The organism is Vibrio sp. 1F279 (genome assembly GCF_041439815.1).
In the GTDB taxonomy this organism is placed as follows: Bacteria; Pseudomonadota; Gammaproteobacteria; order Enterobacterales; family Vibrionaceae; genus Vibrio; species Vibrio tasmaniensis_A.
Genome location: NZ_JBGOOU010000003.1, coordinates 57,672 through 288,357, shown reverse-complemented (window position 1 = coordinate 288,357; position 230,686 = coordinate 57,672). Strand labels below are relative to the sequence as shown.

Here is a 230,686-nt window from a genome sequence, read left to right as displayed (position 1 = left end):
TGACAAAGCTGCCCCACAAATCCGAGGTGGCCACTCCCGTAACATCATCAAAATCACCAACAGGAAACATCAAAGGCAAACCGCGCTCTTTTGCATTGGCTTGTAAGCCTACAGCTAACAGTGAGTTGGAGTGTTCCCAGACAATGTTCTTGTCGTAGTTACTCTCTTCTACCAGCCAAACAAGAATATTTGAGCGAGTATCAGGCCAATACGGTAATTGCGCTTGAGTCAGTAGTGAACGAATTTGAGCACCGTTAAAACGCATACGCAATGTTGATTGGTCATTGCTTTCGCCAAAACTCATTTGAGACATGTACTGCGCACTCTTACGCATCGCCTTTTGAATCGTCTCATTCGACGCGACATCAGTTTGGCCAGTCGCACGTATCAATACCTGCTCCATGCCAGTATTTCTTGCCACTTGTTCTGGTTGTTTGTCTTCAGCGTTAATCGCAACTTCAGCACTAAAGATATCTACTTGAGTTAAGGCATAACTCGGAGAGGCTAATAGTCCCATCAACAACAATGCTATGTAGCGCATATTGATCCTAATATTCAAAGCTTGTGCCTTGATGATAAGCAACTATGGATTGAGGGGCAAGGTCGTTAGCACCCACTGTGTTTAATAACCACAAAATATCACCTGACCATGATAAATCGTTCACTTGTAAACTGAATTTTTCTTATTTTGATAGAGATAAACATAACTAATATAAATAAATTTGATCTATCTGACATAGCAACCGATTGCCAAGTGATAGAATCCCGCGAATTTTATTTTTCGCTTTTCATATAACGACCATTTTTAAGGACATAACATGAAAAATGCTCTGCAAGGTGCGCAAATGCTATTTGTCGCTTTTGGTGCACTTGTACTGGTGCCCCTGCTGACAGGCCTTGATCCCAACGTAGCGCTCTTTGGGGCAGGTATCGGTACCCTTTTATTCCAACTTATTACACGCCGTTCAGTACCTATTTTCCTTGCGTCTTCTTTTGCATTCATCGCACCTATCATGTTTGGCATTCAAACTTGGGGTGTAGGTGCAACCATGGGCGGCCTTATGGCAGCAGGTGTTGTGTATGTATTAATGGGTGCCTTAATTAAGGTACGTGGTGTAGCCTTTATCCACAAACTGCTTCCACCAGTCGTAGTTGGCCCTGTAATCATGGTGATCGGCTTAGGTCTTGCGCCTGTTGCGGTAAACATGGCGCTAGGTAAAACAGGCGATGGTGCGGTTCAACTTATTGATGCAGACGCAGCATTATGGATTTCATCGATATCATTACTTGTGACGATTGTCATCAGTGTTTTCTCGAAAGGCTTTCTTAAGCTGCTGCCGATCTTCGGCGGTATTGTTGCGGGTTATGTGACGAGCTTAGTATACGGTGTCGTTGATTTTACCCCTGTCGCTCAGGCCGCTTGGTTAGCTCTACCTAACTTCACAGCGCCAGAGTTCAACATCAACGCTATCTTCTTTATGGTATTTGTAGCAATTGCACCTGCTGTTGAGCACGTTGGCGACATGCTTGCTATTTCGAATGTAACCGGTAAAGACTACCTTAAGAAGCCAGGTTTACACCGCACAATAACTGGTGACGGCGTGGCAACGATTGCTGCTTCTATGTTGGGTGCTCCACCAAATACAACCTACAGTGAAGTAACGGGGGCTGTAATGCTGACCAAAGCATTCAATCCAGTGATCATGACTTGGGCTGCAGTAACAGCGATTGTTCTAGCATTAGTAGGTAAGCTAGGCGCTCTATTACAAACGATCCCAGTTCCTGTGATGGGCGGCATCATGATTCTACTGTTTGGTTCAATCGCAACGGTAGGCTTGAATACTCTAATTCAGAACAAAGTTGACCTACACAAATCACGCAACCTTGTGATTGTCGGCATTACTTTGGTCTTCGGTATTGGCGGCATGGCATTTGGCATCGGCGACTTTAGCCTGCAAGGCGTAAGCTTATGCGGTATCGTTGCTATTCTACTGAACCTAGTCCTTCCTGAAGAGCTAGGCGACAACACCGTAGTAGACAAAGCCCAAATCGACTAACTGCAAGTCAACAAACTGTAGAGACTTGTGAGGCTCAATTAAGAGCATCACAAGCTAGCAAGATCAAAAAAGGGAGAGCATCGAATGCTCTCCCTTTTTATTAATACGGCTAATTCAGCGAGTTAAGAAACGGTTTAGCGTAACTTAAGCTGAAACCGAATTACTTAGTACCGAAGATCTTATCACCAGCATCGCCAAGACCAGGAACAATGTAGCCCTTGTCGTTTAGCTTCTCATCGATTGCAGCAGTGTAAAGCTCAACATCTGGGTGCGCTTTTTCTAGTGCAGCGATACCTTCAGGGGCAGCAACAAGTACCAGTACTTTAAATACTTTACAGCCTTGCTCTTTTAGAAGGTCAAGAGTTGCAATCATAGAACCGCCAGTTGCTAACATTGGATCAACCACTAGAGCAATACGCTCATCAATGTTCGATGCTAGCTTGTTGAAGTATGGTACAGGCTCTAATGTTTCTTCGTCACGGTAGATACCCACGACACTGATTCGAGCACTTGGCATATGCTCTAAAACACCATCCATCATGCCTAGACCTGCACGTAGGATTGGCACTACTGTTACCTTTTTACCTTTAATTTGGTCAACTTCTACTGGGCCGTTCCAACCATCAATAGTTACACGTTCAGTTTCAAAGTCTGATGTCGCTTCGTATGTTAGAAGGCTACCCACTTCTGTCGCTAGCTCACGAAAACGCTTAGTACTAATGTCACCTTCACGCATCAGGCCAATTTTATGTTTTACTAGCGGGTGTTTCACTTCAACAACTTTCATTTCCAACTCCGGCAATATTTAAACAAACCTGTAGATTATACACGAACTGTGGGGTTATTTCAGAATCTTTATTCTAATAAAAAAAACCGCGCAAACGTTTGCTCTTCGTAATCAAGCCCTGTTAGAATAGCGCCGTTTTCACATCCAACTTAAGTTCGAGGACTATCCCGTGAGTGGTAATACTTCTTCTCTAAGCTACAAAGACGCTGGTGTTGATATCGACGCAGGTAATGCACTAGTAGACCGTATTAAAGGTGCTGTTAAACGCACTCGTCGCCCTGAAGTAATGGGCGGTATTGGTGGCTTTGGCGCCCTATGTGAACTTCCAACGAAATACAAAGAGCCGGTACTTGTTTCAGGTACTGATGGTGTTGGTACTAAACTTCGCCTTGCTTTGGATCTGAAAAAACACGACACCATTGGTATCGACCTAGTGGCAATGTGTGTGAACGACTTAATCGTTCAAGGTGGTGAACCGCTATTCTTCCTAGACTACTACGCAACAGGTAAGCTAGATGTAGATACAGCAGCAGATGTTGTTTCTGGTATTGCTGAAGGCTGTGTTCAAGCAGGTTGTGCACTCATCGGCGGTGAAACTGCTGAAATGCCAGGTATGTACGAAGGCGACGACTACGATGTAGCCGGCTTCTGTGTTGGTGTTGTAGAAAAAGCTGACATCATCGACGGTACTAAAGTAGCTGCAGGCGACGCACTTATCGCTGTTGGCTCAAGTGGTCCACACTCAAATGGTTACTCTTTGATTCGTAAAGTTCTAGAAGTTTCTGGTGCTGATAAGAGTGAAGAGCTAGAAGGTCGCACTATCGGTGAACACCTACTAGAACCGACTAAGATTTACATCAAATCGGCACTTAAGATGATTGCAGAGCATGACATTCATGCTATCTCGCACATCACAGGTGGTGGTTTCTGGGAAAACATCCCACGCGTACTTCCTGAAGGTACTAAAGCAGTGATTGATGGCAAGAGCTGGGAATGGCCTGCTATCTTCAACTGGCTACAAGAGAAAGGTAACGTGGAGACATTTGAAATGTACCGCACTTTCAACTGTGGTGTAGGCCTAGTTGTTGCTCTACCTAAAGATCAAGCAGACGCTGCGGTTGAACTGCTGAAAGCCGAAGGCGAAAACGCTTGGGTTATCGGTGAGATCGCAAACGCTGAAGCTGGCGAAGAGCAAGTTGAAATCAAATAAGTGATACGCTCACTTACTTAGTTAATCAATGAGGACCTTATGGTCCTCATTTTGCTATTTGGCCCACAGAAAACCTTAGTTTATGTAGGTACATTGTAAACAGTTCAGTTAATCAATCGCATGACCCACTCTATGAAAAACAGCCATTCTATGAATAACAGTCACTCTAAGAAAAACATCGTCGTTTTAGTTTCAGGAAGCGGAAGTAACTTGCAAGCAATTTTGGACGCCTGCGATAGCAATATGATTGATGCTTCAGTTAAAGCTGTCTTCTCAAACAAAGCAGAGGCTTTTGGTCTAGAGAGAGCAAAATCAGCAGGTGTTGACGCACATTCTGTGAACCCAAAAAACTATGGTTCACGTGAAGAGTTCGATCATGAATTGATGATTCAGATCGATGCTTACCAACCCGATTTAATCGTACTTGCGGGATACATGCGTATCTTGAGTTCAGAATTTGTTCGTCACTATGCTGGTAAAATGGTCAACATCCACCCTTCCCTGTTACCTAAATACCCAGGCCTACACACCCACCAGCGTGCCATTGATGCACAAGACAAAGAGCACGGTACAAGCGTCCACTTTGTTACCGAAGAACTTGATGGTGGCCCTGTAATCTTGCAAGCCAAGGTGCCGGTATTTGAAGATGATGATGCTGACATGTTAGCAAGCCGAGTACTGACTCAAGAGCACTGTATTTACCCGATGGTTTGTAAATGGTTTGCTGAAGATCGTTTATCGATGGTAAACGGGAAGGCTGTCTTAGACGGTGAAACATTAGGTACACACGGTTACGCAGAAGAGTAATTAATAAGGTTGTTCTCCCAGAGTAAATCACGGAAGAATAAGCCTTAAAAAACAGAAAACAAAAAGGCCGCTCACTGACTTATTAGTACAGTAAGCGGCCTTTTTTAATCAGGACAAATAATAGTATCGACTAGATTAGCTCAATGGTTCAGTAGGCGCTTGGCTTGCCACCTTCTTCGGAGCATAAGCGACATCTTCCAACGCTTGGTGGTTGTTGCCAATTAACTCACCAAAATGAAACAGTGCGTACTCACCCGGCTTCATTCTAAACCACTCTTCATTATCTGTTAGAGGCTGAGTTGCAACGACGGTTACCACATCATTGGGCGTAGTTTCTTCTTGGAAGTTAATCTCAACATCTTCATCAATCAGGCTCGCGTTACCAAAAGGAGCGCGTCTTGTTATCCAGTATAAATGGTTCGTACAATAGTTCATCACGTACTCACCGTCACTGAGCAACATATTGAAAACACCTTTCTCTCGTAACTGGTCACAGCACTCAGCGACAAAGCGAAACATACCTTCCATATCTTGAGGAGGTTCAGGAAAACGGTCTTCAAGTTGTTTCAACAACCAGCAGAAAGAGAGTTCGCTGTCCGTCTCACCGACAGGTCTGAATCGACCACTAATCAGATCATCATAATCCGTTAGTTGACCATTGTGAGCAAAGGTCCAGTATCGTCCCCAAAGCTCACGAGTGAAAGGGTGAGTATTTTCTAGATTAACGCCACCGCGGTTAGCTTGACGGATATGACTGACAACAGCTTGGCTCTTAATTGGGTAGTTTTGAACCAGCTCAGCGATCTTTGATTCACAACTAGGATTAGGGTCTTTAAATGTACGAAAACCCTTCCCCTCATAGAAAGTAATACCCCAGCCATCACGATGTGGACCAGTGTTGCCTCCACGCTGCATAAGGCCAGTAAAGCTAAAACAAATATCAGTTGGCACATTCGCGCTCATACCGAGCAATTCACACATGGTTTAATCTACTCCCTATTTAAACCAATGGAGCCACAAACCTAGGCTCCAAATATCTGTAAAACTATTATTCCATTTCTTTTTCAACAAGCTGAATCACAATGTGGATGATCTTAATGTGAATCTCTTGGATGCGATCAGCGTAGCCAAAGTGTGGGACTCGGATTTCGATATCAGCACAACCTGCCATTTTACCGCCATCTTTACCGGTCAGCGCAATGGTTTTCATCCCTTTAGCTTGAGCAGCTTCAATCGCTTTTAGGATGTTGCCAGAGTTACCTGAAGTCGACAAACCAAACAACACATCGCCTTTACGACCGACGGCTTCTACATAACGAGAAAATACGTGGTCGTAGCCAAAGTCGTTACTCACGCAAGACAGGTGACTCGGATCTGAAATCGCAATACCAGCAAAGCCTGGGCGATTTTCGCGGTATCGGCCTGTTAGCTCTTCCGCGAAATGCATTGCATCACAGTGTGAACCACCGTTACCACAAGAAAGCACTTTGCCTTCTTGCTTGAATGAATCTGCAATCATTTTTGCAGCAGCTTCAATTTGAGCAATGTTATGGTCATCACTCAAGAACTTGTTCAGAACGTCAGCAGCTTCGTTCAATTCACTTTTGATTAGGTCTTGGTACATTTGGCTTATCTCTTATGTTTTTTGACGCAACTTAAAGTGCGTGAAATGAGAATTGAGGGTTTTCCCCTCTTTATAACTGAGTTTACCCACAAACATGAAATAGTGTCGACACTTAAGCCCAAAGATTGCCACCTTTATTAGGGTCTGTTGACCTTTCGAGCTGATTTTTGCAGATCTTTGTGGGAAATTTATACAAGGCAGAGGCTTTGACGTGTAGCTAGCCTACATGAAAAGCCAATAACGCAGTAGAAATGAACCACAAAGGCTGCCCGAAGGGTTCGGCTAAAATCGTTTTATGCTTTGTTGAAGAATAATTGCTTAGAATGACTAGGCTACATACTCTTCGCCGCGCCTAAAACGATTTTATCTCGAACAAAATTGAACCACGAAGATCAACAGCCCCTAACCTCTCATTGTCGATCCGTCCAAATATTCACCACCAACCTCTCACAATTAGAACTTTAACTCTATTGAGATCACTTTTTATTCACTTTGGAGTTTTACAAATATTTAATATTTTGCTTACACTTGACTGATTAGACCTCTTACCTAAACTTAATAACAATAAGTGATCTCTGAAAAGGAAATCGATCATGAACATATTGCTCTCCCTACTCGGCATGACAGCCATCTTAGGCGTCTGTCTTTACCATAGAGTTAGCCTGGTCCGTGCGTTAATTGTGTTAACCGGCGCAATGGTAGCATTAACCCTGTTTGGCAGCGTGGCAGTCACTGGTTGGCTTTGTTATCTATTGGCCATAGCGATCTTTGCTGTACCAGCAATTCGCCAGACCCTCATTAGTCAAAAAGCACTTTCTTTGTTTAAGAAGGTTCTACCAGCAATGTCTCAGACGGAAAAAGAGGCATTAGAAGCAGGCACTGTATGGTGGGAAGCAGAGCTGTTCAAAGGCAAGCCTGAGTGGAAGAAGCTTCAAAACATTGCGGATCCAAAACTTTCTGAGGCGGAACAAGCGTTTTTAGATGGCCCAGTAAATACAGTATGTGAGATGGTCAACGATTATCAAGTGACACATGAACTTGCCGATTTGCCACCAGAAGTTTGGCAGTACCTGAAAGACCATAAATTCTTCGCCATGATCATCAAGAAAAAATACGGCGGTTTAGAATTCTCAGCTTACGCTCAGTCTTTAGTTCTACAGAAACTAACGGGTGTTTCGAGCGTATTATCCTCAACCGTTGGCGTACCTAACTCACTAGGTCCTGGTGAGCTATTGCAGCACTACGGTACAGAAGATCAAAGAAACCATTACCTGCCACGCCTAGCTGAAGGTAAAGAAATCCCTTGTTTCGCACTGACCAGTCCAGAAGCCGGCTCAGATGCTGGCTCAATCCCAGATTACGGCGTGGTGTGTAAAGGTCAATGGCAAGGCGAAGAAGTATTGGGCATGCGCCTAACTTGGAACAAACGTTACATCACTCTAGCGCCTGTCGCGACCGTTTTAGGCTTAGCCTTTAAACTGAGAGACCCAGAAGGTCTGCTTGGTGACAAACAAGATCTTGGCATCACCTGTGCTCTTATCCCTACCGATTTAAAAGGCGTAGAGATTGGTAACCGCCACTTCCCACTCAACGTGCCTTTCCAAAATGGTCCGACTCAAGGTGATGACATCTTCGTGCCTATCGATTTCATCATCGGCGGCCAGAAAATGGCAGGACAAGGCTGGCGTATGTTGGTTGAATGTCTGTCGGTTGGTCGTGGTATCACACTGCCTTCAAACTCAACCGGTGGTATTAAATCTGCAGCATTAGCAACTGGTGCTTACGCTCGTATTCGTCGTCAATTCAAACAACCCATTGGTAGCATGGAAGGGGTTGAAGAGCCACTGGCACGTCTAGCAGGTAACGCCTATGTAATGGATGCAGCAAGTAACCTGACGGTTGCGGGTATCGATCTTGGTGAAAAGCCTTCGGTTATCTCAGCAATCGTGAAGTACCACTGTACTCACCGTGGCCAACGCAGCATCATCGATGCGATGGATATCGTCGGCGGTAAAGGCATTTGCTTAGGCCCATCGAACTTCCTCGCTCGTGGTTATCAAGGCTCACCAATTGCAATTACGGTTGAAGGCGCAAACATCCTGACTCGTTCAATGATCATCTATGGTCAAGGCGCGATTCGCTGCCACCCTTATGTTCTGAACGAAATGGAAGCGGCTTATTCGGAAAGCAGCGATGCACTTGATAAGTTTGATTCAGCATTAGCAGGACACGTTAGCTTTACTATGAGTAACCTAGTCCGCAGCTTGTGGTTTGGTTTAACCGACGGTCGTGGTTCAGATGCTCCAACACCATCCAATAAAACGAATAAGCAGACACAGCGTTACTACCAACAGCTGAACCGCTACAGTGCTAACCTAGCGCTACTGTCTGATATTTCAATGGCTGTATTAGGCGGTTCACTGAAACGCAGAGAGCGCCTGTCAGCAAGACTGGGGGATATCCTGAGTCAACTCTACCTAGGTTCAGCAACACTTAAGCGCTTTGAAAGCGAAGGTAGCCATGCTGAAGATCTCCCATTAGTCCATTGGGGTATGCAAGACAGCTTGCGTCAAACTGAAGTCGCGATTGATGAGTTCTTGGCGAACTTCCCTAACCCTGTGATTGGTCGACTACTTCGCGTTGTGTTAATGCCATTTGGTCGTATCCGTCGTGCGCCAAACGACAAACTGGATAGCCAAGTCGCGCACATCCTACAAACACCAAGCGAAACACGCTCTCGTATCGGCCGTGGCCAATACTTGGAAGCAACGGAATACAACCCTGTAGGCAAGATCGAAAAAGCGCTAGAAGTGATTCTTCAAGCTGAACCTCTGTTTGATAAGGTTTGTAAAGAAACACATCAAAAACGTGCTTTCTTACGACTCGACCTTGTCGCTCAGCTGGGACTTGAGAAAGGTATCTTAATGCAAGAAGAAGCAAATCTTCTGATTAGCGCTGAGGAACATAGACTGTACACAATTAACGTTGATGACTTCTCACCAGAGGAGCTTGCAGCAAAGACTCAGTACCCAGAACAATCGATTGATAACGTCGCTTAAGGTCAGAGACAGAAACAAAAACGGGACTCCTATGAGTCCCGTTTTTTTATTCATCACTTCATTGTCACAAATTTTAATGCTTACTCTCTCGAGGCTTGCTCTATCTAAGTTTAGTCTCTCGAGGTTTACTCACTCAAGACAACAACCTCAAGACAACTCTAGGAATGCAGACGAGTTACTTAGGTGCCTTGAGCTGCATCTCGGGTAACGCTCTCTTCTTCGCTGTGATTTTACGTATTACAAACCAAATCAGTAAGCCCAATAAAATCGCAGCCACATTACCTACCGCTATAATCATTATGCTGCGCTGCCTGTCATCTTCTCTTTTTTGAAGAATCATTAATTTTTCAGCAATACGTTTCTGCTCAGCAAGAGCTTCCTCTTGAAGACGTCGAGATTCTGCTAGGTCTATCTCTTGAACAACGCTGTACGACTGCTCGGTAATCGGGAAGATCAGTGGACGCTGGCTTGACGCATCGGTGGCATAAACCATCCCCGACCAAGTGTAAATTCCCAAATCATCATTATAAGGCAACGTTAAAGACACTTTCATCGCATCAGCTTCGGCTTGGCCTTGCTTATACATCACATACCCATCAGGGGCTTTATACTCAACGTGAGCTGCTAACGAGCTCGGTGCAATCATACCTGGCTCGCCAGATGCCACGACGGTATGAGATAAGCCTTCTTTGCGAGACTGAATGAAGGTGGTGGTGATTGGCGTTGGGTAAACCAAGACCTCTTGCTCTTGCGCTCGCAGGAACACACCATTACCAGAAGTAATTCGAGCTCGATATTTACCAGGCTCAATGTCCATTGGCAACGATACCGTGAATACACCATCTCCAGCTTTTTCGTCAAGATCAACGCCATCATCGGCAAATTCCCCCATGACAACCGGAATTGGCCGCGCTTCTCTCACTAAGGACTCTTCGTTTTCGACGAACTTAGTGAATGTTACTTTAAGCTTCACACGGTCAAGAAAGTCACGCAGCACAAGCGGCTTGCCATCGGATGTCAAACGAGCGGTAAATTTAATGTGTTCGGTTTGGTACAACTTGTCTGGAAATTCATTGGCGTCTAAAACCAGATGAGATAAAAGTTTGATATTATTTTTAGGTGAGACTTTACCTACCGCTTGCCAGGGACCCGGCATCGGATTGTCGATAGAGATAATATCCATTGACGATTCTTGGTACCAACGGACATTATCAGCATGACGCAAAGCGTGATACTTCTTGCCATCAGGACGAACCAAGACGACGGGTTTAGAATTATCGGCTCGATAGATTACAAAAGTAACTTGCTCGATGCTGGGATCAACTCGAAAGCGATTATCCAATAAACTCATTACAGATTCTGTTGCTGCGTGTAAGCCAAAGCTCAAGAGCAATAAACAACCGGTAGCCAATACCCTTAACATACTTTCTCCCTACTGACGCCAGAGGCAGCTTCCGCTTTTCTCGACGAGGTCTAAACGACTTTGATGCGCTTCTACTTCATCGGCCGTAGCTCGCAAAACCTTTAGGGATTTTCGACCACTTTCTGCTCTTCGTATGCTTTCGCCTTCGCCTTCTTGTTGGCCAGCGTTAAATTGCAGCGAAGTTTGCCCACCTGTCATCAATAAGTAGACGTCAGCTAGAATCTCCGCATCGAGCAATGCGCCGTGAAGAGTACGGTGTGAGTTATCAATACCATAACGGTCACATAAGATATCTAGATTGTTTCTTTTCCCTGGGAATATCTTCTTCGCCATCGCCAAGGTATCGGTAACTTTACAGTAGTCATCCGTTTTACCTATCGCAGGGTTAAGTTTCTCAAACTCATAATCCATAAAGCCCGTATCGAAGGGCGCGTTATGAGCCACCAGCTCCGCACCTTTAATAAAGTCGAGAAACTCTTTATGTATGTCTTGGTATTCTGGTTTATCAATCAAGAATTCATCGGTAATACCGTGAACGCCAATTGCCTCTTCTTGAATCGCACGATCGGGCTTGATATAGACGTGAAAGTGACGCCCAGTCAGCCTACGGTTGATGATCTCTACTGCACCAATTTCAACGATGCGATGTCCCATATAGTGGGGGCCACCCTCTGTATTCATACCGGTGGTTTCGGTATCGAGTACAACGATGCGTTTGTTTTCATTCGAACTGTTTTTTTCGTTCGTGCTTTGTTCTGGAGTGCTACTGGTATTCATAAGGATAACTGTGTCAGACTATGCCGATAATGTGCTTGAGGTAATAGTATCAAATCATGACGAAACAAGTTGAAATTTTCACTGATGGTTCTTGTTTAGGCAACCCAGGTCCTGGCGGCTACGGCATCGTACTTCGCTACAAAAAAGTAGAGAAGACGTTAGCCGAAGGTTTCACCTTAACCACCAATAACCGCATGGAAATGCTCGCCGCTGTTGTGGCTCTCCAAGCCCTCAAAGAGCCTTGCTCTGTCATTCTGACCACAGATAGCCAATACGTGCGTCAAGGTATCACCCAGTGGATTCACAACTGGAAAAAGCGCGATTGGAAAACAGCCGATAAAAAGCCCGTTAAAAACGCAGACCTGTGGCAAAGACTCGACAAAGAGACGGCGCGCCATAGCGTTGATTGGCGCTGGGTTAAGGGGCACGCGGGGCACCGAGAAAATGAAATGTGTGATGATTTAGCTCGAAGTGCAGCTGAAAACCCGACCCAAGAAGATACGGGCTATCAGCCAAGCTGATCATTTTCTTAAAGGAAATGTCAGTATCTAAAACAGATATAGCAATGGAAAGCCGACTATGAGTCGGCTTTTTCTGCTTTTAACGGATACGAAGTTTTAGCGGAGTCCAAGGTGCGACGCGTATTGGTTCTAAAACTGGCTCCTACAGGAGAGAAGCGTCGCTTAAGGTGCCAATGTGGCTTGATAGGCTTAAGTGGATAAGTACGTTTACGAGCAACAATAAAGTATTGGCTACCAGCGAACGATGCACAGCTGCCTAAGCTGTTCTCCAACCACGTCCACATCGCTTGGTATTTACTCATAGGGAACAACGCGTAGGTGTCACAATGAATCACTTCATAATTAAGTACGCCTAGCCAATCTTTAATTCGGTTTGGCGTGTACATACGTCCACTCCATGGCAAGCTGTTCTTTCGCCAAGGCATCAAACTGGCAAGCCCAGTCACACTAAAAGGGTTAAAGCCGGTGATAATAATATAGCCATCGTCCATCATTACTCGGTCGACTTCCCTCAATAGCCGGTGTGGGTCGTTGCTATAATCTAACTGATGACTCAGCACCACAACATCAAAGCTTTTCTCTAAAAAGGGTAAATTATAACCATCTGCTATCACATTATGTAATGGGTTCTGGATATCTAGGTTTACTTGATGTTGAATGTTGCATGTGCAGCTAGAAATCTCACTGCTGAGGCCACCAAGTTTGAGCATATGGTAACCAAATAGTTTTGGGCACCACTCATCAAGTCGAGTTTGAATAGATTCTCTCAACCAGTCCCCATTGTGCAATTGTGCCCAAGTATAAGGACGCTCAAACTTCTTTCTGCTACGTGCTGGCTTCATCAATAATCTGTCTCACTTATTCTGTCTCACTAAAAGTGACTGGAGAACCAATAATGTTACATATCAAAAGCATACCTGCATTTAACGACAATTACATCTGGCTGATTCAAAATAGCGATCGCCGTTGTGCTGTCGTCGACCCTGGTGATGCAGCTCCAGTATTAGAGTACTTAGCACACCATGAGCTAACTTTAGATGCAATCTTGATTACGCACCACCACCACGATCACATTGGTGGCGTGCCAGAGCTGGTAAGACAATTCCCTGGCGTGGATGTCGTTGGCCCCAAAAATGAACCTATCCCGACCTTAACGCATCCCGTTGATGACGGTGACCAATTAGAGCTGTTTGGCGAAGTATTCCTCGTGCTAGGGCTCAGTGGGCACACCGCTGGGCACATTGGTTATGTTGGTGATGCCAAACTGTTTTGTGGCGATGTACTGTTTTCAGCTGGTTGTGGGCGAATCATGGAAGGCACACCACAGCAGATGTTTGATGCATTGAACAAGATCACAGCACTCCCACAAGAAACCGAGGTTTACTGTGCTCATGAATACACGGCAGCCAATATCGCTTTTGCACTGGCTGTTGAGCCTGACAACCAACATTTGCAACAATACCGCGACCAAGTGAATCGGCTTCGAGCCCAAAATAAGTCGACCATCCCCACAAATTTAAGACAAGAAAAGTTTGTTAACCCCTTCTTACGCTACACAGAACCAAGTGTAGTGAAATCAGTATCTAATCGTACTGAGCAGACCGATCCTTTATCGGTTTTTACCGCTTTACGTGCGTGGAAGAACGAATTTTAACAAATACAGGCTTGTCACTCATAGGGAGTGGCAAGTATTATCATCGGCCGTTTATTAAAAAGGCTGTAACATGCGAGTTAAGTACAGCTGGGCTTTGGTACTACTACTTTCTGGTTGCCAATTAACTCAGTCAGAGAATCCAGACCAAGCTTCCGAGCAAACCAACACCTCCCCTACTAAAGAAGTTTCTCAAGCGAACGTTTCATCGGGAGCGATCCAAGAACAACCAAAAGTTGAAACACCCGTCGTTACTCCACAAACACAGCAAGATGTTTGGAAACGTATTGCGATGCAACTTGAAATGGAAGTGCCGGACCAAAAGAAAGTCGACTACTACCGCACTTGGTACCTCAAGCACCCTGGTCATCTAAAAACTGTATCAAAACGCGCTGAACCTTTCCTTTATTTGATCACAACTAAGATTGAAGAAAGAGACTTGCCTTTGGAGCTGGCCCTGTTGCCCGTCGTTGAAAGCTCGTTTGATGCATTTGCTTATTCTCACGGTAGCGCTGCTGGACTATGGCAGTTCATTTCGGGTACTGGCAAAGCTTACGGACTAGAACAAAACTTCTGGTACGATGGCCGCCGTGACGTAGCCGCTTCAACCGACGCTGCATTGGATTTCTTAACCGACCTGAACAAACGTTTTGATGGGAACTGGCAACACGCAATCGCTGCCTACAACAGTGGCGGTGGTCGTGTGAACAGCGCAATCCGTAAGAACAAGAAGCTGGGTAAGCCAATCGACTTCTTCTCTCTAGACTTACCAAAAGAGACCAGCAGCTATGTACCTAAGCTACTTGCACTGGCCGACGTGATTGCCAACCAAGAAAAGTATGGCATCGATATCCCTGCGATCCCGAACAAGGCAGTACTGACTCTGGTTAACCCAAATGAACAACTTGATTTAGCCATTGCCGCAAGCTACGCCGACATTCCTGTCAAAGAGCTGCAAGGCTACAACCCGGCTTATAACCAGTGGGCAACGGCACCAGAGAAACACCAACAATTATTGCTTCCTCTAAGCTCTGTTGAGAAGTTCAACAAAGAAGTGGCAGCCAATAAAGGCAAAGGCATGAAGTTGGTGCGCTATAAAGTGCAATCTGGCGATAGCATCAGCGTACTGGCGAGTAAATACAACACCACCAGCAAAGTGATCCGCTCTGCAAACGGTTTGAGCAACAATAATATTCGTGTTGGTCAGCACCTATTTATTCCAACATCAACCAAAGACGATAAGACATACGCACTAAGCGCTTCAAATCGCCTAGCAAGCACACAGTCAAAGAGTCGTGGTCAATATAAGCTTAGCCATACCGTAAAAAGTGGTGATAGCCTATGGACGATTGCGCGCGCAAATAAGGTATCTCACCAATCACTGGCTAAGTGGAATGGCATGGGACCACGTGACACTCTTAGAATTGGTCAAGAACTGGTCATTTGGAAGAATAGTTCAGACGGTGCCATCATCCGAACTGTCTTTTATAACGTAAGATCAGGTGACACAGTCAGCGGTATTGCATCAAAGTTCAAAGTAAAAAGCGCAGATGTTGTAAAATGGAACGCTTTGCAGAACAAGAAATACCTACAGCCAGGACAAAAACTGAAGCTGTATGTTGATGTAACTAAGGTAAGTGTATGAACCCGTCAAGTAACCCACTCGTCATGCTGTTGGATATATTCCGTTCACCAACAGCGTGTTTCTTAGCGCTTTATCAACGAAGTGCTTGGGGATGGCAACCCTACGTCGTATTAATGCTCAGCCCATTCTTATTTTGGGGAGCCTATTTTTCGAATGTAGATTTTGCATGGTTAAGCGCTGAGTTGTCACAGCAACTGGCTCAAACAAACCCTGACCAATTGGCGTTACTTGACAGTAATACTCTACTCGCGAGTGAAATCATCAGTGATGTATTCGGCCGTACGTTAACCATCATTCTGTTGGCATTTTGGTTTAACTTAGCAACAAAGCCAAGCCAACACCAACATAGCTTTTGGCGATGGTTTGCAGCCGCATCGGTAGTGATATTCCCTGCCGTTCTAGGCGATGTAGCAAGCTACGCAAGCCTGATACTCAAGCACGGGCATGTGATGAGCTACGCGGCCGACTTGAACAGCTTAAACGGCTTAATCAAGTTGCCACTAACCAATGATTGGTCGCAATTTGCCAGCTCATTACCACTCTTGTTGCCTTGGTACATTGTATTGGGTTATGCAGCAGTATTAACTTGGACGGAGTTTGAGCGTGGTCAGGCACTGGTCATCTCTGGTTTGCCATGGGTTGGCTATTACCTAATCTGGGCTCTCTACATTTTAATCTTTTAAGCTGAATAGATAAAAACAAGGCTAGCGAAAATTCACTAGCCTATTTATTCCCCTGCTTATTACCCAAAGTAACCACAGTGTGAATGGTGAATAGCTAAGATCCAATGACTAATAGGCTAATAGGCTAATAGGCTAGATAGCTTCTTCTATTTAGCCTTAAAGGTCACTCGCATAGGGTTATGATCAGAGGCGTCCGTAATGGGCGCCTTTGCTTTGTCTACTTCTAACCCTCGATAGAACACATGATCGAGCACCAACCCTGTCATAAACTGTGTACGGTTATCTGGTTCAAAAGCAACTTCCGTCAAACCTACCTGTTCCAACGCATCTTTCAATACAGCAAAGCGAGCTTCACTCCAACTGTTAAAATCCCCAGCAAAAATAACAGGCCCACGATACTTTTGGAGATTGTCGGTTAAGCTCTTGAGCTGAGCCTCATAATCTTCCGTACCAAAGGTAAAGTTCACCGCATGGATATTAATCACAGCCAGTTCTTCGCCATTACTTAGCAGATAGCGAGACCAAAGTGCAGATTTAGGTAATTGAAGCCAAGGTTCTTCATGAGTATAAGCACAAGCTTCAATCGGTAGATGCGTCGCTAGGTTGAGTACGCCTGCACTTTGTTCAAAAGCTTCAAATGCATTCACTCGAGTACTTCCCCATTGACCACTCGTTACCCATTGGCGAAGCCCTTCTGTCATACTCGCTTCTTGCAGCAAAACTAAATCGCTACCGGCTGACAGCTGATTTAACTCACTTTGCCAATTATTTCGGTTTTGCTTATAGATATTCCACACGGTAATGTCTAGGCCATCAGACACATCAATCGCTTTCGGGGCTGAGTTTTGGTAGCAGCTGTAGATATCGTTGCTAGTATTTTGAGAAGAAGTGATCAAATTGGGTTTATTCGGGATCACGAAGATAATATGAAAGCTAACAACAGCAAGCGTTATCAATAGCGTGATAACAATGATGGTTTTCTTAAACATACAGCACCCTACCAGAAATGAAAAAGGAGCGATAAACGCTCCTTTTAAGGTAATAGTTTTTTTATACGGCGTCTTCGTCTTCTTCGCCAGTACGAATACGTACCACACGTTCAACTTCAGTAATGAAGATCTTACCGTCACCAATTTTACCTGTTTGAGCCGTTTCGATAATGGTATCAACACATTGGTCAGCCACTTCGTCGGTCACAACAATTTCCAATTTCACTTTAGGTAAAAAATCGACCATGTACTCTGCGCCACGGTATAGCTCAGTATGACCTTTTTGACGTCCAAAGCCTTTAACTTCAGATACTGTCATACCCGTAATACCCACTTCTGCAAGTGCTTCACGTACATCATCAAGTTTGAATGGCTTGATAATGGCTTCAATCTTTTTCATGTTCATCCCTTAAACTGTGCGAATAGCTCATTATCGGTTAGCTATAGTAAACATTCAATGAAAAAAGCCAGAGCATTAAAGCTCTGGCTCGAAATTTATCATCTTGTTTAATCAGCGCTTTAAGAAGGTTTTACTTAAGGCTTGAGTAGTAAGCAGCTAGATTAGCAATATCTTCATCACTCAGCATTGAAGCCTGAGCCTGCATTACAGCCGCCAAACCGCCGGTGCGCTGGCCGTTCTTATATGCCTTAATTGATGAAGCGATGTATTGCTCGTTTTGGCCTTTAAGATTTGGATATCCTGGGATCATTGCGATACCGTCTGCGCCATGACAAGCCGCACAGATTGCCGCTTTAGCTTGACCCGCAGCAACATCACCCGCCAGAGCGTTACCACTCAATAGTCCAAATCCAAGAACTAATCCTAGTGTAATTTTCTTCATTGCATATTCCATTAATTATTTTTATTAAAGTGACGGTGAATTGTGACACAAACTTTTTCTACTTGCTCCAAAGCGCTTCACAATCTTGACCTTCGTAGTTTTTATCTACGAATAGGCCTAAAACAGCGATCACTCGATCGCCATCCATTAATATCGGCGTTCTACGTCTTAACCAGCTGGGTACTTGGTATTCCTGAAAAAGCTTCTTGAGTTTTCGACTATGACCACGACCAACTGGGTGAGCCGACACTCCTTCAGGGTTAAAGATCACTCGTAAGGTTCCGTTGGCTTTAGTAAGGGAAAAACGTTGTACATCTCGGTTATGAGATGCACTACCACTCGACACCGCTTTTAAATGGATCTCACCTAAACCATCAGGCAATAATAAATTCTCATCAATCAAGATTTCACTTTTCCAGCTCGACAAATCTTTGGTGTCTTGTACCAAATAGAGCTGATTATTAAAGCGCCTAATCTCAACATCATTCAACACCAGCTTAGGATTGGCATCTGCCTGAGCACAAGCCACTTCATCCCAAATAAGTTTTAGCTGCTTTTGGCTTGGCATCGGTTGATTGCAATGGCTGAGCCACATTCTGATCAAACGTGCTCGTAACAAATCAGAATGCTGAGATAACGAATCAATGCTTAAGCTCTGGCTCTTACTGTTACAGCCTCCCAAAGCTTGTTGTAAGTGAGACTCAAGCAGTTCGTCGAGTAGCGACTCTTGTTCTGCACATAATTGAGCACTGCGACAGACCGATTCTCGAAAGCTAGGCCAGCGCTCTGTCAACGTCGGAGTGACTTGATGACGAATGAAATTTCGATCAAAGCGCAGATCCTGATTACTCTCATCTTCGACCCAAGTTAACCCCATATCGTGAGCCGACGCTTCGATGTCTAATCGAGTCACAGACAGCAGAGGTCTCACAATAAACGCTTCGCCAAACGACATCACTTTCGCCATTGAAGAGAGTCCTTTCGGACCACTGCCACGTTTTAATGCCAGCAAGAAAGTTTCAAGTTGGTCATCAATATGTTGGCCTGTAATTAGAACATCACCAAAACTAAGGTGCTTCTGAAGCGAATCACAACGAGCATCTCGAGCCAGCTTTTCAACACTTTCTCCGCTGTTAATATCTAGAGATACTCGCTCGATGGCTAAAGGAACCGACGACGCATCACACCATGTTTGGCATTGCTCAGCCCAAAGATCAGCATTCTTACTGAGACCGTGATGAACGTGCACCGCACAGCACTCAATGTGATGGGACTTAGCGTATTTCGCGGCCAATTCCAATAACACTCGAGAATCGACACCACCACTGAAAGCAACGACTAACCGACGAGGTTTGAGATCGCTTTGTTGAAATGCAGAGATAAAAGTTTCGATTAAGTGAGTCATGGGGTTAGTGAGCCGTGTGTACTAATGAGAAAGGAGAATGTTTTAATAATAAAAAAGGGTTGGCACTGAGTCCAACCCTTTCATCAACTTGTTACGGAAAGCAGGTCTGATACCTTGCTAAGGTCGCTTATCAGCAGTAACCGTAGCTCATTAGACGCTGGTAACGACGCTCTAGAAGTGCTTCGTTGTCAAATTGCTCTAACTCTTCTAACTGCTTAACTAACATGTCTTTCATGTTCTGAGCTGTCTGTATTGGATCGCGGTGCGCGCCACCTAGAGGCTCAGGAATGATTTCGTCGATAAGCTCTAGCTCTTTCAGGCGAGGAGCAACTAGGCCCATCGCTTCAGCAGCTTGTGGCGCTTTATCTGAATCACGCCACAGGATTGAAGCACAACCTTCTGGAGAGATTACTGAGTACGTAGAGTACTGAAGCATGTTCACGTAATCACCAACACCGATTGCTAGTGCACCACCAGAACCGCCTTCACCAACAACGTTACAGATAACTGGAACTGAAAGACCAGCCATTACTTTAAGGTTCTTTGCGATCGCTTCAGATTGGCCACGTTCTTCAGCACCAACACCTGGGTAAGCACCCGCTGTGTCGATGAAAGTAATGATTGGCATGTTGAAACGCTCAGCCGTTTCCATTAGGCGAAGTGCCTTACGGTAACCTTCTGGCTTTGGCATACCAAAGTTACGGATCACTTTCTCTTTAGTCTCACGACCTTTCTGGTGACCAATAACCATAACAGGACGACCATTTAGACGAGCCATACCACCCACAATTGCTTTGTCGTCAGCGTAAGCGCGATCGCCCGCCATCTCTTCAAACTCTGTGAATGCATGCTCCAGGTAATCTTTGGTGTAAGGACGTTGAGGGTGACGAGCAAGTTGAGCCACCTGCCATGCACCTAAGTCACTAAAGATTTTCTGTTTAAGCTCTAAGCTTTTTTTCTCTAGTTGTTCAATTTCTTTGTCTAGATCTACCGCTGCGTCACCACCGTGACGCGAAACGTCACGTAGCGCTTCGATTTTTGCTTCAAGTTCAGCGATAGGCTTTTCAAATTCTAGAAAGTTCAGGCTCATCTATGAATCCTTGTTGATTCAGCTCCGCAGTTACGGAGCTAAATTTTAGTTAAATTCGAGTTCTACTTGGCTATTTCCAAGCAGCTGTTTTAATTCGTCTAGTAATGTATCACTTGGCGTCACACGCCATTCTGTGCCCAATGTTAACCGCGCTCTAGCGTCGGCACGTTGGTAGTATACATTGACTGGGACCGTTCCGGCTCTATAAGGTTCTAAGATTTGACCAAAGCGTTCAAAAAATTGACCGTTAATTTGGGATTGCTCGATAGATATCGACACCCCACGAGCATATTTCTCACGGGCGCTTCCTAAGTCCATGACCTCGCGCGCGGACATTTTAAGCCCACCATTGAAATCATCAAAGCTGACCTGTCCAGAAACAACCACAATTTTGTCTTTTTCGAGCAATTCTGCGTAGCGATCGAGCGCATCCGAGAACAACATCACTTCCATCCGACCCGATCGGTCGTCGAGGGTCATCAAACCAATTCGAGTTCCGCGCTTCGTGGTCATTACCCTAGCAGCAATTACTAAGCCTGCAATCGTTAATGACTGGTCACGACGTGTCGGCGTGGCATCTTTCAAGCGACAGCTGGTGTATTTCGCGAGCTCTTTAATGTACGCATTAACCGGGTGACCCGTTAAATACAAACCTAACGTCTCACGCTCACCTTCAAGCCAAACCTTTTCAGGCCACTTCGGTACTTGGGTATACTTGTGTTCTACTTCTTCCGGAGCGTCGGTCAACACGCCAAACATATCCGATTGACCAAAAGACTCAGCGTGGTGATGTTGGCTTGCCGCCTTAACCGCATCTTTCAATGAGGCCATCATCGCAGCTCGGTGAGGACCTAATCTATCTAAGGCGCCTGACAGAATCAACTTTTCGATAACACGCTTGTTCACTTTTTTCAGATCAAGTCGTGCACAGAAGTCGAACAAGTCTTTAAAGTAACCGCCTTTATTACGCGCTTCGATAATAGCTTCAATTGGGCCTTCACCAACCCCTTTAATCGCACCAATGCCATAAACAATCGCGCCATCTTCATCGACATTAAAGCGGTATAGACCCGAGTTGATGTCAGGAGGAAGGAGCTTGAGCTTCATGCGGAAACACTCATCGACAAGGCCAATAACCTTTTCGGTGTTATCCATATCCGCGGTCATTACTGCCGCCATGAATTCCGCAGGATAGTGCGTTTTCAACCACAGTGTTTGATAAGAAACCAGTGCGTATGCAGCCGAGTGAGATTTGTTAAAGCCGTAGCCCGCAAACTTCTCTACCAAGTCAAAGATCTTCATGGACAGTTCGCCATCAACACCATTGGCTTCAGCACCTTCTTTGAAGGTACCGCGCTGTTTTGCCATCTCTTCAGGCTTTTTCTTACCCATCGCACGACGCAGCATATCGGCTCCACCAAGCGTATAACCCGCAAGGATCTGAGCGATTTGCATTACCTGTTCTTGATACAGGATGATGCCGTACGTAGGTTCTAGTGTCTCTTTAAGCGATTCGTGTTGCCACGTTTCATCAGGGTAAGAGACCGCCTCTCGTCCGTGTTTACGGTCGATGAAGTTATCTACCATGCCTGATTGCAGAGGGCCAGGACGGAACAAGGCCACCAATGCGATGATATCTTCAAAACAGTCGGGTTGCAGACGCTTGATCAGATCTTTCATACCACGCGATTCCAGTTGGAATACCGCGGTGGTTTCAGAATTTTGTAATAGGTTAAATGACGCTTGATCATCCAGAGGAATCGACTCGATACGAACCGGATCTTTCCCCTCTTTCGCTAAGCGAGGGTTTACTAGGCCTAATGCCCAGTCAATGATCGTCAGTGTACGCAGCCCCAAGAAATCAAACTTAACCAAGCCAGCAGTTTCTACGTCATTCTTATCGAATTGCGTTACTGGGAAGTTACCTTCCGCATCGGCATAGATAGGTGCAAAGTCAGTAATCGTGGTCGGTGAGATTACAACACCACCCGCGTGCTTACCTGCGTTTCGCGTACAACCTTCTAGAATTCGACATTTATCAATCAGCTCACGAACTTCTTCATCACCATCATAAAGTTCAGGCAATGCAGGCTCTGCGAGGAATGCTTTCTCTAGCGTCATGCCCGGATCAGGCGGAACCAGCTTAGAAATTCGGTCAACAAAACCAAATGGGTGGCCTAATACACGGCCAACGTCACGGATTACCGCTTTTGCCGCCATAGTACCGAAGGTGATGATCTGAGAAACGGCATCACGGCCGTACATTTCAGCCACGTGATCAATAACTTGGTCACGCTTATCCATACAGAAGTCGATATCGAAATCGGGCATGGATACACGTTCTGGGTTCAAGAAACGTTCGAACAGCAAGTCATATTCAAGTGGATCAAGATCCGTGATATCAAGCGCGTAAGCCACCAAAGACCCGGCACCAGAACCACGACCTGGGCCTACTGGTACATCATTATCTTTTGACCACTGGATGAACTCCATTACGATCAAGAAGTAACCTGGGAAACCCATGTTATTAACTACTTCTAGCTCGATTTTAAGTCGCTCATCGTATTCAGGCCTGCGTTCAGCTCTGACTTTTTCATCAGGAAACAGGAATGCTAAACGTCGCTCAAGACCTTCTTCTGATTTTTTGATCAGGAAGTCTTCAATCGCTAAACCTTCCGTTGGGAAGTTAGGTAGGAAGTACTCCCCTAAACGTACAGTCACGTTACAACGCTTGGCGATCTCAACGCTGTTCTCTAATGCTTCAGGGATATCTGAGAACAACTCACACATCTCTTCTTCGCTACGGAGGTACTGTTGTGGACTGTAGTTTTTCGGTCGACGTGGATCAACCATGGTAAAGCCGTCGTGAATCGCCACACGGATTTCATGAGCGTCAAACAAGTCTTCGGAAATGAAGACCACTTCATTAGTCGCGACAACAGGCAGGTCTTCTTGCTCGGCTAATTCCAGCGCAAAGTGCAGATAAGACTCTTCGTCCGTACGTCCAGTTCGAATGAGCTCCAGATAAAAACGGTCTGCGAAATGTGTTTTGTAAAACTCAACGCTGCTTGCAACCAACTCTCTATTGCCTTTCAGCAACGCTTTACCAATCTCACCTTCTTTTGCACCCGATAAAAGAATCAGGCCTTCCGCATGTTCAATCAGCCACTCTTTATCAATAACAGGCTGATGCTGCACATGGCCACGAAGGTAAGCTTTTGATATTAATAACGTTAGGTTGTTGTAGCCTTTATTACTCGTTGCAATAACGGTGAGTTTTGTCAATTCATCGCCAAAATCAGGAGACTGCATCAAGAAGTCAGAACCAATAATTGGTTTAACCCCACACCCATGAGCAGTACCGTAGAATTTCACCAAACCGCACAGGTTGGTAAAGTCGGTCAATGCTAGAGCAGGCATACCCATTTCAGCGACTTTTTTAACTAATGGTGGCACCTTGGATAGGCCATCCACCATCGAAAAGTCACTGTGTACGCGTAGGTGAACAAATTTTGGTTCTGACATTATTTTTCCTGAGTTCTAGGTTTGAGCCTAGGATTACAACTGTGTGTATTCTATTTTTTTCTAGCGCCACTAAGCAACTTTATTCGATGCTAAGCTCTAGTTTACGTAAAGCTCTAATCTATGCCAAGAATACGTTTTACTGGCTTAAAGCTTTTACGGTAATGCTCGGTTACGCCATGTTTTTCAATCGCTTCAAAATGCGCTTTTGTCGGGTAACCTTTATGTTTAGCAAAACCAAACTCTGGATGAAGCTTATCAAGTTCTTCCATCTCTTGGTCACGAACCACTTTAGCGATGATAGACGCTGCGCTGATTTCAGCCACCCGTAAATCCCCTTTCACAATAGCCAGACCGGCCATCGGTAGCTCAGGGACTCGGTTTCCATCTATTAGCGCCATATCAGGTTGAACACTCAGCCCGGCAATAGCACGCTGCATAGCTACCATAGTCGCTTGTAAGATATTCAACTCATCAATTTCTTGTGGGGAACAACGACCCACAGACCATGCCAAGGCTTTCTCTTTAATTTCAGGAAGCAGAGCAAGGCGCTTTTTCTCAGACAGTTTTTTGGAATCGTTCAAGCCTTCGATTGGGTTACTCGGATCGAGGATAACCGCGGCGGTAACTACATCACCAACTAACGGCCCACGCCCCACTTCATCAACACCAGCGAATAACTGGTAGCCTTGAGGATACTCAAAAGGAGGAAATTCTTTTTTCTCTTTTACTGCCATGACAATTCTCTTTGTAACTTTTAAGCAAATGCTTTTGAAAGAAGCACTTTATGATTCAACACACTCTCGACCGATCAATTTCAGAACTGCGTTAGCTGCCTGTTTATCAGCATCTTTACGAATCCAGTGATGCATTTCAGTAAAGCGTTCAATAAGTGGCGCGTTGTCAGTTGAAAGCATCTTATCGACCGATGGGAAAAGGTAATCTGGGTGACACTCCTCAAGAATGTGTTCTTTTACGATTTCTTCACCCGCTAGGATATTCGGTAACGAGACAAATTCTGTGATCGACAATTTCTTAACGATATAGCCAGTGAGCTTGTTGACCTTGTAGCCAACGACCATTGGGCGTTTCAGCAACATACACTCAAGAGCAACAGTACCAGAAGCTAACAAAACAGAATCAGCAGCAGTAATCACATTGGTAGCCGTATCTTCTACCAAGGTAAAATCAAGTTCAGGTGCCGTCGATTGCCAGATCTCTGTAAACTGTTTCTTGCGCTGTTCATTAACCAATGCAACAACAAAATTGATATCAGAGTACTTTTGCTTAATGCGCTGACAAGTTTCGATAAATGGTTGAGCAATCAAACTCATTTCACCACCACGGCTACCTGGCAATACCGCTAACCACGTCTTATCTTGATCTAAACCTAAAAGATCGCGAGCCTCTTTCTTATTCGGCTCCAGTGGAATGGTATCAGCCAACGTGTGGCCAACGAATTCACAAGCAACGTTATATTTATCATAAAACGCTTTTTCGAATGGTAAGAAAGCCAGTACCAAATCGGTTGCTTTGTCGATTTTAAAGATACGCTTTGGACGCCATGCCCAGACTGAAGGGCTGACATAATGAACAGTCTTAATGCCCGCGTTCTTAAGATCTAATTCAAGTCTTAGATTAAAGTCTGGCGCATCAATACCGACGAAGACATCTGGCGGGTTTTGAGTAAAGTACTTAACTAGCTCCGCTTTCACTTTTAGCAAGCGAGGTAAACGACCAAGCACTTCTACAAGCCCCATCACGGCAAGCTCTTCCATTTCGAAAAGAGACTCACAACCAAGCGCCTTCATTTTTGGTCCGCCAATACCCACGAATTCAGCATTCGGATATTGTGATTTGATCGCTTTAATAAAGCCTTCGCCAAGCGTGTCACCAGAGAGTTCTCCGACAACGATACCTACACGCAGAGGTTCATTCGAAACAAAGTCCAAGCTATTGGTTGCTGCTTCTTGCTGTGCCATAGTTTTCTAATTCCCTTCTTGCCTAAAACAAAAAAGATCGCCTAACGAGTAGCGATCTTTTTGTTATACCAATCTAACGAGGTAACTATTGTCATACTCATATTGATTGGTACATAACCACATCAAGTATTAACGAATAATACCGCGCTCAGAGCTCTCTAGCATTTCTAACATAGGAGTTACCGAAGCAAACTCTTTCGCCATTTCAACTAAAGCGGCTTTCGCTTCTTCAAGTGTTTTGCCTGAACGGTATAACTCTTTGTACGCTTTCTGTAATGCTCGAATTTCTGGTTTCTCAAATCCGTTACGCTTCAAGCCCACTAGGTTGAGGCCGAATGGAGCGGCATGATTACCCTGTGCAAGCACGTACGGCAGTACATCTTGAACAACCGCAGAACAGCCGCCAATGTAAGCGTAAGCACCAATTGAACAAAATGGGTGAATAGCAGAAAGCGCCATAACACCAGCATAATCGCCAACCGTCACGTGACCGCCAAGGATAGCGTTGTTACCAATGTGAGTGTGGTTTCCAACGATTACATCATGCGCTACGTGAGCATTTACACAAAGTAAGTTGTCGTCACCAATCACAGTGGTCGCTTTGTCTTGAGTTGTACCACGGTGGATCTGAACTGCTTCACGAATCACATTACGGTCACCGATCACAACAGTCGTGTCTTCACCACCGTATTTCTTATCTTGGTTTTCTTCTCCAATCACTGCGTGTGGGAAGATTCGGTTTTGCTTACCAATTGTCGTGTGACCTTTGATCACAACATGCGACATCACTTCAGTGTCGTCACCAATTGTCACGTTACCAGCAATGTAAGTGAAAGGACCAACCGTCACGTTAGCACCGATAGTTACATCACCTTCGATTACTGCTGCCGGGTGAATTTTCGCTGTTTCATGAATCATATTAAAACTCTCTACGAGCACATTTAAGTTCAGCTGAACATACAACTACGCCGTCAACTTTCGCTACACCGTTGAACGATGCAATGCCACGACGTTCTTTTAAGAACTCAACTTCGATAACCAATTGGTCACCAGGCACTACTGGCTTGCGGAACTTCGCTTTATCTACGCTAGCAAAGTAGTAAAGCTCATTACCAGAAGGAGCACCAAAAGATTTAAATGCTAGAAGACCTGTTGCTTGCGCCATTGCTTCTAAGATCAACACACCTGGGAATACAGGAAGTTGTGGGAAGTGGCCTGTGAACTGAGGTTCGTTAACAGAAACATTCTTAATCGCAGTCAGTGTCTTTTCTTTTTCAAAGCTAGTCACACGATCAACCATTAAGAATGGGTAGCGATGAGGTAATAGTTCCTGAATTTCAGTAATGTTCATCGTTGTCTGTTCAGTAGTCAAAGTCGTATTCCTATGTATATTCTTTATTTAATGAGAAGGATTATAAACGAAAAAGACTCGCTGTACGCGAGCCTTTTATTAGAAATGCTGGAATTATGATTCCGCGCTGTTCTCGATAAGTTTTTCAACGGTTTTCAAACGCTTGTTCATTTCATCAATACGATGAACTCGCGTTGCTGTTTTACGCCAATCTTTATTTGGCTGCAAAGGAATACCTGAAGAGTACATGCCTTTTTCAGTGATACTGCGCATTACCATCCCCATACCGGTGATTGTAACGCCGTCAACGATTTCTATATGACCATTAATCACACAACCGCCACCAATAATACAGTACTTACCTATCGTTGTGCTGCCGGCGATGATAGTACCACCTGCAATAGCAGAACCATATCCGATGTGAACATTATGAGCTATCTGAAGTTGGTTATCTAAGATAACGTTATCTTCAATAATAGTGTCATCTAATGCGCCACGGTCAACGGTAGTACACGCGCCGATTTCTACGCGGTTACCAACACGAACTGAACCGACTTGCGGGATCTTAACCCACTCGCCTTTCTCATTCGCATAACCAAAACCATCGGATCCAATCACTGTACTAGATTGAATCAAACATGCTTCGCCAATCACCACTTCATGGTAAACACTTACGTTAGCCCAAAGCTTAGTACCTGCGCCAATTTTTGCATTTTGACCAATAAAGCAACCAGCACCGATAACGACGTCATCACCAAGCACTACGCCAGTTTCAATCACAGCATTGGCACCAATAGACACATTTTGTCCAATGGTCGCGTCGCCTGAAATTGAAGCAGAATCAGCAATACCCGTAGCTGGCGCTGGCGTGGAATCAAGCGCTTGAGCAACCTTAGCAAAAGCAACATAAGGGTCGCTGACCACAATAATGTTGGTCTTACACAGTTCACGCTCGCTCTCTTTAACCATAATAGCGGATGCTTTACAGTCACCAAGGTGCTTGCTGTACTTCACGTTCGAAAGGAACGTAATATTTCCTTCTTGCGCTTTATCCATAGGAGCGACTGCTGAAACGGTAACTGTACCGTCTCCGTGTAGCTCTCCACCGGTAATCGTTGCCAATTCGGCTAAGGTCAGATTCTTCATAAAACTTATTTCAGTGATTTAATTACTTTTTCAGAGATGTTGTATTCTGGCTTGCCGTACTGCAGAGCTTGAATATCAACGATCATGTCGTAGCCTTCTTTCTCTGCAACTTTAGTTACAGCATCTTGAATTACTTTGAATAGCTTCTGCTTCTCTTGTGCTTCACGACGTTGGCTTGCTTTTTCTAGTGCTTGAGCTTTGATTTTGTATTTGCTATCTAGTTGGCCGACTTCAATACGAAGTTTCTCTACTTCATCAGGCCCTAATAGCTCACCATCACGCTTAAGCTTTTCAATCTTAGTCTTAGCTTCAGCTTGGATACTTTGAAGCTCAGCAGCTTTATCTTTGAACTCTTCCTGCATTTTTTGAAGAACAACTTCACGCTGAGGTAGAGCCTGGAATACTTGTGCAGTATTTACATAGCCCACTTTTTGCGCAGCTTCAGCCGCTGTTGCAAAGAAAGAAGAGCTAAGAACTACAAGGCCTAAACCTGCTGCTTTAATCATATTTTTCAAAATATTGTCCTTTAAAGATTAGAAAGTTCTACCAATGGTGAATGTGAAGAATTCTTCGTCATCACCTTCGTAGATTTTGATTGGTTTCGCTAGAGAGAAAACCAATGGTCCCATCGGTGACATCCACTGAAGAGCGGCACCATAAGATGAACGGTAATTTGTTGGGTCAGAGTAATCGTAGTAGTACTGTTGACCGCTATTCGGTGCGCCACGGTCTACGAATTCGGTATCCCATACACTTGCCATATCGAAGAACACGCTAGTTCGAATCTGACTGCGCGCTTCATCAGAAGCAAACGGTGTTGGTACGATTAACTCTACGCTAGCCAAAGCAACCGCATTACCACCAACCGAATCATCGGTTGCAGAATTGTACGTCGGGTTGTTGCCCGTGCTATTTCCGTAAACAGCTTTTGGACCAGCTGAGTTAGAACCAAAACCACGTAGTGTTGTAAAACCACCCGCGTAGTAGTTTTCGTAGAATGGGAACAAGTTATCATTACCATCCGTTTGACCATAACCGTTACCATAGCCTAATCGACCACGCATCAATAGTGTGAACTCATGCTTTTTAGTCAACGGAATGTAATGTTTTACATCGTATTGCGCTTTGAAGTATTTCGCATCCGAGCCTGGTACGGTTATTTTCGCGAAAGCACGTTGGTGGTTACCTTCAGTAGGGAAGAAGCCACGGTTAAGGTTGTTGCGCGTCCAAGAGATATTGATATCGAAGTCATCGGTTAAGATATGCTCATCACCGTATTGGTCAATACTTCTCGCAAACTGTTCAACTTGAATATAGGTAGGAACGTTACCGATTTTGTTGTGCGTATAACCAAAACCAAACTCGAGACGGTTCAGCTCATCCATAGGGAAACCCCATGTTAAGCTCGTACCATAACTTTGGTTGGTATAATCGACAATACCCGCTTCAGAGGCTTCAAATTCGTTGTAGAAGATTTTCCCTCCCATACTCACACCATCAAGGTTCCAGTATGGGTCGCGGTAGTCTAAGCTCACATTCTTTTGGTAATCGTTCATCATGGCGCTTACGCCAACACGGTTACCAGAACCTGCAAAGTTATCTTGCTGTAAACCAACCTGGAAGCTGACACCCGATTCAGTACCGTAGCCAACACCGAAGTTGACGCTACCCGAGTTCGCTTCCTTAACGTTGTAAACCAGATCCACTTGGTCTTCACTGCCAGGAACACGTACCGTTTGCACATCGACCGTTTCAAAAAAGCCTAAACGGTTAAGACGGTTCTTACCTGTATCAATCGACTTGGAGTTCAGCCAGCTGCCTTCCATTTGACGCATTTCACGACGCAGTACTTCATCTTTCGTTGAGTTGTTACCCGTGAATCGAATATCACGAACGTAGATACGGCTGCCCGCTTCTACATTGATAACCAACGACACTTCTTTGGTCTCATCGTCAAATTCAGGAATCGTACGAACTTGTGGGTACGCATAGCCAGCTTCGCCTAGAATTCGTTTCACGCCCTCTTCTAAAGACGTTACAGAAGAACCGTTATATGTATCGCCATCTTCGAATGGCACTAACGCTTCGAAGTCAGCCTCGCGGCCGATAAGCTCACCACGGAAAGAGACATCTTTAACGGTATAAGCTTCGCCTTCATCTAGGCCTAGCGTGATGTAAACACCTTTCTTATCAGGAGAGATCGCAACCTGAGTCGAATCCACCTTAAATTTAAGGTAACCACGGTCAAGGTAGTAAGATTTCAACGCTTCGATATCACCAGCCAGTACTTGCTTCTGGTATTTTTCATCCGCAAGGAAATTCCACCATGCAACATCAACGTTCAAGTTGAAACGACTAAGTAGATCAGCGTCAGAGAAAACTTCGTTACCGATAAAGTTAATTTGCTGAATCTTAGCGGACACGCCCTCAGTAAACACAAACTTAAGGTCAGAACGGTTACGAGGCAGAGGCGTCACTACGGCTTTTACTGTCGCGTTGTATTTACCAACACTGTAGTAGAAATCTTCAAGGCCCTTCTCAATGTTACTCAGTGTAGTACGGTCAAGGGCTTCACCTTCACGAACACCAGATGCATCTAGGTTCTGCTGAAGTTGTTCTTCTTTGATCGCCTTGTTACCTGAGAATGAGATACTTGCGATGGTCGGTCGTTCTTTGACTTGAACAACTAAAACATCATCATCGCGAAGAACTTTAACGTCCTCAAAGTTGCCTGAAGCATACAGTGCACGAATGATCTCAGACACATCGCCGTCATCCACTTCATCGCCAATACGTACTGGCATTTTCAGTAGAGCTGCACCAAGTGCAACACGCTGTAAACCTTCGATCTTGATATCTTGAACTACAAAGTTTTGTGCTCCGTTCGCAGCCACACTAGTGGCCAATAGACTTGCGAACAGAATTTGCTTAATCGCCATACTTATTCTAATTATTCCTTGCTACTACCAATGCCTGTGAGAAACTATTCACAGACGAGTAAAATCATTAAATATTGCCAGAGCCATCAAAGAGAAGAGGATTGCGCCTCCCACTCTGTATCCCATTTCTTGAACTTTTTCAGGTACAGGTTTACGAGTAACGGCCTCAATAGCGAAAAAGAGCAAATGTCCGCCATCAAGCATAGGCAGCGGAACTAAATTAATAATACCCAAGTTAACACTAATCAGAGCTAAAAAACCTAAGAAGTAAACCAAACCGTAATCGGCGGTTGCCCCTGCGCCTTTAGCAATTGAAATTGGGCCACTCAAGTTATTTAAGCCAACATCACCAACGATAAGCTTCTTAAGCATTGTCAGTGTCAAACCTATGATTTGACCTGTTTTATCAAATGCTTTTCCTACAGACTCAATTACACCAAATTGTAACTCAAAGCGATAATCTTCTGGCCATTCTGCGACTTCGGGAGCAATACCCGCATAGCCGATTGTAGAACCATCAGAAAATTCGCGACTATTCGGCGTCATAACCAATGACCGCTCAACACCATTTCGTAATACGACAAGGTCCAAGGGCATCATTGGGTGTGAACGGATTAATTCAACAACCGACTTCCACTGTTCAATAGGCTGACCATTAATTTCGACAATTTTATCGCCAGATTCTAGCCCTGCAGAATAGGCAGCACCGTCATCAATAACTTGAGCGAGCACTGTCGATATCTCTGGAGAATAGGGTCTAAAACCAAGCGTTGTCATTGCTGACTCAGTTTCTGGGTTGAACGACCAGTCAGAAATATCCAATGTTATCTGTTGTTCAAAGCCGATGTCGTCTTGAGAAGAAACCGTTACAGTCATGGACTCATCACCAATATGTGATATCAAACCCAAGTTTACTGATTCCCAATCTGCGGTTTTGATTCCTGAAATAGATTTAAGTTCCATTCCAGTTTCAATTCCGGCTTGTGCAACAATAGATTGCGGGGTGACCTCACCGATCACCGGTTTAACCGCAGGCACGCCAATCAAAAATACCAGCCAATATGCGAACACGGCAAAGATAAAGTTGAATGCTGGACCTGCCCCCACAATCGCCGTTCGTTTCCACAACGGTTTCTTATCAAAAGCGTATTGCTGTTCGTCTTCAGAAAGGTCATCAACACGACCATCAAGCATCTTAACGTAGCCACCCAATGGAATGACTGACAAGCTATATTCCGTTCCATCGCGGCCAACTTTACTCCAGATCGATTTACCAAAACCAATCGAGAATTTTTCTACTTTCACACCGCAGCGACGAGCAACCCAGAAGTGTCCAAATTCATGAACAGCGACCAGAATACCAAGCGCTACAATAAAGGATGCGAAGTTCCACAGAATTCCACTCATGCTAGCTGCTCTTTTATAAATTGAATGGCTATTTGACGAGACATATTATCGAGCTCAAGAAGGCTTTCCAAGCTATCTAAGCCCTCAGAGTTATGTTGTTCACATACTTTGTTCATAACATACTCGTTAATGATAGCAATATCGGTAAACTTTACTTGATTGTTCAAGAAAGCATCGACTGCAATTTCGTTTGCCGCATTAATCGCTGTTGTTGCATGCTGACCCAAATAGCACGCCTCAATGGCTAATCTCAAACATGGGTAACGAGTTAAATCGGGCTCTAAGAAGGTAAGCTCGCCCACTTTGGTGAAATCCAGAGGCTTAACACCCGCTTCTGTGCGTTCAGGATAAGACATCGTCAAAGCGATTGGCGTTGCCATATCGGGTTCGCCCATTTGAGCGAGCACCGAGCCATCCTTGTACTGAACCATAGAATGAATCACAGACTGAGGGTGGATAATAACTTTGAGTTGCTCTTGAGAGGCATTAAATAGCCATTTCGCCTCAATGTACTCTAAGCCTTTATTCATCATAGTTGCTGAATCGACAGAGATTTTAGGGCCCATTGACCAGTTAGGGTGTGCAATAGCACGCTCAGGAGTAACGGATTCAAGCTCTGCGACATCGGTATAGCGGAAAGGGCCGCCAGAACCCGTCAAGAGAATATGGTTGATACCGTTCTCTTCCAGATTACAACGACCTAGATTGGTTTGTACATTTTGCGGTAAGCATTGAAAGATAGCATTGTGTTCACTATCGACAGGAAGTAGCTCAGCGCCATATTTTTCGACTGCGTCGATGAACAACTGCCCTGACATCACTAAGGCTTCTTTATTAGCAAGTAAGATACGCTTGCCCGCTTTAACTGCTGACATCGTAGGAAGCAAACCTGCCGCACCCACAATAGCAGCCATTACCGTGTCCACTTCATCTAGAGAAGCGACCTGACACATGCCTTCAGAACCAGAAAGAACTTTGATGTTTGGGTAATTTGTAGACAACACTTCAGTCAGCTTAGATGCTGCATCAGGGCAAGCCATAGCAACATAGCTTGGTTGCCACTTTTCAACTAACGCCAGCATCTTTTCAACATTCGAGCCTGCAGCCATTGCTACAACCGAATAGAGTTCTGGGTTTTGTTCAACGACTTTTAGTGTACTTGCACCAATTGAGCCGGTAGCGCCAAGGATAGTTAGATTTCGCATCACATATGACCGTAGAAATGTAATAAAGGGCAGAATCACTGCCCTTTTTTATTAGAATGCTAAATAAAGCAGAGCAAAGACAGGGAACGCAGCCGTTAAGCTATCTATTCTATCAAGTATACCACCATGACCAGGAATCAGATTACTGCTGTCTTTCACCCCAGAAACACGTTTAAACATGCTTTCAACAAGATCACCAAGAACAGAAATAACGACGGTCACAAGAGTAATAACAATCATGTGGAGAGGGCTTGTGAATTGGATATCAAACAAGTCAGCAAAGATCCAGGCCACGATCACTGCTGTAATGATGCCACCAATAAGACCTTCAATCGTTTTATTAGGACTCACCGCAGGGGCCATTTTGCGCTTGCCAAAGCTCTTTCCTGAAAAGTAAGCACCACTGTCCGCAGCCCAAACAAGCAAGCAAACGAACATCACCAATTTTGCGCCGTGGTAAGGATCAACATCGATACCGTTAGCACGCAGGATAACCACACTCCAGAAGAATGGTAGCAAAGTCAGCACGCCAAATGCGTGACGAAGAATTGATGAGTCTTTCCATGCTGGCATAGACTTAGGATAAGTCACTGCCATACCACTCGCGATTACCCACCAAATTGAACCAATCGTTAGAATGGCGTAGTGAGCACCCGATAAGTTATTAAGGCTAAATGCATCAAAAGGTATAAAAGCAAAACTTGCAGCACTTACCACAACTGTTGGAATCAACGCTAAATAACGTGATTTGCTTTCAACAAACTGAGTCCACTCCCAAAAACCCAATAGCGAGATTACTGCTAGTGAAAGAATAAACGTGGGAAGTGATAACTCGAAAATACCTAGAATAACTAGGGGAGCTAAAATCAACGCCGTAATAATTCGTTGTTTCAAACCAAAAAAATCCTTATTAACTGTCCATCAGAGCTTTAATTTGCTCACCGGTGCATCCAAAACGACGCTCGCGGTTTACAAACCAAGTCACAGCTTCTACTAAGCTGTCTTCATTAAAGTCTGGCCAGAATTGTTCAGTGAAATACATTTCGGCGTAAGCTAATTGCCAAAGCATAAAGTTACTAATGCGGCACTCGCCACTGGTGCGGATAAGTAGATCGACTTCTGGAATATCTGCCATCGTCAGGTGTTGTGTAATCATAGCTTCATCAATGTCTTCTACATTAATATCGCCAGACTTAACCTGTTGAGCAATCGAAGTCATCGCTTGCTGGATATCCCACTTACCGCCGTAGTTAGCCGCAATATTAATAACCATACCCGTATTGGTGCTAGTCAAAGCTTCCGCTTCTTCTATTTTCTTTTGTAGTCGCTCATTAAAACGACTTTTATCACCAATAACACGAAGTTGTAGATTATTTTTATGAAGCTTTTTTACTTCACTCGATAGCACTGAAATAAACAGTTCCATCAAGAGACCCACTTCTTCTTCAGGACGACGCCAATTTTCACTACTAAAAGCAAAAAGAGTTACGGCTTTAATGCCAAGTCTGGCTGCTGAAGATATGGTTTTTCGAACAGCTTGAACGCCATTTTTATGACCAAAGACACGAGGCTTACCCTGAGCTTTTGCCCAGCGACCATTACCATCCATAATGATAGCAATGTGTTTAGGAAGAGAGTCTGTGAACGCTTGAGAATTATGCATAAAAGAGTGAATCAAATTCTAATAGTCGAACAGAATAGCATAAAAAAACGCTGCACCGTGAGTACAGCGTTTTTCCTGAAAGAAAAGAATATGGAAAATTAAACTTCCATCAACTCTTTTTCTTTAACTGCTAGAACTTCGTCTACGTTCTTAACCGCAGCGTCAGTTAGCTTTTGAATTTCGTCTTGTGCTTTACGATCTTCGTCTTCTGAAATTTCTTTGTCTTTAAGAAGCGCTTTTAGATCGCCATTCGCGTCACGACGGATGTTACGAATAGCAACACGGCCACCTTCAGCTTCGCCACGAACGATTTTAACTAGGTCTTTACGACGCTCTTCCGTAAGCGGTGGAAGTGGAACGCGAATAACCGTACCTGCAGACATAGGGTTTAAGCCTAGGTCAGAAGTCATGATTGCTTTTTCAACAAGAGGAGTCAGTGTTTTATCAAACACTGTAATTGCTAGTGTACGTGCGTCTTCAGCAATAACGTTAGCTACTTGAGTCAAAGGTGTTGGTGCACCGTAGTACTCAACAGTAAGACCAGAAAGTAGGCTCGGGTGAGCACGGCCTGTACGGATTTTTTGTAGGCTGTTTTTTAGTGCATCAACACTTTTTACCATGCGCTCTTGAGCGTCTTTTTTGATTTCGTTAATCACAATTTCACCTTGATTATGTTCTTTCTTCAAGAAAGCTTTTTATTTGGAGTGATAAGGATAAGCTTACCGAAGCATTATACTTCAGTAAGCCCGAAAAATTAGTCAGCGTCGCTGATTAATGTACCTTCAGTTTCACCCATAACCACGCGACGTAGTGCGCCTGGCTTATTCATGTTAAATACACGGATTGGCATTTTGTGGTCACGTGCTAGCGTAAATGCGGCCAAGTCCATTACTTTCAATTCTTTCTCAAGAATTGTGTTGTAAGACAACGTATCATACAACTCTGCGTCTGGGTTTGCTACTGGGTCAGCAGTAAATACACCATCTACTTTTGTTGCTTTTAGAACTACGTCAGCTTCGATTTCGATACCGCGTAAACATGCAGCAGAGTCTGTAGTAAAGAATGGGTTACCAGTACCTGCAGAGAAGATCACAACACGACCTTGACGTAGTTGGCTGATTGCATCTGCCCAATTGTAGTCGTCACATACACCTTTAAGAGGAATTGCTGACATTACACGTGCGTTTACGTAAGCACGGTGTAGTGCGTCACGCATAGCAAGGCCGTTCATTACCGTTGCAAGCATCCCCATATGGTCACCAACAACACGGTTCATACCCGCTTCTGCTAGGCCTGCGCCACGGAAAAGGTTACCACCACCGATAACAACACCAACTTGAACGCCTAGTTCAACTAATTCTTTTACTTCTTGAGCCATACGATCAAGGATCGTTGGGTCAATACCAAAACCTTCTTCGCCTTGTAGCGCTTCACCGCTAAGTTTTAACAGAATACGTTGATACGCTGGTTTAGGGTTCGTAGTCATGGAGCTTACCTTCCAAAGAGTTGATGATTAACAGTCATGGATAAAAACTGAAGAGCTCAGTTTGCATTCATAACAGCTAAAAGCCGGAAATAATTCATTATTCATAAAAAGACCGCAGCATTTGCCACGGTCTCTTTTCAAACAATACGCTAAGGATTAACCTTTTTGTACCGCTGCGACTTCGTCTGCGAAGCTCATTTCAGCTGCTTTCTCGATACCTTCACCAACTTCTAAACGAACGAAGGTAGTAACTGATGCGCCTTTCTCTTTAAGAATGTCAGCAACAGTTTTCTTAGGTTCCATGATGAAAGCTTGACCAGTAAGAGATACTTCGCCCGTGAATTTCTTCATACGGCCGATAACCATTTTCTCAGCGATCTCTTGTGGTTTGCCTTCGTTCATAGCGATTTCAACTTGAACAGCTTTTTCTTTTTCTACTACGTCAGCAGGTACGTCAGATGGGTTAACGTACTCAGGCTTAGAAGCAGCAACGTGCATAGCGATGTGCTTAAGCGTTTCAGCTTCGCCTTCACCAGCAACAACAACACCGATTTTCTCGCCGTGACGGTAAGAAGCTAGTGCAACACCTTCAACAAGCTCAACACGACGGATGCTGATGTTCTCACCGATCTTAGTTACTAGAGCGATACGTGCGTCTTCAAACTTAGCTTGAAGTGCAACGATGTCTAGACGTTCAGCTAGAGCAACTTCAGCAACTTCGTTAGCGAATGCAAGGAAACCTGCATCTTTAGCTACGAAATCAGTTTGGCAGTTCACTTCAAGAAGAGCAGCAACGCCAGCTTCTTCTTTAATGATGATTGCGCCTTCAGCAGCAACGTTACCAGCTTTTTTAGCTGCTTTCGCTGCGCCAGATTTACGCATATTTTCAATTGCTAGCTCGATGTCGCCTTCAGCAGCAACAAGCGCTTTTTTACATTCCATCATGCCCGCAGCTGTGCGTTCACGAAGTTCTTTAACTAGAGCTGCAGTTACAGTTGCCATTCTCTATTCCTCAGTAAATTCTAAAAAAGATAAAAAACAGGGGCCTAATTAATTGGCCCCTGATATTGACTGTATTCAGTTCTTAAGCCATCGATTATGACCGCTTAATATGAACTAAATATGGCTCAGAGCCGCTATTATTCAGCTTCTACAAAACCGTCTTTTTCAGCAGCTACAGCAGCAACATCTTTGTTACGACCTTCTTTAACCGCGTCTGCAGCAGCGTTTAGGTAAAGCTGTACTGCACGGATTGCATCATCGTTACCAGGGATAACGAAGTCAACACCGTCTGGGTTAGAGTTAGTATCAACTACAGCGTAAACTGGGATACCTAGGTTGTTTGCTTCTTTAACTGCGATGTGTTCGTGATCAGCATCGATAACGAATAGAGCGTCTGGAAGGCCGCCCATGTTCTTGATACCACCAAGAGACTTCTCTAGCTTCTCCATTTCACGAGTGCGCATTAGAGCTTCTTTCTTAGTAAGCTTGTCGAAAGTACCGTCTTGAGCTTGCGCTTCAAGTTCTTTCAGACGCTTGATAGACTGACGAACAGTTTTGTAGTTCGTTAGCATACCGCCTAACCAGCGGTTGTTAACGTAGAACTGGTTGCTGTTGATAGCAGCTTCTTTAACAGCTTCAGATGCAGCGCGCTTAGTACCAACAAAAAGAACTTTACCTTTCTTCTCGCCAACTTTAGCGATTTCAGCTAGAGCGTCGTTGAACATTGGTACAGTTTTTTCTAGGTTGATGATATGTACTTTGTTACGAGCACCAAAGATGAATGGCTTCATTTTTGGGTTCCAGTAACGAGTTTGGTGACCGAAGTGAACACCAGCTTTAAGCATATCGCGCATTGATACAGTTGCCATTTTAAAATCCTCTATGGGGTTAGGCCTCCACATCCCCCATGAATCCGACCCCTAACAACTAACCACTTTTCAGCCGTTATCTGTGTTGTTGAGGCACCCCGGAACATGTGTCGGAATGTGTGTGATTTAAAGAAATAAGTTAGTGGACACAAAGCTTGTTTCGCCAATTGGAGAAAACAGTCCTGATGTCCGGCGCGCTTTATACCATATCTTGTCTATCTATGGCTAGAAAAAAATCCAAAAATGGCGACTGCTATACTGTAGCCTATTAGCGGATTTCACCGATAAATCGCGGCCTAATCAAATCGATTCAGCATCGTCTTACAGAGCAATATCGGCTTAATTTAATTAGTATCCACCAGCATTGTATGGATATGGGAATGTTGCGCTAAAATGCTGCACTGATAGAATAGCCCCAATATGCACACTTAGGTGCTACCAAATTAAGAGATATGCAATGGCTGTAAAAATTAAAACTGCTGAAGAAATTGAAAAAATGCGCGTCGCCGGCAAGCTGGCTTCTGAAATTTTAGAGATGATTGAACCTCACATCCAAGTGGGTACAACGACAGAAGAGCTTAACCAAATCTGTCACGAGTACGCTCTAGAGAGAGGCGCATACTCAGCACCACTTGATTACCACGGTTTCCCTAAGTCTATCTGTACGTCTATCAACCACATCGTGTGTCATGGTATTCCAGCATCACAAGATGAGACTGGTAGCACTGGTCAATTCAAACCTGCAGTATTGAAAGATGGCGATATTCTAAACGTTGATATCACTGTGATTGTTCCTGATGACGAAAATGCAGACCTAAGCACTCGTCCGCAGGGTTACCATGGTGACACATCTAAAATGTTCCTTGTGGGTGAAGTTTCACCAGCAAACAAACGTCTATGCATGGTTGCTCAAGAAGCACTTTATGAAGGCATGCGTCAGGTTAAACCAGGCGTTCAACTTGGCCAAGTTGGTACTGCTATCGAGAAGTACATCAAGACAAACAACAAGAACAACCCACGCGCTAAGTTCTCTATTGTAAAAGATTACTGTGGTCACGGCATTGGTTCTGAGTTCCACGAAGATCCACAAGTCGTTCACTACAAAAACAGCGATCGCACAGAGCTAAAAGCAGGCATGTGTTTCACAATCGAGCCAATGATTAATGCTGGTAAATTTGGTTGCCGTCTAGATGACGAAGATAGCTGGACAGTGTACACAGCTGACAGCAAGAACTCGGCTCAGTGGGAACACACTTTAGTTGTTACTGATACTGGTTGTGAAGTACTAACACTACGCAGTGATGATACGATTCCACGTATCATGAAGAACGCTTAGTTCAATAAACTGAACACCTCAGACTTTTGAAAATATCCTCGCATTGCCGAGGATATTTTTTTATCCGCTCAATTTCGATTTTGCATCAGCTTCTGTTAAATTGTTTACTATTCTCATTTGCTTGCACGGATAGCAGACTATGCCTTATCAATGCCCTATTACGTTCAATGACGAACAACTTGAAATCTGCGAATTAAAAAATCAGCTCGAAATATTCACGCAGTATCAAAAGAGTGAATTTCTAAATCATCATCCAGTTACCGATTTGGTTCTGCTGCGATCCGAATACATGGATTTGCTTCTCAACCGTTTATGGGAGCATTTCGGATTTAGCAAACTGCCTCATATTGCGTTGGTCGCAGTAGGCGGCTATGGCCGTGGTGAACTACACCCTTTATCTGATATTGATATTCTCATCGTCTCGCAAAAAACTCTGCCACCAGCACTAGGTGAGAAAGTCAGTCAATTCATCACCCTATTGTGGGATTTGAAGCTAGAAGTCGGCCACGCAGTCCGTACCATTGCTGAATGTATTGAGATTGGTAGTGACGATTTAACCGTTGCGACCAACTTACAAGAGTCACGTTTACTATGCGGAAGCGAAGACACCTTTCAAGAGTTAAAGCTAAAGATTCATTCCGATTTATTTTGGCCAAGTGAGACCTTCTACAAGGCGAAGATTCAAGAACAGAGAGAGCGTCACGCTCGTTATCACGACACGACTTACAATCTAGAGCCGGATATCAAATCAACTCCGGGCGGGCTCAGAGACATCCACACTCTGAGTTGGGTAGCACGTCGCCACTTCGGTGCGACTTCTTTGTTAGAAATGAGCAAGTATGGCTTTCTTACCGATGCTGAATATCGTGAACTCGTGGAGTGCCAAGACTTCTTATGGCGCGTTCGCTTTGCATTGCATATCGAACTACGCCGCTACGACAATCGTCTTACCTTTGCGCATCAGGCTCAAGTAGCCGAACACCTTGGTTACACTGGTGAGGGCAATCGCGGCGTAGAAATGATGATGAAGGAGTTCTACCGAACACTTCGTCGTGTCGCAGAGCTCAACAAAATGCTGCTTAAGCTGTTTGACCAAGCAATCATTAACGGTGGTCAAACAAAAGAAGCCGAGATTCTCGACAATGACTTCCAACGTCGAGGTTCATTAATCGAAGCGCGTAAGCCAGCCCTATTCCAAGCACGACCAGAAACAATTCTCGATATGTTTATCCATATCGCCAATGACTCTTCCATCGAAGGGGTAAGCCCACCAACATTAAGACAACTGCGAACGGCCCGTCGCCGATTGAACCGCTTCCTGCATACCATTCCTGAAGCTCGTGACAAGTTCATGGATTTAGTTCGCCACCCCAACGCACTGCACAAAGCTTTTAGCTTGATGCATAAACTGGGCGTGCTATCGGCGTACTTACCGCAATGGAGCCAAATTGTCGGCCAAATGCAGTTTGATCTGTTCCACGTTTACACCGTGGATGAACACAGTATTCGCCTGCTCAAGCACATCAACCGCTTTAGCCAAGTAGAGAACCACGACAAACACCCAATTTGTTGTGAAGTGTACCCTCGAGTTCAGAAAAAAGAACTCCTGATCCTCGCCGCAATCTTCCACGACATCGGAAAAGGCCGTGGTGGAGACCACTCCGAGATCGGTGCTGTTGAAGCTTACTCTTTCTGTATTGAGCATGGGCTATCGAAGCCTGAAGCCAAACAAGTTGCGTGGCTAGTACAAAACCACCTGTTAATGTCAGTGACCGCTCAGCGCCGTGATATCTACGATCCGGATGTGATTACCGAATTCGCCAAAAAAGTTCGCGATGAAGAGTCACTTGAGCTGCTGGTTTGCTTAACTGTCGCTGATATCTGTGCAACCAATCCAGAGCTGTGGAACAGCTGGAAACGTACCCTACTCGCAGAACTGTTCCATTCTACGCAGCGAGCACTACGTCGCGGCTTGGAAAACCCAGTCGATGTCAGAGACCGTATTCGTCACAATCAACAAATGGCATCTGCACTGCTGCGTAAAGAAGGTTTCTCCGCTCGTGAAATTGAAGTGTTGTGGCAGCGTTTTAAAGCTGACTATTTTTTGCGTCATACACACACTCAAATTGCTTGGCACTGTGAGCACCTACTTCGCTTAGAAGATCCGAGCCAACCTTTAGTACTTATCAGCAAAAAAGCAACACGAGGTGGTACAGAGGTATTCGTATACTGTAAAGACCAAGCGGCACTTTTCGCAACCGTTGTTGCCGAGCTCGACAGACGTAACTTTAACGTTCACGACGCACAGGTCATGGTCAGTAAAGATGGTCACGTTTTGGATACCTTTATCGTACTTGATCAGCATGGTGAAGCGATTGATGAAGCAAGACACAAAGCCGTTGCGAAACATCTAACTCATGTTCTAGCTGCTGGCCGTCCAACTAAGATTAAGACACGTCGCACGCCTCGAAACTTGCAGCATTTCAAGGTAAAAACTCGGGTTGAGTTCCTACCAACTAAGAGCAAGAAGCGCACTTTGATGGAGTTGAGAGCTCTTGATACACCGGGGTTGTTGGCTCAAGTCGGCGCAACCTTTGCTGAGTTAGACATCAATTTGCACGGCGCTAAAATTACCACCATCGGCGAACGTGCAGAAGATTTGTTTATTCTGACCAGTGACGCGGGAGGAAGGTTGTCTGAAGAACAAGAACAAGCCTTAAGAGAAAGATTAACCGAACACGTTTCAGAACTCGCACCTTAGAAAGCTAATTTAGAGCTAGAAGTAAGTTGTGACTAGGAAACAAGTTTAGCTCTTGGAGCTGCTTTAATAGCCAAATAAGTGTGGGCAAAGATAGAGAGCGATCTTGTCCACAACTTACAATCAATTCACAGATATCAACTATCTAGCTCGTCGTTAGGCTGCTACATTGATCAAGTCAATTACATAAAAGTATTACATTCATAACCTAGAGGTCGCTTATGTATCCAAACCTCACTGGCTTAGGTATCCACGAACCTAAACAGATTGAACGTTACTCCCTTCGCCAAGAAGCGCACAAAGATATCCTGAAGATTTACTTTCGTAAGCAGAAAGGTGAACTGTTCGCGAAAAGCGTTAAGTTTAAGTACCCACGACAAGTAAAAAGTGTGCTTGTTAGCGGCGGCAATAATCAATACAAAGAAGTGACCGAGATTAACCGCAACCTCACTCTTGTGATTGATGAACTCAACAAAATCACCAAACCGACGCCAACGGCTGAGGTGGATGTGAAGCAGAAGATCCTTACTGACTTACGCCATCTAGAAAAAGTGGTATCAAGCAAGATCGCAGAGATCGAAGCCGATCTAGAAAAACTTAAATGATCCCGCGATTAACTGTTAGCGATTAACTAATAACTAGTAACTAACCTACATTAGTTATGCCGTTAAGGTCGCACAGACATCAAAAAGGGCTGATATCACTATCAGCCCTTTGTTTTTTTATTCTATTTTCTCTATTCACTTAGACTCGCGATTGCTTAAACACGCATGACTTACTTCGACAAGCAAATTTGAGCATCGATTAAGTTGGCATCCCACTCAAAAGTTTCAAACAACCTTAACCACGTTTCATCTAAGTTCGCCTTCATCACCAATTCTTCTTTAGTGAAAGGATGAATGAAGCGCAATTCAGAAGCATGCAGCAACAGACGGTGTGAGTCTAAATCATCACGGAACAGTCGGTTATGCTTACCATCACCATGTGAAGTATCGCCCACGATTGGGTGTCTTAGATGAGCCATGTGACGACGCAGCTGATGTTTACGTCCTGTCTTTGGCATCATCTCAACTAAGCAATAACGACTGGTAGGAAAACGGCCTGTTGAATACGGCACTTCGACTTTCGCTAACGGCTCGTAAACAGTGACGGCTTCTTGTGGTTCTTTATCTTCTTTCGCGAACTTATCGGCGATCTTATCCAGCTCAACCTTAAGCGCATAATCGAGCGTATCGCCCTCTTCTATCCAACCACGCACAATCGCATGATAGGTTTTTTGCATCTCGTGGTTGGCGAACATCGGCATCACCTCAGAGGCAACTTCACTCGACAGAGCAAACACCAATACGCCAGACGTTGGACGGTCTAAGCGATGCAGAGGAAATACGTGCTGACCAATTTGGTCGCGCAGAGTCTGCATCACAAACTGAGTCTCGTGTTTATCCAACCATGAGCGATGCACTAGCATACCCGCAGGCTTATTCACCGCGACAAAATACTCATCTTGATAAATGATCTCTAACATTACGCGCATACCTCATCAATGCTCTGAATCGTCACTAGCAGTTCAGCTTTGTCTGCCTCATTTTTCCACACTTCACCAAAATAAGGATGAATCGCAAAGCCTTTCGGTAGGCTCATTTGGGCATCCATCATTGCGTTGATCTTTACGATAAAGATCCACTGCAACCACTCTTCTGGCTGTAGCGAGTCAATCGCAAAAGGCTCAACGCTCGCCAAAGCTTCATCCGAAGGCGAAACATCACTCCATAGCGAACATTGGCGCATTTGTTGTTCTAATTGTTGAAGTAAAGGAGGTAACTTTGTGGCAGCTGTCATTTTTCACCAAGTTATTTATCTAGTGACCTTGAAATTGGGGCATAGAGTACCATCTATTTAGGAAAGAAAGTTAGGAGCTTTATTACTATGGAAACCATTCACACGCTCACTCAGTTACTAAAGAATAGCGGTTGCCAATACGACATCTACGACCTAGGTCGTCGTATCCAGAAAATCGACAACACCCTATTCTCTGATGTTGAGCAGGGGAAACAGCCATACCCGTTTCCACTTCAGAAACAAGCTCACTTAGCGATTAGCTACTGGAACGAACACAAGCAACCTTGGATCTGGTTCCTAAAATTCAAACTCGATGAAAGAGGCTTACTGCATCAAGGGGATGTGGGTAATTTTCTTAAGTTTGTTATCGAAGCGATGGGCACACGTTTGAACGGTGATATCAGCGAAGAACAACAACAAAAGCTGTCTAACAACCCATATACCTTCAAGCCTTCAGAAGACAAAATGGCCGTATTTCATAGCCAAGTAAGAGCAGGGTTAGACCTAGCGACGAGCCAATATTACGAACACGCTCAACACTACTTCACTGGCGACCTAGGTTGGGACAACTGGAAAACCGTTGGTCTTCAAGGCATCACCGATATGTGTGCTCGCTTAGGCAGTCAGCAAAACGGTGTCGCTATTCGCAAGGCATTGAATAAACTGCCATCAGAGCCGCTATACGCAACACTAGGGGCGCTTGAGCACACGCAAATCAATGATAAGCTCGCTCAACGCTTACAAGAAATGGCAGACAATGAGATTAACAGTCAAGAGCCGGATCTGTTCTTACTGTCAGCTTTGGTTCGTGCCCTTTCCGGTGCAGAACAAAGGATCGCGAATAACATCATTAACCAAGTTCTCGCTAGTCCACGCTTTAGCCACCAAGAGGTGTTAATTGGTTTAGCGGGTCGCAGCTGGCACGCACTACAAGATCCAGCGATTGCCGAGCAATTCTTGTTGCGCCTCGCACAAACAGGCAACCAAAACCTGTTCAATCAGTTATTTGCAGATTTAGTGATGATTCCGACACTAAGAATGGTATTTTTGCCGTTGTTGAATTCGAACCCATCACCAGAACTCGCAAACGCATTGATTGAGTTACAACAAGCGGCTAAGTCGCAATAAAAACTAGACAGAACAGCTCAGTAGCTCGTAACAACGAGCTCAAAACACAATTGGAATAGAAAGATAAAAGGAAGTATGGACTAAATGATAGATAACTTAGTGGCTATTTTGATGCTGTGCTTCTTTTGCTTTCTGTTTTGGCAGCAGCGCAGGCAATCCGAGCTTGCGAAAGCTGCCATTGCGAGAAAGTGTAAAGAGCTCGACTTGCAGCTATTAAGCGTTGCCTTCAACGGTCATAAACTTAAGATGCGCCATGAACTCACGACCATTTGGCGCTGGCATACTGTGTACCATTTTGAATTTTCGGCATTAGGTGATGACCTATACCAAGGAAAACTGACCATGGTCGGCTTCCGCTCTATGCGGTTTGAGCTACAGCCTCATAGAATGTAACGTCGCAGTGCGCGTTATAGCTATATTCATGATAAGGGCCAAACGAATCTTGTTTGGTTTCCTTAAATTCAAACCCTAGTTTTTCTAATAACTTAATCGATGGGTTGTGGCCGACATTCACAGTCGCAACAACATTCGTTAGGCGCTCTTCAAAACACACCAAACTTAAAAATGGTTTTAGCACCTCACTAGCAAAGCCGCGATTCCAATGCTCTTTATCCAAAATAAAGCCAAGCTCATGCCTACCCTCTTGTGATGAAATAAAGACATGTCCAAGATATTCACGGGTTTGGTTGTGGATGATAGCGCGGCAGAAGCCGACGTTGTCTTGCAGTATCTCTTGAAATAAGAACTTCGCAGAGGCAATAGAGTGCGGCCCATTCATTTCAGAACGATTAACGGGGCAGCAATTCAACTTGATAAAGTCGTGTTGTAGCTGTTCGGTATAAGGTACCAACAGCGTTCTTGAGGTTGCTATCGTCATAAAACACTCCTTGTGTTGACCATTAGCAGAAAAGCAGATGTCGCGATCTTAGATAAAAGCTCCTGAATTAAAGAGCCCCCTAGAGAGAAGAAAAGTCTCAAATAAAGAAAAGCCCCGACACCGAAGTGTCAGGGCTAGGGTCTTACTCGCAGCAGTCCGGCTACTAATAAATGCTCCATGCATCATCCATAATAGTGGCTGTAATCCTTCAGCTCTTTCCTTTACTTCGCCGTCCTAGCGGTGTCCAATCATCCTGAAAGCTAACAATCCTAGTTAGCGCACATCACTTGTTCCGTGAGCGGTGTCCTTTACATCGTCCTGATGCTAATCCAACCCTTTAAATCCTAAAGGTGTCCATTGTCATTCCGTTGCAGCTAACTTCCTGTTAACTGACTGTATCCCTACAATGTCCTTACGCTCCATGCTTGACTACTCAATCCTAAGTAACCAAATCTTCATCCTGAAGATAACCAAATCCTTGGTGCTTTCCTGTTCCGTGTCAGAATCCTTCCGACAAGGTTTAATTTACGCGATTTACGATTTGGGACAATAGATTTGCATCACACTTTGAATTCACAAAAGTTGTTAATTATATAAAACAACAAAAAATCAACCACTTAATCATATGCACCTCAATCTCTCTAGCGATGTATTCGTGTTATCTCACAACCTTTGTAAGAGATCTCTCACAAGCTATGGGCGGTTTTATGATTCGCTATCACTCACCAGAGCGAGTAAAATGGCTGGAGACTAAAAATGGAGGTCAACATGCTGACAAAAGATGTGTCTGAAGAGTTGAAATCAGTGCTTGAAGGACTGCAAGCACAAGGGAAAGAGCCTACAGTTGCTTTAGTTAAAGCTCGTATGAGTACATCGGTTCCGATGCCCGCTTTAATCACAACCATCAAGAGCTGGAAAAGCGCGAATCGCGTTCCTAAAGTTGAAGTCGCGACACAAGAAGAGCCAGCACTCGATCGTGTTAGCCAACTGGAAAAGCAAATCCTTGAACTTACCACCCGCGTTGCCACGCTAGAAGCCAAGTTAACGGAACAATAAGTTAACTGAGCAATAAGCTAACAGAGAAATAGAACACTATGAAAATATGGGTTGATGCGGACGCTTGTCCTAAGGTTATCCGAGAAACAATCGTACGCGCAGCTGAGCGCACTGGGGTTGAATGTACCTTCGTGGCAAACCATCTGGTTCCTGTCCCTAAACGCAATAACATCCACTCAATTCAAGTCCCAAGCGGATTTGATATTGCAGATGATGAAATCGTAAAACGCACTGAACCCGGTGATCTCGTGATTACATCCGATATCCCTCTCGCCGATGAAGTGATCACCAAAGGTGGTCAAGCACTTAGCTCTCGTGGCGAGCTCTACACCAAAGAAACCATCAAAGCGCGCCTGAACATTCGTGACTTTATGGATACCATGCGTTCAAGCGGCATCCAAACGGGTGGACCAAGCGCCCTCTCACAGACCGATCGTCGTGAGTTCGCGAATCACCTTGATCGCCTGCTAGCAAAGCGCTAATCATTAAGAAACATTGATATTCGTTCATAGCCATAACCGTGAACCTGTAGATATGTTTGTCGACATACTCCGTTCTTGTTACTTAACACTTGATACTAAGTGCTACTTTAACGGAGTATTGATGATCCATCTTGTCACCATCTCTTCTTTTTAAATCATCCCAATTTTCTACACTCTTTCAGATCACTTTCCGTGATTGGTACACCATACTTTCGATCAAAAAAAACCTGCACGAGGCAGGCTTTAAAATCTAACAATATGACTTGTACTAACGTTACTACGGCGTGTAGAACGTTGCTGCACCTGGGCCTACTGGAAGACCAAATACGAACCCCCATAGGTAGAACAAGATACTCCAACCGAACATAAAGCAGATTGAGTATGGAAGCATTGTAGCAATCAGAGTACCGATACCAAGGTTCTTCATGTAACGCGTCGCTACAGCAAGAATAAGACCGAAGTAGCTCATCATTGGTGTAATGATGTTCGTCGTTGAATCACCGATACGGTAAGCTGCTTGAATCGTTTCTGGTGCGTAACCAACAAGCATTAGCATAGGTACAAAGATAGGTGCTGTTACTGCCCACTGAGCAGAAGCCGAACCGATCATTAGGTTAATGAAGCCACACATTAGGATAAATGCAAAGAACAACATTGGGCCAGTAAGACCGATATCTTGTAAGAAGCTAGCGCCACCAACAGCGATTACTTGACCAAAGTTAGTCCACTTAAAGAAAGCAACAAACTGTGCAGCAAAGAATACAAGAACAATGTACATGCCCATTGAAGACATAGACGTTGCCATCGCATTGATCACGTCACGATCGTTCTTCATTGAACCGGTAACTTTACCGTAAACAAAACCAGGAATAGCGAAGAATACAAAGATAAACGCAACAATACTCTTCAGGAATGGAGAACCCGAAACCGTACCAGACGCTGAACGTAGAACACCGTCAGCTGGAACGATAGTCCACGCTAGAAGTGCAGAAACAGCCAATACAGCAATACCTGCTAGTTTTAGACCTTTCTTCTCAACATCCGTCAGTCTGCCCATCGAATCATTTGATAAATCTTCAGAAGCTTCTTCGTCGTTGTATTTACCCAACTTAAGTTCAACAATCTTCTCAGTTACAAATGCACCTGTAATCGCGATGAAGAAAGTAGAAACAAACATGAAGTACCAGTTTGACTCAGGACCAACCGTGTAAGACGGGTCAATCATCTGTGCCGCTGTTTCTGTAATACCAGAAAGCAGTGGGTCAACCGTACCGATAAGTAGGTTTGCAGAGTAACCACCTGACACACCAGCGAATGCCGCAGCAAGACCAGCAAGAGGGTGACGACCTAAAGAATGGAAAAGCATTGCTGCTAGTGGAATAAGTACCACATAGCCAAGCTCTGATGCTGTGTTAGAGATAATACCTGCAAACACAACCGTTACTGTAACCATGCGCTTAGAAGCACCCATTACTATGCCACGCATTGCAGCAGATAGTAGACCTGAGTGTTCAGCAATCGCTACACCAAGCATAGCAACAAGTACAGTACCTAGTGGAGCAAAACCAACAAAGTTCTTAACTAAGTTAGTCACAATAAGTTGTAGACCTTCTGCGTTAAGCAGACTTACAACGTGGATCATGCCGTCAGCAGCACGACCTTTAGCACCTTCTGGTCGAGGGTCCATAACAGACACTTCGAAGTAACCAGCAATACCTGAAGTAACGAGGATTGCTAAGCAGAAGATTGCGAAAAGAGTGATTGGGTGGGGTAATAGGTTCCCCAAATATTCAACGCCATCTAAAAAGCGAGTAAAAATAGGTTTTTTAGGCGAATTGTTTTTTATTGAAGCTGATGAACTCATCAGTTCCCTCCTTGTAGTGATTCCTGTGCAATTGTGACAAAGATGTTTAAATTGCCCGCGCAGATTACTCGACAAAAGGGTCAATTAGAAATCGTAAATGTTACAAAGTGTGTAAAAAACCATTCTTTTTAACTTAATAAAAACAAAAAATCAGCAAATAACTCCGATTAAAGTATAAAAGTTAGGTTTATAATTGGTATTGATTCATTCATTCGGTTTATGCTTGCGCTTGTAAGCTATTGATAAAGTGACAAATAAGAAACAACGTACGCTAAGTGAGCACATACTCTCCTGCAAAGTTCCTCTCGAAGGAAAAGAAAAACAGACAAATGAATGAAGTTTGACTTTCCCCTCGTTTTTACACTCATGTCACATCAAATTGACTGACTATTTTTGAACCGCTTTGAATCTCGGGTTGGATTTACAGATGACATAGAGACGACCTCTACGCTTTACTATTTGGCAATCTGGGTGACGGCTTTTCGCACTTTTCAGTGATTTCACAACTTTCATTCTATTTCGCTCCCTTACCTAATTGACCAAAACGACGAGTGAAGTTCGCAACGCGTCCCTCTTTATGTAGCACTCGCTGTTTACCCGTATAGAAAGGATGCGACTTTGACGACACCTCAATCGTGAAGTAAGGATAAGTATTTCCGTCTTCCCATTCGATAGTGCGATCTGTTTTCAATGTTGATCCGATTAAGAAGTACTCATCGACACTGGTGTCATGAAAAACCACGGGGCGGTAATCAGGGTGGATATTCGGTTTCATTGTATTTCCCTTAAATAACTAACTTGATATGTTATAACATATCAAATGATAATTATTATCAAAAGAAAAACAAGTGATTTTATGATATTTTTCCGTCTTAACTGAAACCAGAGAACACCTTGCTATGTACACCATTGAACCTGTTGGCTTTATTGAGTCTCCTTATAAAGAGAAGTTCGCTGTGCCAAGACAGCCTAGGTTAGTACCCACTTCTACCTCAAGAGTCAGGCTAGTTGAAGCAGCGAACTGCCTTGAGTCTGTTCGTGATATTGAACAATTTAGTCATGTGTGGTTGTTGTTTTTGTTCGATAAGAACCTTGAAGCAGGATGGAAACCAACCGTGAGGCCACCTCGCCTTGGCGGGAACGAACGTATTGGTGTATTCGCGTCTCGTGCCACATTCAGACCGAATGGAATAGGCATGTCTGCAGTTGAACTCAAAGGGGTATCTCAAGAAAAGGGACAAACTTGGTTGGACTTAGGCAGTGTTGATCTCGTTGACGGCACGCCTATCATCGACATCAAACCTTATATCCCCTACTCGGATTCAATTCCCGATGCACGAGGAGGGTTTGCCGCCGATGAACCAGCAGTGCTCGACGTTAACTTCTCGCAACAAGCCCAAAGTAAGCTCGCAAACCACCCACAAGCACGCCATATCATTCAGGTGATCAAAGAAGTATTAGGCCAAGATCCTCGCCCTGCCTATAAGAAAGGTAAGCCTGACAACAAGGAATATGCGGTAAATTTGTTCGATCTTAACGTGAAATTCATGGTTGAAACGCTTTTCATCAATGTAACTGACATTGAACGCTTTTGAGATCCCAAATAGGCTGATATTATATGCGGCTATATCAGATTTGCTGTGGTTACGAACGACAGCAAGTTTTCTTTTATCAATGATGAAACGGATACCATAGAATGCGTACCAGTAACTACCTTCTTTCTACTCTGAAAGAGACTCCAAACGACGCAGAAGTTATCAGCCACCAGCTGATGCTACGTGCAGGTATGATCCGTAAGCTAGCTTCAGGTTTATATACTTGGCTACCTACTGGTCTACGTGTACTGCGTAAAGTCGAAAATATCGTTCGCCAAGAGATCGATAATGCAGGTGCCGTTGAAATCTTGATGCCCGTAGTTCAACCGTTTGAGCTTTGGGAAGAGACTGGCCGTTCTGAAAAGATGGGTCCTGAGCTACTTCGTTTCACAGACCGTCATTCTCGTCCATTTGTTCTTAGCCCAACAGCAGAAGAAGTGGTAACGAGCCTAGTACGTAACGAGATCAGCTCTTACAAACAGCTACCTCTAAACCTGTACCAAATCCAGACTAAATTCCGTGATGAGCGCCGCCCTCGTTTTGGCGTAATGCGTGCTCGCGAATTCTCGATGATGGATGCGTACAGCTTTGATATCGATAAAGAAGGCTTAGAAAAGTCTTACCAAGCGATGCACGATGCTTACTGTAAAGCATTCGACCGCATGGGTCTTGAGTACCGTCCAGTATTGGCAGACTCTGGCGCAATCGGTGGCAGCGGCTCTCAAGAATTCCACGTTCTTGCTGAAAGCGGCGAAGACCTAATCGCATTCTCTTCAGAATCTGATTACGCAGCGAACATCGAGAAAGCAGAAGCACTTGCTCCAACGACTGAAGCGGCAGCGCCAACTCAAGAGATGGAACTGGTTGATACGCCAAACGCAAAAACAATCGCAGAACTTGTAGAGCAACACGGTCTAGCAATCGAGAAGACAGTTAAAACTCTATTCGTTAAAGCTTCTGATGAAGTAGGCGCTGATATCATCGCGCTAATCATCCGTGGCGACCACGAGCTTAACGAAGTGAAAGCAGAGAACCTTCCACAGGTTGCTGCTCCGCTAGAGATGGCTTCTGAAGAAGAAATCCGTGCACTTGTTGGTGCAGGTCCTGGTTCACTTGGCCCTGTTGGCTTAGAACTGCCATTCATCGTTGACCGCTCTGTTGCTGTAATGAGTGACTTCGGCGCTGGCGCAAACGTAGACGGTAAACACTACTTTGGCATCAACTGGGGTCGTGACGTAGAGCTTGCTCAAGTTGAAGACCTACGTAACGTAGTTGAAGGCGACCTTAGCCCATGTGGTCAAGGTACTATCCAACTTAAACGCGGTATCGAAGTTGGTCACATCTTCCAGCTAGGTAATACTTACTCTAAAGCAATGAACTGTAACGTGCTTGGTCCTGATGGTAAGAGCGTAATCCTAGAAATGGGTTGTTACGGTATCGGTGTTTCACGTGTTGTTGCATCAGCTATCGAACAAAACCACGATAAGTTCGGTATCACTTGGCCAGACGCACTAGCACCATTCCAAGTTGCTATCGTACCAATGAACATGCACAAATCTGAGCGCGTTAAAGAAGCAGCTGAGAAGCTATACGCTGAATTAACAGCTATGGGTATCGAAGTACTATTTGATGACCGTAAAGAGCGCCCAGGTGTTATGTTTAAAGATATCGAGCTAGTGGGTATCCCTCACACTATCGTTATCGGTGATCGCAGCATGGACGAAGGTAACTTCGAATACAAAAACCGTCGTACTGGTGATAAAGAAGCAATCGCTATGGACACGGTTATCGAGCACCTTACAGCTCAACTAGCTTAGTAATCCGATTACTCGCTAGATAAACATTGAAAGGCTACCATTAGGTGGCCTTTTTTGTGCCTGTCGTTTCTCTTCAAACTCCCTTCTATTTATCACCAGAGTAAATAACGTAAGTTAATCCCCTGTTCATCTTTAAATCCGTATATTGGGTTCATCAACTCTTTAGACACGATTACATTGGAGGTATCGATGGATATCAAAAGCTTACTTAACCAAGCACTTAAGTCAGATCTAGTTAAACAAGGTACTCAGAAGCTTTCCCAAGGCTCTTCAAGTTTAAGTGGCCTAACTCAAGGCGGCAGTGGTAAGAATATCAACAAAAGCACGCTCGGAGCCTTCGGCGCCGGCGCAGTGGGCGGCGGACTCTTAGGTGCGTTAATGGGCTCTAACAAAACCAAGAAAATGGGTAAGAAAGCCGCTGGTATTGGTGGCGCAGCGGCACTGGGTGCCCTGGCTTATAAGGTCTACAACGACTATCAGTCTAAACAAGGCCAAGCACCGAATTCCGAACAAGCTCAATTTGATGAGAACGACTCAAACCATAGTGTGCTGATTCTAAGATCTATGATTGCTGCGTCCAAAGCCGACGGACATGTTGATGAAGAAGAGATGGCTAAGATCGAACAAGCCGTCGAGAACATGGGTGCCGATTATCAGCTGACCAAATTGGTGTCTGAAGAACTGCACAAGCCACTCGATCCAAGTGAAATAGCTCAACTAGCAACGTCACCTCAACAAGCGAGTGAGATCTACTTAGCCTCTTTGATTGTGGCTGACGAGCAGAATTTTATGGAGAAGGCTTACCTCAAAGAGTTAGCAAAGCAGCTCAACTTAGCTGATGAGGTCACTTATCAGCTTGAACAGCAGATCTCTAGTTAAGCGGTAATTATCAGGCGAATCAGTAAATATCACGCTAAGTAACAAGTTAGCAAAGTGATACATTGAGCATCAACAGAATGAGATATTGAGCAAGAACAAACTAACTCTGAACTTAGTCAGATCCACTTTGTTTTTGCTTATCTCTATGTGTATATTGAGATCAGTTATCATTTGGTTAGGTATAAAAATGAAAGTATACGATTGTTGTGATTTGGTGCGTGAACTGTATTCTCAAATTGGCAGTGGCGACCAAGGCTATACCCCTAAAGCGATCACCTGCGCGGTAAAAACATTGAACGACCTTGCTGCAGATGAATCTCTTCCTAAAGAAGCAAGAGATCGTGCTGCATTTGCCGCAGCGAATCTACTGATCTCAGATTTCGAGGACTAATATGAACCTCGCTAACTTTGAAAAGATGGATCCTGTGATGTTGATGAGCATCGTCAACATGAAGCTGCGTGACGACTTCGGCGGTGACTTGGATCGAGTAGTCAACTTCTATGAAATCGACAAAGCTGCATTGACCGCAAAACTTGCGTCTGCTGGTTTTGAATATCTTCCGGAAGCCAAACAGTTTCGGTAGTCATTTAGAACAAACTTAAATTTTAAAGACCAACCTCCGTGTTGGTTTTTTTATTTTGGGGCGGGTACATAATGGGCTAAAAACTAATAAACTTATTAGAAATTATCTGTTTGCGCCTATACCTTTATATCCTAGAGTCAGCGAACGCGCCTTGAATCAAAGCGTGTTGTTGTATAGGCTACTCCAAACAGCATATAAAACTCATCACCAAATTCGATGATATCGAAGGACTAACAATGAAAAGACTCGGACTTTTAGCCGTTATCGCAGCCGTATTTACCGCAGGTTGTGCTTCAAATACTCAACAAGACAACTTCCGTGAAGCCTCTTTTGAGCTATGTAATACTGAAGTCGATATCTACTCTGTAAGCCATGATGAAAGAGTACGTATCGTCTGCTCTGACGGCTCTAAATTTGCCTTAAACAGTGAAGATACGCTAGAAATTATGCGCGATATCAACATCGACTATTGTGATGGCGAAGGCTTAGGTAAATTCAACGAAAGCCGTCACTACTACTCTTTCAAGTGTAAGTCAGGCACCCTACTTAGCATTAAAAAGTAGAAGCGACACAACAAGAAAGCGATAAAACAAGAAAGCAATAAAGGGTTGATGTGAAAGCATCAACCCTTTTTAGTACCTGCCTTTCTGTATTCTCAGATAACCTAACTCTCATACCTACAGATACAAAAAAGGCCCCAAAAGGGACCTTTAAATCAATTTCAAAGTAGTCGTTTGAAATTCTAGGAGAGCACGCGGAACTTACGGATGTAAGTGAGCATGCTCGACAACGACTTTATTACTTACGAATACAAAAAAGGCTCCCAACAGGAGCCTTTCAAATCGTATTTTTCAATCAAATAGCTTTAGTTCAAGGAAAAGGCGCGGAGTTTTCAGCACCTTTCCCTAAAACAAAAAGGGACTCAATGAGCCCCTTTAAAAGTACTTTTCAAAGTAGTCGTTTGAAATTCAAGGAGAGCACGCGGAGCTTACGGATGTAAGTGAGCATGCTCGACAACGAAGTTCAAATTACTACGCAGAAAAATTATGCGTAAACAGGTAGACGCTTACAGATATTTAGTACTTTCGCTTTAGTTGCTTCGATAACAGACTCATCACCCATGTTATCTAGGATGTCACACATCCAACCTGCTAGCTCTTTCGCATCTGCTTCTGAGAAACCGCGACGAGTGATAGAAGGAGAACCGATACGGATACCAGAAGTAACGAACGGGCTACGTGGATCGTTTGGTACTGAGTTCTTGTTAACTGTGATGTTAGCTGAACCTAGTGCTGCATCTGCTTCTTTACCTGTGATGTCTTTGTCGATTAGATCAACTAGGAACAGGTGGTTCTCTGTAGAACCTGAAACGATGTTGTAACCGCGAGCTAGGAATTCAGCAACCATTGCTTTTGCGTTAGCAACTACGCGAGCTTGGTATTCTTTGAACTCTGGCTCTAGAGCTTCTTTGAACGCTACTGCTTTACCAGCGATAACGTGCATTAGAGGGCCACCTTGGCCGCCTGGGAATACTGCTGAGTTTAGTTTCTTGTAAAGATCTTCGCCTTCGTTAGAAAGGATAAGACCACCACGAGGACCAGCAAGCGTTTTGTGCGTTGTCGTTGTTACAACGTGAGCGTGTGGAACTGGGTTCGGGTAAACACCTGCAGCGATTAGACCAGCAACGTGAGCCATATCTACGAAGAAGTAAGCACCGACTTTGTCAGCGATTTCACGCATGCGCTTCCAATCACAAACTTGAGAGTAAGCTGAGAAACCACCGATGATCATCTTAGGCTTGTGCTCGATAGCGAGCGCTTCCATCTCTTCGTAATCGATTTGGCCTGCTTCATCGATACCGTAAGGGATGATGTTGTAAAGCTTACCAGAGAAGTTTACTGGAGAACCGTGAGTTAGGTGACCACCGTGCGCAAGGCTCATACCTAGAACAGTATCGCCAGCATTCAGTAGTGCCATGTATACAGCGTTGTTTGCTTGAGAACCTGAGTGAGGTTGTACGTTTGCGTATTGAGCGCCAAACAGTTCACATGCACGTTCGATTGCTAGAGTTTCAACTTTATCTACGTACTCACAACCACCGTAGTAACGCTTACCTGGGTAGCCTTCAGCGTATTTGTTTGTAAGTTGAGAACCTTGAGCTTCCATTACACGTGGGCTTGTGTAGTTTTCTGAAGCGATAAGTTCGATGTGCTCTTCCTGACGAAGAGTTTCTTCTTGGATAGCTGCGAATAGATCCGCATCGTAATCAGCAATGTTCATGTCACGCTTAAGCATCTGTATCTCCTGACTCAGATTGTACTGAAAGTTTCAAAAAAACCACACAACGACCGAAAGCAAACGTTTCCGCCACCGTTTTGATGTGACGCATTCTACATAATTTGATCTAGGTCATAAAGAGCTAATTGCAATTTTATCATGCAGTTTTTTCATAATCACAAATAAGATTCATCATGGTTATTGAGCTTATCCAACCAAAGATGACGCTTACTGTCAATTTTACGCTTTACACCCTGTAAAACGCAGATTACATAGGTTTACCTTAATTTTGCACCTCAAGCTACCGAAAGCTAAGGTTTTTCTCTACTATGCACGCCTTTATTGGTTAGGTAATTATAAAAACTATGGAAAAACACTCACGTAAAGAAGATTGGGTAGCCATTCTTACTGGCACGTTTTTAGTGGCGTTAGGCGTCTTCTTTTTACAGTCAGCAAATCTGCTTACCGGTGGTACTACTGGCTTGGCTCTGCTTTTGAGTCAATTCTTACCTGTAACCTTTGGTATTTTGTACTTTGTTGCCAACTGTCCATTCTATTTATTAGCTTGGAAACGATTTGGTCGTCACTTCGCAATAAGCAGTGCCATCTCTGGATTTTTAGTGTCTGTATTTGCCGACCATTTATACTTGGTGATTTCGTTAGACGTTCATAATGAAATTTACTGTGCAGTCGCTGGCGGCTTATTAATGGGCTTAGGCATGTTGATCTTGTTCCGTCATCGCTCGAGCTTGGGTGGCTTCAACGTATTGTGTCTGTTCATTCAAGATCGCTACGGTATCTCAGTAGGCAAAACCCAAATGGCCATTGATGCCTGTATTCTGTTTGCATCCTTCTTCTTTGTATCACCTTGGGTGATTGCCGTATCTGTATTAGGCACCGCAGTATTGAACATCGTATTGGCAATGAACCACAAACCAACTCGCTACTCGGTGAATTACGCGTCTTAATACCAATTCCCCTATGAATTACTAGCTGTTTTTAATAACAAAAACAGCTAGAATTTAGGTTTTATAAACCGTCGCCTTTTCTATGCAAGATTACCTCTCTAGCGCCAAAGACCAACAAGCCTCTATTTATATTGAAGGTTTGGAATTCAACCCCAACACACGAGTCTTTAGCTGCGACGAGCAGGTCATTGATTTAGAACCTCGTTCTATCGAGCTCTTAGAGTTATTTCTTACCAGCGTTGGTCAGCCGCTCTCTGCCGAGTACATTATTGAATCTATATGGCAAAGTAGCTTCATTTCCAAAAATGTTCTGACAAACCGAATCAGTACCTTACGTTCAATACTTCAAAAACATTTGCCTAATAGCGATGCGACCAAAATACTGGTGACTTACCCGCGCAAGGGCTACTTCCTTAACCCTAGCTCGGTTAGCTTTTCCACGGTTCCCCCTGAAACCGCAGCGGATGATGCCACAATAGAACCTCCAACCAGACAAAAAGGATTTGCCTCCAATCCAGTTAACCCCTGGCTTGTTGTAGTGTCTTTGGCTTTGCTGATCAGCACTGCGGTAATGGGTTATATGCTTTGGCAATCTTCGACTCGAGCCTCCGAAGTTGAACGCGACCAACGATTGATTCCTAAGGTCGAACTCCTCCTGAATCGATTGGATGCCATTGGTGATAATTCCAGAAAATACCGAAAAGTCGTAAAAGCATTATTACTTCAACAGCAGATTGAATACGCCTACACCGATCTTGCTAACCAAGATGCGCCAAGCTACTTCCTTGACCCTATTGATAGCTCTCCCTTCTTTCCGGGCGCAAAGAACATGCGTACCAGTGATTACCTGCTTAACATTCAGCTCAAAGATCAAGAAGTGGACAAACGCCTTATCGCAAAGATAAGCCTGATTTACCCAAACTCAGGGAAGCTGGCATTTGGTGGAATTTACTCTATTGATATTAATAATATCAGCAGCAGCGTTATGGAGATCAACCGAGAATTAGCTAACTACTTTGCTCTGCCCGCACCATTGCCGCCAGAGTGGTCAGTCGACAATACCGAAGTCAGCGAATTGCTGAGTGGAAAAACCATCACGTTTGATGGCATCAAGCTCAACACCATGACGTCTACTCTGATCGCGCGACAACTTGCTCTATTTGAAACGGATCAGAAGAAGCTCATTGCGTTCACTCATCTTGTCCAAACTCGCTTTAAGTTGCTACCGGACGAACTCAAACTGTGGCTTGGTATCATCCATTTCAAATTGAGAGACTTGCAAACCGCAAAAGAATTCCTGACCAATACCTCAGGAAACTCTACGATCGAAAATGCGTTGGTTTATATGATGGTTTCTCACATTGCTTATAAGCAAGACAACATGGAGAAGTTCCGCCTGAACTACATGGAGTCTCTGGTTGCGTTATTAAGAGTGGTTCCATCCGAAGATCTATTCGCTCGACTATCCAAACCTGAATCAAAATCGACCTGCCTACAACCTTGGAAGAGCTTAAAGCTAAGCGTTAAAGAGCCTCTGATCATAAAGCAGTGGGAAAACTTAATGCTTAACTACTGCACCGCAGTCGGGCAACAATTCTCAAAGGAAAACAAAAAAACCTTTCAGATAAATAACTTAAATATAAATTAAGATCTTATGTGACTTCGTTTTTTGCCCTATTCACTCCTCAAACAATAGCATTCCTAAAAACATCGGGCCCACCAAGGGCTTCCAAATTTAGGAATGTTCAACATGAAAAAAACAATGACACTGCTAGCGACTTCTCTCTTTGCTCTTTATGGCTGTGGCGGCGGAGGTGGCTCTTCTTCATCAGGCTCAACTGGAGCAACTCAGTTCGACTACCCGATCAACAACTCTCAGTTTGCACCTCAAGCGACTACTGCATTGAACTACGCATTTACCACTGATGCACAGGCTGAAGGCGACATAAAAATAAACTTCATGCCGCTAAGTGGTGAGCAGGTCATCGCTGTATTAGAGGCAGAAACCGGTAATGAAGGTCTTATCCAAGTCATCAATGATTTGATCAATTACGGTATTACAGAATTCTATGCTTCAGAGGAAGTCATCACCAATGATGAAGGCACGCAAGAAAGCGGGACCATCTACTTTTCAGGTCCCGACCGTGGACTACACGAAATCACCAAAACTTACTTCATTGGCAGCCAATACATCACAAGAATGATGTACAGCAGTCCACGGTTCCGTTTAAGAGGGACAGACGTAAAAGAAAACAACCCGATTATTGATATCAGTGAAGACACTGTTTCACTGCAAGTCACGCTAGATGGAAAAGCAGTCGCTGCTATGTTGAGTGACTTTGAGGATCACCAGTGGGTAAAATCACTGCCTACTAATGCTTCATGCAAAGTAACGTGGCAGCAAGAAATCAATGAAACAGGTGTACGTAAAAGCTTCACTGTTTCGAGTAAATCCATAGAAACTGCGAACCTTACGGAGAAAAACACCTATTACATTAGCTGTGTCGGTATGGACTCGACAGAGTTTGGCACAACGTCTGAGCGCTGGTTCAACCCAAGCATCGGCCTGATTGAACAGATTGAATTGATGTCAGTGGAGCAATCCACCATTCAAGAATCAACAGCTAAACTGACTTCAATCGAAAAAGCATAGTTTTATTAACTGAAGCAGACTCAATGTAAAAAGGCTTTGGGAAGCACTCCAAAGCCTTTGTAGAGGCCTAATTCTTAAGGGGAATAGAACTAGGCTTATAGAAATAGAAACAAGGTTAATCTTCAATCAAGAGAATACGAGTCTCGTAAGGTCGTAGTACTTGGTGATGAGACGCCACTAAACTCTCGCTCACTTGATAATTAGACAACAAGCTCTTAGCCTTCGCCATCTCAAAACGTTCAGGTAAAACGCATTCAGCCTCTTTACCATAATAGTTGTTAATACACAGTAGAGTTTGCCCTTCACTCTCACGAACATACGCAAAAATGGATGGGTGCTCAGGCATAAGGTCTTGATAGCTACCATGAGTAATCACCGGTACTTGTTTACGTAACTCAATCAAAGCCTTGTAGAAATAGAAAACAGAGTCTTTATCTTCGAGCGCTTGTTCAGCGTTGATCTCAGTGTAGTTATTCGCAACATCTAGCCATGGTTGAGCTTGTGAGAATCCGGCGTAAGGCTCACTGTTCCATTGCATTGGTGTACGAGAGTTATCACGAGATTTCTGCGCTAAGATCGCCATCATATCTTGATGAGCCACACCATCACGGTTAACCATGATGTCGTACATGTTGGTACTCTCTACATCACGATACTGACTAATGTCGGTGTAACCTGGGTTGGTCATGCCAATCTCTTCACCTTGATAGATATAAGGTGTGCCTTGCATCATGTGAACCGAGGCGGCAAGCATCTTGGCTGATTCAACGCGATATTGTTGATCGTTACCTAAGCGGCTCACCACTCGTGGTTGGTCATGGTTACACCAGAATAGTGCGCCCCACCCTTTTCCGTTTAAGCCAGTTTGCCAATGATTGAAGATCGATTTGAGCTGTAAGAAATCAAACGGCGCATTGGTCCACTTTTCACCATTAGTGTAATCAACCTTAAGGTGGTGGAAGTTAAACACCATTGATAGCTCGCTGTTATCAACGTTTGAGTATTGCTGACAATGTTCCAACGTGGTTGAAGACATCTCACCTACGGTTACGCTACCGTATTTTTGGAATACCGCTTCGCTGATCTCTTTCAGGTATTCGTGCACTCGTGGGCCATCGGTATAGAAACGGCGACCATCACCGATATCATCATTTGGGAAATCTTGCTGCTTTGAAATCAGGTTGATTACGTCCAAGCGAAAACCATCGACGCCCTTCTCAGCCCAGAAGCTGATGACATCTTTTACTTCTTCACGTACAACCGGGTTCTCCCAGTTAAGGTCGGCCTGTTCTTTCGCAAATAAATGCAGGAAGTATTGCCCAGTGGCCTTATCCATTTCCCATGCATTACCACCGAATTTAGACTGCCAGTTGGTTGGTGCTTGGCCGTTCACAGGGTCTTTCCAGATGTAGTAATCGCGGTATGGGCTGTTTTTGTCACCCAATGCAGACTGAAACCATGCATGCTCTGTTGAAGTATGGTTGACCACAATATCCATCACGATGCGAATGCCACGTTGGTGCGCTTCAGACAATAATAAGTCGAAGTCTTCCATAGTGCCGAATTGAGGGTTAATCGCGTAGTAGTCTGAGATATCGTAACCATTGTCGATCATGGGTGACGCGTAAACTGGGGTTAGCCAAATCGCATCTACACTCAAATGTTTGAGGTAATCCAGTTTCGAAATGATCCCTTTGATATCGCCAGTACCCTTACTGCCACTGTCGCAGAAGCTCTTTGGGTAGATTTGATAGATGGTCGCGGTTTTCCACCAGCTTTCATCATGTTCAGTCATCGCCATCTCTAACACTCACTTACCAGAAAATATAAAATAAAAATCACCATGCAAATCATGGTCGAATAGCCGTTATAACTGAGAGAAAAAGCTATAACTAAGAGAAAAGCGATGACTCAATTGAATCATCGCTTGTTAAATGCATTACGCGTTAGCGGTTTCTAGCTCGCCTTTCATCTGTGCTCGTTTATAGAAGAACAATGTCAGCGTTATCGGCAGTACAACCGCCACCAGCATCGCGACTAAGTAAATCGACCAATATTGAGGTTGAATCGATAAGATGCCCGGCAAGCCACCAACACCGATACCATTCGCCATCACACCTGCACTACCACAGATTGCAGCCGCTGCGGCACTGCCGATCATTGCGCTCAGCATTGGGAATTTGTATTTAAGGTTGATGCCGTACATCGCTGGTTCCGTCACACCTAAGTACGCAGAGATTGCCGCAGGTACCGAGATGTCTCGTTCGCCTTCGCGCTTACTCAAAATGATGATGCCGACAACCGCTGAAGCTTGTGCAATGTTTGATAGCGCAATCAAAGGCCAGATTGGTGTGCCACCTAAGTCTTGCATCAGTTGTAAGTCCACAGCGTTGGTTGTGTGGTGAATACCCGTAATAACCAAAGGTGCGTATAGGAAGCCAAAGACCACTGAACCAAGAACCGCGAAGTCACCTGTCATTGCCACTTTGGCAGCGAATGCCACACCATCACCCAACATACGACCGAATGGGCCAATAAAGGCGTGAGCCAGAATCACAGACAAGATGATCGAGACAAATGGCACGACAACTAGGTACAGATAAGAGGGTACAATGCGCTTAAGGTTGGTCTCAATGAAAGCCAGAGCCACGCCCGCTAACATCGCAGGGATCACCTGAGCTTGATAACCGACTTTCTCAATCACGAACAAACCAAAGTCCCACACCTCAGGTACCGATTTACCTATCATGTAAGCGTTCATCAATTGTGGGGAAACCAAGGTCACACCGAGCGTGATACCCAAAATAGGGGTTCCGCCGAGTTTCTTAACCGTTGCCCAACACACACCAACCGGTAGGAAGAAGAAGATCGCTTCGCCAATCAACCACAAGAAAGAATGAACGGTAGCCCAGAATTGGCTTATCTCAACCAAGGTTTTGCCGTCGAACATGCGAATGTCGCCAATCACATTACGGAAACCAAGAATCAAACCACCCGTAATAATGGCAGGTAGCAGTGGTACGAAAATTTCGGCTAAATGGGAGATACCACGCTCAAGGAAGTTCATGTTCTGGCGAGCCGCTAGTTTCGCCTCATCTTTTGATGATGCATCTTTACCGGTTTGCTCAATAAGAAGGGCGTACACCTCATCAACCTCGGTGCCAATAACCACTTGAAATTGACCTGCGTTAGTAAAGCAGCCTTTTACCAGCTTAAGCTTCTCCAATTCTGCTTTGTTCGCTTGTTCCGTATCATTCAATACAAAACGCAGTCGAGTCAGACAATGGCTGACACTCGCAATATTCTCTTTGCCACCGACTAACTCGATAAGACGCGCAACGTCTTGCTTCGCTATCTTACTCATACTACCCCACCCTGGTTTCATTCAATTACTCATCTAAACCATGCAGCGATAACCACTCGGATTTAGACTTATGGGAACATTCCCAATCACGATTATTATAATGCCCACATGAATGATAAATTAAAATGGGAACAGTCCCATTAATTGAAAGAGATCACACTCTAATTTTAATCTAAGCGGTTCAATTTCGCTTGATTGAGTGGATTATAGAATAGGTGATTGAGTGTGATGAGAGATCTCTGCATTACCTAAAAGCTGAGAGATCAATAAATTAGCGGCCAACTTACCCGCAGATTGATACCCAGGATCAATACTAAATACTCGCGGGAACAAGAAAGAGAGAAGATCATTGCCACCAACACCGGTCACCACCACATCTTCACGTTGTAGTTCTTGCAGACGTTTGATTACACCAAGAGCCAATGTATCACTGGCACACACAATCGCTTGAGTTGTAGGAGTCAGTACCTCATCCACCAGCTGATAAGCACTTTCATGATGAAGTTGACCAGTACGATAGTTGGCAATCACTCCAGCGCTTTCACACCAATCTAGATAGGCCTTAAGACGCAGTTCACCGGTTGATTTGTCGCTAGGATCAACGCCAATGAAACCAACCTCAGAGATTTCCTGCTCTGCTAGATGCGTTAACGCACTATTGATCACCTGTTGGTTATCATAGTTAATCGACGTCACGTTCTCGGTATCCAGAGCAATCACCACCGCTTTGTGTTCCCAAGCTTCGATTGCAGGAATATCACAGTCAGTAAAGCCAAACACAATGATGCCATCTACATTGCGACGCTTGAGAACCTGAAGGTGCTCATTGGCTTTTTCTCTATCTAGCTGGCTTTCCATGATCACGACATCATAATCAGCTCGATACAACTCGGCCAGCATCGTACTTACCGCTTTGTTTTCAGAAGGAGAGTCCAGACGAGAGATGATGACACCGATGACTTTTTGACTGCCACCACGCATCGACTGCGCAGACTTCGAAGGCGTGTACCCAGATTCTTGAATTACTCTTTCCACCCTTTCACGGGTTTCAGGTTTTACTTTGGGATCATTGGTCAGAACGCGAGATACGGTAGACTTACCAACACCGGACAGCTTAGCAATATCGAGAATAGTGAGTTTTTTGCTCATAAAAAGTCTGACGTTAAAGGGAAGAGAAAGAAAAAGTGAGGGCGAACTCCCTCACTTAACTGTTTGTAAATCCTAGTAGATAACTATGACCTACTTTCGGCAGTTTTTATAGATAACACGGCCAAGTTCTAGGCGTGCATTGTCACCTTTAGTACGTAAAGTTACGCTATTGATCAGTTCAGAGGTTCCATCATCTAGGATGTACTTCGTTCCTGAACCTGCCGCTATTTGAGTGAGGCGATATTCATTCTCTGGCAAACGTAATACCGCTTTTTCATCACTAAGGTAAGCGACCTTAAATGAAGCGTCAGACTCACATTGATAAGTCACGAATTGATCGTCCGATACTGCGCTCTCAGTCTCAGGAGCTGCTGATTTAGAGCATCCGAATAACGCTACCGTACATAGAGATGCTATCAACAATGCTTTCATACTGCGTTCCTCATCTTTATATAGTGAATAACACTTATATCTAAGTGAAAGAGACTTAGTGTCTTAACCTTTTAAGAATGCTGGTACATCTTTAATACTGTCAAGCACGACACTTGCAAGCGCTTCACCTTTTTCAGTGATTGGCTTACCAGTTCTTACCAGTACTTTAGTGCCAACACCCGCCGCTTCTGCAGCCATCATATCTTCAGCTTTATCGCCGATCATGACCGAGTTAACCATATCAATCTTCAGAAAGTCACGCGCAGAAATGAACATGCCTGGCTTTGGCTTACGACATTCACAATCTTGTTTGTAGTCACCAACACCGTGCTCAGCATGGTGCGGGCAGTAATAAATACCATCTAGCTCAACGCCGTTATCAACAAAGTTCCAATCCATCCACTGCGTTAGAGAAAGAAAACGGTCTTCACTAAACATGCCGCGAGCAATACCAGATTGGTTGGTCACTAACACCAATAAATAACCCATATCTTTAAACGCTTTCGCCGCTTCAAACACACCATCGATGTATTCAAAGTCATGTTCATCATGTACATAGCCGTGATCAACGTTAATCACACCATCACGATCTAAAAAAACAGCAGGTTTAGACAAAATTCAGTTCTCTATCAACTCTCTATTAATCATTAATTATTACACGCTTTATTTGCTTCATCACTATCTATTTAGTTTTGCGTTCGTTAACGATTTGTTTCTAGTTTAACTTCGCAACTCGCGTTTAGCCGTCTAGACGTAAAAATATCTATTGACTTAGATCATAGAACACCATAGCATCATCTGTAAATCGAGTGAGTCATCAATATATTATTCTGTTCTACCTGCACGGGTTTCTCTATGATTAAAGTGAATCAAGTCAATAAGGTTTTTTATCAAGGCACTAAAGAAATCAATGCCTTAATTGATATCAACCTCCACATACCTCAAGGTCAAATCTTTGGAGTCATCGGCTCTTCAGGTGCAGGCAAAAGTACCCTTATCCGTTGTGTAAACATGTTGGAAGCTCCAACATCAGGTGAAGTGATTGTTGACGGTATCGACCTGACAAAACTCAGCAAATCAGAACTTAGCGAAGCACGCCGTAACATCGGCATGATATTCCAACACTTCAATCTGCTGTCTTCTCGTACTGTATTTAACAATGTAGCACTGCCTTTAGAGCTTGCTGGTAAAGATAAAGCTGCGATTGAAGCGAAAGTGAGTGAACTACTTGAGCTTGTCGGCCTATCGGATAAGCGTGATACCTACCCTGCGAACTTAAGTGGTGGTCAAAAGCAGCGTGTCGCGATTGCTCGTGCGCTAGCTTCAGACCCGAAAGTACTACTGTGTGATGAAGCGACCAGTGCTCTGGATCCAGCAACGACTCAATCTATTCTTGAGCTGCTACGTGAAATCAACCGCAAGCTACACATCACGATCCTACTTATTACGCACGAGATGGACGTAGTTAAGAGCATTTGTCACGAAGTCGCGATCATTGGCGGTGGCGAGCTAGTAGAGAAAGGCACAGTTGGCGACATCTTCGCACACCCTAAGACAGAGCTAGCACATCAGTTTATTCGCTCAACGCTAGACCTATCTATCCCTGAAGATTATCAAGCGCGTTTGCAAGAGACTCGCGTTAACAGTAGCTACCCATTAGTACGTCTTGAGTTTACTGGTGCAACGGTTGATGCTCCACTGATGACGCAAATTGCGCGTAAATTCAATATCGATGTCAGCATCTTAAGCTCTGACCTCGATTACGCCGGCGGCGTGAAGTTCGGCATGATGGTCGCTGAGCTGTTCGGTAACGAAGCCGATGATAATGCTGCTATCCAATTCCTACGCGACAACAATGTAAAAGTAGAGGTGCTTGGTTATGTCCTTTAGTTTCAACGAGATTGCTGACTGGATCAGCCTTAACGGCAACCTTCTATTGGAAGCAACAGGCGAGACACTTTACATGGTTGCTGTTGCTGGCATCGTTGGTTTCGCTGTCGGTATTCCATTAGGCGTTATTCTACACACGACTAAAAAATGTGGCCTGTTAGAGAACACCAAGCTAAACAAAATTCTTGGTGCGGTTGTGAACGTGGGCCGTTCTGTGCCTTTCTTAGTACTGATGGTAGCGATCATCCCTCTCACTAAGATGCTGATTGGTACCTTCATCGGTACAACCGCAGCGATTGTTCCGCTGACGATTGGTGCTATCCCATTCGTAGCTCGACTTATCGAGAGTGCACTACTTGAAGTACCAACAGGTCTAGTGGAAGCAGCTCAGTCAATGGGCGCAACACCCACACAAATCATCAATAAGGTTCTGCTTCCTGAAGCACTGCCGACTATCATCAACTCAGTGACGATTACGCTAGTGACTCTTGTGAGTTACTCGGCAATGGCTGGAACTGTGGGTGGTGGTGGCCTAGGTGATGTCGCGATTCGTTACGGATTTCACCGCTACGATGTGACCATTATGGCAGTAACAGTCGTCATGTTGATTGTGCTAGTACAAATTATTCAATCAATCGGTGATTCATTAGTTCGCCGCGTTGACCACAGATAACGACTTACAGACCAAAATCAAAGTCGTCTGAACCAAATTAAATAGATTTATTAAAAGGAGATTATTATGAAATTTAACCTTAAAGGTTTACTTACTATTGCAGCAGCAGCTTCAGCGCTAGTACTAGCAGGTTGTGGTGATAAAGAAGTCGATACTTCTAAGATCAAAGTTGGCGTAATGGCAGGTGCAGAAGCACAAGTTGCTGAAGTAGCAGCTAAAGTCGCGAAAGAGCAATACGGCCTGGATGTTGAACTGGTCACTTTTACGGATTATGTAACACCTAACGCAGCGCTAGATGATGGTTCTATCGACATCAATGCATTCCAACACACGCCGTACCTAGATCAGCAAGTTGCTGACCGTGGTTACAAGCTAACGGTCGCAGGTAACACTTTTGTTTACCCTATTGCAGGTTACTCAAAAGAAGTTAAATCGGTAGACGAAATCCAAGATGGTGCTCGTATCGCTGTACCAAACGACCCAACAAACCTAGGTCGTTCTCTACTGCTTCTTGAGCAGCAAGGTTTACTTGAACTTCGTGAAGGTGCAGGTCTTCTAGCTACCGTTCGTGACATCGTTGGTAACCCTAAGAACCTAACGATTGTTGAACTAGACGCAGCTCAACTGCCACGTTCTCTTGATGATGTAACTTTATCTATCATCAACACTACTTACGCGAGCTCTATCAACCTGACTCCACAAAAAGATGGCGTATTCGTTGAAGACAAAGATTCTCCATACGTGAACCTAATCGTTTCTCGTAAAGACAACCTAAATGCAGAAAACGTACAAAACTTCGTTAAAGCATATCAAACTGAAGAAGTGTACAACGCAGCTTCTGACATCTTCCAAGGTGGCGTAGTTAAAGGTTGGTAAATTAAGGCTGATAATTAACGTGTAATACAAAAAAGCTGATACCTTCTGTATCAGCTTTTTTTTAACTTATTCTTCTATCATCGCCTGTAGTATGGGTTTTATTGAAAGAGCTGTTTCTACATGATCAGTATCTTTTATTATGACCTTAGCACCATGCTCTCTGAGAAATGAGGTTTCAGCCTCCGTCAATGCCCCAACTTGCTCATCCGACGCTGCGTAAACATATGTAACATTTCTCATATCGAGACCTTTTAGGGTCTCAGAATAACGATTGTATGCTAACCCTGCAGATAGTTTAGCCATGTTGATATCGGTGTAAAGACCATCCCCCCCCATTCCCGCTTCCTGCGCTGAAAAGTCGACTATAGTATTGTTATCTTCAAACCCCACCATTCGTCCACCTGCAAACTCAGTCCATACTTCACTTGGCATATCTAACCGTCCGACCATCAAGAGATAACCATCAGCAACATTACCTTGAGTTGCTAGCGACTCTTGAACCATAAACGCACCAAATGAAGCACCTACGACATAAACACGCTTGCCGCTATCTTTAAATTTGTTAATGGTTTCCGATAACCACAAAACACTTTGCTTATCCGCTTCTTTAGCGTCCTCGAATGTGATTTCTCTAGATTCAAAATCACTACCAGGCTTAGTTTGAGTTTGATGGACGTTCAATAGCATATAACGACCCAAATCTAACCAAGAAAACATTTCTCGAAGGAAGTTTCGTTCTAAATCAGGGAAAGCACCACCCTGTGCGTTAATGATAACCACCTCTGAACTCTCGTTACCATACGACTCAAAATTTTCCGAATCCAAATTAATCTGTTCCCACTTTGAAAAAGAACAACCAAAGAGCAAAACCACAGATAACGATAAAAAAATATTGAATATTTTAATTTTGTTCATAAAAATAAGCTCTCAAAGTTTTAGCATTAAAAATTACCCTATAACAATAAACTCATGTTCCATTTAAATGGTTCTAAAGTTCATAGGCCCAACTCATAAAAAATGAACGATGTCTATTTAAGATGATCCCAAGAAATGTTGGATACCAGACGGCAATCATCACACTTGAAATAGAAAATATCGTGGATTGGTGCATCAAGCAGCCATTCACCACCACATTGCGGACATTTGCGCTCTTTTTCATCTTTCAGGCTGATCCCACCGACACGATATAAGTAGTAGTAAGTTGGAATCTTAGTCAGAAATTCAATGCGCCCTCTTAGACCCCAACCGCGTTTAAACAGCACACTCTTAGTATCACTGATCTCGGTTAGCGTTGCATGTTCAGCACGGCAACCACCACCCATTTGCACTTCATCACAGGCTTGCCATTCGGTCTGCCATTTCAGTACGGCTTTATGATCGCCATTAAATGTCGGCGGGTTGCGATATAGTGGAATAGGTAACAAGCTATCGCCGCTGCGCAGCGGTGAACAAGTGTGTACGAATGTCGTGTATAACACCTGCCAACTTGGTGTTTCATCTTCGGCTACTTCTTCGGAATTAAGGTCTCGGCCAAGCAGACGCATCTTAGGCGCTAATAAACTCACCGCAGATAAGCGCTCGAAACAGACTTTGACGAAGTCTGAATGATTACGTGGGTGTAAGCTATCTTGCTCCGGACACACAACGCGAACATAGAATTCACCGTCACCCATCACGATTGGAAACTCACGACCTAACACTTGTCCGTTATAACGAAGTGCATCCATTAAGCCATTAACCGCCTTATCGACAGCGCTTACCGTTGTGTTATCAAAACACTCAAATTGAAGTTCTAGTACGTACATCTATTTATACCGCTGGTTGTAGCTTTTCTAAAAATTCTGCCAATGTCTCGGCTAGTACATCACGATTTTTGGTGCCTAAGCGCTCTAGGATTACGTTACCCGTTAGGTTACAGATAGAGATAACATCCAGTTCAGCATCAGTCGCGGCAATGAAAACCGTTGGTTTTAGCTTCAAACGACGCTGAGTCACTAGGTGACCTAAGATGTTTTCTTGTAGGCATTCGAAATCTTCATCACTCCAAATCTGTAACAGTGTCAGTTCGTTACCATCAAAAGTCGCGTTCATATCCGCACTAAATTGTGCGCCGTAGAAAGTCTTGACGTCTTCATGCAGAGTCAACTCAATACCCGTTTCAACATTGGTGAAATCTGCGAATTGCTCACGTGGATAGTGTTTCCACAACACGGCATCACCACTCTTTTCTTCTACGCATGGCGATACGATGTCCACTAACTCCTCATTACGAGGTAAGCTTTGGTGTTGCTGCTGCCACGCGTCAACGTATCGCTGACTGAAAGAAAGTAGTGCGTCTTGAGCGCGTTGAGTCATGAAAATCTCCTAAACACAAAATAATAAATAGAATCCGAGCCCTTTCCGTGCCGATTAAGCGATGACTTAATGACAGGGTAATGGGGATTCAGTAAAATCGACCCCATTCTAATCGAATTTGAAACGAAAGTATGAGCAAATATTCTGACGCAAAAGAGCTAGCGGGTTTAACCCTAGGCCAAAAAACTGAGTACTCTAACCAATACGATGCAAGTTTATTGCAACCAGTACCTCGTAGCCTTAATCGTAATGATCTTGCGCTAAACGGAGAGTTACCTTTTGTTGGTCATGATATTTGGACGATGTACGAGCTTTCGTGGCTAAACACCAATGGCTTACCACAAGTGGCTGTTGGTGAAGTGTTCATTCCGGCAACCAGCCAAAATTTGATTGAGTCAAAATCTTTCAAGCTGTACCTAAACAGCTACAACCAAACTCAGTTTGAAAACTGGGATCAAGTCACTGAGCGTCTAACTCAAGATTTGTCGGCATGTGCAGGCGAATTTGTGGTTGTGAATGTAAACTCAGTAACCGATTACACCAACCAACCTATCGTGACGATGGAAGGTGACTGTATCGACAATCAAGACATCCAAATCACGAGCTATGATTTTGAAGCGTCACTGCTTGAAGGGGCTGCTGGCGAGCAAGAAGTAGAAGAAACTCTACATAGTCACTTATTGAAGTCGAACTGCTTAATCACCAATCAACCTGACTGGGGCAGCGTAGAGATCGCATATTCCGGTAAGCAAATTGACCGTGAAGCTCTGCTACGCTATTTAGTTTCTTTCCGTGAGCACAATGAATTCCACGAACAGTGTGTTGAGCGTATCTTCACTGACATCATGAAATACTGTGCACCATCGAAGCTAACCGTATTTGCACGTTACACGCGTCGTGGCGGTCTGGATATCAATCCATATCGTTCAACTGAGCAAGATAGACCAAGCCACAATAAGCGTATGGCTCGCCAATAATCGGCGTGAACCGCCCACACTTATTTGAACCTACAAAATCTTTAAAGGGACATTGAAATGCGTTGGTTATACGTTGTTAGTCTATTCATTTTAAGCTTAAGCACATCGGTTAATGCGTCGGTCTATTCGTCGGCGCTCCTCAATGAAGCCAATAACTTGGTTGAGATAGAACCGAGTCAAGCAAAACGAATAGCCAACAGCTACCTAACGCTACGTATCCTTTCAGATCAACGCGAAAAGAGCCCGTCAGCTATTTCTCGTGAAGAGGCCGACTCTTCGATTAGAACCCCGAACAGCAGTATCGATGCGTATAAGATCTTAGCGAAAGCAGAGTTTAATCTAGGCAACATTCGTATTGCGATTCAGCACATCGACAAAGCCTCTGAGCTAGCAAAAACCTATAAGCTTGAGTATCTAAAGTTGGATCTGGAAATACTCAAAGTTAGGTTACTTTGGCTTACGGACAGAAAATCTGCCCAAGCAGAATCAGAGCTAAAAAAAATAGAAACAAGCTTAGAGTCGGTTAATAAGACCTTACGCCTGACGGAAGGAATTACCTATCGCTTAATCATGTTGAAAGCCGACATTTCCTCTTATAACAACAACGTAGGGGAAGCCGAAAAACTCTATCAAGAAGCAAAAACTTACCTAGAACAGCGTCACTCGGAAAAAGTCGTCATTGATTATCACATCACCGTCGGCGAGTTTTATCTTACCCATAAAGAGTACAACCATGCACTATCTGAGTTATTGTACGGCTACTGGAAATCAGTAGAAGGTAACCTGAGTTCGCGCTTGGCCAAAGTAAACCGCCTACTTGCACAGCTTTTCTTTGAACGCCAAGTATTAGATAAAGCTCTAGAGCACCTGTCTCAAGCTGCTGACTTTTACGATAATTTTGAAAGCTCCCCCATATTAGCGCAAGTACTAAAAAAGATGGGGGATGTGTACTTCAATCAAGGCAAATATAACCTTGCCCTCGTGCACTTTTTCAATGTCCTTGATCATGAGAGTACCGACCGAGACATCCACCAAGTCATTGACATTCGTCTAAGTTTATCTGCGACTTACTTACGACTTTATAACTACCCTCTAGCTGAGCAATACCTAGCACGGGCCCTTGAACTGCTGGAGTATTCCGACATTCCTAAATTGGAAGGCCGCGCAGCACTCTTATCCGCAGGTTTGGCATACCACCTGCAAGAGAGCGAAGATGTAATTAAGCATGCGACACGTGCGCTCGAGATTTCGCGTCAGGTAGAAAATACGCGCCTGTCGCAACACTCCTACCACTTGCTCTCTTTAGGTTATGAGCAAGCAGGGCGTCCACAACAAGCGCTAGCAAATCTCAAGCAATACAATATCCTTGTCTCTTTGGAACAACAAAAACTCAACCGTGTTGGTGAAGACGCATTCCGCCAACAAAAAGAGTTTGCCGAGCAAACGCTCCACTATGCAGGTCAAGAACAAGAATTAGAGAAATACAAACTTGAGCACCATAAGTTCCAGAAAATATCGTTCGCCTTATTTTTGTTCAGCATTGTCTTGTTCTTCTTTGTGCTACGCCGAGGCTACATCATTCAAACCTTAGTCACGGAAATGGATTCACTGCGTACCGACCTATTCACACACTCACGCTCAAAGCTTCCAAATCTAAGAATGCTGAACGCAAAGCTATCAAATTCACTAGAACAAACCAGCCAAAACTTCGAACAATGGCAACTTGGTGAGCTGATTCATGAACCACTCAACGACCGTTTACGCTTTGTGATGATTGATTTGCCGTTCCTACGCAATATGTACACTCAGAACGGTTATAAAGCAGGTTTAGAACTCGAAGATGCTTTCGGCGAGTTCCTTAAATCTAAGCTCGAAGGTCCTGCGCGCGTCTACCACTTCTCGGATGCGAACTTGCTTTATATCGAACCAAATGCTGACCGCGATACATCGCCTGAGGCTATGTTCAGAAAGATTCAATCTTGGATTAATCACTTCGAACCAGAGCGAAACATTAATCGAACCGTCCGCATGGGCATCGCTGACTACCCGTTCTTGCCACGCGCTTATACCGCGATTAACGACCAAGAGCTGCTCGATGTACTATTAATGTCGACCAATCTGGCACGTGAAATCAGCCTCAAAGAACGCAGTAGCCAATGGGTTTACCTTAAAGCCATCGACAATGCCCCCGCAGCGAGCCTTGCAACGGGTAACATAAGAGAGGCTTGTAAACATGCGATTAATCAAGGGTTAATAAAGATACAATCCTCACACCAGAATGAGGACAATATCAAAAAAATGCTAAAAGATGACTGATTTGCGAGCGGTTAAACGTCGTAGGTCGTGACCTTATTTTTAGTTTTGTTATTATCAAGGTCACGGAATTTCATCTATACGATCGAGTACGATCTACGCGGCGCTAATTAATACACCTATGGGCATTCTTGAAAAAGACATTCAGGCGCAACTCCACCAGCTGAAATATCAGTTGGATCAAGTCCGCTTGACGCAAAGAGATACCTCGTTCAAATTTATTCGAGAACAAAAAGTTCTCAAGCGTATCGTTACGTCTTTAAGTGATGCATGTGTTGGCAGCAACACTCATTTAGATGAAAATCTCATTGCCCTTAGGGAAGAGCTCGAAAAGCAAAAAGACATTAGCTCAATGATCCCCAAGTTGGCAGTATTAGAAAGGATGCTCAAGCAAAAAACGTTGGCTATGGATAAACAGAACGGATATCTGGATGATAGTATTAAGCACAGTGGGGAAACGCTGCAGCGTATAACTGGCCTTCCGGCACAGCTAAAGCGCGATCTAAGAAACTTACTTAGCTTCTCCGAGTGTCATGGCAGTCAAAAAGTCGACCATGCGATGAAGCTTCTCAGCATTTATGAGCGTGCCATTAAGATTATGGCAAACAACTCACGCACTCATTTTGCCGACGTAGATCAATCAACTGAACAAGAACTCCTTTCCGAACTATCAAACGAGTTACAACACCTGATCACTGAACTCGACTTCGAGGGTGAATCGGGGGATCTACTGACCGATATTAGAGCGAAGCTACTACTTGGTGTTTCAACACAAAACCTACTTGAGCTAGCACTTCAGATCCTCAAACTGGTGATTGATGGCACGAGCCTAGAGCGTAAGCAGTCTGAACAATTTATCGAACAACTCAATTCCTCGCTCGCTTCTAGTATCAAAACAGCAGATCAAAACGCCGACCAGAGCCAAAGCTATTTTGAACATCGCCAAGGTCTTAATTCGGAGTTGAATGAACTTGTTACTAAGAGCCAAAGCTCTGTTGATAAAGCAACGGATATTGATAACTTAAAACTTTCGATAAACCCGCTGCTCAGTGAAATTGCCTCTCTTTCAGAAAGACTGAATCACGCAGAACAGAAAGAACAAGCTCTAATAGAAAGAATGAGCTACGGAAAAAACCAATTAGATTCGCTCTATGAAGTCACCCAAGATTACCGCAAGCGTCTAGAAGATCAGGCTCAGCGTATGCTGCTTGACCCTCTGACTAAGATCTACAACCGTACCGCCTTCACCGATCGTTTAGAGTTAGAATATCGTCGCTGGATTCGTGCACAACACTCACTAAGAGTCGTGCTGCTAGATATCGATAACTTCAAAGCAATTAACGATAGCTTTGGCTATACCGCTGGTGACAAAGCACTCAAGATCATCGCAAGAGCGATCACCAAAGAAATTGGTACTACCGATACTGTCGCTCGCTTTTCTGGTGAAGAGTTCATCTTACTACTTCCCGAGCAAAGCGATGAATATTGCCATCAAGTGACTCAAAGCATCCAGAATCAAGTCAGCCGCTTACCTTTCAAATTCCGTGACCAACAAATCACAATTACCTTGTGCGCGGCAAGTACTCAGTTTAAAGAGTCAGACACACCTGAAGAAGTATTAGAGCGACTCAATAAAACACTAAACAAAGCCAAACAGCGCGGTAACAACCAACTGGTTTGGGACTAAGACAGCCCTAGATTTAATTTATTTCATTTTTTCAAATACTTATCACATACCATATCCCTCAATGTTTGCTAAGCTAATGATTAACATTCGCTTAACAAGCATTCTTGGCAAGCAATGCTGTATTTAAAAGAGCAACGCTGTCGTAATCGTTTCGTCTGGTTAATTCTCTCGCCTTTAACCAAACACTTTCAACGTTAGCTTCTCATCTCGAACTAAAGGGCCACTTCCAACCTCCCCTAGTTCTTTTCAACAAGGAGGCACTATGATCACTCATATCAGCCCTGCCGGTAGCATGGATTTACTCTCTCAACTTGAAGTTGAGCGTCTTAAGAAAACCGCATCTAGTGATCTGTACCAGCTTTATCGTAACTGTACGTTAGCGGTACTCAACTCGGGTAGCCACACCGACAACTCCAAAGAGCTGCTCGATAAATATCAATCGTTTGATGTTGAGGTGGTCCGTCGTGAGCGCGGGATCAAACTCGAACTGAGCAACCCTCCAGAACATGCCTTTGTCGATGGTGAAATCATCAAGGGTATCCAAGAACACCTATTCTCAGTGTTGCGTGACATTGTTTACGTCAACATGCACTTAGCCGATAACCAAAGGCTCAACCTGACTAATGCCACTCACATTACTAACCTTGTGTTTGGTATCTTGAGAAATGCAGGTGCGCTAACACCGGGCATCGAGCCTAACCTGATTGTATGTTGGGGTGGTCACTCAATTAATGCCAGTGAGTATCAATACACTCGTGAAGTAGGTAATGAACTCGGCCTACGTGAACTGAATATCTGTACCGGTTGTGGACCGGGAGCGATGGAAGGCCCAATGAAAGGGGCTGCCATTGGTCACGCGAAACAGCGCTATACAGACCACCGTTACTTAGGGCTAACTGAACCATCAATCATTGCGGCTGAGCCACCAAACCCAATAGTGAACGAACTGGTGATCATGCCAGATATCGAGAAACGTCTTGAGGCATTCGTTCGTATGGCGCATGGCATCATTATTTTCCCCGGTGGTCCAGGTACGGCTGAGGAGCTGCTGTATATCTTAGGGATCATGATGCACCCAAATAACGTCGACCAACCAATGCCGATTGTTTTAACAGGCTCAAAAGAGAGTGAAGCTTACTTCCGTTCTATCGACAAGTTCATCGGCGAAACCTTAGGGCCTGATGCGCAAAAACACTATGAGATCGTAATTGATGACCCAGCACGCGCTGCGAAAATCATGAAGCAGGCAATGCCAGATGTACGCTCTCACCGTAAAGAGACTGGCGATGCCTACAGCTACAACTGGTCACTGCATATTGAACCTGAGTTCCAACTGCCATTCGACCCTACGCATGAATCTATGGCAGCGCTTGATCTGCATATGGATCAGAAAACAGAAAGCCTTGCGGCTAATCTACGTAAAGCCTTCTCAGGAATTGTAGCAGGTAACGTCAAAGCTGAAGGTATTTTGGAGATAGAGAAACATGGCCCCTTCCTGATTGATGGCGACAAAGAGCTGATGACAAAAATGGACCAGCTGCTAAATGACTTTGTTGAACAGCATCGAATGAAACTGCCGGGCGGCACTGACTATGTACCTTGCTATAAAATTATGCCTAGCAGCGAATAACGGCAAGTAACTGATAACAAGCCACAAGCATAAAGTTAAACAAGTCATGACGTTTACGTCACCAAAGTTTCAACTCACCAAGTGATACGTTACTATAAGGGGCTAGCAGCCCCTTATTTATTGCCTATTTAGTGGAAACTTATGTCTATCCATCTTGTTATTATCGATGCCTTGAACCTCATCCGACGCGTGCACTCTGTTCAGCCGGACCCAACCGATATTGCAAGAACCATCACCACGACTGCTCGTACTCTTAATCGCATCCTAAACGAATCAAAGCCCACTCATATCATTGCAGTATTTGATCATCATTTACAAGATCGAGGTTGGCGCGCGGAAGTCCTTCCCGCTTATAAGCAAAACCGTAAGCCGATGCCAGAACCATTAATGAAAGGTCTCGATGCGATTCAACAAGCTTGGTGGGAATTAGGGATTGATTCACTGCTGTCTGATGGCGATGAAGCGGATGATCTCGTCGCAACATTGGCAAAGAAAGTCGCTGAGCACGGAGAAACCGTCACTATCATTTCCACGGATAAGGGCTACTGCCAACTGTTGTCACCAACGCTTCAGATCCGTGATTATTTCCAGCACCGTTGGTTAGATAAGCCCTTTATCGAAGCGGAATTTGGCGTAAAACCAGAGCAACTGGCAGATTACTGGGGATTAACGGGCGTCAGCTCAAGCCAAGTCCCCGGAATTCCAGGTATAGGACCAAAAGCTGCCAAAGAGATATTAACGACATACCCTGATATCGAAACTGCATTCCTAGCTGAAGACCTACCGAAAAAGTATCGTAAGAAATTCGATGAGCATATCGAGTCGGCTCGCGTATGTAAGCTCGTTTCTGCACTCAAAACAGACATTGATTTAGGTTTTAATCTGCAAGATATTCGCTACGAAGCTGTATCTTAATCCGACGTTACGAACTTTGTCATTAGAAGCTAAGTGTTATAAATTAATAACTTATAAATCAACAAATTAGAAGTTCAATCATTAGAAAACAGAAAAGCCTTAGTCTGAACTAAGGCTTTTTTGTTGTTTCATTTTAAGACGAAACATTGCACTTATACTGATAACTCTCTATTTCTAGAGTAACTTTCAGCTAAGAGCAGATTAGAAGCTATAAGCGATAGAAGCTTTAAAGTTACGACCCGCTTCATAGCTGGTGTACTTTTCTGAACCCCAAGAGATACCAAAACCAGTATGCTCAGCGTACTTCTTATCAAGCAGGTTATCGATACCAAGGTTCATCTCTAGGTCTTTAGCAAACGTCGGTGTGTAAGCCGCCCAAATGTTGTGCGTTGCGAAGCCAGAGCGTTTGATCTCTTTGCCTTTTTCGTTCTCGTAATCGTTCCCCGGAACAAAGCGTGAATCCCAACCAAACACAAACTCACTGTTTAGGCTGTAGTTAAAACCGGCCTTAAAGTTATGAATACCGGTTTTATTCATGTGACTTGTCTTGCCGTTTTTCAGGCTCTTTTGCTCACCATCAGAGTAAGAGTGGTTAGCGTAAACACTTAATGCATCTAACTGATAGCTCAATACTGTCTCTACACCCCAAACTTCAACATCATACTTATTAGATAATGTTGCGTTGTTCTTAGTTGGGTGCATTTGGTTATCAAGGTCATAGGTATAAGCCGTGAAACCTAGAATCGCGTAATCAGCCGCAAGCAAACGTGTTAGCTCGTAATCAAAGCCAGCTTCGTAGTTATTACCCGTCATCGCCTTAGTATCAGACTGCTTAACTTTGCTTGGTGCTTTCATCGTTAGCGTTTCTGGTAGTGACGCGCCTTTAAACAGACGACCGTAACCTACACGAAGTTTTAGGTTTTCCGTTGTTTGGTATTCACCTTTGAACTTTGGAGATAGTTGGTCAAACTCGCCCTTATACACACCACCCAGTTTATGAACGTCGTAACGAAGACCTGTTGTCAGACGGAAATCGCTGAATTCGTACATATCTTGCAGATACAGACCGTAAGCCGTCACCGTACCACCATCCATGCTGTACTTCTCAGTTTGGCCTTGCTTAGTACCGCTTAGATATACGCCTTCACCAGCATCAATCCATTGCTTGGCTTTGTAGCCCTCAAGACCATAAGTAAGCTCATGCTCACCAACCCAAGAAACGTTACGAATGTCACCACCAATGGTTGTTACATTGTATTCACGCTTAGGGTAAGACATTTTGCCATCTTTGAACCATTTACCTGCCGGTGTTTTGCCCCAAGCGGTACCTTCAAGAGCATCACGATCCATGTATTGACGGTTGTAGTAAACATTACTTTTCAGATGAACTAGATCACTACCCGCATCGTATTCGTGCTGTAGCGTCACTGTATCGCGATTAAGCGAATGATAGTCGTGTTTATCGTCAGCATACAGAGCACCCGCCTTTTCGCCAGAAAGCTGACGCGTACCACCATCACTGTATCGGTTGAAAGTCAGTTTAAATTCATTGGCATCATTAGGAATGAAAACAACTTTAGCCAAACCCGACTTAAGCTCACCCTGCTTAGAGGTTACCGCTTCTTGATCAGGAATGTGCAGATCGCCATCTTCTGAATAGTTCGCAATACCCATGAACTGTAGCTTGTCGTTCACTTTTGCATACACAGCAACGTTGGTTGCAAAACGCTCATAAGCTGTTTGATAGCTTGTTTTTACTCGAGCACCAACGCTTTCACCCGGCTTAAGAAGATCGCTTGGGTCTTTCGTTTCGTAGCTAAATGAACCATTGATAGCACCAGAACCTGACAGTGCAGAGTTACCACCTAATTCAATTTCAGCTCTTTTTAGCATTGCAGGATCAATCGCTTGGTCACCAGAGTGGTGGAAAAGCTGACCTTCTTGTCGCGCACCATCAATAGTCACTACGGCAAATTTGTCTTCCATACCACGTACAAATACTTTGCGTGAGTAACGTGCGTTCCCGTCAACCGTAACGCTAGGCATAGTATTCAAAACATCTTTGATGTCTGATGCTTGCTTCTTTTCCAGTGTGTCAGAGTTGATTTCAGTCTGAATCAATTGGTCAAGGGCAGAACCGATAACGACTACGGTTTCTGGTTCGTCGGCAGCAAATGCTGTAAATGAGGTTAAGGCAACCGTAACGGCTACTGATAATGCTTTAAGTTTCATAATGCGACTTATATTTTATAGATTTAAGTAAAAGTGCACGAATGGTACACGACACTAATAACAATGTTAATAGTAATAGTTATCATTTACATTCTTTACTTACATTTACTTACTTATAATAAAATACAATTTGATTAGGATGTTCTTGCTGTAATTTACTGCTGAATTTTAAATAAACCCTTCTTCGTTTCATCGCTGAACTAGGTAGCCGTAAGTATCGATAGCTTACGGCTTTTTTGTCTCATATCGACACTAATAGTCGACAATTCGACGACTATCAACCAAGTTGAATTAGTCACATTTACACTTAAATATGACTAAAAAACGCATATAGACCAACCTTTCTAAACTACCCATACGAAGCGATAATCAAACTCATAAACAAACTTCAGATATAAAAAATGCCCCTTAAAGGAGCATTTTCTTTATCACTGACACACTAACGTAAATATTAGTACGGTGAGATATTCGAAAGCGACTGAATATGAACCGTGATCTCTTCGCGATCGTGGTAAAGGTGCTTCGCCTGCATCTTGAACTTCACTTTGTTATCAATCAGGAACTGCTTTAGGTTTTCGATATCCTGCAGAACTTCATCGTAACGGCCTTTCATTGGCAGTTTAAGGTTGAACAGTGCTTCTTTCGCCCAGCCTTTGATGATCCACTCCCCCATTAAATGAGCAACACGAGCCGGCTTCTCAACCATGTCACAGATAATCCAAGTGACGTTCTTACGGTCAGGTTCGAATTTAAAACCATCCACCATGTGGTGCTTAATTTGACCCGTTTCCATTAGGCTGTCTGCCATCATGCCGTTATCAACACAGTGAACAAACATAGAGCGCTTAACCAATTGGTAAGTCCAACCACCTGGACACGCGCCTAAATCTACGCCCCACATACCCGGAGCCAGACGTTCGTCCCACTCATCACGAGGGATGAATACGTGGAATGCTTCTTCTAGCTTCAATGTAGAACGGCTTGGCGCATCTGATGGGAATTTCAAACGAGGAATACCCATGAAGAACTGTGAGTTGTTAGTTGGGTAAGAGTAACCAACAAAACAGTGACCCGGAGCGATAAAGCATAAATGAAGCACTGGCTTCTTAGCGTTGTCTTTCGCTGTCATCAGCCCTTTACCGCGCATTGCCTGACGCATTGGCACAGTAAACTTACGGCAGAACTTCAAAAGCTCTTTCGCTTCATTAGTGTCTGGTGTTTCAATACGGATATCGCCACAACGTGGGAAACCTTCTTTCTCAGAAAGCGCCTCAAGAATTGGAGAAATACGATCATCAGTCGGCAGATCTTTGATTTCAACCGCTACCGCGATCATTTGACGAGCAAAGATCAACGATTGGAAGTCGATCTCTTTTACCAGTTTATCGGCTTCGCCTGCTTGATAACATTCAAACAATACAAAGCCTGTATTGTTCTTTAAGCGAGGAAAACCAAACACTTCCAGTTGTGTTGCCTTGTCTTGAATTTCGCCAGCACATTCTTTTTCAAAACCAGAGCGACAATAAAGTAGTACGTGTTTCACTGAGTTACCTCTTTTATATTCAAAGCAGCGAAGGAGAAGACTCCCCAACCAATGATAAATAGTAGACCACCAAACGGTGTTATAGGGCCAAACCATTTTATTCCTGTAAGTGCTAAGCCATAAAGGCTGCCACTAAAACAAAGGATGCCGATGATAAAGCAAATTGCCGCAATGAAAAAATATTTTTGTGATTTAGCACCAAGTTTCATCTGTAGCAGAGCACCACACGCCAATATTGCTAGTGTATGGATAAACTGGTACTGAACACCTGTCTCAAACACGTCTAGCAGATACTCTGGCAAGAGAGCTTTTAACCCGTGAGCGGCGAAGGCACCTAGCATTACGGCTATTGCGCCAGAGATACCTGCAAAAGTGAGTAAATACTTACTTCTCATTAAGTACCTCTTTGATAAACGCCGATAGTTTCTCAACGGTTAAAGCTATGTTCTGCTGTTCGGTGTAGCCAGAGCTCTTACGAGGCTTAAAGCTGTGATCGCCATCAGGAATAAACTCAACACGAATTGAATCCGACAGGTCGAAATCAGCAAACTCTTCTCGCTTACCAAAGGTATCGCGTTCACCCTGCAGAATAAGGCATGGCTTTGCTAACTCAGCTAAGTGCTCCCCTTTGTATTTCTCGGGTTTACCTGGAGGATGGAAAGGAAAGCCTAAACAGGCCATTGCTGCCACCTTATCAACTTCGGACAAATGGCTCGCCATACGCCCTCCCATCGACTTACCACCAATCACAAGCTTATCGGTATCAATCTGCTCGATAATCTCTTGGTAGGCTTCAAGTAGCTTAGGTGCTCGATCAGGTGGACGACGTTTACCATCTTCAGCACGTTTGATCATGTAAGGGAAATTAAAACGAATCACTCGTATCCCTTTAAACGCCAACCCTTTTGCTACCGACTGCATGAACTCATGATCCATACCTGCGCCAGCACCATGTGCAAAGATAAAGGTTATTGGGCTGTCTTCACCATCAATGATGAGGTTATTCATCAAGTAAGTCCTCTTGTTCACTTTGCGCTTTCGCCAACATCCAATCACGGAAAGTCGCAATACGCCCCATGTCGGCTTGTTTCTCATGACACACTACATAGAAGGCGTTCTTACTTACCAACACTTCATCAAAAGGTGCAATCAAACGACCTGCTTCGATTTCAGGTTGCGCCAACACATTATTACCCAAAGCAATACCTTGCCCGTGAGCGGCCGCCTGCAATACCATGGTTGAGTGACTGAAGATAGGGCCATGGTTAACGTTTACCCCATCAATGCCATTTTGCTTAGCAAACTGTTTCCAATCCTTTCGAGAGGTATCATGCAGTAGCGTATGACATGCCAAATCACTGAGAGATTCTAAAGGTTTAGCTCCTAGCAGCACGGAAGGTGAGCAAAGAGGAATTAAGTATTCTTGGTAAAGTTTATCGGCTCTGAGCCCCGACCAATTCCCTCGGCCATAGTAAATAGCCACGTCTACATCATCGGTCAGCGAGCCTTCATCCATATCAACGGCTTTGATTCTTACATCAATATCAGGTTCTTGCTGATTAAAGTCAGCGAGCCTTGGTACCAACCATTGAATAGCAAAACTCGGCGGCAAACTGATGGTCAATGCGCCCTTCTCACTTCGCTCAAGCACTTTGTCTGTCGCTTCTGCCAGTGATGTAAAAATATCTTTGATATCCAAGAAGTAGCTTTGGCCTTCTTCCGTCAGCAACAAAGAGCGATTTCTTCGACGAAACAGCTTCAAAGACAAGAATTCTTCAAGCGCTTTAATCTGATGACTCACTGCAGCTTGAGTAACAAACAACTCTTCTGCGGCACGCGTAAAACTCAAGTGTCGAGCCGCGGCTTCAAACACTCTTAGCGAGTTTAATGGGGGTAATCGACGAGACATAGTTACTCTCTAAATAAGCATTAGTTTTTTTTATCTGAAACATTATAATTTGTCCATTGCCTAGCGGCCAGAGAAATTCTATATTTCATCCCGCAGCAGCTAGCCTGAACGGCTTGATTCTCTCTAGAATCAATTGGTTTAGCTCCTGCGATGTTGTGTTTGCAAACTCGTTCTTTTCGAGTTGGGTAGAGTTCTACCAAATGTTTTGTTGCAGTTCTATACTGAAACGAGGCATGTACTTCCTGTATTTATTTTGACCTGTCTGTCAAATTTGTTTACACCGCCTTATGGGCGGTGTTTTTTTATGTCCAAAGAAAAGTAACAATAAGTTTATCAATAGCTGTGCTAATTAATCTTTATTATTTTTCATCGCTAATCACAGAATCAGACACCCACTCAAATAAACAACTGAACACATACAAATAGCACCATTGAGTTGCACTAAAAAGTAACAGAATACTTCAAGATACTCACACTTCTTCAGTACTTATAGACCCGTTTAGATCTCACCAGTTCTATCAATCCAAAATTTCAAAGCTGAGCATGACGATAGCACGTCCAAACGCATGCCTCTTTCTACTGTCAATCCTTCATCATAGACAATAAAAAAGCCGCTTACTTTTCAGTATGCGGCTTTGCAAAATTATTAACGGTTGGTCAACACACCACTATGGGCGGTAAACCTTAACGTTGTGGAAGCCTTGTTCTTGCAAGTAAAGCGCTTGCAGACGGCTCATGACACCACGGTCACAGTACAACAAGTACTCTTTCGATTGGTCTAGGTCACCAAACTGAGTTGAAAGCTTGAAGAACGGGATGTGTTTGATTTCAACACCATCGATCTCTAGCGGGCTTTCATCTTCTTCGTCTGGGCTACGGATATCAAGAACGACAGCGTGCTCAGCAACGGCTTGAACTTGCTCCACTTCTGGTGCCTGTTCTTGGCTCTCTTTCTCGATATCACGGATATCCATAATACGAGCGTTCTCGATCACTTGATCCAGCACTTCGAAGTTAAACTTAGCTTCTTCCGCTTCTAGTTTGCCTTTCTTCGCTTTCACGGTTGGCTTCTTAGAGATAACACCACAATACTCAGGCATTACTTTAGCGAAGTCTTCAGTACCAATCTTACGAGACAGGTCGATGATGTCTTCTTTGTCCCAGTTGATAAGTGGACGAAGGATCAAAGTGTCCGTCACGTTGTCGATATGACGCAGGTTAGTTAGCGTTTGGCTAGAAACCTGACCAAGAGCTTCACCCGTTACTAGTGCTTCGATACCGAAACGCTCTGCAACCATACCACCAGCACGCATGAACATACGCTTAAGAACAACGCCCATTTGGCCGTCTTCAACGTTCTCAAGGATCTCTGCAACTACAGGTTCAAAATCAATAGAGATGAACTTCACCTTTGCAGATGAACCGTATTTATCCCATAGATAGTGAGAAACTTGCTTAACACCAATCTCGTGAGCAGGGCCACCAAGATTGAAGAAGCAGTAATGCACTTTAGAACCACGTTTGATGTGTAAGTAGCTTGAAACACCAGAATCAAAGCCACCAGAGATCAAGCTAAGCAGATCTTCTTGAGTACCAAGAGGGAAACCACCTAGGCCTTTATGACGTTCAATAACTTGGTTTAGCTTATCGTTCTCGACTTCAACTTTAACGGTAATATCTGGATTTTTCAGTTTTACTTTTGCTGATTCAACCGCTTGGTTTAGACCGCCGCCTACGTAGCGTTCTAGCTCGATAGAAGTAAAGTCATGCTTACCACGACGCTTAGCACGTACAGAGAAAGTCTTACCTTCAATAAGAGCACCGCTACGCTCAAGAACTTGCTCGTAAATATTGTGCAGGTCTTTAAATTCTGATTGCTGAACTTCAAGGGAGTGATGAATACCCGGAGTTTGCGTCAATACTTCAAGTGTTTCTTTAAAGTATTTGTCGCTCTCAGACGTCACTTCGATATGGTCACGGCGGTTGAAGACAGCCACAGACTCAGTACGACGCTGAAGAATAGTACGAATATTACGTTCTAGAATCTTTGTGAAGCGCTTACGCACCGATTCACTTTTTACAAAAATTTCCGGGTGGGGCTTAACAATAAATTTCATAGTACTTTCACGCCAATAAGGTTCACAATTTTAATAGGTTCATCACCACGTAAAAGGTCATTTCACATAGTTATTGAAGCAATAATAGATCAATATTAAATCTAAGGGCGCGAATTATACATGAGAAAATCAAACAAGGAAAAGAGTGCGTGCTTTGGTGCCATTAATAAACTCACCTTAGTGACAAACTATCGTCTCGATTTCATCCAAGCTATTTATCCATATCTTCTCTTCTCTTCTCTTCTCTTCTCTTCTCTTCTCTTCTCTTCTCTTCTCTTCTCTTACTAGCTTGGTACAAACCCTTTTGTGTATCAGACAAAGAAAAAGCCCAATCTACGACAGATTGAGCTTTGGGATGCATATTCTTGGTAAATACTATTCAGTGATTACTGGGACTTCTTCACTGTAAAGCGGTTCGCCCTGCATAATACTGATTTCAACACGACGGTTTAAGCTACGTTGCCATTCAGTATCGTTCGGCTCTACTGGCTCAGTATCAGCCATACCACGCACTCTTAAGCGTTGATGAGAGAAACCACGGACCTTTTCCATCTCTTGAGCCACAGACACCGCACGCTGCGATGACAAATCCCAATTAGAGCGATAAAGCTCAGAATCAAGACGTTGATTATCAGTATGCCCAGAGATTCGGACAATGCCCGGAACATCTTTCACTAACTCAGCAACCTGTCTAACCAATGGTCGGAACTTAGGTTGTAGGAAAGCAGAACCCGATGGGAATGCGCCTTTTTCACGAATTCGAATCACAATTTGCTGGCCAAGGTTTTCCACCTCAATCGCGCCTTGGTCGATCTCTCGCTCCAACGCCTTCTTGATGCTCTCCATCAAGGTTTCCATCTCTTGAGACTGTTCTTGAGCTTGCTGTTGCTGCTGATCTGATTCTGAGTTTTGGTTGTTGTGCGCAGAAACCTCTGCTGATTTACCCCCCGTCATCTTGCCCTGATCACGCATCGTACCGCCAGCACGCTCAGATTCCCCTTCATGAAACTCTAGAGTTTGCTGCGTAATATCAATGGTTTGCTGCATGATTACATCAATAGGCGTCGGTTCTGGGCGACCAGGACGAAACTCCTGCGCAATAATGCTGGTACCTTTAGGAATGTCTTTTACTTCCAAGCGGTTTTGTACACCAAACGCGAATTTCATTGAGCCTGCGATCTGTTTAAATTTCAGTACGTCCATCTCAGAGAATGAGAGGAGCAGTACAAAGAAACACATCAACAATGACATCAAGTCAGCAAATGTTCCCATCCATTGTGGCAAACCCGGAGGGGGACATTTACATGGATTTTCTTCATCCATTTTTATTCCCCTTAAGCCATTTCACCATCAATCGTACGTTTACCTTCGTTAAGGTAACTCTTCAGGTAACCGTCAATAACTCGTGGGTTTTGACCATCTTGAATCGCGAGTACGCCATCCATCACCAAACGACGATTCAGTGTCTCTTGGTCACGACGTAGAGCAAGTTTGTCCGCGATAGGGAAGAACACCATGTTCGAAAGAATTGCACCATATAGAGTGGTTAAAAGTGCAACCGCCATCGCCGGCCCGATCGCTTTTGGATCATCCATGTTCGAAAGCATGGCAACCAAACCAACCAAGGTACCAATCATACCCATTGCGGGTGCAACATCACCAAAAGCTGTAAATACTTTAGCGCCCTGTTCGTGACGTTCTGTGGTTAACGCGATGTCTTTTTGCAGTGCTGCACGCACTACATCACCATCATGGCCATCAACCAATAGGTCGATACCCTTTTGCATGAAACTGTTGCTGATTTCCATCTCTTCAAGTGCTAAGAAACCGCCTTTACGCGCGGCATCCGCCATCTCTACGACTTTAGCAATAAGATCTTCTGGCTCATCGGCTTTAAACATAAATGCTTTACCGGCAATTTTTGCCGCACCAAAGAACTGTCCCATGGTGAATTTCATTAGAACAACAAACGTTGAACCACCAATCACGATCAAAACGGATGTCGTGTCATAGAACATCCCGAGGCTTCCACCTAGGATCATTGCCATAATTACGAAGGCAAATCCACCAATCAAACCTATTAGGGTTGCTAAATCCACTGAGCACTCCTCATGCTTTTTTACAGTTCTACGTCGACGATAATATTCTTATCGGCAAGACTATAAGATCTTTTAGTTAATTCTTCGTCTAAGTATCACACTTTTCGTTTTTGAATCACAACTATTGGCTTACTTTGGACTTATCCAAAGCGTATAAACTCGATAAAGCCACGGTTATTCAATCAAAGTAAATTCAAGCGCCTTAAAAACGAACTTTCTAGCAAAAATTCTTGGTTACATTTGACCATCTCAGCGGCCTAGGGTAACGTTCGTTCATCTTTCCAAACGCAGATTTATTATGGCTACTAAGAAACCTGAAAATATGAGCTTTGAAGCGGCTATCGAAGAGCTTGATGGCTTGGTTGATCAACTAGAAAATGGTGATCTAGCTTTAGATGATGCGCTGAAAAAGTTCGAACGAGGCATCTCCCTCGCTCGTGCTGGTCAAAGTAAACTAAACGACGCTGAACAGCGTGTTAGCATCCTGCTGCAAAATGATGAAAATGCAGAACTGAGTGACTTTAACCCACAACCTGAATAACAAATTGTATGAGATCCCCTATGATCGAGACGTTATTGTCTTATCAAGCACGTAATAACGAGCAACTTAACCTTTGGCTTGATCGCCTGCCACACCAAAATCAGAATCTCATTAACGCGATGCGTTATGGGTTACTTTTAGGCGGCAAACGCGCACGTCCGTTTCTTGTCTACATTACAGGGGAAATGCTCGGTTGCACTGCGGAAGAACTCGACACTCCAGCTTCAGCAATCGAATGTATTCATGCCTATTCTCTGATTCACGACGACCTTCCAGCAATGGACGACGACGAATTGCGTCGTGGCCATCAGACTTGTCACATTAAATACGATGAAGCAACGGCAATTTTAACTGGCGATGCACTACAAACTCTCGCGTTTACTATACTTGCGGAAGGCACATTAAGTGCTGACGGGGAAAGCAATCGCGTTCGAATGATTCAACGCCTAGCAGAAGCATCTGGTGCACAAGGTATGTGTATTGGACAAGCACTTGATATTGAAGCTGAAAACCGCTCTGTCACGCTAGAGGAGTTAGAAGAAGTTCACCGTAACAAGACTGGTGCTCTAATGAAGAGTGCGATTCGTTTAGGTGCTCTAGCTGCTGGCGAAAAAGCGTTCGAAGTGATGCCTCAATTAGATAAGTACGCCGATGCAATCGGGTTAGCCTTCCAAGTTCAGGATGATATTTTAGATATCATTAGCGATACCGAAACTTTGGGTAAACCACAGGGCTCTGATCAAGAATTGAACAAAAGCACCTACCCTTCTTTGTTAGGTTTAGAGGGCGCTCAAGAAAAAGCGCAAACTCTGCTACAGGAAGCGCTTCAAGCTTTGGCTGCAATCCCATACAATACCCAGTTACTCGAAGAGTTCGCCCGATACGTCATCGAGCGCAAGAACTAAGACAATAAGCGCGCATTACCTATGACTCTTGATATATCCAAGTACCCAACTCTTGCTTTGGCTGATAAGCCAGAGGATTTGCGTCTACTTCCAAAAGAGACGCTTACACAGCTTTGTGATGAATTACGCACCTATCTTCTAAACTCAGTGAGCCAGTCAAGTGGCCACTTAGCATCGGGCTTAGGTACGGTAGAGCTAACCGTTGCTCTGCACTACGTGTACAACACGCCTTTTGACCAGTTGGTTTGGGATGTTGGTCACCAAGCCTACCCGCACAAGATCCTTACAGGTCGTCGTGACCGCTTATCGACTATCCGTCAAAAAGATGGACTGCATCCATTCCCATGGCGTCAAGAGAGCGAATACGACACGCTTTCTGTTGGTCACTCTTCAACATCGATCAGCGCCGGGCTTGGTATGGCGATCAGTGCGAAGAAAGAAGGCAAGAATCGTAAAGTCGTCAGTGTCATTGGCGATGGTGCGATCACCGCTGGTATGGCCTTCGAAGCGATGAACCACGCGGGCGATATTCATAATGACATGCTGGTTATCCTTAACGATAACGAGATGTCGATCTCTGAAAACGTCGGTGCTCTGAACAACCATCTAGCTCAAGTTCTTTCTGGCAGTCTTTACACGTCAATTCGTGAGGGTGGCAAGAAAGTGCTATCGGGCGTTCCGCCGATTAAAGAGCTCGTTCGTCGTACAGAAGAACATCTAAAAGGCATGGTTGTCCCTGGCACCATGTTTGAAGAGTTAGGCTTTAACTACATTGGTCCGGTTGACGGTCACGATGTGAATGAGCTGATTAAAACGCTTAAGAACATGAGAGACCTAAAAGGTCCTCAGTTCCTGCATATCATGACCAAGAAAGGCAAAGGCTACGAGCCAGCAGAGAAAGATCCAATCGGTTACCACGGCGTTCCGAAATTCGATCCCGCACACTCAAGTCTGCCTAAGAGCACCAGCTCTAAACCAACTTTCTCTAAGATTTTTGGCGACTTCCTGTGTGATATGGCTGCGCAAGATCCTAAGCTGATGGCAATTACGCCAGCAATGCGTGAAGGTTCTGGCATGGTGCGTTTCTCGAAAGAATACCCAGAACAGTACTTCGATGTAGCGATTGCTGAGCAGCACGCAGTGACACTAGCAACTGGTATGGCGATTGCGGGTGATAAGCCAATTGTGGCTATCTACTCGACGTTCTTACAACGTGGCTACGATCAACTGATCCACGATGTAGCTATCATGGATCTACCGGTTATGTTCGCAATTGACCGTGCAGGTCTTGTCGGCGCGGATGGTCAAACACACCAAGGTGCGTTCGACTTAAGCTTTATGCGCTGCATTCCAAACATGGTGATTATGGCACCAAGCGACGAAAACGAATGTCGCCAAATGCTATACACTGGCCACCAGCACACAGGTCCAAGTGCCGTTCGTTACCCTCGTGGTAATGGTATGGGTACAGAGATTCAAAGTGAGTTTACTGCGCTAGAGATTGGTAAAGGTCGTATCGTTCGCGAAAGCGAAAAAGCAAAGGATGGCTCGAAAGTCGCTATTCTTAGCTTTGGTACTTTCCTTGAGAGTGCACTTCAAACGGCTGACGCTATTGATGCGACAGTTGCTGATATGCGCTTTGTGAAGCCACTCGATGAAGCTCTGATCAAACAACTTGCTGCTGACCACGATGTATTGGTTACAATCGAAGAAAACGCGATTGCAGGTGGTGCCGGCGCGGGTGTGATTGAATTCTTGATGAAAGAAAAGCTACTGATGCCAGTATTGAACCTTGGTCTACCAGACAAGTTTATTGCTCAAGGTACTCAAGGCGAACTGCATGAAGAGCTTGGCTTAGATGCTAAAGGCATAGAGAAGTCTATCTCTGATTACCTTGCTAAATAGCTTCCACAAGCAAACGGCATAAGCAACAAAACAAAAAAGGTTGGCCCTAGGGTCAACCTTTTTAGTATCAGAGACTTAGCTTAATGTGCTTGCAACTAAATCTTAATCCTTCAGCTAACTTAAACTAACCAGCCCGCGAAATGTGCCACTGCGTACAAGGCAACAGCCGCCATAATACCTGCCACAATATCATCAATCATGATACCTAAGCCGCCGTGTACTCGTTTATCTAGCCAGCCAATAGGCCAAGGCTTCACCATATCGAAAAAGCGAAATAGGACAAAGCCAGTGAATAACCATTTCCAGTCATCCGTAGGGATATTCAATAAAGGCACTAGGCCCATGGTGATCCAAAAGCCCGCAAACTCATCCCATACGATAGAGCCATGGTCGTGTACACCCATATCATCAGATGTCACCTGGCAGATCTTGATACCGATAATACAACTAACAACCACTACTGCGACATAAGCAGGAAACGGTAACTGAACCAGCAATAGATAAAATGGAATCGACGCAAGCGTGCCCATTGTGCCTGGAATAATCGGCGATAAGCCACTGCCAAAACCCGTAGCCAATAAGTGCCAAGGATTTTTAAGAGAAATAAGAGAAAGTGGATTTGTCATCAATTAACCTTAAAGTGATCGTAACCAGTTAAGTTCCAGCTTAGTGGTTCACCATTATTGTGTAATTCAAAATATTCTACAGGTCTTATCTGGCCAATGCAGGTGACTTTTGTACCTGTGTGCGACAAAGCACTTTCCAATGAACCTTTATTCTCTTCCGGCACGGTAAAGCAGAGTTCGTACTCTTCACCACTGGTCAATGCATACTGCTGTGCAGAACCGGTATCAGAAGAGAATTGAAGTAATTCAGCAGAGATTGGCAACGCACTCACATCAATGCTTGCACCGACCTGAGAACGCTTAAGGATGTGTTTTAAATCAGCAATCACACCATCAGAGATATCAATGGCAGACGAAGCAAGGTTCACCAATGCTTGGCCAGCCAAAACTCGTGGAGTGCTCAGGTAGTGCCTCTCTTCAAGCTCTAACGCATAAGGCTTAGCTTTGTTCTGTTCAGGGTCTAATATCACCTCTAGTCCCGCTTTGCTGTCGCCTAAGTTGCCCGTTACGTAAATCCAGTCACCCACTTTCGCGCCATCTCTGCGTAGTGCTCGACCTTCGGGTACAAAGCCCTGCACAGTAAGCGTTAAACTCAGTGGCCCCTTGGTCGTGTCACCACCAATAAGTTGAATACCAAAATAGTCTGCAAGTTTGAAAAAAGAGTCACAGAAGGGAGCAAGCCATTCTTCATCGACTTCTGGCATGGTTAACGCAAATGAAACCCAGGCAGGCGTCGCACCCATCGCCGCAAGATCGCTAATGTTCGAAGCCAAAGCCTTATGTGCCACCCAAGCTGGGTTTGCCTCTGCTAAAAAGTGCGTGCCCGCGACTAAAGTATCCGTGCTAATCGCTATCTCAACATTGCCCGGCGCTTTGACCAAAGCACAGTCATCGCCAGCAGCCAGATGTACGTCTTTACGTTGTGGTTGTCGATTTACAAAATATTTTTCAATCAGGTTAAATTCGCCAGACATCACATGCCCTATCTTTAGTCTTCATACAAATCACCGTAATTATTGGTATTACGATAATTTAGTTACAAAAAAGGCCAGCATAAAAGCTGACCTTTAGATTCAATATACGAACGTCTTATTTCTTACGAACGTGCGGTGCAGCTTTATCAAGCACACCGTTAACAAACTTATGGCTGTCTTCTGCTGCGAATACTTTCGCAAGCTCGATAGCTTCGTTGATAACCACTTTGTATGGTACATCTTCGCGACGAGTCATCTCGTACATAGCTAAACGTAGAAGCGCTAGTTCCATCAAATCCAAATCTTGCATAGGGCGAGATACGAATGGACGAAGCTTGCTATCAAGTTCCATGTGGCTAAGAGCAACACCAGTTAGTAAGTCGCGGAAGTATGCAACGTCTGTTTCTGGCATAGCTAGAGCAGGTTCTGCGGCATGATGCTCTTCTTCATCATACTTACCACCAGATAAGAACTGTTCTTCAACGGTAGCAATATTTTCTTTAGTAATTTGCCAAGAATAAATTGCTTGTAGAGCAAATTGACGTGCGTTACGACGTGCGGCTGGTTTCACACTGGCCCCCATTAGGAATCGATTTCAGAAAGAACGTTGATCATCTCAAGTGCGCTAAGTGCGGCTTCTGCACCCTTATTACCAGCCTTGGTTCCTGCGCGTTCAATAGCTTGATCGATCGTATCAACAGTAAGAACACCAAACGCTACTGGAAGAGAAAATTCCAGAGACACTTGTGCCAAACCTTTATTACATTCACTACAAACATAGTCAAAGTGAGGTGTACCGCCACGGATTACTGTACCGAGAGATACAATCGCATCGAACTTACCCGTTTTTGCAACGCGTTGCGCTACAAGTGGAAGTTCTACTGCACCAGGGCAACGAACAACAGTGATGTTGTCTTCGCTTACTTGTCCATGACGCTTTAAAGTATCGATTGCACCAGAAAGTAAACTTTCGTTAATAAAACTGTTGAAACGAGCAATAACGATAGCAATTTTTGCATTTGGCGCTGGGAAGCCACCCTCGATCACTTTCATAAGCCTTCCTTTAACTATTTTCATCAAGTGAGAATCGCCGGATTCTAGCACAAAACTGTGAGCAATATCTAATGCTAATTTAGAAGAACAGACACCGGAGATGTAAAGATGATAACGCAGCGCTGCTGCCAACCATATTGGAGCAGCAAGTAGCCAAACTTGTGTATTCAACACGTTTTGAATCGGGCTTGGCTACTTTACTCTTTTATCGTAATTAACCTCTAAAAGAGCCACTGAAATCATCGGTAAATTATGTCGCTATAAACGGACAGACGTCATCTTACTCGCAAACGTATTCAACAACATTAAGGCCAAAACCACCCAATGCGTGGTAACGCTTAGTGCTTGAAGACAACAAACGCATATCATGAACACCTAGGTCTTGTAGAATCTGAGAACCCACACCAACACGACGAGAAGTACCTTGTTTCTTAGCCATGGTTGGTTGCTCATTCTTATCTTGAGCTTCGAACGTCTTCACTTTATGAATCAAAGAATCAGACGACTCTTCGTTGCCAAGAATAACCAGCACACCGCCTTCATCGCCAATGCGCTTCATCGCTTTATCTAGCGACCAGCTGCGCTCGGTACCACGGTCTGAATGAAGCAGATCGGTAAACGTGTCATGCAGGTGAACACGCACCAAAGGAGCACCTTCGGTTAAGCTGCCTTTTTGCATTGCATAGTGGATCTGGTTATCAATCGTGTCACGGTAAGTCACAAGCTCGAAATCACCAAACTCTGTTGGCAAATGACATTGTGCAACGCGCTCAATCGTTGTTTCTGTGTTGTTACGGTATTCGATCAAGTCAGCTATGGTGCCTAGCTTGATGTCATGCTTTTCTGCGAACACTTCAAGATCAGGGCGACGTGCCATGGTGCCATCGTCATTTAGGATCTCAACGATAACAGACGCTGGCTCACAGCCTGCTAACCGAGCTAAGTCACAACCTGCTTCAGTATGGCCTGCGCGAGTTAGAACACCACCTTCTTGAGCAGTCAGAGGGAAGATATGGCCAGGTTGAACTAAGTCAGCCGCTTTTGCGTCTTTTGCCACAGCAGCTTGAACGGTAACAGCGCGGTCTGATGCAGAAATACCGGTTGTTACGCCCTCTGCCGCTTCAATCGAAACCGTAAAGTTAGTAGTGTATTGAGCGTTGTTGTCTTGGACCATAGGCGCTAAACCCATGCGGTTTGAACGCTCTTTGGTCAGTGTTAAACAGATTAAGCCACGGCCATACATCGCCATGAAGTTAATCGCTTCTGGCGTAACATGTTCTGCTGCCATGATCAGATCGCCTTCATTTTCGCGATCTTCATCATCCATCAGGATAACCATTTTCCCTAGGCGAATGTCTTCAATAATTTCTTGAGGAGTACTAATTGGCATTGTTCTATATCCTTTGAAATGGTTCTGCTTCCTAGAACCGACACTATTTAAACCTGATGATATTGCTCGCTTTTACAAAGTGATGTTTAGTGCACTTTATACCAACGGTTAGGCAAAACCATTCTGCTGTAAGAATTCCATTGTTAATCGAGATTCAGGCTCAGACTCTTGCTGCTGGCCTTGCAGTAAACGCTCCATATAGCGCGCTAATACATCGACTTCTAGATTCACTTTTCGACCAACATTGAATTGATCTATGGTCGTTTCTGAAGAGGTATGAGGAACGATAGTCAGCTTAAAGGCATTCTTGCGTAAATCATTCACCGTCAGGCTAATACCATCAACGGTGACTGAACCTTTTTGAGCCACGTACTTTGAGATATCTGCAGGCATTTCTACCCAGAACTCAATCGCACGACCGACTTGGTTACGCTCAACAATCTCACCCACGCCATCAACGTGACCCGATACAATATGACCACCGAAACGCGTGGTCGGTAACATTGCTTTCTCTAGGTTGACCTTATCGCCAGCTTGGTAATCGACAAAACCCGTTTTTTTCAGGGTCTCAAGCGAAAGGTCTGCACTGTAGCTATGGTCGTTATACTTAACAACCGTCAAACAAACACCATTGGTCGCGATACTGTCGCCTAACTTGACGTCAGCCATATCAAGATTACCAACATTAACCGTTACGGTGATGTCTTCTCCGCGGGGAGTGATTGCACTCAATGTACCTACGGCTTCTACAATTCCTGTAAACATTTTAAAACTCTTTTTGTTGTCAACGACATGTATTTGGTTAGCAGAACTATTTCCACTATGGTTTCGTTACTATTTGTTTCGCGACTATTGGTTTCGCGACGATGCGAATATCCACACCAACCTGTCGAACATCTTTAATTTCTAGGTCAATCACATCAGACATTGAAGTGAGCCCTAATGCGCCCATCAAACCTCGTCCGTCACTGCCCATTAGTTTAGGTGCTAAATAGAGGATTAGCTCATCCACCAACTGTGCTTCAATCAAGCTTTTTGCCAATGTCGCGCCCGCTTCGACCCAAATATGATCAATATGGTTCGCTGGCAATTGACGCATCAAATCGTGTAAATCAAGCTGACCAGTATCCGTTGTTCTGACCTCAATATCAGCAGAGGTTTCAGCAACTCTCAATACCGAAGTTGGAGTCTGGAATAACTTGAGCTCAGGATACAGTTGATTTTGGCGATCAAGAATTACGCGAATTGGCTGACGCAACTCGTCTTCAACGTAATTTGTTTTGGTACTGCTTGGCAACTCTGCCCAACGAACATTCAGCGACGCGTTGTCTTCAATCACCGTTTGGCTGGTTGATAGCACCGCGCCTGATTTTGCTCGAAAGTTCTGAACATCACGACGCGCTTCTGGCGATGTGATCCATTGGCTTTGACCATTTTCCAATGCCGTTTGTCCATCAAGGCTAGCGGCCATCTTTAACTGAACGAATGGCATGCCCGTTTGCATACGCTTGATAAATGCAGGGTTCAAGTCGAGAGCATCTTGCTCTAATAAACCGATTTCAACCTCAATACCCGCATCGCGTAGCATTTTGATACCACGACCTGCAACTTTTGGGTTTGGGTCCTGCATGGCACAAATCACTTTGGCTACTTGAGCCTTAATCAAACCTTCAGCACAAGGTGGCGTTCGACCATAGTGCGAGCAAGGTTCTAGCGTGACATAAGCAGTCGCACCTTTTGCTTTGTCGCCCGCCATTCGCATAGCATGTACCTCAGCATGAGGCTCACCGGCTTTGGCATGAAAACCTTCGCCAACGATCTGACCGTCACTGTGTACGATGACACAGCCAACATTAGGGTTTGGTGCAGTGGTGTAAATGCCGCGTTTTGCTAACTGAATAGCACGCGACATCATTTGAAAATCTAGGGGAGTAAAGTTTGACATGATTGAGGAGTTAATCCTCTAATTTAGCGATTTCTTCGCCAAACTCTCGGATGTCTTCAAAGCTGCGGTAAACAGAGGCAAAACGGATGTACGCCACTTTATCCAATTCTTTCAATTGGCCCATCACAAGATTACCGATCATCTCGCTTGGTACTTCACGCTCACCAGTTGCACGGAGTTGTGACTTAATCGTACTGATCGCAAGTTCAATTGCATCAGCACTCACTGGCCGTTTTTCTAGAGCGCGCTGCACACCACCGACCATTTTATCTTCATTAAATGGTTCGCGGTTTCCATTCGACTTTATGACTTTAGGCATCACAAGTTCTGCCGATTCGAAAGTCGTAAAACGTTCACTACATGCAAGGCATTGACGGCGACGACGAACCTGATGGCCATCGGCTACCAGTCTTGAATCGATTACTTTAGTGTCGTTCTCTGAACAAAAAGGACAATGCATATCACCTCCAAATAATTGAATATCAGTGTAACGGAATTGACAAACGTTAGGAAAGAAAAAGGGCCAATTAAGGCCCTTTTGTGTGGTAATTCATTGATTATTGCTACTCGATCGCCATTTCAAAAATGAGCTGAGGAGTAAAAAACGACCAGCGTTAACCGCGAACTAAATAGTTCGCTTTACCTACCCACTTGTAACTTGTCAGCTCTTCTAAGCCCATTGGCCCGCGAGCATGCAGCTTTTGAGTAGACACAGCAACTTCTGCACCCAAACCAAACTGTGCGCCATCAGTAAAACGTGTTGATGCATTCACATAGACTGCAGCTGAACCGACTGAATTAATAAAGCGTTCTGAGCTCTCTAGACTGTTAGTCATGATCGCATCTGAGTGACTCGCGTTGTGTACGCGCATGTGGTCAATCGCTTCTGCAACGTCAGCAACCACTTTCACGCCTAGCGTGTAGCTTAGCCATTCTGTGTCAAAGTCGCCTTCAACCGCATCACGTTGGTCTTCAAAACCAGTAAGCAATAATTTAGCACTCGCGTCAGCAACCAAGGTTACTTTGCCTGCTAAACGCTGTGTTAGCTTAGCAAGGAAAGCCTCAGCAACCGCTTCATGCACTAGCAGCGTATCCAATGAATTACACGCTGATGGACGTTGAACTTTCGAGTTTTCAACCACATCAACAGACTTCTCAAGATCAGCGCTCTCATCAACAAAGATATGGCTGATACCGAAACCACCGATGATAACTGGAATAGTACTGTTCTCTTTACACATCTTGTGCAGACCAGCACCACCACGAGGAATGATCATATCCACGTAGTCATCCAGTTTAAGCAGTTGAGAGACAAGCTCACGATCGGGTTTCTCGATGTACTGCACAGAAGCCGCAGGAAGTTCCGCTTTCTCTAATGCAGACTGGATTACTTTAACCAGCTCCATGTTTGAGAAGAATGTCTCTTTGCCGCCACGTAGGATGCTTGCGTTACCAGTTTTGAGACACAGTGCTGCAATATCGATGGTTACGTTTGGACGCGCTTCATAAATAACACCAACCACGCCAAGTGGTACACGACGGCGAGACAGTGACATACCGTTTTCAAGTACCTTACTGTCAATCTCGCTGCCGACTGGATCATTCAGGCTAATCACGTTACGTACATCGTTAGCGATACCGGTTAAGCGTTCTTCGTTCAGCAATAGACGATCAAGCAGTGCATCAGTCAGACCCGCTTCACGGCCAAGTTCGATATCTTTCGCGTTTGCTTCTAAAATCGTTGTTGCGTTTGCTTCTAGCTCATCAGCGATAATCGCCAATGCTTTATTCTTTTGCGCCGTAGATGCGGTCGCTAGGTGGAAAGCAGCGTCTTTTGCTGCGATACCCATGTTAGTTAAATCCACGTTTAACTCTCCCTAAATTCTGTCTGTCTTTGGATGTAAAAAGGCGATTCGCCTTATCATCACGAGCTATTCTTGGATTACAACTAGGTCGTCACGGTGAATGACTTCTGACCCGTAATCGTAGCCAAGAATGTCGCCAATCTCTTTACTGTGCTTGCCTGCAATTTTTGCTAGGTCTTGGCTTGAATAACTGGCGATACCACGCGCAATTACTTTGCCTTTACTGTCTGTGACTTGGGTGACTTCACCACGAGAGAATTCGCCTTTAACTCGAACAACCCCTTTCGCCAACAAGCTGCTGCCTTTAGTGTTGACTGCGTTTACTGCGCCGTCGTCGACCACAATGTCACCAGCTGAAGCAGGGCCCGCTAGAATCCAGCGTTTACGGTTTTCAAGCGCTTCCGCTAAAGGCAAGAAACGTGTGCCTTGTGGGTTGTCACTCAGTGAGTCAAACACCACATTTTCAGCACTGCCCGCAGCAATAATTACTTCGATGCCAGCGCGACGAGCAATATCAGCCGCCTGCAGTTTTGTCGCCATGCCGCCAGTACCTAACGTAGTACCACTGCCGCCTGCGATCTTACGCAGCGTGTCATCAATGGTTTTTACTTCTTTGATGAGCTCAGCATTTGGGTCTTTACGAGGGTCAGCCGTAAACAGGCCTTTTTGGTCCGTTAATAGCAAAAGCTTATCAGCACCGCACAAAATACCCACTAAGGCCGACAAGTTATCATTGTCGCCCACTTTAATTTCGTTGGTGGCTACTGCGTCGTTTTCGTTTACTACCGGAATAATGTCGTGCTCAACAAGCGCATTGATCGTGTCACGTGCATTAAGAAAACGCTCGCGATCATCGAGATCAGCACGAGTCAGTAGCATCTGGCCAATCTTAAGGCCATAGATAGCAAACAAAGACTCCCAAACTTGAATCAACTGACTTTGCCCAACTGCCGCAAGCAATTGTTTGCTTGCCATCGAGTTGGGAAGTGCGGGGTAACCAAGGTGCTCACGTCCGGCTGCAATTGCGCCAGACGAAACCATAACCACAGAGTGGCCTTGTTTTTTTAATTCAGCACATTGACGAACCAGCTCAACCATATGAGCGCGGTCTAATGCCAATGTTCCACCAGTTAAGACACTGGTACCCAGTTTAACAACGACAGTTTTACGCTGTGTTGTTGTCCCGCTTTGATGATTTGTTGTCATGAAGTCTTTTATGGATAAAACAAATAAGAGGTGATGTTTTAGCAATCAAAAGGGGAATTCACAAGCAGAAAAGGTGCGAAATCGCACCTTTTTGCTTTATATAGAAGAGTAACCTTTAAAATCAGACGAATTCGACAGACTCTTCGTCTAACTGAACGCCGATTTCAAATTTCTTTTGAAGTTCATCAACCAGCTTTTGGTGAAAGGCTTCTTGAGTTCGAGAGACCTCAGCGATCGCCTTTTTAGGTAATGGCAAAGGATCCCAGTTACCATCGATGTTGTATTTACCCGTGTTGTACTTCGCCGAAAATCCTTCTTCCGACTTATCCAACTCCAACCACCAGCCCCAAAACTCACGTTCTTCTGGCGATTTTTTATCGTTCACACACACAGACAAGCAATCAAAAATATAGTGGCCTTCTTCTGATTGAGGCTCCCTTAAGTAAGGGCCAATAGCCTTTAAAACATTTAACAAGCGATAATGCGTAGGTTGTTGTGTCACTTCTGACATATTGAATCTCCATTTCAATGTTAAGAATGACGTTACTCAGACTGTTATACGTAGAAACTACGCAATTGGATTTTATAAATTACCTCTGAGTATCAGGTACTTACTTTGTACACTTTTCATGCTTAACTAATTTAGGAGAAATGTCATCTAAATAATTCATCCTCAAGCCACTTTATCGCCAATTCGAGGGATTGCTCATAACCTTGTGTAATTGATTTAGCTTTGATTTTCTTCGCTTTACCGTAATCACTGTAAATAGCAACCAGTTGGTTATCCATTGGAGGTGATACTGGGTCGCCCTCTAACGCTAATGCCAAGATAGGCACACTGGTTTTACTGTTTGACAGCAAACCTTGCACCTTGAGTGACCACGCCATCAATTGCCCAGAAAGACTATTGATATCAACGGCCCCTTTACCGAGACGCGAAGCCAACACATCTAAATGCATTTTAGGCATCTGTTTCAATTTGTCGGCATGAACAAAGATATCGTGAATTGGCGCGCCTAAAGAGATACACGCTTTAAGCTTATGCTGCTCAAGGAAAGATAATCTCACCATCGCATTGCCACCAAAGCGGAAGCCAAACAAGCCAACCTTGTGGTGATCGACCCACGGGATGTTAGGCAGTTCATTCAAGACTGCTTGGTGAAGACAAGATGAGTCTTCTGTTAACGGCCAATGTGCACTGTGCCCTATCGATGGCATGTCTACCGTTAGCATGGCAATGTTCTTTGGTGCTAAATAATCCCTAAACAAGCGCCACATATCGGTTTGCAAGCTATCTAGACCAGCGCTGACAATCACAACCGGTTGTGGTTTGTCTGTTTTGGTTAGATGCAAGTTCGCTTTGATCTTCTTGTTTTGGTATGGAATATCAATCTGTTTGACGATCAACTTCGTATGCTTAATTGCTTCAGAATAAGCTGCGTTGGCCAACACTTGAGCCTGAGCCGCCAAATTGTCGTTCTTGAGATGTGGGTAGCCAGCAATGCTGAAGCACAACGATGCTGAAAACAGCTCTTCAGCCATTTCTTCACCCTTCTTCTCGTTCGAGCGATTTTGATGCTGCATACCCAGTTTGGTCCATTCGTATGCCCAGTTACCACTTCGATAACCCATGACCGTATCAAGCCACTCATCGGTTGTACGAGAGTTATCTGATGACGCGATGCGAGCCAATACCGCTTCTTGCTCAATGGGGTTAACGCCTTGCCATACCCACTGAAGACGTCTTAGGTTTCGGTACCATGATGAGTTTTGCTGTTCACGCTTCTCATCCAATAGCGCTTCAGAGCTTGGCATGTATTGTGTCAGCATTGAGGTCTCTTTAGCCTGCTTGTGCTTTACAAACAAGGTTTCCGAAAGGTTTGAGCTCGTTTCTTCTGATTCAGACATTGGGATACTTAATAAGAAATGGTTGTTACTAATCATATAAAAAAAAATGACCCTATAAAGGGTCATTTCTCAAAAAACTAAGTTTACGCTTATTTTGACTTGCGATTTACCGGCTCAACGTAGCTTAGGCTAGTATCCCAAGGTTGCTCAATCCATGTGTCTTGAGCGATATCAACGATGTACTCGTCTAGCAAATCAGCACCAGATGGCTTTGCACACACAGCGATCAGTTTCGCTTTCGGATACATTTCACGAAGCTTGCGTGCAGTGTCACCACTATCAACAAGATCTTCAACGATTAGGAAGCCTTCGCCGTCACCTTCAGGTGCTTTAACGACTGTCATATCACGTTGGTGATCGTGGTCGTAGCTAGAAATACAAATCGTATCTACGTGACGAATACCTAGCTCACGAGCCAAGATTGCACCAGGAACCAAACCACCACGGCTCACTGCCCAGATGCCTTTCCACTGCTCTGCTGGCATTTGCTTTTCAGCAAGTTGACGGCAGTAAGTCTGCATGTTGTCCCAAGTGATAACGAATTTGTTGCTCATAGTATAAAACCTAATAATTTTGTCATGTCATTAGAGGCTATTTCAAACATAGCCTCTTCAGCGATTAAGCAGAAATCTAGACGATTAAGCGAAAGTATATTTAAGAATAAAGATAGCCGACATTACCCACACAGCAGGTGAAACGTCGCGACCTTTACCACTTAGCAGCTTAATTGCAGCGTAAGCGATGAAGCCTAGTGAGATACCCTCAGCGATAGAGTATGTCAACGGCATAAGCAGACATGTTACCACGACTGGGGCTGCTTCCGTAAGATCACGCCAATCAATACCAACTAGGCCAGACATCATCAAAATTGCTACATAGAACAACGCACCTGATGTTGCGTAGGCTGGAATCATACCTGCAAGCGGTGAGAAGAAAAGAGCCAGTAGGAACAAGATACCAACAACAACCGCTGTTAGACCGGTACGGCCGCCTTCAGCGACACCCGCAACACTCTCAACGTAAGAGGTTGTATTTGATGTACCTAGCAGTGCACCAATTGATGTTGCTGTTGAGTCAGCAAGCAGTGCCTTGTTCAGACGAGGCAGTTTACCGTCTTCTTTGATTAGGTTTGCTTTCGTTGCAACACCAACCAGAGTGCCCGCTGTATCGAATAAATCGACGAACAAGAAAGCGAATACTACTGAAATCATACCGATTTCAAATACAGCAGAGAAATCAAGCTGCATGAATGTTGGTGCAAGACTTGGTGGTGTCGACATGATGCCGCCGTATTGAACGTCACCAATAGCAATACCGACAGCTGTGATAGCTAGAATCGCAATCATTACTGCGCCTTTCACGCCACGGTGAACAAGAGCAATCGTAAGGAAGAAACCAAGCGCACCTAGGATAGGAGCAATCGCGGTAATGTCACCCAGTGAAACTTTCGTTGCAGGGTTAGAAACAACGATGCCAGCATTGCTAAGAGCAATAAACGCTAGGAAAAGACCGATACCTGCAGAGATACCAACACGCAGAGACATTGGGATCGAGTTGATAATCCATTCACGGATCTTAAAGATGCTTAAGAAGATGAAGATCACGCCCGATACGAAAACCGCTGCCAGAGCAACTTGCCACGTATAACCCATCCCCATTACAACAGCGTAGGTAAAGAATGCATTCAAACCCATGCCTGGAGCTTGAGCAATTGGGTAGTTAGCAACAAAGCCCATGATGAAACAGCCAATAGCAGCTGCTAAACAGGTTGCTACAAATACAGCGCCATGGTCCATACCAGCATCAGCTAGAATCATTGGGTTTACAAAAATGATGTAAGCCATTGTTAGGAAGGTTGTTAGACCTGCGATGATTTCAGTGCGCACATTGGTGCCATTTTCACTGAGTTTGAATAGCTTTTCGAACATTATCGAATCCTATAAGGGTAAAAAGTAAACGGTTGCGTAATCGATTGGCTGTGGATTATAAAGTTATCAAATAACAAATTCCAGATAGAATTAAGGCTCTAATCGATCTTTATCAGAATGCAGTATGAAACAGAGCGATTAAAAATGAAGACTGAAAGATAAAGTAACGATTAAAAACAATAAGATAAGTAAGATAAATACGATGAAAGTACTTGGCCATTTTTTAAACCATCAGTTATTTTCATTGAGAATCTAGCTAATAAATTCCGAATTCAAACCCACAATAGTTATGTATTTTTCAACAGGATCAGTAATAAGGCGCAAATTGATATTTCGGCGTTTAAAAAACAACCACGCAGAACAGCAGGAAAAGTGATAAGCGAAAGCGGTTTGGAAAAGTAGCAGGCAAAAAAAACGCCACTCAAAACTGAGTGGCGGTAGAATCTGTCAACCAAAAGGGCTGTAAAATAATTCCAATATATAGGGGTGAACAAAACTGTTCGAGTTACATGCTTGTGGTATTAGTAACCAAAGCTTGTAGGGTATGCAAAGTTGCTAGTGTAAACAGAGCTGTTAATCCAGAACATTGCAGATGGTAAACCTTTCATAACTATCACCTTAATAAATCAATAAAAAACGAATTTGATTTCTCGGTTCCTTGGAGGCGATAAAACGGACTCATCCTTTGAGCATTTACTCTTCACTTCAGAAGTTGGTTATTAATATACCCTAAAGAAAAAAGATTACAATCATTTTTTGCTATTCGTCACACTTTTGGCTATTTTCGGTTATTTTACAAACTCATTTTTGTAATTAAATTACAAAATAGAATTAAACAAACGTTTGCCTGTGCCGTTTATAAGCATCAACGCGCTTATTTATGATCAGATAGACAAGATCGCTTTCAAAATTTGAGCTATTTGAGGTTTAGAACCGCTACTCGTCAAAACGCTCAAGTGGTATGCTGTTGCCATCAAAACAGACCCATATTTTAGATTTTTGTTCTAGTTTTTTGCCATTACAAAACCTAAATATATGGTTATCAAATAAAAAAGGAGTCATCCGTGTCTGAATTCCATTCTGAGATCAGTAAATTGTCCCCTGCCCCTATTTGGCAGTTTTTCGATAAAATTTGTTCAATCCCGCACCCTTCGAAACATGAAGAAGAACTTGCTCAATACATTATTGCTTGGGCAACAGAGCAAGGCCTAGATGTACGTCGTGACCCAACGGGTAACGTATTCATCAAAAAGCCTGCAACGGCGGGTATGGAAAACAAAAAAGGTGTCGTGCTGCAAGCTCACATCGATATGGTTCCACAAAAGAACGAAGACACAGTTCATGACTTCGCTAAAGATCCAATCCAACCATACATTGATGGTGAGTGGGTTACAGCGAAAGGCACAACGCTTGGCGCTGATAACGGCATGGGCATGGCTTCTTGCCTAGCGGTTCTGGCTTCGAACGAAATCCAACACGGCCCTATCGAAGTTCTACTTACCGTAGATGAAGAAGCAGGCATGACTGGTGCTTTCGGTCTTGAAGCGGGTTGGTTAGAAGGCGATATCCTTCTTAACACCGATTCAGAGCAAGAAGGCGAAGTGTACATGGGTTGTGCTGGCGGTATCGACGGCGCAATGACATTTGAAATTGCACGTAACGCGATTCCAGCTGACTTCGTAACACGTAAGCTAACGCTAAAAGGCCTAAAAGGCGGTCACTCTGGTTGCGACATCCACACAGGTCGTGCAAACGCAAACAAACTGCTTGCTCGTTTCCTAGCGGGTCACGCAAAAGAGCTAGACCTTCGCATCGTCGAATTCAAAGGTGGTAGCCTTCGTAACGCTATTCCTCGTGAAGGTTTCGTAACGGTTGCTGTTCCTGCTGAAAACCAAGAGAAACTGGCTTCGCTATACAACTACTACACAGAGCTGCTTTCAACAGAGCTAGGTAAAGTAGAAGACAGCATCGTGACTTTCAACGAAGAAGCTTCTGTAGAAATGGGCGCACTTGCGTCAGCAGACCAAGCTCGCTTTATCGCGGCACTTAACGCATGTCCAAACGGCGTGATTCGTATGAGTGACGAGATTGAAGGTGTTGTTGAAACATCTCTAAACGTAGGTGTTATCACAACAGAAGAGAACTCAATCACAGTGCTTTGCCTGATCCGTTCTCTTATCGATTCAGGTCGTAGCCAAGTAGAAAGCATGCTTCACTCTGTTGCTGAACTAGCAGGCGCTAACATCGCGTTCTCTGGTGCTTACCCAGGTTGGAAGCCAGATGCAGATTCAGAAATCATGCACATCTTCCGCGACATGTACGAAGGTATCTACGGTCACAAACCAAACATCATGGTTATCCACGCTGGTCTTGAGTGTGGTCTATTCAAAGAACCTTACCCGAACATGGATATGGTTTCTTTCGGCCCAACCATCAAGTTCCCTCACTCTCCTGATGAGAAAGTGAAGATCGATACGGTTGAGCTATTCTGGAATCAAATGGTTGCACTGCTTGCAGCTATCCCAGAAAAAGCATAATTCGATAAACTATGTATGTTCAATAAATGGTGTTTCCTATAAACAGAGCTCTTCACTAAATAGCACTTTTCAGTAAACACCGTTTATAGACACAAAATAAAACAGGTACTCAATGAGTACCTGTTTTTGTATCCAATCTTTGTAGCTATGTACTTGTGACTAAATAAACAATTAAGCGCGTGAAGCCGCGTAGCTTTCTAACTCATCAATTGAAGTTTGTGCCACTACTTCGCCGTCGATGAAGTATGTCACCATCTCACCATCACGAACTCCGATCAATGTCGCACGCTCACCAGACTGGTAAGTGATGTCCATTTGGATCGTGTTTTCGTCGATCTGCTGCATTTGACCTTTCTCAATCATATCAGCACTCGTAATAGGACCCACTGGTGCTTCAGTCAGTGACTTATCAAGCTGATGGTTGATATCAAGGTAAGTATCAATCTTAGTATCAAATATATGCGGTGCACCTGTTAGTGGGTTGCTGCCCGTCCAGAACTCTAGTGAGTTGAATACCAAGTAATCAGCTGCAACTGTTAGACCGTAAGCCGGTGCAAGCAATATGTTCAAACCACCACGAGCGTAACGGTTATCAACGGCTTTAAGGTTGAACTTCATTAGGTAACCCGTTACTGCATTGCTACCAACACAGCCAGATAAAGCAACAGATACCACCGCTAGTGCTACAAGTTTTGAAATTGTTTTTTTCATTTTCATCTCGATATTTGAATTTGGCCGCCAAAAAATGGCGGTGGATAATAGCAACCAACCAAATGACAAATATCAGTGTACTGTCAGAAAAACCACAATTTGAAACACCCTATAATGAGTCAAATTAAAACTGGAAGCTTATTTATAGACAACTCCATAGAAAACTTTTGTCGTCACCGTAAACCGATTGATTCGTACTAAAAATCAACGATTGGTACATTCCGTGTTAACGAATTATCACCATGTTGAGAACAACCTAAATGGCAAGACTAAAACCTAATCAACCATTCGAATTACTTGGTTATACTGTTCAGCCAGGACAGCGAATGGAGATTGAACTGCAAGCGGCTCAGCTTTACACGCACTCTCCACTTTCGATCCCGATTGAAATTATTCACGGTCGCCAAGCAGGCCCAACACTGATGGTAAATGCGGCTATCCACGGCGATGAGCTAAACGGTGTTGAGATTGCACGACAACTGACCAATGCGATTGATCCAAAGAAACTGAAAGGTACCTTGATTGTTGTGCCTATCGTTAACGTGTTTGGCTTTATCCATAAATCTCGTTACCTACCAGACCGTCGTGACCTAAACCGTTGCTTCCCTGGCAGTGAGAAAGGATCGCTAACATCACGCATCGCTTACACTTTCTTTGAGAATGTGGCGAAGCACTGTGATTTTATTTTGGATCTACACACAGGTGCGATTCACCGTACTAACTTGCCACAGATCCGTGCAAACCTGTCGAACCCAGAAACATTGCGCATCGCAAAAGCGTTCGCAACACCAGTGATCATTGACTCACCACTGCGTGACGGATCACTTCGTAGCGAAGCGGAAAAATTGGGTATCCCTGTATTAACTTACGAAGGTGGTGAAGCGTTGCGTTTTGATCACCTAGCGATTCGTGCGGGTTACCTTGGCGTACATCAAGTGATGAAAGAAATCGGCATGCTGCGCCCAAACCGTAAAAAGTTGCCAGAACCAGTGTTGAGCAAATCCACCAGCTGGATCCGCGCTGAGTCAGACGGTATTTTGCGTAACATGGTGAGACTTGGCGAACAAGTTGAAGCAGGACAAACTCTCGCTTACATAAGCTCTCCGTTAGGTCACCAAGAAGGCCAAGTGATCACAACCAAAGGCGGTATCGTGATTGGCCAACAAACTCTACCGTTGGTAAACGAAGGTGACGCAGTATTCCACATTGCTTACTTCAAACAAGATGACGATGAAGTGGGACAATCAGTTGAGAGCTATATTGAAGAAGTAGCGGAAGATGATTGGCTAACGGCGCTTAACAACTAATCAATGAATGACATGTAGTCACTAGCAAGAAGTGGCTACATTTTCGAAAATAAACTCCACAAACTAAAAAGCCCCAATACACTTTTGACTAGAAAGAAAAAAGTTATATTGGGGCTTTTTTTACTTGTCCCTTATCTTAAAATTAAGGAACCTGTAAATTAATTAAGCGCTAAATTACTCAGCGTCTTCTTGCTCTTCTTCACGAGCTTTTGCGCGTGCTTCACGTGCTTGCTCAGCTTTAAGTTCTTTAGTATGACGTAGTTCGTCACGCTCTTTACGCTGCTCTGATTTACGCTCGTTACGTTCAGCTTGGTTTGCGATGAAAGATGCTAGCTCTTTCTCTGCCCACTCTTGTGCTAGAGCTTCAGTTTCAAAACCAGACTCACGCTTAGATACTGTTGTGCTGCGAGACGTTACTTGACGAGTAATCTCGGCACACCAACCGTTGCGTTTTTCTGTAAGGCGGATATCAAATTTTTTGTTCTTAGACATGTTCTATTTTTTCCTAAGGGAGATCATTAAGGGATCGGTCAACTTTGATAACTCCATCTAAGTGAGCATCTTTTAACACCATCCCTTGGTAAGCGCGGTATTAGAGCACAAATCAATGAATATTGCTGCAAATATTTGCAGCGGATCACACTCCAGTGCTGTAAATCGTGTGTGCCGGATTTCAATGGGTTCGTAACTCTCCGATTCACCATCAACTTCTATGCTATTTTATCGACAACAATGAAATGAACTGTTCTCAAACAGAGACAAATTAAAGCGATAACTAGCTGCGATCAAAAAGAGAAGCTCAGTGCTTCCCTTTAAAAATGTGTTAGAAAATCAATACGCTTACCCCGGATGACCATCCACTCTTGGTGTTAACAGCATCATGCCAAACTTCCAGATAAACAGACCAAACGCCAACGTCCATAAACCCGCGCTGATGTTGACCATCTCAAATAAGTAAGCAGGGAAGAAAGTGACACCTAAGCTACGAACTAATGCCGCGATAAAGATAGCCGAGAACGCCAGCGCCATACTTGGCCCTTTATAGATAGCACGGCCAGTGTGTCCCATGGTGACACGTGTGATCATCGCAAGAATGAGCCCACTCAAACCGCCAATCGCAAATAGGTGTAGCATGTTATGGCTTGCAAATGGATTATCTAACAAGCCTCTTAGCAACAAGCTCAAAGGAATACACAAATAAGCCGCATGCAGTGACCACACCAAAGGCTCAGACAACGTTGTCCAAGGCTTCCAACGAACAAAGCGAACCAACTGAGTCACACCTGCAAACACCATCAACTCATTACCCACTTGAGCAAAGGTCAACGGGAAGAAACTCAGCACAAACAATCCAACCAAAGGCAGGTTCGCTAGCCATTCCAACCAAACCAGTGGTTGAGCTTTTTCAAAGTCGAAACGACGAGCGGTGAAGAATGGAATCACTCGTCCACCCATCACGGATAATAGCAACGTAAACCACCACAACATCGCTTGCCATACCGCGGATGAAGGGAATGGAGGCATGCCTTTAATCGTCGCGTAACTAGCAAAGTTGGCGACGATAGCCAATATAAACAGCGGCACAAAAAACAGGTTCTTCCAGCCTTTCGATTTCACGACACGGAAACCAATCTCGTAAGCGGCAAAGATCAAGAACAACGCTTCAACCGATGAGATCAACCACAATGGCGCCGGTGTCCAAAATAGAATACGAGGTGCGAGCCACAAACCAACGAGCGCTGCTAATCGATAATGTTTAGTTCCGTTGATTCCCGTCCACGTTTGCACCGCAGTCAGAACAAAACCAACCACAATCGCCATAGAAAAACCAAACAGCATTTCATGTACATGCCACCAAAGCGCGGGTACTTTTAACACTTCAGGCTGACCATTTTGGAACATGACAACCCAAGCGACGATAGCAATCACGGCATAGAGACTGCCAAGAAAGAAGAAAGGTCTAAAACCTAAACGAAGATAAGCTGGAATCGCATCTTCTACGCTTTTATCTGTGATATTTAACAAACTCATTCCTCATTTCAGATAACAAGCCAAGTGTGGCTTATATTGAATTGCTACCAATAGCCAAATTCAAGGTGCAGTAATCATCACCGCAATATTGCCTAACACGATGCATGAAACGCGCCAAAGATATAAAACCAATAAGAACAAGCAACAAGGTGTATTTAGAGGTCAAAAAAGTGTCAATTAAACACACCACAAAAAGTCATTTAGACTCGAAGATGTATGAAATAAAAAACTACTGACATTTAATGAAGCCAAACATATAGTAAGACTAGTCTCAAATACAAAAGAACAGACAGGGAACACGATGTATATTTTTGGTTATGGTAGCTTGATCAACTCCTCTTCTCGTCAACTCACAGGTCAAACAGGACAAGCGATTCCTGCGATAGTGCACGGCCTAGTGCGTCACTGGAGTAAAATCGACGACAGCTATGTTTTGTCACCGTTGATCGTCAATCTTGGTGAGGGACAAGTGAATGGTGTTTTGCTGGAGGTCGATGATGTTGCGTTGGCTGAATTTGATCGTCGTGAGCGTGGTTATCACCGAATTGAGTTAAGAAACGATCAGATAGAGAGCCAAACCGAGTTTAAAGCGGATCAATCGATCTGGGTTTACATCAAAGACGAAATCGAAGCGCCTTGCGAAAACAGCCCTATCGTTCAAACCTATGTTGATACTGTCATGACAGGATGTTTAGAGGTGTCTGAAAGCTTTGCAGCGCACTTTGTAGAACATACACAAGGTTGGCACCATCCATTAGAAAATGATCGCCACCAGCCGAAATACGGCAACCTTGCTGGGGTTTCTGATCACCACCACAGTGTGATTGATGGCTTGATACTGACCGTTCGTAGCTAGTTGATACTCATAATTTGTCGGTCTACATAGCTCGTTGCTCTTAGTCAGTGAGCTCGACCGTTAACTGTTCTAAATCGGGATTAAACAACTCAAACCTGTAAACACCTAAGGGGTTAGAGCTAACTTCGAACAAAAGAAAAAGCGCTAGAGGGAGCTAGCGCTTTCAAGACCAACTAAGTCCGTTTAGCCTGGTAGTTTTTTAAGCTATATCATTAGGATATAACCCATTTTTTTACTTAGGTAAATCAAAAAGCCTATTCTTTACGACTACTTTTAGTCGTAAATTAAGTATAGTCGGGTTGTGAAAAATGGAAGGTTTTATTTCGTTTATTTTTACCTTAGACACAAGGTTGAAAAGTAGAAAACCAGCTCAAATGAACTAACCTTTAATCATGATAGGAAATCTTGATGAAGGGCTATATGGATTCAGAGACGACCACCGCCAAATCCACTCCTCAAAAAGAACAATCAAACTTGTTATCGTCTTTACTTCATGAATTCAGAAGAAACAAACTGATTCTGTATTATGTTGCATTCATTGCCCCGTTTACCTTAATCATCAACATATTTGTTCCCGAGAATATGAAATATGACATCTATAGCTATATCGATGTTTTGATTACAATTTGCTCTGTCACTTTTACTGTTTGGGCTACGTATTACTATTGCTATTTATTGTTTAAACGAGAAAAAAAACCAACGATACGGTTAATAAAAAAAGTGAAATCGCTGCTATTTCCTATATCCAAGCCTATTTATTTTGTTTTGTTAATGCTCGTTTTAAACATCTCATTCTCGAGCTATACGTTTATAAAATCACTGATACCTCACTTCAATCCATACAATCTAGATCTTACCTTTTATCATTTAGATAAGTGGCTGCACTTCGGTGTATCCCCATGGGAAATAACACATTTCTTCCTGCCTAATGCGGCTTCAACTCTAGTGATTAATTTTCTATACAATTTATGGTTTTTTCTTATGTGGGGGATGTTACTTTTTTTCATTGTCTATCGGAAAAATGACCACCTGCGTAACCAATTTATCCTCACCTTTTTGATATCTTGGTTTCTCCTAGGTAACGTCATAGCGACGCTGTTGTCGTCTGCGGGACCCGCCTACTTTCACCACTTCTATGAACAAGATCTCTATCTTAGGTTAATGGAACGTCTACAAGCGCAAGACCTCCAGTTAAAGCAAGCGAATCTATTCCCACTTTGGATGCTATCCGCGCAGGATATGCTTTGGGATAGCTATGTGACAGGAATAAGAGGCAGAGGAACGGGCATATCCGCCATGCCAAGTTTGCATGTAACAATCGCAGTGTTAATGGCTATGACCACATTCCGGTTAAACAAAAACTGGGGATATATTGCGTGGGTTTACGCTTTCTTTGTCCAAGTTGGGTCCGTTCACTTAGCGTGGCACTACGCAATAGATGGGTATATAGTTGCTCTTTGGCACTTAATTGGTTATTTGCTAAAAAGAAACGCGTCATCAATCACTCAGCCGCAATGACAATCTCAACCGCTTGAGAGATCACTTTCCTCAAGTGAGTGTTTTTGTCATCTAATTGCTTTCCCTTACGATAAACCAGCTGTATATCAAAATCAGGAACATCTATCGGCGGAGCAACGGCTATCAGTGAACTGTCGACATTAGGGGCATTTCTAGCGACTAACTTAGGCACAATGCACAATAGCTTTCTGCCACTGATCAATCGTTTTACCGTTAAGAAGTTGCTTGAAGATATCGCCACTTTTCTGGTGTAGCCCAATTCAGACAATTTAGTATCAACTGCCGTTTTTAAGGCACCATTAGGAGACACTAAGGCGTGCTCCACAGACACAAATGTCTCTAGCGACATCGGTAGTTCAACACCAAGTACTGAGCTATCAAGTAAGCAAACATGCTGCTCGGTGTAGAGTTGCTCAATACCAAACAGCTTAGGCACCTCTCCAAAACTACCTATCGAGATATCCAGCTTTGCCTCTTCAAATACTTGCTGATAGTTGCTTCGATTAACATTAAAAAATGCGACTTGAGAGTTTGGTGAAGCTTCTTTGATCAAATCGAAGATCATTGGGCCAAACATCTGTTCCGCGTAATCGGTAAGTCCGATCTTCCAGTTGCCTTTATAGCTATCAACTTCGAACCTTTTGGACAACAGAACTTCAGATTGAATAATATTAAGCAACGCATCGACGGTGCTTGATAATTCAATGGCTCGGTCGGTCGCTTCCATCTTACTGCCCACACGCTCAAATAGAGGGTCATCAAACAACTTTCGTAGCCTTTGTAAACTATGACTCATCGCTGACTGGCTGACATAACAACGTTCAGCGGCCTTGCTAACGCTGTTGGTTTTATACAATGCCTGCAGTGCAATCAACAAATTAAGGTCGACCCCTTTCCAGTTAAAATCAGCCATAAAACAAAACCCATATTATTCATAATCACAATTAAAACAATTAATTTGAATCATAGTCTAACTCCACATAAATTACGCTAAACATTTATCTGGAATCGATCATGCTTTCAATTTTTAAAACCTTTTTCTGGCTTGGCTGGATTAGCTTTGGTGGACCAGCGGCACATATTGGCTACTTCCGTAAAACCTTTGTTGAGAAACTGAATTGGTTATCCGACGAAGAGTACGGGCAAATTGTCGCCCTCAGTCAATTTCTGCCGGGTCCAGGCTCAAGTCAGGTTGGCTTTGCGGTTGGTTACAAAAAAGGTGGCTTAACCGGTGCGATTGCCGCATTTGTAGGCTTCACCTCCCCTTCTGTCATCCTAATGTTGATATTGGCCTTAGTGAGCAACCAGTTGTTGGAAGCACCGCTTTTCATTTCAATCATCCACGGACTTAAGCTACTCGCAGTCGTGGTTGTAGCTGACGCCACTTTCGGCATGTACAAAAACTTTTGCCAATCAAAGATAGCAACAGCACTGTGTGTGATCACCGCGATTGTTCTACTTTTGATTCCTGGGATCTGGCCTCAAGTCTTAGTGCTCCTATTTGCAGCGATAGTTGGCAGTAAGTTCTTAACCTCGCAAGACTTAAAAACAACGCCTTCGACACATAAGATATCCATAACACCGCTAGTGATTTTTGTAGCACTACTGATTGGTCTACCGCTGTTCAGTGCATACTCTCAAGGCATTGAAGTATTTGGTTTATTTTACCAAGCAGGTAGTTTGGTATTCGGTGGCGGGCACGTGGTTCTTCCTCTGCTACAAAATGGTATTGGTGATCAACTGTCCCAAGATACCTTCCTAACAGGCTATGCCGCTGCGCAAGCGGTACCTGGCCCAATGTTTACATTAGCCACTTATCTAGGCTATGTGTTGATGCCATCGGCACCGATTACAGGTGCACTGCTCGCAACAGTTGCGGTGTTCTTACCGGGTTTCTTATTGCTACTGGCTGTACTGAAGAATTGGCAGGCGATTGCAAGCAAGCCTTTGGTGGCAGGTGCTCTTACCGGTGTGAATGCAGCAGTTGTTGGTCTATTACTTGCAGCTCTATACAAACCCATCTTCACAAGCGCAGTGAGCAGCGGCATAGACTTCGCTCTGATCATTGTTGGCGTGTGGTTATTGAAAACCGTAAAGGTTCCGATTGTAGGGTTAGTGGGTGTGTTTATGTTGTTTGGCGCAATTACAGGTTTGGCGATCTAAGCTATCAATTAATAGACAGACAAATAAGAAGTGAGAGGTTTGATCGCTTACTTCTTGTTTTCCCGCTCTTCTTTCAAAAACTAAAAGCATCTTTCACTTCCTATAGTGGTTTAACCCCGTGGAAGTTAAAGAACAAATTGCAATCAATAAGCGGTACAAAGCTCAGCGGCCAAAATGATTTTTGGTGTTCAGGAAGGTAATACCTTAAGAAAGCGATTAGGTTATTGCATGGATTGACATGCTCTCTCGCCATAATGTAATCGTAATGCCACCCCTTCTGTAAGGCGTGTTTTCTTGTCGTCATATAGCGACCGATTTTCCAAGCGACCCCAGGATCGGTAGGAATCAAAATAGACAGAGTGCCTCCAGGCTTTAACACTCTTAACCACTCTTTAATCACCAAGTGAGGCTCGTATAAGTGCTCCAATATATGAGTTGCGATCACGCGATCAAAACTATTGCTTTCAAAATCTAACTCACAAGCATTAGTTACGTTAAAAGTGAGTTTGTCATAAGAATTGATACGACTGAGTTGCTTATCTGCTACTTCGAGTGCTGATGCATCGCCATCACTAACAATGTATTCGTCGAAGGTGTGCTTAACATGCAATAAGTGTTCGCCCGTTCCTGAGCCCACTTCTAACACTCTCGAAAAGTGTTCACTTTCACCAAATGGCTTTTCACATGCTATATGACCAGCTCTCATCACATAACCCGTTGTATTGCCGTTATAAACTCGCTCATCATATTCGTCACTGAAACGAGATAAATAATCGATCCACTCTTTGTCTTCATCTTTGCTTGTTCTCATGCTTGATTCCTATTCAGATAGCGTTTTATCACTCGTTCGTAATATAGAAAGGATCCTCATCTCTCGCCTACCTCGTGATACGTTGTCGAGTATCAACCCACAGAAAAAAGACATCACCGCTATCAATGCAATTGAACTAGACAAAATCGCAGTAGGCACCCTTTCGACGAGCCCAGTATCGATGAAGTCGATGATAACGGGGATTCCTAAAACCAATGAAATGAAGCAAAGCAACATAGACAATACGCCAAAGAAGAACATTGGCTTTACATCTCTCAATAAGAACAAAATGAAATTGAGAATTTTGAGCCCATCACTAAAGGTATTCAATTTGCTGGCTGTGCCTTCAGGCCTTGATTGATATTGCGTCGAAACTTCTTTGATTGGCATATTATGATGTAGCGCATGAACGGTAAGCTCTGTTTCTATTTGGAAGCCATCACTGAAAATGGGTACGGTTTTGACAAATCGATGGCTCATAATTCGATAACCAGAAAACACATCACTCAATTGAGCATTGAATGCTAAATTAATCAGCGATGAAAACAGCTTATTTCCTAGGATATGCCCTTTGGGATAAGCCATTGAAGCTCGCTCTCGACTTCCAATAATCATATCGAGTTTTTCATTATCCAATTGTTCGATCAGCGCAGGGCATATTGACGCATCGTAAGTGTCATCACCATCAGCCATCACATAGATATCAGCATCAATATCAGAGAACATTCGCCTGACAACCTCCCCTTTACCTTGGCGAGGCTCATGTCGAACAATAGCCCCAGCTTGCAAAGCCTCGTTTACCGTGTTGTCGGTTGAGTTGTTGTCATACACATAAATAGATGCATCAGGTAAAGCCTGCTTAAAAGACATAACTGTCTTCCCAATAGCACCCGCTTCATTAAAACATGGGAGCAATACTGCTAATTTCTGCTTATTCATTCTCACCCCTCACTTTAAAAACTCGGTAACCATCCTTAACTCCGTCGTATGTCACCTCTAGCCAATCTGGAACATTATCCCCATGAAGCCTTTTAACTAGAGAATTATCGCTTCCCGACGCCTCCAGAAGAGATAAATGAGGGTCATTACCAATCAATATATAATCAACCCTTTTGTCTATTATTTCTTTTCTTGCTAAGAGCATGTCCTCTTCTAGCATCACTTCAATTAGGAATTGGTTGCCAGCAATATTTCGATGGTAAGGCGCTGCAATGATACTGTTGTTGGTTTTTGCTAGTACAGGAGCGCCGGTTTCTATCCCAGAAAGAATTGTATGTGAATTAATACCGTTATCTTTTAATACTTTAAATATATCTGGTGGGTTTTCTATATTATCAAAAACAGTGGTTAATTTTTCTTCTGGTGACAAAAAAACAATAAAAAGTGCTAAAGCTAAAGGAGCACCAGAGAAGATAACAATAATTTTTAGAACTGAATATCTAACAACATCGGACAATTTTATAATAAAGTATGCTTGAAAAGGTGCAGCTAAAACAAAGCACAGCCTCATTATTCTAATCTGCCAAAATATCGCAAGAAATAAATTAAACATAAAGATGATGTAAAATATTATTGCATGGTGGTTTTTTAACTTAAATATTGGGGATAGAATTGCGGGAACCAATAGCAACGCATAGTTTTCAACAGAAAATAAACCATGGGTTGATATATAATTAGCAACAGATTTAGCTTCCGTCACTTGATCAAGCCAATACATCTTAAGTATTGGAGGGTAATCAATTAATAAAGCACTAGTAAGTGATGGGTAAACAATAAAAACAGGAAGTAAACACAACAAACCAAGAGTAATAAACAGGAAAGTCCTTTCAATTACACTCTTATCATTACTCGCCAACCTGTGATAAAAATGAACAAACAACCAACCACTAAAGAATAATATTATAATAATAAATGATACTTCATCATATTTTAAAACAAAAAACTCATCGTAAGGCCTATTCAATAAAACAGTAATAGATGACAAAAACGTACAAGTAGCGTATAGCTTGGAGATATAACTAAAGTATCCGTTATTAAAAAAACTGAAATAGACCGTATAAAGAAAAAAGAACGGAAAAAACAACAATAGATTATCCACACCCGTCCACAAAGATAAAGATAGGAAAGTGGATTGTATATAAACACGCCATGATTGATTGAGATTGCGAGTAGTAAGAGGTGTAACTGAAAGAAACAGTGCTGCTAATATAAGTTGAATATTATGGTGATCAATAGAACCTGGCAGGAAATGAATAATTGAAGGAGAGGAAATAGCAAACATCATACTTATGAAACGATATTTGCTCCCAAAGTATTGGTCACATAAATAGAAACATGATAATGCGTAAAGTAACAAGTAAAACAATGGCACAACAGAAATTGAGATTGAATAAGCAAGACTATCATCAATTATAAATAGCAATGGGAAAGCGACTATAGATAACATTAGATCAGGAAACCGAGACCAATGAATAATAATGCCATCGAGAGCATTGAAATTACTCATCGGTTCTAAGTACCAATGACCACTTTTCATCCACGCTTGGAACTGAACATAACGCATATAATCATCGTTATCATTTAGATTGAGTGCGGATACTGCTTCCCACTTGTAAAACAGTATCACTGATGCGCAGGCAAACCAAAAAATAGAGATTACAATGACATCTTTATTAAAACTTTCACGGTTAGGCAATATAAAGATCCTTTTCATTGCACTAAAACTGGCGCTAAGTAGTTATTGCTTCATCTCTCTTACCTCTGATAGCGCTCTATTCAGATTTTCATTGGCGATTTTGTAATAAGAGGGTTTCTTATCAATAGCTTGTTGAAGGTAAGGAACGGCTTCATCTGGTCGACCTTGAATAATTAAAAAATACCCTACATTGTTCAGAGCTTCAGGTGCATCCATATGACGCATAAACACATTTATCGCTTTTTTCACATCACCTGATGCCAAATAAATGAGCGCAAGGTTGTTTTGAGCCTTTTCATTGTTCGGTTCTATCTCTAAAGCCGAACGAGTATATTGATACGCTTCTTTGTAGTTACCGTACATGTAATGGGAATACCCCATATTCAGTAGAGCTTTCACTGATGTCTTATCGATAGTAAGCGATTTTTTAAAGTATTCTTGTGCGATTTGATGTTTTCCATCGACATCTTCCAGCACGCCAATACCCATAAAGGCTGATGCAGGAGACATACTGTCAACCTTCAAAGCGGCTACTTCACTTTGATTTAACGCTTGGTAGTTTTTAATCGTGCTACTACTTTTTAAACGAACTTGGTCTGCATTGATCGCTTTAAAGAAATAGCTTCTTCCCTCATCTGTACGACGCTGTTTGGTATATAACACGCCTAACTGCTCCAGCACTTCCGTATGCGCCGGGTTAAAATCTAATGCCGCCAGATACGCTTTTTCAGCCAGTGCATAGTTGCCTCTCGATAAATGAATCCTGCCGATAGTAAACAACGTTTTATCGTGAAACTCTTGCTCAGGAAAAGACAGAGAACGAATGTATTCGTAAAGAGCTAAATCGATATTGTTATCCCTTAAAGCTACATCACCGCGCATAATGGCTTCTTTTTCACTGACAGGGGGATCGTCACTGGTTAAGGTGTCAATTGGCTTCCCCGAATACAACTCGGCATCAAACTGATTGGTTGGTTCATCAGAAGAGGCACACCCTAAAATTAATAACGGCAGTAAAAGTAAAACCATTCTATTCATTAGCATCATAAACCGACTCCTGGCGCACTCAATGCGTCCATAACAATCATCATCCCTGGTCCTAGGGCAACAATAAAAAAACAAGGCCAAATAAATAACAACATAGGAAATAACATCTTAGTGGGTATTTTTGCTGCAATTTCTTCCGCAGCTTGTTGCCGCTTATCTCGAAAATCTTCGGTATAGTCTCGTAAAGTTTGCGCCAAGCTCCCCCCCATTCTTGAGGCATGAGACAGCAAGGATACGAGTCCGTCTAACTCATGAAGTCCCGTTCGTTCAACGAGCTGACTCAAAGCATCTGGCATGGTGACACCTGCTTGTATCTTGGCAAAAACAGTATCCAACTCATCGGCAAGTTCGGGCTGTGAAATGTATAGTTCGTTAGCAACTCGTCCTAGCGCAGCATTAAAACCAAGACCGGACTCTGTACAAACCACCAGCAGATCAAGAGCATCTGGTACACCATTCTTGATCTTTCTCTGTCTATCTTTTTGCATTTTACTCAATATAAAATTGGGTAAAAACGTACCGACAAAGATACAAGTCACGATCAATAAGTTGTTGTAACTGCCCCCTATCGCTAAATAAAACACCATAAATGCACAAACAAACCCGACAAGGGCTGAAAGTACTTTGAAAGCATAAAAGACAGAAAGCGCACTTTTTCCATGGTATCCGGCATGCATGAGTTTTTCTGAGTAAGTTTCGTTGTCTTTTTTATTCCCTCGTCCAATAAATGGCGTTAACGACTCTAACGTATTGGTAAAATCGTAAGGTTTTCGACTACTCGTATGACGACCACTGGATATCTGCTTTAGCTTTTTATCCAACGGGGAGCGAGTGCCTACAAAAAGAAAACCAAGCGTGAGGGTCAGTAACATAGTGGTCAGCAAGATCATCCCGTACAGTAAGGCTTGGCTACTGATCCCGAACTCAGAGAGTGCTTGCTTCCATACATCTAAATCAAAGAATTCCATAATCTATATCTCGATATTTATTATTTTTCTTATCCACAACGCCCCAATAGCCAACAAAATAACCCCAATACTGACCATCGATATTCCTCTAGGGTCGGTATACAAAGGTTCTATGTATTCTGGGTTTACGAATTTAAGGCCGAAAAACAGAACAAAGGGAGAAAGAGTCAGTATCCAGGCAGAAAGCCGACTCTCAGCAGAGAGAGTTTTGATTTTTCTTTCTAGTTTAAAACGCGCTCTCAGTACTTCAGATACTTTTTGCAGATTCTCAGAGAGATTCCCCCCAGTCTCTTTCTGCAGCATGACTGCACTAGAAAAAGCCAACATCGAAACCGTGGGTGCTCTTTCTGTCATTTGCATAATAGCGAGCCTCAAATCGTAACCGTAGTTCAACAAGTTGTAGGTGTTCTTAAATTCAACGCCAATAGGTTCAGGCATCTCCTCACCCACCTCATTGAAAGACTGAACCAATGGCTGACCTGCTTGTAAAGCTCTCCTGATAATATCCAAAGCTTCTGGTAACTGTTCTTCGAATCGTGCCATTCTGTATGTCACTCTGTTTTGAACAAACAAGTAAGCAACAACCCAAGCAAAGACAAAAGCCGCTACACAAATGAACCACACTTGATTTGATACTAAAGCAACCAAAGCCAACAAAGTGGCGCACAAGAACACAATCAATAAGAAGCGACTTAAAGTGATCTTCAGCCCCGCCAATTCCAGCATACGTTTTAGGTCTGCAAAGAAAGGAATGACAATCAACTTCCGGTCAAGTGGTGATAGTTCTTTGTTGTAGTGATCTTTTAAGAGCGACAAACTCTCTTCATCAATATTTCTTTGTGTCTCTTTTAAGCGACGAGTCAACTCTTTGTGCTTAGCTTTTTTTCCGGCAGCTGGCAATAATAAGGCTTGTGAAATAAACAACACCGCAACAAACAATAGAACCAATGAAACTGTTACGCTATCCATAATCCGCTCCTCAGCTATGTGATTCGGTAAAGAGCTCAAACGGCAAATCAAGACCACGCTTCACCAATTGGTCATGAGACTGAGGCACCACACCGGTTGCTGTGTAATAACCTAAAATATTGCCATGCTCATCGACACCTTGACGCTGAAAGTGGAAGATCTCAGACATCGTGATGACCTCTCCTTCCATACCATTTATCTCTTGAATGCTCACCATACGGCGCTTACCATCTTCCTGCCGCTCCATCTGCACAACTAAATGGATAGCAGAAGCAATCTGCGCTCTGAGGTTTTTGGTAGAAATGTTCCAACCAGCCATCGAAAACATATTCTCAACACGGCTTAGAGCATCACGGGGGGTATTGGCGTGAATAGTGGCAAGAGATCCATCATGACCAGTATTCATAGCCGCTAACATATCGACAGCTTCGCTACCACGCACCTCACCAACCACAATTCGATCCGGTCGCATACGTAAGGTGTTTTTTACCAATTCTCTTTGACTAATCTCCCCTTTCCCTTCTAAATTAGCAGGGCGGGTTTCTAGGCGAATAACATGGGGTTGTTGAAGTTGTAACTCGGCAGAGTCTTCTATAGTAATGATTCGTTGGTCTCGAGGAATGAAACCAGAAAAGATATTCAGTGTGGTTGTTTTCCCTGACCCCGTCCCTCCTGAAATCAAGATATTAAGCTCACCTTTCACTGCAGCCTCCACAAACTTAGCCATTTGTGGAGAGGCTGATTTATACTCCAGTAAATTATCCATAGTTAAGCTATCCACAGCGAAACGTCGTATGGATACCGATGGGCCATCTAAAGCAAGAGGTGGGATAATCGCATTCACACGAGAACCGTCGGCCAATCGAGCATCCACCATTGGAGAAGCCTCATCAATTCGACGCCCCACTTGGCTAACAATACGGTCAATGATGTTTCTAAGGTGTCGGTCATCTAAGAAAGTATAGGGTGTCTTTTCCAATTTCCCCCCTCGCTCAACGAACACACTCTTAGGTCCATTCACGAGAATATCGGATACCGTTTTATCTGCTAATAACGGTTCTAACGGCCCCAGTCCAAACACTTCATCCTCGATTTGCTTGATAACTCTTTTTCGACCTTCAGCACTCAGGGCATGACTTTGATCGTCAGCCATTAGCTGAACAATCGCTTCATGGAGGTCGACTTTAGCACGCTCCTTATCAAGGCTAGAAAGCAAACCAAGGTCGAGTGTTTCTAAGAGCTGCTTATGGAAATGGTGTTTAATTGATAATTCTTGTTCTAAGACTTTTTTTGCTTCATTAACCGATTTTTCTTGTTCTTCTCTGGCATCTAGCCCTTTTAAAGCAACTGAATCACTAGCATCACCTTGAGGAAAGGCAGCAACGTTTTCGCTCTCCTGCTGCGAAAATTGTTCTGCTTTTTTTTCAAACTCCGGATTTATATTTTTTCGTTTAAAGAACATAACGATCCCTCATCTATATGCTTAGAACAAACAATCTATGAAAATATCTTTTTGAGCCAACTCTTCTCTTCTTGTTCCGGAGGAGAGAGGATGTGAGATAAATCGATGATCGACCGTGTAATCGAACTCTTCTTTTTTGACTCAACCAAAGGCTGACCTAAATTGGCACTCTCTAGTGCCACTTTAAAATCGTTAGGCATTAAATGGATATCATGCTTTCCAACGGTCTGTTCTATATCCGATAATTTAATGGTTTGTCGTTTCTCATAACGATTTACGATGATCTCTATTGCATCTTGTTGTAATCCGTACTCAAACTTCAGCGTTCTTACCAAACGGTTACTGTTTTTAACAGACACTAAGGTTTGTTGAGCAACAAGTAGCACCTTAGTCGCAGGGGAGATAGCCGAAGCAAAGATATGATCCAAGCCTCGAGAGAAATCAATGATAATGTAGCGATAGAAACGGCGTAGTACAGGTAATAACTTTCCAATTTTCTGGGCGTGCTCATAATCATCCGCGTTGTTTTCATGCTTGAAACTTAAAACATGCAACCCAGATGTATGCTTGTTCACTAAACTTCCTAACGACATTTCATCCAAATCATTAGAACTGTCGATGGCATCCGAAATACTGTAGGACGGCGTGATATTCAAATATTCTGGAATAACACCAAACTGGAGATCAATATCAAGCAACAGCACCTCATTCGGGTGATAACTTGCTATTTCTACGGCTGTATTGAGCGCTAAGGTTGTCGCCCCCATACCACCTTTAGTATTGATAAATAAAAACACTTCACCATAACTAGAGTTTTCAATTTTCTCCGCTGCAGTTTTCTTAAGTAGCGGTAAAAGACCTGAAATTGAAATGTCATGAGATAGAAAATCAGAAGCACCAAGTCTTAGCGCTATTTTCAATGAGCCGTTATCACTCTCATCACCAAACACAACTAAAGATAAATCATGCTCTTCTAACTGTAGGTTGTAGCTTTGAAGATCCACCATTTTCTGAGCCCAACCACCACTTGCTTCAACAAAAATAAGATCGGGAGCATCTATATTTTTCACATACTCTTCAGTCATACCTAGCAAAGAAAAAGAGTCGATATGAACATTTCGACAGCGTTTTAATTGCTGTCTCATATGTGCATGAAATTTTTCGTTGCTATAGATAAGCCATACATTCAAGTTGGTTTTAAGGCGAATCGCATCGTCTTCACTTGGTAAAATATCAATTGCTTCGCCCATACTACCCACCCTGTACTGGTTCCGGACACCTTGTCCTAGTATTTGTTTCAGCCTTTATCACACCCAAATTCTCAGCTGGTAAAATTGTCTCAAACGCAGGGGCAGTAAGAAAACCATTGGCCCCTAAAAAGCTTAGGTTACTGATCAGTTGAATGCCATAACCTATAGCTCTTGCTCTAACAAACTTGATCGCACTCAGGTTCGCTTCGAAATCAGAAGTAATTTCAACGCCAGAAGCATCTAAGTACGCGACCTCCAAATTACTATCACTAAAGCCTAGTAGTGGTATGTCTTCTACGACAACCCCCGCAATGTTATCGCGATCTAGCACGTAACAAACGGTCGCTAACCTAGCTGCTTTTCTGGTCGCCTCATTAACAATCTGCAATGAAAATACGTAAGCCCCTAAAGCTAGAATCAGAAAAATCAGCAAAAACACCAACCAAGAAACAATCGTAAATTCGATGATGGCTAAACCGCTATGTTTCTTGATTGACTCCATCAAAAAACCCTCATCACGGACGACACACTCAAGGGAATTGATAAACTTTCAGATGAAAATGGGACAGATAAGAAATGAGGAACATACTCATAATTCACCGTTATTCTCACATAACTGTCCGCAGTGGGAGGAGTAACAACCACATCAGAAGTTGCAAGACTAGAAAGTATGGCTGTACCTACCGTGTTTTTCCCGTAAACCACGATGTTTTGAATTTCCGCAGTCGGCGCCAATGCTCCACCTTGTGTTCCATAAACTTCGCTAACTGCGTATCGAGCCCCATTTTGAACCGATTTAGATATCACATTGTAATGAATTAGAATGTTTCCCAACTCAAGAACCAACACTAAGAAAAACAATAAAACTGGTGTTGCAATCATCATTTCAATAGCTGCGAGACCTTGCTGCTTGTTTAATTTCCTATTCATAACTAAGAGCCTCCCCCATCAGGGTCTTTATACAAAACAATTTTGTATGGACCTTCAGTTGATGATTCAGAACCACCAGAGCCACCAGCGACACTACAAGAATGTATAAACTCACCAAATACTGCTGGGGTTCCTGAATTGTTACTTGGTGCCTTTTGCAATAAGAAGAAACACCCTATTTTCTGCACGGTAAAACTGGTTACTCCACCACTTTTACCCGAACAATCGACCATCGGAATTGGAAGAATGCGTCGCCATGCTGTACCACCAGAAACACAACCCGAACCATTGTTTGTAATACATGCGTTTGTGTCTGACTCATATTGAGCATAGGTATAAGAGCCATCAAAATTAATGTCGCCCGTTTTTTTATCTATCTTAATTTGGGAGTTAGGCTCGGTAGTGACATAATCAGAAGGATAAGCTGAACTTGATAAACCACCACCATAATCACCAAAGCGAGTGTTCAACCCATCAGCAGTGGGGCCGACAGTTCCCCCGGGCTTGGTAGTGACACTATCGCCAATAGCTACGGAGTAGTCGTAATAACCAGCCAACGCCTCTTTTACTGTTTTTCCCCCAGACCCAAAGTCCAGCAAGTGATAGTTACCATTCCCCATTTGTGACAGTTTTTTATCACCCACTTTTAGAGCATGAACGGTTCCTACTTCATAGCCAAATACATTGGTAATTGCTTCACCGGTCGCATCATCATAGCCGTCTTCATTGATGTCATTATCTGAAGTTCCATCACCAATACATACTCCAATAGGTACAATGTTGTTGACGACTTGCAGTCCAGAACTAGGCCCAGCAACCGCTGTTGCCGATACATCTTTAGCTAAACCAAACATCTGAATGAAAAATTCATCCATATCCAGTGAACTAACATTAACGCGAACATAAACATCATCATCAGCACCAAACGTAGTTGTCCCCGCAAAACTTTGAGGGTCATTGGAGTATTCAACACTTACCACTGCTGTAGAAAAATTAAATTCATGATTACCAGAAGCTCCCGCCATAGCATTCAATGTTGATGTAACTTCTGCAGATACCGCAGCCTGGTCTTTGCTGTTATCCAATATAGTGGCTGCAGCCAATGCAGCGGAGTCAACCGCATTCTGTAAGCGCGTTTTATTCACTAGCATATGGTTGATGTCCACCGCCAAAGCAGACACCGCAAGGAATACGAGTAACGCAATGGTCACAAAGATGACCACCAAACCTCCCTGCTTCTTGGGACTATTTGATACTTGATACGACATAAAGTACCTCCACGCTAATTAAAGCTTTGTAAAACCTGGCTATTATTTCCGGAAAGATCCTCATCACCTTTGCCCACATAGCTGTCATAACTAGCTTGCATACGCTCACCAGTCCCATCAGGTAAAACTTCCAAGTTCTCTTGAGTCGCGTTCGGGTTGTACGTTTGTTCCACTTTCAACTGAACAACCGACTGCCCTAAAGGCGCGTCATTCGCACAACCAACTAATACCAGTGCGAGAAAGACCATCATTGTTCTAATCATATCTATCTCCTTACAAATCATGACCGAATGAACCTTCACTACCACCATCAGTTGGTGTGATAGGTTTAGAAGAACTTACATTACTGTTGTCTTCAGAATCAGAAGGCTCAGCAATATAAGCGCTTCTACCTAACAAGTAATATTCCAGGTCATTCGGGTCAACAAAGGCATCAGTTGGCAGTGTGACTTTGCTTCTGTCTACGGGTTTAGCGAGCCTAGGCGTAACAAGAATGACAAGCTCTGTTTCGCCAGATACATACTCTTGACTATTGAAGAGCTGACCTAAAATTGGCACATCCCCAATACCTGGCATTTTGTTACTGACGTCCCGCACGTTTTCACTCAGAAGCCCCGCAATTCCAATAGTTTGTCCATCCGCAAGTTCAAGCGTAGAAGAGGCACTTCGACGTGTGATTGGAGGGATGAAATACGTCGCATTCGTCGAACCAGGGTCGATAGTCAATGAACTGCTGTTCGCAATTTCACTCACATCCACAGCCAAGTTTAGATTGATCTTTTTATCACTCAGAACCGTTGGGATAAATTTCAGACCGACCCCATACTCTTTATATTCAATCGTAATACCATCTTCATCTGGCACAGGGATAGGGAATTCACCACCCGCTAAAAACTCAGCCTTAGATCCACTTAATGCGGTTAAGTTAGGTTCAGCTAATACTTTCGCTACACCATTCTGTTTTGCTACATCCAGGGCGAATGTAAACAGGGTATTACTATCAATGAACGAGCCTAAAATCCCGTAATCAGTAGAGGTTGGAATATCAAAGACAGGCGTAGCCCCTAATACACCAGCAGGAACCGATGATGCACCCCATGAAAAGTTAGAGCCACTGGTCTGGAAGAAGTGGAAATTGGCATCGAACTTTCTCACTAAGCTTCGCTGAACCTCGGCGACCGTCACTTCTAACATGACTTGTTGAGCGCCACCAATCGACATTAAATTGATGACTCCGGTGGCAGCAACTTGCTCACTACCACTCTCTTTAGAGTCGTCTGCAGCTTGCCCTGCTGCGTAAGTTTCAGCAATTCGCATGGCAACATTCATCTTCTGTTGGTTGCTAATTTGCCCACTCAGTAACAAACGATTCTGCGCGCTGTGAACCTCTATAGTCTCATCAGGAAGAAACTCATACAGCTTGGACTTCAAACTATTTAAGTCATGAGTGACCTCGATATTAATCGACTCAATCAACTGTCCTCGTGAATCCCAAGCCATCAGATTTGTCGCACCTAACTTTTTACCAATCAAAAACACTTCGTTAGATTTTAAAATTACGATATCCAAAACATCAGGATCACCAAGTGAAACCTTGCTCGCTTTGCCTGATAACACCACATGTGTAGATTTATGGTGTGGAACCGTCACTGTTTTTCCCGTTTGCAATGCAGCAACACTTGCGGTCGAAAAACAAATCAGGCTCAAAAATAACGCTAATATAATTCTCATATCTCACCTCAATCCTTGACGCGCACACTGGATGTTTCCGTACCCTTGATAATGGTGACACTGGGTCTAGGCACGTATCGACGAACGACTTTTTTATCAACCTCATGAGGGTTTCTTAAGGTAAGCTGAATACTGCCTTTGCTCTTCGCCGTAAGAAGCTTCTCTGCATCTTTTGGGGTCACCTCAAGTGTTACCGCTCGAACTATGATAGGGCTGTTTTCTTTGGTTCTTGCTGTTTGGTCTACGGCTAACACTTTAATATCTTTCAACACTGTTCGAGTCGCCGCAGAGTTTTTGCCATAGGAAACGGTATTAAGAATATCGACCTTGTTTCCTGGTAATAGAAACCCTGCCACACCAATAACATCATCGACTCGAATAGTTACTGCTCGCTTATTTTCAGGAATCAACGCAGCGAGTGTTGAACCTTCACCAGGAACGGTAAAGCGCAACTTATGAAGCACCTCTCCTGCGTAGATAGTATTGGCGACAACTTTTCCAATTAGCTCGTTTTGATCTGAGTAATTATTTTCATTGATCCAATCCACTTCCATCAGCTTCGTCGTTAAGTACTGATCTTCAATTACGGTTCCAGCTTCAATTTCTTGAGATGCGACTACAACCGGGTGACGTTCAACCTCTTCAACTTCAATCGTCGGTTGAACTTGGTTATCCATCCATTGCTTAGCAAAAAATACAGCCGCTAAGCCGAATACTACGGACAGTAAAAACAATAGGAATACCTGACTCTTATTCATTATTTTCTTCCTCGTGTCCATCAGAGGTAAAGTAGACTTCCCATGCCATGGAAAGAATATCGAAAGTAATAACTGGCGGGAGTTGCTCAAATGAAAGAATATCTTTGCTAATACCAGCGAGATCTTTAGGTAAGCAAGGGAAAAGCGGCACTTTGTATAGCGTGTGCATTTGAGACAATCGCTCAAAAAAACCATCTTGAAGTTCTACCCCTTTATCAGAAACGACACTCATCCATAAAGCTTCATAGTCTCGTTGGCAAAGAGGTTTAAATTCAATTTTATAACCCAACCGACGCAAGAACGCTGGGTCACTGATCTTATCCGGGTTTAAGTTGGTAGAGAAAGCGAGTGTGAGCACAAATGGCATCGTAACTTGCTGTCCATTCGGTAACGATAAGTAATCGAAGTAGTGCTCCATAGGTACAATCCAGCGATTAAGGAGGTTGTCCACTGGCATTGGTTGACGCCCGAGGTCATCAATAACCAAAATCCCATTATTTGCCATCATTTGTAAAGGCGCTAGCCAAACTCGGCTGTTCTCAGAATGATTAACTTCGAGCATATCCATGGTCAACTCTCCACCCACCTGGATATTGGGTCTTTCACAATTGAGCCAACGCTTGTCGTACTGCTCCTTGAGAGAAACCAATGTTTCACTACCGTTACTGTCTAGCGGTTTATGATGTTGCGTAGAAAAAACTTTAATAATATTACCGAAGGCGTAAACGGCATAAGGGATAAACACCGAAGTATGCAAAGCATTGACGATACGTGTTGCTACAAACGTTTTACCTGTACCAGCATGCCCATAAAGAAGTAGAGCCCTGCCGGAATTAATTGCAGGTCCCAACACTGATATCATTCTGTCGACTCCGTAGACGTCACTAAGAGCCGCTTCAACATGCGATCGAGTCACTAATTCAGAACGTAAATCTTGTTGATTAACAATATTGCTATATTGAGAAAGAGATACGGGAACGGGTCCTAAGTAAGCATCTCGAGTGAAAGCTAAATCAGCTTCTTCTATGCCTTTTTCAGACAGTGAATAACGGACATGGCTGTGTGAAGATGAGTCTAACGTTAAAGCTGAAGTTGGTTGAAAAACTTCAATGAATGATTTTTGTCTAAGTACCGCAAGTCCATTTTCTACAATATGCGTAACCACACACAAATAGTTAGATAGATCCAAGACATCTGACTTAGGGTAAGCGGACAGGTGTTTGAGTAATAAATTTTCAATCACAACCTCAGGTACACCAAGCATTTCAATGGATGTAGGAACCACAGGTGCTGATATTTGAGGCTTTAAATTACTCGGGGACGGTATCCCACTAATATCCATATGCTCTCTCCAACACATCGAATAATAATTCAATTTAAATTACGTAAAATAGCTATACATCGCTAAGCCTATAACAACTGAAGGTGCGAAAGGCATCGTCACCTTATTTGAATACCTAGAATGAACCGTAGACAAATTCTTTGTTCTAGTTGACATTCCACTAACTAACATTAATTTCTCTTCAAAATAGTTTCTAACGGTCAGAGATTCACTGTTTGCATTATTATAGAGCAAGTAAAACGTAGCGATTATCCCTGAGGAAATGAGAATATAATAAGAAGTATCAAGTAGATTTCCCCATCCAACATATAGACCTATCACACCCAAAAACTTGACATCACCAGCAGACATTGCTTTTAATAAATATAAAAAAAGCCCTGAGAAGAAAAGAGTAATAGCCCCCATCAAAGAAATAACAAGTGAATCCCAAGAAAATCCGCCATTAATCAATAAAATAAAGTACAGCAATACGAATAAAATCAGCACCTTATTCGGTATCCGACTTTCTTTCACATCGAAGACTGAAACAATAATTAATAGCACCCAAAAAACTAGAGATTCACTTATCATTCATTTATATACCTGACACAATTAATATGAACTTACTGAATAAGGCTGTAGCTATACCAGAGAATATGGCCCAAGCAAAAATGACAAGTAAAGCAGCACCGATAACGTACTCGACAATAGTTAGTCCTTTCTGCTTTCTAATTCCCTTTTTATTCATAGTGTCTACGGGGCTGTTGTCGTACTAATAGCATTAACAATAGCACTGAGTTTCGCTGACAAGACATTACCAATTCCACTGAATATGGTTGTCAACCCTAACACGAGCATAGCAGCACCGATCACATATTCGATGACCGTTAAACCTTCTTCATCATTCATAAATTCTTTAATATTTTTCAATAGGTTATTCATAAGAATCTCTCCTTGATTTACGTATCAGGTTTTATTTACCTGTAAACTAAATCTAGAGCTGAACGATATATTAGGTTAGGATTATTTTGCCATTTACTTGCACTTTCTTGTGGTACTTCTAATCTAATTACTATTACTTGTTATTCGGTTGTTTTTAGACAAAAAAACCGATATGAAACGAAGATTATATTCATATAAAAATAGTAACTCCGTTATTGTCGGACAAAGATAGTGATTTCAACTCCGTTATTATTAATAAAATAGGCCACTATTTTTCTATTAAAAACTTCAAACAAGACATATCTATAATCAGTAACTTAGATGTAAGATTGGTATTTTTCATATTGAATAGCTCAGATAAAATCCAACTACTTACCATGGCTTTATCTATTTGCGAAAATTTGAACAAAAGAATTGTCATTATTTACTCTGACCCGTTACCTAATATCGTTCGAAATCATAAGAATATATTTTTTATCATAGAAACAAACAGTAATCATCTGACCAGTCAATTCGAAGAGCTTAAGGCTAAAACACAGCATATGTTCGAGTCCCACTTCGATATCGACAGAGACACAAACAACAACAACCAGCTTCCTGTAAAAGCCTTCACATCCGAAGTCGTTAACTTTGTGATGGACAACATCAACAAAGAAATCAGAGAAACAGAGATCGCCGAGAAATGTCACTGTTCAACCACCTATTTTTCTAAGAAGTTTCATCTACACTTTGGAGTAAGCTTTAGAGACTTCGTGTGCGATAAACGCATTCTACTTGCCAAAAAGTTAATCGAAGCAGATACCGAATCAAAAATTGCTGTCATTTCCTATCAATGTGGATACAAGGATGTGTCATATTTCTCGAGAATTTTTAAGAAACGGACTGGAGTAACGCCTGCAAGTTACAGGCGAGCCTGCACAGATAACGGAAAACAAAGAGCATAAACGCTAATTTTACTCCCTAAAAGAAAAAACCATGGTACATTTAACATGATTTTAACAAAAATAACTTAGCGAAAAACATGGAGTTAGACAATGATTCAGCCTAACGAGTTTAGCCAAGAACAAGCAACAGCTCTCCCTACACCCAATGACATGATTTTAAAATGGGCAGAAGAACGCCCAGATGAAGTCTACTTAAAGCAAATTATTAACCGCCAATTTGTTGAGTTTACTTATAAAGAAGTGGCCGACAAAGCACTGAAACTGGCGTCAGCATTAGAAGGACTCGGAGCCCAACCCGGTGATCGAGTCGCTCTCGTATCGAAAAACTGTGCAGAATGGTTTATCTGCGATCTTGCCATGATGTTAGGAGATTTTGTCAGCGTCCCAATCTTTCCAACAGCGGGTGCCGATACCATACAGTACTGTATTGAACACAGTGAAAGTAAAATTGTGATTGCGGGTAAACTCGACGATCCTAAGGCCACTCAAATAGTACTGGATGATAATCCAAACTTGGTGAGTATCTCACTTCCCTACGATAGCGCAGCGAAGTGCCAACATACTTTCGAACAACTCATCGATACCCATGAACCCTCAACCAAGCGTCCTCAGCATCACGATGATAAAGTAATGTCGCTTGTTTATACTTCGGGTACATCAGGGCTACCAAAAGGCGCGATGCTCACATACGGCGCCTTTACGTGGTCAGTTCAACGGTTGATCGATCATATTGGTATCCAACCCGGCGATCGCTTGTTCTCTTATCTACCGCTTGCCCATATTACAGAACGCGTTTACATCTTTGGCTCATCGGTAATGGGCGGTATAGTCACTGCTTTCCCGGAGTCTTTAGATACCTTTATTGATGATGTGAAAATGCATCGCCCTACTCTATTTATTTCAGTTCCTCGTTTATGGACTCTGTTCCAGCAACGAATCCAAGATAAGCTTCCGCAGAAGAAACTGAATTTCTTACTTAAGATTCCGTTTATCAACAACATCATTAAGAAGAAACTGGCTGATGGCCTAGGGTTAGATCAAGCCCGCGTTTTGGGATGTGGTTCAGCTCCGGTATCACCGGCTCTACTCGCATGGTATGAGAGTGTTGGTCTACACATTACCGAGGCTTGGGGAATGACAGAGTCTTTCGCCTACAGCACGATTAATCACCCGTTTAGAGCCGACAAAATTGGTACTGTGGGTAATGCTGGTCCGGGCATCGAACTCAAAATTGCAGAAGATGAAGAAATTTTGGTTCGAAGCAAAGGTATGTTCTCTGGCTATTACAAAAATGACATAGCCACCCAAGAGTCTTTTAACTCTGAGGGATGGCTTCATACTGGCGATATTGGTGATATCGACAGCGAGGGCTACCTAACGATCCGGGGACGTAAAAAAGACACCTTTAAAACTGCGAAAGGTAAGTTTGTGGCTCCAGTGCCAATCGAAAACAAACTGTTTGAATACAGCCGCGTAGAAATGATGTGTTTGATCGGCTTAGGCTTACCTGGTCCTATCCTACTCGTGGTACCACATGACTTCCCTAATTTTGATCGAGCTCGTTATGAAAGAACAAGTAAACGTGTCATTGAAAAAATGAACGAACAGTTAGCCTCGCATGAAAAAATCAAAGGCGTGCTGATGATCAAGGAACCGTGGAGCATCGACAACGGTGTACTTACCCCTACTCTCAAGATAAAGCGACATATCCTTGAGCAGAAATACCATGAAATCGGTCATAACTGGCCGAAAGATAAATTAGTGGTTTGGGAAGAGTAACCGTTACTGTTATTACTGCTAACGCTAACAAAGCTAAAAAGCAGTTAGCAGTTAGCAGTTAGCAGTATAACTATAAACGACAGCACTAAGAGGGAGCTGAACAGCTCCCTCTTTTTATTTTATCTAGTTCTGAATGATATGCTTATGTGAACAATATTTAGAAGAAATAAGTAGACTCTAGAATAACGCTATAATGTTAAACGAATAATCACATCCAACATTTTGTCAAAGCAAGGGCCTAACGCCTCCTCATCAATCGCATGGCAATACACCCCTTCAAGCTGAGCGGGATCATAGTCGGAACTCAGATCTGGATCATCTAAAAGCGCGCTAGAGTTTGCCATTCGTAACAATAAGTCCTCACCAAACTCACTATCAGGTCCAGTTGCCGATGTAAGTGATGAGCCTAAACCCAACGTAAATACATAAATATCTTCCGTTCTAGCCTTTTCCGCGATGTCTTCAACTAGATTACGAGCAACCCGATTCACTCTGGTATACAAATCATTTGCTGAATGGCTATTAGGGGCATATTGCGCCACTGGGCGCACCGCATGAGTCGGGTTTAAAATTTTGAATTCAGTGGCATTAGTATCATGGGCTGTGTAGTGCTCAGGAATTTCGCTGATATAGTCATCAATATCTCGCCCCTCGTAACCGCCTGGTAAAGTGGTAGCAATCGTATCATGCCTCCAAAGACCTCTAGGCCTACCACTACTACCGTCGCTCGATCTTATGGCTCCAGTGTGAGTTCCCCCCCCTTCGAAATCAAACGTCGTAGCAAAGGTATTTGGCGCTCCATCAGTAAAGAACACGATCACTTTCAAGTTGGCAGGATCAGTCACCGTTCTAAGTTCATTCAGAGCTCGATACATCCCTTCCGATGCATTGGTGTATTGGGCATTTGAGGTGCTACCAAAGTTAAAACTGTCAATTTCAGATTTGATGGTACTCCGACTATGTCCACGCGTCGCATTGAACCCCACAGGGACTTCAGCTCCAAAAGCGAACTTGACCAATGAAATTCGATCAAATCCTTCATGAAAATTTTCAACGAACGACTTAGACCGATCAATAACATCTTGTGTTACATCACCGATGCTCCCCAGTCTCAAGGAGGTTGTATTATCAATCACTAACACTAGATCTACAGGTCGACGAATGGATTGTGCGGAAACACCAGGGTTAAATGTATCTAACCCTATCAAGGGCAAAAAGATAGTGGGCACTTGCGCTGTGGCCGAAATATCTATGGAGATGTTACCAAAAGAATCATATGCGAAGTTCACTGCACCTAAGCTAGGCGTTGCTGAATAAAAGTCGGCGGGGATATTGGCTGAAAAATATTTTTGAGCTGCCGCACGGCCAGCATCTTCGCCATTAGCGACCGCTCTTGCGGCTGCTATGCTCGCGGCATCAACCGCCGCAAATAATTTAGACTTAACAATATAAGCACGTCCAGCATCCACTGAAAGTCCAACAACTAACAAAATAAAAGGCAGTGCGATGATTGACATCAAAGCCACTAACCCCCGACTATAACGATATTTGATTAGGGTTCCCTTATCCATTTTGACCTCCCTACATATATGTTGTGTCGCTCAGAATATATTCCTCGTCGAATACTCGACTAAAAATAGGTGAATAGTCATAGAATACCTCTACGCTGTAAACGATCTCCCCGTCATCAAGTGCAACGGCTAGATTGTTTATGAGCGGAGGATCATCTGAATCCACATCAGAACACTCCCCATCATTTGCCCAATTACTACAACTAGACCAAATAGCACTATTTTTACTTAATCCGTATTGGTTCCATCGATATTGACTTTTAATGTAGGGGGAAGCATCTTCTTGCCCAACCACCTCGGTAATGTAAATGACACCGTCTTGCGTTAAGTCCAATGTTCCCGATGTCGTCGCAATGATGTCCATCACTTCTTGGGGAGTGTCAGTATTACTCCGAGAAATAATGTTCCCACCTTCTCGACTGATACTGATAATGATGTGATTGGCTTGAATGAGGTGCGTGATATCGACAGCAGCAACAATAAGCAACATAAATAATGGTGCTATTAAGGTCATTTCGATTGCCGCAAACCCTTTCTCTGCGGATTTTTTTATCTGTAAAGGAAACATCCTTTTCCTCCTTAAAAAGCTTCGTTTTTCATCGCTGCGCTAACGGTAAATTTGAACTTTCCATCATCGAGCAAAACATACATATAGGGATTTACAGATGGCCACTCACAATCAAGGTGAATAGAAATAATGTCTCCTGAACCACCAAAGCCGGTGATTGCATTGCCATAGACATCCTCAACACGTATGTTTTGAACATCCATCACTTTGTCGAGTAAACCGCTCGACGATTGAGAAATTTTTTCTAAGATTGCCGCTTCGCGATCACTCGATGAGTCAGGATCCAAGTCAGAACGACCTGTGATGGCATATCTTGCGCCCTCTCTTGCCGAATGTTGCATGGTCAATTTAACAAACCCATATATACCAAGATCAACAACCGTCAAAAAAAGCGCAAAAAACAGGCTCACCACGATCGTAAACTCGATAATAGCGATGCCTTTTATTTTGGATTTTAGACCGCTTCGATAGCGGTTACGTTCTGAACCTCTTGAAATAGATCTCATACAGCCCCCACCCTTTCGCCTTTCTATTCCCCATATATAGCCCAATAGAAAACCTAGGAGATACAGAAAAGCTCAACATTACAGATATAGAATTGATAAATGAGTTGTTCAAGTTTTATACGCGAGGGGTATTTGAAGGTAATACGATTGCTACCGCTATCAATATCGATAGTAATTAAAATATATTATTTTCAGTTGGTTAAATACGAAAATAACGTCCAATATAAAATAGAATCTAACTCCCAATTTATTCAGCACCCAAATAACTGTCTGTTTTATATCCATTAGATAAAGTAAGGATATAAATCAGGCTGCTGTTGTTTCTATATAAATCACCACCACAGTCTCAAATATAAGACAACAAAAGTTCAAATTAAGCATTTAGTTTAGTAGCGAATAAAATAGAAATACTCTCAGTGTTTATTATGGAATAGTTAGATAGAGCTACCCCAAAGAGACCTTCCTCACAAAGAACCCTTGCGACTCCTTTAAGATAACAAAAGGTTATAAATATTTGGTGTAGTCTGAATCATTGTTGTTCTCGCTACTTAATCCTAAATCCTCTTTTACTCGATGACTTAACTGTTCTACACATAACACCTTATTAGATTTAGTCTCGTCAATCTTGACTCCCATTACCTTGTTTTTAAAGATTTTATAACCGAAAAAACTCTTCAAATTGATTAATAACTCCATAATTTCTCTCTTGTGCTCGCCATCGTTCTATCGCTATTATGAAAACAACCTGTTCGATAATCGAACAACCATTATTAACAAGAACTATAAGCTGAGATTATGGACAATAGACTGCGTCACCTTTCAGGTCTCCGTTACTTTGAAGTTGCGGCTCGCTTGAGCAATTACAGCAAAGCGGCTGAAGAGCTGTTCGTCACTCAAGCAGCCGTCAGCCAGAAGATTCGACAGTTAGAAGAACAGCTTGGATGTAAGCTCTTTATTCGTAAGGGGCGTGCAATGACTTTGACGCATGAAGGGCACACACTTTTTAGACATGTCTCTGATGGATTTCAAGAGGTTCTGCTGGGGTTAAACAAGATCCAATCAGAACCTATTCAAGGGCTGCTTGTTGTTAGAAGTCCCCCTTCTTTTGCTTCTCGTTGGTTACTACCTAGGCTGTGGAAGTTCTCGGTAAAGCACCCAGAGATCCCAATTAAGATACTAACAGGGTGTGATACCCCAAATTTAAAACATGGCGAGATTGATGTTGCTATTCGACAAGGCGAAGATCTATGCGTTGAAGAAGGCTTGACTCTTGAGATGCTAATCAACGAACCGGTTTACCCTTTTTGTTCCCCTGAACTCGCAAACTCTTTGAACTTCACATCACCTGAACAACTCCTCAAATGTTGGCTGATTCAGTTTGATAGCGGTTGTTTCCCGTGGGAGGAATGGTTTAGGCAAGCAAACATATCGACTCAAAGCAGCACCATTCAGTGGATGGAAGTCGGTACCTTTGATATGGGGTTAACGACTGTCATGGCGGGACATGGGGTTTGCTTGGCAACAGACAGCTTAGCTGGTGACTTCATCGAACGCGGCTTGCTAGTGAAGCCCTTTGATATAGGCATGACACCTGGGGTTCAAGTCAACCTATGCTTTGACCCTAACTCCCCGAGAGAAGAGCGTATTACCGCGTTCACCAATTGGTTGCACGAAGAAGTAAACGAGCTATTGGAGAGTTAAATCTCATCTCCCACTTCTTTATATAAACCATAAACCTAACTCAACATAGAACGGTAACGTAAACCTCCCGACACCGACAAAACTATGTTGAGTTAAAGCAACGTCGAGTTAAAAGCTACGTTGCCTCGAATCACTCCCAAAATGACTTCTTCAGTTCTTTCTCGACTTGTTCCGACGTAATCCCGACATCTCTCAGTAAATAATCGGGTAGCTCAGACAGCTGCTTTCTAGTTCTACGATTTTGAAAGTACAGGCCTAATTTAGAATAGAATTTCTTAATTGATAATGATGAAAAAAATGAATGGTTGGTATTTGCTGTTGCTGTGATCGTATTCATAGCCTTTCTCCTGTTGATCTTTTGTTTTGTTATGGTCGATAATTAATCAACAGAGCAACATCGACAAACGATAGATACTGGCATTCAGTTAAGGAAAACTAATGTGAGAGAACGAGCCCCACCATTCCAAGGGATCTACTATTTTTACACGGCGGCTGAAACTGGCAGTTTTAAAGTCGCCGCACAGAAACTATTTGTCACGGCAGCTGCCGTCAGCCAACAGATTCGCCAACTTGAAGAGTGGTTAGGTGCAGATCTGTTTATTCGCCAACACCGAAAAATAGTACTCACTCATGAAGGTGAAGTGCTTTACCTGCAAGCGAAGAAAGGCTTTGCTCATATTCAAGATGGGGTGAGACGAATCAACCAAGATCCTAACCCTACTCAACTGTCGATCTCTACCGTGCCTTCCTTTGCTCAGCATTGGCTCGTACCAAGAATTGGCGACTTTCGCGGTCGCCACCCTGATCTATCCATGCTAATTGAGCCGACCAATAAGCTAGTCACATTTGAAGATTCTAATGTCGATATCTGCGTTAGATACGGTCATGGAGACTACCCAAACATCGAATCACGTTGGTTGATGGACGAGGTCATTTACCCGGTTTGCCACCCTATTTATCAAGAGAAACATGGTATCTATGACATCGACGATCTGCATAAAGCGGAACTCATTGAAGACCGTTGGCCTGATATGGATTGGAATCTCTGGTTACAAGTCGCAGGAGTAAAAGCTGGCCGCACATCATTGCAATTTGATGGCTCTCATTTTGTGTTAGAAGGTGCACTATCCGTTCAAGGTGTCGCGCTTGTTAAGCACAGCTTGGTGTATCGCTATTTACAGGAAAAGAAATTGGTGCGAATCGGAAACATCGCGCTGAAGCCTAAATACAATTACTTTTTATGCGCGCCTCCAGGTTACTTCCATCGAGAAAAGATAAAACGTTTCGAAGAATGGATGCAGAATCAGGTTAAATTATTTGGTAATACAGGTAGAGAAGAGCTTTCGATTATCCACACCGACTACGAACTCAAATGGTCGGATAATTCATAAGGCGAAACTGGTATACTTAACTCAAATAAATGGCGAGAACATCTCATGACACAAGACAACAACCCACTTCACGGTATCACTCTACAGAAGCTGCTGACTGAATTGGTTGAACATTACGGTTGGGAAGAGTTGAGTTACATGGTAAATATCAACTGCTTCAAAAAAGATCCAAGCATTAAATCAAGTTTAAAATTTTTGCGTAAAACAGATTGGGCTCGTACCAAAGTAGAGCAAATCTATATCGATTTGAAACGCTAGTCCCTTCCTTTAACAAACGCACCATTTACGGTACTAAAGTATGAAACCATTGGTGCGCATTTTATTTTATCCCCTTATATTACTCGTAAAATCAATGATTAAAACGAATATCACATCAATTGCATTGAATAATACTTAATCAATACTAATATTATTTAACTAGACTCTGTGGGATAACTCCTCATTAACCTACCGATTATTAAAGATTTTTTGTATGAGTAAATAGAGAGGTCAATCATGGAAGTTGATTCTGAACTCGCGTTAGACATTCATGTTCTTACCCGCAATAATTCATACTATAGGGTGATAAAAGACCTACTTGCGGTATCTATTCCTAGTGCGCAAATCTCTCACTCCCAATGCTTTATGCAAGTACCGAAACTCGAACCTGAAACGGTTGTTTTATTTGATATTCAAACAATGCCATGCCCCAAAAGATACGGATTTATCCTACATGAAAGAAATGAATTTTGGTTAGCTGTCAATGTGAATGACAATACATCTACAGTATGGCTAGAAAAAGGTTTTTCGGGGCAAGTAGATCAGCACTTTGAGTTTATATCGAAAGCAATTTTATCTGTTTATCAAGAAGAGATATGGTTTCCAAGGTCAGTGTTAAATAAACTGGTTTCTTCTTATCAAAGCAATGAAACCAACTATGAATCAGCCTGTGAAAATATAGTTAATTATAAAGAGTTAACAAAAAAAGAAAGGGATACTTGCTCATTGATACTAAAAGGGCTGTCGAACTCTCAGATAGCATCTCAGCAACACGTCAGTATCAACACAGTGAAGACTCACTCATCAAACTTACTTCGTAAATTAAACTTACGATCCAGGTATGAACTTCTTGCTCAGGTAAAAAGCTTTAATTAGATTCGATATATAGCAAGATCACAAGAAAATAGTAAGATCACAAGAAAATTGGAATATAACAAAACTCATTCTAAACTCACCCTATGTAAGCGATATTTTTCACTCTATGTGATGAGGTTTGGCACTTTGTTCCCTCGTAACCTTTAAAAGTGATGCACGGGTATGCATCTTAACTAACGAGGGATTGAACGATGAAAAAGTTACTTCTTGCTACCGCTGTAGCAGCCGCTTCACTTTCTTTTGGCGCTTCTGCGGTTCAGTTTAATAATGCTGTGGACTTTACAACACTGAGCAAAACGGACCAAAAGACGATTCGAATCGAAGGTCGAGTTCCAAAACGCTGTCTATTGCGAATCGGTAAAAAAGACGTGAAGAATAACGTTCTACGTAAAGCGAACAAAGTTCATACTGATTCGTGGAGCAATGGCTTCAACAACAAGAAAGTTTTAGTAGGTAACTTACGTGCTTGGTGTAATTACGGTGCTGATTTGGAATTTTCAGTTACAGCTTACCAACTAAACGGTGTAACCAAGCACAATATGGGTGAAAAAATTAACTATAAAGTAAGAATTGGTTCAGACATGGTGGCGAACACTGAAAACGACCATGCCATAGAAGTAACGGCACCACCAATTCCATCATTGGGCGAACACTTGGTGAACAAAATCAACAAGCATCCCATTTATGTGAAACCTGAAGATTCAGGATTTGCACGAGCAGGTAAATATAAAGGTAAAATCAAAGTGAGTCTTGCAGCAGCAGGTCCAGCAAGCTAATCACCGAACAACACTTTATGGACATTGTCTTATAGACAAACAAAACTTGGCTCGGTTATCGAGCCAAGTTATTTTATGGAGAAATATCTATGGTTAGGATTACCACTCTTCTATCTTCTTTGTTGTTTAGTTCTATTCTTTTCGCATACGAGGTAAGCCCCATCTATTTAGAACTTGATGATGTGGGCCGGAATTCTCAAGGTTTGTATAAAGTGACTAATGTTGAAGAAGAGCCGATTCTCCTAGAAGTAAACGTCTATCAAACTGATTTTTCTACTGGTGAAGAAATCTTAACCCCGTCAGAAGATGAATTTCTCATCCTACCACCTCAAGCAAAAATTGACGGCCAAAAGTCTCAGACTTTCCGCGTACGTTACATGCCAACAGGGCCAATAAAACAAACCGACACCTACCGTATTGTCTTTACGCAAATTGAGCTAGAAAATCAGATTGAGGAAAATGACGACAGTTCTATTTCCATGTTACTAGAGTTTGCAACTTTGGTTTTTGTATCTCCCACATCCAGTAAATCAATTCCAACCACTACACTTCAAAACCGCCAAATTACTATCCGAAACGATGGTAAGCGAGTACTGAACATGAATGGTATGGAGTTTAATTTCTCTGGCGATAAAGCAAACAAAACGGTCGATTGGGAAGTCCTAAGCAAAAAAACAAGCGCTTACTTGATGCCAGGAACGACCGTCAAATACACCTTACCAAGTGAACTGGGACAGCCAGAGAAAGTTTCTGTTAAAACAATAGACTAATGATGCTTTCATGAAGAGTCTCATTTTATACCTCACTCTAATAATGACTATACCAGCCGCGTTCGCTCAACGTTGGTTATTCCCATTTCCTGTCACTTGGGGTGAAAACACAATCGGTGAAGTAAATGCATACTCTGACGGTATAAGTGTTGGATCTGTCAACGTAGATCAGATAGCTCAGTCGACTAAAAAATTGATTAACCCTGATACATTGGCTGCACTACGAGATTTTTCCGAAGAGTACATCACAGTCGAACAGTTGGATCGTATGGGTATCAATGCAACTTTTAACTCCTCCGAACAAAGCATAAATTTAGTGATTGATGAAACGGCTGCAGCTGAATTTTTGCTTTCGTTTGGTAGCAAATATGAACCCGCCCAATATTCAGAAAGCGCGTTTTGGACAGTTCAAAATACACTGAATGCCAGTACGGATTACTCCTTATTCAACGACTCTAATGCAGAAGACACCCAAACTTGGCTTGGTGAATGGTTATTGAAATCCAATATTGGTGGCGTCCGAGGCGCTAATGTTGAAATATCTGGCTTTGTAACTGGTGGTAGCGATCTCAATTCCGACGTGTATCGAGGTGAAGCTCGCCTGTTCTTCGATGAACCAAATACCCCTTTTCGTCTAACCTTTGGTGATGTCACCCAAGCAAGTGCAGGGCACCTTCCTAGTACACCTCTCGGTGGCCTTGCTTTTGAACGTTTGTATCAAGACTTACAACCTACCCGAAACATCCAGAACGGAGGAACTCAACCGCTGGTATTGAATAAGAGTGCCGATGTGGAAATCTATATCAACGATGTTTTTCTCACCGAGATTCGATTACCCCCAGGTCGATATACACTTGATGATTTGCCTCTCGTTTCTGGTACCAATGACGTTCAGTTAGACATTAGTTATCAATCAGGCAGAACCGATACCATCGTTTATAGCCAGTTCTTTAACTCACGCTTATTAAGAGAAGGCATTTCTGATTTTGGCTTTTACTCTGGTTTAACGTCGACAATTGAAGATAACAACTTTAAGTATGACAACGAGCAATGGGTAACTTCTGGATATTACGACTATGGCATCAGCGATACCTTAACAGTCGGTGTAAATGGTTTGTACCACCCAGAAGGACAACAACTCGGTATGATTGCTACCGTTGGTTCCGATTGGGGTAATTTGGGGATTCGAGCCTCGGCACAAAACAACAAGCCCAATAATGAGACAGGTAGTATCTACAGCTTAGATTACTCTCATCAATTATGGGGAACTGACAGTTACGGCTCCCCAAACTTCCGTCTTGGTAGTGAATATCAAGAGAATTATTTCGCATTACCTTGGCAGATTACGGATGCGAATACTGGCCTCCGCGTCTTTTCAAACTACGTTTTCAGTATTACGGATAACCTGAGCTTAATCCTGAGCGGTGACTATCGTGATTTTGAAGAGGCAGAAGTACAATGGCAGGCCTCGACTGAAATTGCTTGGCAATTTTATAACGTGTCACTCTCTGCAGGTATCGAAAAAGAAGAAAACCCAAACGAAAACATTGACGAAACTCGCTTCACCTTTTCTGCTGATTGGGATTGGAACTCTGACGACGGCAAATACAATGCAAATGTATCTTACTCCAACGAACCAGACACCTATCGAGCTCAATTCCAACGTCCATCGGAGGATTATACTGGCAGCTATGGTTATGCGATGACGGCTGAAGGCGAGAGTGACTCTCAAACTTATTCAATCGAAGGTAATTATGTAGCAAACCGATTTATCACCGACGCTAAAGTTTCTCACCTAGCATTTGATAACTCAGCAAACTACCAAACCGCTTCTTTACGAGCGAGTACTGCGTTTACTTTGGCTGACGGTAACTTGGCTTGGTCACGTCCAATCAATGGCCCTGTAGCAATCATCGCTGTCCATGACTCGTTAGATGCTGATGTAGAAATAAATGCGGTTGCAGACGATCCTGCAGAAGCAATATCTACCTATACTATAAGTAATGCAGTTCAGTTATCTGGAGGGCACCAATTATCCAGTATCTACATTGATGTACCGGATGCGCCAATAGGTTATAACTTCGGTGACCACGAATACAACATTACACCAGGTTCACAAACAGGCCATCTAATAAAAATTGGCTCGGCAGCATCGAAAACCATTATAGGTAAGATTGAGATCGGGCCAAAAACACCACTAAAACTTTTCCAAGGTCAGTTAGTTGGACAACAGAAAACATATGAATTTTTCACTAATCGATCAGGTAGGTTCGTTGTGGAAGGCGTTGCGCCAGGTGACTACACCATCGTCATAGATGGCTTTAGCCCAACAAAATTGAGCGTCCCAGAAATCAATGACAATCTGATTTATCTACCAACTTTACTTATTAAAGAGGGATAAACCATGAAACACTTACTTAAGTTCTCAGTGTTCGGTTTAGCCATGTTATCTCAACCGGTTTTGGCCGAATGCAGTGGCAAGTGGATACTTAACGTCGACAGAAGCAATGTTGAATTTAAGCGAGATTTAGCCGCTTATATTCCCGTTTATTTGGAGTTGTCGCGTGATATTCAGACCTGTCGATTCCCGACGGCCATAGTATCGGTCAACAATAAACAATCTAGCTATTTGAGTTCAATTGGAACAAATTTACCTCTGACTATTCTGGACAAAAACTTCCGCCAATTGAGCCACTTTCCTAGTAAAGGCTTTCAACTACCTCTGGATAACAGCCAAAGAACAAAGTTTTGGATAAAAGTGCCAGAGGCTAAAGTGGCCGCATCTGGTCATTATAACGGACTTCTTGAAGCCTCTATTTCCCTAGATAGAAAACAAGAGACAAAAAATGCCAAAGTGAAACTCAACGTACCAGCGTTTGTGGCTTTCAACTCAGTGCCTAACGCACCAAACCTTCAACGCTCAGGGAGCTCAGGTTATCGCTTCCAGCTTGGTGACCTTGAATCTAACCGAACCTATCGATCCGATTTTGATCTTCTTTCGAACTCGAATGTAAGATTAGTTGTAAAGCAGAGATATGGTGAGTTAAAACAGAAGTCGGAATCCAACGTCACGATCCCATATACATTGCGCTTTAATAACGCCTTAGTAAACCAGAAGTCGGTCTATACCTTCTCAAACAATGAGGATACTAAGCGCTGGGGAGTTCCCCTTGAGGTGACGTTAGGTAACATCGAATTTGCGCGTGCTGGAAAATATCAAGATACGATCACGGTTGAAGTTAAAGCTATGCCTTAGAAATACGTACTTGAAAAGTCTGCCATTTATTTTTCGTTGGCCTTTTTAATTTCTTCTCTATGTTCTTCAATCAAAACCAAGATCATCCCATAAGCTCTTAAATATAGGCTTAAGATAATAGAACGACGCTCGCTGGTATCATTGATAATAAAAAGCCCCGCAAGCTTTCACTTGCGGGGCTTTTTTAGCTAATTTAGAAAAGGGCTAATTACTTACCAGCTTCTTTTTCTGCTTTAACTTTTGCAATCACTTCGTCAGCAACGTTAGTTGGACATGGTGCGTATTGTGCGAATTCCATAGAGAATTGGCCACGACCAGAAGTGATAGTACGTAGGTGACCGATGTAGCCGAACATCTCAGAAAGAGGTACGTCAGCTTTAATACGAACACCAGTAACGCCAGCTTGTTGATCTTTGATCATGCCACGACGACGGTTAAGGTCACCGATAACATCACCAACGTGATCGTCTGGAGTGAACACGTCAACGTTCATGATAGGCTCAAGAAGTTGCGCGCCAGCTTTAGGCATAGATTGACGGAATGCGCCTTTCGCTGCGATTTCAAATGCGATAGCAGATGAATCGACTGCGTGGAAACCACCATCGAAAAGTTCAACTTCAACGTCTAGCGTAGGGAAGCCAGCTAGTACGCCGTTATCCATCATGCCAGCAAAGCCTTTCTCAACTGCAGGCCAGAATTCTTTAGGAACGTTACCGCCCACAACTACTGAGTTGAACTTGAAGCCAGAACCTGCTTCACCTGGTTTGATACGGTAATCGATCTTACCGAATTGACCAGAACCACCAGACTGTTTCTTATGCGTGTAGCTATCTTCAATTGCTTGAGTGATAGTTTCACGGTAAGCAACTTGAGGAGCACCAACTGTTAGGTCAACGCCGTAAGTACGCTTAAGGATATCTACCTTGATGTCTAGGTGAAGCTCACCCATACCTTTAAGGATAGTTTCGCCAGTTTCTTCGTCAGTCTCAACTTGGAAAGATGGATCTTCAGCAACCATTTTACCGATCGCGATACCCATTTTCTCAGAACCGCCTTTATCTTTTGGAGATACAGCGATAGAGATTACTGGAGTTGGGAAAACCATTGGCTCAAGCGTTACTTGGTCTTTTGGATCACATAGAGTGTGACCAGTTTGAACGTTCTTCATACCAACGATCGCAATGATGTCACCAGCTTGTGCGCTAGTTAGTTCGTTACGGTCATCAGCTTGCATCTCAACCATACGGCCAACACGCTCAGTTTTACCTGTGAATGAGTTAAGGATCGTGTCACCTTTGTTCAATTTACCAGAGTAAATACGAACGAAAGTTAGAGCACCGAAACGGTCATCCATGATTTTGAACGCAAGCGCTTTGAAAGTTTCTTCAGTAGAAACGATAGCGTGGTTGCCTGTTTCTTCGCCGTTCTCATCCATTAGAGGTTGAGGATCAACTTCAGTTGGAGAAGGTAGGTAATCTACTACAGCATCAAGGATAACTTGCATGCCTTTGTTCTTGAACGCAGAACCACAGAACGTAGGGAAGAATGCGATATCACGAGTACCTTTACGGATACAACGTTTGATGTCTTCGATAGAAGGCTCTTCACCTTCCATGTAAGCTTCCATTAGGTCATCGTCTTGCTCTACAGCAGTTTCGATTAGCTCTTCACGGTATTGCTCAACGTCATCAACCATGTCCGCAGGAACATCAGTGATTTCGTAGTTTTCAGGAAGACCAGTGTCATCCCAAACGTATGCTTTACGGCTTAGAAGGTCTACAACACCCACGAATTCATCTTCGCGGCCGATTGGTAGAACCATAACTAGAGGAGTTGCACCTAGAACGTTTTTAACTTGGTCAACAACGTTGTAGAAATCTGCACCCATACGGTCTAGTTTGTTAACGAAGATCAGACGAGATACTTCTGATTCGTTAGCGTAGCGCCAGTTAGTTTCTGATTGTGGTTCAACACCACCAGAACCACAGAATACACCGATACCGCCATCAAGTACTTTAAGAGAACGGTATACTTCAACTGTGAAGTCAACGTGTCCAGGAGTATCGATAACGTTTAGACGGTGACCGTTCCAGAAACAGCTTACAGCTGCTGATTGGATAGTAATTCCGCGCTCAGCTTCCTGTTCCATGAAGTCAGTAGTTGATTCGCCATCATGTACTTCACCAGTCTTGTGGATCTGACCAGTTAGCTTAAGGATACGCTCAGTGGTAGTTGTTTTACCCGCATCAACGTGCGCGAAAATACCAATGTTTCTGTATTTCGATAAATCTGCCATTGTCTTACTCTGTTAATAGGATATAAAATGCGCGCAGAGTATATCACAATCTGTGAGGACTGATAGCTTTGCATGCATTTGGGACTAAAAAACTTTGCCTTTTTCTAACATATAGAAAAAGGCAATCTGAAGAAACAATCTAAATGATTGTTAAGTTTAGTGCTAACTTAAAGCGAAAATAGCGTTTAAGTTAGACTGAATTTCTGCTGTATAGAGTAGCTGAAGTGAGCTCAATTACAACTCATCAAAAGCATTAATTGCTTCCGATAATTTTTTCACACCGTGGATCTGCATTCCTGGAATGCCACCTTTAGGCATGTTAGCCGCTGGTACAATGGCTCTCTTGAAGCCGTGTTTAAACGCCTCATTTAAGCGCTCTTGACCGCTCGGTACAGGTCGAATCTCACCAGCAAGGCCTACTTCGCCAAAAACCACCACATCTTTTGGCAATGCGCGGTCTCTGAAACTCGAAAGTAATGCCATTACCAATGCAAGATCAGCACTGGTTTCGGTTACTTTAACACCACCAACGACATTCACAAACACATCTTGGTCAGCCATTTGTAAGCCGCCGTGTTTATGCAGCACGGCTAATAACAATGACAGTCGATTTTGCTCGAGACCAACAGCGACGCGACGCGGGTTAGCCAGCTGCGAATAATCCACCAGCGCTTGAATTTCGACAAGAAGTGGACGCGTCCCTTCCCAAACCACCATCACTGAACTGCCTGAGGTTTCTTCTTCACCACGAGACAGGAAAATAGCCGATGGATTGCTAACTTCTTTTAGCCCTTGCCCTGTCATGGCAAACACACCTAGCTCATTCACTGCACCAAAACGGTTCTTGTGGCTGCGCAAGGTTCTAAAACGACTGTCCGTTCCGCCATCTAACAGCACCGAGCAGTCAATAATGTGTTCAAGTACTTTTGGTCCAGCTAAGGTACCGTCTTTAGTTACGTGCCCGACTAGGAATACGGCAACGTTGTTCTGTTTCGCATAACGCGTTAATGCGGTTGCCGATTCGCGCACCTGAGCAACACTGCCTGGAGACGATTGAACATCAGCGACATGCATAACTTGGATTGAATCGATAACCATGATCTTAGGCTGCTCTCTTTCTGCAACCTGACAGATTTTATCAACATTGGTTTCAGAGAGCATTTTGAGATGCTCTTTTGGTAACCCTAATCGAGATGCTCGCATCGCAACTTGTTGAAGAGATTCTTCGCCAGTGACATAAAGTGTCGGTAACTGGGAAGAAAGCTGACACATAGTCTGCAATAACAGCGTTGATTTACCGGCTCCAGGGTTACCACCAATAAGAATCGCAGCGCCAGGTACAACACCACCACCAAGTACACGATCAAGCTCTTTGAAGCCACTACTAAAGCGCGGGACCTCTTGCAAGTCTATTTCCGATAGCGTTTGAACCGAAGATTCAGTTGCACCACCAGCGTAACCACTTAGTCGTTCATTGCGCGCGACCTGAGGTGAAGCGGCTAACCTAACTTCTGTAATCGTGTTCCAAGCACCACATGCATTGCACTGCCCTTGCCAACGTGGAAAGTCAGCACCACAGTCATTACACACATAAGCTCGCTTTGCCTTAGCCATAAAACCTCAATAATTTGCTTGGTAACGGGTAAATGTTGCTATTTTGTGACCCCGTTGACCGTACAGGTGAAAATAAAAGTTGCAGTAGGGCCACGAATACCTAAAGATCAAATACAACTCGTCGATAACAATAACGCACCATCCATTCTAACAAGAAAAGTATGCAGCAATCTGAAATTCTATCTGTAGCAGAACGACTTATTCCGGCCTACCATGCCGAAGATTTCGAATTCCTTCTTTCTCAAATGACAGAAGGCGAATCGCCGTCTCTAAAACTGCTCGTTAAAATGGAACTGAATCGTATCATGGCTCCGTGCACAAAGAGCATTGATTTACGCGGGCGTATTGATAATGAATGTCATCAATTCACGCTAGACGAGCGTAAACATTGGCTTGATGACATAGCTTTGAACGCGTATCAACGTGGTACTAAAAAATTTAAAGGTTATACCGAGGGCGTGTGGGAGTTAGTGATGACACCTCGCATTCAACCTCTTCGTAATATTGTTAAAACATCCTCTCAAGATGACCACGATATCACTAACGCTGATAGCCCCTATGAAGCAGAAGCCATTAACCTCGGTTACGATTTAAAACGCAAAGAAAATAGGCTCAAGATTAGCTCACAGGTTGAAATCACCACGCCTAAAGGACAAAGCCTACATGGTGTGACGGTTGATATTTCTCCGTCGGGTGCAAAGTTCAAGGTACCAAGGGCATTTAAATATAACCTAGGGGAAATCATCAGTGTTAAATTCACTGAGCTTGTTGAGAAGTCACTAGAAGCCGATGTTAATGAGGCGGTTGAATTTCGTATTCTGGGTATTGATGAATCCTACGAGAACAATGCAGTTAAATTTTTAAGATGCATGAGAATCAGCGATACAACGAGTGTGGCTCGTTTACTCGATGAATCTCTAAATAGTGTCAGCAAGAAAACCAGCCATGAGAATCAAGATAGGCTCATTCGAACGCGAACTCGCGGTATTGAACACACCTATCTAAAGTACACCTGTAATCTCCCTCTATTCTTCAGTGGTAGTGAGTTGAAGCTCGCCCTACTCACGGATAACAATCATCCCCAATGGCAATATTGGCATGATGAGCGTAACCAACAGGCTCTGGGCACTTTGTTCAACGAACAACGTATGAACTTACTCGCTAAGCCTGGCGTGAAGGGAACCAGTAACGTTATCTACTCTTTTACCCATGAACATAAAAATAAGACCTTGTTCTACTCGATGATGCTGCCTGAAGCTTCTCGTGAAGAGAGGCAACTGTTCTGGCACATCGGCGGTAAACGTAAAAGTTGGAAGGCGTTCAAATTCTCGGTTTTCGAATTATCCGACGCTGAGCGACAAGCCTTAGCTGAGCATTCAGATACGCTTGCTCAAAGCTCTGCGCAACTGACTCATTGCGGTATCTTGCAAGAGATCGGTGATCACGAAAGTGCTGCCGATTACCTATTAAGTGAAAAACCACGCATTCCAAGCAGTGACCTTAATCGCTTTCGCCATCCTCGAACGGTGGTGGGGAACATTCAAAGTATCTACTTTGATTCCCAAAGTCGTCGTAAAGAACCGAGATATAGCTTTAAATCGCCAATTCAACTCACATCACAAGATAGCCCAACAATAAATGGACACACTGTAGACATATCAAAACGTGGCCTAAGCATTACCCTTGAACACCCAATGGTACTCAAGATTGATGATCCGGTTGTGGTGAATTTTAATGAACTGCAACTCTATGATAAAAACTTGCCATTAAGCACAGTGCCTTACCATGTAATTCGTGTAAGCCCGAACGGTTGCAATGTTCAATTGGTTATCACCGAGAATGCAAAAACAATGCGTACCATCGCCTTCCTCAATGGGCTTATCGATCAGAACCAAAGTAAGCTAAATAAGAAGCAAGAAATACTGCCCACCGATTCACTGCTTAAATCACTGCACACTGTTTTGCTTAACAAAATGGTCAGTAATCCAATTTTCATTGATAAGCCGGGCTCAACGTTGCGTTGTAAGCTCATTGGTGTGAACTTCCCGCTGAACAAGCATCTAGCGTTACTCGCTAAACTTGGGCACAACCAAAAGTTTTCACTGGAACCGATTTTCAAAGGTCACTCTAATTCACTATTAGCTGAGCCACTGAAAAGAATTGAAGGTGCAGAGCCAAAACATCATGACGTATACATTGCTGCGATAAAGTTTGGTAACAAGATTCAATCTGTACATACGAAGTTGGTGAAAGACTTTGCATCTACGAAAGAACGTATCTCGTTCATTAAGAAGGCACAAGATCTGGGTGATGTGTATGTACTGCGAGTCACTACCGCCCCTATCTTTAATCCATTAACAAGTTTGTTCCAATCAGACTTAGCCGAGCTTTCGCGCATCAGTATGCACCAAGCGAAGAAGTTAGAGAGTGAGGTCACCGCTTTTATTGGTTATGGTGAGATAGAAGACATTACCGATGAAGTATTGATTCGATTAGAACTCTCGCACTAAATAACCAGATCAACTTACCGGTTTGTCGACTTATCGGATTTAAAAATAGAAAAAGCAGGCTCATCACCTGCTTTTTGTATCCGTTATACCGCCCTAAATATGACTAAGGCTTCGCTTGCCAGCTAATTTTTTGCTGCTTAGCTAATACACCTGACAAGATACAAAGCACCCCACCTAAGCCAGCATAACGCACAGCAGTTTGAGCTTGTTGTTCAACTTTCGGTTTTGCATGGTAAGCAATCCCTAAACCGGCAGAACCCATCATAACCAAGTCATTGGCACCATCACCCACGGCAACGGTGTTATGCAGTTCCAGTTCATACTCTTCAGCAAGTTCTACCAAGATATCCGCTTTGGTCTGTGCGGAAACAACATCGCCTAATACTTCACCCGTCAATTTACCATTGACGATCTCTAGCGTGTTTGACTGAGCGTGGTCAAGATCAAGCGTATCTTTCAGGTAGTCTGAGAAATAAGTAAAACCACCCGATGCAATCGCCGTCTTCCAGCCAAGTTTATTCAGAGTATTCACTAGCTCAACCAAGTCTGGCATGAATGGTAATGACTGGCGCACTTGCTCCAGTATCGACTCATCCGCACCTTTCAGTGCCCCAACGCGTTGGCGTAGGCTCTGTTCAAAGTCGAGCTCGCCTTGCATCGCACGCTCTGTGATTTCAGAAACTAACTCTCCGACTCCTGCGAGCTTTGCTATCTCATCGATGCATTCAATTTGAATTGCTGTGGAGTCCATATCCATCACGATCAAACCTGGCTTAGATAAGTCTGGGACCTCGCTAAGGCAAGCATAATCAAGCTTCAGTGCTTGTAAAATTTCTTCGTGTGCCGGGGTTAAGTTCCCTGACATCAGTGCCACTTCGTAATGTCCCACCTTCCACGTATTGAGGATGGTGTTGTAGGTACCAGTGAAAAAGTCGATGTCATCAAATGATTGTGGAGATAAGTACTCACCGAACACAATCCAATTGGCTTTAGATTTTGCGAGTTGAGAAGCGAAACGTGTCTCGGGGAGTCGGGTTAATAATGTCGTATGCCTTTTAATCGGCAGATATTTCTGAGCGTCCATGTGTATGATTCCTAATTAACTATGCTAAACGTTAACCTATTGCAATTTGAAAACGCAAGTCTCAATATGTCTTAATCATAACATTTGTTTATTTCAGGCTTCGTGAAACATGAATGAATCATTGTTCTCAATACGTAACGCTTTACGAGTACTAGCCCTAATTCTGTTGGCTGCTATGTTCGTGGTAACCATTAAAAACACAGTAGTGATCAGTAAAGGTAATGAGAAGATCCAAGCAAAACAGTTGGAAACGCTGACCAAACTACTGATCTCACAGGCATCACTTTCAGCCAGTAAGATGATCACTCAGCAAGACCAAGAGCGCCTACTAGAGCTCACTAACCAACTGTCTCAGGATCGATTGGTATTTGATACCACCATCTACGATGCAGAAGGGATCCGACTGGCTTCGAGTGAAAAAGCGCTCTCGGTACGCGAGGTTCTTGGCTTAGACACACCTCTTTCAACGGCAAGTATCGGCAGGCAGCAACTCGTTGAACCTATTTACTCTCCAGAGAGTATGATCATTGGCTTTATCCGCGTGACTTTTGAGACAGGAAAAATGACAGCTATTTCTGATCATCACTACCGTAAGAGCGATCGCTACATGATCGGCATGGTCTTAATGGGATTTGTCAGTGGCGTGTTGTTCATCATGCTTATTCGTAAAAGAAAGGCTAAGTCTGGGGAAAACTGGCTGCTTAAAAATGTCAGTTCTTAACGGCTTAGTTTAACAAATTCAATAAAAAGCCCCGAAGCTCAGGCAGCAACGGGGCTTTTGTTATCTATTAAACTTTGCGGTATCTATTAGCTGATTAGTCTTGGTCACCAAGCAGCACAGAGTCGAGTGCGATAACCATCATGTCGTTGAAAGTCGTTTGACGTTCATCTGATGTGGTTTGCTCACCAGTTTTGATGTGATCAGAAACAGTACAAATAGTCAGAGCTTTTGCGCCGTATTCAGCACATACACCATAGATACCCGCCGCTTCCATCTCTACGCCGACAATGCCGTACTTGTCCATGACTTCGAACATTTCAGGATCTGGCGTGTAGAACAACTCAGCCGAGAATAGGTTGCCAACCTTTACGTCTACACCACGCGCTTTGGCTGCATCTTCTGCCGCACGCACCATTTTGTAATCCGCAATAGCCGCGAAGTCATGACCTTTAAAGCGAATACGATTCACTTTTGAGTCGGTACACGCACCCATGCCGATAACCACATCGCGTACTTTGATATCTTCGCTCACTGCACCACAACTGCCGACACGAATGATCTTTTTCACACCAAAGTCTTTGATCAGCTCAGTCGCGTAAATAGAACAAGATGGAATGCCCATACCATGTCCCATTACCGAAACCTTACGGCCTTTGTAAGTACCCGTGTAACCAAACATGTTACGAACATCGCACACTTGAACCACTTCTTCTAGGAAGGTTTCAGCGATGTATTTTGCACGTAGCGGATCGCCGGGCATTAGAACTACGTCAGCGAAATCACCCATTTCAGCATTAATATGTGGAGTAGCCATTGAAAATATCCTTAATCTCAAAACAAAAAAAAGAGAGAGGTTTCCCTCTCTCTTCGTTAACTATTATAGAAAGCTTGTACCGTGTCCCATTGGCGATGTGCCAAAGTAAGACGCTAAGCTTTGACCAATATCAGCGAAGGTATCGCGACGGCCTAGAGAGCCAGCAGGAACCTTGTTTCCGTAAACAATCACAGGGATGTGTTCACGAGTATGGTCAGTACCTGGCCATGTCGGATCACAACCGTGGTCTGCAGTTAGGATAAGCACGTCATCTTCTTTCATCATATCGATGATTTCATTGATACGGCCATCGAAGTACTCTAGCGCCGCTGCGTAACCTGCAACATCACGGCGGTGACCGTAAGCTGAGTCGAAATCAACGAAGTTAGTGAACACGATAGTGTTGTCACCCGCTTCATTGATCGCTTCTTTAGTCGCTTCAAATAACGCAGGGATACCTGTTGCTTTGGTTTTCTGAGTAATACCACAACCCGCATAGATATCAGAGATCTTACCGATTGAGTGAACATTACCGCCCTTCTCATCAACCAATTTCTGAAGAACTGTCGCCGCTGGCGGCTCAACAGAAAGGTCACGACGGTTACCAGTACGTTCGAACTGACCTTTACCTGGGCCAATGAATGGACGCGCAATAACACGGCCGATGTTGTAGTCTTCTAGCTCTTCACGAGCAATCTGACAAAGGTCTAATAAGTTCTGTAGACCGAATGTCTCTTCATGACATGCGATTTGGAAAACAGAGTCTGCTGAAGTATAGAAGATTGGCAAGCCACTCTTCATGTGTTCTTCACCTAGGTTATCTAGGATTTCTGTACCCGATGAGTGACAGTTACCTAAGAAGTCAGATAAACCTGCACGCTCAAGGATGCGGTCAGTCAGTTCTTTTGGAAAACTGTTTTCTTTGTCGGTGAAGTAGCCCCAGTCAAACAGTACCGGTACACCTGCGATTTCCCAGTGACCTGATGGCGTGTCTTTACCAGAAGACAGCTCAGCAGCGTGACCGTACGCTCCAATGATCTCAGCGTCTGCGTCCATACCAGGAGCAAAGCGACCTGTAGACTCTTTGTGAGCCATAGCTAAACCTAGCTTAGACAGGTTTGGCAGCGTTAGTGGACCTTTACGATCCGCATTGTCTGCAAGACCTTGATCACAATGGTCAGCAATGTGACCCATAGTGTCTGAACCTACATCACCGAATGTGTTCGCATCTGCGGTTTCGCCGATACCGAATGAATCTAAAACTAAAATAAATGCTCTTTTCATTTTCTTCACCAACTTATTGCTCTTTGCACCAGAACTCTGTTTATCGGCATACACAAGGTATGCCGATACCTGTTATTTACACGTCTTCAGAACGAATCTGACGGTAAACGTCTGGCGTTGCTGTATATTCTCCGCCCACAGTGATTGCATTTTGTAATGCTTTTGCAGCTTCTTGCCACTGTTGTTCATTGCGAGCATGAATCATTGCTAATGGTTTATCGTCACTTGCTACTTCGCCAAGGCGAATGAAGCTATCAAAACCGACTGCGTAATCAATGCTGTCTGTTGCTACGCGGCGACCACCGCCCATACCAACGACAGCCATACCAATTGCACGCGTATCCATCGCTGATACTACACCGCTTTCTAGCGCGTACACTGGTTTAACAATTTCTGCTTTTTCTAGGTAGTTATCGTAGTTCGTTACGAAATCAGTTGGACCACCAAGGCCCGCTACCATTTTACCGAAGCACTCTGCTGCTTTACCGTTATCCAGTACTGCCATCAGTTTTTCACGCGCTTCGTCTGAATCTTTTGCAAGGTTACCTAGAACCAGCATTTCAGCACACGATGCCATCGTAATTTCTAGCAAACGAGGGTTACGATATTCGCCGGTTAGAAATTGAACCGCTTCACGTACTTCTACTGCGTTGCCCGCTGAAGAAGCCAGAACTTGGTTCATGTCCGTTAGGATTGCCGTTGTTTTAGTACCTGCGCCGTTTGCTACTGCAACGATAGATTTTGCTAACTCTTCAGACGCTTCATAAGTCGGCATGAATGCGCCTGAACCTACTTTTACGTCCATCACTAAAGAATCAAGACCAGCAGCCAATTTCTTAGACAAAATTGAAGCTGTGATCAACGAGATGTTGTCGACTGTTGCCGTGATATCTCGAGTCGCGTAAACGCGCTTATCAGCCGGTGCTAAATCACCAGTTTGGCCGATGATCGCTACGCCAGCTTCTTTGGTTACAGCACCAAACACATCGTTGGTGGGTGTAATATTGTAACCAGGGATAGATTCAAGTTTGTCTAGCGTACCGCCAGTGTGGCCTAAACCACGACCAGAGATCATTGGAACGAAACCACCACATGCTGCCACCATAGGGCCAAGCATCAGAGAAGTTACGTCACCAACACCACCAGTAGAGTGCTTATCAACGATTGGGCCATCAAAGTTCATGTGGCTCCAGTCAATCACCATGCCCGAATCACGCATTGCACACGTCAGTGCGATACGTTCTGGCATCGTCATTTCATTAAAAAAGATAGCCATTGCGAATGCTGCAATTTGGCCTTCAGAAACGGTATTTTTAGCCACGCCTTGAATGAAGAAGTTAATTTCTTCAGTCGTTAGGACTTCACCATCACGTTTTCTGCGAATAATTTCTTGAGGTAGATACATTAGTGCCTCCCAAACTCTAGTGAGTATGGTTTGTAGGGAAAGAGGTAATATGGAGTGACTTAACGCCACTCCATCAAACAGACTTGTTATTATCAATACTCTAAATATTTGGCGTTGCAGCTAGGCGACTATTCTCTTGAAAGAAAATCGAAGTTCATTCCTATGAACATAGAAGCTCTATGTGATTAGGACGGCCGGCGAACCGGTGAACTTACGCAGTCAACAACGCTGCGGCGTCAAATATGACGAGTAAATTAGTATGCTGCTGGATCAGCAGTTTGGTCTGTCACTTCTAATGTATTAAGAAGGTTAGTCAGTAGGCTTGAAGCACCAAAACGGTAGTGCATGTTGTCTGCCCAGTCAGCGCCTAGTAGCTCATCAGCCATTGCTAGGTAAGCTTGAGCATCTTCAGCTGTACGTACGCCACCAGCTGGTTTGAAACCCACTGTTTTAGCTACGCCCATGTCACGAATAACTTCAAGCATCATGCGCGCGTACTCTGGAGTCGCGTTTACTGGCACTTTACCTGTTGAAGTTTTGATGAAGTCTGCACCTGCTTCGATACAGATCTGAGAAGCTTTCTTAATCAGTGCTTCTTCTTTTAGCTCACCAGTTTCGATGATCACTTTAAGCGTGATGTCACCACAAGCGGCTTTACATTGTTTAACTAGCTCAAAACCCACTTCTTCGTTGCCAGCAATAAGAGCACGGTATGGGAATACTACGTCAACTTCGTCTGCGCCGTACGCTACCGCTGCTTTTGTTTCAGCAACAGCAATTTCGATGTCGTCATTACCATGAGGGAAGTTAGTTACAGTCGCGATGCGTACTTCTGGAGTACCTTGCTCACGCAACGCTTTCTTAGCGGCTGGGATAAAGCGAGGGTAAATACAGATTGCAGCGGTGTTGCCAACTGCAGTCTTCGCGTCATGACAAAGTGCCACTACTTTTTCAGTAGTATCGTCGTCATTTAGCGTAGTTAGGTCCATAAGTTTAAGTGCACGTAGAGCTGCTGCTTTTAAATCGCTCATTTCTATCTCCGATCAATATATTCAAATAGTTAACTACTTCACCATCCATCCAGTATAGATGGATATTTTAGTAATGCTCAGTAGTCACAAATGAACGGACTTGGTTCCCTGAAGACTTGATAACTTTCGCTACCAATTGCAATCCTTGTCACCGCACAGTACCAGTTTGGTCTATGGCACAACAAATCAGTCATGTTGTGTCTAACATCTATAGCGTATTGCTAAGTTTGGCTTAATCCCAGAAGAATAACGTTCGAGCTAATCTCAATGTTACTTTCTTGCCAGCAGAGACATCCTATCCCTTTAGCTAATACATTATAGGTATCCATCAATAAATTGTAGTGCTCCTTAGAACGCAAACGGTTTGTATCTCAAAAAAACATTCTAGACCCATTTTCGACTCCAAGCATTCACTCATGCAAATGCTCAAAATCACTAGGCCCAAAAACAAAAAAGCCCCGCAGCAATTTCTTGCTACGGGGCGATATTATTATGGCGTCTATATATCGATTTCTAACTGATTAGAAAGACAGGAAGAAGCCAGCAATTGTTGCTGCCATCAGGTTAGATAGAGTACCAGCTACAACCGCTTTAACACCCATACGTGCGATGTCGTGACGACGGTTTGGAGCAATACCACCTAGACCACCTAGAAGAATCGCAATTGAAGAAAGGTTTGCGAAACCACATAGAGCGAACGAGATAATTGCTTGAGTCTTAACAGACATTACTTGACCAGTCGCTTCAACGATTTGAGCATTTTCACCGATGTATGGTACGAAGTTTAGGTATGCAACGAATTCGTTAACAACTGTCTTCTGACCAATGAAAGAACCAGCAATAGTTGCTTCTTCCCATGGAACACCAATGATGAATGCTAACGGTGCGAAGATCCAACCTAGAAGAAGTTCTAGAGTTAGGTTTTCCATACCGAACCAACCACCGATGCCACCTAGGATACCGTTGATAAGAGCGATTAGACCGATGAATGCTAGTAGCATTGCACCAACGTTAAGTGCTAGTTGTAGACCAACTGACGCACCGCCAGCAGCTGCATCGATAACGTTAGCAGGCTTGTCGTCGCCACCGTCGATGTCTGAACCTAGGTTCTCGTCAACTTCATCAGTTTCAGGCTTGATGATTTTAGCGAATAGTAGACCACCAGGTGCTGCCATGAATGACGCTGCTACTAGGTACTCTAGAGGTACACCCATAGATGCGTAACCCGCTAGTACACCACCAGCAACAGACGCTAAACCACCACACATTACTGCGAATAGTTCAGAGTTAGTCATTTTAGGAACAAATGGACGAACAACTAGAGGCGCTTCCGTTTGACCAACGAAGATGTTTGCAGCTGCAGACATAGACTCGGCGCGAGAAGTACCTAGAGCTTTCTGAAGACCACCACCAAGAACCTTGATTACAACTTGCATCGCACCAATGTAGTAAAGTACAGAGATAAGAGCAGAGAAGAAGATTAGTGTTGGTAGAACTTGGAATGCAAAGATGAATCCGATACCGTCAACTGAGAAGTTAACAAGGCTACCAAATAGGAAGCCAGTACCATCTTTACCGTAGTCGATCACGTTTGCTACACCGGCAGAGAAACCTGCAAGTAGATCACGACCCCAAGGGATGTAAAGTACGAATGCACCAAGTGCGAATTGGATAGCGAAAGCGCCACCCACTGTTCTTAGATTAATTGCTTTGCGGTTGTCGGATAGTAGTACTGCGATTGCAATCAGTGCAACCATTCCGACGAGGCTCATAAACAGGCTCATAGTTTATGACTTCCTTATTAGTTATTTATTGGCGTGTTACAAAATGGGGCTATAAAGCGGAGGCAATTATACTCATGCGACCACTAATAAAGTAATGCCGTCCTCACACTTTCGTAGAAGATTCATGTACCATTCACACGTAAATGTGAGCCGAATCACAAGCCAAGTGCAATTTACGCAAACGATAAACAAAAACCTTCGATTTTATTCACATATACCGAATGCGCGATGGCTATTTTGCCAAACTTGCGCTGCAACCGATTGCTTCGGTTCTTTTCTAAGCAAAAACAGTTCATTTAAGATCGTAACTAAATACTTGGAATGATTAACATTTCCTTGTTTTCCATGCATGGGCATATCCGGGGCATCCGTTTCTAATACCAGGCACTCAAGAGGCAGTTTTGAGATAGTGGTGCGTGTTTTTTGTGCTCTTGGGTAAGTAATCGTTCCACCGACACCAATATAGAAACCAAGCTGAATCCACGCCAAAGCCTGCTGTTCGCTCCCTGAAAATCCATGAATCACGCCACCCAAAGTAAATTTATACTGCTTTATTAGCTCAATAAGTCGGTTAAAAGACTTCCTTTCATGGATGATTAAAGGCAGCTTAAACGCCTTAGCTAGCTCTATTTGTTGAATGAAAAAACGCTCTTGTTTCTCCCGTGCAACATCGACAAAAAAGTCGAGACCACACTCTCCTATCGCAACACATTGACTGGTTTTTGATGAGAGTAATCGGCGAAGCTCTGAGAATTGCTCGTCATTGGCTTGCTCTAAAAAATAAGGATGGAAACCTAAAGCGTAGTAAACATTAGGGTAAGATTGAGCGATCTCACCAAGCTTCCTCCAGTTACTTTGGCCAATAGAAGGGATGATTAACTTCTCGACTTGCGCCTGTTTCGCCTCTTTAACGTAACCTTCAATACCTTTATCAAGTGAAAAACCTTGCTCAAAGATGTCAAAGTCCGCATGGCAATGGGTGTCAAACAGCGGAAATTCACTTAATTCTGGTGTCATCTTCCCTACTCTCTGTTTGTTGTCCTTGAGGATCACGGCGATAAGCCACGCAGCTGCGCTTATTTTCAGGCGTTAAGCCAAGCTCTTCGCACCACTTATCGTATTTATTAATCCAAGCTTTTATCCAACTGAACATACTTACCTTAAGCCTCTAACCTCAAATGACACGAATAAAAAAACGCCTATTGCAGAACAATAGACGTTTTTGTTTAACTCGAATAGAGCGCAGAGTGATTAGTGCTCGCGCGTCGCTCGGAACTGAACTTCTGGGAAACGTTCAGAAGCTAGGTTCAAATTCACCATAGTCGGTGCGATGTAAGATAGGTTATCACCACCATCTAACGCTAGGTTAGCTTGGCTCTTACGTTTGAACTCTTCTAGTTTCTTAGCGTCATCACACTCAACCCAACGTGCAGTTGCAACGTTCACACCTTCGTAAATCGCTTCAACGTTGTATTCCGCTTTCAAGCGCGCTACAACCACATCAAACTGAAGTACACCAACTGCACCAACGATCAGATCGTTATTTTGCAAAGGACGGAATACTTGAACCGCGCCCTCTTCAGAAAGCTGAACCAAGCCTTTTAGAAGTTGCTTCTGCTTCAATGGATCGCGCAGACGAATACGACGGAATAGCTCAGGCGCAAAGTTAGGAATACCTGCGAACTTCAAGCTTTCGCCTTGAGTAAAGGTATCGCCAATCTGAATTGTGCCGTGGTTATGCAGACCAATTATGTCACCCGCGTATGCTTTTTCAGCACGAGCACGGTCACCCGCCATGAAGGTTACTGCATCAGAGATACTGACGTTCTTACCAGTACGAACATGGTTCATCTTCATACCTTGGTCGTAAGTACCCGATACGATACGCATGAATGCGATACGGTCACGGTGTTTTGGATCCATGTTTGCTTGGATCTTAAATACGAAACCAGAGAACTTCTCTTCAGTCGCTTCAACATCACGCTCATTTGCTTGACGTGTTTGAGGCGCAGGAGCCCATCGAGTTAGGCCATCAAGCATATGGTCAACACCGAAGTTACCCAATGCAGTACCGAAGTAAACCGGAGTCAACTCGCCAGCAAGGAACAGTTCGTGATCAAACTCAGGACATGCGCCAATAACCAATTCAAGCTCTTCACGAACGCTGCTCGCCAGATCTTCGCCAACAGCTTCGTCTAGTTCAGGGTTATCTAGACCTTTGATGATGCGAACTTCTTGGATCTCATGGCCGTGGCCAGATTCATACAAGATCGTTTCATCACGGTGAATGTGGTAAACGCCTTTAAACTCTTTACCACAACCGATAGGCCAAGAGATTGGAGCACAAGCCATACCTAGCTCGCTTTCCACTTCATCTAGCACTTCCATTGGGTCACGAACATCACGGTCAAGTTTGTTCATAAACGTTACGATTGGTGTATCACGTAAACGCGTTACTTCCATCAGTTTACGAGTACGATCCTCGACACCTTTTGCAGCATCGATAACCATCAAACAAGAGTCAACCGCGGTTAGTGTACGGTACGTATCTTCCGAGAAATCTTCGTGTCCAGGAGTATCGAGTAGGTTGACTAGACAATCGTTGTATGGGAATTGCATTACAGACGTAGTTACCGAGATACCACGTTCTTTTTCCATCTCCATCCAGTCAGATTTAGCGTGCTGGTTAGAGCCACGGCCTTTTACGGTACCCGCTTTTTGAATCGCGTTTCCGAATAAAAGAACTTTTTCAGTAATCGTGGTTTTACCCGCATCCGGGTGAGAGATAATCGCAAACGTTCTACGTTTGCTCACTTCTTGTTGGAAAGACATAGTCGCCCTTTGCTGATCTAAAGCGTAAAAAGGGCAAGTAGATAATACTTGCCCTTGAATTCTGTGTGCGGATTATACAGAAAGCGTGTCACTTTCTAAAGGGTCAGTTTACACCCTATTTTGTGGCTAATTCCGGAGCTAGCGGTCTAGTTCGCGAAAAGACGTAACATGACTAGCTAAAAGACATAAAAAGATAGCTCATAATGATGGCATCTTCATTGCCTTGCTTGGTTGGATAATAGTTACGACGGCGATCAACTTCATTGAAGCCGGCCTTTTCGTAAAGATTAAACGCATTTACATTACTTTCGCGAACTTCCAGCCAAGCACTTTCCGCGTCAGCTTGTTCACACATATCGAGAAAGTGCTCAACCAAAGCCTTACCGTAACCTTTGCCTTGCTGCTTAGGGTCAACCGCTATCGTCAGCAAAGTAACCTCACCGACAATGTTCTGAGCATAGAAATAGCCGACAACCTTTCCATCGACTTCTAAAACACGGTGGCTGCCTCCACGACTATTAAGATCACGGATCATATTTTCAGACCATGGATGAGAATGCGCGGCCTGCTCAATTTGCCAAATTGCGTCTAGGTGTTGTTCTGAAGTGGGTAAAAGTTGATTAGTCATAAGCACAAATTTGTTGCCATAAGTCGCGGCGATGTTGGTTATTACCGTTAATGTCAGACAGTAATGGAGATTGAAGTGTTTTTGCCTTCAGTTCATGGGCAGATTCGCAACCAGCAAACCATACCCATTCAACCGAACTTAAATCCACAGCAGACAAGTGTTGCGGTTGAAGGTGTAAAGCTTGAGATAAGTCGAGCTTGATACTTTTGAGTACTCGCTCAAACATCACGGCGAGATCATCCTGAGGTTTTTCTGGTGAAACCAACAGTAACTTGCAATCATTCGATAACAGAGTCAATTCAGATTCATAACCAGCCAAACGCTCTGGGTGACTTAACTCCCATTGGCTAATGCCCATCTCTTGTAGATATTGCGCGTGTGTTTGTGACATATCTAGCGGTCGTAACCTTTGGTTTGTTGGTATTAATATTCTTCGAGTGAACTTAAACGGTGCTCATTGGGGCTGATACTAACAAAAAATAAAGGAGCATCAAGCTCCTTTATTTAGACTAAATCAGTTTGTATCTTATTGAGTGGTAAATCAGCTTATAAGTCGTTGAACTCTGGGCTGTAAGCAATTTCACCAGAATGCCCAGCAAACGCCCCTTCTACCAACTCAATCGCTTGAAAAGCGCCTTCAGGCACATCCCAAACACAACTCAGGCCAAATTCGCTCGCCGCCTTGAAACCAAAACGACCGTAGTAAGCAGGATCACCGAGTACAACACAGGCTGGGTAACCAAAATCTACCAAAGTAGAAAATGCGTCTTCAACCAGTGATTTGGCAATGCCTTGATTGCGGAACTCTTCTTTCACGGCGAGAGGTGCGAGCCCCTGCCAGTTATGATCGTCACCATCAAGAGTAAGAGGGCTAAACATCAGGTGACCAACCACCTCCCCTTCATCAGAACAAGCCACCAGCGATAGCGTTAAATGGCTATTCTCACGCAAGCTCATAACCAAATTAGCTTCTGCATCCGTTTCAAAAACAGATTTCAATAAACGATCGATGACAAGTATATCTGCCGGTGCTTCAGTTCGAATAAGCATTCATTACCTCACTTTGTGTATCTGGGGATTGTACTCCCTTCTGCACAAAATCAGCTAATTGATTTAACAAAGTTTTCATAGGAGTCGGCAATAAGTCTAAATCGACGCTATCCATCAAATTTTTCACTTCCAAGCCTAGCTCGGTATCGCCCTCAATAGACAGTCGACGTTGGAAGAAAAGCGTATCTGGGTCTTCTTTTCGCCCAGCAATCAACACGAGATCATTTAGATTGCCACTAAAACTCACGTCTTCATTGACCTCTTTATCAGCGACAACTAGTTGCTCATTTTTGTAGCTAATACACCAACTTAACCCCATATCTTTTATTGAAACTTTAAGCCACTTGTCTTCTAAGAACTCAAAATCACCATCCTCTAAAGCCTCCTTGAATACATTTTTCAATGCTTCTAATAAGGCTTTTTTTTGTACTGATTTTGGTAATAACTGGACTGGAGATCGCAAAATTGATGCGGCATTTTGAACTAGTTGAGTGCGTATCTTGTTTATCACGTGACTTATCCGTAACTTTGTCAATAATATAGAAAGCATCATAGATGATGTTGAGATCTCAGTTACTGTTATGTATCAAATTAATTCAGTTTGATGCTCGACCTTTAATATATTGATAATCACAGTTATAGTAACTCTGGTCATGAAAATCACAGCGAATCGCTGCACTCACAAGTAAACATCGATAGCTGAACAAAAAGCAATCAATGTTTATCGATAGTGAATATTCAAGCTCTTGGAGAATTGGTAGTACTTTGATGCCTCCCCAGCAACTACAACATTGGTTTACACAGCTTACTGCAAACAGCCCGTTCTTTTTTGCGGTACTTGATGCTCAACATAACTATTTTATGGTGAATGAGCGTTACTGTGATATTGCTGGTTTAAGTAAAACAGAGCTTGTAGGCATGAATGACCGCCAAACCTTGGGCGAGCAATTCTACCAACACCTTAAGCCTTACTATGAGCGTGCATTCAATGGCGAAACAATTGAGGCGGAAATCACCCTAAACGAAACGGCTTTAGACACTAGCCTTCATTTCAGCCTATCTCCGCTTACCAATGGTAAAAAGACTGAATACATCATCTTTCACGCCTTCGATACATCTGAAAACCAAGTACTTGTCCGTTCTTTAGAAGAGTCTGAAGCGAAATTCCACAAGCTATCTCACCTGCTCCCAGACGGATTGCTATTAGTTGAAAACGACTACATTCTGTCTTCGAACCCTGCAGCTGCACGCTTACTTGGTTTTAACTCCACCACAGAATTGATTGGCGAAGAGTTAGGCCGATTATTTATCGATGAACAAACCAAAACAGTCTTTAATAATGACCTCAGCTCCATTATTTCTGAGTCTGGCTTGGTTTGTTTAACGGGTGCTCGATGTGGCTTTGAACGTAAAGTTCAGTTAAATATCGACTCGACGGTCATTCTTGGAAGCAGTACCCAACTCGTACTTATTCAAGACGCTCAAGAAACAACAAAACAATACACACCCGCTAACAGTGAAGATGCCTACATCGATACACTGACTAAGCTCTACAACCGACTTGGGTTTACCAAAAGCCTTGAGCAGTTCATTCACAACAAGACCCCTGTTGTGATGCTCTACTTAGACATCGATAACTTCAAAAATATCAATGACTCACTTGGCCACCACATCGGTGATAAAGTGATTAAAGAGGTCGCATCTCGCTTAAAACGACAACTGCCTCGTCAAGCTATTATTGGCCATTTAGGCGGTGATGAATTTGGTATTATTCTGCCTGAGCCTGAACACCCACGAACCCCTGAAATACTCTCTGAAAAGATCATATCTCTGATCAACCAACCCTTCGATCTCCACCATTTTAGCAAGCGTTTAGCCTGCTCGATTGGTAGTGTGAGCTTTCCTCACGATGGCAGTGACGCACGTATCTTGCTACAGAATGCTGACACCGCAATGTATGAAGCTAAGGATCGTGGACGCAACCGCCTGATCAAGTTCAACGAACAGATGAACAAAGAAGCGCGAATGCGACTGTGGCTTGAGATAGAACTGCAAAAAGCACTGCAACAGAACGGGCTTGAGGTTTGGTACCAACCAAAAGTAAATGCGCGTGACTTCACCATTAACGGAGCAGAAGCTCTGGTACGTTGGAAACACCCCGTAGAAGGTTATATTAGCCCTGCCGCATTTATTCCTGTAGCGGAACGAGCTGGCCTTATTGAACAACTTGGTCGTGTGGTAATGCGCGAAGTATTTGCCACGGTGAAACGTTGGAAGATGCAAGGTATTTTACCTGGTCGCGTCGCGATCAACCTTTCACCAGAGCAGTTTGGTAATCCAAAATTGATTGATTTCATGGAGAAGTTGCTGCGCTCTACTGAGCTAGATCCAAGTGCGATTACCTTTGAGCTTACAGAAAGTGCCGTAATGAGTGATAGTGAGCACACGCTTCAAATGCTGAACGCGATTAAGAGACTTGGCTTTGCGTTATCCATTGATGACTTTGGTACGGGTTACTCTTCTCTATCTTACCTTGCTCGCTTTCCGATTGATGAGCTTAAAATTGACCGAGCTTTTATCTCAGATATCGATACCTTACCAAAGCAAATTACCGTAATTGAAAACATCATCAACCTTGGGAAATCTCTCGATTTAACCGTGGTTGCAGAGGGTGTCGAAACCAGTGAACAAGCAACCCTGCTGTCTAACCTCAACTGTGGTTCAATTCAAGGTTTCCACTTCTATCGCCCTCAACCAAAACAAGAGGTTGAAGAACTGTTCGCCCAAAACCGTCGTCACAAGAATTAATTAAACACGCCTTCCAACACCAAGCTAAAGCGTAAATTCGCCATTCGTCAGTACCTCAAATGGGGTAAAAGCAGATTTATCCATCTAAACCTGCCTTACATCAATTCCGTCATTCATAATTCTTCATAAAATACTCGCTTCAATTTTATTCTATTGGTAGTGAGCAAATGGAACTCTTATGCCCAGCGGGTAACTTACCTGCTTTGAAAACCGCTATTGATTGCGGTGCGGATGCTGTCTATATCGGATTCAAAGACGATACGAATGCCCGACACTTCGCAGGCCTTAACTTTGCGGGTAAAAAGCTCGATCGTGCTGTGCAGTATGTGCATGACCGCAACAAGAAAATTCACGTTGCCTTAAATACTTTTGCTCACCCAAACGGCTTCGAACGCTGGACTAACGCTGTAGATAACGCCGCCGCACTAGGCGTTGATGCGCTGATCATCGCTGACATTGCGGTGCTCGAGTACGCTGCAAATAAATATCCAGAACTAGAGCTGCACTTATCAGTACAAGCATCTGCGACCAATGCAGCCGCTATCGACTTCTATCATAAAAATTTCAACGTTAAGCGTGTGGTATTGCCGCGCGTATTGTCGATCCATCAGGTCAAACAGCTTTCTCGTAACATCACTTCTGACGTTGACCTCGAAGTATTCGCTTTTGGTAGCTTATGTATCATGGCAGAAGGCCGTTGCTACCTCTCTTCATACATGACGGGTGAATCGCCAAATACGGTTGGGGCATGTTCTCCAGCAAAATACGTTCGCTGGCAAGAAACGGATGGCGGACTTGAATCTCGCTTGAACGAAATCCTTATCGACAAGTATGAAGCAGGTGAGAACGCAGGTTACCCAACGCTATGTAAAGGCCGATTTGAAGCAGAAGTAGATGGTGAGCGAAAGCGTTATCACGCACTTGAAGAGCCAACTAGCCTTAACACACTATCTATGTTGCCTGAGCTTTTCGCCGCGAATGTTGCTTCTGTGAAGATTGAAGGTCGCCAACGTAGCCCTGCTTATGTCGAGCAAGTCACTCGCACTTGGCGCGCAGCCATCGATCGCTACTTAGCGAACCCTGAACAATACCAAGTGGAACAAGCTTGGAATGCGACACTGGCGAATGTATCTGAAGGTACACAAACCACGCTTGGCGCTTACCACCGTAAATGGCAATAGAGCCAAATGGAGAACTCAATGAAATACGCATTAGGCCCTCTACTTTATTTTTGGCCAAAACAAGATGTTGAAAGCTTCTATGAGCAAGCAAAATCAAGCTCTGCCGACATCATCTACCTCGGTGAAGCGGTGTGCTCAAAGCGCCGTGAGATGAAAGCAAAACACTGGATGGACATAGCAAAAGAGCTGTCTGATTCAGGTAAGCAAGTGGTACTTTCAACCATGGCATTGCTAGAAGCCCCAAGCGAAGTCAACATCATGAAGAAGTACATTGATAACGGTGACTTCGCCATTGAAGCCAATGATGTATCTGCGATTCAACTGGCAAGTGAAAGTAAGGTGCCTTTTGTTGTTGGCCCTGCGGTGAACACCTACAATGCACGCACTCTGAACCTGTTCTTGAAACAAGGTATGACGCGTTGGTGTATGCCCGTTGAGCTTTCTCGCGAGTGGCTAAGCAACGTAATGACACAGTGCGAAGAGCTTAATATTCGTAATAAGTTCGAAGTAGAAGTGTTTAGCCATGGCTACTTACCTCTTGCTTACTCTGCACGTTGCTTTACAGCCCGAGCAGAGAACAAAGCCAAAGACGATTGCGAAACCTGCTGCATCAAATACCCAACAGGTCTACAGGTCGAAAGCCAAGAAGGCCAATCGGTATTTAACCTTAATGGTATCCAGACGCAATCAGGTTACTGCTACAACCTAGTCAATGATCTACCGAGCATGCATGACTTGGTCGATGTCGTTCGCCTGAGTCCATTGGGTATCGACACTTTCTCTGAAATCAATAACTTCAGAGCGAACGAGCAAGGTCAAAAACCAATGAAGATTGAAAGCCGCCAGTGCAATGGCTACTGGCATCAGCTTGCGGGTTTAGACGTTAAAAACATCTAGTTTCTAGAGTTAAACCCATCAGCCACAGAGACAAAAAGGTCTAGCATTCGCTAGACCTTTTTAATTCTACTTAAGAAATACGACCTATGCCGCCGCTGTATTCATCGGTGAGACATCGAGCTTCTTTACATCTTTGTAGAGCATCACCATCACCACCACGCTTAGCGCAATATTAGACAGTGGGTACGCAACCCAGATCCCCGGCACACCGTACAACTTAGGCATAATGTACAAGAAAGGTAACTGGATAAGCATATTACCTAGCATGACAAACATCGCTTTACTGCCTTTGTTGACCGCCTGATAGTAAGCACCCGCTACCACTAAGAAACCATCAAGCGCCAGTGCAAACATGTGTAATCGAATACCCAACACGGTGTACTCGACTAGCTGAGGTTCATCTGAGTTAAAGACTGACACAAACTCACGTGGGAACGCGTTCAGAAGCAGCACGAACGCCACACCAATCAATACCGAACTCATCATCGCAATCTTAAGTAGCTTACGGATATTCGCTTGGTTACGCGCACCATGGTTATAACTCACCAATGGTTGCATGCCGTTGGCGATGCCTTCAGCTGTGAGATAATAAACCGTCACTATGTAGCCCAAAATCGCGTAAGCACCAATCATCAACTGGTCGCCATATTGAGAGAACAACGCATTGTGCAGCGCAACCATCATCGAACCATACGCATACATAAAGAAGCTTGATGTACCGATAGCGAAGATTTCAGGAATTACCGATAACTTCAGTCTCAGTTCATTCCAACGCAAGCGCAGGTTTGCTCGACGTGAGAAGAAGTAAGCCAGACCCAGACCGGTTACTACAAACTGAGCAATCGCGGTTGCCAGTGCTGCACCTTTCAACTCCCAACCAAACTGAGCAATAAACAGATAATCCAGAGCTATATTGATCACCGCACCGACAATCATCAGTATGGTGGCTAAGTTAGGGCTGTCATCGTTACGCAGTAAAAACGGCATAGCGATCGAACCTAGCGTGAAGACACTCGCGCCAATCAGAATGTGTAAGTATTGCAGGCCAAGTTCATACACTCTCCCTTCTGCGCCCTGCCAAAGCAAGAAGTTATCAGCAAACAAAAACAGCAATGCAGAAACAATAGGTGTTATCGCCAACAACAAGGTTAAACCTGTTGCTAAGATCTCCTTAGCGCCTTGAGTATCTTTTTCACCTTGGCGAATCGAGACAAGCGCACCTGTACCTACACCCACCAACATACCAATACCGAGAATCGAACCAATCACAGGCCACGCAACATTGATACCTGCAAGTCCATCAGCCCCCACATAGCGGCCAATGAAGATGCCATCCACCACTTGGTAAAGGCCATTAACCAACATGGCAGCCACAGTAGGGATTGTGTATCGCCAAAACTGACGACTAATTGAGTTACTCATTTCTTACTCTACTTTCATCTGTGAGTCGCATATCAACAAGATATGACTCGAAAAATTAGTTAACAAGGCTAACTAAATATCTAAATTATTTACTTCAAAGCTTTATTTAATAACAGGTTTAGCTGCTGAGACTCTTGCTCAGACAAACGACTTTCCAATATCTGTGCCATGACCTGATAGATCTTACTTTCTTCTTCTAAGCCGACTTCAGCTTTGCTGGTCAATACGACCAACTTAGACCTCGCATCTTCGAGCGAAACTTTACGCTCAACAAGCCCCTTTCTCTCTAGTCTCTGAACCATAGTGGTTGCTGAAGGCTTTGTAACCTGCATCTCAATCGCAAGATCAGTCAATCGGATCGGTTCAGGAGAAGATTGAATGACCTTCAAATAGTCATACTCATTGAAGCTCAATTGGCAAATAGGATCTTCATTTACCTGAGTTCGCCATATCTTAGAGGCGAAGCGCTCAATCTTTTCTAAATTCTGGTTCAGCATACTCACCTAATCAAGAATGGCATTTAGTTAGCAAGGCTAACTATTTTAGTGTTGTTTAAATAAAAAGCAATCAAAAACGAGCCCCCCCCACCTGTTTATAAAAAAGGAGCATAAAAAAACCGCTGACAGGCAGCGGTTGTTCGGAATCAAAATATATCGTTTACTTTGTGTCGGCTTTTTCTTCGGCCTCAGCCAACTTAACTTTTGCTAAGTGCTCGGCTTTAAGAGTAGTAAATATACGGCTTAGCTCTAAGAAAGAGTAACGATGCTCTACATATTCATACACATTGAAAGACACTGACAACTTGTACAGAGAGATCGCATTCGCGTAGTCCCCATTCATGTGGTAACGCTTAGCAAGGTAGAAATATGTCTCAGTTAGACGCTGCGCAAGTAGCGTGTTGTCACGAGTACCGGTCAATATCGCCTTAAAAGCCTGCTCTTCAGTAATGTCATCAAGCATAATCGCGACTAATACCCAACCCCACTGCTCATCGCGGCTCTCGTAACGTTTTTGCAAATCAAGCTTGGCTTGCTCTGGCGTGAGTTCGTGCTGAATGATATATAACCAAAGCGCACGGAATGGATCACTTGGGTCATCGGTATAATGCTTCATCATCTCTTCATTGGCTAAATCATAACGTTCGCCGTAGTAGAGTGCGATAGAGCGATTTCTTTCAGCGTAAGAGTTTGCAGGATCAAGCTCTAACGTAGAATCAAAAGATTCATAAGCGGCATCAAACTCCCCTACTTGCGTAAAGTAAACACCCAAAAGGTTGAAGATATCAGGTTGAGCGGGGTTCAATGAAAGAGACTGATTGAAATCAAGGCGTGCTAAATCACGCAGGCCAACACTATCGTAGTAGTTACCACGTTCAAACAGCATCTTAGATCGAACTTCATCATTCAAGTCCGGGCGCTGTAATAATTGACTAAGACGTGCAATTTGAACCTCTTGCTGAACGCTTGGTTGCAGCGGCACAGCCATTGGTGGATAAACCCAACGTGAGGTGTTATCTGATGTTGTCGCACAACCTGTCAGTACAAGCAGTAAACACATACTCGCGGTTTGAAACCATTTCACAAATAATTACTCCTGTTATGACCGCAATAAAAAAGGGGAGCGATATGCTCCCCTTTATAACATGCTTTTTTACCAATGGGTTAGAAATCACTAAAAAGCGATAGTCCCATTAATAGGCTAAGAATTACTCAGCAGCAGGTGCTTCGCCTTCAGCTGGCGTTTCAACTGCTTCTTTCATGCTTAGACGTACACGGCCTTGACGGTCAATTTCAAGAACCTTAACTGGTACTTCTTGACCTTCAGTTAGGTAGTCAGACACTTTCTCAACGCGCTTATCAGCGATTTGAGAGATGTGTACTAGACCATCTTTACCTGGAAGGATAGTAACGAATGCACCGAAGTCAGCTAGACGAGCAACTTTACCTTGGTAAATGCGGCCAACTTCAACTTCAGCAGTGATCTCTTCGATACGACGGATAGCTTCTTTAGCAGCTGCGCCTTCAGTAGCAGCAATCTTGATTGTGCCATCGTCTTCGATTTCGATTGTAGTACCTGTTTCTTCACAAAGAGCACGGATAACTGCGCCGCCTTTACCGATAACATCTTTGATCTTATCAGAGCTGATTTTCATTGTGTGGATACGTGGAGCGAATTCAGAGATATCTTCACGAGCACCTGAGATAGCTTCATCCATTACAGAAAGGATGTGCTTACGTGCACCTTGCGCTTGGTTAAGAGCAATTTGCATGATCTCTTTAGTGATACCTTCGATCTTGATGTCCATTTGAAGTGCAGTGATACCAGCGTTAGTACCTGCTACTTTAAAGTCCATATCACCTAGGTGATCTTCGTCGCCAAGGATGTCAGAAAGAACAACGAAATCGTCGCCTTCTTTAACAAGACCCATTGCGATACCCGCAACAGAAGCCTTGATTGGAACACCAGCATCCATAAGTGCTAGAGATGTACCACATACAGAAGCCATTGAAGAAGAACCGTTAGATTCTGTGATTTCCGATACAACACGAACTGTGTATGGGAATTCGTCAACAGAAGGCATTACTGCTTGGATACCACGTTTAGCAAGCTTACCGTGACCAATTTCACGACGCTTAGGAGAACCAACGAAACCAGTCTCACCTACACAATATGGAGGGAAGTTGTAGTGTAGAAGGAAGTTGTCTTTCTTCTCACCCATTAGGCTGTCGATGATTTGTGCATCACGTTGTGTACCAAGCGTTGCAGTAACAAGTGCTTGAGTTTCACCACGAGTGAATAGAGAAGAACCGTGTGTACGTGGAAGAACACCAGTACGTACGTCTAGCGCACGAACCATGTCTTTTTCACGGCCATCGATACGTGGGTTGCCAGCAATAATGCGGCTACGTACTACGTTTTTCTCTAGAGAACCAAGCATGCCGCGGATTTCGCGCTCATCTAGGTTTTCGTCTTGTGCAATTAGAGCTTCAACAGTGTCGTTCTTGATTGCGCCAACTTGCTCGTAACGCGCCATTTTCTCAGTGATCTGGTACGCGTCAGATAGACGAGTTTCAGCAAGTTCAGCAACTTGAGCTTTAAGCTCAGTGTTAACTGCTGCCGCTTCCCAGTTCCAAGATGGAGTTGCAACTTCAGCAGCAAACTCGTTGATTGCTTTGATTACAACTTGTTGTTGGTCGTGACCGTAAACAACAGCTGAAAGCATTTCTTCTTCAGATAGGTTATCTGCTTCAGATTCAACCATAAGTACTGCGCCTTCTGTACCAGACACAACTAGGTCTAGTTTAGAGTTTTCAAGCTCAGTATTTGATGGGTTAAGAACAAGTTCGCCGTCGATGTGACCAACACGTGCAGCACCGATAGGACCATTGAATGGAGCACCAGAGATAGCAAGTGCAGCAGACGTTGCGATCATAGTGATCATGTCTGGGTTTACGTCAGGGTTGATAGAAACAACCGTAGCGATAACTTGAACTTCGTTTTTAAACGCACTTGGGAAAAGTGGACGAATTGGACGGTCAATCAGACGAGCTGTTAGTGTTTCGCCTTCAGATGGACGACCTTCGCGCTTGAAGAAACCACCAGGGATTTTACCCGCAGCGTATGTACGCTCTTGGTAGTTAACTGTTAGAGGGAAGAAATCTTGACCCGCAACAGCTTCTTTTTTAGCAACAACAGAAACGAATACTGATGTATCGTCCATAGTCGCCATTACAGCAGCAGTAGCTTGACGTGCCATTACGCCCGTTTCTAGAGTAACGGTGTGGTTACCGTACTGGAATGACTTTACAACTGGTTTTTCAAACATTGTATATCCTTCATCTGAAAATCTCTTTTCAGAATAAGTGAATGAATGCTCAGCAATAACTAATCGCGACTAGTAAAAAAAGACGAGAAGTTCAATCAGACTAAACATCTGCTTTTAATAGTCGCGACCTATTGGCCGACATCTGTGACTGTTATTGTTGAGCTAATTAGGGTGCGAAATAATCAAACAATTATTCGCGTGCGAGAGTATAAACTATTTTCTTGGTAAGAGACATTTTCACGATTAAAAATCAGGTTAACCGCACAGAGAACCTTCATTTTTAACATTAAAAATATAACAGGCACAAAAAAAGGAGCATAAATGCTCCTTTTCTTCAAACTGTCTTTGCAGACATCGCTATTAGCGACGTAGGCCTAGACGCTTGATTAGGTCTTGGTAACGAGTAAGGTTTTTGCCTTTCAAGTAATCAAGAAGCTTACGACGGCTAGAAACCATACGTAATAGACCACGACGGCTGTGGTGATCGTGTTTGTGCGCTTTGAAGTGACCTTGTAGGTGGTTGATAGAAGCAGTAAGTAGTGCTACTTGTACTTCTGGTGAACCTGTGTCGCCTTCAGATTGTGCGTATTCTGCAACGATTGCTGCTTTAGTTTCTGCATTCAGAGACATAAATCTCTCCTGATAAGAGTAAGTTTATATTTGTAGCAGCCAATCTCTGATTCAGCCGCTACGCGAGCCGAGGATTATAGGGAAGTTTACGAGTTGGTGCAATAACAATCGAACTGATGAAAAACGAAAAAAGCGAACCATTAAAATTAAGGGCTCGCTTTCTATATTATTGATTCGCTTTTCCAGGCTAAGCGCCAATACCTAACTAGGTTTCAGCGTTATGCTTGTGGCTCTTCATCTCTGAAAACAACCAAACGCTTCGGTGCAACTCGGCCATCTTCAGCAATCTGAGCAACACCAACAAACAGTTTCTCTTCACCACTTGTCATGCGAACCGTACCTTCAGTTGGCGCACCAGAAACCTGAACGGGCATACCGTGCTGAACTAGGTCAGTCAGTTCCGCGTTTAAGTTAACTTCTGGTAAGTCTTCAACGGCTGTGTCCATTGGCATTAATAGTGGATCAAGCAGCTCTTTGGGTGCAATTTCTTGCGCCTGCGCTTGCTCTAGGATCTCGTTCAACTGCTCCAAAGTCACCATACGATCGTACGGATACTTAGCGACACCAGTACGGCGAAGCATGGTCACGTGGGCACCACAACCTAGCATTTCACCAAGATCGTCGGTAATTGTGCGGATGTAAGTGCCTTTTGAACAATGCACTTCCATCTCAACTTCATCACCTTCAAAGCGAAGCAGTTCAATAGAGTAAACAGTGATCTTACGAGATTCACGAGGCACCTCGATACCTGCACGTGCGTATTCATACAAAGGCTTACCTTGATACTTCAATGCTGAGAACATTGATGGAATCTGGTCGGTTTCCCCTTTGAAGCTTGCAATGCAGCGTTCAAGTTGCTCTTGAGTCACGTTAACATCTCGTGTCTCTACCACTTCACCATCAGAGTCAGAGGTATTGGTACGCTCACCAAGCTTAGCGATTACTACGTAGCGCTTGTCAGAATCTAATAGAAACTGAGAAAACTTCGTTGCTTCACCAAGACAAATTGGCAGCATGCCAGTCGCAAGAGGATCAAGAGCACCGGTGTGCCCTGCCTTCTCTGCAAAGTAAATACGTTTTACTTTTTGCAGTGCATCATTAGACGAAATGCCCGTTGGCTTATCTAACAGAATTACCCCGTTGATAGGGCGACCTTTACGACGGCGAGCCATTACTCTTCGCCCTTAGACTGAGCTTCGTCAGTGCGGCCAGACTCTTCTTGCTTACGCTTATCGTCGTTTAAAACTTCACTTACTAAGTTAGACATACGCATGCCTTCTACTAGTGTGTTGTCGTAAGTAAAACGCACTTCAGGCGTTAGACGGTGACGAATACGCTTACCAAGAGCCATACGAACTGGCACTTCATGCTCTTTAAGAGCAGCAAGACATGATTCAGGTGTTTGCTCACCGATACATAGGAAAGTAACGAACACTTTTGCGTAAGCAAGGTCACGAGACACTTCTACGTCTGAGATAGTTACCATACCGATACGTGAGTCACGAACTTCACGTTGTAGGATAAGCGCAAGCTCTTTTTGAAGCTGCTGAGACACACGTTGTGTGCGGCTAAATTCTTTTGACATTTTCTTTTCTCACTTAGAAAGATGGGGGGCTTGGTAATTACCAGCCCCCCATGGTGTATTCAACAACCGATTACCTTATTACCTTTATTAGTAATGTTAGTAACCTTAGTCAATATGTCGAGTCGTACAGACTGATTAGTCTAGAGTACGTTTAACCTCAACGATTTCGAATACTTCAATCTGGTCACCAACGCGAACGTCGTTGTAGTTCTTAACGCCAACACCACACTCGTAACCATTCTTAACTTCTTGAACGTCATCTTTAAAGCGACGAAGTGACTCTAGTTCACCTTCGTAGATAACAACGTTTTCACGAAGTACACGGATTGGGTTGCTACGCTTAATCGTACCTTCAGTAACGATACAACCAGCGATTGCACCAAGTTTAGGCGACTTAAATACGTCACGAACTTGTGCAAGACCAATGATTTCTTGACGGAATTCAGGAGCAAGCATACCGCCCATTGCCTGTTTAACTTCGTCAATCAGTTGGTAGATGATTGAGTAGTAACGTAGATCTAAGTTTTCGTTCTGAACTGTATTACGCGCAGTTGCGTCAGCACGAACGTTGAAACCAAGGATGATAGCGTTAGAAGCTGCAGCAAGCGTTGCGTCAGTTTCAGTAATACCACCAACACCAGAACCTACGATGTTCACTTTAACTTCGTCAGTTGACAGTTTCAGTAGAGAGTCAGCAATCGCTTCTACAGAACCTTGAACGTCAGCTTTAAGTACAACGTTAAGTTCAGCAACTTCGCCTGCCGTCATGTTCGCGAACATGTTCTCTAGTTTCGCTTTTTGTTGGCGAGCTAGTTTAACATCACGGAATTTACCTTGACGGTAGTTTGCAACTTCACGAGCTTTACGCTCATCACGTACAACAGTCGCTTCATCACCTGAAGCAGGAACGCCAGAAAGACCTAGAATTTCTACAGGGATAGATGGACCTGCAGTTTCGATGTCTTTACCGTTTTCATCACGCATTGCACGAACACGGCCGTACTCTTGACCACAAAGAACGATATCGCCTTTGTTTAGAGTACCAGACTGTACTAGCACTGTTGCAACTGGACCGCGACCTTTATCAAGACGAGATTCAACAACAACACCAGATGCCATGCCTTCTTTAACCGCTGTAAGCTCAAGAACTTCAGACTGAAGAAGGATAGACTCTAGAAGACCATCAATGTTTGTACCCTGTTTTGCAGAGATGTGAACGAAGATGTTCTCACCGCCCCATTCTTCAGGGATAACGTCGTATTGAGCTAGCTCATTCTTAACGTTGTCTGGGTTTGCACCCTCTTTGTCGATCTTGTTCACAGCAACAATCAGAGGAACGCCTGCCGCTTTCGCGTGCTGGATTGCTTCGATTGTTTGTGGCATTACGCCATCGTCTGCAGCAACAACAAGTACAACGATATCTGTCGCTTGAGCACCACGAGCACGCATAGCAGTAAAGGCCGCGTGTCCAGGAGTATCAAGGAACGTGATCATGCCGTTGTCAGTATCTACGTGGTAAGCACCAATGTGCTGCGTGATACCGCCAGCTTCGCCAGAAGCAACGTGTGCTTTACGAATGTAGTCAAGTGTTGAAGTTTTACCGTGGTCGACGTGACCCATGATAGTAACAACAGGAGCACGACCTTCAGCGATAGCATCGCTATCACGGTCAGCTAGTACTGCTTCTTCAAGTTCGTTTTCTTTACGTAGGATTACCTTGTGACCCATTTCTTCAGCAACAAGTTGTGCTGTTTCTTGGTCGATCACTTGGTTGATAGTCGCCATAGCGCCCATCTTCATCATTACTTTGATAACTTCAGTTGCTTTAACTGACATTTTGCTAGCCAGTTCAGAAACAACGATAGTTTCGCCGATAGCAACGTCAGATTTTGCAACAGTCGCTGACTTATCGAAGCCTTGCTGCATTGAAGTTGGTTTAGCAAGCTTACCTTTACCGCCACGACCACGTTGGTTACGACCACCACGGTTATTGCCAGGTTGAGTTGCTGGAGCTGGTTTCTTCTTGCGACGACGAGGTGCTTTCTCATCTTTTTTGTCTGCCGCATCTTCAGCTTCACGAGCGTAAGTAGAAGTCGTCACATGGTAATCCGCAGATTTCTCTTGCTCTTTCTTCTTCTTCTCTTCTTCAGACCAACGTTCTTGGTTCTCTTCTGCTAACTTACGAGCTTCTTCAACAAGCTTAGCTGCTTCAGCTTCGGCTTTACGAGTTGCTTCTTGCTCTTGACGAGCTTTAAGTTCATCCGCTTCTTTTTTCGCTTGTGCGTTAGCGTCTGCATTTTTTGAATTCATGTCTTTTTTAGCCTTTTCAGCTTGTGCGCGTTGAGCCTTATCTTCAGCTTCACGTTTTGCATCCGCTTCACGTGTTACTTTTGCTTCGGCTTCGCGCTGTGCTTTCTCTGCAGCATCACGTTTCGCTTGCTCTTCAGCATCGCGTTGTGCTTTCTCTTCCGCTTCACGATTAGCTACTTCCTCAGCTTCACGTTTCGCTTCATCTTCAATAGTGCTGCGCTTCACGTAAGTACGCTTTTTACGTACCTCAACTTGAACATCCTTACTCTTACCGCCTCCAGCGGCAACACTTAGCGTGCTGCGGGTCTTGCGTTGAAGAGTTAAACGAGTCGGTTCTGTTTCACCAGAAGTATCGCCGTGCTCCTTTTTAAGGTGCGTTAGCAATGTTTGCTTCTCTGAATCAGTCACTTGGTCCGACCCTGCTTTCTTCATGCCTGCATCAGCAAGTTGTTCAATTAAGCGGTCAACTGGCGTACCAATCTCTTCACTCAGTGCTTTAACTGTTAATTGTGTCATACCGCTCTCTCTCCTTGCTGAATTATTCTTCGTCGCCGAACCAACAGATGTTACGCGCAGCCATAATTAGCTCGCCTGCACGCTCTGCAGTTAGGTCTTCGATGCCTTCTAGTTCATCAACGCCTTGGTCAGCTAGGTCTTCCAATGTCGCAACGCCTTTTGCTGCTAGCTTGTAAGCCATTTCACGCTCAAGACCTTCAAGTGCAAGTAGGTCTTCAGCTGGCTCAACACCATCGAAAGTTTCTTCTTTCGCTAGCGCTAGAGTTGTCAGTGCGTCTTTCGCGCGGTTACGCAATTCTTCAACGATACCTTCATCTAGACCATCTACTTCAAGAAGCTCGTTCACAGGAACGTAGGCTACTTCTTCAAGCGTAGAGAAGCCTTCTTCAACAAGCATTTGAGCAAAGTCTTCTTCGATATCTAGGTGCTTCATGAAGTTTTCAATAGAAGCAACTGCTTCTTCTTGGTGCTTCTTCTCTAGATCAGCAACAGTCATTACGTTCAGTTCCCAACCAGTAAGTTGAGACGCTAGACGTACGTTTTGACCGCTACGACCGATAGCTTGCGCTAGGTTGTCAGCTTCAACCGCGATGTCCATTGAGTGCGTATCTTCATCAACGATGATAGAAGCAACATCAGCAGGAGCCATTGCATTGATAACGAATTGCGCCGGGTTATCATCCCAAAGCACGATATCGATACGCTCACCGCCAAGGTCGTTAGATACAGCTTGTACACGTGCGCCACGCATACCAACACACGCACCAACAGGGTCAATACGTTTGTCGTTTGTTTTAACGGCGATTTTAGCACGAGAACCAGCGTCACGTGCAGCACCTTTAAGTTCAATTAGCTCTTCACCAATCTCAGGCACTTCAACACGGAATAGTTCAGCTAGCATTTCTGGCTTAGAACGAGTAACAAACAGCTGGAAGCCGCGAGCTTCTGGCTTAACTGCGTATAGAAGACCACGAACACGGTCACCTGGACGGAAGTTTTCACGAGGAAGTTGGTCATCACGAAGGATTACCGCTTCAGCGTTGTTACCTAGATCTAGAATCACTGTGTCACGGTTAACTTTCTTAACTGCGCCAGTGACTAGCTCGCCTTCGTTATCAATAAACTGTTCAACGATTTGAGCGCGTTCAGCTTCACGTACTTTCTGTACGATAACTTGCTTAGCTGTTTGAGTCGTAATACGGTCAAACGTTACTGATTCGATATCATCTTCAATGAAACCGCCAAGTTCGATCTCTGGATCATCGTACTTTGCAGCTTCAATAGAGATTTCTTTTGTTGGGAATTCAACTTCCTCAACAGCTTCCCAACGGCGGAAAGTTTCGAAATTACCCGTTTTACGGTCAATCTCAACACGAACTTCGATTTCTAGTTCGCTTTTCTTTTTTGTTGCCGTTGCAAGCGCGATTTCAAGCGCTTCAAAAATACGCTCACGAGGAACTGCTTTCTCATTAGAAACAGCTTCTACTACCGCCAAAATTTCTTTGTTCATTAATCTAGCCTCTTAAGCTCTTCTCTCTAGGAGAACTAAAATTTAGGGATCAGGTTAGCTTTCGCAATATTGCTCAGGACGAATTCTTCTTCTTGTCCTTCAACCAATACTTTCACTGTCTCGCCTTCGATAGATTGGATATCACCTTTCCATTTACGACGGTTGCCGACAGCCATTTTCAAAACGATGCTTACCTCGTGACCAATAAATTGTTGGTAATGCTCAGCTTTGAACAGTGGTCTCTCTAAACCTGGTGAAGACACTTCAAGGTTATAAGCCACTGAAATTGGATCTTCAACGTCCATTACGGCACTTACTTGGTGACTAACTTCAGAGCAATCATCTACATTGATACCATTTGGTGAATCGATGTAAATGCGTAGCGTTGAGTGCTCACCAGCACGAATAAATTCTAATCCAACTAACTCATAACCTGATGCTGCTACTGGAGCGTCAAGCATTTCAGTAAGTTGTCTTTCTAAACCAGTCATTTAACCACTCCAGAAACAAAAAAAGGGCTCAAAGCCCAATTTAAATTCCAAGCAAACATTATCATCTAAATGCATTTACAAATGCTTAGATAACAAAAAACCCCGTATAAGCCGGGGTTTTTGTTGCTGGACCCTTATATGTTAAGTGCCATCATATTTGATATCACACTTAACTCACAGTGAGGTTCACACTGTGCAAACTTGCTACCAATACAAGCTATATAATAGCATTGAAATTGGTTGCGGGAGCCGGATTTGAACCGACGACCTTCGGGTTATGAGCCCGACGAGCTACCAAACTGCTCCATCCCGCGTCCGACTTGTGAGCATTATACGCCCAACAAGATGTTTTACAAGTTTGTAAACATGGTGCCGAGAGAGGGACTCGAACCCTCACACCCTAAGGCACTAGCACCTCATGCTAGCGTGTCTACCAATTTCACCATCTCGGCATCAAATCTTTACAGATTATTGCGGAATTTCGTCGCCTTGCGCCGGAACTTCACTCACTGCATCTTCAGCTTGTTGAATCACCTGACCTTGGGTCGGGTCAATCCATTGTGACTCAGTTTTATGTGTAGACATATTACCAAGCACTAAGCTAAGGATAAAAAATGTAGTTGCAAAAATTGCAGTCATTCGGGTAAGGAAATTTCCTGAGCCACCAGCACCAAACACAGTGTTTGAAGCGCCAGCACCGAAAGAGGCTCCCATATCTGCGCCTTTACCTTGTTGAATCAACACTAGGCCAATTACACCAAGCGCTGCCAACAGGTAAATCACAAGTAGAACTGTAAACATTTTTCCACCTATGTTCCTAATTGTTGAGCCAGCGCCGTTCAAAAAACTATTTTCAAGAACAAGGCTAGCGACCTCCTAACTGAAGGCCGAGCAATACTAGCGAATGCGACGATGACTGACAAGGGGAATTTACTAAAAAATAAGCCTTTACCAAGCAAGTGGTCAAAAAAAGGGCAAAAGGGACACAAAACTCATTTGCGTCCCTTTTTAATCATCACATAACTAAAACCCGGCCGCCACAAGTGAGACCGACTTCGCCTGTTACGGCAAACGTTTTATTAGCAATTCGCTTTTACTGCATCAGCAATTTTCAGTGCAGAACTCTGAACGAGTTCAGCATCTTCACCTTCGACCATTACGCGCAGTAGTGGCTCAGTACCCGATTTGCGTAATAGCACACGACCTTTCTCACCGAGTTCCGTCTCCACTTCAATAACAGCCGCTTTCACAGCCTCTGCTTCTAGTGGGTTTGAATCACCGCTGAAACGAACGTTTTCTAGAACCTGAGGGTATAACGTCATACCTTGAGAAAGTTCATTCAGTGTCATTTCGCTATCAACCACTGAAGCCAACACTTGCAGTGCAGCAACGATGGCATCACCCGTCGTTACTTTATCTAATAGGATAACGTGCCCCGAGTTCTCAGCACCGATCTTCCAGCCTTTAGCTAGAAGCTGCTCCATGACATAACGGTCACCTACAGCAGCACGTACAAATGGAATACCTAATTGCTTAAGTCCATTTTCCATGCCTAGGTTCGTCATCAATGTACCAACAACACCGCCTTTTAGTTCACCACGACGTAGCGCATCACGAGCAATGATGTAAGCGATTTGGTCGCCATCAACCTTGTTGCCTAGCTCATCAACCATAATGATGCGGTCACCGTCGCCATCAAAGCCAAGGCCTAGTGCAGCTTTCTCTTCAACCACTTTAGTTTGTAGAGCACGCACATCCGTCGCACCGACTTCGTGGTTGATGTTAGTGCCATTTGGCTCCACACCAATCGCAACAACCTCAGCACCCAGCTCTTTAAATACAGCCGGCGCAATGTGGTAAGTCGCACCATGCGCGCAATCCACCACAATTTTCATACCCGCTAGCGTCATTTTGTGTGGGAATGTACTTTTACAAAATTCAATATAACGGCCTGCTGCATCATTTAGGCGTACCGCTTTACCTAATTCGGAAGATTCCACGCACTCGATATCTTTGTCTAGCTCAGCTTCGATGGCGAGTTCAATGTCATCCGACAATTTAGTACCTTCAGACGAGAAGAACTTGATGCCGTTGTCATAGAAGGGGTTGTGCGATGCAGAGATAACAATCCCCGCTTCAGCACGGAAAGTTTGTGTTAGGTAAGCAACCGCAGGTGTTGGCATTGGCCCCGTAAACGTAGCTTGAAGACCAGCAGCAGCTAAACCAGCTTCTAAAGCAGACTCAAGCATGTAGCCAGAGATACGAGTATCTTTACCAATGATGACTTTCTTTGTGCCCTGCTTTGCAAGAACACGACCAGCAGCCCAGCCAAGCTTCAAAACAAAATCAGGTGTGATTGGGTACTGGCCCACTTTTCCACGTACACCATCTGTGCCGAAGTAACGTCTTTTATCAGACATATTGATTTTCCTTAATTATTATTTAGTGATTGTTGTTCATCACTTCAATTATCTTCATCGCTTCCAATGTATCTTCTACATCGTGAACGCGAATAATTTGAGCACCTTTCATCGCAGCAATGGTGGCGCAAGTAACACTTCCTACCATGCAATCTGCTGGTGCTTTGTCTAGTAGCTTAAAGATCATCGATTTTCTCGACATTCCCGCCAAGACCGGCAAACCAAGCGTATGAAACTTTTCAAAGTGCGCTAATAGGTGGTAATTGTGTTCGATGGTTTTACCAAAACCAAAACCAGGGTCAAGAATCAGCTGCTCTTTTGAGATACCGGCCGCCTCACAAGCTTCGACCCTTTCTTGTAAAAAGGCTTCGACATCAGTTAGGACATCTTCGTAGCTTGGATTGGCTTGCATAGTTCTTGGCTGACCTTTCATGTGCATCAAGCAAATAGGTACATTAACCTCTGCGGCCACTTCTAGAGCTCCGGGCTCTTGCAGTGCGCGTACATCATTGATCAAATCTGCCCCTGCATCAACAGCCTGGCGCATCACCTCAGCTTTGCTGGTATCAATCGAGATCCAAACATCAAACTTGGCGCGAATCGCTTTAATCGCCGGGATAACTCGAGCTAACTCTTCCTCTAAGGACACCTCTGGAGCTCCCGGACGAGTCGACTCACCACCAATATCAATAATGCTAACGCCAGCCTGAATCATTCGCTCTGCTTGCAGTAAAGCATTATCTAATGAATTGAATTTTCCGCCATCAGAGAAAGAGTCAGGCGTAACATTGAGGATACCCATCACATGTGGGCGGTCTAAAACGAGCGTTTTATTGTGTGCTTTTAATATCATGGAAGGTGGGTCTTAAAGGTAAAAAACATCTTGGGCTAGAAACAGAAAAACCCTGAGCGTACTCAGGGTTTTAATTTAAAGCTTAGCAATTAAGAATCTTTGTTTTGAGCATCATCTGATTCAGATTTAACTTCTTCAACTGTCGACTCTTCAGCTTCTGCTTGCTCTTCTGATTTAGCTTCAGGTTTAGCTTCTTCCTTTGCTGGTTCTGCTTTCGCCTGATCACCCCAACCAGCGGGCTCACGAATATCAGTCTTACGTTCCATGAGGTCATCAATCTGACCCGCATCGATCGTTTCGTACTTCATAAGCGCATCTTTCATCGAGTGCATCAAATCCATATTATCTTCTAGGATTTGCTTAGCTCGAGCGTAGTTGCGGTCGATAAGAATACGAATTTCTTCATCGATAAGTCGAGTTGTATCGTCAGAAACATGCTTTGCTTGGCTCATGCCGCGACCTAGGAAAACTTCGCCTTCTTCTTCAGCATAAAGAAGAGGACCCAATTTCTCAGAGAAGCCCCACTGCGTAACCATCTTACGAGCAATATCTGTTGCACGTTCGATATCGTTAGACGCACCAGTCGAAACATTATCTTTACCGTAGATAAGTTCTTCAGCAAGACGACCACCGTATAAGCTAGAAATCATTGACTCTAGATGTTGGCGAGACATGCTTACGCGATCTTGTTCTGGTAGATACATCGTCACACCAAGTGCACGACCACGTGGGATGATTGATACTTTGTACACTGGATCGTGTTCAGGTACCAAACGACCAACAATTGCGTGACCTGCTTCGTGGTAAGCCGTTGACTCTTTCACTTCCTCAGACATCACCATTGAACGGCGCTCTGCACCCATCATGATTTTGTCTTTCGCAAGTTCAAACTCAACCATAGATACATTGCGTTTGTTACCACGAGCAGCAAATAGAGCCGCTTCGTTAACAAGGTTCGCAAGGTCTGCACCAGAGAAACCTGGAGTACCACGAGCAATCAGAGATGGTTCAACATCACCTGATAGTGGCACTTTACGCATGTGTACTTTAAGAATCTGTTCACGACCACGTACATCAGGTAGACCAACCACAACTTGGCGGTCAAAACGACCAGGACGAAGTAATGCAGGGTCTAGTACGTCTGGACGGTTAGTCGCAGCGATAACAATAATACCTTCGTTACCTTCGAAACCATCCATCTCAACCAGCATTTGGTTAAGTGTTTGCTCACGTTCATCGTGACCACCACCAACACCAGCGCCACGTTGACGACCTACCGCATCGATTTCATCGATAAAGATGATACAAGGCGCTGCTTTCTTCGCTTGTTCGAACATGTCACGCACACGAGATGCACCAACACCAACAAACATTTCAACGAAGTCAGAACCAGAGATAGTAAAGAACGGTACTTTCGCTTCACCAGCAATCGCTTTTGCAAGCAATGTCTTACCCGTACCAGGAGGACCGACCAACAGGATACCTGTCGGGATCTTACCACCAAGCTTTTGGAAGCGACTTGGGTCACGAAGGTAATCCACAAGCTCTTTCACGTCTTCTTTTGCTTCGTCACAACCAGCAACATCAGCAAACATCGTTTTGATTTGTTCTTCGCTCATCATTCGAGCTTTGCTCTTACCAAAAGACATTGCGCCTTTACCGCCGCCGCCGCCTTGCATTTGACGCATGAAGAAAACCCACACACCAATCAGTAAGATCATTGGGAACCATGAAATGAAGATAGTGCCAAGCAGGCTCTGCTCTTCAGGTGGTGTACCCTGAACTTTTACGTTTTGATTAATTAAGTCATCAAGTAGCTTTTGATCATAAACAGGCATGTAAGTTACATACTTAGAGCCACCACCACGACGTGTGAAGGTGATTTCGCTGTTATTGAACTGTGCGTCTTGAATCTGGCCTTGGCCAACTTCCTGTACAAACGTGGTGTAATCTACTGCTCTGCCGTTACTTTCCCCAGGGCCGAAGCTCTGGAATACCGACATCAACACTACCGCGATAACAAGCCACAGAATTAAATTTTTTGCCATGTCACTCAAGGTGTAAGCCTCTCGATAACTAATTGTAATTAAAGGTAGGGTACTACAGTTTGTAACCTGTAGCCATGTTGTTAACTCTCACTCTTGGAAGAGAATCGTTAACCTTTGTAACCAGTTGCTACGATAAACACTTCACGAGAGCGAGCTCGAGAAGAGTCGGGTTTTCTAACTTTGACTGTTTTAAACATCTCACGGACGTCCTTAACATATTGGTCAAACCCTTCGCCTTGGAATACTTTTACAACAAAACTACCATTGGTAGCTAGAACTTGTCGACACATATCCAAAGCTAATTCAACTAAATACATAGCTCTTGGCTGATCCACAGAATTGTTGCCTGCTATATTAGGTGCCATATCAGACATCACGACATCAACCATGTTTGGTTGTATACGTTCCAGCAACGCATCTAGCACAGCTTCTTCGCGGAAATCGCCTTGTAAAAAGCTCACTCCAGCAATCGGATCCATTGGTAACAAGTCACACGCAATGATTTGACCGTTGTCTCCGATAATCTTAGCAGCATATTGAGACCAACCGCCAGGCGCTGCACCCAAATCCACAATGGTCATCCCTGGAGTCAGCAATTTATCTTTCGTTTGAATCTCTTCCATTTTGAAATAAGCACGCGAACGATAGCCTTTTTTTCTGGCTTCATTTGCGTACTTGTCGTCGAAGTGTTCCTTCAACCAACGGCCTGAACTGGCCGAGTGTTTCTGTTTGCTCATTGGATACCTAAATTGGAGGAAAGTACTAATTGCTGAATAAATTATAGTCTTCAGCTTTAGATGGCGTTAAAATAGGTTTTTTCAACCCTAATACTAAATAAAATTGGCCGCGTAATGAACCTAAGTACCAAACAAAAGCAGCATCTAAAGGGCCTAGCTCACAGTTTAAAACCTGTTGTGCTAATGGGCGCAAATGGACTTACTGAAGCTGTTCTAGCGGAAATCGAATTAGCTCTAGACCACCACGAACTGATCAAGATTAAAGTTGCATCAGAAGACCGTGAGACTAAGCAACTGATTATCGATGCAATTGTACGTGAATCTAAAGCTGAGAAAGTACAGACTATCGGTAAAGTTCTAGTACTGTTCCGTCAGTCAGAAGCACGTAAAATCGAGATTCCACGCAAGTAAGCGAGCTTAATATAAGCTAACTTCATTAAAAGAAAGCCACTGCGCTTAGCTTTTAGTGTAGCGTGAGAAACGAAAAAGGTCGCATTAGCGACCTTTTTACTTATCAAAAACAAAGAAAATTCAATTAGATGTATTCTACTTTGTCGATTTCGAAGTCTTTATCACCACCAGGGGTAGAGATCAGTACTTCATCGCCTTCCATCTTACCGATAAGGCCACGTGCAATTGGGGATTTCACAGAAATGCGACCCGTTTTGATATCGGCTTCATCTTCAGAAACGATTTGGTAGCGGAATTCTTCATCCGTATCTACGTCAATCAAAGTCACTGTCGTGCCAAAGATAATCTTACCTGTGTTATCCATCTGCGTTACATCGATGATCTGAGCCAGTGATAGCTTATATTCAATATCTCGAATTTGAGCTTCACAGATACCCTGCTCTTCACGAGCGGCGTGGTATTCAGCATTCTCTTTCAAGTCACCGAGTTCACGAGCTTCACCAATAGCTGCTGAAATAATAGGACGTAGCTTAAGTAGGCGATCTAATTCGTCACGTAGCTGCTGAGCGCCACGTACTGTCATTGGAACCTTTTCCATTTTTTACCTCTATGCCAAAGCTTTCTTTGGCCAACATAAATCCACCCAACATACTTATTGGGTGATAGAAACAAAACGATTTGGCTTAGTGTAAACAAACTTTATGGCTAAATCACCTTTATTCCACTTTGCGTTATAAAAGCTTTATCTAGGTCTAAATTACAGACATCACAAAAATGAATAATAACCTCACCATCAATAAGTTAGTGATAAAATATCTAAAAAAAACAAAAATAAACCAAATAAACACAGATCACACTTTTATGAAAACCACATAAAATCAACAACTTAAATATAGTCAAACTCAATAAAACAGTGTACATAATTTTTATTGATATCATTTTACTACCTGATGGTGGAACTTTAGGGTTAAAAAGTACCCCACGGATTGTTCTGGCAAGTTTCACGCTTTTGTTCTAAGCATGATTATGAAGCTTGATTAATACGAGCAATACACAAAAAGGATTCAAATCCTTGATAAATACCTTTATGGACAGTAATTAGGAATTAATAACATGAACAAGACTATGATCGCGCTTGCTGTATCTGCTGCAGCTCTTGCTACTGGTGCTAACGCTTCAGAACTATACAACCAAGACGGTACTTCTCTAGAAATGGGTGGCCGTGCGGAAGCTCGTCTATCTATGAAAGATGGTAACGCTCAAGACAATTCTCGAATCCGTCTTAACTTTCTAGGTCAAGTTGAAATCCAAGATGGCCTATACGGTGTTGGTTTCTACGAAGGCGAATTCACAACTGCTGAAAACGGCAAAGGCACTGACAAAAACAGCGACAGCCTAACTAACCGTTACGCTTACGCTGGACTTGGCGGTACATTCGGTGAAGTGACTTACGGTAAAAACGACGGCGCTCTAGGCGTAATCACTGACTTTACCGATATCATGGCTTACCACGGTAACTCTGCAGCAATGAAAATCAATGCTGCTGACCGTGCTGACAACATGCTTTCTTACAAAGGTCAATTCCAAGACCTAAGCGTTAAAGCAAGCTACCGTTTTGCTGACCGTACAGAACTAAAAGCTGACGGTACTCCTGCAGGCGAAGGCGATGCTGTTGCTTCTTACAGCGACAACAGCGCTGATGGTTACTCTCTATCTGGTATCTACGCAATCGGTGAAACTGGCGTTAAACTAGGTGCTGGTTACGCAAGCCAATACTCTGGTGATGCAGCTCAAGACGAGTACATGCTTTCTGGTTCTTACACTATGGGCGACCTATACTTCGCTGGTGTATTTACAGATGGTCAAGTTGCTAAGAACGACGGTGATTACACTGGTTACGAAGTAGCAGCGGCTTACACTCTAGGTCAAACAGTATTCTCATCTACATACAACAACGCTGAAACTAACGGTGAAACGTCTGCTGACAATATCGCTGTTGATGCAACGTACTACTTCAAGCCTAACTTCCGTGGCTACGTATCGTACAACTTCAACCTAATCTCAGCGGGTGACCAGTTCGGTACTGCTGGCGGCAACCTTGCTGCAACTTCAGCACAAGCTGAAGACGAGCTAGCTCTAGGTCTACGTTACGACTTCTAATTCTGATTATCTAATTGATTAATTAGTTAATTGAGAATCAAAACGCCCGCTCTATAGCGGGCGTTTTTTATATCTGTATACTGAAAACATCAGTCATCCAAGAAAATCTTCTATGCGCCTTCTATCCAGTTTACTCCTATGTGGTTTGTCACTGTGTAGCTATTCAATTAGTGCTTTCGAATACCTCCCTCTAGATAAACTGCCCGATGGCAGTAGCACAAGCTTGATACTGAAGTCATTGAGTGATGATTCGAGTGAGTTGAACACCAATAGCGATGGCTTTTACCCACCCGCCAGTACGTTAAAGCTAGTCACCGCTTTGGCAGCCAAATTGGAGTTAGGAGATAATTTTAACTACACGACCAGCATTGCGCGTTCTAATAAAGATGTCGTGATCGCATTCAGTGGTGACCCAACACTACAAAGAGAGCATCTAAAAAACCTTTTAGATCAATATGCTAAATCACAATCTAAAACCATCAAAGGCAACTTATACCTCGATAACTCAGCTTTTACTGGCTATCAACGAGCGGTTGGTTGGCCTTGGGACATTTTAGGCGTTTGTTACAGCGCTCCCTCTAGTGCAATGACCTTAGACAGTAACTGCGCACAAGCCTCTATTTATACAAAAGATAACGGCACAACACGCGTATATATCCCAGCTCATTACCCAATAGACGTGACAACTACTGCCGCCACGGTAACTCGCCCAGGGCAGAAGGCAACACAGTGCGACTTGGAGCTCATAACGACACCAGACAACACTTACAAGCTCTCTGGTTGCTTAGTTGAACGTAAAAAACCGTTGCCACTCAAGTTCGCAATTCAAAGTCCAGAACTTTACACCTATCAAGTCGTTACATCGATTCTTAAAGAACTGAGAATCGATGTAAAAGGCAATGTGGTCGTTGGTAAAAAAGATAAATCAGGCAAAAGCACGTTAATCGCAAGTCACAGCTCAGAGAAACTTCCCGAACTGATCAATACCATGCTCAAGAAATCAGACAATCTAATAGCAGACAACCTAACCAAAACACTGGGTGCGACATTTTATGTTCAACCGGGCAGCTTTAATAACGGCACTGAAGCGATAAAGCAGATATTACTGACCAAAGCCGATATTGACCTCAGCAAAGCACAGTTGGTCGATGGTTCAGGGCTATCCAGAAATAACCGCATGACCTCGCAAACCATGGCTCAGGTGCTTCGTTATATCTGGGAGAACGATAAACAGCTCAACCTGATTGAGGCTATGCCTACATCTGGCACTGATGGCACGCTCAAATACCGTCAAAGCATGAGAAAAACACCAATCCAAGGCAACATTATTGCCAAAAGTGGTTCTTTGTATGGGAGCTACAACATGGCAGGCTTTGGTTTAGATAAAGCGGGAAAACCAAACTCTCTATTTGTACAGTTTGTCCGTGATTACTTTCCTGACACACCAGATCCAGAAAAACCAGTAGAAGCACCCATCACCCAGTTTGAACGAGCTTTCTACACAGATGTAGTTGAATTCAGTCAAACACAGAGCAAATCTAAGTAATGTTCAACTCTGTTTAAGCTTCTACTTAAGCAATAAAATGGCGCTGAAGATCTTGAATCTTCAGCGCCATTTTTTTCTCTAAGGTGTTTTTAGCTATTTTTATAAACGCTAAGCGATCCCTAAGAATGAATTAACCACAGTGAAGTAGATCCACATTCCAGAGATATCCACTATCGAAGCCAGTACAGGGCTCACTAACACAGCAGGATCAAGTTTGAAGAATCGAGCGACTATCGGTAACCCGCCGCCGAGTACAGTTGATATGGTCACTTGAATAAACAGAGCAACAGCAATCGCGTAAGCAATCATATTAATGTCGTAACCACCCGTTGACTGGTTGTCACTGAATAATAAGATTCGGCCAATCATCACTAAGGCGATCGCAAGAGCTAAACAGATAGCAACTCTAAGCTCTTTCCATAGAACGTTGGCCCACTGGCGTTTCTTCAATTCCCCTGTAGCTAAGGCCCTAATGACCAAAGTCGCAGCTTGTGTTCCTGTGTTGCCACCCGCGGCAGCGATTACCGGCATATAGATCGCCAGAAGTACTAGCTGGCTAAGAATGTCTTCATACTGAGCAATGATAAGCCCAGAGACAATGCCCAGCAGTGCTAAGGCAATAATCCAACCGATACGCTGCCTAACATGGCTAAGCACTCCAGTTGAAAGGTAACCTTGTTGAGGTTCAACTTCTGAGTAGATCAGCCCTAGTTGGTGAGCTAGATGTCGAGAGCGCTTCTCAAAGCCCTGCTCTTCTAGCTCACTAAGTAAAGTCTGAATCGTACTCAGAGAGCATTGCCCAAGCACTAGCACCGCATCTTCAAGTGGCATACGGTTCAAAAGGTTAATTTGTTGCTCACGTCCGTACTGTTGAAAGGCATTCGATACAGCTTGGATGTCTTGCTCTGAATACAGAGCTTCAATAGATAAAAAAGTGTTGTTCATTACCGTCATGGCGAATCTCCCGATTGGCAAAGGTAACGACCATCAAAACAAGTAGCCTATAGAGAGTACCCCGAGAGTATAAAGCGGTGTACTCCAAGAGCGTATAGCTATATACATCAAGAATATACAACTAAGCGCACCAAGAGCTTAAAGCACTGACGTGTCTACTTGTTAGAATCTAGAGTGTGGAAAAGAATGAAGGGAAAACAGATACCCTACCCGAACGGCAGGACAATAGATCAATACCGAGACGAGTTATTCTTCTCCATTCAAACTAGGAGGATGGTCGGTATTGTTCATAAAAATCTCCAAAATTACTGTCAGCTCGACAGCGCGCATAGTGTAGCAATCCTGTAAAAAATTCTTCGTCAACTTTCTGTCAATAAAAAAGGCATCCGAAGATGCCTTTTTTATAAATCATTGAGATTTAATATTACTTAATAGTAATACGAGCAAACTTACGCTTACCTACTTGGTAGACCGCAGTACCTGCTTCAGGTACGAATTTGCTGTCTTCAATCTTCTCGCCTTCAAGCTTAGCTGCGCCTTGCTTGATCATACGCATCGCATCAGAAGTCGAGTTTACAAGACCTGCTTCCTTTAGAACGTTCGCAATTGGTAGGCCTGCTTCGAATTCAAATTCAGGCATTTCATCAGGAACTTGGTTCTTAGCAAAACGGTTAACGAACTCTTGCTCAGCCGCTTCAGCATCTGCTTCGCTGTGGAAACGAGCAATGATCTCTTTAGCAAGAAGTACTTTCACGTCACGAGGGTTTTTGCCCGCCTCAACGCCAGCTTTCAGTTCCGCAACTTCTTCAAGAGGACGGAAAGACAGTAGCTCGTAGTAGCTCCACATTAGATCGTCAGAGATAGACATGATCTTACCAAACATCTCGCTTGGTGCTTCGCTGATACCGATGTAGTTGTGCGCAGACTTAGACATCTTCTTAACGCCGTCTAGACCAACAAGTAGTGGCATCATCAGTACCGCTTGTGGTTTTTGACCTGCTGCTTTTTGCAGTTCACGACCCATAAGAAGGTTAAACTTCTGGTCAGTACCGCCAAGCTCAACATCGCTCTCTAGTGCAACAGAGTCGTGACCTTGAAGAAGTGGGTACATGAATTCGTGGATTGCGATCGGTTGACCACCAGCGTAACGCTTTTTAAAGTCATCACGCTCAAGCATACGAGCAACAGTTTGGTTAGAAGCAAGACGAATCATGCCTTCTGCACCAAGCTCAGATAACCACTCAGAGTTGAAACGAATTTGCGTTTTCGCAGGATCTAGAATCTTGAATACTTGCTCTTTGTAAGTTTCAGCATTCTTCAACACGTCTTCACGGCTTAGCGGTGGACGTGTTGAGTTCTTACCTGATGGATCACCAACCATTGCTGTGAAATCACCGATAAGGAACGTCACTTCATGACCAAGCTCTTGGAAAGCACGAAGCTTGTTAAAGATAACCGTATGGCCTAGGTGGATATCTGGAGCGGTTGGATCGGCACCCAGTTTAATGCGTAAAGGACGACCTTCTTTTAGTTTCGCAATCAGTTCGTCTTCTGGAATCAGTTCTTCTACGCCACGTTTGATCTCGGCTAGTGCAGCTTCAATACTCGCCATTCTTGTTCACTCCCACAGATTTGGCAAAAATATAATAATTAGACATCTTACTTGAATAGCGATGTATTTTGAAACCAGTTACACTATTCCGTCGTCTATTTTCATAATATTTACAGAACGAACCGGAACATGTTGTCTATTTTTGCACGCCTTCCCATTTTGCACCGGGCATTTATCGCATTTTTTAGTGCCGTAATTTTTATCGCTATTTTCTTACTCCCCGACGTCAACAGCTTACGTGACGATACGGGAGCTTTAGTCGTTGGAAAACACTACCCACTGACGATCAGTGCATCAGCACTTGTTAGCTCAAGTGACGCACCACCGACGGCAGTACTCAAATGGGAGAAATACACCGTTCGCTCTGGCGAAAGCACCTCTGTTTTATTTGAACGTATTGGCCTTTCATACCGTTTGCTGATCACTCTACTCAATACCAACAACGATATTAAAAAGCAGCTGTCCAACCTAAGACCTGGCGACGTATTACAATTCGGCTTTGATGAAAACAACGACCTTATTCAGTTGAAGCGACAACTTAGTGCGTTTGAAAGCTTCAAGATCACTAAGTCTGGCGATTCATTCTCCTCTAGCTTCGACAAAAAGGAAGTGGCCTACCAATACAACTATGCCGAAGCCAACATCACGTCTAACTTCTGGAACGCCGGCGTCAATGCAGGCCTAACTGCAAACCAAATTATGGAACTGGCGGGCATCTTCGGTTGGGATATCGACTTTGCGTTGGATATTCGCAACAACGACAGCTTTAAGATTTTGTACCAAGAGAAAGTCGTTGAAGGCGAAGTGATTGGTCGCGGCAAGATCATGGCGGCAGTATTCAAAAACCAAGGTGATTCATTTACCGCGGTATTAGATGATAGAAGCGGCAACTACTTCGATGAAAATGGTCGTGCCATGAAGAAAGCCTTCTTGCGCTCACCGATTGATTTTCGCCGTGTAACATCGAACTTTAACCCTCGTAGAAAACACCCAGTAACCGGTAAGGTTCGAGCTCACCGAGGCACCGACTACGCAGCCCCTGTTGGCACACCTATCTGGGCAGCCGGTGACGGTATCGTTCAGAAGTCAGGTTACAACCAATTCAATGGTAATTACGTGTTCATTCGCCATAGCAACACCTATATCACTAAATACTTGCATATGAAGCGACGCATGGTGAAAACAGGTCAGCGCGTAAAACAAGGCCAAACCATTGGTACTTTGGGCGGTACAGGCCGAGTGACTGGCCCGCACTTACACTATGAATTCTTGGTTAATGGCGTACATAAAAATGCGCGTACCGTGAAATTGCCTCAATCTAAGTCGTTAACCGGTAAAGCAAAAGCAACCTTTATTGCCAACTCAGAGATTCGACTGAATAACCTTGAGCGATACGGCCAGTTACTAGCGACTAATTAGGTTTTTCGCGACCAATTAGATTGAAAGCCTAATCACTATAAAGACCAAAAAAGAGCACCCACCAAGGCGCTCTTTTTTATGTTCATCGAACCACTGTATCTACTATTTTTCAGGCTTCTTATCTCGCCCTAGCATTAATAGACAAGGCGTCAGCACCAAGGTTAGTACCGTTGCAAATGCCAACCCTCCCGCAATCGCCGTAGCGAGTTGCGACCACCATTGGGTACTCGGCGCGCCAAACTCTATTTTTTGGTTAATCAGGTCAATGTTCATCTCTAATACCATCGGCATCAAGCCTAAGATCGTAGTCACGGTCGTCAGCATCACTGGCCTTAAACGCTGGACACCAGTTCTTAGAATTGCGTCGCGCTTATCTAAGCCTCTTTTGATTAGTTGATTATAGGTATCAATCAGCACGATATTGTTGTTCACGACTATACCTGCCAGTGCAATCACCCCAATACCGGACATCACGATACCAAACGGACGTTGGAAGATAAGCAGACCAACAAACACACCAACCGTAGAGAACAGCACCGCACTCAGAATCAGGAATGCTTGATAGAAACTATTAAACTGAGTAATCAAAATCAACGCCATTACCGCCAGTGCAACCATGAATGCACTTTGTAAGAAGGCAGAAGAGTTTTCTTGCTCTTCATTTTGACCACGGATACGAAATTCTACGCTACTAGGTAGCCCCAATTCACTTAACGCTTGCTCAATCTTTGGCAGTTCGAGGGCAAGGTTATAGCCCTCTTCCATATCCGCCATGATGTTCACTACGCGCTTACCATCGAGGCGTTTAATCGTATCTTGCTTGTGGTCGGGAACAATCTGAGCAAAGTTGGTGATCGGCACCAAGCCAGCAGGTGTTTTGACTCTCAACTGGTCAAAGCGTCCGATATCTCTTTTATCATTAGGGTAACGCACCAAGATATCGACCTCTTCTGATGAGTCATCAGGCAGGTAATCACCAATCTTGAGACCATTGGTAACGAATTGAACGGTATTACCCACCAAGGTCGCATCAGCGGAAAAACGTGCGGCATCGTCTCGGCGAATATCCACTTTCCAATCAATGCCATCTTTGCTTGCTGTATCACTGATGTTAGTCAGAGCTTGATTACCATCCGCCCAGTTTCTTACAATTTTTGCAGCCTGATTCAGCTGTTCTGGTGTTGTTGCTGACAGCTCAATCACTAAATCATTTTCAACCGGAGGCCCTGCATCTGGAAACTTATATTCAATCTCAACACCAGCGTATTGATCGGTTTGCACCTTTAATTCATCAATAATCGCTTTAACACTACGACGATATTGCCAATCAACAGGAGTAATCGAGATCAAGCCAATCTGGTCGTCCCCCCCCGTGCGTGTGTAAACAGTATCGAACTCATCATGATTAAGCATCATTTGCTCAATATCGCGCATGATGTCATCTTTTTCTTGAATAGAAAGATCACCATGTGAGCGAACTTTGACATTAAAGAATGGTGGATCAACCTCAGGGAAGAACTCTGCACCTAGGCCCGCTTTGGAGTAAGTAAAACCAACTGAAACCGCGAGCAATATCGCACTGAACAGAATCTTAAAGGGATGCTTAATCGCAATCGAAAGCGTGTGGTAATACGCCTTGGTTAAGCCCGTTGCTTGTGAAAAATCACCATTATGCAGTGCCACCATTCGAGCTTGGCTCTTGGGCGATACGTATTGAGGTTTGCCAATCAAGCCACCTAATACCGGTACAAACAACAACGCCATAATCAATGAAGCGGTTAGCGTTGCAATCAGTGTTAGTGGCAAAAACTTCATGAATTCGCCTGTCACATCCGGCCAAAACAGTAACGGAGCAAATGCAGCTAAGGTTGTCGCTGTCGATGCGGTTATCGGCCATGCCATCCGTTTCGCTGCGTCTCGGTAAGCTTCTTTTCTACCTTCACCTTCTTGCATTCGCCTATCGGCAAACTCGGTAACAACAATCGCGCCGTCGACCAACATACCAACGGCCATGATCAAAGAGAACAGAACCACAATGTTGACGGTTAGACCAAACACAGACAACACCAACAATCCCGTGAGGAATGATCCAGGTATTGAAATTCCAACCAATAACGCGGTTCGAACACCAAGAATGGCGATGATAACGATCACCACTAAAATGATGGCGGACAAGATATTGTTTTGAAGATCGTTGAGCATGATCTTCACATCTTTAGATTCATCCCAGGTGTATTTAACCAATAAGTTATTGGGCCATTCCGCTTGTTGTTGAGCACCAGCCATAACCGCTTTAACTAACTCTACGGTTTCGATGATATTTTCACCCGCACGCTTCTTGATATCCAAGACCACCGCAGATTTACCATCTAAACGGGCAAAGCTTTCAGGATCTCGAAACGCTCGACGAACCGTGGCCACATCACCAAAGGTTACAACCTGTTTACCATCCACTTTGATAGGCAACTCAAGTACGTCTTTTAAAGAGTTAAACACCGAAGGAACTTTGACTGAGAAACGTCCGTAGCCAGTGTCAACAAAACCAGCGGCGACCACTCGATTGTTCAGAGCGATCAGGTTATAGATATCCGCTTGATCTAAGCTGTAGCTCTCCATCAACAGCGGATCGACAATGATCTCGACGATGTCATCGCGATCGCCTGCAATATCGACCTCTAGAATTTGGCGATAGCTTTCGAGCTTATCCCCAAGCTCTCGAGCAATTTGCACTATGGTGCGCTCAGGAACGGTACCAAACAGAACAACTGACAACACTGGCTGCTCAGACGCGAGCGTCACCTCATTCACGGTCGGCTCATCACTGTCTTCTGGTAATTTTGGTTTGGCTAAATCGACAGCATCACGCACATCAGCCATCGCTTTGGTGAGATCAACGCCAACATTAAACTCCAACACAACTGAGGCGTGGCCTTCTGCTGCGGTTGCGGTCATCTCTTTTACGCCTTCAATCGACCTCAGCTCTTGTTCTATCGGTCTAACCAATAAGCGTTCTGCATCGGTTGGCGAAATACCTTGGTGCCCAACAGAAACGTAGATAATCGGGATGGTAATGTCGGGGCTCGATTCTTTGGGGATCGTGATATAGGTAACGACACCTGCGACCAATATGAGTGCCAAAAGAGAGAGCATTGTTCGAGCGCGAGACAAGGCTGCATCAATAATTGAATACATCGGTTATCTCCTACTCTGCAGTTACGTTAGAGAGTTCAACACCTTGCTCAACAGCAATCACCGAATCACCATCACGCACAAACCCTTGGCCTACAGTTATAATATCAACTCGCTGACCTAACCCTGTGAGCCAAACTCCATCTTGTTCTGCCTTTACTAGCTGAATACCTATAAATTTCACGGTTGGTGAGTCATCGGCTGAAACCAAAGTTTTGACCCCAAGATTACCGGCCTCATCCAGTGCCAGCATCGCAGGTGTTATCTTGATAGCATCACTTGTTTCTAGGTTGAGTGTTACTTCAGCACTGACACCGGCAGGTAACAGGCCATCGGAATTATCGATTTCAATCTCTATTGGGAAGGTATTAGTAGAAGCAGAAGAGATTCGAGAAACATAGCGCAGACGACCTTCCGCTTCTTCTCGCCCTAACAGACGAACCAAAGCAGATTGATTGACTAACAAATGCTGGATATGACGTTCACTGACATCGGCTTCGATGACCAGAGGGTCAAGATCAATCACACCCGCAACCGGATCGCCGACGCCTACGAAATCGCCAAGCTCAACCATCAAGTCTTGAACCACACCGGAGAAAGGCGATGTGATGACTGTATTTTTTAGAGCCAGTTCAGCATTACGCTTCATAGCCTTCGCTTCAGTTAACGAAGCCTCAGCTGTGGTGTAGGCTATCTCGCCTTGCAGCCCTCTTTTTTTCAGCGACTGCGCCGCTTTGAATTCCTTCTGCTTCAAGCGATATAAAGCCGAAGCTCGCTCTAGCTGAATCTCTAAGTCACCTTTATCTATCTGAGCAATGGCTTGCCCTACTTTAACCGTATCGCCTTTCACAACGTTCAACCTAACAATCTTGCCCGCGACTTCCGCTCCCAATCGAGCATGCCTATCGGGTGCTGTGCGACCATAAAGATCTATGGTTTTAAAGGTGGGGGATGAAGTGAATGTTTGAAAGGAAACCTTAGCCAACGGAATTTCTGTCGCTTTTTTTTCTGGCGACTCTTCCGCTTGCCCCACTCCTAAACCAAGCCAAATCGACAACAGTACAACTAGAACCAGAGAAACCAACCACGGCTGCTTCAGTTTCTGAAAAAATGGAGAGTTAGAAAATAGAGTGGGCATAGCAAATCCTTTTGTCCAATGTGATTAAGGCGCGCTAATTAGCTTAACACCGTCATATGCAACATCCTGATGCACAGAGGTAACTTTAACAGACCCACACCCAACGAAGTTGGACGCTATCGACAGTTTAAAAAATATGGCGTTTACTATAAAGCAAATGAATGAAGTGGAGCTTAAGCATAACCATCCAAAATAACCTTGGCGTACATGCCTAGAATAAGTCGACTTACTGTCTGTTTTGTATGGTGTATTTTTTACAAACAAAAACACCGAGCATTGGCTCGGCGTTTAAAATATTTCTAATGTAGCTTTCCGTTCAAGCTACCTTTCGTGCACGCTAAACGCTAAATGATGCGCCACAACCACATGTTGTTGTCGCGTTCGGGTTGTTCACAAAGAAACGTGCGCCTTCTAGGCCTTCAGTGTAATCAACCATGCCGCCCATTAAGTACTGTAGGCTCATTGGGTCAACAACCAGCGTCACACCGCTATTTACAATGGTAGTGTCGCCATCATTTACTTTTTCATCAAATGTGAAGCCGTACTGGAAGCCACTACAACCGCCGCCTGTAATGTATACACGCAGTTTTAGCTCTGGGTTTTCTTCTTCAGCAATTAGCGTTTGTACGCGGGTAGCTGCTGCATCAGAAAAGGACAATGGGATATTTACTTCGCTCACGACAACCTCTCTTACCTGTGTCAAAAACAACATGATACAAATCTAAATCGAGACCATAGTTGTTGAGTATTTTCTTATATTCTGGTGATTATCTAATACCTGACTGAAACGTTCAAGTATTCACCACAGGATCGTTCCTTTTACTGCTGTAAACTCGCTAATATCTGACAATTAAAACGCGTAACCACACAAAACAACCAGATTCGGGTGATTATATCAGCGAAGGCATTCCTAGTTGGATTCCGGATAGGTACAATGCGTGCCAATTGGTCCGACAGTCAAAAGAGGATATATCAATGACCAAATCAGCAGAGCTGTACGAAAAAGCACAGCAAACTATTCCTGGTGGCGTAAACTCTCCAGTTCGTGCATTCAATGGCGTAGGTGGTTCTCCTATCTTCGTTGAACGCGCTGATGGCCCACTTATTTTTGATGCTGATGGTAAAGCATATATCGATTACGTTGGCTCTTGGGGTCCAATGATCCTTGGTCACAACCACGTTGTTATTCGTGACGCTGTTATTGCAGCAGCTCAACGCGGCCTTAGCTTTGGTGCTCCAACCGAAACTGAAATCAAGATGGCTGAACTTGTATCTGAGATGGTTCCATCAATGGAACAGCTGCGTATGGTGAGCTCAGGTACAGAAGCAACAATGAGTGCGATTCGTCTCGCTCGTGGCTTTACTGGTCGTGACAAAATCCTTAAGTTTGAAGGTTGTTACCACGGTCACGCAGACAGCCTACTTGTAAAAGCAGGTTCTGGCGCACTGACTTTAGGTCAACCAAGCTCTCCAGGCGTACCGGCTGATTTTGCGAAACTAACGCTAACTGCAACGTTCAATAATCTAGATTCAGTACGTGAAATCTTCGCAGCAAACAAAGGTGAGATCGCGTGTATCATCGTTGAGCCTGTCGCGGGCAACATGAACTGTATCCCACCAGTAGAAGGCTTCCACGAAGGTCTACGTGAGATCTGTGATCAAGAAGGTGCATTGCTAATCTTTGATGAAGTAATGACAGGTTTCCGCGTTGCTGAAGGTTGTGCTCAGGCTTACTACAACATCAAGCCAGACTTAACGTGTCTTGGTAAAGTGATTGGCGGCGGCATGCCAGTGGGTGCTTTTGGTGGTCGTAAAGACGTGATGCAATACATCGCACCAACGGGGCCTGTTTACCAAGCAGGTACGCTTTCAGGTAACCCTGTTGCAATGGCTGCTGGCTACGCATGTTTGAATCTTCTAAGAGAAGAAGGCAACGAAAAGCGTCTAGCGTCTAAAACTAAGCAGTTGGCAAATGGCTTCAAGCAACTTGCTGACAAGCACGGCATCCCTATGCTAGTTCACCAAGTTGGCGGTATGTTTGGTTTCTTCTTCACAGACCAAGAAACTGTGACGTGCTACGAAGATGTAACTAAGTGTGATGTAGAACGCTTCAAGCGCTTCTTCCATCTAATGTTAGATCACGGTGTTTACCTTGCACCTTCAGCATTCGAAGCAAGCTTTACTTCTCTTGCTCATGGTTCAAAAGAACTGGATGCAACACTAGAAGCTGCTGACCGCTCTCTTGCGATCATTGCTGCTGAAAGCAAATAATCGAAAGCACTTTATAAGTAGCTAACCGATTGAATTTAGGGCTGCATTAACGCAGCCCTTTTTAATGCATCGACTAAATTAAACTCGAGTATTTCCGCTTAATTACCCGTCAATTTATTCGAAAACCTAACGAAAAACGTCTAACGTTCCCAGAAAAGAAAAACCAACAACATCAGCGTACCTAGGAACATTCTGAACCAAGGGATCTCTTTTTTTATTTGCTGTTCTTCGTCTTGGCATTTCTTATCTTTATTACAGCATCCCATTATCAAAACTCCTCATTGCTAACTCTCTGTTTTGCAGCCATTATAAACTCAGAACGCAAATATAGAGACCATTAACGTGTCAGAAAAACTCAAAATCAACACCAGCCACTGGGTGATCATCATTGCCCTACTTGCGGCGGCTTATGCTTGTTACTTGCTTATCGAGCCTTATGTAAATTCCATAGTAATGGCATTCATCATCTCGTTGCTGATGTTTCCAATTCACGAATGGCTTGAAAAGAAGATACCGAATAAAGAGAACGTAGTCTCTCTACTTTCTTGTGTGATCCTGACTTTCATTATTGTTATCCCTTTATTGGCAGTATTTGCAGCAATTGTTCAGCAAGGCTCTCTGTTCTCTCAGAACACGTACCAATGGGTGACACACGGCGGTATTCAGACTCTGTTTGCACACCCACTTGTGGTCAAAGCGCTGTCGTTTGTGAATAACTACCTGCCTTTCGACAACATTGAGCCCCAAGCCATCGCACAGAAAGTCGGAGAATTCGCGACAAGTTTTGGTTCTAAACTGGTTGGTATCAGTGCGAAAATCCTTGGTGATGCGACCAACTTCTTAATGGATTTCTTCTTGATGCTGTTTGTTCTGTTCTTCTTATTAAGAGATCACGACAAAATCATCAGTGTGGTTCGTCATATTCTTCCGCTATCTCGTAGCCAAGAAGACAAGCTCCTCACTGAGATTGAGCAAGTTTCTAAGTCTGCCGTTATGGGCTCATTCTTAACCGCAATAGCGCAAGGTTTTGCGGGTGGTTTAGGTATGTGGATTGCTGGTTTCCCTGGGTTGTTCTGGGGCACTATGATGGGCTTTGCCTCTTTCATCCCCGTGGTCGGTACCGCTCTAATCTGGATCCCAGCCGCAACCTACTTATTCCTAACCGGTGATACCACGTGGGCAATTTTCCTAACGGTTTACTGTGTCGCGATTGTTGGCTCAATTGACAACCTACTGCGCCCGCTGCTGATGCAAGGTAGTGCAGGCATGAATACCCTAATGATCTTCTTCTCACTGTTGGGTGGTATTCAACTTTTTGGCCTAATTGGTCTTATCTACGGCCCACTGATCTTTGCTATTACTATCGTTCTTTTCAATATTTACGATGAAGAGTTTAAAGACTTTTTAAACCAGCAAGACAAGAGTTGATCAACTGTTCAGCAACTTGGTTGCCGAACCCGTATTAAACACTTCAAGCTTTGGGCGGATTATGCGAAAATCCGCCCTCATTTTTTGCTAACGATTCAATAGAGTGTCCTATGTCAGCTTATATTGCCCCAAGCCAAATTGCTCAACGTCAACTCGCCTACTTTGAAGGCAAACATGTTTTAGTTGCAGGTGAGGCAGAAGACTTATTCCCTGTTGAATTAGCGAAACATTGTGAATCAGTCACCGTGTTTACTTCTAATTACAGCTACTACCGTCAATTAGAAGGCTGCAGCACCATCCAACGTTTTTATGGTGCGGAGTTTACCGAAGAGACCAAAGCCGACTTAGTGATGCTGTACTGGCCAAAGGCCAAAGCGGAAGCGGAATTTCTGTTGGCGATGTTATTTGCCAAGTTAGGTAAAGATACCGAGATTGTCGTAGTTGGCGAAAATCGTTCTGGTGTTAAAAGTATCGAGAAGATGTTTGCTCCTTACGGAAAAGTCGTGAAATACGATTCAGCGCGTCGTTGTTCTTTCTACTGGGGTCAATGCTTCGAGCAACCACCAGCCTTCAACCTGCAAGACTGGTTTAAAACCTACACGGTTAACATTGGTGAGCAATCACTGACCGTGAAAAGTCTTCCAGGCGTCTTCAGTCATGGTCAATTTGATGTTGGTAGCCAACTATTACTTGATACCCTGCCAAAACTGAAAGGTAAAGTACTGGATTTCGGTTGTGGTGCAGGCGTATTGGGCGCGGTAATGGCATCTCGTCACCCTGATATCGAACTGGAAATGTGCGACATCAGTGCATTTGCCGTGGCGTCTAGCCAAGCAACGCTAGAAGCCAATGGTTTAACAGGTAATGTCTTCGCCTCAGATGTCTACTCTGACACATCAAAAGATTACCAATTCATCATCAGTAACCCACCATTCCATTCTGGTTTGGATACAAGCTACAGTGCGACTGAAACCTTACTTGCTCAGGCTCCTAACCACATGAAGCGTTCTGGTGAGATGATTATTGTTGCGAACAGTTTTTTAAAATACATTCCAATTATTGAGCAAGCTTTTGGAAAATGCGCGACTCTAAATAAGACCACCAAATTCGCGATCTATCACGCAAGCAAATAGCCTATCTAACACAGCGCAGGGTCAATATCTGCGCTGTCTGTTCATATTTCTATCAAAAGCCCATAAAAATGAGCTTTTGCACACGCTTTAAATACCACTTACTTGTCAAAGTAAAAAAACTCGTTAATTTCGTTAAATTGGAACCCGTTAATTCTATTCTCTGTACTTGTTTTCATCCCTTTCAAGCAGTACATCAAAGGAAAGTAGTACCCAATTTATGTTTAGATTCTATCGTAAGCAGAAGTTTAAGCGCCTTCAAAATACCCTAATGCTGGCATTTCTTGTCCTTAGTATTACCCCAGTAACACTTATCGCGATATTTTTCCTCCAATCGCACAGTCAGGATCTTCAGGAACAAAGTACTTCGCACCTTGTTTCCGTCCGTGATACTAAACAGCAGCAAATTGTCGATTACCTACAAGCTCAAGAATCCCAAGTGATGGGTTTTGTTCGCTCAGAGCTTGCCAATGCCAGTGGCGGACGATTCTATGGTTTGATCAATGCATTCCAACGCCTAGGGTTAGACATTGACGAAGCACGCGCTAATGCGCAGCAACGCTACATTCAAGGATCGGGCGATCAAATCAAAACATCGATTCTCCCTGAATCCAGCAGCTTTATTGGCAGCGAGCGCTATCGCCTATTGCACAAGCGCTACCACAACTCTTATTTGGAGCTGCTTAAGCGTTCTGATTTTGACGACATTTTATTGGTCGACATTAACGGCAACATCGCTTATTCAGTTTTTAAGCGCGATGACTACGGCACCAACTTGCTGACAGGTAAGTACAAAGATGCAAACCTCGGCAAAACCTTTCAACGCCTGGAAAAGGACGTAAAAGACAAACGCAAATCCAACGAAGACTACACGCCGGTTATCGTTTCTGACTTTAAAGACGAAAATGGTAAACAGACCGCATGGTTAGGCGCACCTATCGTTCAACAGGGCTACCTACACAGTTACGCCATGTTTAGACTGCCCATCAATGGTATTACTAAGCTTATTGCCGATCTCAACAAGAGTTCGAATATTCAAACCTTGCTTGTCGGCGATGATCATCTGCCACGTAGCCTTGCCCATTCACAAGAGTCGATTAATCTGAGTTTAGATGTTGTTGATAAAGCTCTGGCAGGAGAAACGGCCGTTGGCACCTTCGACAACGCTCAGGATCAAGCGATCATCGCTGCATATACTCCAATTGAGCTCAAATATGCGACTTGGGCACTCGTCGTCGAGCTTCCAGAAAAAGAAGCGTTTGCCCGTATTCATCAGTTAGAAAAGATCTTTGTGATCGTGATGTTGACGGCGATTATTCTTGTATTTGTCGCATCCCATTATCTGTCTAACTTCATCACATCACCGTTACTCAAGCTCACATGGGCAGCAGAGAAAGTCTCTGCGGGTGACCTTGATGAAACCATGATTAATACCGAACGAAAAGATGAGATAGGCCGCCTCGCGGTAAGCTTCGAAAGAATGCAACGTTCGATTCGTGAAAAGATGCTGCTCATTAAGAGCCAAAATGATGAGCTTGAGGACAACCTTAAGACCATTCAAAAACAAAATGAAGAGTTGCAACTGGCTAACAAACTTAAAGATGAATTCTTAGCAACAACATCACACGAATTGAGAACGCCATTACATGGCATGGTAGGTATCGCTGAAGCGCTAATATCTGGTGCAAACGGTCCTATTCCTGCCAACCAGAAGTACCAGTTGGATATCATCATCAATAGTGGCCAGAGATTGGCAACACTGGTCGATGATCTACTTGATTACCACAAAATGCGCTACGGCAGTTTAGACATAAATAAATCTGCTGTTGATTTATCTGCTGCTACCAGCTTGGTACTAGAATTGTCACATCATCTGTTGGGCAATAAGCCAATCCGAATTATTAACCAAGTACCCAGTGACTTAGGGTTGGTTTCGTCCGATCCTCAACGATTAGAACAAGTGATGTATAACTTGGTCGGCAATGCCATCAAGTACACATCAGAAGGTAAAATTGTTATCTCAGCAAGCGTTATCGACGACAACATTCGTGTACAAGTTGTTGATACAGGCCAAGGCATACCTGCTGAATACTTAGAACCCATCTTTGAGCCACTGATTCAAGCAGGACAAGACTCAAGTAACTATCGCCAAGGTGCAGGGCTTGGGTTGTCCATAAGTCGTCAATTGATTGAACTGATGGGCGGTTCACTGTACGTAAGTAGCCAACCAATGCTTGGCACGACGTTCAGCTTTACCCTACCTTTAGCCACCCAAGAAGAATTGGATAACTACAGTGATTCAGGAAGCTATTCGCACTTCCAAGCGCCAGATTTAATTGATAACAGCCAACAAGAAAATAGTGTTATCAGTGAAGATCCAGACGGTCCGTTACTGGTTATCGCCGACGATGAACCAGTAAATTTACGCGTGCTAGACAGTTTCTTGAAATTGGAAGGTTATCGAGTGCGCACCGCATGTGACGGCCCAGAAACCATTGAACTGATTGAGAAAGAGAAGCCAGAGTTACTTCTGCTCGATATTATGATGCCAGGTATGAGTGGCTATCAGGTGTGTGAAGCACTGCGTAAGCAATACGATCATGCACAGTTGCCAATCATCATGCTCACAGCTCTTAATCAAGCAGAAGACCGTGTTCGTGGCTTTGAAGCTGGTGCCAACGATTACTTGTCTAAACCGTTCAACAAACAAGAGCTGGCGGCGCGAATTACGGCTCACTTATCAGCAAGTAAAGCTGAGCAAAGACGTCTTGAGAATGATCAATTGCAACTGGAGCTTAAACACAGAGCCATGGTTGAAGCGAACCTGCTAGAAACTCAAGGGCGCTTGCTAGAGCAGCTAGAATCAGCCCCTGAGGCCATCATCTGTATTCGTGATGACCAACGAATTCGATTTGCCAACGAAGCTGCAGCAAAACTATTTAGGCGCGGGCAAGAGCAGCTTAAACGCTCTATGGCCGATGAGATCATTGCGCCTAAATACCTTAAGGTGGAACAAGCTCACTACTGTGGTGATATTGACATCTATATAGACGACACTCGTCAGCGGATACCAAGTGATATCCTTAAGCTACCTGAAGGCTCAGGGCTCGACACCATGTATATCTTTAATGTTGGTGGTGGGGTTAACTCAAACCGAGTCAATAACCTTGAAACGGCGGTTGAGGCACTTTCAAGCTACGCCTTTGAGGGTGACAAAGATAAACTTCAACAACTGAAAGAACTTGGCGGTGAATTTACTCGCCTTGCAGATAAAGCAACCGGTGAAGGTAAAAACAAACAAGAGCTGATGCGTGAAGTGCTGGTCGATGTCATGACTAATGCCATCATCTACTGGGAGTCTGTTACAGGGGAAACCAAGTTTGCCTTCGCAGAGAAGAGTGGCTTGTGGCGCGTCTACCTAGACCGCAGTACCCTGCAAACTAGAACGCTAGACAAATATCTACGTGTAGAAACTCTACCGAAAACGCCTCGCTGGCGAACGGTACTGAGTTCTATCGAGTTTATACTTGAGCACTGTAAAGAACAGACACCTGAAAGAACTCATATTGAGACACTAAGGGATAAGCTACAAAAACTACTGACCAGTTAGCTCTGAAGTAAGCTCAAGCTATTGTAAATAATGAAGCCCACCTAGCGTGGGCTTTTTTGTGAATATCATACGCGACCAAAGGACAATGACGTCGATTCAAACACACTTCTTTTACGGCATTAAACAAGCAAAATGACACGTTGCTCAATCTTAAACAATCACCAGCTCAGTTACTATTTTGAGCCTTATTCTTGGCTGAATTTCACATTCCTCCGGCTCTTTGTTGCAGTTTGAGAAGCGAGTCACAACAGAACGGCAGATTTAATTTTCTAGAAAAATTTAACGTACAATAGGTAAGTGACCGAGATCTACAATTACACCACAGCAAGATAAGCATCGATAATTAAAAGCCGAAAAGGTTAGTGACCACTTACAAAAAGCTACCACCACAAAACCAAATGCGAGTCACATCACCTTAACAATTGCGCACAAAAAACCACCAAAGCAAGCCATTTTGACGTTAATGACGTGGCGCTATGTGTTTTTAACGTTTTTGACGGGAAACGAGTTTGATTAATTCATCGATAAGGTGTTTTCTTACTCCTGCCAAAGGCCTACAGGCCACTCTTACCACTTCTCAGAATCAAAGATGAATCTGGAGCAACGAAGAAGAGGTAGGCCTTTAACTAGAGTGTGTATCTACTAACTAATTAGCGACAGATAACATTCAATCCATTAGTGAAATGAAAGCAAATAGTAAGGAACAGCTATGCTTGCCAATATAAAAAAAACAGCAATAGCAACAGCAATTATTGCAACTGCTACAACAGGTTTTGCATCAGTAGCAACAGCTGCAGAGCGCAGCGAACTGACCGTTCACCCGAAAGAGTACACTACATTCGTACGTAACTTTAACCCGTACCTTGGTGCTACTAACCTACATACTACAACTGACTTCATGTACGAGCCTTTAGTAGTATTTAACGAAATGCACGGTAACACTCCGGTGTTCCGTCTAGCTGAAAACTTCAAAATGTCAGATGATCTGATGAGCGTTGTTTTCGACATTCGTAAGGGTGTTAAATGGTCTGATGGAGAAACTTTCTCTGCTGATGATGTTGTTTTTTCTTTCAACCTTGTAAAAGAGAAGCCAGAGCTTGACCAATCTGGTATCAACTCTTGGGTAACTTCTGTAGAAAAACTGAACGACAACCAAGTTAAGTTCACACTAACAGAAGCAAACTCAAACGTACCTTACGAGATTGCTAAAGTACCTGTAGTACCTAAGCACATCTGGAAAGACGTTAAAGATCCATCAACGTTTACCAATGAGAACCCGGTAGGTTCTGGTCCATTTACAGAAATCGATACGTTTACAGCGCAACTGTACATCCAGTGTGCAAACCCGAACTACTGGGATGCAGACAACCTAGATGTTGACTGTCTACGTGTTCCACAAATTGCGAACAACGACCAGTTCTTAGGTAAAGTTGTAAACAGTGAAATGGACTGGACGTCTTCTTTCGTTCCAGATATCGATCGTACATACGCTGCAGCAAGCCCTAAACACCACTACTGGTACCCGCCAGCAGGTACACAAGCATTCATCGTTAACTTCAAACACCCTGATGCTGCGAAGCATGAAGCATTGAGCAACGTTGAATTCCGTCGTGCTTTCTCTATGGCTCTTGACCGCCAAACGATCATCGACATCGCATTCTACGGTGGCGGTACTGTGAACGATTTCGCATCAGGTCTTGGCTACGCGTTTGAAGCTTGGTCTGATGAAAAAACTCACGACAAATACAAAGGCTTCAACACTTACAACGCTGAAGGCGCGAAGAAGCTTCTTGCTGACGCTGGCTTCAAAGATGTAAACAAAGATGGTTTTGTTGACACTCCATCAGGCAAATCTTTCGAACTAATGATTCAATCGCCAAACGGCTGGACTGACTTCAACAACACAGTTCAACTTGCGGTAGAGCAACTAAACGAAATCGGTATTAAAGCGAAAGCTCGTACACCTGACTTCTCTGTTTACAATCAAGCAATGCTTGAAGGTACATACGACGTAGCATACACAAACTACTTCCACGGTGCGGATCCATACACGTACTGGAACAGTGCTTACAACTCATCACTACAATCTGGTGATGGTATGCCTCGTTTCGCTATGCACTTCTACAAAAATGACAAGCTAGATGGTCTTCTAAACAGCTTCTACAAAACAGCTGACAAGAACGAACAGCTAGATATTGCACATGGTATCCAGCAAATTATCGCTGCAGACCAAGTGACTATCCCTGTGATGTCTGGTGCTTACATGTACCAATACAACACAACTCGATTCACTGGTTGGTGGAACGAAGAAAATCCAAAAGGCCGTCCAAACATTTGGGCTGGTATTCCAGAGCGTCTACTTCATGTACTGGACCTAAAACCAGTTAAATAAGTAATCGTTCAATCTTTGCGGCGTAACTTCTTACGCCGCTTATAAAAATCCCCACACTATCAATTGAAAGTATGGCGCTAGTCGTCAGGGGATTTTTCGTTCCAAATTTCGCTAGGAGCGACCTGAATCCAGAAACAGGGAAACAATCTGGGTGAGTAAGGTGTGAGTTATGGGTTATTTTTTAAGACGTTTGTCATTTTATTTTGTCGCGCTATTAGTTGCAGCGACGTTAAACTTTATTATTCCAAGAGCAATGCCTGGTGACCCAGTTACCATGATGTTTGCGAACGCTTCTGTTCAAGTTACTCCTGAGCGTATTGCGGCAATGAAAGAACTATTAGGCTTCGTTGATGGCGGCTTACTGGTTCAATACGGCGCATACATGAAGAACATTCTAAGCTGGGAGCTTGGTACATCAATTCAATTCTACCCACTTTCAGTAAATACACTGTTAGGTGGCGCATTCGGTTGGTCGCTATTCTTAGCAGGCACTGCCGTTATTCTTTCTTTCTCTATTGGTTCAATCCTAGGTATTTTTGCAGCGTGGAAACGTGGCAGCAAATACGATGCTTTTGTTACTCCAGGGATGCTTATTCTACAAGCCGTTCCTCAAGTTGTTATTGCCATGATTGCGCTGTTTACCTTCGCAATCGGCTTGAAATGGTTCCCAACAGGTTACGCCTATACCGCAGGTACGATTCCAGATTGGACAAGCTGGGCATTCATTAAAGATGTCGCTTACCACGCCTTCTTACCTTTGCTATGTGCATCTATTGTTCAAATTGGTGGCTTCCTAGTAAACATGCGTAACAACATGATCAACCTGCTAGCTGAAGATTACATCACCATGGCGAAAGGCAAAGGCCTGAGCGAAAACCGAGTGGTATTCAATTACGCAGCTCGTAACGCGATGCTACCAAGTGTGACAGCACTTTCTATGTCGTTAGGTATGGCAATCGGTGGTCAGTTAATTATCGAAATCATCTTTAACTACCCAGGTCTTGGCAGCGTACTTTTCAACGCAATTAACGCTCGTGATTACCAAGTACTGCAAGGCCAACTGCTTATCATGACGCTATTCATGCTGTTCTTTAACCTAGTTGCAGACATGCTTTACGTTGTTCTTGACCCTCGTCTTCGTAAGGGTGGTAAATAATCATGAAAGATATTCTAAAACTCATTTGGCGTAACCCGATGGCCTTAACCGGCGTCATCATCCTAAGTATTTTTATTCTTGGTGCTATTGCGGCTCCATTGATCACAAAACATGTGCCAGACAAACGTACAGGTAATCCACACGAATACCCTGGCTTCGTGGTTAAGTCTGCACAAACTAACCCGGATGGCTGGGTTGCTCAAAACCTAGCAGACGATCGTCGTACGTTGATAATGTCTAAGAAGGCAGACCACGTACTGGGCACAACTCGTATGGGTCGTGACGTTTGGTCACAAGTGGTATACGGCGCACGCGTATCTCTTGCTGTAGGTTTTGGTGCGGGTCTTACCGTATGTTTACTAGCAACGGTTATCGGTGTTTCCGCTGGCTACTTTGGCGGCCGTGTCGATGATGTTCTGACAGCCGCAATGAACATCATGCTGGTTATTCCTCAATACCCATTACTGTTCGTAGTTGCAGCCTTTATCGGTGAGGCAGGGCCACTCACCATAACCTTGGTTATCGGCTTTATGTCTTGGGCTTGGGGCGCGCGTGTTGTTCGTTCCCAGACCTTAGCACTGCGTGAAAAAGAGTTTGTAAAAGCCGCTGAAGTTCTGGGTGAATCTTCATTCCGTATTATCTTCGTAGAGATTCTTCCAAACCTTATCTCTATCGTTGGCGCGAGCTTCATCGGTTCGGTGATGTACGCAATCATGATGGAAGCAACGATTTCGTTCCTAGGTCTTGGTGACCCGAACACAATCAGCTGGGGCATCATGCTTTACAACGTTCAAACCTCTTCATCAATGCTGATTGGCGCTTGGTGGGAACTGTTGGCTCCTTGTATCGCATTGACACTACTTGTAACTGGTCTTGCTCTACTTAACTTCGCTGTCGATGAAATTGCCAACCCGCAACTGCGTTCTCACAAAGGCATGAAGCGTTGGAAGAAATTAGCAGCACAAGACAAAGAAGAACGTGAACCTGAACTACCACCACAAAATGCACTTTGGAGCGGAGATAAATAATCATGTCTGAACCACTAATTTCTATCCGCAATTTATGCGTGGATTACATCACAGAGTCTGGCGATGTACGTGCGTGTAACAACGTAAGTTTCGACATTGCTCCAGGTGAAGTATTCGGCCTAGCTGGTGAATCTGGCTGTGGTAAATCAACTGTTGCTTTCTCTCTTATGCGTCTGCACAAGCCGCCCGCTTACATCAGTGGTGGTGAGGTTATCTTCAATGGTGAGAACATCCTTGAATACAGTGATGACCGTATGCAAGCGTTCCGTTGGAGCGAGATGTCGATGGTATTCCAGAGTGCGATGAACGCACTCAATCCCGTATTACCAATGGAAGAGCAGTTCTGTGACGTAATTATGCGTCACACCAACATGACTCGTGAGCAAGCTAAGCAACGCGCTGAAGGCCTACTTGAAATCGTAGATATTCACCCGAGCCGATTGAGTGACTACCCTCACCAATTCTCTGGCGGCATGCGTCAGCGCTTGGTTATTGCTATCGCTTTAGCATTGAATCCAAAGCTGATCATTATGGATGAGCCAACGACCGCACTTGATGTGGTTGTTCAACGCGAAATCCTACAAAAGATCTATGCACTAAAAGAAGAGTTTGGCTTCTCGATTCTGTTCATCACCCATGACTTGTCATTGATGGTCGAGTTCTCTGACCGTATCGGCATCATGTACTCAGGTGAGCTCATCGAGGTTGCTAATGCTCAAGATATTCTAGAAAACCCTTACCACCCTTATACCAAAGGGCTGGGAAGTTCTTTCCCTCCACTAACAGGGCCAAAGACAAAACTAGCAGGCATTCCGGGTAACCCTCTGAACCTGTTGGAGATCCCTGAAGGGTGTCGTTTCCAAGCTCGTTGTGATCGTGTACATGAAACGTGTACCAAGGTGCCAACCAAGCTGCGTTCTATCGACCCGGGACATTTGTCTAACTGCCACCTGTACGGTGACCCAATAGTACAAAGGAAGCTATAGCTTGCACGCTGATTCAGCGTGAATAACGAATAAGGCGGCTCGACCGCCGAAATGCAAGCAAAGCGAATAAGGATTCTGGAGACAATTATGAGCAAAGATTTCGGTCAATTATTGGTAGAAGGCAAGAATGTCGTAAAAGACTTCCCAATAAGCAGTACCACAATTCAAACCCCAATGATGCGTGCGATTAACGACGTATCATTCAAGATGTATAAAAGTCGCGGCCTAGCTGTGGTTGGTGAGTCTGGTTCAGGCAAATCAACAACAGCAAAAATGATCGCAAAAATGTACGCGCCTTCGGGCGGTACGATCGAATACAAAGGTCGTGATATCCAAGAGATCTCAAGCAGAAAAGATCTTATGCACTACCGTGAAGGTGTGCAGATGGTATGGCAAGACCCGTTTGGTTCCCTGAACCCAACACATAACATCTTTCACCACATAGCTCGACCATTGTTGATCCACAAAAAAGTATCTCCGGGCAACAAGAAAGAGTTACAGGAACGTGTGTACGATCTTCTAGAGCAAGTTGGCTTAGTGCCACCACAAGCAACGGCAGAGAAGTACCCTCATCAACTCTCTGGTGGTCAGCGTCAACGTGTCAACCTAGCCCGTAACATTGCAGTTGGTGCAGAAGTTGTATTAGCCGATGAACCAACATCGATGCTTGATGTATCGATTCGTGCTGGTGTTTTGAACCTGATGGAAGAAATGAAGTTTGAGAAACAAATGTCTCTACTTTACATCACCCACGATATCGCAACCGCTCGTTACATTGCTGAAGATCTTTCAGTGATGTACGTAGGACACATGGTGGAATGGGGCGATACCGATGATGTGATTGCTAACCCTCAGCATCCTTACACCCAACTGCTTGTTTCTGCGGTTCCAGATCCTAAAAAATCGATCCACGAACAACTCGCAGGCAACAAAGGTGAGATCCCTCTTTGGACACCAGTCTCTGCAGGTTGCCCATTTGCAGGCCGTTGCACTCATGCAATGGACAAGTGTAAAGAGCAGTTACCAGGGGTTACGCAGTTAGCTGATAACCACTTTGTGCGTTGTTACCTACACGAAAGCTAAGCAATAAAACCAAGTTAGGGTCTGCGGGCCCTAACTATTTATATCCAAAACATTCAAGTACCTAGCCAATAGAAACTAGGACTGTCGGAGAATATTGATGCTGTTATTGACCAACCATATTGGCTACGAATCCACGGCTCCAAAGCAGGCTATTCTGCAAACGAAGAAAGCTCGCTTATCAAGTACGACTGCACTTTTGGTGTGTGCCGACAACCATATCACTGTCGGAAGTTTTGATGTGGTTAAACAAGGCCGCGTAGCAAATTGGCATCAAGGGCAATTCTTCACTATCGATTTCAGTTCATTCACTGAATCTGGTCGCTACTACCTACGTTTTGACAACCTACGCTCTGAAGTATTTGAGATTGGTAGCAACCTATTAATGAACCACACGTTTTCTGATGTGCTTCATTACTTTAAGTCACAACGCTGTGGCGGTAGTTTCGACAAAAAAGATCGACAAGCACAAATTATGGGCACTGACAGATACGTCGATGTTCATGGCGGTTGGTACGACGCATCGGGTGATGTAAGTAAGTACTTTAGCCACCTATCTTATGGCAATTATCTCAACCCACAACAAATTCCGATGGTTGTTTGGAACATGCTCAAAAGCGTGCGCTTGACTAGCAATAACCCAGACTTTCCTAAATTCTCTATGACTCGTTTAGTGGAAGAAGCCCTATTCGGTGCCGATTTCTTAGTGCGTATGCAGGACGCTGACGGATACTTTTACATGACGGTATTCGACAAGTGGAGTAAAGACATCAATCAACGTGACATCTGCGCTTATGCGACTCAAGAAGGCCATAGATCAACAGACTTACAAGCTGGCTACCGACAAGGTGCAGGCGTCGCTATTGCAGCACTGGCTGCTGCATCTGAGCTTGAAACCTCTGGCAGTTACTCGAGCCACACCTACCTTGAAACGGCTGTTAAGGGTTACTGGCACCTAAAAGAGTACAACCTCCAGTACCTAAACGATGGTGAAGAGAACATCATCGATGAGTATTGTGCCCTGCTCGCAGCCAATGAGCTGTATCGCGTAACTCAAGACCAGCAATACCTATCCGAAGCAAGAGTTTGGGCTAGTCGCTTGATCTCTCGTCAGCAATCTGATGATTCATTTGAGCACTTTTGGTCAGCTAATGCTGATGGCTCTCGCCCCTATTTCCATGCAGCTGAAGCTGGCCTTCCTGTAATTGCTCTATGCGAGTACATCGATAATGAAACTGACACTGAGTTGAAAGAACAAGCACGTGTGGTTGTTGAGCAAGCTTGTCAGTTCGAAATCAACATTACCGACAAAGTTATCAATCCATTTGGCTACCCAAGACAGTACGTAAAGTCTGTCGATGGTGTTAAGCGCGATGCCTTCTTTGTCGCTCAACAAAACGAAACTGGCTACTGGTGGCAAGGCGAAAACGCACGTCTTGGCTCAATTGCGACCATGGCTTACCTAGTTCAACCGCACATTAAAGATAATGACCTTCAGCAGAGTCTAATCCAACTTTCACAAAATAGCCTTGACTGGATTTTGGGCCTCAACCCATACCACATGTGCATGCTTGATGGCCACGGTCATAACAACCCAGACTATCTACCACAACTTGGTTTCTTCAATGCCAAAGGCGGGATTTGCAATGGCATCACGGCAGGGTTCGAAGACGAACAAGACATCGCATTCAACCCACCAGCACAGAAAGACGACATGCTTCAAAACTGGCGCTGGGGTGAACAATGGATCCCTCATGGAGCGTGGTATTTGCTAGCAACGGCTGCGCAATTCAACTTCCTAGCACAAAGTAAGGAGCAATAATCATGACGCTTTACTACGTAGGTATTGATGGTGGCGGTACATCTTGCCGTGCTCGCATTCGTGATGACCAAGGCAAACTCATTGGTGAAGCGAAAAGTGGCAGTGCCAACATCCTTTTGGGTGTCGATGTTGCAATGAGTTCAATTGTTGATGCGATTACTAAAGCCGCACAACAAGGGCAACTCAACTCTAACGATTTTTCTAATATGCATGTTGGTTTGGCGCTAGCTGGTGCTGAACAGAAGTCAGCATGGCTCGACTTCATGGCACAAGCACACCCTTTCGCAAGTATGACACTCAATACAGACGCCTATGGTGCATGTATTGGTGCACATAATGGCCAAGACGGCGCGATCATGATTGGTGGTACAGGTTCATGTGGTATCTACCTAAACAACGGCGAACAACACGTGGTTGGTGGTCGTGAATTTCCAATTTCTGACCAAGGCGGCGGCGCAGTGATGGGCCTTCGTTTAATTCAGCAAGTTCTACTCGCTGAAGATGGTATTCGTAACAAAACCCCACTGACTCAACATGTTATGAATCATTTCAATAATGATGTTGATGCGATCGTGGCATGGTCAAAAGGCGCGATTCCAAAAGATTACGGTCAATTCTCTCCCGTCATTTTTCAACTGGCAAATGAAGGCGATGAACTGGCTATAGAGATGCTTAAGCAGACTGCAGCCGATATCGAAATGTTTGTATTAGCGCTGCATCGAAAAGGCGCTGACAAGGTGTGCTTAATGGGAAGTATCGCTGAGCGTATTCTCAACTGGCTATCACCACCAGTACAACAATGGATCGTTAAACCTCAATTTGACGCTATCGAAGGCGCATTGATGTTTGCCGGCAAGTCACAACACAACTTGTATCAACAGGCTTAGCAGGGAAGTTATATGAATTATCGCATCGACTTAGCTGTTCTTTCTGAACAAAAAAATAACTGCCGATTTGGCCTTACGGTACATAATTTAAGTGACCTCGACGTAAAAGATTGGTCTCTGCATTTTGCATTTGACCGATTCATCCTTCCTGAGAGTCTATCGCAAGGTGAACTGACTCAAGTTGGAAGCTATTGCTCGTTCAAACCAAGTTCGCCCGTGTTAAAGGCCAATAACCATTACTACCTTGAATTCAGTATTCAAAGCGCCCCATTCCGCTTCTATTCTGATGGCCTTAATGATGCATTTATCCAATCACATCATGATGGAGAAACATCGGTACTGCCTGTCGCGATATCACCCATAGTACTGGCTTCGCCATACCGTGAACGCAATCAAATACCTGAAGTTAACGCTTCTGAGATAGCATTGATTCCTCAACCAAATCAGATCGAACTCAAGCAAGGTAGTTTCGCGCTAAGCTGTGAATGCAAGATTGAGGTTCAATCTCACCTTGCAGATAAAGCCGTCTCTTGGTTGCAGCAAGAGTTACTTTCTACCTTTGAACTGTCGATTTCGAATGAGCTTTCAACTGAACTTTCAAAAGACGAAAGCGGCGACATTCTATTTCGCAGCAATCCAACATTAGACGAAGCAGAATACAAACTCCGCATTACTGAACAACAAATAATTGTTGAATCAGGTAGCCAGTCTGGGTTTACACACGCCGTGGCAAGTCTGATTCAATTGATTCAACAACTGGATGCCGAAAATTTTTCTATTCCATGCTGCAAAATCGCCGATCACCCTCGCTTTAAGTACCGAGGCATGATGTTGGACTGCGCGCGTCACTTCCACTCGGTAGAGCAAGTGAAGCGTTTAATCAATCAACTGGCGCACTACAAGTTCAACGTATTTCATTGGCACCTAACTGACGATGAAGGTTGGAGAATTGAGATTAAGAGCCTGCCTCAGCTGACTGAAATCGGCGCTTGGCGAGGTCCTGATCATGCATTAGAACCGCAATACACCCACCTTGCGGATAACTATGGCGGCTTCTACACGCAGCAACAGATTCGCGAAGTCATTGAATACGCAGAGCAACGCAGCATCACGGTGATCCCAGAGATCGATATCCCAGGACACTGTCGCGCCGCGATCAAATCACTACCAGACATGCTAGTTGAGCAAGCAGACACCACACAATACAAGAGTATTCAGCACTACAACGACAACGTGCTAAATCCAGGTTTACCGGGTACTTACCAATTCCTAGATGCCGTTATTGAAGAAGTTGCAGAGCTTTTCCCTAGCGAATTGATCCACATGGGCGCAGATGAAGTACCACCCGGTGTGTGGACCAACAGCCCTGCCGCTCAAGCACTGATGAAAGAGCACCAGTATCAAGACAGCAAAGACCTACAAGGCCACCTATTCCGCTATGCCGAGAACAAACTCAAACAACTTGGTAAGCGCATGGTGGGCTGGGAAGAAGCACAGCACGGCGACAAGGTGAGCAAAGAGACCATCATCTATTCATGGCTCAGTGAAGAAGCCGCTATCAATTGTGCTCGCCAAGGCTTTGATGTGGTGCTGCAACCAGCACAGTTTACCTATCTCGACATGACCCAAGATTATGCACCGGAAGAACCGGGCGTAGATTGGGCTGCCGTTATCCCCTTAGAACAAGCTTATACCTACGAAGCCCTCGCTGAGATATCCGACACCGATCCAATTCGTAAGCGGATCCGCGGAATTCAGTGTGCTCTATGGTGTGAGATCGTTACCAATCAAAAGCGCATGGATTACATGGTATTTCCAAGAATTAGCGCTTTAGCTGAAGGATGTTGGACACATAAAAACAACCGAAACTGGCTAGATTACCTATCTCGCCTAAAGGGCCATCTGCCATTACTCGACAGACTCAATGTTGATTATCGCAACCCTTGGAAAGCTCAATAAAACGAAGCCAAAGCATACTCAAGTCGAGCGCTTGCTTCCCTGATTAAGGTGCTCAGTCAGATTCGACTCAGCATCATTATTTAAAAATTAGCTGCATAGATGCAGTTTGTTAAAAAGGAAATGACAATGAAATACGGCTATTTCGATAACGATAATCGCGAATACGTCATCACTCGCCCTGATGTACCAGCACCTTGGACCAACTACCTAGGTACTGAAAAGTTTTGTACCGTGATTTCGCACAATGCTGGCGGCTACTCGTTCTACAATTCTCCGGAATACAACCGTGTTACTAAATTCCGTCCAAACGGCACCTTCGACCGTCCAGGACACTATGTTTACCTGCGTGATGATGAGACGGGCGATTACTGGTCTATCTCTTGGCAGCCTGTGGCAAAGAGCCTAGATGAAGCGAACTACGAAGTTCGTCACGGCCTGTCATACTCAAAATTCAAGTGTGAATACAGTGGTATTACAGCAACCAAAACGTTATTCGTTCCTAAGGGTGAAGATGCGGAAGTTTGGGATGTCGTACTAAAGAACAACACTGACAAACCAAGAACCATCAGTACTTTCTCATTTGTTGAGTTCTCGTTCAGCCACATCCAATCGGATAATCAGAACCATCAGATGTCTTTGTACTCTGCGGGTACGTCTTACCAAGAAGGTGTTCTTGAATACGACCTGTACTACAACACTAACGACTTTGAAGGTTTCTACTACCTAGCTTCAACTTTCTCACCAGACAGCTACGACGGCCAACGTGATAACTTCCTTGGCATGTACCGTGATGAAGCGAACCCAATTGCCGTTGAGAACGGTAAATGTTCTAACAGCGCCCAAACCTGTTACAACCACTGTGGTTCTCTGCACAAGCAATTTACGATTCAGCCGGGTGAAGAAGTTCGCTTTGCTTATGTACTAGGTATCGGTAAAGGCAACGGCGAGCGCCTACGTGAAAAATACCAAGACACAGCCAACGTCGATGCCGCTTTCCAAGGCATCAAAGATCACTGGGATGAGCGCTGCAACAAGTTCCAAGTTAAGTCTCCAAACGAAGGCTTAGACACCATGATCAACACGTGGACGCTTTACCAAGCGGAAACCTGTGTGGTTTGGTCACGCTTTGCATCCTTCATTGAAGTCGGTGGCCGTACTGGCCTTGGTTACCGTGATACTGCGCAAGACGCGATCTCAGTACCTCATGCCAACCCACAAATGACCAAGAAACGTATTATCGATCTACTTCGTGGCCAAGTGAAAGCGGGCTACGGGCTACACTTATTCGATCCTGACTGGTTCGATCCAGAGAAAGCCGACGTTGAGCCTTCAAAATCGCCAACGGTTGTTCCTACACCATCTGATGACGACAAGATCCACGGCATTGACGATACCTGTTCTGATGATCACTTGTGGATCGTACCAACCATCATCAAGTACGTGATGGAAACCGGTGAACACGACTTCTTTGATGAAGTAATTCCATACGCAGACGGCGGCGAAGCAACGGTTTACGAACACATGAAAGCTGCACTGAACTTCTCTGCAGAATACGTTGGTCAAACGGGCATCTGTAAGGGTCTTCGCGCAGACTGGAATGACTGTTTGAACCTAGGTGGTGGTGAATCTTCAATGGTTTCATTCCTACATTTCTGGGCGCTACAAGAATTTTTAGACCTTGCGAAGTTCCGTAATAACGATGCTGATGTCGCTAAATACACAGAAATGGCAGCTAACGTTCGTGAAGCGTGTGAAACACACCTATGGGATGACGAGGGTGGTTGGTACATCCGTGGTCTGACTAAAAATGGCGATAAGATCGGTACCGCTCAACAAGCTGAAGGTCGTGTACACCTTGAGTCAAACACGCTAGCGGTTCTATCTGGTGCGGTATCTCAAGAGCGTGGCGAGAAAGCGATGGACGCAGTTGATGAGAACTTATTCTCTGAATACGGCTTACACCTAAACTCTCCATCATTTGCTACACCAAATGACGATATCGGCTTTGTGACTCGCGTTTACCAAGGCGTTAAAGAGAATGGCGCAATCTTCTCTCACCCGAACCCATGGGCTTGGGTAGCAGAAGCGAAGCTAGGTCGTGGTGACCGTGCGATGAAATTCTACGACGCACTGAACCCGTACAACCAAAATGACATGATTGAAACACGCTACGCAGAACCATACTCGTACGTGCAGTTCATCATGGGTAAAGACCACCAAGACCACGGTCGTGCAAACCACCCTTGGTTAACAGGTACGTCGGGTTGGGCTTACTTTGCGGTAACCAACTTCATTCTTGGTGTTCGCACAGGCTTTGAAGGCTTAACGATTGATCCTTGTATCCCGACTGATTGGCCGGAATTCGAGGTTACTCGTCAATGGCGTGGCGCGACTTACAACATCACAGTGCAAAACCCGAATGCAGTAAGCAAAGGGGTTACCTCTATCACTATCAACGGTGAGTCAGTTGAAGGTGCAATCCCAGTACAAGCAGAAGGCAGCGTGAACGATGTTGTCGTTGTTCTAGGCTAGTCACTTAATTTAACGAACAGCTCTTGCCTCAAGTCTTTATCGACTTGAGGCAATGAGACTAAAAGGATTTTCTAATGATTAAATTTGGTACAGGTGGCTGGCGCGCTTTCATTGGTGAAGAGTTCACCAGAGACAATGTTCGCCTTGTAGCGCAAGCGCTCGCTAACATCATCAATAATGAAGATGCAGCCAAGAATGGATTCGTTATCGGCTATGACCGTCGCTTCCTTTCAGATAAAGCGGCATGCTGGTTTGCAGAAGTACTTGCGGCGAACAACATCAAAGTAAGCTTCATTGATAAGTTCGTTCCAACACCTATCGTGATGTTCCAAGCAAAAGAGATGGGATGTATTTACTCTGCGTGTATTACCGCTTCTCACAACCCTGCGGACTATAACGGCATAAAGGTGTTCATTGAAGGTGGACGCGATGCTGACGAGATCATCACAGAGAAGATCGAACAGCAAATCGCAACACTGACCAACGAAGATGTTATACGAGTCGATTTCGAACAAGCGTTAAACGACAAAGAAATCGAGATCATCAACCCGATGAACGACTTTGTTGATTCAATCATCAACTTCATCGATATCGATTCGATTAAGAAAGCCAACCTGCGCGTACTGATTGATCCAATGTTTGGTGTTGCAAAAAATGCTCTGCAAACAGTACTGATCAACGGTCGCTGTGATGTCGATGTAATCAACGATGGTAAGAACCCAGATTTCGGTGGCCTAATGCCTTCTCCGAATGCCGCTACGCTCTATCGCTTGAAGCACTTGGTGGCAGCAGAAGGATATGACATTGGTATTGGTACTGATGGCGATGCCGACCGTTTAGGCATCATTGATGAGAAAGGTCACTTCATTCACCCTAACGAAGTGCTACTCCTACTTTACTACTACTTACTGGAATACAAAGGCTGGAAGGGCTCTGTCGTTCGTAACATCGCCACCACGCATCTACTCGACAGAGTAGCGGCAGATCATGGTGAGAAGAGCTTTGAGGTTCCTGTAGGCTTTAAGCATATCAGCTCTCAAATGGAAGCGGATGATTCACTGATTGGTGGTGAAAGCTCGGGCGGTTTAACCATTCGAGGTCACATCAAAGGTAAGGATGGCGTATTTGCTTCAAGCTTACTGGTTGAGATGATCAGTGTAACAGGCAAAAAACTATCTGAGTTACTTGATGAAATCTACTCTAAGTATGGCTATGCCTATACGGCAGAAGGAGATTGCCAGTTTAAGCCTTCAGAGAAAGAAGCCCTCTACACCAAGATTTACGTAGAGAAACAACTGCCTGAATTTGAATACGAAATTGAAAAAGTTAGCTATGAAGATGGTGCCAAGGTGTACTTCAAGAATGGCGGCTGGGTGATCGCTCGTTTCTCAGGAACAGAGCCGTTACTGCGAATCTTCGCAGAAATGGAAGATAAAGACACTGCAGAACGTGTTCTTCAAAAAGTGAAAGACTTCCTCTCTCTATAGACTTATAGAGTGCAGCAGTTTTGAATGGGACTTAACAAACCACTGCCTTGTTAAAGCCTATAGGTGAAGAACTCTTGCCCAGTACTCTGTATCAAGGTACTGGGCTTTTTTACGAATGCATTTTACTTTTCGGCAAAACGATACTTACTGCGTATCATTAAAACGCCAATACACCTTTGGTATCTACTTTGACGGTAACAGGCATACCAACACCTAGAGCCTCAGAAGACGTTGCTAACAGTTTCTGACCGTTAGCTTCAATCACATAACGACAGTGGTCGCCCATAAATTGTTGTTCCAACACTGACAGGTTACTGTCGACATCATGACTCGCCACTATATGCTGTGGTCTTAGTAACAACGCACATTCCGCTCCCACTTCGATTTGAGTTTGTGCTTTCGCTTCTATCAGACCCAAGCTCGTTTCAAATTCATTATCTGAAATACGCTGTGCATTCAAGTAGCTACCACCACCTAAGAAATCAGCAACAAACTTACTCGATGGGTGGAAGTACAACTCAGATGCTGAACCATATTGCTCAATCACACCATGGTTCATTACCGCCATTTCATCTGAAAAAGCGAATGCTTCTTCACGGCTGTGCGTTACAAAAATAGCAGTAACACCCTGCTTTTTAAATATTTTACGAATCTGAGAGATCAACTCATGGCGAACTTGAGTATCAATATTTGAGAAGGGTTCATCCAATAACAATAAGTCTGGCTTGTACGCTAAAGAACGAGCAATCGCTACGCGCTGCTGTTGACCACCAGAAAGTTGATGTGGGTATCGGTCACCGAATTCATCTAAGTGAACTAGCTCCAACATCTCTTGAACTTTCTCTTTCTTTTGCTGTTCAGAAAGACCTTTGAGGCCAAAGCAGATATTCTGGTTTACCGTCAAGTGCGGAAACAGGGCGTAATCTTGAAAAATCATTCCGATGTTTCTCTGCTCAGGTGGTAACCAGTTGTCTCCATCGTCGATGGTTTGACAGTTCAAGCTCATGATACCACTACTCAATGGAAGCAGGCCGGCAATCGCTTTAAGCAGCGTAGTCTTACCACAACCACTGGCACCAAGCAGACAAACAATTTCACCATGCTCAACTTCTAAAGAAAGAGATTCCAAAATAGTTTGGGACTCGTACTTACAAGTCAGATCTTTAATTGATAATGCACAACTCATTAGTGTTTCTGCTCCAAGGAACGGTTTACGATGATCAGAGGAATTAAACCCACCAACACCAATAATACAGCAGGCATTGCCGCCAACTCTAGGTGCTCATCTGAGGCATAGTTATAAACATAGGTCGCCAATGTTTCGAAGTTGAAAGGACGTAACAGCAATGCCGCATTTAGCTCTTTCATTGATTCGATAAACACCAGTAAACCTGCGATCAACGCGCCGCGTTTAATCAAAGGTAAATGAACACGACGTAACATCTGGTTGGTATTACAGCCCATGGTTTTAGAAGCCATATCCAATGAAGGAGATACTTTACTCAAGCTACTTTCGATACTGCCGATCGCCACTGCAGAAAAACGCACGACCATTGCAAAGATAAGCGCAAACATGGAACCAGAGAAGATCAAACCAGGTCGTCCCCACTCCATCACTTTAGCGATGTCATTAACCAAGTGATCCATAAACAACACCGGTACCATCACGCCAATCGCTAACACGGTGCCTGGAACGGCATAGCCCATGGAAGCGATACGCATATAAGCCTGATTTTTCTTACTTGGGCTAACACGTTGATTGAAGTTCACAATCAAAGCAATAACGACACCAATAATTGCAGCAACTACCGAAACATAAAGGCTATTAACGGCATACTCTCTAAATTCAGGGGTCCAGCTTTGAGCAAAATATTTGTAGGCATAAATCATTAACTGGGCAAGAGGGAACAAGAATGCGACACACACCAACCCCCAACACCAAAACAATGCTAACCACTTCTTCCAACCGGAAAGGTCGTAACGAAAATCTTCACGACTACTGAATTGATTCTGGAATAATTTCTGTTTGCGACGGCTATAGCGCTCTGAACTCAATAGTAGGATCACGATAATCAGCATAATCGCCGATATTTTCGCAGCAGCCGTTAAGCTTGAGTAACCTAACCAAGTATCGTAAACCGCAGTCGTTAAGGTATTGACTGCAAAGTAACTTACGGTACCAAAGTCACCAATGGTTTCCATTGCAACCAGTGATAGCCCGACCGCCATTGATGGACGAACAAGCGGCAAGGAAATACGACGAAAGCTTTCCCAAGGTGAACACTTTAACAACCGAGCGGATTGCAATAAGGAGACGTTTTGCTCCATAAAAGCCGCGCGGCATAGCAAATAAACATAGGGGTAGAGAACAAGTGACAGAACAATAATAGCTCCGAACAAGGTTCTAATGTCTGGGAACCAGTACTCTCCGGGCCCCCAGCCTGTTAAATCTCGTAGCAGAATTTGAACCGGACCAGCAAAGTCGAACCAATCGGTAAAGATATACCCGACAATATAGCCTGGCATTGCTAATGGCAGCACTAATGCCCACTGTAAAACGCGCTCTCCTGGAACACGGCACATTGCCATAATCCAAGCTGACGGAATACCAAAAGCCAAGGACAGGAATAAGGTTCCTATGACTAAAACCACCGTATTATAAGTATAGGTGGGCATTACTGTGGACATAAGATGAGAAAACAGCTCATCTGTTTCTCCAACAGCAGTCGTAAAAATCGCTAAAATCGGTAAAACCAGCAATACAGCAATGATGCAGCTACTGGTGTTCCATAAATAATTCTTTTCTTTCATCGCCTAACTACAACGAGGCTTAATGAAACACAAATGCATTTGCAAATACATCTCATATCCTTTTAATGGGGGGTTATTTATACCCATATACTGTAATGACTTCAAGGTGAGATGCTCATAACTCTGGGGATTAACGGGGAGCTTTGTATCAAAAAGTGATTTTCCAAAACAAAACAACCCCAAGTTACCGAAATGGCGACTTGAGGCTGTCATTTTACTTGGGCCGAAGCCTACAGTAAAAAATTATAGATCGAACTTAACTTCGTCTAGTAGCTTGATTGCAGCTGCGTGGTGGTCAGCAATCTGATCTAGAGAAATTGTATCAGCTTTGAATTCCCCCCAAGAAGCAACAAGCTCTGAAGGTTTAACATCAGCTTTCACTGGGTATTCGTAGTTCACTTCTGCGTACATGCCTTGCGCCACGTCACCAGATAGGAATTCCATTAGCTTAACTGCGTTCTCTTTATTTGGAGAGAATTTAGCCATTGCCATACCAGAGATATTTACGTGAGTACCTGTTGTCTCTTGGTTAGGGAAGTTAAGATAAACAGCGTCAGCCCAAGCTTTTTGCTCTTTATCGTTAACCATCTTACCTAGGTAGTAGCTGTTACCAAGAGAAACGTCACATAGACCTTCTTTGATCGCTTTAACTTGTGCACGGTCATTACCTTGAGGCTTACGTGCTAGGTTTGCTTTTACGCCTTCTAGCCATTCTTTCGTTTCAGCTTCACCTTTGTGAGCAATCATCGAAGATACTAGAGAAACGTTGTATGGGTGCTTACCGCTACGTGTACAGATTTTACCTTTGAATTCTGGCTTAGCTAGATCAGCGTAAGTGAAATCTTCACCTAGACGACCAACACGGTCACGAGAAGAGTAAACACTACGTGTACGAGTTGTTAGAGCGAACCACTCGTTAGCTGTGTCTTGGTACTGAGCTGGGATATTCTTTTCTAGAACATCACTTTCTACAGCTTGAACTAAACCTTTTTCAGTTAGCTCAGATAGGCGGCTGATATCAACAGTTAATACCACATCTGCTGGGCTGTATTCGCCCTCTTGAGCTAGCTTCTCTGCTAAACCTTTCTTAGCAAACTTAACATTCACCTCGATACCAGTCTCTTTTGTGAACTCATCAAACATAGGTTCAACAAGGAAAGGTTGACGGTAAGAGTATACGTTTACTTCTTCAGCAGCGATTGCAGCCGTTGGTGCGATTGCGCTACATGCTAGAGCTGAAAGAGTTAGCAATTTTTTCATTGGTAAAATCCTTTATATCGAAATGATAATCTATATCAGTTGCGTTATTATATTTATTAAAATATTAATTTCAATGATAGAGCACAAAAAAACCTGCTCATGAGAGCAGGTTTCAAGTGGGTAATATGTAAATATTTGTAAATTATGAATTAATACATAGTGTTCTATTTTACAGACACAAACTCTGGATAAGCACCGACACCACAATCGTGCATGTCCATACCTTCAAGTTCTTCATCTTCAGTTACTCGGATACCGATTGTTGCTTTAAGCACTGCCCATACCGCTAGGCTAGCACCGAATACCCATGCAAAGATTACTGCTGCACCCAATAGTTGAGCACCAAACGTTGCATCAGCATTGCTTAGTGGTACAGCCATTAGACCGAAGAAACCACACACACCGTGTACCGATATAGCACCTACTGGATCATCAATCTTAGCTTTGTCTAGAGCGATGATGCTGAATACAACCAATGCACCAGATACAGAACCAATCGCTACAGCAAATAGAGGTGATGGTGATAGAGGGTCTGCAGTGATTGCTACTAGGCCCGCTAACGCACCGTTAAGAATCATTGTTAGGTCTGCTTTACCCCAAGTTGTTTTACATACTAGTAGTGCTGCAATCGCACCTGCTGCAGCTGCTGCGTTGGTGTTAAGGAAGATTTGACCTACTGCTGTCGCGTTCTCAAAGTCAGAAACCATAAGTTGAGAACCGCCGTTGAAACCGAACCAACCAAACCAAAGGATAAATGTACCTAGCGTTGCTAACGGCATGTTTGAACCTGGAATCGGG

Annotated in this window: 204 protein-coding genes and 2 tRNA genes (2 of these 206 only partly in view); 73 read left to right on the top strand and 133 right to left on the bottom strand. The window is 43.9% G+C overall.

Annotated elements, in window-relative coordinates; genetic code table 11:
* Positions 1-541: the beginning of a DUF2066 domain-containing protein gene (locus tag ACED60_RS04390; protein ID WP_371727004.1), read on the bottom strand. Its footprint begins 713 nt before the window's first position; 541 of the gene's 1,254 nt are visible here — the first part of the coding sequence; it begins with the start codon at positions 539-541; its stop codon lies beyond the left edge, outside the window.
* Positions 542-818: 277 nt separating this feature from the next.
* On the opposite strand from ACED60_RS04390, the gene ACED60_RS04385 reads away from it, so the two are divergent.
* Entirely contained in the window at positions 819-2,057 is a 1,239-nt protein-coding gene (locus ACED60_RS04385) for a uracil-xanthine permease family protein (RefSeq protein WP_004734317.1), read from the top strand.
* A 160-nt stretch (positions 2,058-2,217) separates the two neighbouring features.
* On the opposite strand, the gene upp is transcribed toward ACED60_RS04385, so the two are convergent.
* A complete protein-coding gene (gene upp / locus ACED60_RS04380) occupies positions 2,218-2,844 on the bottom strand; it encodes a uracil phosphoribosyltransferase (protein ID WP_009847387.1) in 627 nt (208 codons plus the stop codon).
* A 169-nt stretch (positions 2,845-3,013) separates the two neighbouring features.
* Here upp and purM point away from each other — a divergent pair, with 169 nt between their 5' ends.
* Together purM and purN are read left to right on the top strand one after the other, a co-directional pair.
* The gene (gene purM / locus ACED60_RS04375) at positions 3,014-4,054 is read left to right on the top strand and encodes a phosphoribosylformylglycinamidine cyclo-ligase (protein ID WP_008222945.1); all 1,041 of its coding nucleotides are present in this window, start codon (positions 3,014-3,016) and stop codon (positions 4,052-4,054) included.
* A gap of 120 nt (positions 4,055-4,174) precedes the next feature.
* Positions 4,175-4,861, top strand: a complete 687-nt coding sequence (purN, locus tag ACED60_RS04370; protein WP_086017870.1) for a phosphoribosylglycinamide formyltransferase — start codon at positions 4,175-4,177, stop codon at positions 4,859-4,861.
* A gap of 135 nt (positions 4,862-4,996) precedes the next feature.
* On the opposite strand, the gene ACED60_RS04365 is transcribed toward purN, so the two are convergent.
* The gene (locus ACED60_RS04365) at positions 4,997-5,842 is read right to left on the bottom strand and encodes a class II glutamine amidotransferase (RefSeq protein ID WP_009847389.1); all 846 of its coding nucleotides are present in this window, start codon (positions 5,840-5,842) and stop codon (positions 4,997-4,999) included.
* A gap of 67 nt (positions 5,843-5,909) precedes the next feature.
* On the bottom strand, positions 5,910-6,485 hold the full coding sequence (gene lpcA / locus ACED60_RS04360; RefSeq protein ID WP_009847390.1) for a D-sedoheptulose 7-phosphate isomerase: 576 nt from the start codon (positions 6,483-6,485) through the stop codon (positions 5,910-5,912).
* Positions 6,486-7,078: 593 nt separating this feature from the next.
* On the opposite strand from lpcA, the gene fadE reads away from it, so the two are divergent.
* A complete protein-coding gene (gene fadE / locus ACED60_RS04355; RefSeq protein ID WP_371727003.1) occupies positions 7,079-9,544 on the top strand; it encodes an acyl-CoA dehydrogenase FadE in 2,466 nt (821 codons plus the stop codon).
* 175 nt (positions 9,545-9,719) lie between these two features.
* Here fadE and ACED60_RS04350 read toward each other — a convergent pair whose 3' ends face one another.
* Both ACED60_RS04350 and dnaQ read right to left on the bottom strand, forming a co-directional pair.
* On the bottom strand, positions 9,720-10,967 hold the full coding sequence (locus ACED60_RS04350; RefSeq protein WP_371727002.1) for a TIGR03503 family protein: 1,248 nt from the start codon (positions 10,965-10,967) through the stop codon (positions 9,720-9,722).
* A gap of 9 nt (positions 10,968-10,976) precedes the next feature.
* Complete coding sequence (gene dnaQ, locus ACED60_RS04345) at positions 10,977-11,744, bottom strand: DNA polymerase III subunit epsilon (protein ID WP_009847393.1); 768 nt, start codon at positions 11,742-11,744, stop codon at positions 10,977-10,979.
* Between the two features lie 56 nt (positions 11,745-11,800).
* On the opposite strand from dnaQ, the gene rnhA reads away from it, so the two are divergent.
* Complete coding sequence (rnhA, locus tag ACED60_RS04340) at positions 11,801-12,265, top strand: ribonuclease HI (protein WP_009847394.1); 465 nt, start codon at positions 11,801-11,803, stop codon at positions 12,263-12,265.
* A gap of 56 nt (positions 12,266-12,321) precedes the next feature.
* On the opposite strand, the gene ACED60_RS04335 is transcribed toward rnhA, so the two are convergent.
* Positions 12,322-13,107 carry a class I SAM-dependent methyltransferase gene (locus ACED60_RS04335; RefSeq protein WP_009847395.1) on the bottom strand — a complete coding sequence of 262 codons (786 nt, stop codon included), beginning with the start codon at positions 13,105-13,107 and terminating at the stop codon, positions 12,322-12,324.
* Positions 13,108-13,160: 53 nt separating this feature from the next.
* Between ACED60_RS04335 and gloB the strand changes: the two genes are divergently transcribed.
* The 3 genes from gloB (at position 13,161) to ACED60_RS04320 (ending at position 16,244) form a co-directional block, all read left to right on the top strand.
* Positions 13,161-13,919 (top strand): hydroxyacylglutathione hydrolase, encoded by a 759-nt coding sequence (gene gloB, locus ACED60_RS04330; RefSeq protein ID WP_009847396.1) that lies wholly within the window; start codon positions 13,161-13,163, stop codon positions 13,917-13,919.
* Positions 13,920-13,989: 70 nt separating this feature from the next.
* Complete coding sequence (locus tag ACED60_RS04325; protein WP_017103656.1) at positions 13,990-15,561, top strand: LysM peptidoglycan-binding domain-containing protein; 1,572 nt, start codon at positions 13,990-13,992, stop codon at positions 15,559-15,561.
* Positions 15,558-16,244 (top strand): YIP1 family protein, encoded by a 687-nt coding sequence (locus ACED60_RS04320; RefSeq protein ID WP_009847398.1) that lies wholly within the window; start codon positions 15,558-15,560, stop codon positions 16,242-16,244. The genes ACED60_RS04325 and ACED60_RS04320 overlap by 4 nt, the downstream gene beginning before the upstream one ends.
* Positions 16,245-16,390: 146 nt before the next feature.
* Here the strand turns inward: ACED60_RS04320 and ACED60_RS04315 are convergent, their stop codons facing one another.
* From ACED60_RS04315 to rpsB, 21 genes are all read right to left on the bottom strand, one after another.
* Complete coding sequence (locus ACED60_RS04315) at positions 16,391-17,233, bottom strand: endonuclease/exonuclease/phosphatase family protein (RefSeq protein WP_009847399.1); 843 nt, start codon at positions 17,231-17,233, stop codon at positions 16,391-16,393.
* Between the two features lie 61 nt (positions 17,234-17,294).
* Positions 17,295-17,633 (bottom strand): nitrogen regulatory protein P-II, encoded by a 339-nt coding sequence (gene glnB, locus ACED60_RS04310; RefSeq protein WP_017063373.1) that lies wholly within the window; start codon positions 17,631-17,633, stop codon positions 17,295-17,297.
* Between the two features lie 130 nt (positions 17,634-17,763).
* Positions 17,764-18,087: a cytochrome c gene (locus ACED60_RS04305; RefSeq protein WP_012604592.1), complete on the bottom strand. Its 324-nt coding sequence runs from the start codon at positions 18,085-18,087 to the stop codon at positions 17,764-17,766.
* A 46-nt stretch (positions 18,088-18,133) separates the two neighbouring features.
* The gene (tilS, locus tag ACED60_RS04300; protein ID WP_371727001.1) at positions 18,134-19,480 is read right to left on the bottom strand and encodes a tRNA lysidine(34) synthetase TilS; all 1,347 of its coding nucleotides are present in this window, start codon (positions 19,478-19,480) and stop codon (positions 18,134-18,136) included.
* Positions 19,481-19,610: 130 nt separating this feature from the next.
* Positions 19,611-20,570 carry an acetyl-CoA carboxylase carboxyl transferase subunit alpha gene (accA, locus tag ACED60_RS04295; RefSeq protein WP_017096819.1) on the bottom strand — a complete coding sequence of 320 codons (960 nt, stop codon included), beginning with the start codon at positions 20,568-20,570 and terminating at the stop codon, positions 19,611-19,613.
* 45 nt (positions 20,571-20,615) lie between these two features.
* Complete coding sequence (gene dnaE / locus ACED60_RS04290; RefSeq protein ID WP_371727000.1) at positions 20,616-24,095, bottom strand: DNA polymerase III subunit alpha; 3,480 nt, start codon at positions 24,093-24,095, stop codon at positions 20,616-20,618.
* A gap of 113 nt (positions 24,096-24,208) precedes the next feature.
* The gene (gene rnhB / locus ACED60_RS04285) at positions 24,209-24,829 is read right to left on the bottom strand and encodes a ribonuclease HII (protein ID WP_371726999.1); all 621 of its coding nucleotides are present in this window, start codon (positions 24,827-24,829) and stop codon (positions 24,209-24,211) included.
* A 48-nt stretch (positions 24,830-24,877) separates the two neighbouring features.
* Positions 24,878-26,074 carry a lipid-A-disaccharide synthase gene (gene lpxB / locus ACED60_RS04280; RefSeq protein ID WP_371726998.1) on the bottom strand — a complete coding sequence of 399 codons (1,197 nt, stop codon included), beginning with the start codon at positions 26,072-26,074 and terminating at the stop codon, positions 24,878-24,880.
* Between the two features lie 129 nt (positions 26,075-26,203).
* Positions 26,204-26,992 (bottom strand): acyl-ACP--UDP-N-acetylglucosamine O-acyltransferase, encoded by a 789-nt coding sequence (lpxA, locus tag ACED60_RS04275; RefSeq protein WP_009847407.1) that lies wholly within the window; start codon positions 26,990-26,992, stop codon positions 26,204-26,206.
* Position 26,993: 1 nt separating this feature from the next.
* Positions 26,994-27,446, bottom strand: coding sequence for a 3-hydroxyacyl-ACP dehydratase FabZ (gene fabZ, locus ACED60_RS04270; protein ID WP_009847408.1), 453 nt, complete (start codon positions 27,444-27,446; stop codon positions 26,994-26,996).
* A gap of 93 nt (positions 27,447-27,539) precedes the next feature.
* On the bottom strand, positions 27,540-28,571 hold the full coding sequence (gene lpxD / locus ACED60_RS04265) for a UDP-3-O-(3-hydroxymyristoyl)glucosamine N-acyltransferase (RefSeq protein ID WP_017096814.1): 1,032 nt from the start codon (positions 28,569-28,571) through the stop codon (positions 27,540-27,542).
* Between the two features lie 5 nt (positions 28,572-28,576).
* Positions 28,577-29,077 carry an OmpH family outer membrane protein gene (locus tag ACED60_RS04260; RefSeq protein ID WP_009847410.1) on the bottom strand — a complete coding sequence of 167 codons (501 nt, stop codon included), beginning with the start codon at positions 29,075-29,077 and terminating at the stop codon, positions 28,577-28,579.
* A 27-nt stretch (positions 29,078-29,104) separates the two neighbouring features.
* Positions 29,105-31,510: an outer membrane protein assembly factor BamA gene (bamA, locus tag ACED60_RS04255; protein WP_017096813.1), complete on the bottom strand. Its 2,406-nt coding sequence runs from the start codon at positions 31,508-31,510 to the stop codon at positions 29,105-29,107.
* Positions 31,511-31,558: 48 nt separating this feature from the next.
* Complete coding sequence (gene rseP, locus ACED60_RS04250) at positions 31,559-32,917, bottom strand: sigma E protease regulator RseP (RefSeq protein ID WP_017103660.1); 1,359 nt, start codon at positions 32,915-32,917, stop codon at positions 31,559-31,561.
* The gene (gene ispC, locus ACED60_RS04245) at positions 32,914-34,122 is read right to left on the bottom strand and encodes a 1-deoxy-D-xylulose-5-phosphate reductoisomerase (protein ID WP_135382665.1); all 1,209 of its coding nucleotides are present in this window, start codon (positions 34,120-34,122) and stop codon (positions 32,914-32,916) included. Before ispC ends, rseP begins: the two co-directional genes overlap by 4 nt.
* Positions 34,123-34,173: 51 nt before the next feature.
* A complete protein-coding gene (locus ACED60_RS04240) occupies positions 34,174-35,016 on the bottom strand; it encodes a phosphatidate cytidylyltransferase (protein WP_017096810.1) in 843 nt (280 codons plus the stop codon).
* A 16-nt stretch (positions 35,017-35,032) separates the two neighbouring features.
* On the bottom strand, positions 35,033-35,785 hold the full coding sequence (locus ACED60_RS04235) for an isoprenyl transferase (protein ID WP_009847415.1): 753 nt from the start codon (positions 35,783-35,785) through the stop codon (positions 35,033-35,035).
* Positions 35,786-35,883: 98 nt separating this feature from the next.
* Positions 35,884-36,441: a ribosome recycling factor gene (frr, locus tag ACED60_RS04230; protein WP_009847417.1), complete on the bottom strand. Its 558-nt coding sequence runs from the start codon at positions 36,439-36,441 to the stop codon at positions 35,884-35,886.
* 98 nt (positions 36,442-36,539) lie between these two features.
* Complete coding sequence (gene pyrH / locus ACED60_RS04225; RefSeq protein ID WP_009847418.1) at positions 36,540-37,271, bottom strand: UMP kinase; 732 nt, start codon at positions 37,269-37,271, stop codon at positions 36,540-36,542.
* 156 nt (positions 37,272-37,427) lie between these two features.
* Positions 37,428-38,273, bottom strand: coding sequence for a translation elongation factor Ts (gene tsf / locus ACED60_RS04220; RefSeq protein ID WP_009847419.1), 846 nt, complete (start codon positions 38,271-38,273; stop codon positions 37,428-37,430).
* A 137-nt stretch (positions 38,274-38,410) separates the two neighbouring features.
* Positions 38,411-39,142, bottom strand: a complete 732-nt coding sequence (rpsB, locus tag ACED60_RS04215; protein ID WP_009847420.1) for a 30S ribosomal protein S2 — start codon at positions 39,140-39,142, stop codon at positions 38,411-38,413.
* A 457-nt stretch (positions 39,143-39,599) separates the two neighbouring features.
* Here rpsB and map point away from each other — a divergent pair, with 457 nt between their 5' ends.
* The 3 genes from map (at position 39,600) to ACED60_RS04200 (ending at position 43,841) form a co-directional block, all read left to right on the top strand.
* Positions 39,600-40,478 (top strand): type I methionyl aminopeptidase, encoded by an 879-nt coding sequence (map, locus tag ACED60_RS04210; RefSeq protein ID WP_371726997.1) that lies wholly within the window; start codon positions 39,600-39,602, stop codon positions 40,476-40,478.
* Between the two features lie 139 nt (positions 40,479-40,617).
* The gene (gene glnD / locus ACED60_RS04205; RefSeq protein WP_371726996.1) at positions 40,618-43,239 is read left to right on the top strand and encodes a bifunctional uridylyltransferase/uridylyl-removing protein GlnD; all 2,622 of its coding nucleotides are present in this window, start codon (positions 40,618-40,620) and stop codon (positions 43,237-43,239) included.
* 218 nt (positions 43,240-43,457) lie between these two features.
* Positions 43,458-43,841, top strand: a complete 384-nt coding sequence (locus ACED60_RS04200) for a DUF3461 family protein (protein ID WP_004734354.1) — start codon at positions 43,458-43,460, stop codon at positions 43,839-43,841.
* A gap of 170 nt (positions 43,842-44,011) precedes the next feature.
* Here the strand turns inward: ACED60_RS04200 and truC are convergent, their stop codons facing one another.
* Both truC and ACED60_RS04190 read right to left on the bottom strand, forming a co-directional pair.
* Complete coding sequence (truC, locus tag ACED60_RS04195) at positions 44,012-44,761, bottom strand: tRNA pseudouridine(65) synthase TruC (RefSeq protein ID WP_269335657.1); 750 nt, start codon at positions 44,759-44,761, stop codon at positions 44,012-44,014.
* A complete protein-coding gene (locus ACED60_RS04190) occupies positions 44,761-45,075 on the bottom strand; it encodes a YqcC family protein (protein ID WP_371726995.1) in 315 nt (104 codons plus the stop codon). The genes truC and ACED60_RS04190 overlap by 1 nt, the downstream gene beginning before the upstream one ends.
* An 87-nt stretch (positions 45,076-45,162) precedes the next feature.
* On the opposite strand from ACED60_RS04190, the gene ACED60_RS04185 reads away from it, so the two are divergent.
* Together ACED60_RS04185 and ACED60_RS04180 are read left to right on the top strand one after the other, a co-directional pair.
* Complete coding sequence (locus ACED60_RS04185) at positions 45,163-46,203, top strand: DUF3549 family protein (protein WP_371726994.1); 1,041 nt, start codon at positions 45,163-45,165, stop codon at positions 46,201-46,203.
* An 84-nt stretch (positions 46,204-46,287) separates the two neighbouring features.
* Positions 46,288-46,596 carry a DUF3301 domain-containing protein gene (locus ACED60_RS04180; RefSeq protein WP_009847426.1) on the top strand — a complete coding sequence of 103 codons (309 nt, stop codon included), beginning with the start codon at positions 46,288-46,290 and terminating at the stop codon, positions 46,594-46,596.
* Here the strand turns inward: ACED60_RS04180 and ACED60_RS04175 are convergent.
* The gene (locus ACED60_RS04175; RefSeq protein WP_371726993.1) at positions 46,562-47,080 is read right to left on the bottom strand and encodes a GNAT family N-acetyltransferase; all 519 of its coding nucleotides are present in this window, start codon (positions 47,078-47,080) and stop codon (positions 46,562-46,564) included. The two genes, ACED60_RS04180 and ACED60_RS04175, sit on opposite strands and share 35 nt — an antisense overlap.
* Positions 47,081-47,848: 768 nt before the next feature.
* Between ACED60_RS04175 and ACED60_RS04170 the strand changes: the two genes are divergently transcribed.
* Positions 47,849-48,136, top strand: a complete 288-nt coding sequence (locus ACED60_RS04170; protein ID WP_009847428.1) for a hypothetical protein — start codon at positions 47,849-47,851, stop codon at positions 48,134-48,136.
* A 38-nt stretch (positions 48,137-48,174) separates the two neighbouring features.
* Positions 48,175-48,618, top strand: a complete 444-nt coding sequence (locus ACED60_RS04165) for a YaiI/YqxD family protein (RefSeq protein WP_009847429.1) — start codon at positions 48,175-48,177, stop codon at positions 48,616-48,618.
* A 277-nt stretch (positions 48,619-48,895) separates the two neighbouring features.
* Here ACED60_RS04165 and ACED60_RS04160 read toward each other — a convergent pair whose 3' ends face one another.
* From ACED60_RS04160 to ACED60_RS04150, 3 genes are all read right to left on the bottom strand, one after another.
* A complete protein-coding gene (locus ACED60_RS04160) occupies positions 48,896-50,482 on the bottom strand; it encodes an AbgT family transporter (RefSeq protein WP_371726992.1) in 1,587 nt (528 codons plus the stop codon).
* Between the two features lie 387 nt (positions 50,483-50,869).
* Positions 50,870-50,995 (bottom strand): type B 50S ribosomal protein L36, encoded by a 126-nt coding sequence (gene ykgO, locus ACED60_RS04155; protein WP_009847431.1) that lies wholly within the window; start codon positions 50,993-50,995, stop codon positions 50,870-50,872.
* Between the two features lies 1 nt (position 50,996).
* Entirely contained in the window at positions 50,997-51,257 is a 261-nt protein-coding gene (locus ACED60_RS04150) for a type B 50S ribosomal protein L31 (RefSeq protein WP_009847432.1), read from the bottom strand.
* A 124-nt stretch (positions 51,258-51,381) separates the two neighbouring features.
* Between ACED60_RS04150 and tsaA the strand changes: the two genes are divergently transcribed.
* The 6 genes from tsaA to ACED60_RS04120 all read left to right on the top strand — a co-directional run bounded on the left by tsaA (position 51,382) and on the right by ACED60_RS04120 (position 55,920).
* Positions 51,382-52,077 (top strand): tRNA (N6-threonylcarbamoyladenosine(37)-N6)-methyltransferase TrmO, encoded by a 696-nt coding sequence (tsaA, locus tag ACED60_RS04145; RefSeq protein ID WP_132981883.1) that lies wholly within the window; start codon positions 51,382-51,384, stop codon positions 52,075-52,077.
* Between the two features lie 101 nt (positions 52,078-52,178).
* Positions 52,179-53,894, top strand: a complete 1,716-nt coding sequence (locus ACED60_RS04140; protein ID WP_371726991.1) for a proline--tRNA ligase — start codon at positions 52,179-52,181, stop codon at positions 53,892-53,894.
* A 189-nt stretch (positions 53,895-54,083) separates the two neighbouring features.
* A complete protein-coding gene (locus ACED60_RS04135; protein WP_371726990.1) occupies positions 54,084-54,773 on the top strand; it encodes a tellurite resistance TerB family protein in 690 nt (229 codons plus the stop codon).
* A gap of 187 nt (positions 54,774-54,960) precedes the next feature.
* A complete protein-coding gene (locus ACED60_RS04130) occupies positions 54,961-55,164 on the top strand; it encodes a YaeP family protein (RefSeq protein ID WP_108168220.1) in 204 nt (67 codons plus the stop codon).
* A gap of 1 nt (position 55,165) precedes the next feature.
* Entirely contained in the window at positions 55,166-55,357 is a 192-nt protein-coding gene (locus ACED60_RS04125; protein WP_132762159.1) for a DUF4250 domain-containing protein, read from the top strand.
* A gap of 236 nt (positions 55,358-55,593) precedes the next feature.
* Positions 55,594-55,920, top strand: coding sequence for a hypothetical protein (locus tag ACED60_RS04120; RefSeq protein ID WP_009847438.1), 327 nt, complete (start codon positions 55,594-55,596; stop codon positions 55,918-55,920).
* 481 nt (positions 55,921-56,401) lie between these two features.
* On the opposite strand, the gene glyA is transcribed toward ACED60_RS04120, so the two are convergent.
* Complete coding sequence (glyA, locus tag ACED60_RS04115; RefSeq protein ID WP_136996743.1) at positions 56,402-57,652, bottom strand: serine hydroxymethyltransferase; 1,251 nt, start codon at positions 57,650-57,652, stop codon at positions 56,402-56,404.
* A gap of 347 nt (positions 57,653-57,999) precedes the next feature.
* Here glyA and ACED60_RS04110 point away from each other — a divergent pair, with 347 nt between their 5' ends.
* The 3 genes from ACED60_RS04110 to ACED60_RS04100 all read left to right on the top strand — a co-directional run bounded on the left by ACED60_RS04110 (position 58,000) and on the right by ACED60_RS04100 (position 61,255).
* Entirely contained in the window at positions 58,000-58,602 is a 603-nt protein-coding gene (locus ACED60_RS04110; RefSeq protein WP_009847440.1) for a YitT family protein, read from the top strand.
* An 82-nt stretch (positions 58,603-58,684) separates the two neighbouring features.
* Positions 58,685-60,250 carry a transcriptional regulator gene (locus tag ACED60_RS04105; RefSeq protein WP_371726988.1) on the top strand — a complete coding sequence of 522 codons (1,566 nt, stop codon included), beginning with the start codon at positions 58,685-58,687 and terminating at the stop codon, positions 60,248-60,250.
* 102 nt (positions 60,251-60,352) lie between these two features.
* Positions 60,353-61,255, top strand: coding sequence for a hypothetical protein (locus tag ACED60_RS04100; RefSeq protein WP_371726987.1), 903 nt, complete (start codon positions 60,353-60,355; stop codon positions 61,253-61,255).
* 115 nt (positions 61,256-61,370) lie between these two features.
* Here the strand turns inward: ACED60_RS04100 and treC are convergent, their stop codons facing one another.
* The 5 genes from treC to gmhB form a co-directional block, all read right to left on the bottom strand.
* On the bottom strand, positions 61,371-63,056 hold the full coding sequence (treC, locus tag ACED60_RS04095) for an alpha,alpha-phosphotrehalase (RefSeq protein WP_371726986.1): 1,686 nt from the start codon (positions 63,054-63,056) through the stop codon (positions 61,371-61,373).
* A gap of 138 nt (positions 63,057-63,194) precedes the next feature.
* Positions 63,195-64,619 (bottom strand): PTS trehalose transporter subunit IIBC, encoded by a 1,425-nt coding sequence (gene treB / locus ACED60_RS04090; protein WP_135383018.1) that lies wholly within the window; start codon positions 64,617-64,619, stop codon positions 63,195-63,197.
* A gap of 204 nt (positions 64,620-64,823) precedes the next feature.
* Complete coding sequence (treR, locus tag ACED60_RS04085; protein ID WP_009847445.1) at positions 64,824-65,768, bottom strand: trehalose operon repressor TreR; 945 nt, start codon at positions 65,766-65,768, stop codon at positions 64,824-64,826.
* A 90-nt stretch (positions 65,769-65,858) separates the two neighbouring features.
* Positions 65,859-66,200 carry an MliC family protein gene (locus tag ACED60_RS04080; RefSeq protein ID WP_102249098.1) on the bottom strand — a complete coding sequence of 114 codons (342 nt, stop codon included), beginning with the start codon at positions 66,198-66,200 and terminating at the stop codon, positions 65,859-65,861.
* 63 nt (positions 66,201-66,263) lie between these two features.
* The gene (gmhB, locus tag ACED60_RS04075) at positions 66,264-66,815 is read right to left on the bottom strand and encodes a D-glycero-beta-D-manno-heptose 1,7-bisphosphate 7-phosphatase (protein ID WP_371726984.1); all 552 of its coding nucleotides are present in this window, start codon (positions 66,813-66,815) and stop codon (positions 66,264-66,266) included.
* Between the two features lie 240 nt (positions 66,816-67,055).
* Here gmhB and metN point away from each other — a divergent pair, with 240 nt between their 5' ends.
* From metN to ACED60_RS04060, 3 genes are all read left to right on the top strand, one after another.
* The gene (metN, locus tag ACED60_RS04070; protein ID WP_012604625.1) at positions 67,056-68,090 is read left to right on the top strand and encodes a methionine ABC transporter ATP-binding protein MetN; all 1,035 of its coding nucleotides are present in this window, start codon (positions 67,056-67,058) and stop codon (positions 68,088-68,090) included.
* Positions 68,080-68,763, top strand: coding sequence for a methionine ABC transporter permease (locus ACED60_RS04065; protein WP_371726983.1), 684 nt, complete (start codon positions 68,080-68,082; stop codon positions 68,761-68,763). The genes metN and ACED60_RS04065 overlap by 11 nt, the downstream gene beginning before the upstream one ends.
* Positions 68,764-68,829: 66 nt before the next feature.
* The gene (locus ACED60_RS04060; RefSeq protein ID WP_012604627.1) at positions 68,830-69,639 is read left to right on the top strand and encodes a MetQ/NlpA family lipoprotein; all 810 of its coding nucleotides are present in this window, start codon (positions 68,830-68,832) and stop codon (positions 69,637-69,639) included.
* A 66-nt stretch (positions 69,640-69,705) separates the two neighbouring features.
* Here ACED60_RS04060 and ACED60_RS04055 read toward each other — a convergent pair whose 3' ends face one another.
* From ACED60_RS04055 to syd, 3 genes are all read right to left on the bottom strand, one after another.
* Positions 69,706-70,554 carry a hypothetical protein gene (locus ACED60_RS04055; RefSeq protein WP_012604629.1) on the bottom strand — a complete coding sequence of 283 codons (849 nt, stop codon included), beginning with the start codon at positions 70,552-70,554 and terminating at the stop codon, positions 69,706-69,708.
* Positions 70,555-70,667: 113 nt separating this feature from the next.
* The gene (locus ACED60_RS04050) at positions 70,668-71,444 is read right to left on the bottom strand and encodes a Zn-ribbon-containing protein (protein ID WP_371726982.1); all 777 of its coding nucleotides are present in this window, start codon (positions 71,442-71,444) and stop codon (positions 70,668-70,670) included.
* A gap of 4 nt (positions 71,445-71,448) precedes the next feature.
* Entirely contained in the window at positions 71,449-71,994 is a 546-nt protein-coding gene (gene syd / locus ACED60_RS04045; RefSeq protein WP_009847453.1) for a SecY-interacting protein, read from the bottom strand.
* A gap of 131 nt (positions 71,995-72,125) precedes the next feature.
* On the opposite strand from syd, the gene queF reads away from it, so the two are divergent.
* The 5 genes from queF to xni all read left to right on the top strand — a co-directional run bounded on the left by queF (position 72,126) and on the right by xni (position 79,516).
* Positions 72,126-72,971, top strand: coding sequence for an NADPH-dependent 7-cyano-7-deazaguanine reductase QueF (queF, locus tag ACED60_RS04040; RefSeq protein ID WP_122046018.1), 846 nt, complete (start codon positions 72,126-72,128; stop codon positions 72,969-72,971).
* A 57-nt stretch (positions 72,972-73,028) separates the two neighbouring features.
* Positions 73,029-75,287: a lipopolysaccharide assembly protein LapB gene (locus ACED60_RS04035; protein ID WP_012604632.1), complete on the top strand. Its 2,259-nt coding sequence runs from the start codon at positions 73,029-73,031 to the stop codon at positions 75,285-75,287.
* A 118-nt stretch (positions 75,288-75,405) separates the two neighbouring features.
* The gene (locus ACED60_RS04030) at positions 75,406-76,971 is read left to right on the top strand and encodes a diguanylate cyclase domain-containing protein (RefSeq protein ID WP_371726981.1); all 1,566 of its coding nucleotides are present in this window, start codon (positions 75,406-75,408) and stop codon (positions 76,969-76,971) included.
* Between the two features lie 262 nt (positions 76,972-77,233).
* Positions 77,234-78,601: a nucleotide 5'-monophosphate nucleosidase PpnN gene (gene ppnN, locus ACED60_RS04025; protein ID WP_135383013.1), complete on the top strand. Its 1,368-nt coding sequence runs from the start codon at positions 77,234-77,236 to the stop codon at positions 78,599-78,601.
* 141 nt (positions 78,602-78,742) lie between these two features.
* On the top strand, positions 78,743-79,516 hold the full coding sequence (xni, locus tag ACED60_RS04020) for a flap endonuclease Xni (RefSeq protein ID WP_371726980.1): 774 nt from the start codon (positions 78,743-78,745) through the stop codon (positions 79,514-79,516).
* Positions 79,517-79,717: 201 nt separating this feature from the next.
* Here the strand turns inward: xni and ACED60_RS04015 are convergent, their stop codons facing one another.
* The 8 genes from ACED60_RS04015 to pomA all read right to left on the bottom strand — a co-directional run bounded on the left by ACED60_RS04015 (position 79,718) and on the right by pomA (position 89,416).
* Positions 79,718-81,748 (bottom strand): TonB-dependent receptor, encoded by a 2,031-nt coding sequence (locus ACED60_RS04015; RefSeq protein WP_371726979.1) that lies wholly within the window; start codon positions 81,746-81,748, stop codon positions 79,718-79,720.
* A 451-nt stretch (positions 81,749-82,199) separates the two neighbouring features.
* On the bottom strand, positions 82,200-83,291 hold the full coding sequence (gene rlmM, locus ACED60_RS04010; RefSeq protein ID WP_029223796.1) for a 23S rRNA (cytidine(2498)-2'-O)-methyltransferase RlmM: 1,092 nt from the start codon (positions 83,289-83,291) through the stop codon (positions 82,200-82,202).
* Positions 83,288-83,686 (bottom strand): DUF423 domain-containing protein, encoded by a 399-nt coding sequence (locus tag ACED60_RS04005; RefSeq protein WP_135383009.1) that lies wholly within the window; start codon positions 83,684-83,686, stop codon positions 83,288-83,290. The genes rlmM and ACED60_RS04005 overlap by 4 nt, the downstream gene beginning before the upstream one ends.
* Positions 83,676-84,299: an alpha/beta fold hydrolase gene (locus ACED60_RS04000; protein ID WP_371726978.1), complete on the bottom strand. Its 624-nt coding sequence runs from the start codon at positions 84,297-84,299 to the stop codon at positions 83,676-83,678. The genes ACED60_RS04005 and ACED60_RS04000 overlap by 11 nt, the downstream gene beginning before the upstream one ends.
* Entirely contained in the window at positions 84,292-85,200 is a 909-nt protein-coding gene (locus ACED60_RS03995) for a transcriptional regulator GcvA (RefSeq protein WP_017063339.1), read from the bottom strand. The genes ACED60_RS04000 and ACED60_RS03995 overlap by 8 nt, the downstream gene beginning before the upstream one ends.
* A 668-nt stretch (positions 85,201-85,868) precedes the next feature.
* A complete protein-coding gene (gene thiI, locus ACED60_RS03990; protein ID WP_371726977.1) occupies positions 85,869-87,317 on the bottom strand; it encodes a tRNA uracil 4-sulfurtransferase ThiI in 1,449 nt (482 codons plus the stop codon).
* Between the two features lie 375 nt (positions 87,318-87,692).
* Positions 87,693-88,640, bottom strand: coding sequence for a flagellar motor protein MotB (locus tag ACED60_RS03985; RefSeq protein ID WP_009847463.1), 948 nt, complete (start codon positions 88,638-88,640; stop codon positions 87,693-87,695).
* Positions 88,641-88,651: 11 nt separating this feature from the next.
* Positions 88,652-89,416 (bottom strand): flagellar motor protein PomA, encoded by a 765-nt coding sequence (gene pomA, locus ACED60_RS03980; protein WP_009847464.1) that lies wholly within the window; start codon positions 89,414-89,416, stop codon positions 88,652-88,654.
* A 298-nt stretch (positions 89,417-89,714) separates the two neighbouring features.
* On the opposite strand from pomA, the gene xseB reads away from it, so the two are divergent.
* Genes xseB through dxs form a run of 3 tightly spaced genes read left to right on the top strand, consistent with a single transcriptional unit; the run spans position 89,715 to position 92,767 of the window.
* On the top strand, positions 89,715-89,957 hold the full coding sequence (xseB, locus tag ACED60_RS03975) for an exodeoxyribonuclease VII small subunit (RefSeq protein ID WP_004734405.1): 243 nt from the start codon (positions 89,715-89,717) through the stop codon (positions 89,955-89,957).
* Between the two features lie 20 nt (positions 89,958-89,977).
* Positions 89,978-90,862 (top strand): (2E,6E)-farnesyl diphosphate synthase, encoded by an 885-nt coding sequence (gene ispA / locus ACED60_RS03970; RefSeq protein ID WP_009847465.1) that lies wholly within the window; start codon positions 89,978-89,980, stop codon positions 90,860-90,862.
* A 21-nt stretch (positions 90,863-90,883) separates the two neighbouring features.
* Positions 90,884-92,767, top strand: coding sequence for a 1-deoxy-D-xylulose-5-phosphate synthase (gene dxs / locus ACED60_RS03965; RefSeq protein WP_017633413.1), 1,884 nt, complete (start codon positions 90,884-90,886; stop codon positions 92,765-92,767).
* Between the two features lie 119 nt (positions 92,768-92,886).
* On the opposite strand, the gene pgpA is transcribed toward dxs, so the two are convergent.
* The 14 genes from pgpA to ACED60_RS03895 form a co-directional block, all read right to left on the bottom strand.
* Entirely contained in the window at positions 92,887-93,393 is a 507-nt protein-coding gene (pgpA, locus tag ACED60_RS03960) for a phosphatidylglycerophosphatase A (protein ID WP_009847467.1), read from the bottom strand.
* Positions 93,393-94,367, bottom strand: a complete 975-nt coding sequence (gene thiL / locus ACED60_RS03955) for a thiamine-phosphate kinase (protein WP_371726976.1) — start codon at positions 94,365-94,367, stop codon at positions 93,393-93,395. The genes pgpA and thiL overlap by 1 nt, the downstream gene beginning before the upstream one ends.
* Positions 94,368-94,482: 115 nt before the next feature.
* Positions 94,483-94,950 carry a transcription antitermination factor NusB gene (gene nusB, locus ACED60_RS03950; RefSeq protein ID WP_004734399.1) on the bottom strand — a complete coding sequence of 156 codons (468 nt, stop codon included), beginning with the start codon at positions 94,948-94,950 and terminating at the stop codon, positions 94,483-94,485.
* Positions 94,950-95,420, bottom strand: coding sequence for a 6,7-dimethyl-8-ribityllumazine synthase (ribE, locus tag ACED60_RS03945; RefSeq protein ID WP_004734398.1), 471 nt, complete (start codon positions 95,418-95,420; stop codon positions 94,950-94,952). The genes nusB and ribE overlap by 1 nt, the downstream gene beginning before the upstream one ends.
* A 280-nt stretch (positions 95,421-95,700) precedes the next feature.
* On the bottom strand, positions 95,701-96,810 hold the full coding sequence (gene ribBA, locus ACED60_RS03940) for a bifunctional 3,4-dihydroxy-2-butanone-4-phosphate synthase/GTP cyclohydrolase II (protein ID WP_017096788.1): 1,110 nt from the start codon (positions 96,808-96,810) through the stop codon (positions 95,701-95,703).
* 108 nt (positions 96,811-96,918) lie between these two features.
* On the bottom strand, positions 96,919-97,575 hold the full coding sequence (locus ACED60_RS03935; RefSeq protein ID WP_371726975.1) for a riboflavin synthase: 657 nt from the start codon (positions 97,573-97,575) through the stop codon (positions 96,919-96,921).
* 55 nt (positions 97,576-97,630) lie between these two features.
* Entirely contained in the window at positions 97,631-98,725 is a 1,095-nt protein-coding gene (ribD, locus tag ACED60_RS03930) for a bifunctional diaminohydroxyphosphoribosylaminopyrimidine deaminase/5-amino-6-(5-phosphoribosylamino)uracil reductase RibD (protein ID WP_371726974.1), read from the bottom strand.
* 40 nt (positions 98,726-98,765) lie between these two features.
* The gene (nrdR, locus tag ACED60_RS03925; protein WP_004734394.1) at positions 98,766-99,215 is read right to left on the bottom strand and encodes a transcriptional regulator NrdR; all 450 of its coding nucleotides are present in this window, start codon (positions 99,213-99,215) and stop codon (positions 98,766-98,768) included.
* A gap of 154 nt (positions 99,216-99,369) precedes the next feature.
* The gene (locus ACED60_RS03920; RefSeq protein ID WP_371726973.1) at positions 99,370-100,620 is read right to left on the bottom strand and encodes a glutamate-5-semialdehyde dehydrogenase; all 1,251 of its coding nucleotides are present in this window, start codon (positions 100,618-100,620) and stop codon (positions 99,370-99,372) included.
* Between the two features lie 66 nt (positions 100,621-100,686).
* Positions 100,687-101,871: a glutamate 5-kinase gene (gene proB, locus ACED60_RS03915; protein WP_371726972.1), complete on the bottom strand. Its 1,185-nt coding sequence runs from the start codon at positions 101,869-101,871 to the stop codon at positions 100,687-100,689.
* Positions 101,872-101,947: 76 nt separating this feature from the next.
* Positions 101,948-102,337, bottom strand: a complete 390-nt coding sequence (crl, locus tag ACED60_RS03910) for a sigma factor-binding protein Crl (RefSeq protein WP_009847473.1) — start codon at positions 102,335-102,337, stop codon at positions 101,948-101,950.
* A 143-nt stretch (positions 102,338-102,480) separates the two neighbouring features.
* Positions 102,481-103,734 (bottom strand): esterase FrsA, encoded by a 1,254-nt coding sequence (frsA, locus tag ACED60_RS03905; protein WP_009847474.1) that lies wholly within the window; start codon positions 103,732-103,734, stop codon positions 102,481-102,483.
* Positions 103,735-103,823: 89 nt separating this feature from the next.
* On the bottom strand, positions 103,824-104,288 hold the full coding sequence (gene tet(34), locus ACED60_RS03900) for an oxytetracycline resistance phosphoribosyltransferase domain-containing protein Tet(34) (protein ID WP_009847475.1): 465 nt from the start codon (positions 104,286-104,288) through the stop codon (positions 103,824-103,826).
* Positions 104,289-104,372: 84 nt separating this feature from the next.
* The gene (locus tag ACED60_RS03895) at positions 104,373-105,662 is read right to left on the bottom strand and encodes an NCS2 family permease (RefSeq protein ID WP_012604654.1); all 1,290 of its coding nucleotides are present in this window, start codon (positions 105,660-105,662) and stop codon (positions 104,373-104,375) included.
* Positions 105,663-106,726: 1,064 nt separating this feature from the next.
* On the opposite strand from ACED60_RS03895, the gene ACED60_RS03890 reads away from it, so the two are divergent.
* Positions 106,727-108,199 carry an aminoacyl-histidine dipeptidase gene (locus ACED60_RS03890; RefSeq protein ID WP_012604655.1) on the top strand — a complete coding sequence of 491 codons (1,473 nt, stop codon included), beginning with the start codon at positions 106,727-106,729 and terminating at the stop codon, positions 108,197-108,199.
* A gap of 171 nt (positions 108,200-108,370) precedes the next feature.
* On the opposite strand, the gene ACED60_RS03885 is transcribed toward ACED60_RS03890, so the two are convergent.
* Positions 108,371-108,910 (bottom strand): DUF3332 domain-containing protein, encoded by a 540-nt coding sequence (locus ACED60_RS03885; RefSeq protein WP_102582454.1) that lies wholly within the window; start codon positions 108,908-108,910, stop codon positions 108,371-108,373.
* A 260-nt stretch (positions 108,911-109,170) separates the two neighbouring features.
* Between ACED60_RS03885 and ACED60_RS03880 the strand changes: the two genes are divergently transcribed.
* Positions 109,171-110,217 (top strand): succinylglutamate desuccinylase/aspartoacylase family protein, encoded by a 1,047-nt coding sequence (locus ACED60_RS03880; RefSeq protein WP_012604657.1) that lies wholly within the window; start codon positions 109,171-109,173, stop codon positions 110,215-110,217.
* 174 nt (positions 110,218-110,391) lie between these two features.
* Here the strand turns inward: ACED60_RS03880 and ACED60_RS03875 are convergent, their stop codons facing one another.
* Positions 110,392-110,709: a DUF3622 domain-containing protein gene (locus ACED60_RS03875; protein ID WP_009847480.1), complete on the bottom strand. Its 318-nt coding sequence runs from the start codon at positions 110,707-110,709 to the stop codon at positions 110,392-110,394.
* 348 nt (positions 110,710-111,057) lie between these two features.
* Positions 111,058-112,242, bottom strand: coding sequence for an NnrS family protein (locus ACED60_RS03870; RefSeq protein WP_371726971.1), 1,185 nt, complete (start codon positions 112,240-112,242; stop codon positions 111,058-111,060).
* A 307-nt stretch (positions 112,243-112,549) separates the two neighbouring features.
* Here ACED60_RS03870 and ACED60_RS03865 point away from each other — a divergent pair, with 307 nt between their 5' ends.
* The gene (locus ACED60_RS03865; protein ID WP_371726970.1) at positions 112,550-113,104 is read left to right on the top strand and encodes a gamma-glutamylcyclotransferase family protein; all 555 of its coding nucleotides are present in this window, start codon (positions 112,550-112,552) and stop codon (positions 113,102-113,104) included.
* 408 nt (positions 113,105-113,512) lie between these two features.
* Positions 113,513-114,622, top strand: a complete 1,110-nt coding sequence (locus ACED60_RS03860) for a phosphatase PAP2 family protein (protein ID WP_371726969.1) — start codon at positions 113,513-113,515, stop codon at positions 114,620-114,622.
* Here the strand turns inward: ACED60_RS03860 and ACED60_RS03855 are convergent.
* Positions 114,606-115,535 (bottom strand): LysR family transcriptional regulator, encoded by a 930-nt coding sequence (locus tag ACED60_RS03855; protein ID WP_371726968.1) that lies wholly within the window; start codon positions 115,533-115,535, stop codon positions 114,606-114,608. The two genes, ACED60_RS03860 and ACED60_RS03855, sit on opposite strands and share 17 nt — an antisense overlap.
* 101 nt (positions 115,536-115,636) lie before the next feature.
* Here ACED60_RS03855 and chrA point away from each other — a divergent pair, with 101 nt between their 5' ends.
* Positions 115,637-116,785 (top strand): chromate efflux transporter, encoded by a 1,149-nt coding sequence (chrA, locus tag ACED60_RS03850; protein ID WP_371726967.1) that lies wholly within the window; start codon positions 115,637-115,639, stop codon positions 116,783-116,785.
* Between the two features lie 100 nt (positions 116,786-116,885).
* Here the strand turns inward: chrA and ACED60_RS03845 are convergent, their stop codons facing one another.
* The 17 genes from ACED60_RS03845 to ACED60_RS03765 form a co-directional block, all read right to left on the bottom strand.
* Positions 116,886-117,596 (bottom strand): class I SAM-dependent methyltransferase, encoded by a 711-nt coding sequence (locus tag ACED60_RS03845; RefSeq protein WP_371707089.1) that lies wholly within the window; start codon positions 117,594-117,596, stop codon positions 116,886-116,888.
* A gap of 9 nt (positions 117,597-117,605) precedes the next feature.
* Complete coding sequence (locus tag ACED60_RS03840) at positions 117,606-118,535, bottom strand: glycosyltransferase family 2 protein (RefSeq protein ID WP_086048858.1); 930 nt, start codon at positions 118,533-118,535, stop codon at positions 117,606-117,608.
* Complete coding sequence (locus ACED60_RS03835; protein ID WP_371726966.1) at positions 118,528-120,309, bottom strand: hypothetical protein; 1,782 nt, start codon at positions 120,307-120,309, stop codon at positions 118,528-118,530. The genes ACED60_RS03840 and ACED60_RS03835 overlap by 8 nt, the downstream gene beginning before the upstream one ends.
* A gap of 24 nt (positions 120,310-120,333) precedes the next feature.
* A complete protein-coding gene (locus ACED60_RS03830) occupies positions 120,334-121,338 on the bottom strand; it encodes a tetratricopeptide repeat protein (protein WP_371726965.1) in 1,005 nt (334 codons plus the stop codon).
* Positions 121,335-122,306 carry a type II secretion system F family protein gene (locus ACED60_RS03825; RefSeq protein ID WP_371726964.1) on the bottom strand — a complete coding sequence of 324 codons (972 nt, stop codon included), beginning with the start codon at positions 122,304-122,306 and terminating at the stop codon, positions 121,335-121,337. The genes ACED60_RS03830 and ACED60_RS03825 overlap by 4 nt, the downstream gene beginning before the upstream one ends.
* A 3-nt stretch (positions 122,307-122,309) precedes the next feature.
* Entirely contained in the window at positions 122,310-123,275 is a 966-nt protein-coding gene (locus ACED60_RS03820) for a type II secretion system F family protein (RefSeq protein ID WP_009847491.1), read from the bottom strand.
* A gap of 10 nt (positions 123,276-123,285) precedes the next feature.
* Positions 123,286-124,737, bottom strand: coding sequence for a CpaF family protein (locus tag ACED60_RS03815; protein WP_371726963.1), 1,452 nt, complete (start codon positions 124,735-124,737; stop codon positions 123,286-123,288).
* A 35-nt stretch (positions 124,738-124,772) separates the two neighbouring features.
* Positions 124,773-125,987, bottom strand: coding sequence for an AAA family ATPase (locus ACED60_RS03810; RefSeq protein WP_009847493.1), 1,215 nt, complete (start codon positions 125,985-125,987; stop codon positions 124,773-124,775).
* Between the two features lies 1 nt (position 125,988).
* A complete protein-coding gene (locus ACED60_RS03805) occupies positions 125,989-126,489 on the bottom strand; it encodes a TadE/TadG family type IV pilus assembly protein (protein WP_009847494.1) in 501 nt (166 codons plus the stop codon).
* Entirely contained in the window at positions 126,489-126,917 is a 429-nt protein-coding gene (locus ACED60_RS03800) for a TadE/TadG family type IV pilus assembly protein (protein WP_009847495.1), read from the bottom strand. Before ACED60_RS03800 ends, ACED60_RS03805 begins: the two co-directional genes overlap by 1 nt.
* A 2-nt stretch (positions 126,918-126,919) precedes the next feature.
* Positions 126,920-128,185 carry a Tad domain-containing protein gene (locus ACED60_RS03795; RefSeq protein ID WP_009847496.1) on the bottom strand — a complete coding sequence of 422 codons (1,266 nt, stop codon included), beginning with the start codon at positions 128,183-128,185 and terminating at the stop codon, positions 126,920-126,922.
* A gap of 14 nt (positions 128,186-128,199) precedes the next feature.
* On the bottom strand, positions 128,200-128,469 hold the full coding sequence (locus ACED60_RS03790) for a hypothetical protein (RefSeq protein ID WP_032555265.1): 270 nt from the start codon (positions 128,467-128,469) through the stop codon (positions 128,200-128,202).
* Entirely contained in the window at positions 128,459-129,916 is a 1,458-nt protein-coding gene (locus tag ACED60_RS03785) for a type II and III secretion system protein family protein (RefSeq protein WP_102257765.1), read from the bottom strand. The genes ACED60_RS03790 and ACED60_RS03785 overlap by 11 nt, the downstream gene beginning before the upstream one ends.
* Positions 129,917-129,924: 8 nt before the next feature.
* A complete protein-coding gene (gene cpaB, locus ACED60_RS03780) occupies positions 129,925-130,674 on the bottom strand; it encodes a Flp pilus assembly protein CpaB (RefSeq protein ID WP_009847499.1) in 750 nt (249 codons plus the stop codon).
* A complete protein-coding gene (locus ACED60_RS03775) occupies positions 130,667-132,016 on the bottom strand; it encodes an ATP-binding protein (protein WP_371726960.1) in 1,350 nt (449 codons plus the stop codon). Before ACED60_RS03775 ends, cpaB begins: the two co-directional genes overlap by 8 nt.
* Positions 132,017-132,055: 39 nt before the next feature.
* Positions 132,056-132,586: a prepilin peptidase gene (locus ACED60_RS03770; protein ID WP_009847501.1), complete on the bottom strand. Its 531-nt coding sequence runs from the start codon at positions 132,584-132,586 to the stop codon at positions 132,056-132,058.
* Between the two features lie 162 nt (positions 132,587-132,748).
* Complete coding sequence (locus ACED60_RS03765; RefSeq protein WP_009847502.1) at positions 132,749-132,937, bottom strand: Flp family type IVb pilin; 189 nt, start codon at positions 132,935-132,937, stop codon at positions 132,749-132,751.
* 194 nt (positions 132,938-133,131) lie between these two features.
* On the opposite strand from ACED60_RS03765, the gene ACED60_RS03760 reads away from it, so the two are divergent.
* Positions 133,132-133,881 (top strand): helix-turn-helix domain-containing protein, encoded by a 750-nt coding sequence (locus tag ACED60_RS03760; protein ID WP_371727015.1) that lies wholly within the window; start codon positions 133,132-133,134, stop codon positions 133,879-133,881.
* 90 nt (positions 133,882-133,971) lie between these two features.
* Positions 133,972-135,660 (top strand): AMP-binding protein, encoded by a 1,689-nt coding sequence (locus tag ACED60_RS03755; protein WP_009847504.1) that lies wholly within the window; start codon positions 133,972-133,974, stop codon positions 135,658-135,660.
* Positions 135,661-135,848: 188 nt separating this feature from the next.
* Here the strand turns inward: ACED60_RS03755 and ACED60_RS03750 are convergent, their stop codons facing one another.
* From ACED60_RS03750 to ACED60_RS03740, 3 genes are read right to left on the bottom strand one after another with little or no spacing between them, the layout of a single operon-like run.
* Positions 135,849-137,231, bottom strand: a complete 1,383-nt coding sequence (locus ACED60_RS03750; RefSeq protein ID WP_371726959.1) for a vWA domain-containing protein — start codon at positions 137,229-137,231, stop codon at positions 135,849-135,851.
* 10 nt (positions 137,232-137,241) lie between these two features.
* Positions 137,242-137,799, bottom strand: a complete 558-nt coding sequence (locus ACED60_RS03745) for a TadE/TadG family type IV pilus assembly protein (RefSeq protein WP_102582441.1) — start codon at positions 137,797-137,799, stop codon at positions 137,242-137,244.
* 11 nt (positions 137,800-137,810) lie between these two features.
* Positions 137,811-138,305 carry a TadE family protein gene (locus ACED60_RS03740; RefSeq protein WP_371694927.1) on the bottom strand — a complete coding sequence of 165 codons (495 nt, stop codon included), beginning with the start codon at positions 138,303-138,305 and terminating at the stop codon, positions 137,811-137,813.
* Between the two features lie 795 nt (positions 138,306-139,100).
* Here ACED60_RS03740 and ACED60_RS03735 point away from each other — a divergent pair.
* Complete coding sequence (locus ACED60_RS03735; RefSeq protein WP_102257757.1) at positions 139,101-140,006, top strand: LysR substrate-binding domain-containing protein; 906 nt, start codon at positions 139,101-139,103, stop codon at positions 140,004-140,006.
* 130 nt (positions 140,007-140,136) lie between these two features.
* On the opposite strand, the gene ACED60_RS03730 is transcribed toward ACED60_RS03735, so the two are convergent.
* A complete protein-coding gene (locus ACED60_RS03730; protein ID WP_017060829.1) occupies positions 140,137-140,343 on the bottom strand; it encodes a DUF1127 domain-containing protein in 207 nt (68 codons plus the stop codon).
* A 103-nt stretch (positions 140,344-140,446) separates the two neighbouring features.
* Between ACED60_RS03730 and ACED60_RS03725 the strand changes: the two genes are divergently transcribed.
* The 7 genes from ACED60_RS03725 (at position 140,447) to ACED60_RS03695 (ending at position 147,333) form a co-directional block, all read left to right on the top strand.
* Positions 140,447-141,397 (top strand): LysR substrate-binding domain-containing protein, encoded by a 951-nt coding sequence (locus tag ACED60_RS03725; protein WP_102582438.1) that lies wholly within the window; start codon positions 140,447-140,449, stop codon positions 141,395-141,397.
* Positions 141,398-141,442: 45 nt separating this feature from the next.
* Positions 141,443-141,655 carry a VF530 family DNA-binding protein gene (locus tag ACED60_RS03720; RefSeq protein ID WP_012604684.1) on the top strand — a complete coding sequence of 71 codons (213 nt, stop codon included), beginning with the start codon at positions 141,443-141,445 and terminating at the stop codon, positions 141,653-141,655.
* Positions 141,656-141,892: 237 nt separating this feature from the next.
* The gene (locus ACED60_RS03715) at positions 141,893-142,531 is read left to right on the top strand and encodes a helix-turn-helix transcriptional regulator (RefSeq protein ID WP_102257755.1); all 639 of its coding nucleotides are present in this window, start codon (positions 141,893-141,895) and stop codon (positions 142,529-142,531) included.
* A gap of 191 nt (positions 142,532-142,722) precedes the next feature.
* Positions 142,723-143,307, top strand: a complete 585-nt coding sequence (locus ACED60_RS03710; protein ID WP_086048837.1) for a hypothetical protein — start codon at positions 142,723-142,725, stop codon at positions 143,305-143,307.
* Between the two features lie 89 nt (positions 143,308-143,396).
* Positions 143,397-144,077 carry a molecular chaperone gene (locus ACED60_RS03705; RefSeq protein WP_371726957.1) on the top strand — a complete coding sequence of 227 codons (681 nt, stop codon included), beginning with the start codon at positions 143,397-143,399 and terminating at the stop codon, positions 144,075-144,077.
* 10 nt (positions 144,078-144,087) lie between these two features.
* Positions 144,088-146,478, top strand: coding sequence for a fimbria/pilus outer membrane usher protein (locus tag ACED60_RS03700; RefSeq protein WP_371726956.1), 2,391 nt, complete (start codon positions 144,088-144,090; stop codon positions 146,476-146,478).
* Positions 146,479-146,481: 3 nt separating this feature from the next.
* Positions 146,482-147,333 (top strand): hypothetical protein, encoded by an 852-nt coding sequence (locus ACED60_RS03695; protein WP_102257752.1) that lies wholly within the window; start codon positions 146,482-146,484, stop codon positions 147,331-147,333.
* A gap of 208 nt (positions 147,334-147,541) precedes the next feature.
* Here ACED60_RS03695 and fusA read toward each other — a convergent pair whose 3' ends face one another.
* Both fusA and radA read right to left on the bottom strand, forming a co-directional pair.
* Positions 147,542-149,629, bottom strand: coding sequence for an elongation factor G (fusA, locus tag ACED60_RS03690; protein ID WP_009847514.1), 2,088 nt, complete (start codon positions 149,627-149,629; stop codon positions 147,542-147,544).
* Positions 149,630-149,863: 234 nt separating this feature from the next.
* Positions 149,864-151,243: a DNA repair protein RadA gene (gene radA, locus ACED60_RS03685; RefSeq protein ID WP_009847515.1), complete on the bottom strand. Its 1,380-nt coding sequence runs from the start codon at positions 151,241-151,243 to the stop codon at positions 149,864-149,866.
* Between the two features lie 161 nt (positions 151,244-151,404).
* Here radA and ACED60_RS03680 point away from each other — a divergent pair, with 161 nt between their 5' ends.
* Entirely contained in the window at positions 151,405-153,753 is a 2,349-nt protein-coding gene (locus ACED60_RS03680; protein ID WP_012604687.1) for a PilZ domain-containing protein, read from the top strand.
* A 103-nt stretch (positions 153,754-153,856) separates the two neighbouring features.
* Here ACED60_RS03680 and serB read toward each other — a convergent pair whose 3' ends face one another.
* Complete coding sequence (gene serB, locus ACED60_RS03675; protein ID WP_009847517.1) at positions 153,857-154,837, bottom strand: phosphoserine phosphatase; 981 nt, start codon at positions 154,835-154,837, stop codon at positions 153,857-153,859.
* A gap of 109 nt (positions 154,838-154,946) precedes the next feature.
* Between serB and ACED60_RS03670 the strand changes: the two genes are divergently transcribed.
* Positions 154,947-155,558, top strand: a complete 612-nt coding sequence (locus tag ACED60_RS03670) for a YtjB family periplasmic protein (RefSeq protein WP_371726955.1) — start codon at positions 154,947-154,949, stop codon at positions 155,556-155,558.
* Between the two features lie 94 nt (positions 155,559-155,652).
* Here ACED60_RS03670 and deoD read toward each other — a convergent pair whose 3' ends face one another.
* The 12 genes from deoD to ACED60_RS03610 all read right to left on the bottom strand — a co-directional run bounded on the left by deoD (position 155,653) and on the right by ACED60_RS03610 (position 166,897).
* Positions 155,653-156,372, bottom strand: a complete 720-nt coding sequence (deoD, locus tag ACED60_RS03665; protein WP_009847519.1) for a purine-nucleoside phosphorylase — start codon at positions 156,370-156,372, stop codon at positions 155,653-155,655.
* Positions 156,373-156,435: 63 nt separating this feature from the next.
* Positions 156,436-157,656 (bottom strand): phosphopentomutase, encoded by a 1,221-nt coding sequence (locus ACED60_RS03660; RefSeq protein WP_371726954.1) that lies wholly within the window; start codon positions 157,654-157,656, stop codon positions 156,436-156,438.
* Positions 157,657-157,732: 76 nt separating this feature from the next.
* Positions 157,733-159,061 carry a thymidine phosphorylase gene (deoA, locus tag ACED60_RS03655; RefSeq protein ID WP_009847521.1) on the bottom strand — a complete coding sequence of 443 codons (1,329 nt, stop codon included), beginning with the start codon at positions 159,059-159,061 and terminating at the stop codon, positions 157,733-157,735.
* A gap of 254 nt (positions 159,062-159,315) precedes the next feature.
* Positions 159,316-160,092 (bottom strand): deoxyribose-phosphate aldolase, encoded by a 777-nt coding sequence (gene deoC, locus ACED60_RS03650; protein ID WP_102249128.1) that lies wholly within the window; start codon positions 160,090-160,092, stop codon positions 159,316-159,318.
* A gap of 521 nt (positions 160,093-160,613) precedes the next feature.
* On the bottom strand, positions 160,614-161,876 hold the full coding sequence (locus tag ACED60_RS03645) for a NupC/NupG family nucleoside CNT transporter (RefSeq protein ID WP_009847523.1): 1,263 nt from the start codon (positions 161,874-161,876) through the stop codon (positions 160,614-160,616).
* Between the two features lie 204 nt (positions 161,877-162,080).
* A complete protein-coding gene (locus tag ACED60_RS03640) occupies positions 162,081-162,893 on the bottom strand; it encodes a TatD family hydrolase (protein ID WP_371726953.1) in 813 nt (270 codons plus the stop codon).
* Positions 162,874-163,029 carry a DUF5363 family protein gene (locus tag ACED60_RS03635; protein WP_012604693.1) on the bottom strand — a complete coding sequence of 52 codons (156 nt, stop codon included), beginning with the start codon at positions 163,027-163,029 and terminating at the stop codon, positions 162,874-162,876. The genes ACED60_RS03640 and ACED60_RS03635 overlap by 20 nt, the downstream gene beginning before the upstream one ends.
* 98 nt (positions 163,030-163,127) lie before the next feature.
* Positions 163,128-164,708: a peptide chain release factor 3 gene (gene prfC, locus ACED60_RS03630; RefSeq protein WP_012604694.1), complete on the bottom strand. Its 1,581-nt coding sequence runs from the start codon at positions 164,706-164,708 to the stop codon at positions 163,128-163,130.
* A gap of 172 nt (positions 164,709-164,880) precedes the next feature.
* Entirely contained in the window at positions 164,881-165,336 is a 456-nt protein-coding gene (gene rimI / locus ACED60_RS03625; protein WP_371726952.1) for a ribosomal protein S18-alanine N-acetyltransferase, read from the bottom strand.
* On the bottom strand, positions 165,329-165,727 hold the full coding sequence (locus ACED60_RS03620; RefSeq protein WP_009847529.1) for a DNA polymerase III subunit psi: 399 nt from the start codon (positions 165,725-165,727) through the stop codon (positions 165,329-165,331). The genes rimI and ACED60_RS03620 overlap by 8 nt, the downstream gene beginning before the upstream one ends.
* 155 nt (positions 165,728-165,882) lie before the next feature.
* Positions 165,883-166,386, bottom strand: a complete 504-nt coding sequence (locus tag ACED60_RS03615; RefSeq protein ID WP_009847530.1) for a GNAT family N-acetyltransferase — start codon at positions 166,384-166,386, stop codon at positions 165,883-165,885.
* A complete protein-coding gene (locus ACED60_RS03610) occupies positions 166,370-166,897 on the bottom strand; it encodes an SCP2 domain-containing protein (RefSeq protein WP_009847531.1) in 528 nt (175 codons plus the stop codon). The genes ACED60_RS03615 and ACED60_RS03610 overlap by 17 nt, the downstream gene beginning before the upstream one ends.
* 257 nt (positions 166,898-167,154) lie before the next feature.
* Here ACED60_RS03610 and ACED60_RS03605 point away from each other — a divergent pair, with 257 nt between their 5' ends.
* The 3 genes from ACED60_RS03605 to ACED60_RS03595 all read left to right on the top strand — a co-directional run bounded on the left by ACED60_RS03605 (position 167,155) and on the right by ACED60_RS03595 (position 171,272).
* Positions 167,155-169,194, top strand: a complete 2,040-nt coding sequence (locus ACED60_RS03605; protein WP_009847532.1) for a bifunctional diguanylate cyclase/phosphodiesterase — start codon at positions 167,155-167,157, stop codon at positions 169,192-169,194.
* Positions 169,195-169,361: 167 nt separating this feature from the next.
* Complete coding sequence (locus ACED60_RS03600; protein ID WP_009847533.1) at positions 169,362-170,375, top strand: peptidase U32 family protein; 1,014 nt, start codon at positions 169,362-169,364, stop codon at positions 170,373-170,375.
* 18 nt (positions 170,376-170,393) lie between these two features.
* Positions 170,394-171,272: a U32 family peptidase gene (locus tag ACED60_RS03595; protein ID WP_017096660.1), complete on the top strand. Its 879-nt coding sequence runs from the start codon at positions 170,394-170,396 to the stop codon at positions 171,270-171,272.
* Positions 171,273-171,356: 84 nt separating this feature from the next.
* On the opposite strand, the gene ACED60_RS03590 is transcribed toward ACED60_RS03595, so the two are convergent.
* From ACED60_RS03590 to rlmE, 17 genes are all read right to left on the bottom strand, one after another.
* Positions 171,357-172,694, bottom strand: a complete 1,338-nt coding sequence (locus ACED60_RS03590) for an MATE family efflux transporter (protein ID WP_017103868.1) — start codon at positions 172,692-172,694, stop codon at positions 171,357-171,359.
* Between the two features lie 89 nt (positions 172,695-172,783).
* On the bottom strand, positions 172,784-173,191 hold the full coding sequence (locus ACED60_RS03585; protein WP_041472897.1) for a MarR family winged helix-turn-helix transcriptional regulator: 408 nt from the start codon (positions 173,189-173,191) through the stop codon (positions 172,784-172,786).
* Between the two features lie 160 nt (positions 173,192-173,351).
* On the bottom strand, positions 173,352-174,275 hold the full coding sequence (gene nlpI / locus ACED60_RS03580) for a lipoprotein NlpI (RefSeq protein WP_371726951.1): 924 nt from the start codon (positions 174,273-174,275) through the stop codon (positions 173,352-173,354).
* A gap of 124 nt (positions 174,276-174,399) precedes the next feature.
* Positions 174,400-176,520 carry a polyribonucleotide nucleotidyltransferase gene (gene pnp / locus ACED60_RS03575; RefSeq protein ID WP_371726950.1) on the bottom strand — a complete coding sequence of 707 codons (2,121 nt, stop codon included), beginning with the start codon at positions 176,518-176,520 and terminating at the stop codon, positions 174,400-174,402.
* A gap of 360 nt (positions 176,521-176,880) precedes the next feature.
* On the bottom strand, positions 176,881-177,150 hold the full coding sequence (gene rpsO / locus ACED60_RS03570) for a 30S ribosomal protein S15 (protein WP_004734493.1): 270 nt from the start codon (positions 177,148-177,150) through the stop codon (positions 176,881-176,883).
* Between the two features lie 218 nt (positions 177,151-177,368).
* Positions 177,369-178,322 (bottom strand): tRNA pseudouridine(55) synthase TruB, encoded by a 954-nt coding sequence (gene truB / locus ACED60_RS03565; RefSeq protein ID WP_012604702.1) that lies wholly within the window; start codon positions 178,320-178,322, stop codon positions 177,369-177,371.
* Positions 178,322-178,735 (bottom strand): 30S ribosome-binding factor RbfA, encoded by a 414-nt coding sequence (gene rbfA / locus ACED60_RS03560; RefSeq protein WP_135444207.1) that lies wholly within the window; start codon positions 178,733-178,735, stop codon positions 178,322-178,324. The genes truB and rbfA overlap by 1 nt, the downstream gene beginning before the upstream one ends.
* A gap of 135 nt (positions 178,736-178,870) precedes the next feature.
* Positions 178,871-181,561, bottom strand: a complete 2,691-nt coding sequence (gene infB / locus ACED60_RS03555; RefSeq protein ID WP_371726948.1) for a translation initiation factor IF-2 — start codon at positions 181,559-181,561, stop codon at positions 178,871-178,873.
* A 22-nt stretch (positions 181,562-181,583) separates the two neighbouring features.
* The gene (gene nusA / locus ACED60_RS03550; RefSeq protein WP_009847542.1) at positions 181,584-183,071 is read right to left on the bottom strand and encodes a transcription termination factor NusA; all 1,488 of its coding nucleotides are present in this window, start codon (positions 183,069-183,071) and stop codon (positions 181,584-181,586) included.
* 35 nt (positions 183,072-183,106) lie between these two features.
* Positions 183,107-183,562 (bottom strand): ribosome maturation factor RimP, encoded by a 456-nt coding sequence (gene rimP / locus ACED60_RS03545; protein WP_004734501.1) that lies wholly within the window; start codon positions 183,560-183,562, stop codon positions 183,107-183,109.
* A 237-nt stretch (positions 183,563-183,799) separates the two neighbouring features.
* A tRNA-Met gene (locus ACED60_RS03540) sits at positions 183,800-183,876 on the bottom strand.
* 53 nt (positions 183,877-183,929) lie between these two features.
* A tRNA-Leu gene (locus tag ACED60_RS03535) sits at positions 183,930-184,014 on the bottom strand.
* A gap of 16 nt (positions 184,015-184,030) precedes the next feature.
* Positions 184,031-184,363: a preprotein translocase subunit SecG gene (secG, locus tag ACED60_RS03530; protein WP_009847546.1), complete on the bottom strand. Its 333-nt coding sequence runs from the start codon at positions 184,361-184,363 to the stop codon at positions 184,031-184,033.
* 278 nt (positions 184,364-184,641) lie between these two features.
* The gene (gene glmM, locus ACED60_RS03525; protein ID WP_371726947.1) at positions 184,642-185,982 is read right to left on the bottom strand and encodes a phosphoglucosamine mutase; all 1,341 of its coding nucleotides are present in this window, start codon (positions 185,980-185,982) and stop codon (positions 184,642-184,644) included.
* 22 nt (positions 185,983-186,004) lie between these two features.
* The gene (gene folP / locus ACED60_RS03520; RefSeq protein ID WP_371726946.1) at positions 186,005-186,835 is read right to left on the bottom strand and encodes a dihydropteroate synthase; all 831 of its coding nucleotides are present in this window, start codon (positions 186,833-186,835) and stop codon (positions 186,005-186,007) included.
* 89 nt (positions 186,836-186,924) lie between these two features.
* Positions 186,925-188,883 carry an ATP-dependent zinc metalloprotease FtsH gene (gene ftsH, locus ACED60_RS03515; protein WP_371726945.1) on the bottom strand — a complete coding sequence of 653 codons (1,959 nt, stop codon included), beginning with the start codon at positions 188,881-188,883 and terminating at the stop codon, positions 186,925-186,927.
* A gap of 107 nt (positions 188,884-188,990) precedes the next feature.
* Entirely contained in the window at positions 188,991-189,620 is a 630-nt protein-coding gene (gene rlmE, locus ACED60_RS03510; RefSeq protein WP_009847548.1) for a 23S rRNA (uridine(2552)-2'-O)-methyltransferase RlmE, read from the bottom strand.
* A 114-nt stretch (positions 189,621-189,734) separates the two neighbouring features.
* Here rlmE and yhbY point away from each other — a divergent pair, with 114 nt between their 5' ends.
* The gene (yhbY, locus tag ACED60_RS03505) at positions 189,735-190,031 is read left to right on the top strand and encodes a ribosome assembly RNA-binding protein YhbY (protein ID WP_004734509.1); all 297 of its coding nucleotides are present in this window, start codon (positions 189,735-189,737) and stop codon (positions 190,029-190,031) included.
* 124 nt (positions 190,032-190,155) lie between these two features.
* Here the strand turns inward: yhbY and greA are convergent, their stop codons facing one another.
* Complete coding sequence (gene greA / locus ACED60_RS03500; protein WP_009847549.1) at positions 190,156-190,629, bottom strand: transcription elongation factor GreA; 474 nt, start codon at positions 190,627-190,629, stop codon at positions 190,156-190,158.
* Between the two features lie 515 nt (positions 190,630-191,144).
* Here greA and ACED60_RS03495 point away from each other — a divergent pair.
* Both ACED60_RS03495 and dacB read left to right on the top strand, forming a co-directional pair.
* Positions 191,145-192,191: a porin gene (locus tag ACED60_RS03495; protein WP_135382811.1), complete on the top strand. Its 1,047-nt coding sequence runs from the start codon at positions 191,145-191,147 to the stop codon at positions 192,189-192,191.
* A 112-nt stretch (positions 192,192-192,303) separates the two neighbouring features.
* The gene (dacB, locus tag ACED60_RS03490; protein WP_371726944.1) at positions 192,304-193,737 is read left to right on the top strand and encodes a serine-type D-Ala-D-Ala carboxypeptidase; all 1,434 of its coding nucleotides are present in this window, start codon (positions 192,304-192,306) and stop codon (positions 193,735-193,737) included.
* A gap of 108 nt (positions 193,738-193,845) precedes the next feature.
* On the opposite strand, the gene ACED60_RS03485 is transcribed toward dacB, so the two are convergent.
* On the bottom strand, positions 193,846-194,691 hold the full coding sequence (locus ACED60_RS03485; RefSeq protein ID WP_009847552.1) for a magnesium transporter: 846 nt from the start codon (positions 194,689-194,691) through the stop codon (positions 193,846-193,848).
* 424 nt (positions 194,692-195,115) lie between these two features.
* A complete protein-coding gene (tyrS, locus tag ACED60_RS03480) occupies positions 195,116-196,303 on the bottom strand; it encodes a tyrosine--tRNA ligase (RefSeq protein ID WP_004734518.1) in 1,188 nt (395 codons plus the stop codon).
* A gap of 129 nt (positions 196,304-196,432) precedes the next feature.
* Here tyrS and ACED60_RS03475 point away from each other — a divergent pair, with 129 nt between their 5' ends.
* Positions 196,433-197,722, top strand: coding sequence for a peptidoglycan DD-metalloendopeptidase family protein (locus ACED60_RS03475; RefSeq protein ID WP_009847553.1), 1,290 nt, complete (start codon positions 196,433-196,435; stop codon positions 197,720-197,722).
* 102 nt (positions 197,723-197,824) lie between these two features.
* Here the strand turns inward: ACED60_RS03475 and ACED60_RS03470 are convergent, their stop codons facing one another.
* From ACED60_RS03470 to erpA, 3 genes are all read right to left on the bottom strand, one after another.
* On the bottom strand, positions 197,825-200,914 hold the full coding sequence (locus ACED60_RS03470) for an efflux RND transporter permease subunit (protein WP_371726943.1): 3,090 nt from the start codon (positions 200,912-200,914) through the stop codon (positions 197,825-197,827).
* Positions 200,915-200,924: 10 nt separating this feature from the next.
* Positions 200,925-202,049 carry an efflux RND transporter periplasmic adaptor subunit gene (locus tag ACED60_RS03465; protein WP_017103861.1) on the bottom strand — a complete coding sequence of 375 codons (1,125 nt, stop codon included), beginning with the start codon at positions 202,047-202,049 and terminating at the stop codon, positions 200,925-200,927.
* A gap of 337 nt (positions 202,050-202,386) precedes the next feature.
* Complete coding sequence (gene erpA, locus ACED60_RS03460; RefSeq protein ID WP_004734539.1) at positions 202,387-202,728, bottom strand: iron-sulfur cluster insertion protein ErpA; 342 nt, start codon at positions 202,726-202,728, stop codon at positions 202,387-202,389.
* A gap of 296 nt (positions 202,729-203,024) precedes the next feature.
* On the opposite strand from erpA, the gene hemL reads away from it, so the two are divergent.
* On the top strand, positions 203,025-204,320 hold the full coding sequence (hemL, locus tag ACED60_RS03455; RefSeq protein WP_012604713.1) for a glutamate-1-semialdehyde 2,1-aminomutase: 1,296 nt from the start codon (positions 203,025-203,027) through the stop codon (positions 204,318-204,320).
* Between the two features lie 140 nt (positions 204,321-204,460).
* Here hemL and ACED60_RS03450 read toward each other — a convergent pair whose 3' ends face one another.
* Positions 204,461-204,586 (bottom strand): hypothetical protein, encoded by a 126-nt coding sequence (locus ACED60_RS03450; RefSeq protein WP_009847557.1) that lies wholly within the window; start codon positions 204,584-204,586, stop codon positions 204,461-204,463.
* A 76-nt stretch (positions 204,587-204,662) separates the two neighbouring features.
* On the opposite strand from ACED60_RS03450, the gene ACED60_RS03445 reads away from it, so the two are divergent.
* The 13 genes from ACED60_RS03445 (at position 204,663) to ACED60_RS03385 (ending at position 225,817) form a co-directional block, all read left to right on the top strand.
* Complete coding sequence (locus tag ACED60_RS03445; RefSeq protein ID WP_009847558.1) at positions 204,663-205,748, top strand: AI-2E family transporter; 1,086 nt, start codon at positions 204,663-204,665, stop codon at positions 205,746-205,748.
* A 110-nt stretch (positions 205,749-205,858) separates the two neighbouring features.
* A complete protein-coding gene (gene rsmC / locus ACED60_RS03440; RefSeq protein WP_009847559.1) occupies positions 205,859-206,881 on the top strand; it encodes a 16S rRNA (guanine(1207)-N(2))-methyltransferase RsmC in 1,023 nt (340 codons plus the stop codon).
* 217 nt (positions 206,882-207,098) lie between these two features.
* Entirely contained in the window at positions 207,099-210,488 is a 3,390-nt protein-coding gene (locus ACED60_RS03435) for a response regulator (RefSeq protein ID WP_371726942.1), read from the top strand.
* Positions 210,489-211,197: 709 nt separating this feature from the next.
* Entirely contained in the window at positions 211,198-212,880 is a 1,683-nt protein-coding gene (locus tag ACED60_RS03430) for an ABC transporter substrate-binding protein (RefSeq protein ID WP_009847561.1), read from the top strand.
* Positions 212,881-213,049: 169 nt separating this feature from the next.
* A complete protein-coding gene (locus ACED60_RS03425) occupies positions 213,050-214,036 on the top strand; it encodes an ABC transporter permease (protein ID WP_009847562.1) in 987 nt (328 codons plus the stop codon).
* Between the two features lie 2 nt (positions 214,037-214,038).
* Positions 214,039-215,064: an ABC transporter permease gene (locus ACED60_RS03420; protein ID WP_009847563.1), complete on the top strand. Its 1,026-nt coding sequence runs from the start codon at positions 214,039-214,041 to the stop codon at positions 215,062-215,064.
* A gap of 2 nt (positions 215,065-215,066) precedes the next feature.
* A complete protein-coding gene (locus ACED60_RS03415) occupies positions 215,067-216,050 on the top strand; it encodes an ABC transporter ATP-binding protein (RefSeq protein WP_009847564.1) in 984 nt (327 codons plus the stop codon).
* Positions 216,051-216,137: 87 nt separating this feature from the next.
* On the top strand, positions 216,138-217,133 hold the full coding sequence (locus ACED60_RS03410) for an ABC transporter ATP-binding protein (RefSeq protein ID WP_009847565.1): 996 nt from the start codon (positions 216,138-216,140) through the stop codon (positions 217,131-217,133).
* A 97-nt stretch (positions 217,134-217,230) separates the two neighbouring features.
* Positions 217,231-218,952 carry a glycoside hydrolase family 9 protein gene (locus tag ACED60_RS03405; protein ID WP_371726940.1) on the top strand — a complete coding sequence of 574 codons (1,722 nt, stop codon included), beginning with the start codon at positions 217,231-217,233 and terminating at the stop codon, positions 218,950-218,952.
* A gap of 2 nt (positions 218,953-218,954) precedes the next feature.
* Complete coding sequence (locus tag ACED60_RS03400) at positions 218,955-219,839, top strand: N-acetylglucosamine kinase (RefSeq protein ID WP_017103857.1); 885 nt, start codon at positions 218,955-218,957, stop codon at positions 219,837-219,839.
* Between the two features lie 12 nt (positions 219,840-219,851).
* A complete protein-coding gene (locus ACED60_RS03395) occupies positions 219,852-221,798 on the top strand; it encodes a beta-N-acetylhexosaminidase (RefSeq protein WP_371726939.1) in 1,947 nt (648 codons plus the stop codon).
* A gap of 126 nt (positions 221,799-221,924) precedes the next feature.
* A complete protein-coding gene (locus ACED60_RS03390; RefSeq protein ID WP_371726938.1) occupies positions 221,925-224,330 on the top strand; it encodes a GH36-type glycosyl hydrolase domain-containing protein in 2,406 nt (801 codons plus the stop codon).
* A 74-nt stretch (positions 224,331-224,404) separates the two neighbouring features.
* Positions 224,405-225,817 (top strand): phosphoglucomutase/phosphomannomutase family protein, encoded by a 1,413-nt coding sequence (locus tag ACED60_RS03385; RefSeq protein ID WP_135384173.1) that lies wholly within the window; start codon positions 224,405-224,407, stop codon positions 225,815-225,817.
* Positions 225,818-225,974: 157 nt separating this feature from the next.
* On the opposite strand, the gene ACED60_RS03380 is transcribed toward ACED60_RS03385, so the two are convergent.
* From ACED60_RS03380 to ACED60_RS03365, 4 genes are all read right to left on the bottom strand, one after another.
* Entirely contained in the window at positions 225,975-227,003 is a 1,029-nt protein-coding gene (locus ACED60_RS03380; RefSeq protein ID WP_371726937.1) for an ABC transporter ATP-binding protein, read from the bottom strand.
* Complete coding sequence (locus ACED60_RS03375) at positions 227,003-228,628, bottom strand: iron ABC transporter permease (RefSeq protein WP_017103853.1); 1,626 nt, start codon at positions 228,626-228,628, stop codon at positions 227,003-227,005. The genes ACED60_RS03380 and ACED60_RS03375 overlap by 1 nt, the downstream gene beginning before the upstream one ends.
* A 243-nt stretch (positions 228,629-228,871) precedes the next feature.
* Positions 228,872-229,888 carry a Fe(3+) ABC transporter substrate-binding protein gene (locus tag ACED60_RS03370; RefSeq protein ID WP_012604721.1) on the bottom strand — a complete coding sequence of 339 codons (1,017 nt, stop codon included), beginning with the start codon at positions 229,886-229,888 and terminating at the stop codon, positions 228,872-228,874.
* A 164-nt stretch (positions 229,889-230,052) separates the two neighbouring features.
* A protein-coding gene (locus ACED60_RS03365; RefSeq protein WP_122045983.1) for an ammonium transporter crosses the window boundary here: on the bottom strand, positions 230,053-230,686 show its 3' portion. Its footprint extends 596 nt past the window's final position; only the last 634 of its 1,230 coding nucleotides appear in the window; its start codon lies off the right edge, out of view — the gene reads right to left on this strand; its stop codon occupies positions 230,053-230,055.

Bases quoted from the DNA above. Each gene is read 5' to 3' on its own strand.
- ACED60_RS04235 (WP_009847415.1), bottom strand. From the start codon at position 35,785: ATGCATAATTCTCAAGCGTTCACAGACTCTCTTCCTAAACACATTGCT.
- ispC (WP_135382665.1), bottom strand. From the start codon at position 34,122: ATGCGAAATCTAACTATCCTTGGCGCTACCGGCTCAATTGGTGCAAGT.
- ACED60_RS03695 (WP_102257752.1), top strand. From the start codon at position 146,482: ATGAAACACTTACTTAAGTTCTCAGTGTTCGGTTTAGCCATGTTATCT.
- upp (WP_009847387.1), bottom strand. From the start codon at position 2,844: ATGAAAGTTGTTGAAGTGAAACACCCGCTAGTAAAACATAAAATTGGC.
- rimP (WP_004734501.1), bottom strand. From the start codon at position 183,562: ATGACTGGTTTAGAAAGACAACTTACTGAAATGCTTGACGCTCCAGTA.
- ACED60_RS04105 (WP_371726988.1), top strand. From the start codon at position 58,685: ATGCAAGATTACCTCTCTAGCGCCAAAGACCAACAAGCCTCTATTTAT.
- ACED60_RS03865 (WP_371726970.1), top strand. From the start codon at position 112,550: ATGTATATTTTTGGTTATGGTAGCTTGATCAACTCCTCTTCTCGTCAA.
- ACED60_RS04035 (WP_012604632.1), top strand. From the start codon at position 73,029: ATGCGTTGGTTATACGTTGTTAGTCTATTCATTTTAAGCTTAAGCACA.
- ACED60_RS04260 (WP_009847410.1), bottom strand. From the start codon at position 29,077: ATGATTAAAGCAGCAGGTTTAGGCCTTGTAGTTCTTAGCTCTTCTTTC.
- ftsH (WP_371726945.1), bottom strand. From the start codon at position 188,883: ATGGCAAAAAATTTAATTCTGTGGCTTGTTATCGCGGTAGTGTTGATG.
- ACED60_RS03840 (WP_086048858.1), bottom strand. From the start codon at position 118,535: ATGAATAAGCAGAAATTAGCAGTATTGCTCCCATGTTTTAATGAAGCG.
- fadE (WP_371727003.1), top strand. From the start codon at position 7,079: ATGAACATATTGCTCTCCCTACTCGGCATGACAGCCATCTTAGGCGTC.
- ACED60_RS03370 (WP_012604721.1), bottom strand. From the start codon at position 229,888: ATGAAAAAATTGCTAACTCTTTCAGCTCTAGCATGTAGCGCAATCGCA.
- chrA (WP_371726967.1), top strand. From the start codon at position 115,637: ATGCTTTCAATTTTTAAAACCTTTTTCTGGCTTGGCTGGATTAGCTTT.
- map (WP_371726997.1), top strand. From the start codon at position 39,600: ATGGCTGTAAAAATTAAAACTGCTGAAGAAATTGAAAAAATGCGCGTC.
- ACED60_RS04100 (WP_371726987.1), top strand. From the start codon at position 60,353: ATGAAAAAAACAATGACACTGCTAGCGACTTCTCTCTTTGCTCTTTAT.
- ACED60_RS03740 (WP_371694927.1), bottom strand. From the start codon at position 138,305: ATGAGATCTATTTCAAGAGGTTCAGAACGTAACCGCTATCGAAGCGGT.
- ACED60_RS03470 (WP_371726943.1), bottom strand. From the start codon at position 200,914: ATGTATTCAATTATTGATGCAGCCTTGTCTCGCGCTCGAACAATGCTC.
- ACED60_RS03585 (WP_041472897.1), bottom strand. From the start codon at position 173,191: ATGCTGAACCAGAATTTAGAAAAGATTGAGCGCTTCGCCTCTAAGATA.
- ACED60_RS04030 (WP_371726981.1), top strand. From the start codon at position 75,406: ATGGGCATTCTTGAAAAAGACATTCAGGCGCAACTCCACCAGCTGAAA.
- lpxA (WP_009847407.1), bottom strand. From the start codon at position 26,992: ATGATTCATGAAACAGCGAAAATTCACCCGGCAGCAGTAATCGAAGGT.
- ACED60_RS03745 (WP_102582441.1), bottom strand. From the start codon at position 137,799: ATGTTTCCTTTACAGATAAAAAAATCCGCAGAGAAAGGGTTTGCGGCA.
- nusA (WP_009847542.1), bottom strand. From the start codon at position 183,071: ATGAACAAAGAAATTTTGGCGGTAGTAGAAGCTGTTTCTAATGAGAAA.
- pyrH (WP_009847418.1), bottom strand. From the start codon at position 37,271: ATGACTACGAACCCTAAACCAGCGTATCAACGTATTCTGTTAAAACTT.
- ACED60_RS03790 (WP_032555265.1), bottom strand. From the start codon at position 128,469: ATGATTTGTAAGGAGATAGATATGATTAGAACAATGATGGTCTTTCTC.
- ACED60_RS04170 (WP_009847428.1), top strand. From the start codon at position 47,849: ATGCTGACAAAAGATGTGTCTGAAGAGTTGAAATCAGTGCTTGAAGGA.
- ACED60_RS04320 (WP_009847398.1), top strand. From the start codon at position 15,558: ATGAACCCGTCAAGTAACCCACTCGTCATGCTGTTGGATATATTCCGT.
- ACED60_RS03795 (WP_009847496.1), bottom strand. From the start codon at position 128,185: ATGTCGTATCAAGTATCAAATAGTCCCAAGAAGCAGGGAGGTTTGGTG.
- ACED60_RS04140 (WP_371726991.1), top strand. From the start codon at position 52,179: ATGCGTACCAGTAACTACCTTCTTTCTACTCTGAAAGAGACTCCAAAC.
- ACED60_RS03755 (WP_009847504.1), top strand. From the start codon at position 133,972: ATGATTCAGCCTAACGAGTTTAGCCAAGAACAAGCAACAGCTCTCCCT.
- ACED60_RS03485 (WP_009847552.1), bottom strand. From the start codon at position 194,691: ATGACGGTAATGAACAACACTTTTTTATCTATTGAAGCTCTGTATTCA.
- ACED60_RS03770 (WP_009847501.1), bottom strand. From the start codon at position 132,586: ATGATAAGTGAATCTCTAGTTTTTTGGGTGCTATTAATTATTGTTTCA.
- ACED60_RS03800 (WP_009847495.1), bottom strand. From the start codon at position 126,917: ATGAATAGGAAATTAAACAAGCAGCAAGGTCTCGCAGCTATTGAAATG.
- ACED60_RS03875 (WP_009847480.1), bottom strand. From the start codon at position 110,709: ATGTCTAAGAACAAAAAATTTGATATCCGCCTTACAGAAAAACGCAAC.
- ACED60_RS03375 (WP_017103853.1), bottom strand. From the start codon at position 228,628: ATGAAAGAAAAGAATTATTTATGGAACACCAGTAGCTGCATCATTGCT.
- syd (WP_009847453.1), bottom strand. From the start codon at position 71,994: ATGACTCAACGCGCTCAAGACGCACTACTTTCTTTCAGTCAGCGATAC.
- ACED60_RS03895 (WP_012604654.1), bottom strand. From the start codon at position 105,662: ATGTTCGAAAAGCTATTCAAACTCAGTGAAAATGGCACCAATGTGCGC.
- ACED60_RS03605 (WP_009847532.1), top strand. From the start codon at position 167,155: ATGCCTCCCCAGCAACTACAACATTGGTTTACACAGCTTACTGCAAAC.
- prfC (WP_012604694.1), bottom strand. From the start codon at position 164,708: ATGTCTTTCCAACAAGAAGTGAGCAAACGTAGAACGTTTGCGATTATC.
- ACED60_RS03750 (WP_371726959.1), bottom strand. From the start codon at position 137,231: ATGGATAAGGGAACCCTAATCAAATATCGTTATAGTCGGGGGTTAGTG.
- purN (WP_086017870.1), top strand. From the start codon at position 4,175: ATGACCCACTCTATGAAAAACAGCCATTCTATGAATAACAGTCACTCT.
- fusA (WP_009847514.1), bottom strand. From the start codon at position 149,629: ATGGCAGATTTATCGAAATACAGAAACATTGGTATTTTCGCGCACGTT.
- lpcA (WP_009847390.1), bottom strand. From the start codon at position 6,485: ATGTACCAAGACCTAATCAAAAGTGAATTGAACGAAGCTGCTGACGTT.
- ACED60_RS03405 (WP_371726940.1), top strand. From the start codon at position 217,231: ATGCTGTTATTGACCAACCATATTGGCTACGAATCCACGGCTCCAAAG.
- ACED60_RS03495 (WP_135382811.1), top strand. From the start codon at position 191,145: ATGAACAAGACTATGATCGCGCTTGCTGTATCTGCTGCAGCTCTTGCT.
- ispA (WP_009847465.1), top strand. From the start codon at position 89,978: ATGATCGAGACGTTATTGTCTTATCAAGCACGTAATAACGAGCAACTT.
- treB (WP_135383018.1), bottom strand. From the start codon at position 64,619: ATGAGTAAGATAGCGAAGCAAGACGTTGCGCGTCTTATCGAGTTAGTC.
- ACED60_RS03660 (WP_371726954.1), bottom strand. From the start codon at position 157,656: ATGAAAAGAGCATTTATTTTAGTTTTAGATTCATTCGGTATCGGCGAA.
- ACED60_RS04365 (WP_009847389.1), bottom strand. From the start codon at position 5,842: ATGTGTGAATTGCTCGGTATGAGCGCGAATGTGCCAACTGATATTTGT.
- ACED60_RS03880 (WP_012604657.1), top strand. From the start codon at position 109,171: ATGGCAAGACTAAAACCTAATCAACCATTCGAATTACTTGGTTATACT.
- ACED60_RS03765 (WP_009847502.1), bottom strand. From the start codon at position 132,937: ATGAATAACCTATTGAAAAATATTAAAGAATTTATGAATGATGAAGAA.
- ACED60_RS03450 (WP_009847557.1), bottom strand. From the start codon at position 204,586: ATGGGATGCTGTAATAAAGATAAGAAATGCCAAGACGAAGAACAGCAA.
- ACED60_RS04050 (WP_371726982.1), bottom strand. From the start codon at position 71,444: ATGTACGTACTAGAACTTCAATTTGAGTGTTTTGATAACACAACGGTA.
- rbfA (WP_135444207.1), bottom strand. From the start codon at position 178,735: ATGTCAAAAGAATTTAGCCGCACACAACGTGTGTCTCAGCAGCTTCAA.
- dacB (WP_371726944.1), top strand. From the start codon at position 192,304: ATGCGCCTTCTATCCAGTTTACTCCTATGTGGTTTGTCACTGTGTAGC.
- rnhB (WP_371726999.1), bottom strand. From the start codon at position 24,829: ATGGCAGTAAAAGAGAAAAAAGAATTTCCTCCTTTTGAGTATCCTCAA.
- ACED60_RS03810 (WP_009847493.1), bottom strand. From the start codon at position 125,987: ATGGGCGAAGCAATTGATATTTTACCAAGTGAAGACGATGCGATTCGC.
- ACED60_RS03420 (WP_009847563.1), top strand. From the start codon at position 214,039: ATGAAAGATATTCTAAAACTCATTTGGCGTAACCCGATGGCCTTAACC.
- ACED60_RS03995 (WP_017063339.1), bottom strand. From the start codon at position 85,200: ATGTCTCGTCGATTACCCCCATTAAACTCGCTAAGAGTGTTTGAAGCC.
- ACED60_RS03600 (WP_009847533.1), top strand. From the start codon at position 169,362: ATGGAACTCTTATGCCCAGCGGGTAACTTACCTGCTTTGAAAACCGCT.
- ACED60_RS04180 (WP_009847426.1), top strand. From the start codon at position 46,288: ATGATAGATAACTTAGTGGCTATTTTGATGCTGTGCTTCTTTTGCTTT.
- ACED60_RS03390 (WP_371726938.1), top strand. From the start codon at position 221,925: ATGAAATACGGCTATTTCGATAACGATAATCGCGAATACGTCATCACT.
- frsA (WP_009847474.1), bottom strand. From the start codon at position 103,734: ATGTCTGAATCAGAAGAAACGAGCTCAAACCTTTCGGAAACCTTGTTT.
- secG (WP_009847546.1), bottom strand. From the start codon at position 184,363: ATGTTTACAGTTCTACTTGTGATTTACCTGTTGGCAGCGCTTGGTGTA.
- ACED60_RS03705 (WP_371726957.1), top strand. From the start codon at position 143,397: ATGGTTAGGATTACCACTCTTCTATCTTCTTTGTTGTTTAGTTCTATT.
- ACED60_RS03985 (WP_009847463.1), bottom strand. From the start codon at position 88,640: ATGGATGAAGAAAATCCATGTAAATGTCCCCCTCCGGGTTTGCCACAA.
- xseB (WP_004734405.1), top strand. From the start codon at position 89,715: ATGGCTACTAAGAAACCTGAAAATATGAGCTTTGAAGCGGCTATCGAA.
- ACED60_RS03385 (WP_135384173.1), top strand. From the start codon at position 224,405: ATGATTAAATTTGGTACAGGTGGCTGGCGCGCTTTCATTGGTGAAGAG.
- ACED60_RS04185 (WP_371726994.1), top strand. From the start codon at position 45,163: ATGGAAACCATTCACACGCTCACTCAGTTACTAAAGAATAGCGGTTGC.
- rlmE (WP_009847548.1), bottom strand. From the start codon at position 189,620: ATGAGCAAACAGAAACACTCGGCCAGTTCAGGCCGTTGGTTGAAGGAA.
- ACED60_RS03395 (WP_371726939.1), top strand. From the start codon at position 219,852: ATGAATTATCGCATCGACTTAGCTGTTCTTTCTGAACAAAAAAATAAC.
- ACED60_RS03815 (WP_371726963.1), bottom strand. From the start codon at position 124,737: ATGTTCTTTAAACGAAAAAATATAAATCCGGAGTTTGAAAAAAAAGCA.
- ACED60_RS04005 (WP_135383009.1), bottom strand. From the start codon at position 83,686: ATGAGAAGTAAGTATTTACTCACTTTTGCAGGTATCTCTGGCGCAATA.
- serB (WP_009847517.1), bottom strand. From the start codon at position 154,837: ATGGACGCTCAGAAATATCTGCCGATTAAAAGGCATACGACATTATTA.
- ACED60_RS04350 (WP_371727002.1), bottom strand. From the start codon at position 10,967: ATGTTAAGGGTATTGGCTACCGGTTGTTTATTGCTCTTGAGCTTTGGC.
- cpaB (WP_009847499.1), bottom strand. From the start codon at position 130,674: ATGAATAAGAGTCAGGTATTCCTATTGTTTTTACTGTCCGTAGTATTC.
- ACED60_RS03730 (WP_017060829.1), bottom strand. From the start codon at position 140,343: ATGAATACGATCACAGCAACAGCAAATACCAACCATTCATTTTTTTCA.
- ACED60_RS03620 (WP_009847529.1), bottom strand. From the start codon at position 165,727: ATGTCACAAACACACGCGCAATATCTACAAGAGATGGGCATTAGCCAA.
- ACED60_RS03720 (WP_012604684.1), top strand. From the start codon at position 141,443: ATGACACAAGACAACAACCCACTTCACGGTATCACTCTACAGAAGCTG.
- rsmC (WP_009847559.1), top strand. From the start codon at position 205,859: ATGTCAGCTTATATTGCCCCAAGCCAAATTGCTCAACGTCAACTCGCC.
- ACED60_RS03430 (WP_009847561.1), top strand. From the start codon at position 211,198: ATGCTTGCCAATATAAAAAAAACAGCAATAGCAACAGCAATTATTGCA.
- nrdR (WP_004734394.1), bottom strand. From the start codon at position 99,215: ATGCATTGTCCTTTTTGTTCAGAGAACGACACTAAAGTAATCGATTCA.
- thiL (WP_371726976.1), bottom strand. From the start codon at position 94,367: ATGTCTGGCGAATTTAACCTGATTGAAAAATATTTTGTAAATCGACAA.
- ACED60_RS04165 (WP_009847429.1), top strand. From the start codon at position 48,175: ATGAAAATATGGGTTGATGCGGACGCTTGTCCTAAGGTTATCCGAGAA.
- rseP (WP_017103660.1), bottom strand. From the start codon at position 32,917: ATGAGTGGAATTCTGTGGAACTTCGCATCCTTTATTGTAGCGCTTGGT.
- ACED60_RS04150 (WP_009847432.1), bottom strand. From the start codon at position 51,257: ATGAAACCGAATATCCACCCTGATTACCGCCCCGTGGTTTTTCATGAC.
- ACED60_RS03435 (WP_371726942.1), top strand. From the start codon at position 207,099: ATGTTTAGATTCTATCGTAAGCAGAAGTTTAAGCGCCTTCAAAATACC.
- tsf (WP_009847419.1), bottom strand. From the start codon at position 38,273: ATGGCAACTGTAACTGCAGCTCTAGTTAAAGAACTTCGTGAACGCACA.
- ACED60_RS03885 (WP_102582454.1), bottom strand. From the start codon at position 108,910: ATGAAAAAAACAATTTCAAAACTTGTAGCACTAGCGGTGGTATCTGTT.
- ACED60_RS04200 (WP_004734354.1), top strand. From the start codon at position 43,458: ATGTATCCAAACCTCACTGGCTTAGGTATCCACGAACCTAAACAGATT.
- ribE (WP_004734398.1), bottom strand. From the start codon at position 95,420: ATGAAAGTGATCGAGGGTGGCTTCCCAGCGCCAAATGCAAAAATTGCT.
- ACED60_RS03785 (WP_102257765.1), bottom strand. From the start codon at position 129,916: ATGAGAATTATATTAGCGTTATTTTTGAGCCTGATTTGTTTTTCGACC.
- ACED60_RS03645 (WP_009847523.1), bottom strand. From the start codon at position 161,876: ATGAGCCTGTTTATGAGCCTCGTCGGAATGGTTGCACTGATTGCAATC.
- ACED60_RS03845 (WP_371707089.1), bottom strand. From the start codon at position 117,596: ATGAGAACAAGCAAAGATGAAGACAAAGAGTGGATCGATTATTTATCT.
- ppnN (WP_135383013.1), top strand. From the start codon at position 77,234: ATGATCACTCATATCAGCCCTGCCGGTAGCATGGATTTACTCTCTCAA.
- ACED60_RS03670 (WP_371726955.1), top strand. From the start codon at position 154,947: ATGAATGAATCATTGTTCTCAATACGTAACGCTTTACGAGTACTAGCC.
- ACED60_RS03380 (WP_371726937.1), bottom strand. From the start codon at position 227,003: ATGAGTTGTGCATTATCAATTAAAGATCTGACTTGTAAGTACGAGTCC.
- rnhA (WP_009847394.1), top strand. From the start codon at position 11,801: ATGACGAAACAAGTTGAAATTTTCACTGATGGTTCTTGTTTAGGCAAC.
- ACED60_RS03465 (WP_017103861.1), bottom strand. From the start codon at position 202,049: ATGCCCACTCTATTTTCTAACTCTCCATTTTTTCAGAAACTGAAGCAG.
- ACED60_RS03820 (WP_009847491.1), bottom strand. From the start codon at position 123,275: ATGGATAGCGTAACAGTTTCATTGGTTCTATTGTTTGTTGCGGTGTTG.
- ribD (WP_371726974.1), bottom strand. From the start codon at position 98,725: ATGATGTCGCGTGCTATTCAGTTAGCAAAACGCGGCATTTACACCACT.
- treR (WP_009847445.1), bottom strand. From the start codon at position 65,768: ATGAGCAAAAAACTCACTATTCTCGATATTGCTAAGCTGTCCGGTGTT.
- ACED60_RS03475 (WP_009847553.1), top strand. From the start codon at position 196,433: ATGTTGTCTATTTTTGCACGCCTTCCCATTTTGCACCGGGCATTTATC.
- ACED60_RS03830 (WP_371726965.1), bottom strand. From the start codon at position 121,338: ATGATGCTAATGAATAGAATGGTTTTACTTTTACTGCCGTTATTAATT.
- rpsO (WP_004734493.1), bottom strand. From the start codon at position 177,150: ATGTCTCTGAATGCAGAAACTAAAGCAGCAATCGTTGCAGAATACGCA.
- ACED60_RS03805 (WP_009847494.1), bottom strand. From the start codon at position 126,489: ATGGAGTCAATCAAGAAACATAGCGGTTTAGCCATCATCGAATTTACG.
- ACED60_RS03775 (WP_371726960.1), bottom strand. From the start codon at position 132,016: ATGGATATTAGTGGGATACCGTCCCCGAGTAATTTAAAGCCTCAAATA.
- ACED60_RS04080 (WP_102249098.1), bottom strand. From the start codon at position 66,200: ATGAAAGCATTGTTGATAGCATCTCTATGTACGGTAGCGTTATTCGGA.
- ACED60_RS04015 (WP_371726979.1), bottom strand. From the start codon at position 81,748: ATGAAACTTAAAGCATTATCAGTAGCCGTTACGGTTGCCTTAACCTCA.
- ACED60_RS04175 (WP_371726993.1), bottom strand. From the start codon at position 47,080: ATGACGATAGCAACCTCAAGAACGCTGTTGGTACCTTATACCGAACAG.
- ACED60_RS03835 (WP_371726966.1), bottom strand. From the start codon at position 120,309: ATGAAAAGGATCTTTATATTGCCTAACCGTGAAAGTTTTAATAAAGAT.
- ACED60_RS04060 (WP_012604627.1), top strand. From the start codon at position 68,830: ATGAAATTTAACCTTAAAGGTTTACTTACTATTGCAGCAGCAGCTTCA.
- ACED60_RS04385 (WP_004734317.1), top strand. From the start codon at position 819: ATGAAAAATGCTCTGCAAGGTGCGCAAATGCTATTTGTCGCTTTTGGT.
- lpxB (WP_371726998.1), bottom strand. From the start codon at position 26,074: ATGGCACAGCAAGAAGCAGCAACCAATAGCTTGGACTTTGTTTCGAAT.
- metN (WP_012604625.1), top strand. From the start codon at position 67,056: ATGATTAAAGTGAATCAAGTCAATAAGGTTTTTTATCAAGGCACTAAA.
- pgpA (WP_009847467.1), bottom strand. From the start codon at position 93,393: ATGACAAATCCACTTTCTCTTATTTCTCTTAAAAATCCTTGGCACTTA.
- treC (WP_371726986.1), bottom strand. From the start codon at position 63,056: ATGGCGATGACTGAACATGATGAAAGCTGGTGGAAAACCGCGACCATC.
- ACED60_RS03935 (WP_371726975.1), bottom strand. From the start codon at position 97,575: ATGTTTACAGGAATTGTAGAAGCCGTAGGTACATTGAGTGCAATCACT.
- ACED60_RS03425 (WP_009847562.1), top strand. From the start codon at position 213,050: ATGGGTTATTTTTTAAGACGTTTGTCATTTTATTTTGTCGCGCTATTA.
- deoA (WP_009847521.1), bottom strand. From the start codon at position 159,061: ATGTATCTACCTCAAGAAATTATTCGCAGAAAACGTGATGGTGAAGTC.
- ACED60_RS03635 (WP_012604693.1), bottom strand. From the start codon at position 163,029: ATGTTCAGTTGGATAAAAGCTTGGATTAATAAATACGATAAGTGGTGC.
- ACED60_RS04315 (WP_009847399.1), bottom strand. From the start codon at position 17,233: ATGTTTAAGAAAACCATCATTGTTATCACGCTATTGATAACGCTTGCT.
- thiI (WP_371726977.1), bottom strand. From the start codon at position 87,317: ATGAAATTTATTGTTAAGCCCCACCCGGAAATTTTTGTAAAAAGTGAA.
- ACED60_RS04325 (WP_017103656.1), top strand. From the start codon at position 13,990: ATGCGAGTTAAGTACAGCTGGGCTTTGGTACTACTACTTTCTGGTTGC.
- rimI (WP_371726952.1), bottom strand. From the start codon at position 165,336: ATGACTAATCAACTTTTACCCACTTCAGAACAACACCTAGACGCAATT.
- ACED60_RS04130 (WP_108168220.1), top strand. From the start codon at position 54,961: ATGAAAGTATACGATTGTTGTGATTTGGTGCGTGAACTGTATTCTCAA.
- ACED60_RS03615 (WP_009847530.1), bottom strand. From the start codon at position 166,386: ATGCTTATTCGAACTGAAGCACCGGCAGATATACTTGTCATCGATCGT.
- ACED60_RS04335 (WP_009847395.1), bottom strand. From the start codon at position 13,107: ATGAAGCCAGCACGTAGCAGAAAGAAGTTTGAGCGTCCTTATACTTGG.
- ACED60_RS03595 (WP_017096660.1), top strand. From the start codon at position 170,394: ATGAAATACGCATTAGGCCCTCTACTTTATTTTTGGCCAAAACAAGAT.
- lpxD (WP_017096814.1), bottom strand. From the start codon at position 28,571: ATGAAGAATCTGACCTTAGCCGAATTGGCAACGATTACCGGTGGAGAG.
- gloB (WP_009847396.1), top strand. From the start codon at position 13,161: ATGTTACATATCAAAAGCATACCTGCATTTAACGACAATTACATCTGG.
- ACED60_RS03700 (WP_371726956.1), top strand. From the start codon at position 144,088: ATGAAGAGTCTCATTTTATACCTCACTCTAATAATGACTATACCAGCC.
- ACED60_RS03860 (WP_371726969.1), top strand. From the start codon at position 113,513: ATGAAGGGCTATATGGATTCAGAGACGACCACCGCCAAATCCACTCCT.
- truC (WP_269335657.1), bottom strand. From the start codon at position 44,761: ATGTTAGAGATCATTTATCAAGATGAGTATTTTGTCGCGGTGAATAAG.
- ACED60_RS04305 (WP_012604592.1), bottom strand. From the start codon at position 18,087: ATGGAATATGCAATGAAGAAAATTACACTAGGATTAGTTCTTGGATTT.
- ACED60_RS03590 (WP_017103868.1), bottom strand. From the start codon at position 172,694: ATGAGTAACTCAATTAGTCGTCAGTTTTGGCGATACACAATCCCTACT.
- infB (WP_371726948.1), bottom strand. From the start codon at position 181,561: ATGACACAATTAACAGTTAAAGCACTGAGTGAAGAGATTGGTACGCCA.
- accA (WP_017096819.1), bottom strand. From the start codon at position 20,570: ATGAGCCTGAACTTTCTAGAATTTGAAAAGCCTATCGCTGAACTTGAA.
- ACED60_RS03710 (WP_086048837.1), top strand. From the start codon at position 142,723: ATGAAAAAGTTACTTCTTGCTACCGCTGTAGCAGCCGCTTCACTTTCT.
- dnaQ (WP_009847393.1), bottom strand. From the start codon at position 11,744: ATGAATACCAGTAGCACTCCAGAACAAAGCACGAACGAAAAAAACAGT.
- ACED60_RS04160 (WP_371726992.1), bottom strand. From the start codon at position 50,482: ATGAGTTCATCAGCTTCAATAAAAAACAATTCGCCTAAAAAACCTATT.
- hemL (WP_012604713.1), top strand. From the start codon at position 203,025: ATGACCAAATCAGCAGAGCTGTACGAAAAAGCACAGCAAACTATTCCT.
- pnp (WP_371726950.1), bottom strand. From the start codon at position 176,520: ATGTTTGAAAAACCAGTTGTAAAGTCATTCCAGTACGGTAACCACACC.
- truB (WP_012604702.1), bottom strand. From the start codon at position 178,322: ATGGCTCGCCGTCGTAAAGGTCGCCCTATCAACGGGGTAATTCTGTTA.
- dxs (WP_017633413.1), top strand. From the start codon at position 90,884: ATGACTCTTGATATATCCAAGTACCCAACTCTTGCTTTGGCTGATAAG.
- bamA (WP_017096813.1), bottom strand. From the start codon at position 31,510: ATGGCGATTAAGCAAATTCTGTTCGCAAGTCTATTGGCCACTAGTGTG.
- glmM (WP_371726947.1), bottom strand. From the start codon at position 185,982: ATGTCTGATAAAAGACGTTACTTCGGCACAGATGGTGTACGTGGAAAA.
- ACED60_RS04135 (WP_371726990.1), top strand. From the start codon at position 54,084: ATGGATATCAAAAGCTTACTTAACCAAGCACTTAAGTCAGATCTAGTT.
- ACED60_RS04055 (WP_012604629.1), bottom strand. From the start codon at position 70,554: ATGAACAAAATTAAAATATTCAATATTTTTTTATCGTTATCTGTGGTT.
- ACED60_RS03415 (WP_009847564.1), top strand. From the start codon at position 215,067: ATGTCTGAACCACTAATTTCTATCCGCAATTTATGCGTGGATTACATC.
- ACED60_RS04120 (WP_009847438.1), top strand. From the start codon at position 55,594: ATGAAAAGACTCGGACTTTTAGCCGTTATCGCAGCCGTATTTACCGCA.
- ACED60_RS04190 (WP_371726995.1), bottom strand. From the start codon at position 45,075: ATGACAGCTGCCACAAAGTTACCTCCTTTACTTCAACAATTAGAACAA.
- greA (WP_009847549.1), bottom strand. From the start codon at position 190,629: ATGGAAAAGGTTCCAATGACAGTACGTGGCGCTCAGCAGCTACGTGAC.
- yhbY (WP_004734509.1), top strand. From the start codon at position 189,735: ATGAACCTAAGTACCAAACAAAAGCAGCATCTAAAGGGCCTAGCTCAC.
- tilS (WP_371727001.1), bottom strand. From the start codon at position 19,480: ATGACTCACTTAATCGAAACTTTTATCTCTGCATTTCAACAAAGCGAT.
- ACED60_RS03410 (WP_009847565.1), top strand. From the start codon at position 216,138: ATGAGCAAAGATTTCGGTCAATTATTGGTAGAAGGCAAGAATGTCGTA.
- nusB (WP_004734399.1), bottom strand. From the start codon at position 94,950: ATGGGGGCCAGTGTGAAACCAGCCGCACGTCGTAACGCACGTCAATTT.
- glnD (WP_371726996.1), top strand. From the start codon at position 40,618: ATGCCTTATCAATGCCCTATTACGTTCAATGACGAACAACTTGAAATC.
- tyrS (WP_004734518.1), bottom strand. From the start codon at position 196,303: ATGGCGAGTATTGAAGCTGCACTAGCCGAGATCAAACGTGGCGTAGAA.
- ykgO (WP_009847431.1), bottom strand. From the start codon at position 50,995: ATGAAAGTTGTGAAATCACTGAAAAGTGCGAAAAGCCGTCACCCAGAT.
- ACED60_RS04125 (WP_132762159.1), top strand. From the start codon at position 55,166: ATGAACCTCGCTAACTTTGAAAAGATGGATCCTGTGATGTTGATGAGC.
- queF (WP_122046018.1), top strand. From the start codon at position 72,126: ATGAGCAAATATTCTGACGCAAAAGAGCTAGCGGGTTTAACCCTAGGC.
- ACED60_RS03680 (WP_012604687.1), top strand. From the start codon at position 151,405: ATGCAGCAATCTGAAATTCTATCTGTAGCAGAACGACTTATTCCGGCC.
- radA (WP_009847515.1), bottom strand. From the start codon at position 151,243: ATGGCTAAGGCAAAGCGAGCTTATGTGTGTAATGACTGTGGTGCTGAC.
- crl (WP_009847473.1), bottom strand. From the start codon at position 102,337: ATGTCAGAAGTGACACAACAACCTACGCATTATCGCTTGTTAAATGTT.
- dnaE (WP_371727000.1), bottom strand. From the start codon at position 24,095: ATGTCAGAACCAAAATTTGTTCACCTACGCGTACACAGTGACTTTTCG.
- glyA (WP_136996743.1), bottom strand. From the start codon at position 57,652: ATGCTTAAGCGTGACATGAACATTGCTGATTACGATGCGGATCTATTC.
- deoC (WP_102249128.1), bottom strand. From the start codon at position 160,092: ATGAGCGATTTAAAAGCAGCAGCTCTACGTGCACTTAAACTTATGGAC.
- xni (WP_371726980.1), top strand. From the start codon at position 78,743: ATGTCTATCCATCTTGTTATTATCGATGCCTTGAACCTCATCCGACGC.
- ribBA (WP_017096788.1), bottom strand. From the start codon at position 96,810: ATGCCAATTAGTACTCCTCAAGAAATTATTGAAGACATTCGCCTAGGG.
- ACED60_RS03825 (WP_371726964.1), bottom strand. From the start codon at position 122,306: ATGGAATTCTTTGATTTAGATGTATGGAAGCAAGCACTCTCTGAGTTC.
- ACED60_RS04110 (WP_009847440.1), top strand. From the start codon at position 58,000: ATGGAAAAACACTCACGTAAAGAAGATTGGGTAGCCATTCTTACTGGC.
- ACED60_RS03640 (WP_371726953.1), bottom strand. From the start codon at position 162,893: ATGACACCAGAATTAAGTGAATTTCCGCTGTTTGACACCCATTGCCAT.
- glnB (WP_017063373.1), bottom strand. From the start codon at position 17,633: ATGAAAAAGATTGAAGCCATTATCAAGCCATTCAAACTTGATGATGTA.
- tsaA (WP_132981883.1), top strand. From the start codon at position 51,382: ATGTACACCATTGAACCTGTTGGCTTTATTGAGTCTCCTTATAAAGAG.
- ACED60_RS03715 (WP_102257755.1), top strand. From the start codon at position 141,893: ATGGAAGTTGATTCTGAACTCGCGTTAGACATTCATGTTCTTACCCGC.
- ACED60_RS03855 (WP_371726968.1), bottom strand. From the start codon at position 115,535: ATGGCTGATTTTAACTGGAAAGGGGTCGACCTTAATTTGTTGATTGCA.
- ACED60_RS03400 (WP_017103857.1), top strand. From the start codon at position 218,955: ATGACGCTTTACTACGTAGGTATTGATGGTGGCGGTACATCTTGCCGT.
- deoD (WP_009847519.1), bottom strand. From the start codon at position 156,372: ATGGCTACTCCACATATTAATGCTGAAATGGGTGATTTCGCTGACGTA.
- ACED60_RS04000 (WP_371726978.1), bottom strand. From the start codon at position 84,299: ATGAATAACCTCATCATTGATGGTGAAGACAGCCCAATAACCTTTATC.
- folP (WP_371726946.1), bottom strand. From the start codon at position 186,835: ATGATATTAAAAGCACACAATAAAACGCTCGTTTTAGACCGCCCACAT.
- rpsB (WP_009847420.1), bottom strand. From the start codon at position 39,142: ATGGCAACTGTATCAATGCGCGATATGCTTAAAGCTGGTGTTCACTTC.
- ACED60_RS03735 (WP_102257757.1), top strand. From the start codon at position 139,101: ATGGACAATAGACTGCGTCACCTTTCAGGTCTCCGTTACTTTGAAGTT.
- ACED60_RS04065 (WP_371726983.1), top strand. From the start codon at position 68,080: ATGTCCTTTAGTTTCAACGAGATTGCTGACTGGATCAGCCTTAACGGC.